This is a genomic window from Streptomyces sp. NBC_00237, from assembly GCF_026342435.1.
Lineage (GTDB): Bacteria > Actinomycetota > Actinomycetes > Streptomycetales > Streptomycetaceae > Streptomyces.
The window spans coordinates 2,146,442-2,377,127 of record NZ_JAPEMT010000001.1 but is presented as its reverse complement, the minus strand read 5'-3'; the positions used below and the strand labels follow the sequence as shown (position 1 = coordinate 2,377,127).

General features: G+C 71.4%; 201 protein-coding genes, 9 pseudogenes and 2 riboswitches (2 of these 212 cut by a window edge). Of the genes and pseudogenes, 80 read left to right on the top strand and 130 right to left on the bottom strand.

Features of this window, described 5'->3' with window-relative positions:
• A protein-coding gene (locus tag OG897_RS10525) for an ankyrin repeat domain-containing protein (RefSeq protein ID WP_266655075.1) crosses the window boundary here: on the top strand, window positions 1-1,610 show its 3' portion. 124 nt of this gene lie to the left of the window's left edge; only the last 1,610 of its 1,734 coding nucleotides appear in the window; the start codon falls outside the window, past its left edge; it ends in the stop codon at window positions 1,608-1,610.
• On the opposite strand, the gene OG897_RS10520 is transcribed toward OG897_RS10525, so the two are convergent.
• The 7 genes and pseudogenes from OG897_RS10520 to OG897_RS10485 form a co-directional block, all read right to left on the bottom strand.
• Window positions 1,570-3,312 carry an FAD-dependent oxidoreductase gene (locus OG897_RS10520; protein ID WP_266655074.1) on the bottom strand — a complete coding sequence of 581 codons (1,743 nt, stop codon included), beginning with the start codon at window positions 3,310-3,312 and terminating at the stop codon, window positions 1,570-1,572. The genes OG897_RS10525 and OG897_RS10520 overlap by 41 nt on opposite strands.
• A pseudogene (locus tag OG897_RS10510) lies at window positions 3,309-3,769 on the bottom strand (flavin reductase family protein). Before OG897_RS10510 ends, OG897_RS10520 begins: the two are co-directional and overlap by 4 nt.
• Before the next feature lie 159 nt (window positions 3,770-3,928).
• Window positions 3,929-4,351, bottom strand: coding sequence for a ribonuclease domain-containing protein (locus OG897_RS10505; RefSeq protein WP_266655072.1), 423 nt, complete (start codon window positions 4,349-4,351; stop codon window positions 3,929-3,931).
• 417 nt (window positions 4,352-4,768) lie between these two features.
• Window positions 4,769-5,782, bottom strand: coding sequence for a phosphotransferase (locus OG897_RS10500; RefSeq protein ID WP_266655071.1), 1,014 nt, complete (start codon window positions 5,780-5,782; stop codon window positions 4,769-4,771).
• 440 nt (window positions 5,783-6,222) lie between these two features.
• A pseudogene (locus tag OG897_RS10495) lies at window positions 6,223-6,420 on the bottom strand (DUF397 domain-containing protein).
• Window positions 6,421-6,540: 120 nt separating this feature from the next.
• Window positions 6,541-6,753 (bottom strand): DUF397 domain-containing protein, encoded by a 213-nt coding sequence (locus OG897_RS10490; protein WP_266655069.1) that lies wholly within the window; start codon window positions 6,751-6,753, stop codon window positions 6,541-6,543.
• Window positions 6,750-7,586, bottom strand: coding sequence for a helix-turn-helix transcriptional regulator (locus tag OG897_RS10485; RefSeq protein WP_266655067.1), 837 nt, complete (start codon window positions 7,584-7,586; stop codon window positions 6,750-6,752). The genes OG897_RS10490 and OG897_RS10485 overlap by 4 nt, the downstream gene beginning before the upstream one ends.
• Before the next feature lie 107 nt (window positions 7,587-7,693).
• On the opposite strand from OG897_RS10485, the gene OG897_RS10480 reads away from it, so the two are divergent.
• Complete coding sequence (locus OG897_RS10480) at window positions 7,694-7,888, top strand: hypothetical protein (protein WP_266655065.1); 195 nt, start codon at window positions 7,694-7,696, stop codon at window positions 7,886-7,888.
• 294 nt (window positions 7,889-8,182) lie between these two features.
• Here OG897_RS10480 and OG897_RS10475 read toward each other — a convergent pair whose 3' ends face one another.
• Together OG897_RS10475 and OG897_RS10470 are read right to left on the bottom strand one after the other, a co-directional pair.
• Entirely contained in the window at window positions 8,183-9,100 is a 918-nt protein-coding gene (locus OG897_RS10475) for an SDR family oxidoreductase (RefSeq protein WP_266655063.1), read from the bottom strand.
• Window position 9,101: 1 nt separating this feature from the next.
• On the bottom strand, window positions 9,102-9,872 hold the full coding sequence (locus OG897_RS10470; protein WP_266655061.1) for an SDR family oxidoreductase: 771 nt from the start codon (window positions 9,870-9,872) through the stop codon (window positions 9,102-9,104).
• A gap of 66 nt (window positions 9,873-9,938) precedes the next feature.
• Here OG897_RS10470 and OG897_RS10465 point away from each other — a divergent pair, with 66 nt between their 5' ends.
• From OG897_RS10465 to OG897_RS10445, 5 genes are read left to right on the top strand one after another with little or no spacing between them, the layout of a single operon-like run.
• The gene (locus OG897_RS10465; protein ID WP_266655059.1) at window positions 9,939-10,721 is read left to right on the top strand and encodes an enoyl-CoA hydratase family protein; all 783 of its coding nucleotides are present in this window, start codon (window positions 9,939-9,941) and stop codon (window positions 10,719-10,721) included.
• Window positions 10,718-11,572: a CoA transferase subunit A gene (locus OG897_RS10460; RefSeq protein ID WP_266655057.1), complete on the top strand. Its 855-nt coding sequence runs from the start codon at window positions 10,718-10,720 to the stop codon at window positions 11,570-11,572. The genes OG897_RS10465 and OG897_RS10460 overlap by 4 nt, the downstream gene beginning before the upstream one ends.
• The gene (locus tag OG897_RS10455; protein WP_266655055.1) at window positions 11,569-12,324 is read left to right on the top strand and encodes a CoA-transferase subunit beta; all 756 of its coding nucleotides are present in this window, start codon (window positions 11,569-11,571) and stop codon (window positions 12,322-12,324) included. The genes OG897_RS10460 and OG897_RS10455 overlap by 4 nt, the downstream gene beginning before the upstream one ends.
• Window positions 12,321-13,421 (top strand): nitronate monooxygenase family protein, encoded by a 1,101-nt coding sequence (locus OG897_RS10450; RefSeq protein ID WP_266655053.1) that lies wholly within the window; start codon window positions 12,321-12,323, stop codon window positions 13,419-13,421. Before OG897_RS10455 ends, OG897_RS10450 begins: the two co-directional genes overlap by 4 nt.
• A 30-nt stretch (window positions 13,422-13,451) precedes the next feature.
• Window positions 13,452-14,423: a tyrosine-protein phosphatase gene (locus OG897_RS10445; protein WP_266655051.1), complete on the top strand. Its 972-nt coding sequence runs from the start codon at window positions 13,452-13,454 to the stop codon at window positions 14,421-14,423.
• Window positions 14,424-14,538: 115 nt separating this feature from the next.
• Here the strand turns inward: OG897_RS10445 and OG897_RS10440 are convergent, their stop codons facing one another.
• The 6 genes from OG897_RS10440 to OG897_RS10415 all read right to left on the bottom strand — a co-directional run bounded on the left by OG897_RS10440 (window position 14,539) and on the right by OG897_RS10415 (window position 20,777).
• Entirely contained in the window at window positions 14,539-16,269 is a 1,731-nt protein-coding gene (locus tag OG897_RS10440) for a DEAD/DEAH box helicase (RefSeq protein WP_266655049.1), read from the bottom strand.
• A 130-nt stretch (window positions 16,270-16,399) separates the two neighbouring features.
• Window positions 16,400-16,603 (bottom strand): cold-shock protein, encoded by a 204-nt coding sequence (locus OG897_RS10435; RefSeq protein WP_003969786.1) that lies wholly within the window; start codon window positions 16,601-16,603, stop codon window positions 16,400-16,402.
• A gap of 332 nt (window positions 16,604-16,935) precedes the next feature.
• Window positions 16,936-18,093, bottom strand: a complete 1,158-nt coding sequence (locus OG897_RS10430) for an acetyl-CoA C-acetyltransferase (protein ID WP_266655047.1) — start codon at window positions 18,091-18,093, stop codon at window positions 16,936-16,938.
• Between the two features lie 27 nt (window positions 18,094-18,120).
• The gene (locus OG897_RS10425) at window positions 18,121-18,735 is read right to left on the bottom strand and encodes a TetR/AcrR family transcriptional regulator (RefSeq protein ID WP_266655046.1); all 615 of its coding nucleotides are present in this window, start codon (window positions 18,733-18,735) and stop codon (window positions 18,121-18,123) included.
• A gap of 84 nt (window positions 18,736-18,819) precedes the next feature.
• Entirely contained in the window at window positions 18,820-19,641 is an 822-nt protein-coding gene (locus OG897_RS10420; protein WP_266655045.1) for an SDR family oxidoreductase, read from the bottom strand.
• Window positions 19,638-20,777 carry an acyl-CoA dehydrogenase family protein gene (locus tag OG897_RS10415; protein ID WP_266655044.1) on the bottom strand — a complete coding sequence of 380 codons (1,140 nt, stop codon included), beginning with the start codon at window positions 20,775-20,777 and terminating at the stop codon, window positions 19,638-19,640. The genes OG897_RS10420 and OG897_RS10415 overlap by 4 nt, the downstream gene beginning before the upstream one ends.
• A gap of 49 nt (window positions 20,778-20,826) precedes the next feature.
• On the opposite strand from OG897_RS10415, the gene OG897_RS10410 reads away from it, so the two are divergent.
• The 4 genes from OG897_RS10410 to OG897_RS10395 all read left to right on the top strand — a co-directional run bounded on the left by OG897_RS10410 (window position 20,827) and on the right by OG897_RS10395 (window position 24,281).
• Complete coding sequence (locus OG897_RS10410) at window positions 20,827-21,783, top strand: enoyl-CoA hydratase (RefSeq protein ID WP_266655043.1); 957 nt, start codon at window positions 20,827-20,829, stop codon at window positions 21,781-21,783.
• Window positions 21,784-21,788: 5 nt separating this feature from the next.
• Entirely contained in the window at window positions 21,789-22,934 is a 1,146-nt protein-coding gene (locus OG897_RS10405) for an acyl-CoA dehydrogenase family protein (RefSeq protein ID WP_266655041.1), read from the top strand.
• Window positions 22,934-23,890 carry an acyl-CoA dehydrogenase family protein gene (locus OG897_RS10400; protein WP_266655039.1) on the top strand — a complete coding sequence of 319 codons (957 nt, stop codon included), beginning with the start codon at window positions 22,934-22,936 and terminating at the stop codon, window positions 23,888-23,890. Before OG897_RS10405 ends, OG897_RS10400 begins: the two co-directional genes overlap by 1 nt.
• A 148-nt stretch (window positions 23,891-24,038) precedes the next feature.
• Window positions 24,039-24,281 (top strand): hypothetical protein, encoded by a 243-nt coding sequence (locus OG897_RS10395; RefSeq protein WP_266655037.1) that lies wholly within the window; start codon window positions 24,039-24,041, stop codon window positions 24,279-24,281.
• Between the two features lie 82 nt (window positions 24,282-24,363).
• Here the strand turns inward: OG897_RS10395 and OG897_RS10390 are convergent, their stop codons facing one another.
• Window positions 24,364-24,735: a MerR family transcriptional regulator gene (locus OG897_RS10390; RefSeq protein ID WP_266655036.1), complete on the bottom strand. Its 372-nt coding sequence runs from the start codon at window positions 24,733-24,735 to the stop codon at window positions 24,364-24,366.
• Between the two features lie 60 nt (window positions 24,736-24,795).
• Between OG897_RS10390 and OG897_RS10385 the strand changes: the two genes are divergently transcribed.
• Window positions 24,796-25,716 carry an aldo/keto reductase gene (locus tag OG897_RS10385; protein WP_266655034.1) on the top strand — a complete coding sequence of 307 codons (921 nt, stop codon included), beginning with the start codon at window positions 24,796-24,798 and terminating at the stop codon, window positions 25,714-25,716.
• Between the two features lie 12 nt (window positions 25,717-25,728).
• Here OG897_RS10385 and OG897_RS10380 read toward each other — a convergent pair whose 3' ends face one another.
• Complete coding sequence (locus OG897_RS10380; RefSeq protein WP_266655032.1) at window positions 25,729-26,313, bottom strand: HutD family protein; 585 nt, start codon at window positions 26,311-26,313, stop codon at window positions 25,729-25,731.
• Window positions 26,314-26,357: 44 nt separating this feature from the next.
• On the bottom strand, window positions 26,358-27,485 hold the full coding sequence (locus tag OG897_RS10375) for an acyl-CoA dehydrogenase family protein (RefSeq protein WP_266655030.1): 1,128 nt from the start codon (window positions 27,483-27,485) through the stop codon (window positions 26,358-26,360).
• A 163-nt stretch (window positions 27,486-27,648) separates the two neighbouring features.
• Between OG897_RS10375 and OG897_RS10370 the strand changes: the two genes are divergently transcribed.
• Window positions 27,649-27,846, top strand: coding sequence for a flavin reductase family protein (locus OG897_RS10370; RefSeq protein WP_266656728.1), 198 nt, complete (start codon window positions 27,649-27,651; stop codon window positions 27,844-27,846).
• A gap of 94 nt (window positions 27,847-27,940) precedes the next feature.
• Window positions 27,941-28,078: pseudogene (locus OG897_RS10365) on the top strand (SDR family oxidoreductase); the annotation flags it as partial.
• A 24-nt stretch (window positions 28,079-28,102) separates the two neighbouring features.
• Here the strand turns inward: OG897_RS10365 and OG897_RS10360 are convergent.
• Complete coding sequence (locus OG897_RS10360) at window positions 28,103-28,618, bottom strand: N-acetyltransferase (protein ID WP_266655028.1); 516 nt, start codon at window positions 28,616-28,618, stop codon at window positions 28,103-28,105.
• A gap of 288 nt (window positions 28,619-28,906) precedes the next feature.
• Window positions 28,907-34,969: a TIR domain-containing protein gene (locus OG897_RS10355; RefSeq protein ID WP_266655026.1), complete on the bottom strand. Its 6,063-nt coding sequence runs from the start codon at window positions 34,967-34,969 to the stop codon at window positions 28,907-28,909.
• 247 nt (window positions 34,970-35,216) lie between these two features.
• Here OG897_RS10355 and OG897_RS10350 point away from each other — a divergent pair, with 247 nt between their 5' ends.
• On the top strand, window positions 35,217-36,407 hold the full coding sequence (locus tag OG897_RS10350; protein WP_266655024.1) for an SLC13 family permease: 1,191 nt from the start codon (window positions 35,217-35,219) through the stop codon (window positions 36,405-36,407).
• Window positions 36,408-36,440: 33 nt separating this feature from the next.
• Here OG897_RS10350 and OG897_RS10345 read toward each other — a convergent pair whose 3' ends face one another.
• The 4 genes from OG897_RS10345 to OG897_RS10330 all read right to left on the bottom strand — a co-directional run bounded on the left by OG897_RS10345 (window position 36,441) and on the right by OG897_RS10330 (window position 39,589).
• Window positions 36,441-37,286, bottom strand: coding sequence for an inositol monophosphatase family protein (locus OG897_RS10345; protein WP_266655022.1), 846 nt, complete (start codon window positions 37,284-37,286; stop codon window positions 36,441-36,443).
• Window positions 37,276-37,941 (bottom strand): hypothetical protein, encoded by a 666-nt coding sequence (locus OG897_RS10340; protein ID WP_266655020.1) that lies wholly within the window; start codon window positions 37,939-37,941, stop codon window positions 37,276-37,278. The genes OG897_RS10345 and OG897_RS10340 overlap by 11 nt, the downstream gene beginning before the upstream one ends.
• Before the next feature lie 25 nt (window positions 37,942-37,966).
• Window positions 37,967-38,917, bottom strand: coding sequence for a hypothetical protein (locus OG897_RS10335; protein ID WP_266655018.1), 951 nt, complete (start codon window positions 38,915-38,917; stop codon window positions 37,967-37,969).
• A 117-nt stretch (window positions 38,918-39,034) separates the two neighbouring features.
• The gene (locus tag OG897_RS10330) at window positions 39,035-39,589 is read right to left on the bottom strand and encodes an N-acetyltransferase (RefSeq protein WP_266655016.1); all 555 of its coding nucleotides are present in this window, start codon (window positions 39,587-39,589) and stop codon (window positions 39,035-39,037) included.
• Window positions 39,590-39,821: 232 nt separating this feature from the next.
• On the opposite strand from OG897_RS10330, the gene OG897_RS10325 reads away from it, so the two are divergent.
• The 6 genes from OG897_RS10325 to OG897_RS10300 are packed head-to-tail and all read left to right on the top strand — an operon-like array spanning window position 39,822 to window position 46,538.
• Complete coding sequence (locus OG897_RS10325) at window positions 39,822-40,736, top strand: SCO2525 family SAM-dependent methyltransferase (protein WP_266655014.1); 915 nt, start codon at window positions 39,822-39,824, stop codon at window positions 40,734-40,736.
• 37 nt (window positions 40,737-40,773) lie between these two features.
• Window positions 40,774-42,621 (top strand): SCO2524 family protein, encoded by a 1,848-nt coding sequence (locus OG897_RS10320; RefSeq protein ID WP_266655012.1) that lies wholly within the window; start codon window positions 40,774-40,776, stop codon window positions 42,619-42,621.
• Window positions 42,622-42,624: 3 nt separating this feature from the next.
• The gene (locus OG897_RS10315; protein ID WP_266655010.1) at window positions 42,625-43,542 is read left to right on the top strand and encodes an SCO2523 family variant P-loop protein; all 918 of its coding nucleotides are present in this window, start codon (window positions 42,625-42,627) and stop codon (window positions 43,540-43,542) included.
• Entirely contained in the window at window positions 43,539-44,519 is a 981-nt protein-coding gene (locus OG897_RS10310) for an SCO2522 family protein (RefSeq protein WP_266656726.1), read from the top strand. Before OG897_RS10315 ends, OG897_RS10310 begins: the two co-directional genes overlap by 4 nt.
• Window positions 44,516-45,610 (top strand): SCO2521 family protein, encoded by a 1,095-nt coding sequence (locus tag OG897_RS10305; protein ID WP_323188013.1) that lies wholly within the window; start codon window positions 44,516-44,518, stop codon window positions 45,608-45,610. The genes OG897_RS10310 and OG897_RS10305 overlap by 4 nt, the downstream gene beginning before the upstream one ends.
• A 1-nt stretch (window position 45,611) precedes the next feature.
• Window positions 45,612-46,538, top strand: a complete 927-nt coding sequence (locus OG897_RS10300; protein WP_266655008.1) for a hypothetical protein — start codon at window positions 45,612-45,614, stop codon at window positions 46,536-46,538.
• Window positions 46,539-46,746: 208 nt separating this feature from the next.
• Here the strand turns inward: OG897_RS10300 and OG897_RS10295 are convergent, their stop codons facing one another.
• From OG897_RS10295 to OG897_RS10285, 3 genes are all read right to left on the bottom strand, one after another.
• Complete coding sequence (locus OG897_RS10295; RefSeq protein ID WP_266655006.1) at window positions 46,747-48,207, bottom strand: glutamate synthase subunit beta; 1,461 nt, start codon at window positions 48,205-48,207, stop codon at window positions 46,747-46,749.
• The gene (gltB, locus tag OG897_RS10290) at window positions 48,200-52,783 is read right to left on the bottom strand and encodes a glutamate synthase large subunit (RefSeq protein ID WP_266655004.1); all 4,584 of its coding nucleotides are present in this window, start codon (window positions 52,781-52,783) and stop codon (window positions 48,200-48,202) included. Before gltB ends, OG897_RS10295 begins: the two co-directional genes overlap by 8 nt.
• A gap of 421 nt (window positions 52,784-53,204) precedes the next feature.
• Window positions 53,205-53,936 (bottom strand): VIT1/CCC1 transporter family protein, encoded by a 732-nt coding sequence (locus tag OG897_RS10285; protein ID WP_266655002.1) that lies wholly within the window; start codon window positions 53,934-53,936, stop codon window positions 53,205-53,207.
• A 371-nt stretch (window positions 53,937-54,307) separates the two neighbouring features.
• Here OG897_RS10285 and OG897_RS10280 point away from each other — a divergent pair.
• The 7 genes and pseudogenes from OG897_RS10280 to OG897_RS10255 form a co-directional block, all read left to right on the top strand.
• Window positions 54,308-55,243 (top strand): annotated as a pseudogene (locus OG897_RS10280) (ADP-ribosylglycohydrolase family protein); the annotation flags it as partial.
• A 348-nt stretch (window positions 55,244-55,591) separates the two neighbouring features.
• Window positions 55,592-56,729, top strand: a pseudogene (locus OG897_RS10275) (ADP-ribosylglycohydrolase family protein); the annotation flags it as partial.
• Between the two features lie 7 nt (window positions 56,730-56,736).
• Window positions 56,737-57,069 (top strand): annotated as a pseudogene (locus OG897_RS41005) (ADP-ribosylglycohydrolase family protein); the annotation flags it as partial.
• A gap of 103 nt (window positions 57,070-57,172) precedes the next feature.
• Window positions 57,173-57,526, top strand: a pseudogene (locus tag OG897_RS10270) (ADP-ribosylglycohydrolase family protein); the annotation flags it as partial.
• Window positions 57,527-58,426, top strand: coding sequence for a ribokinase (gene rbsK, locus OG897_RS10265; protein ID WP_266655000.1), 900 nt, complete (start codon window positions 57,527-57,529; stop codon window positions 58,424-58,426).
• A complete protein-coding gene (locus OG897_RS10260; protein WP_266654998.1) occupies window positions 58,423-59,673 on the top strand; it encodes a CaiB/BaiF CoA-transferase family protein in 1,251 nt (416 codons plus the stop codon). The genes rbsK and OG897_RS10260 overlap by 4 nt, the downstream gene beginning before the upstream one ends.
• A complete protein-coding gene (locus OG897_RS10255; RefSeq protein WP_266654996.1) occupies window positions 59,673-60,506 on the top strand; it encodes a CoA ester lyase in 834 nt (277 codons plus the stop codon). The genes OG897_RS10260 and OG897_RS10255 overlap by 1 nt, the downstream gene beginning before the upstream one ends.
• Window positions 60,507-60,772: 266 nt before the next feature.
• On the opposite strand, the pseudogene lgt reads toward OG897_RS10255, so the two are convergent.
• The 11 genes and pseudogenes from lgt to hisI all read right to left on the bottom strand — a co-directional run.
• Window positions 60,773-61,621, bottom strand: a pseudogene (gene lgt / locus OG897_RS10250) (prolipoprotein diacylglyceryl transferase); the annotation flags it as partial.
• Between the two features lie 292 nt (window positions 61,622-61,913).
• Entirely contained in the window at window positions 61,914-62,855 is a 942-nt protein-coding gene (locus OG897_RS10245; protein WP_266654992.1) for a thioredoxin domain-containing protein, read from the bottom strand.
• 102 nt (window positions 62,856-62,957) lie between these two features.
• A complete protein-coding gene (trpA, locus tag OG897_RS10240; RefSeq protein ID WP_266654990.1) occupies window positions 62,958-63,770 on the bottom strand; it encodes a tryptophan synthase subunit alpha in 813 nt (270 codons plus the stop codon).
• Window positions 63,767-65,050, bottom strand: coding sequence for a tryptophan synthase subunit beta (gene trpB, locus OG897_RS10235; RefSeq protein WP_266654989.1), 1,284 nt, complete (start codon window positions 65,048-65,050; stop codon window positions 63,767-63,769). Before trpB ends, trpA begins: the two co-directional genes overlap by 4 nt.
• Window positions 65,051-65,148: 98 nt before the next feature.
• Complete coding sequence (trpM, locus tag OG897_RS41135; RefSeq protein WP_368082031.1) at window positions 65,149-65,289, bottom strand: tryptophan biosynthesis modulator TrpM; 141 nt, start codon at window positions 65,287-65,289, stop codon at window positions 65,149-65,151.
• A gap of 9 nt (window positions 65,290-65,298) precedes the next feature.
• Window positions 65,299-66,108 (bottom strand): indole-3-glycerol phosphate synthase TrpC, encoded by an 810-nt coding sequence (gene trpC / locus OG897_RS10230; RefSeq protein ID WP_266654987.1) that lies wholly within the window; start codon window positions 66,106-66,108, stop codon window positions 65,299-65,301.
• Between the two features lie 138 nt (window positions 66,109-66,246).
• A complete protein-coding gene (locus tag OG897_RS10225; RefSeq protein ID WP_266654985.1) occupies window positions 66,247-66,696 on the bottom strand; it encodes a DUF2752 domain-containing protein in 450 nt (149 codons plus the stop codon).
• Window positions 66,697-67,029: 333 nt separating this feature from the next.
• Complete coding sequence (locus OG897_RS10220) at window positions 67,030-67,287, bottom strand: HGxxPAAW family protein (protein ID WP_266654983.1); 258 nt, start codon at window positions 67,285-67,287, stop codon at window positions 67,030-67,032.
• A 76-nt stretch (window positions 67,288-67,363) separates the two neighbouring features.
• Window positions 67,364-68,065, bottom strand: coding sequence for a TIGR02234 family membrane protein (locus OG897_RS10215; protein WP_266654981.1), 702 nt, complete (start codon window positions 68,063-68,065; stop codon window positions 67,364-67,366).
• Between the two features lie 59 nt (window positions 68,066-68,124).
• Complete coding sequence (locus tag OG897_RS10210) at window positions 68,125-69,609, bottom strand: anthranilate synthase component I (RefSeq protein WP_266654979.1); 1,485 nt, start codon at window positions 69,607-69,609, stop codon at window positions 68,125-68,127.
• A gap of 11 nt (window positions 69,610-69,620) precedes the next feature.
• Window positions 69,621-70,010, bottom strand: a complete 390-nt coding sequence (gene hisI / locus OG897_RS10205) for a phosphoribosyl-AMP cyclohydrolase (RefSeq protein ID WP_266654977.1) — start codon at window positions 70,008-70,010, stop codon at window positions 69,621-69,623.
• 83 nt (window positions 70,011-70,093) lie between these two features.
• On the opposite strand from hisI, the gene OG897_RS10200 reads away from it, so the two are divergent.
• The gene (locus OG897_RS10200; RefSeq protein ID WP_266654975.1) at window positions 70,094-70,726 is read left to right on the top strand and encodes a TIGR03085 family metal-binding protein; all 633 of its coding nucleotides are present in this window, start codon (window positions 70,094-70,096) and stop codon (window positions 70,724-70,726) included.
• A gap of 464 nt (window positions 70,727-71,190) precedes the next feature.
• Here OG897_RS10200 and OG897_RS10195 read toward each other — a convergent pair whose 3' ends face one another.
• From OG897_RS10195 to hisD, 10 genes are all read right to left on the bottom strand, one after another.
• A complete protein-coding gene (locus tag OG897_RS10195; protein WP_266654973.1) occupies window positions 71,191-72,564 on the bottom strand; it encodes an MFS transporter in 1,374 nt (457 codons plus the stop codon).
• A gap of 389 nt (window positions 72,565-72,953) precedes the next feature.
• Window positions 72,954-74,171, bottom strand: a complete 1,218-nt coding sequence (locus OG897_RS10190; RefSeq protein ID WP_266654971.1) for a cytochrome P450 — start codon at window positions 74,169-74,171, stop codon at window positions 72,954-72,956.
• A 135-nt stretch (window positions 74,172-74,306) separates the two neighbouring features.
• Window positions 74,307-75,062, bottom strand: coding sequence for an imidazole glycerol phosphate synthase subunit HisF (gene hisF / locus OG897_RS10185; protein WP_266654969.1), 756 nt, complete (start codon window positions 75,060-75,062; stop codon window positions 74,307-74,309).
• Window positions 75,059-75,469 (bottom strand): RidA family protein, encoded by a 411-nt coding sequence (locus OG897_RS10180; RefSeq protein ID WP_266654967.1) that lies wholly within the window; start codon window positions 75,467-75,469, stop codon window positions 75,059-75,061. The genes hisF and OG897_RS10180 overlap by 4 nt, the downstream gene beginning before the upstream one ends.
• Window positions 75,466-76,191 carry a bifunctional 1-(5-phosphoribosyl)-5-((5-phosphoribosylamino)methylideneamino)imidazole-4-carboxamide isomerase/phosphoribosylanthranilate isomerase PriA gene (priA, locus tag OG897_RS10175; RefSeq protein WP_266656722.1) on the bottom strand — a complete coding sequence of 242 codons (726 nt, stop codon included), beginning with the start codon at window positions 76,189-76,191 and terminating at the stop codon, window positions 75,466-75,468. The genes OG897_RS10180 and priA overlap by 4 nt, the downstream gene beginning before the upstream one ends.
• A gap of 8 nt (window positions 76,192-76,199) precedes the next feature.
• Entirely contained in the window at window positions 76,200-76,856 is a 657-nt protein-coding gene (gene hisH / locus OG897_RS10170) for an imidazole glycerol phosphate synthase subunit HisH (RefSeq protein WP_266654965.1), read from the bottom strand.
• Window positions 76,853-77,020: a hypothetical protein gene (locus tag OG897_RS10165; protein ID WP_266654964.1), complete on the bottom strand. Its 168-nt coding sequence runs from the start codon at window positions 77,018-77,020 to the stop codon at window positions 76,853-76,855. Before OG897_RS10165 ends, hisH begins: the two co-directional genes overlap by 4 nt.
• Window positions 77,021-77,024: 4 nt before the next feature.
• Window positions 77,025-77,618 carry an imidazoleglycerol-phosphate dehydratase HisB gene (gene hisB / locus OG897_RS10160; protein WP_266654963.1) on the bottom strand — a complete coding sequence of 198 codons (594 nt, stop codon included), beginning with the start codon at window positions 77,616-77,618 and terminating at the stop codon, window positions 77,025-77,027.
• Window positions 77,615-78,736, bottom strand: coding sequence for a histidinol-phosphate transaminase (locus OG897_RS10155; RefSeq protein ID WP_266654961.1), 1,122 nt, complete (start codon window positions 78,734-78,736; stop codon window positions 77,615-77,617). Before OG897_RS10155 ends, hisB begins: the two co-directional genes overlap by 4 nt.
• Window positions 78,733-80,055 carry a histidinol dehydrogenase gene (hisD, locus tag OG897_RS10150; RefSeq protein WP_266654959.1) on the bottom strand — a complete coding sequence of 441 codons (1,323 nt, stop codon included), beginning with the start codon at window positions 80,053-80,055 and terminating at the stop codon, window positions 78,733-78,735. The genes OG897_RS10155 and hisD overlap by 4 nt, the downstream gene beginning before the upstream one ends.
• A 200-nt stretch (window positions 80,056-80,255) precedes the next feature.
• Between hisD and OG897_RS10145 the strand changes: the two genes are divergently transcribed.
• The 4 genes from OG897_RS10145 to ybaK all read left to right on the top strand — a co-directional run bounded on the left by OG897_RS10145 (window position 80,256) and on the right by ybaK (window position 84,468).
• On the top strand, window positions 80,256-81,803 hold the full coding sequence (locus OG897_RS10145; protein WP_266656720.1) for an oxidoreductase: 1,548 nt from the start codon (window positions 80,256-80,258) through the stop codon (window positions 81,801-81,803).
• Between the two features lie 189 nt (window positions 81,804-81,992).
• Window positions 81,993-83,147: a hypothetical protein gene (locus OG897_RS10140; RefSeq protein ID WP_266654957.1), complete on the top strand. Its 1,155-nt coding sequence runs from the start codon at window positions 81,993-81,995 to the stop codon at window positions 83,145-83,147.
• A gap of 5 nt (window positions 83,148-83,152) precedes the next feature.
• Window positions 83,153-83,950 (top strand): LON peptidase substrate-binding domain-containing protein, encoded by a 798-nt coding sequence (locus OG897_RS10135; protein WP_266654955.1) that lies wholly within the window; start codon window positions 83,153-83,155, stop codon window positions 83,948-83,950.
• Between the two features lie 17 nt (window positions 83,951-83,967).
• Window positions 83,968-84,468 (top strand): Cys-tRNA(Pro) deacylase, encoded by a 501-nt coding sequence (gene ybaK, locus OG897_RS10130; protein ID WP_266654953.1) that lies wholly within the window; start codon window positions 83,968-83,970, stop codon window positions 84,466-84,468.
• A gap of 342 nt (window positions 84,469-84,810) precedes the next feature.
• Here ybaK and OG897_RS10125 read toward each other — a convergent pair whose 3' ends face one another.
• The 4 genes from OG897_RS10125 to OG897_RS10110 form a co-directional block, all read right to left on the bottom strand.
• Window positions 84,811-85,560, bottom strand: coding sequence for an ABC transporter permease (locus tag OG897_RS10125; RefSeq protein ID WP_266654951.1), 750 nt, complete (start codon window positions 85,558-85,560; stop codon window positions 84,811-84,813).
• Window positions 85,561-85,628: 68 nt separating this feature from the next.
• Window positions 85,629-86,432 (bottom strand): ABC transporter permease, encoded by an 804-nt coding sequence (locus OG897_RS10120; protein ID WP_266656718.1) that lies wholly within the window; start codon window positions 86,430-86,432, stop codon window positions 85,629-85,631.
• Between the two features lie 20 nt (window positions 86,433-86,452).
• A complete protein-coding gene (locus tag OG897_RS10115) occupies window positions 86,453-87,436 on the bottom strand; it encodes an ABC transporter ATP-binding protein (protein ID WP_266656716.1) in 984 nt (327 codons plus the stop codon).
• A gap of 181 nt (window positions 87,437-87,617) precedes the next feature.
• Entirely contained in the window at window positions 87,618-88,922 is a 1,305-nt protein-coding gene (locus tag OG897_RS10110) for an NYN domain-containing protein (RefSeq protein WP_266654949.1), read from the bottom strand.
• Between the two features lie 278 nt (window positions 88,923-89,200).
• Here OG897_RS10110 and OG897_RS10105 point away from each other — a divergent pair, with 278 nt between their 5' ends.
• Complete coding sequence (locus OG897_RS10105) at window positions 89,201-89,362, top strand: hypothetical protein (protein ID WP_266654947.1); 162 nt, start codon at window positions 89,201-89,203, stop codon at window positions 89,360-89,362.
• A gap of 75 nt (window positions 89,363-89,437) precedes the next feature.
• Here the strand turns inward: OG897_RS10105 and dnaE are convergent, their stop codons facing one another.
• Window positions 89,438-92,974, bottom strand: coding sequence for a DNA polymerase III subunit alpha (dnaE, locus tag OG897_RS10100; protein ID WP_266654945.1), 3,537 nt, complete (start codon window positions 92,972-92,974; stop codon window positions 89,438-89,440).
• A gap of 214 nt (window positions 92,975-93,188) precedes the next feature.
• Between dnaE and OG897_RS10095 the strand changes: the two genes are divergently transcribed.
• The 4 genes from OG897_RS10095 to OG897_RS10080 all read left to right on the top strand — a co-directional run bounded on the left by OG897_RS10095 (window position 93,189) and on the right by OG897_RS10080 (window position 97,989).
• Window positions 93,189-94,514, top strand: a complete 1,326-nt coding sequence (locus OG897_RS10095; RefSeq protein WP_266654943.1) for a DUF2252 domain-containing protein — start codon at window positions 93,189-93,191, stop codon at window positions 94,512-94,514.
• A gap of 44 nt (window positions 94,515-94,558) precedes the next feature.
• A complete protein-coding gene (locus OG897_RS10090; protein ID WP_266654941.1) occupies window positions 94,559-95,263 on the top strand; it encodes a hypothetical protein in 705 nt (234 codons plus the stop codon).
• Between the two features lie 90 nt (window positions 95,264-95,353).
• Window positions 95,354-96,166 (top strand): thioredoxin domain-containing protein, encoded by an 813-nt coding sequence (locus tag OG897_RS10085; RefSeq protein WP_266654939.1) that lies wholly within the window; start codon window positions 95,354-95,356, stop codon window positions 96,164-96,166.
• 131 nt (window positions 96,167-96,297) lie between these two features.
• Window positions 96,298-97,989 (top strand): alkaline phosphatase, encoded by a 1,692-nt coding sequence (locus tag OG897_RS10080; RefSeq protein ID WP_266654937.1) that lies wholly within the window; start codon window positions 96,298-96,300, stop codon window positions 97,987-97,989.
• A 170-nt stretch (window positions 97,990-98,159) separates the two neighbouring features.
• Here OG897_RS10080 and OG897_RS10075 read toward each other — a convergent pair whose 3' ends face one another.
• Entirely contained in the window at window positions 98,160-98,738 is a 579-nt protein-coding gene (locus OG897_RS10075) for a dienelactone hydrolase family protein (RefSeq protein WP_266654935.1), read from the bottom strand.
• Between the two features lie 29 nt (window positions 98,739-98,767).
• Here OG897_RS10075 and OG897_RS10070 point away from each other — a divergent pair, with 29 nt between their 5' ends.
• Window positions 98,768-100,000: a mechanosensitive ion channel family protein gene (locus OG897_RS10070; RefSeq protein ID WP_266654933.1), complete on the top strand. Its 1,233-nt coding sequence runs from the start codon at window positions 98,768-98,770 to the stop codon at window positions 99,998-100,000.
• 45 nt (window positions 100,001-100,045) lie between these two features.
• On the opposite strand, the gene OG897_RS10065 is transcribed toward OG897_RS10070, so the two are convergent.
• From OG897_RS10065 to OG897_RS10045, 5 genes are all read right to left on the bottom strand, one after another.
• Window positions 100,046-101,632 carry a Na+/H+ antiporter gene (locus OG897_RS10065; protein ID WP_266654931.1) on the bottom strand — a complete coding sequence of 529 codons (1,587 nt, stop codon included), beginning with the start codon at window positions 101,630-101,632 and terminating at the stop codon, window positions 100,046-100,048.
• A 160-nt stretch (window positions 101,633-101,792) separates the two neighbouring features.
• A complete protein-coding gene (locus OG897_RS10060; protein WP_266654929.1) occupies window positions 101,793-102,293 on the bottom strand; it encodes a GNAT family N-acetyltransferase in 501 nt (166 codons plus the stop codon).
• Between the two features lie 50 nt (window positions 102,294-102,343).
• Window positions 102,344-103,285, bottom strand: coding sequence for an RluA family pseudouridine synthase (locus tag OG897_RS10055; RefSeq protein WP_266654927.1), 942 nt, complete (start codon window positions 103,283-103,285; stop codon window positions 102,344-102,346).
• 52 nt (window positions 103,286-103,337) lie between these two features.
• Window positions 103,338-103,994 carry a signal peptidase II gene (gene lspA / locus OG897_RS10050; protein ID WP_266654925.1) on the bottom strand — a complete coding sequence of 219 codons (657 nt, stop codon included), beginning with the start codon at window positions 103,992-103,994 and terminating at the stop codon, window positions 103,338-103,340.
• Window positions 103,995-104,363: 369 nt separating this feature from the next.
• Entirely contained in the window at window positions 104,364-105,275 is a 912-nt protein-coding gene (locus OG897_RS10045) for a TraR/DksA C4-type zinc finger protein (RefSeq protein ID WP_266654923.1), read from the bottom strand.
• A 590-nt stretch (window positions 105,276-105,865) separates the two neighbouring features.
• Here OG897_RS10045 and ileS point away from each other — a divergent pair.
• Window positions 105,866-109,024, top strand: coding sequence for an isoleucine--tRNA ligase (gene ileS / locus OG897_RS10040; protein ID WP_266654921.1), 3,159 nt, complete (start codon window positions 105,866-105,868; stop codon window positions 109,022-109,024).
• Window positions 109,025-109,438: 414 nt separating this feature from the next.
• Here the strand turns inward: ileS and OG897_RS10035 are convergent, their stop codons facing one another.
• The 16 genes from OG897_RS10035 to rsmH all read right to left on the bottom strand — a co-directional run bounded on the left by OG897_RS10035 (window position 109,439) and on the right by rsmH (window position 127,288).
• A complete protein-coding gene (locus OG897_RS10035) occupies window positions 109,439-110,680 on the bottom strand; it encodes a DivIVA domain-containing protein (RefSeq protein ID WP_266654919.1) in 1,242 nt (413 codons plus the stop codon).
• A 49-nt stretch (window positions 110,681-110,729) separates the two neighbouring features.
• Window positions 110,730-111,026 carry a YggT family protein gene (locus tag OG897_RS10030; protein WP_266654917.1) on the bottom strand — a complete coding sequence of 99 codons (297 nt, stop codon included), beginning with the start codon at window positions 111,024-111,026 and terminating at the stop codon, window positions 110,730-110,732.
• 83 nt (window positions 111,027-111,109) lie between these two features.
• The gene (locus OG897_RS10025) at window positions 111,110-111,721 is read right to left on the bottom strand and encodes a cell division protein SepF (protein ID WP_189821709.1); all 612 of its coding nucleotides are present in this window, start codon (window positions 111,719-111,721) and stop codon (window positions 111,110-111,112) included.
• 122 nt (window positions 111,722-111,843) lie between these two features.
• Window positions 111,844-112,593 carry a YggS family pyridoxal phosphate-dependent enzyme gene (locus OG897_RS10020; RefSeq protein WP_266654913.1) on the bottom strand — a complete coding sequence of 250 codons (750 nt, stop codon included), beginning with the start codon at window positions 112,591-112,593 and terminating at the stop codon, window positions 111,844-111,846.
• A gap of 3 nt (window positions 112,594-112,596) precedes the next feature.
• On the bottom strand, window positions 112,597-113,331 hold the full coding sequence (gene pgeF / locus OG897_RS10015) for a peptidoglycan editing factor PgeF (protein WP_266654911.1): 735 nt from the start codon (window positions 113,329-113,331) through the stop codon (window positions 112,597-112,599).
• Window positions 113,332-113,345: 14 nt separating this feature from the next.
• A complete protein-coding gene (ftsZ, locus tag OG897_RS10010; protein WP_266654909.1) occupies window positions 113,346-114,560 on the bottom strand; it encodes a cell division protein FtsZ in 1,215 nt (404 codons plus the stop codon).
• Between the two features lie 275 nt (window positions 114,561-114,835).
• A complete protein-coding gene (locus OG897_RS10005) occupies window positions 114,836-115,660 on the bottom strand; it encodes a cell division protein FtsQ/DivIB (protein WP_266654907.1) in 825 nt (274 codons plus the stop codon).
• Window positions 115,661-115,689: 29 nt separating this feature from the next.
• Window positions 115,690-116,784: an undecaprenyldiphospho-muramoylpentapeptide beta-N-acetylglucosaminyltransferase gene (gene murG / locus OG897_RS10000; protein ID WP_266654905.1), complete on the bottom strand. Its 1,095-nt coding sequence runs from the start codon at window positions 116,782-116,784 to the stop codon at window positions 115,690-115,692.
• A gap of 6 nt (window positions 116,785-116,790) precedes the next feature.
• Window positions 116,791-118,110 carry a putative lipid II flippase FtsW gene (ftsW, locus tag OG897_RS09995; RefSeq protein ID WP_266654904.1) on the bottom strand — a complete coding sequence of 440 codons (1,320 nt, stop codon included), beginning with the start codon at window positions 118,108-118,110 and terminating at the stop codon, window positions 116,791-116,793.
• Between the two features lie 64 nt (window positions 118,111-118,174).
• Window positions 118,175-119,587, bottom strand: a complete 1,413-nt coding sequence (gene murD / locus OG897_RS09990) for a UDP-N-acetylmuramoyl-L-alanine--D-glutamate ligase (RefSeq protein WP_266654903.1) — start codon at window positions 119,585-119,587, stop codon at window positions 118,175-118,177.
• Window positions 119,584-120,654 (bottom strand): phospho-N-acetylmuramoyl-pentapeptide-transferase, encoded by a 1,071-nt coding sequence (mraY, locus tag OG897_RS09985; protein ID WP_266654902.1) that lies wholly within the window; start codon window positions 120,652-120,654, stop codon window positions 119,584-119,586. Before mraY ends, murD begins: the two co-directional genes overlap by 4 nt.
• Window positions 120,651-122,057, bottom strand: a complete 1,407-nt coding sequence (gene murF, locus OG897_RS09980) for a UDP-N-acetylmuramoyl-tripeptide--D-alanyl-D-alanine ligase (protein ID WP_266654900.1) — start codon at window positions 122,055-122,057, stop codon at window positions 120,651-120,653. Before murF ends, mraY begins: the two co-directional genes overlap by 4 nt.
• 6 nt (window positions 122,058-122,063) lie before the next feature.
• A complete protein-coding gene (locus OG897_RS09975) occupies window positions 122,064-123,641 on the bottom strand; it encodes a UDP-N-acetylmuramoyl-L-alanyl-D-glutamate--2,6-diaminopimelate ligase (RefSeq protein ID WP_323188011.1) in 1,578 nt (525 codons plus the stop codon).
• Between the two features lie 173 nt (window positions 123,642-123,814).
• The gene (locus tag OG897_RS09970; protein WP_266656714.1) at window positions 123,815-125,752 is read right to left on the bottom strand and encodes a penicillin-binding protein 2; all 1,938 of its coding nucleotides are present in this window, start codon (window positions 125,750-125,752) and stop codon (window positions 123,815-123,817) included.
• 19 nt (window positions 125,753-125,771) lie between these two features.
• A complete protein-coding gene (locus OG897_RS09965; protein ID WP_266654896.1) occupies window positions 125,772-126,332 on the bottom strand; it encodes a septum formation initiator family protein in 561 nt (186 codons plus the stop codon).
• The gene (gene rsmH / locus OG897_RS09960) at window positions 126,329-127,288 is read right to left on the bottom strand and encodes a 16S rRNA (cytosine(1402)-N(4))-methyltransferase RsmH (protein ID WP_266654894.1); all 960 of its coding nucleotides are present in this window, start codon (window positions 127,286-127,288) and stop codon (window positions 126,329-126,331) included. The genes OG897_RS09965 and rsmH overlap by 4 nt, the downstream gene beginning before the upstream one ends.
• Before the next feature lie 381 nt (window positions 127,289-127,669).
• Here rsmH and OG897_RS09955 point away from each other — a divergent pair, with 381 nt between their 5' ends.
• The 4 genes from OG897_RS09955 to OG897_RS09940 all read left to right on the top strand — a co-directional run bounded on the left by OG897_RS09955 (window position 127,670) and on the right by OG897_RS09940 (window position 133,365).
• Entirely contained in the window at window positions 127,670-128,212 is a 543-nt protein-coding gene (locus OG897_RS09955) for a carbonic anhydrase (RefSeq protein WP_266654892.1), read from the top strand.
• 245 nt (window positions 128,213-128,457) lie between these two features.
• Window positions 128,458-129,471 carry a MoxR family ATPase gene (locus tag OG897_RS09950; RefSeq protein ID WP_266654890.1) on the top strand — a complete coding sequence of 338 codons (1,014 nt, stop codon included), beginning with the start codon at window positions 128,458-128,460 and terminating at the stop codon, window positions 129,469-129,471.
• A complete protein-coding gene (locus OG897_RS09945; protein WP_266654888.1) occupies window positions 129,471-130,883 on the top strand; it encodes a DUF58 domain-containing protein in 1,413 nt (470 codons plus the stop codon). The genes OG897_RS09950 and OG897_RS09945 overlap by 1 nt, the downstream gene beginning before the upstream one ends.
• Before the next feature lie 58 nt (window positions 130,884-130,941).
• Window positions 130,942-133,365 carry a DUF3488 and transglutaminase-like domain-containing protein gene (locus tag OG897_RS09940; protein ID WP_266654886.1) on the top strand — a complete coding sequence of 808 codons (2,424 nt, stop codon included), beginning with the start codon at window positions 130,942-130,944 and terminating at the stop codon, window positions 133,363-133,365.
• Window positions 133,366-133,528: 163 nt separating this feature from the next.
• Here OG897_RS09940 and OG897_RS09935 read toward each other — a convergent pair whose 3' ends face one another.
• The 3 genes from OG897_RS09935 to OG897_RS09925 all read right to left on the bottom strand — a co-directional run bounded on the left by OG897_RS09935 (window position 133,529) and on the right by OG897_RS09925 (window position 135,745).
• The gene (locus tag OG897_RS09935) at window positions 133,529-133,924 is read right to left on the bottom strand and encodes a DUF3040 domain-containing protein (protein ID WP_266654884.1); all 396 of its coding nucleotides are present in this window, start codon (window positions 133,922-133,924) and stop codon (window positions 133,529-133,531) included.
• 395 nt (window positions 133,925-134,319) lie between these two features.
• Window positions 134,320-135,090, bottom strand: a complete 771-nt coding sequence (locus OG897_RS09930; RefSeq protein WP_266654882.1) for a bifunctional 2-polyprenyl-6-hydroxyphenol methylase/3-demethylubiquinol 3-O-methyltransferase UbiG — start codon at window positions 135,088-135,090, stop codon at window positions 134,320-134,322.
• 184 nt (window positions 135,091-135,274) lie between these two features.
• A complete protein-coding gene (locus tag OG897_RS09925) occupies window positions 135,275-135,745 on the bottom strand; it encodes an SAV_6107 family HEPN domain-containing protein (RefSeq protein WP_266654880.1) in 471 nt (156 codons plus the stop codon).
• A gap of 264 nt (window positions 135,746-136,009) precedes the next feature.
• Between OG897_RS09925 and OG897_RS09920 the strand changes: the two genes are divergently transcribed.
• The 5 genes from OG897_RS09920 (at window position 136,010) to OG897_RS09900 (ending at window position 142,017) form a co-directional block, all read left to right on the top strand.
• On the top strand, window positions 136,010-136,771 hold the full coding sequence (locus OG897_RS09920; RefSeq protein WP_266656712.1) for an ATP-binding cassette domain-containing protein: 762 nt from the start codon (window positions 136,010-136,012) through the stop codon (window positions 136,769-136,771).
• Complete coding sequence (locus OG897_RS09915; RefSeq protein WP_266654878.1) at window positions 136,743-138,860, top strand: YhgE/Pip domain-containing protein; 2,118 nt, start codon at window positions 136,743-136,745, stop codon at window positions 138,858-138,860. Before OG897_RS09920 ends, OG897_RS09915 begins: the two co-directional genes overlap by 29 nt.
• Before the next feature lie 59 nt (window positions 138,861-138,919).
• Window positions 138,920-139,534 (top strand): TetR/AcrR family transcriptional regulator, encoded by a 615-nt coding sequence (locus OG897_RS09910; protein WP_266654876.1) that lies wholly within the window; start codon window positions 138,920-138,922, stop codon window positions 139,532-139,534.
• Between the two features lie 278 nt (window positions 139,535-139,812).
• Complete coding sequence (locus OG897_RS09905; RefSeq protein WP_266654875.1) at window positions 139,813-140,427, top strand: DUF4126 domain-containing protein; 615 nt, start codon at window positions 139,813-139,815, stop codon at window positions 140,425-140,427.
• A 54-nt stretch (window positions 140,428-140,481) separates the two neighbouring features.
• Window positions 140,482-142,017 carry an NAD(P)/FAD-dependent oxidoreductase gene (locus OG897_RS09900; protein ID WP_266654874.1) on the top strand — a complete coding sequence of 512 codons (1,536 nt, stop codon included), beginning with the start codon at window positions 140,482-140,484 and terminating at the stop codon, window positions 142,015-142,017.
• A gap of 81 nt (window positions 142,018-142,098) precedes the next feature.
• Here OG897_RS09900 and OG897_RS09895 read toward each other — a convergent pair whose 3' ends face one another.
• The 6 genes from OG897_RS09895 to OG897_RS09870 form a co-directional block, all read right to left on the bottom strand.
• Window positions 142,099-143,052, bottom strand: a complete 954-nt coding sequence (locus OG897_RS09895) for a hypothetical protein (RefSeq protein WP_266654873.1) — start codon at window positions 143,050-143,052, stop codon at window positions 142,099-142,101.
• A 66-nt stretch (window positions 143,053-143,118) separates the two neighbouring features.
• A complete protein-coding gene (gene metF, locus OG897_RS09890; protein WP_266654872.1) occupies window positions 143,119-144,054 on the bottom strand; it encodes a methylenetetrahydrofolate reductase [NAD(P)H] in 936 nt (311 codons plus the stop codon).
• 112 nt (window positions 144,055-144,166) lie between these two features.
• The gene (thiE, locus tag OG897_RS09885; protein ID WP_266654871.1) at window positions 144,167-144,826 is read right to left on the bottom strand and encodes a thiamine phosphate synthase; all 660 of its coding nucleotides are present in this window, start codon (window positions 144,824-144,826) and stop codon (window positions 144,167-144,169) included.
• Between the two features lie 178 nt (window positions 144,827-145,004).
• Window positions 145,005-145,370: an Rv2175c family DNA-binding protein gene (locus OG897_RS09880; protein WP_266654870.1), complete on the bottom strand. Its 366-nt coding sequence runs from the start codon at window positions 145,368-145,370 to the stop codon at window positions 145,005-145,007.
• 112 nt (window positions 145,371-145,482) lie between these two features.
• Complete coding sequence (locus OG897_RS09875) at window positions 145,483-146,652, bottom strand: NAD(P)/FAD-dependent oxidoreductase (protein WP_266656710.1); 1,170 nt, start codon at window positions 146,650-146,652, stop codon at window positions 145,483-145,485.
• Window positions 146,653-146,719: 67 nt separating this feature from the next.
• Window positions 146,720-147,130 carry a hypothetical protein gene (locus tag OG897_RS09870; RefSeq protein WP_266654869.1) on the bottom strand — a complete coding sequence of 137 codons (411 nt, stop codon included), beginning with the start codon at window positions 147,128-147,130 and terminating at the stop codon, window positions 146,720-146,722.
• A gap of 49 nt (window positions 147,131-147,179) precedes the next feature.
• Window positions 147,180-147,292, top strand: a riboswitch (TPP riboswitch).
• On the opposite strand from OG897_RS09870, the gene thiO reads away from it, so the two are divergent.
• The 5 genes from thiO (at window position 147,290) to OG897_RS09845 (ending at window position 152,543) form a co-directional block, all read left to right on the top strand.
• Window positions 147,290-148,483, top strand: coding sequence for a glycine oxidase ThiO (gene thiO, locus OG897_RS09865; protein ID WP_266654868.1), 1,194 nt, complete (start codon window positions 147,290-147,292; stop codon window positions 148,481-148,483). Its footprint overlaps the riboswitch before it by 3 nt.
• Complete coding sequence (gene thiS, locus OG897_RS09860) at window positions 148,480-148,704, top strand: sulfur carrier protein ThiS (RefSeq protein WP_266654867.1); 225 nt, start codon at window positions 148,480-148,482, stop codon at window positions 148,702-148,704. Before thiO ends, thiS begins: the two co-directional genes overlap by 4 nt.
• Before the next feature lie 4 nt (window positions 148,705-148,708).
• Complete coding sequence (locus tag OG897_RS09855) at window positions 148,709-149,503, top strand: thiazole synthase (protein WP_266654866.1); 795 nt, start codon at window positions 148,709-148,711, stop codon at window positions 149,501-149,503.
• A gap of 99 nt (window positions 149,504-149,602) precedes the next feature.
• Window positions 149,603-151,552 (top strand): Stk1 family PASTA domain-containing Ser/Thr kinase, encoded by a 1,950-nt coding sequence (gene pknB / locus OG897_RS09850; RefSeq protein WP_266654865.1) that lies wholly within the window; start codon window positions 149,603-149,605, stop codon window positions 151,550-151,552.
• An 88-nt stretch (window positions 151,553-151,640) separates the two neighbouring features.
• Window positions 151,641-152,543, top strand: a complete 903-nt coding sequence (locus tag OG897_RS09845) for a deoxyribonuclease IV (protein ID WP_266654864.1) — start codon at window positions 151,641-151,643, stop codon at window positions 152,541-152,543.
• Between the two features lie 89 nt (window positions 152,544-152,632).
• Here the strand turns inward: OG897_RS09845 and OG897_RS09840 are convergent, their stop codons facing one another.
• On the bottom strand, window positions 152,633-153,265 hold the full coding sequence (locus tag OG897_RS09840; RefSeq protein WP_266654863.1) for a sulfite oxidase-like oxidoreductase: 633 nt from the start codon (window positions 153,263-153,265) through the stop codon (window positions 152,633-152,635).
• A 153-nt stretch (window positions 153,266-153,418) separates the two neighbouring features.
• Here OG897_RS09840 and bfr point away from each other — a divergent pair, with 153 nt between their 5' ends.
• A complete protein-coding gene (bfr, locus tag OG897_RS09835) occupies window positions 153,419-153,901 on the top strand; it encodes a bacterioferritin (protein WP_266654862.1) in 483 nt (160 codons plus the stop codon).
• A gap of 30 nt (window positions 153,902-153,931) precedes the next feature.
• Here the strand turns inward: bfr and OG897_RS09830 are convergent, their stop codons facing one another.
• The 3 genes from OG897_RS09830 to OG897_RS09820 form a co-directional block, all read right to left on the bottom strand.
• Window positions 153,932-154,192 carry a bacterioferritin-associated ferredoxin gene (locus OG897_RS09830; protein WP_266656708.1) on the bottom strand — a complete coding sequence of 87 codons (261 nt, stop codon included), beginning with the start codon at window positions 154,190-154,192 and terminating at the stop codon, window positions 153,932-153,934.
• A 159-nt stretch (window positions 154,193-154,351) separates the two neighbouring features.
• Window positions 154,352-155,704 carry a class II 3-deoxy-7-phosphoheptulonate synthase gene (locus tag OG897_RS09825; RefSeq protein ID WP_266654861.1) on the bottom strand — a complete coding sequence of 451 codons (1,353 nt, stop codon included), beginning with the start codon at window positions 155,702-155,704 and terminating at the stop codon, window positions 154,352-154,354.
• 42 nt (window positions 155,705-155,746) lie between these two features.
• A complete protein-coding gene (locus OG897_RS09820; RefSeq protein ID WP_266654860.1) occupies window positions 155,747-157,615 on the bottom strand; it encodes a glycosyltransferase in 1,869 nt (622 codons plus the stop codon).
• A gap of 186 nt (window positions 157,616-157,801) precedes the next feature.
• Between OG897_RS09820 and OG897_RS41000 the strand changes: the two genes are divergently transcribed.
• Window positions 157,802-157,870, top strand: a complete 69-nt coding sequence (locus OG897_RS41000; RefSeq protein WP_353963753.1) for a trp operon leader peptide — start codon at window positions 157,802-157,804, stop codon at window positions 157,868-157,870.
• A 98-nt stretch (window positions 157,871-157,968) separates the two neighbouring features.
• Window positions 157,969-159,891 (top strand): anthranilate synthase family protein, encoded by a 1,923-nt coding sequence (locus OG897_RS09815; protein ID WP_266654859.1) that lies wholly within the window; start codon window positions 157,969-157,971, stop codon window positions 159,889-159,891.
• Between the two features lie 6 nt (window positions 159,892-159,897).
• Here the strand turns inward: OG897_RS09815 and OG897_RS09810 are convergent, their stop codons facing one another.
• From OG897_RS09810 to OG897_RS09790, 5 genes are all read right to left on the bottom strand, one after another.
• Entirely contained in the window at window positions 159,898-160,914 is a 1,017-nt protein-coding gene (locus OG897_RS09810) for a 2-hydroxyacid dehydrogenase (protein ID WP_266654858.1), read from the bottom strand.
• Between the two features lie 163 nt (window positions 160,915-161,077).
• Window positions 161,078-162,112, bottom strand: coding sequence for a 6-phosphofructokinase (locus tag OG897_RS09805; RefSeq protein ID WP_266654857.1), 1,035 nt, complete (start codon window positions 162,110-162,112; stop codon window positions 161,078-161,080).
• 122 nt (window positions 162,113-162,234) lie between these two features.
• Window positions 162,235-162,879, bottom strand: a complete 645-nt coding sequence (locus tag OG897_RS09800) for a response regulator transcription factor (protein WP_266656706.1) — start codon at window positions 162,877-162,879, stop codon at window positions 162,235-162,237.
• A 71-nt stretch (window positions 162,880-162,950) separates the two neighbouring features.
• A complete protein-coding gene (locus OG897_RS09795) occupies window positions 162,951-164,201 on the bottom strand; it encodes a MacS family sensor histidine kinase (protein WP_266654855.1) in 1,251 nt (416 codons plus the stop codon).
• A 102-nt stretch (window positions 164,202-164,303) separates the two neighbouring features.
• Window positions 164,304-165,104: a 1-acyl-sn-glycerol-3-phosphate acyltransferase gene (locus OG897_RS09790; protein WP_266654853.1), complete on the bottom strand. Its 801-nt coding sequence runs from the start codon at window positions 165,102-165,104 to the stop codon at window positions 164,304-164,306.
• 279 nt (window positions 165,105-165,383) lie between these two features.
• On the opposite strand from OG897_RS09790, the gene OG897_RS09785 reads away from it, so the two are divergent.
• Window positions 165,384-166,163 (top strand): carboxylesterase, encoded by a 780-nt coding sequence (locus OG897_RS09785; RefSeq protein ID WP_266654851.1) that lies wholly within the window; start codon window positions 165,384-165,386, stop codon window positions 166,161-166,163.
• The gene (locus OG897_RS09780) at window positions 166,156-166,779 is read left to right on the top strand and encodes a hypothetical protein (RefSeq protein WP_266654849.1); all 624 of its coding nucleotides are present in this window, start codon (window positions 166,156-166,158) and stop codon (window positions 166,777-166,779) included. Before OG897_RS09785 ends, OG897_RS09780 begins: the two co-directional genes overlap by 8 nt.
• A gap of 84 nt (window positions 166,780-166,863) precedes the next feature.
• Here OG897_RS09780 and OG897_RS09775 read toward each other — a convergent pair whose 3' ends face one another.
• From OG897_RS09775 to OG897_RS09750, 6 genes are all read right to left on the bottom strand, one after another.
• Complete coding sequence (locus tag OG897_RS09775; RefSeq protein WP_266654847.1) at window positions 166,864-167,649, bottom strand: endonuclease/exonuclease/phosphatase family protein; 786 nt, start codon at window positions 167,647-167,649, stop codon at window positions 166,864-166,866.
• A 79-nt stretch (window positions 167,650-167,728) separates the two neighbouring features.
• Window positions 167,729-168,670, bottom strand: a complete 942-nt coding sequence (locus OG897_RS09770; protein WP_266654845.1) for an ROK family glucokinase — start codon at window positions 168,668-168,670, stop codon at window positions 167,729-167,731.
• 77 nt (window positions 168,671-168,747) lie between these two features.
• Window positions 168,748-169,260 (bottom strand): DUF5304 domain-containing protein, encoded by a 513-nt coding sequence (locus OG897_RS09765; protein WP_323188010.1) that lies wholly within the window; start codon window positions 169,258-169,260, stop codon window positions 168,748-168,750.
• 106 nt (window positions 169,261-169,366) lie between these two features.
• Window positions 169,367-170,557 (bottom strand): ArsA family ATPase, encoded by a 1,191-nt coding sequence (locus tag OG897_RS09760; protein ID WP_266656704.1) that lies wholly within the window; start codon window positions 170,555-170,557, stop codon window positions 169,367-169,369.
• A 52-nt stretch (window positions 170,558-170,609) separates the two neighbouring features.
• Window positions 170,610-171,056, bottom strand: a complete 447-nt coding sequence (locus OG897_RS09755; RefSeq protein ID WP_266654843.1) for an SRPBCC family protein — start codon at window positions 171,054-171,056, stop codon at window positions 170,610-170,612.
• Window positions 171,057-171,133: 77 nt separating this feature from the next.
• Complete coding sequence (locus OG897_RS09750) at window positions 171,134-171,910, bottom strand: metallophosphoesterase (RefSeq protein ID WP_266654841.1); 777 nt, start codon at window positions 171,908-171,910, stop codon at window positions 171,134-171,136.
• A gap of 302 nt (window positions 171,911-172,212) precedes the next feature.
• Here OG897_RS09750 and OG897_RS09745 point away from each other — a divergent pair, with 302 nt between their 5' ends.
• Entirely contained in the window at window positions 172,213-174,009 is a 1,797-nt protein-coding gene (locus OG897_RS09745; RefSeq protein ID WP_266654839.1) for a long-chain fatty acid--CoA ligase, read from the top strand.
• 67 nt (window positions 174,010-174,076) lie between these two features.
• Here the strand turns inward: OG897_RS09745 and OG897_RS09740 are convergent, their stop codons facing one another.
• Window positions 174,077-175,219 (bottom strand): glycosyltransferase family 4 protein, encoded by a 1,143-nt coding sequence (locus OG897_RS09740; RefSeq protein ID WP_266654837.1) that lies wholly within the window; start codon window positions 175,217-175,219, stop codon window positions 174,077-174,079.
• Window positions 175,220-175,317: 98 nt separating this feature from the next.
• Here OG897_RS09740 and OG897_RS09735 point away from each other — a divergent pair, with 98 nt between their 5' ends.
• The gene (locus OG897_RS09735; protein WP_266654835.1) at window positions 175,318-176,622 is read left to right on the top strand and encodes a glycosyltransferase family 87 protein; all 1,305 of its coding nucleotides are present in this window, start codon (window positions 175,318-175,320) and stop codon (window positions 176,620-176,622) included.
• Here the strand turns inward: OG897_RS09735 and OG897_RS09730 are convergent.
• The 5 genes from OG897_RS09730 to OG897_RS09710 form a co-directional block, all read right to left on the bottom strand.
• Window positions 176,598-177,824, bottom strand: coding sequence for a hypothetical protein (locus OG897_RS09730; RefSeq protein WP_266654833.1), 1,227 nt, complete (start codon window positions 177,822-177,824; stop codon window positions 176,598-176,600). The two genes, OG897_RS09735 and OG897_RS09730, sit on opposite strands and share 25 nt — an antisense overlap.
• 132 nt (window positions 177,825-177,956) lie before the next feature.
• A complete protein-coding gene (locus OG897_RS09725; RefSeq protein WP_266654832.1) occupies window positions 177,957-178,985 on the bottom strand; it encodes an NlpC/P60 family protein in 1,029 nt (342 codons plus the stop codon).
• Between the two features lie 279 nt (window positions 178,986-179,264).
• The gene (locus OG897_RS09720) at window positions 179,265-180,299 is read right to left on the bottom strand and encodes an NlpC/P60 family protein (RefSeq protein ID WP_266654830.1); all 1,035 of its coding nucleotides are present in this window, start codon (window positions 180,297-180,299) and stop codon (window positions 179,265-179,267) included.
• Between the two features lie 276 nt (window positions 180,300-180,575).
• On the bottom strand, window positions 180,576-181,937 hold the full coding sequence (locus OG897_RS09715) for an NYN domain-containing protein (protein ID WP_266654828.1): 1,362 nt from the start codon (window positions 181,935-181,937) through the stop codon (window positions 180,576-180,578).
• 64 nt (window positions 181,938-182,001) lie between these two features.
• Window positions 182,002-182,256 carry a hypothetical protein gene (locus OG897_RS09710; RefSeq protein WP_266654826.1) on the bottom strand — a complete coding sequence of 85 codons (255 nt, stop codon included), beginning with the start codon at window positions 182,254-182,256 and terminating at the stop codon, window positions 182,002-182,004.
• Between the two features lie 297 nt (window positions 182,257-182,553).
• Between OG897_RS09710 and OG897_RS09705 the strand changes: the two genes are divergently transcribed.
• The 4 genes and pseudogenes from OG897_RS09705 to OG897_RS40805 all read left to right on the top strand — a co-directional run.
• Entirely contained in the window at window positions 182,554-183,234 is a 681-nt protein-coding gene (locus tag OG897_RS09705) for a rhomboid family intramembrane serine protease (protein WP_266656702.1), read from the top strand.
• Entirely contained in the window at window positions 183,231-183,512 is a 282-nt protein-coding gene (locus OG897_RS09700) for an Lrp/AsnC family transcriptional regulator (RefSeq protein WP_266654824.1), read from the top strand. The genes OG897_RS09705 and OG897_RS09700 overlap by 4 nt, the downstream gene beginning before the upstream one ends.
• A gap of 337 nt (window positions 183,513-183,849) precedes the next feature.
• Window positions 183,850-185,271 (top strand): cell wall metabolism sensor histidine kinase WalK, encoded by a 1,422-nt coding sequence (locus OG897_RS09695; RefSeq protein WP_266656701.1) that lies wholly within the window; start codon window positions 183,850-183,852, stop codon window positions 185,269-185,271.
• Window positions 185,272-185,410: 139 nt separating this feature from the next.
• Window positions 185,411-185,545, top strand: a pseudogene (locus OG897_RS40805) (glycerate kinase); the annotation flags it as partial.
• On the opposite strand, the gene OG897_RS09685 reads toward OG897_RS40805, so the two are convergent.
• From OG897_RS09685 to OG897_RS09660, 6 genes are all read right to left on the bottom strand, one after another.
• Window positions 185,506-186,915: an aminotransferase class V-fold PLP-dependent enzyme gene (locus tag OG897_RS09685; protein ID WP_266654820.1), complete on the bottom strand. Its 1,410-nt coding sequence runs from the start codon at window positions 186,913-186,915 to the stop codon at window positions 185,506-185,508. The pseudogene OG897_RS40805 and the gene OG897_RS09685 sit on opposite strands and share 40 nt — an antisense overlap.
• Before the next feature lie 243 nt (window positions 186,916-187,158).
• Window positions 187,159-187,276: riboswitch (SAM riboswitch) on the bottom strand.
• Window positions 187,277-187,396: 120 nt separating this feature from the next.
• Window positions 187,397-188,461 (bottom strand): anthranilate phosphoribosyltransferase, encoded by a 1,065-nt coding sequence (gene trpD, locus OG897_RS09680; protein WP_266654818.1) that lies wholly within the window; start codon window positions 188,459-188,461, stop codon window positions 187,397-187,399.
• Window positions 188,462-188,626: 165 nt separating this feature from the next.
• Window positions 188,627-190,264, bottom strand: a complete 1,638-nt coding sequence (locus OG897_RS09675; protein WP_266654816.1) for a cytochrome bc complex cytochrome b subunit — start codon at window positions 190,262-190,264, stop codon at window positions 188,627-188,629.
• Window positions 190,261-191,313 carry a ubiquinol-cytochrome c reductase iron-sulfur subunit gene (locus OG897_RS09670; protein ID WP_266654814.1) on the bottom strand — a complete coding sequence of 351 codons (1,053 nt, stop codon included), beginning with the start codon at window positions 191,311-191,313 and terminating at the stop codon, window positions 190,261-190,263. Before OG897_RS09670 ends, OG897_RS09675 begins: the two co-directional genes overlap by 4 nt.
• Window positions 191,310-192,119, bottom strand: a complete 810-nt coding sequence (locus tag OG897_RS09665; protein ID WP_266654812.1) for a c-type cytochrome — start codon at window positions 192,117-192,119, stop codon at window positions 191,310-191,312. The genes OG897_RS09670 and OG897_RS09665 overlap by 4 nt, the downstream gene beginning before the upstream one ends.
• 64 nt (window positions 192,120-192,183) lie before the next feature.
• A complete protein-coding gene (locus OG897_RS09660) occupies window positions 192,184-192,804 on the bottom strand; it encodes a heme-copper oxidase subunit III (RefSeq protein ID WP_266654810.1) in 621 nt (206 codons plus the stop codon).
• 238 nt (window positions 192,805-193,042) lie between these two features.
• Here OG897_RS09660 and OG897_RS09655 point away from each other — a divergent pair, with 238 nt between their 5' ends.
• Entirely contained in the window at window positions 193,043-193,462 is a 420-nt protein-coding gene (locus OG897_RS09655; RefSeq protein WP_266654808.1) for a hypothetical protein, read from the top strand.
• A gap of 76 nt (window positions 193,463-193,538) precedes the next feature.
• Here OG897_RS09655 and OG897_RS09650 read toward each other — a convergent pair whose 3' ends face one another.
• The 4 genes from OG897_RS09650 to coxB all read right to left on the bottom strand — a co-directional run bounded on the left by OG897_RS09650 (window position 193,539) and on the right by coxB (window position 198,061).
• The gene (locus tag OG897_RS09650; protein ID WP_266654806.1) at window positions 193,539-194,792 is read right to left on the bottom strand and encodes an Ig-like domain-containing protein; all 1,254 of its coding nucleotides are present in this window, start codon (window positions 194,790-194,792) and stop codon (window positions 193,539-193,541) included.
• A gap of 136 nt (window positions 194,793-194,928) precedes the next feature.
• Window positions 194,929-195,327: a cytochrome c oxidase subunit 4 gene (locus OG897_RS09645; protein WP_266654804.1), complete on the bottom strand. Its 399-nt coding sequence runs from the start codon at window positions 195,325-195,327 to the stop codon at window positions 194,929-194,931.
• Window positions 195,324-197,066 (bottom strand): cytochrome c oxidase subunit I, encoded by a 1,743-nt coding sequence (ctaD, locus tag OG897_RS09640; RefSeq protein WP_266654802.1) that lies wholly within the window; start codon window positions 197,064-197,066, stop codon window positions 195,324-195,326. The genes OG897_RS09645 and ctaD overlap by 4 nt, the downstream gene beginning before the upstream one ends.
• On the bottom strand, window positions 197,063-198,061 hold the full coding sequence (gene coxB, locus OG897_RS09635; RefSeq protein ID WP_266654800.1) for a cytochrome c oxidase subunit II: 999 nt from the start codon (window positions 198,059-198,061) through the stop codon (window positions 197,063-197,065). The genes ctaD and coxB overlap by 4 nt, the downstream gene beginning before the upstream one ends.
• Before the next feature lie 287 nt (window positions 198,062-198,348).
• Between coxB and OG897_RS09630 the strand changes: the two genes are divergently transcribed.
• Window positions 198,349-199,728, top strand: coding sequence for a cysteine desulfurase/sulfurtransferase TusA family protein (locus OG897_RS09630; RefSeq protein WP_266654798.1), 1,380 nt, complete (start codon window positions 198,349-198,351; stop codon window positions 199,726-199,728).
• A gap of 40 nt (window positions 199,729-199,768) precedes the next feature.
• Here OG897_RS09630 and OG897_RS09625 read toward each other — a convergent pair whose 3' ends face one another.
• Window positions 199,769-200,743, bottom strand: a complete 975-nt coding sequence (locus OG897_RS09625; RefSeq protein ID WP_266654796.1) for a carbohydrate kinase family protein — start codon at window positions 200,741-200,743, stop codon at window positions 199,769-199,771.
• Between the two features lie 234 nt (window positions 200,744-200,977).
• Here OG897_RS09625 and OG897_RS09620 point away from each other — a divergent pair, with 234 nt between their 5' ends.
• Window positions 200,978-201,199 carry a hypothetical protein gene (locus OG897_RS09620; RefSeq protein WP_266654794.1) on the top strand — a complete coding sequence of 74 codons (222 nt, stop codon included), beginning with the start codon at window positions 200,978-200,980 and terminating at the stop codon, window positions 201,197-201,199.
• Between the two features lie 121 nt (window positions 201,200-201,320).
• Window positions 201,321-202,805 (top strand): hypothetical protein, encoded by a 1,485-nt coding sequence (locus tag OG897_RS09615; RefSeq protein WP_266654792.1) that lies wholly within the window; start codon window positions 201,321-201,323, stop codon window positions 202,803-202,805.
• 120 nt (window positions 202,806-202,925) lie between these two features.
• Here OG897_RS09615 and OG897_RS09610 read toward each other — a convergent pair whose 3' ends face one another.
• Window positions 202,926-203,282: an iron-sulfur cluster assembly accessory protein gene (locus OG897_RS09610; RefSeq protein ID WP_266654790.1), complete on the bottom strand. Its 357-nt coding sequence runs from the start codon at window positions 203,280-203,282 to the stop codon at window positions 202,926-202,928.
• A 326-nt stretch (window positions 203,283-203,608) separates the two neighbouring features.
• Here OG897_RS09610 and nadA point away from each other — a divergent pair, with 326 nt between their 5' ends.
• Together nadA and OG897_RS09600 are read left to right on the top strand one after the other, a co-directional pair.
• The gene (gene nadA, locus OG897_RS09605; protein ID WP_266654788.1) at window positions 203,609-204,817 is read left to right on the top strand and encodes a quinolinate synthase NadA; all 1,209 of its coding nucleotides are present in this window, start codon (window positions 203,609-203,611) and stop codon (window positions 204,815-204,817) included.
• An 87-nt stretch (window positions 204,818-204,904) separates the two neighbouring features.
• Complete coding sequence (locus tag OG897_RS09600) at window positions 204,905-205,294, top strand: YciI family protein (RefSeq protein WP_266654786.1); 390 nt, start codon at window positions 204,905-204,907, stop codon at window positions 205,292-205,294.
• A gap of 96 nt (window positions 205,295-205,390) precedes the next feature.
• On the opposite strand, the gene OG897_RS09595 is transcribed toward OG897_RS09600, so the two are convergent.
• From OG897_RS09595 to OG897_RS09575, 5 genes are all read right to left on the bottom strand, one after another.
• Window positions 205,391-208,555, bottom strand: a complete 3,165-nt coding sequence (locus tag OG897_RS09595; protein WP_266654784.1) for an efflux RND transporter permease subunit — start codon at window positions 208,553-208,555, stop codon at window positions 205,391-205,393.
• Window positions 208,556-208,794: 239 nt separating this feature from the next.
• Entirely contained in the window at window positions 208,795-209,508 is a 714-nt protein-coding gene (locus tag OG897_RS09590; protein WP_266654782.1) for a response regulator transcription factor, read from the bottom strand.
• Window positions 209,505-210,770 (bottom strand): sensor histidine kinase, encoded by a 1,266-nt coding sequence (locus tag OG897_RS09585; RefSeq protein ID WP_266654780.1) that lies wholly within the window; start codon window positions 210,768-210,770, stop codon window positions 209,505-209,507. Before OG897_RS09585 ends, OG897_RS09590 begins: the two co-directional genes overlap by 4 nt.
• Window positions 210,771-211,443: 673 nt before the next feature.
• A complete protein-coding gene (locus OG897_RS09580) occupies window positions 211,444-211,722 on the bottom strand; it encodes a hypothetical protein (protein WP_266654778.1) in 279 nt (92 codons plus the stop codon).
• A gap of 27 nt (window positions 211,723-211,749) precedes the next feature.
• Window positions 211,750-212,547, bottom strand: coding sequence for a PspA/IM30 family protein (locus OG897_RS09575; RefSeq protein ID WP_266654776.1), 798 nt, complete (start codon window positions 212,545-212,547; stop codon window positions 211,750-211,752).
• Window positions 212,548-212,875: 328 nt separating this feature from the next.
• On the opposite strand from OG897_RS09575, the gene OG897_RS09570 reads away from it, so the two are divergent.
• From OG897_RS09570 to OG897_RS09555, 4 genes are all read left to right on the top strand, one after another.
• Window positions 212,876-213,481 carry a DUF3043 domain-containing protein gene (locus OG897_RS09570; protein WP_266654774.1) on the top strand — a complete coding sequence of 202 codons (606 nt, stop codon included), beginning with the start codon at window positions 212,876-212,878 and terminating at the stop codon, window positions 213,479-213,481.
• 107 nt (window positions 213,482-213,588) lie between these two features.
• The gene (locus OG897_RS09565) at window positions 213,589-214,311 is read left to right on the top strand and encodes a bifunctional 2-polyprenyl-6-hydroxyphenol methylase/3-demethylubiquinol 3-O-methyltransferase UbiG (RefSeq protein WP_266654772.1); all 723 of its coding nucleotides are present in this window, start codon (window positions 213,589-213,591) and stop codon (window positions 214,309-214,311) included.
• A 144-nt stretch (window positions 214,312-214,455) separates the two neighbouring features.
• The gene (locus OG897_RS09560; RefSeq protein ID WP_266656700.1) at window positions 214,456-216,237 is read left to right on the top strand and encodes an ABC transporter ATP-binding protein; all 1,782 of its coding nucleotides are present in this window, start codon (window positions 214,456-214,458) and stop codon (window positions 216,235-216,237) included.
• 183 nt (window positions 216,238-216,420) lie between these two features.
• A complete protein-coding gene (locus OG897_RS09555; protein WP_266654770.1) occupies window positions 216,421-217,485 on the top strand; it encodes a S1C family serine protease in 1,065 nt (354 codons plus the stop codon).
• A gap of 336 nt (window positions 217,486-217,821) precedes the next feature.
• On the opposite strand, the gene OG897_RS09550 is transcribed toward OG897_RS09555, so the two are convergent.
• Window positions 217,822-218,028 carry a hypothetical protein gene (locus OG897_RS09550; protein WP_266654768.1) on the bottom strand — a complete coding sequence of 69 codons (207 nt, stop codon included), beginning with the start codon at window positions 218,026-218,028 and terminating at the stop codon, window positions 217,822-217,824.
• An 81-nt stretch (window positions 218,029-218,109) separates the two neighbouring features.
• Here OG897_RS09550 and OG897_RS09545 point away from each other — a divergent pair, with 81 nt between their 5' ends.
• From OG897_RS09545 to OG897_RS09530, 4 genes are all read left to right on the top strand, one after another.
• Window positions 218,110-219,303: a bifunctional adenosylcobinamide kinase/adenosylcobinamide-phosphate guanylyltransferase gene (locus OG897_RS09545; RefSeq protein WP_266654766.1), complete on the top strand. Its 1,194-nt coding sequence runs from the start codon at window positions 218,110-218,112 to the stop codon at window positions 219,301-219,303.
• Between the two features lie 65 nt (window positions 219,304-219,368).
• Window positions 219,369-220,469 (top strand): nicotinate-nucleotide--dimethylbenzimidazole phosphoribosyltransferase, encoded by a 1,101-nt coding sequence (gene cobT, locus OG897_RS09540; RefSeq protein ID WP_266654764.1) that lies wholly within the window; start codon window positions 219,369-219,371, stop codon window positions 220,467-220,469.
• A 90-nt stretch (window positions 220,470-220,559) separates the two neighbouring features.
• A complete protein-coding gene (locus OG897_RS09535; protein ID WP_266654761.1) occupies window positions 220,560-222,371 on the top strand; it encodes a phosphatidylglycerol lysyltransferase domain-containing protein in 1,812 nt (603 codons plus the stop codon).
• Window positions 222,368-223,090 carry a hypothetical protein gene (locus OG897_RS09530; protein ID WP_266654759.1) on the top strand — a complete coding sequence of 241 codons (723 nt, stop codon included), beginning with the start codon at window positions 222,368-222,370 and terminating at the stop codon, window positions 223,088-223,090. Before OG897_RS09535 ends, OG897_RS09530 begins: the two co-directional genes overlap by 4 nt.
• On the opposite strand, the gene OG897_RS09525 is transcribed toward OG897_RS09530, so the two are convergent.
• The gene (locus tag OG897_RS09525) at window positions 223,051-223,794 is read right to left on the bottom strand and encodes a hypothetical protein (RefSeq protein WP_266654757.1); all 744 of its coding nucleotides are present in this window, start codon (window positions 223,792-223,794) and stop codon (window positions 223,051-223,053) included. The genes OG897_RS09530 and OG897_RS09525 overlap by 40 nt on opposite strands.
• A gap of 96 nt (window positions 223,795-223,890) precedes the next feature.
• Between OG897_RS09525 and OG897_RS09520 the strand changes: the two genes are divergently transcribed.
• Entirely contained in the window at window positions 223,891-224,700 is an 810-nt protein-coding gene (locus OG897_RS09520; protein ID WP_266654755.1) for an adenosylcobinamide-GDP ribazoletransferase, read from the top strand.
• A 119-nt stretch (window positions 224,701-224,819) separates the two neighbouring features.
• Here OG897_RS09520 and OG897_RS09515 read toward each other — a convergent pair whose 3' ends face one another.
• The 6 genes from OG897_RS09515 to OG897_RS09490 all read right to left on the bottom strand — a co-directional run.
• Window positions 224,820-225,626, bottom strand: coding sequence for an endo alpha-1,4 polygalactosaminidase (locus OG897_RS09515; protein WP_266654753.1), 807 nt, complete (start codon window positions 225,624-225,626; stop codon window positions 224,820-224,822).
• Entirely contained in the window at window positions 225,623-226,285 is a 663-nt protein-coding gene (locus OG897_RS09510; RefSeq protein WP_266654751.1) for a spherulation-specific family 4 protein, read from the bottom strand. The genes OG897_RS09515 and OG897_RS09510 overlap by 4 nt, the downstream gene beginning before the upstream one ends.
• A 73-nt stretch (window positions 226,286-226,358) precedes the next feature.
• Window positions 226,359-227,801: a hypothetical protein gene (locus OG897_RS09505; protein ID WP_266654750.1), complete on the bottom strand. Its 1,443-nt coding sequence runs from the start codon at window positions 227,799-227,801 to the stop codon at window positions 226,359-226,361.
• Window positions 227,798-228,004 (bottom strand): hypothetical protein, encoded by a 207-nt coding sequence (locus OG897_RS09500; RefSeq protein WP_266654749.1) that lies wholly within the window; start codon window positions 228,002-228,004, stop codon window positions 227,798-227,800. Before OG897_RS09500 ends, OG897_RS09505 begins: the two co-directional genes overlap by 4 nt.
• Complete coding sequence (gene pelF / locus OG897_RS09495) at window positions 227,998-229,539, bottom strand: GT4 family glycosyltransferase PelF (RefSeq protein ID WP_266654748.1); 1,542 nt, start codon at window positions 229,537-229,539, stop codon at window positions 227,998-228,000. Before pelF ends, OG897_RS09500 begins: the two co-directional genes overlap by 7 nt.
• A gap of 168 nt (window positions 229,540-229,707) precedes the next feature.
• Window positions 229,708-230,686, bottom strand: the final stretch of a protein-coding gene (locus OG897_RS09490) for a hypothetical protein (protein WP_266656698.1). Its footprint extends 1,190 nt past the window's final position; only the last 979 of its 2,169 coding nucleotides appear in the window; its start codon lies beyond the right edge, outside the window — the gene reads right to left on this strand; the stop codon is at window positions 229,708-229,710.

The window sequence follows — 230,686 nt, the reverse complement described above, 5'->3', positions numbered from 1 at the left end:
CGACCGCCCTCTACGCGGCGGCGGCGAACGACCGCCCCGGGGTGGTGCGTTCGCTGCTCGCGGCGGGCGCGGACCCGGACCGGCCGGGCGGCCCGGACGGCGGGGACCTGCCGTTGTGCGCGGCGGCCGTCGGCGGTCACACCGAGGCCGTACGGGCCCTCCTGTCCGCCGGGGCGCGGCCCGACCTGCGCGAGGACTACGGCTTCACGGCGCTGACCTGGGCGGCCGGGCGCGGCCACGCGCGGACGGTGGACGTACTCCTGTCGCACGGCGCGGATCCCGACCTCCCCGGCCCCGGCGGCGAGTCGGCCCTCGTACTGGCCGCGCGGCGCGGTTCCCCGGCGACGGTGCGGGCGCTGCTGCGGCACCGGGCCGCGGACCGGAGGGCGGCCCTCGCCGAGGCGCGCGGCTGGCTGGAAAGTGATGTGGAGCAAGCGGTGCGGCGACGGTTGCAGCAGATGCACGGGGTGCGGGAGGGCGACGAGTTCGCGGCGCGCCGGGTGGTGGAGGAGGGTGGTACGACGGTGGTGGTGGAGCTGTTGCGGGACGGCGTACCGGTGGCGTCGGACGAGCAGCAGACGGCGCACGCGGCCGTGGTCACGCGCCTGGAGTGCGTGCTCGGCGTGGAGACACCGGCGGCGGAGCTGATGGAGCGGGCGGTCCGCTCGGGGGACCCGGAGGGCAACGACTGGCGGGAGTCGGTGGCGGCGCTGTGGCAGCGGGCGGGCGAGGAGACGTTCCGGGCGGCGGAGTCGTGGTGTGCCGAGTCCTCCACCTTCCTCCACCAAACCTTCGCAGCGGACGTGCTGGCGAGGGTGGGTGGGCGCACCCGCTCGGTACCGCTGCTGCGCGAACTGGCGTCGCGGGAGGCCCCGGCGTGCCTGACCCGGGCGGCGATACGGGCGTTGGGCCGCCACGCCGACCCGACGGCCCTGCCGGAGGTGCTGGCCCGCGTGCCGCATGCCGATGCGGGGGTACGGGAGAGGGCCGCGAGGGCCTTGGGGCGATTGGGCATGTCCGAGCCCGCTGTGAACGCCCTGATCTCCCTGTCCCGAGACCCGGACCTCGGGGTACGCGGGGCAGCGGTGGAGGCCCTGGCGCATCGCGCGGCGAACGGAACGGCGAGCACGCCGATACGGGACGCTTTGGCGCAACAGGTGTCCCCTTCAGGGGCGCGGGGCTGTGACGTGTGCGGCTCCGCCGCGCGGGCGCGACCAGCCACAACGCACCCGCACGGATCCGGGCAGCGCCCGGGGAACGGTGAAAGGGAGGGAAGGGGACCAACGCCGCAGGCAACCTCAGCCCCCCACGCACCCGCAGACACAGACGCACCCGCAGACACAGACGAACTGGACGCACCGGACGCACCGGACGCACCGGACGCACCGGACGCATCAGGAGCCCTCTCCCCCACCACCCCCACCTACGCCGAAGCCGCCCGAGGCTTGGCCGCCTGCCAGGACCCCCGCGCCGCCGACGCCCTCCTCCACGCCCTCGCGGACGGAGCCCCCGGCACCCCCGCCCACGACATCGCCCGCGACGCCCTCCGCCACGTACGGGACGAAAGGCTCAGGCGGCGCCTGGAGTGGACGACCCCTCGCCTGCGATGACCGGGAGGACCGAGAGGACCGGGAGGACCGAGGCGATGTCGTTGACCGCCGCCCAGCTGAACGCCATCGCGGGCCCGATCGTCGCGCCAGGACCGGGGTACGTCTCCCCCATGACCGCCGCCGAACAGTTCCCGGAGGCATACAGTCCCTCGATCACGGACCCGTCCTCGCGCAGCACCCGCGCCTCGGTGTCGGTCACGAGGCCGCCCTTGGTGCCGATGTCGCCGGGGTGTACCGGTACGGCGTAGAACGGCCCCTTCTCCAGCGGGGCGAGGTTCGGGTTCGGGAGCGTGGGGTCGCCGTAGTACCGGTCGTACACGCTCTCCCCCCGCCCGAAGTCCGCGTCCTTGCCCGCGTCGGCGAAGCGGTTGAACCTCCGTACGGCCGAGGGCAGTTCCGGCGCCGTGATGAGCGTGGCGAGCTGCTCGATCGTCGCGGCCTGCTTGAGGAAGCCGGTCCGGGTCCACGACGCGGGGAAGGGCTGTCCCGGGAAGAGCCCGGCGAACAGGTACCTCGACTTGGAGCGGGCGTCCAGGATCAGCCAGGACGGCACGGTCGTCGCCCCGGGCCGGTCCGCCTCGTACATCGCGTCGACGAACTGGTGGTAGGGGGCCGCCTCGTTGGCGTACCGCTCCCCCGCCGCGTTGACGATGACCATGCCCGGAATGCCACGGTCGGCGACCAGGAAGAAGGAGTTCCCGCCGGGCGGGCAGACCGAAGGCGCGCCCCACACCTTGTCGAGCAGATCGGTCGCCGCCCCGAGTTCCTCACCGAGCCGCAGTGCGTCGCCGACCTGCCCCTCGGAGGCGTGCGTCCAGGCGGCGGACGTCGGAGCCGGGAGGTGCTTCTCGCGCAGCTCCTGGTTGTGCGAGAACCCTCCGGAGGCCAGTACGACGCCGCCCTTGGCCCGTACGGAGACCTCCTTGCCGTCCCGGGTCACGCGCACTCCCAGGACCCGGCCGCCGTCCTCCGCCCGCACGAAGGAGGTCAGCGGGGCGGACAGCCACAGGTCGGCCCCGTGCTTGTCCAGCGACAGGCGCAGTCTGGCGATCAGCGCCTCGCCGAGCGACAGCAGCTTCTTGCCGGTGACCAGGGCCTTCGCTGCGCGCGCACCGACGCGGAGGGCTGCCTTCCGGCCCGCCCAGGTGCGGCTGATCATGTTCACGTGGCGGAAGTCGTACGAGGTGATGGTGAGCCCGTACGTGGCCAGGCCCGCGCGGCGCATGTCGGCGGCGAGCGGCCCGAGTTCCCTGAGGTCGGTGATGCGGGGCTCGATGGAGCGGCCCTGCGCCATGCCGCCCATGGCCTCGGGGTAGTAGTCCGAGTAGCCGGGGGTGTACATGAACCGCACGTCGGTGCGGTCGTGGAACTCCTCGATCATGCGCGGCCCGTGGTCGAGGTAGGCGTCCTTGCGGGCCTCGGGGACGCGGTCGCCGACGGTGGCGTCGAGGTAGGCGCGGGCCTTGGCGCGGGTGTCGCCGAGGCCCGCCTCGTCGAGGTGGAAGTTGGCCGGCACCCATATCGCGCCGCCGGACAGGGCGGTGGAGCCGCCGTACTTGTCGGTCTTCTCCACGATGAGGGCGGTCAGGCCGCGCAGCCGTGCGGTGAGGGCGGCGGCCATTCCGGCGGCACCGGAGCCGACCACGACGACGTCGTAGGTGTGGTCCCAGGCCGGGGAATCGGTCAGCGGAGAATCGGTCATGTGAACACTCCGGTGGCGTAGTCACTGCGGAAGCAGAGCAGGGGCGATCCGTCGGCGCGCGCGTCCAGGCCGAGGACGCGGGCGGTGATCACGTAATGATCACCTGCCTCGTGGACGGCGTACAGCTCGCAATCGACCGTGGCCAGAGCGTTGTTGATGGGGACGGCGCCGCTGGGGCGCGTGCCCGGTCGGCGGACGTGAACGTGGTGAACTTGTCGGCGCCCGTGCGGCCGAGGGCGGCGCAGATGTCGGCCCGGTCGTCGGCGAGGATGCTCGCCCCGAACCGTCCGGCCCGTTCGATCGTGGACCGGCTGCTGGAGTTCCTGCCGACGCCGAGCAGGACGAGCGGCGGGTCGAGGGAGAGCGAGGCGAAGGACTGGCGGGCGAGGCCGTCGGGTTCGTCGCTCTCGTCGAGGGCCGCGACGACGGTGATGCCGCTGGCGAAACGTCCCAGCACGGCGCGGAAGCGGGCGGAGTCGACGGACCCGTCCGACGCTTCGTCGGGCGGTAGTCGGCGGTAATCGGGCGGCAGCCCGGTACCCGGCCCCGCGACGACCCCGCGCAACGGCGGAGGGCCCGTCACGGTGATCTCCGTGACGGGCCCTCAGATTCCTCGTCAGCAGCCGTACTTGACCAGGTCGAACGACGCGTAGTGGTCGGCGGTGTAGTAGTCCTCCTGCGACTTCTCACCCGTCACGACGCGCTTGGCGCCTCGGGTCGGCGCACCCGGGGTGATCACCGTGTACTCGTGGTAGTACCCGTTGGTCTGGCCCGGCAGGACGCCCTCGCGGTTCTTGAAGACGGTCCCGTCCTGCTCGTACGGGTACGGGCCGCCCTTCTCGATGAGCCCCAGGGTGTCGTGCGCCTGAGTGGGCAGCTTGGAGTAGCAGATGTCTCCGACGGCGTTGATCTGTACGGCGGTTGAGGCGACGGCCCCGGAGGGGGCCGAGGCCGTGGCGGTGCCGCCCGCCAGGAGTGCGGACGTCAGGGCGAAGGCGCCCGCGAGGGCGGCGATGCGTGTGCGTGGGGGGATTCGCATGCCTTCATTGATGCGCGTAGAACGTTCCGGGGTCAACGTGAACTCCCGCGAATTCCCCGGACGTTCACCTCCTCCCCCCGCACTCGTGACCGCGTCCCCCTCACTCGTAACTGATCTCCACACGCGCACTGATCGGCACGGTCCGGCAAGCCGTCGAGTTCGACCTCGGCGACGTACGAACCGTCCGGCTCGACGGCCACGGGCTCCCGGTCGAAGACGTCGTCGGACCGTGAGAAGTACTTCTCGCGGTGCACGACACGCGCCCCGGCCCCCCGCAGCGCCCGTTCGGCGGCGTCCGTCAGCGGGGCGGGCCCGCACCCGGGGAAGGCGTCGCTTCCGGTGAGGCTGGGCGGGGCGGCTGCCGCGAAAGGGGCGGGCCGGGAGCCTGCTCCGGTCCGCCCCTCCTCGCGCCTTCGTCTACAGCGGCGGTTCCGCGAAGAGCTCGCGGAGCCAGCGCGCCACGTCGGCCCCGTCGCCGGGCCCCGTGCCCGCCTCGGGGAACAGGCGTCCCCATGACCCGGCCCTCGATACGGCACCGAGTCGGCAGGCCAGGCTCACAGCGCGCCGCAGCTCGGCGGCGCTGTGCCCGTCGCCGGTCCACGGTTCCAGGTAGGCGTCCCGGAGCCGCGGCAGCACGTCGGGGCCGTAACGGCGGCGGACGGCACGGGCGTTGACGAGGAGGCTGGAGAAGGGGTGGCCGACCACGGCGTCGCCCCAGTCGAAGAAGGCGTAGCGGTCGGGGTGGGCCGCCCCCGGCGCGAAGATCTGTGCCTCGTGGAGGTCGGAGTGGTCGAGGGAGTCCGGCACGCCGAAGCTCGCCAACTCCGCGCACCAGTCGGTGACTTGCCCCATGCGGGCGAGCAGCTGGGTGCGCTCCTGCACGTCCAGGGCGGTACACCGGCCCACCATGCGCTCGTACGTCTCCGGGAGCGCGGCGGCCCGCACGCTCGGCACGCCGAGGGCCTCGGCCTTGTCGGCGTACGGGATCAGGGCCCGCTGCATCGTGGCGTACTGGCGCAGGGGCTCGTCCCAGGCGCGGGGGTCGGGGGTGCCGGGCGCGTTGAGGAGGTCCGCGAAGACGGTGCCGCCGTCGGGCCAGAGGGACCAGCCGCGCTCGGCGTCGACGGCGTACGGATGCAGGACGTGTTCGGGCACCCAGCGGGCGAGTGCCTCGCCGAGGCCCGCCTCGAAGGCGGAGGCGGGGGGATTGGCCTTGAACCAGGCCCCGGCTCCGCCCTCCAGCGGGAACCGCACGAGGACCGACCAGGGCCGCACCCGTACGCCGCGCCGCCGGGCGGTGTCCTCCCGGAGCCCGGCCCCCGCCACCGCCCGCCCGGCCCAGTCAAGGGCCTGCCGCTGCCAGCCGGGGTCGTCCCAGGGGGTGCGGGTCGCGGCGTAGTCGCCCAGGTCAAGGGTGAGTCGGTGGTTCATCTCCCCATCTCATCACTGGTGGCGACGAGAACTCCAAGGAGTTGCACCAGACGCACCGCTCAATGCGGCCAGCGTATTACTTTCCATGTCAGCCTCCGAGTGTGGGATTTCCAATGGGGGTGGCCGACTGGCCGGGGGAGGGCGGAATCGCCCTCCCCCGGTCGGCATCATTTGTGCCCAGGCGTCCATTCCTTCTTCCTCAACCTTGTCACCCACGTAATCCCCGACCTTGAAACACGCAGCCCCGACGACGGCGCCCCCACTCCACCAGTGGGCGCGCCAGCGGCAACAGCGGCCGTTCCGCAAGCGGATTCCGTAAGTGCACCAGCTGCCATCCCTGCCCCGATGGCGGCAGCTTTCCCCTCTTCTCCGTTCGCGAGCGCACCCACGGCCTCGACGCCGGACTTCACGTCGTCATAGCTCAGTAGATGCCGCTGGCCTCACGCAGCGAACGCGTCCTCCTTGTACCCGGCCAGAAAGGACGCGAAGGCGTGCGCGGGGAAGTGCAGTTCGGGCCCGCCGGGGTCCTTGGAGTCCCGGAGGGCGACGCAGCCGGGCGGGGTGGCCACCTCGACGCAGTCGCCGCCGTTGCTGCTGTGCGAGGACTTGAACTAGCGGAGAGCTGGGGCTTCGGCCATCGTGGGCCCCTTTCGCTTCGGACTGCCGCCGATGCTAGAGGCCGTGGCCCGTCAGGACGAGACCGCCGCCCTCGCGGGTGCGGGGCGGCGGGTCTGGTGGTACGTGCATCGTCGGCGGGGTCAACGGACCTGGAATTGGCCCGACTTGATACCGGCGATGAAGGTGGAGAACGCGGGGGTGGTCAGACTCAGGGCCGGGCCGTCAGGAAACTTGGAGTCGCGGACAGGGACGATCCCGTGCGTGGCGACGAGATGCGCGGCGGTCTCCACGCAGGCGCCGCCGTTGTCGCTGTAGGAGGACTTGAACCAGGGGGTGGGTGTATCGGTGGTCACTGAATGCCCTTTCGTGCCTCTTCGATCATGGCCACGGTCGCCGCTTGCGACAACGCCTCGGCCTGTAGCTGATGGTAGGTCGTCAACAGGGGGTGCACTGATGTTGCCTCTCGGTCCAGACTCCCTTGCGCCTGGGACTCGGTATAGGCAATGACCGAACGGTCGGCCATCGTGAGCAGGTGGACCGGCAGGTTGAGTGATCTGCGCTCCCCCATGTCGAACGGTGCCACTTGCAGCATGGTGGTGGGACGGGCCGCGAACTGGACCAGATGGTCCAGCTGAGCGCTCATCACATCCCTCCCACCAACGGTTCGACGGACGCAGCTCTCGTCCAGCACCACGAACACCATCGGCGGACGAGACCGTTGCAGTTCCTGCTGTCGCTCCGTGAGAACGGACACTCGTTCAGTGGCCTGCTCCGGGGTGATCGCCCCTCGTCGCACCGCACTGTCCGCCAAGACCTGGGCGTATTCGGGCGTTTGCAGCAGACCGGGAACGATGCCGATGTCGAACACCCGGAGTTCCACCGCACGGCCTTCGTACCCCACGTACTCCGGGAAGCCCTCCAGCAGACTGCCCTGCCGGATCTCGCGCCACTTGCGCTCGAAGGATTCCTGCGCCCCCGCCGTTCCGAAGACCCGGTCAGCAGTGCGCGCAAAGCGCAGAGTTGAAAGCTTCCGCCCGGTTTCAACGGACGAGACGTGCGCGCTGGAGTACTCCATCAGTTTCGCCAGCTCCTCCTGGGTCCAACCGTGCGTCTCCCTCATGCTGCGCAGATGGGCCCCGAAGGCGGCTTGGGGTGAACTGTCCGGATTTAGCTCCTTGCGGTTCAAGACCGCATCACCAACTTTCCCTTCCGAACGGGCAAGTTGAATGATTCCCCGACTGGGGTCACCCTGAACCTCCCAGTAGTGAACCCGCTACGGAGAGGAGCCGCCCCATGCCCAGCACCGCCCGCGCCTGGCTCGCCGCACTGACCGCCGAGTACGGCACGGAAGGGACCCTGCACGTCCCCCACGAGCCCACCGACTCCCCCGAGGGCGACGATGAAGCCGAACCCTCAACCACCCTCGCCGAGTTGAGCGAACGCGTCGCCGACTACAACCGTCAGCGCCGCCTGTTCGGAGGTCGCTGATGACCGTACGCAAAGCCCTGCGCTTCGTCCCGTACCGCATCGCCCCCGACCCGCTCTCCGAGCCCGAGTACGAAGCGGTCTGCGTGTCCGGCGACGAGGCCGACTGCGGTGCGGCGTCCGGCACCGGTGAAACCCCGATGGGGGTGGCCGCGTGGCAGTTCGCCCACACCGGCGAGACCGGACACACCCGCTTCCGGCGCACCTTCCACGAGTACACGGTGGTGACGCCCGCCGACGGCTCGGTGTGTTCCGTCGTCCCGAGGGGCCCGGCCCCCGCCTCCCCGCAGGAAGCCCCTACCGCGCCCCGTACACCGGCTGCGGCCGCTCCGACTCGGCCAGCAGCTTCGACGCCGCCTCCCCCGCCTCCGCCGGAGTCCATCGCGCACCCTTGTCCGCCGTCGGGCCCGGACGCCAGCCCTCCATCACCGTGATCCGGCCCGCCTCGGCCTCGAAGACCCGGCCCGTGACGCCCTGCGAGGCGTCGGAGCCCAGCCAGACCACCAGCGGTGACACGTTCTCCGGGGCCATCCCGTCGAAGGTCCCTTCCCCGGGAGCCGCCATCGTCTCCGCGAACGTGGCCTCCGTCATCCGGGTACGGGCCGCCGGGGCAAGCGCGTTGACCTGGACTCCGTACCGGCCCATCTCGGCGGACGCGACCAGCGTCAGGCCGACGATTCCGGCCTTCGCGGCGGAGTAGTTGCCCTGGCCGACACTTCCCAACAGCCCAGCGCCCGAACTGGTGTTGACGACCCGCGCCGCCCGCTGGCGACCCGCCTTCGCCTCCGCCCGCCACCACTGCGCGGCGTGCTTCAGGGGGAGGAAGTGCCCCTTGAGGTGGACGCGCATGACGGCGTCCCAGTCGTCCTCGTCCAGGTTGACGAGCATGCGGTCACGCAGGAAGCCCGCGTTGTTGACCAGGGTGTCTACGCCGCCGAACACATCGACAGCGGTGGCGATCAGCGACGCCGCGCCCTCCGACGTCGCGATGTCGCCGCCGTGCGCGACCGCCTCGCCGCCCGCAGCGCGGATCTCCGCGACGACCTCCTCGGCGGGGCTCTGCGAGGCCCCCGCACCGTCCGCGCTCACGCCCAGGTCGTTGACGACGACCTTCGCACCCTCGGCGGCGAAGGCGAGTGCGTGGGCGCGGCCCAGACCCCGACCGGCTCCGGTCACCACGACGACGCGTCCCTCGGCAATGCGGGCGATACCCATGTCAGTTCCCCTCGGAGTCGTTCACGTTCGCGGCGTCCAGAAAGGCGGGCCGTTCGCCGCCCCCGTGCACGAGCAGCGACGCCCCGTTGACGTACGCCGCCTTGGACGAGGCGAGGAAGACCGCCGCGTCGCCCACGTCGGACGGTTCGGCCATCCGGCCCGCCGGGATCGTCCGGGCGACCGAAGCCATCCCCTCCTCGTCGCCGTAGTGCAGATGCGACAGCTCGGTGCGGACCATCCCCAGGACGAGGGTGTTCACCCGTACGTCCGGGGCCCATTCCACGGCCATCGAACGGGTGAGGTTCTCCAGTCCGGCCTTCGCCGCCCCGTACGCGGCCGTCCCCGGCGAGGAGCGCGTACCGCTCACGCTGCCGATCATCACGATCGATCCGCGCACCTTCTTCAGGTGCGGATACGCGGCGAGCGAGGCGTTCATCGGTGCGAGGAGGTTCAGCTCGATCACCCGCGTGTGGCGGTCCGCGCCGCCCTCCTCAAGGAGCCGGTACGGGGTGCCTCCGGCGTTGTTGATCAGCACGTCCAGGCGTCCGTACGACTCCGCCACGCCCGCGAAGAAGTCAGCGACCGCGTCCGGGGCACGCAGGTCCACGGGCCTGAACCCGGCCTTGCGGCCCGCCGCTTCGACCGGCTCGTCCGGTGGCCTCCGCGCGCACACCACGACCTGCGCGCCCGCCCCCAGGAAGGCCCGCGCGATGCCCGCGCCGACGCCCCGGGTCCCGCCCGTGACGACGGCGACCCTCCCGTCCAGTTCCATTCGCTGCTACCTTCCTGAGACGAACGCACCTAACAAATGTTTGGTGGAAAGGTAGCTGATCCGCTCATGGGTGTCTCCACCTCCCGCCCCGGCCCCTCGGGTTCCCACAGGGGCATCGCCGTCGTCACCGTCGACTTTCCGCCGGTCAACGCCCTCCCCGTGCAGGGCTGGTACGACCTGGCCGACGCCGTACGAGAAGCCGGGCGCGACCCCGACGTGCGCTGCGTCGTCCTCACCGCTCCGCCCGGCAGCCGGGGCTTCAACGCGGGCGTCGACATCAAGGAGATGCAGCGCGAGACCGCGAACGGCGGCGGCCACCAGGCCCTCATCGGTGCGAACAGCGGCTGCGCCGAGGCTTTCGCCGCCGTCTACGCGTGCGAGGTGCCGGTCGTCGCGGCGGTCGCCGGGTTCTGCCTGGGCGGCGGCATCGGGCTCGTCGGCAACGCCGACGCGATCATCGCCTCCGACGACGCCACCTTCGGCCTGCCCGAGCTGGACCGGGGTGCGCTCGGCGCGGCCACCCACCTCTCACGGCTGGTCCCGCAGCACCTGATGCGCGCCCTGTACTACACCTCGCGCACCGCCACCGCGCAGGAGCTGCATCACCACGGGTCCGTGTGGAAGGTCGTCCCCCGCGAGCAACTCCACGGTGAGGCAATGGAGTTGGCCCGCGAGATCGCCCTCAAGGACGGGTATCTGATCCGGCTCGCGAAGGCCGCCATCAACGGCATCGACCCCGTGGACGTCCGCCGCAGCTACCGCTTCGAGCAGGGCTTCACCTTCGAGGCCAACCTCAGCGGCACCGCCGACCGCGTGCGGAACGACTTCGGCAAGGAGAAGAAGAAGTGACCGACAAGACGATGACCCCCGAAGAGGTCGTCTCCCGCCTGCGCAGCGGCATGACGATCGGGATCGGCGGCTGGGGCTCGCGCCGCAAGCCGATGGCGCTGGTGCGGGCCGTTCTGCGCAGCGACCTCACCGACCTCACCGTCGTCTCGTACGGCGGTCCCGACGTCGGCCTCCTCGCCGCCGCCGGGAAGCTCCGCAAGGTGGTCACGGCGTTCGTGACGCTCGACTCCGTCGCCCTGGAGCCGCACTTCCGCACCGCCCGCCAGGAGGGCGCGTTCGAGCTGACCGAGGTCGACGAGGCGATGTTCATGTGGGGACTGCACGCCGCCGCGAACCGCCTGCCCTTCCTGCCCGTGCGGGCCGGGATCGGCTCGGACGTGATGCGGGTCAACCCCCTTCTCCGTACGGTCACTTCGCCGTACGAGGACGGGGAGACCTTCGTCGCGATGCCCGCCCTGTGCCTGGACGCGGCCCTGGTCCACATGAACCGCGCCGACCGGCTCGGCAACGGGCAGTACCTGGGCCAGGACCCGTACTTCGACGACCTCTTCTGCGAGGCGGCGGACGAGGCGTACGTGTCGTGCGAGCGGATCGTCGACACGGCCGAGCTGACGAAGGAGGCCGCCCCGCAGTCGCTGCTGCTGAAGCGGACCTCCGTCACCGGCGTCGTGGAGACCCCGAACGGCGCGCACTTCACCACCTGCGCCCCCGACTACGGGCGCGACGAAGCCTTCCAGGAGCTGTACGCCACCACCCCGTGGCCCGAGTTCGCCGAGCGCTTCCTGTCCGGCGGGGACGAGTCGGCGTACCGGACCGCAGTGGAGAACTGGCACGAGGAGCAGGCGAAGTGACCACGACATCCCCCACGTCCACCGCCTCCCGCGCCGAGTACTGCGTGATCGCCTGCGCCGAGGCGTGGCGCGACAACGGCGAGGTCCTGGCCAGCCCGATGGGGATCGTCCCCGGCATCGGCGCGCGCCTCGCCAAGCGCACCTTCTCCCCCGACCTCCTCCTCACCGACGGCGAGGCCCTGATCGTCGGCCTCGACGGGACGGTCGAGGGCTGGCTGCCGTACCGCCACCACCTGACCATGGTCACCGGCGGCAAGCGGCACGTGATGATGGGCGCGAGCCAGATCGACCGGTTCGGCAACCAGAACATCTCCTGCATCGGCGACTGGGAGCGGCCCGCGCGGCAGTTGCTGGGCGTGCGGGGTGCGCCGGTCAACACCCTGAACAATCCGACGAGTTACTGGGTGCCGAAGCACTCGACGCGGGTCTTCGTCGAGAAGGTCGACATGATCTGCGGGGTCGGTTACGACAGTGCGGCGGCGGCCGGTCCTGCCGCGACCCGCTACCACCGACTGCCGCGCGTCGTCAGCGATCTCGGGGTCTTCGACTTCGCGACGCCCGACCACGCGATGCGGCTCGCCTCGCTGCACCCGGGCGTCACCGTGGAGGAGGTCCGGGCGGCCACCGGCTTCACGCTGACGGTTCCCGAGGACGTTCCGTACACCCGTGAGCCGACGGCGAAAGAGCTGCGGCTGATCCGTGAGGTCGTCGACCCGAAGAACACCCGCGACCGCGAGGTGAAGCCGGTATGAGCGGGCAGGCGGTACCCCAACCGCCCCTGATGGAGACCGCGTTCACCCGGCTCGTCGGCGTCCGGCATCCCCTCGTGCAGACCGGCATGGGGTGGGTGGCGGGGCCCCGGCTGGTGTCCGCGACCGCGAACGCGGGGGCGCTCGGCATCCTCGCCTCCGCGACGATGACCGTCGAGCAGCTGAGGGCGGCGGTGCGGGAGGTCAGGTCCCGTACCGGCGAGCCGTTCGGGGTGAATCTGCGGGCGGACGCGGGGGACGCGCGGGAGCGCGTACGGATCATCGTCGAGGAGGGCGTGAGGGTGGCGTCCTTCGCGCTCGCCCCGTCGCGCGAACTGATCGCGGAACTGAAGGACGCCGGAGTCGTCGTCATCCCCTCCATCGGGGCGAAGCGGCACGCGGAGAAGGTCGCCGCGTGGGGCGCCGACGCCGTCATCGTGCAGGGCGGCGAGGGCGGCGGGCACACCGGGGACGTGGCGACGACCGTACTGCTGCCGCAGGTGGTGGATGCCGTGGACATTCCGGTGGTCGCGGCGGGCGGCTTCCACGACGGGCGGGGGCTGGTCGCCGCGCTCGCCTACGGGGCGGCCGGTGTCGCCATGGGCACCCGCTTCCTGCTCACGTCGGACTCGACGGTGCCGGACGCGGTGAAGGCGAAGTATCTCCGGGCGACGGTCAGGGACGTGACCGTGACGACCGCCGTCGACGGGCTTCCGCACCGGATGCTCCGCTCGGAGCTGGTGGAGGCCCTGGAGAAGTCCGGGCGGGCGAGGGCGCTGGCGCAGGCGGTGGTGCGCGCGGCGTCCTTCCGGAAGGTCTCCGGGCTGAGCTGGGCGCAGATGGTCCGTGACGGGCTCGCCATGAAGCACGGCAAGAGTTTGTCCTGGAGTCAGGTTCTGTTGGCCGCGAACACCCCCATGTTGCTGAAGGCTTCGATGGTCGACGGCCGCACCGATCTCGGCGTCATGGCGTCGGGGCAGGTGGTCGGCCTGATCGAGGACCTGCCGAGCTGCGCCGAGCTAGTGGCACGTGTCATGACCGAGGCCGAAGCCGCACTCGGAGAGCTGCGCGCACTCCGCACCCTGCCGACACCAGGGTGAATCCGTCCCATCCTCAAGGGAGTTGACCTCATGAGTCGCATGAGCCGCACGAGCCGCACGAGCCGCAATCGAGTACGGCTGGCTGCGGGCGCGGCCGTCGGCGCCCTGGCGCTCGGGGCGCTGCCCGGCACGGCGCTCGCCGACGCGCCGTCGGCCCCGGCCTCGTACAGCTCCGCGTACGGCCACGGCCACGGGCAGCACGGGGAGGGGATCCGGCAGATACCCCTCCAGGGCGCGGTCAACGTCCGCGACGTGGGCGGCTACCGCACGTACGGCGGCGACAGGGTCCGGTACGGGACGGTCTACCGGGCGGACGCCCTCGGCAAGCTCACCGACCCCGACCTCGCGACCCTCGCGGGGCTGCGGCTCGGCAAAGTGATCGACTACCGCGTCCCGGTGGAGGTCCAGTACGACGGCCCGGACCGGCTGCCCGCCGGGCTCTCCGCCACCGCCCGCCCGGTCGACGACAGTGGTCTCTACGGGCAGATGGCGGCGGCCATCGCCACCAGGGACCCGGTGAAGCAGGAGGCCGCGCTCGGCGGGACCAAGGGCTCCGACCTGATGAAGCGGGTGTACGGGACGCTGATCAGCGACCCCGCCAACACGGCGCAGTTCGCGAAGACCTTCCAGGACGTCGCCCGCAGCTCGTCGCGCTCCGCCGTGCTCTTCCACTGCACCTCGGGCAAGGACCGCACGGGCTGGACGGCGTACGTGCTGCTGCGGGCGCTGGGCGTCCCGGAGCAGACGGCCCGCCGCGACTACCTCGCTTCGAACACGATCCGGGCGGCGGCCGACAAGAAGGTCCGCGACGGACTGAAGCAGGCCGGGCTGATGCAGAACCCCGACCTGCTGATCCCCCTCCAGGAGGTGCGTGACGAGTACCTCGACACGGCTCTCGCGGAGGTCCGCAAGCGGTACGGCTCCCTGCACGGGTACCTCAGGAAGGGCCTGGGCCTGGACCACCGCGCCGTCGCCCGCCTCCAGGACCGCCTCCTCGGCTGACGCTCCGTCAGCAGTCCTGGATCCAGCGCTACTTGACGTGCCGTCGGCCTCCTGACGCACGGGAGGGGCTCGTCCGGTGGACGGGCCCCTCCCTCATGCACGTACTGCTGCCTGATCAGGCTGCGGAACGACGCCCGCCCTGGCCGCCGCCCTGACGGCGCTGGCCGCCGGACTGGCCCTGGCCTGCTCCGGCGCGGGACTGCCCCGAGCCGGCCCGCGACTGGCCTCCCGTACGGGAAGCCTGTCCCGCTCCGCTGCGCGCCTGGCCGCCCCCGGCGCGGGACTGGCCCGCTCCTCGGGACTGGCCGCCGCCCGCCGACGCCCCGGCGCGTGCCGGGCGTCCGCCCGCCGAAGCGCCCGGGGCACCCGCACCGGCGCCGGAACCCCCGCGACGGCCCCGCGTCCGGCTGCGCCCGTCCGAGGAGGACGAGGGCCGGCGCTTCGCGGCCTGCTGCTGGACGGGGACCGGGACCTCGACGACGACCGCGACACCGGACGGCTCGCGCGCGCCCGTGATGGTCGCCAGTTCCTCGTCGGTGGACTTGACCCGCGCGGTGTGCGGCGCGATGCCCGCGTCGCTCATCAGACGGGTCATCTCCCGCTTCTCCTCGGGGAGGACGAGGGTGACGACGACACCGGACTCACCGGCGCGGGCCGTACGGCCACCTCGGTGCAGGTAGTCCTTGTGGTCGGTCGGCGGGTCGACGTTGACGACCAGGTCGAGGTCGTCGACGTGGATGCCGCGCGCCGCGACGTTCGTCGCGACGAGGGCCGTGACCTGGCCGTTCTTGAACTGCTCCAGGGTGCGGTTGCGCTGCGGCTGCGAGCGGCCGCCGTGCAGGGCCGCCGCGTAGACGCCTGCGGCCAGCAGCCGCTTGGCGAAGCGGTCGGCGGCACGCTTGGTGTCCACGAACATGATCACGCGGCCTTCGCGGGCCGCGATCCGCGCCGCGACGGCCTTCTTCTCGGTCTCGTCCATGACGTAGAGCACGTGGTGCTCCATCGTCGTGACGGCGCCCGCGGACGGGTCGACCGAGTGCACGACCGGGTCGGTCAGGAACATCTTGACGAGCTTGTCGATGTTCTTGTCGAGGGTCGCGGAGAAGAGCATCCGCTGACCGCCCGGCTCGACCTGCTTGAGCAGCGCGACGACCTGCGGCATGAAGCCCATGTCGGCCATCTGGTCGGCCTCGTCGAGGACGGTGATGGCGACCTGGTCGAGACGGGCGTCGCCGCGCTCGATGAGGTCCTTGAGGCGGCCGGGGGTGGCCACCAGGACTTCCGCGCCACGGCGCAGCGCGTTCGACTGCTTGGTGATCGACATGCCGCCGACGACCGTGGTGAGGCGCAGGTTGACCGAGGTCGCGTACGGCGTCAGCGCGTCCGTGACCTGCTGCGCCAGCTCGCGCGTCGGTACGAGGACGAGGGCGAGCGGCGCGTGCGGCTCGGCCCTGCGGCCCGCCGTACGGGACAGCAGCGCCAGACCGAAGGCCAGCGTCTTGCCGGAGCCCGTGCGGCCCCGGCCCAGGATGTCCCGGCCCGCGAGCGAGTTCGGGAGGGTCGCGCCCTGGATCGGGAACGGCTCCGTCACCCCCTGTGCGGCGAGGGTCTTGAGGAGTGCGGCGGGCATGTCCAGCGCTTCGAAAGTCTCGACCGACGGCAGCGCGGGGGTGATGGTCTCCGGCAGTGCGAATTCACCCGTGGGCGGCGTGGACCGGCGGGCGGGGCCCTTGCCGGAATGCTTCGTCGAAGCCTTGCCGCGGCCCCGGGACGGGGCGGCACTCGACGGTCGGTTGCGCGCCGGACGGCCGGTGCGCTCGGAGGAGGATCGTTCGAAACGGGTCATGCAGTAAATGCCTTCTTCCTGGGGACACCTTTGGGGTGCGAGAGGGAGGAACGGGGGGAACACAACGCAAGCCGGGGCCCGCACCTTCACGGTGCGGGCCCCGGCTAGAGGCTTCGCGCGTCCGGGCAGACTAGGCCGGGACGATGTTCTCCGCCTGCGGGCCCTTCTGGCCCTGCGTGACGTCGAAGGAAACCTTCTGGCCTTCCTGGAGCTCACGGAAGCCCGAGGTGGCGATGTTGGAGTAGTGGGCGAAGACGTCGGCGCCGCCGCCGTCCTGCTCAATGAAGCCGAAGCCCTTTTCCGAGTTGAACCACTTCACGGTGCCAGTAGCCATTTTAAATCTCCTAAAACAGGGGCAGAGCCGGAAATTCGCACTTTACGAATTCCTCGTCGCCGCAATGACCCCATCCGGAGAGCCGGAAACCGGCAATGACCGGAAAAACAAATGTGCACCTGCCGAAGTTCTCGTCAGGCGCACATAAAGTTCATGGGTACCAAAACTGCAACTCGCTTACCGTAGCACGCCCCCGGGCCAGGCGCGCGGTGGATCGTGCCCGGTCAGGCGCCGCACGGCCTGTCGCCCCTTCCGCGCCACCGCGTGTTCACCCGTGCGCCACGCTGCGGGCCGCTTCCCGCTCGCACCCGCACGCCCCGTCGAGCCCGCCCCTACAGCCGCTCGATGATCGTCACGTTCGCCTGCCCGCCCCCCTCGCACATGGTCTGCAAGCCGTACCGACCGCCCGTCCGCTCCAGCTCGTGCAGCAGGGTCGTCATCAGCTTCACCCCCGTCGCCCCGAGCGGGTGCCCCAGTGCGATCGCCCCGCCGTTCACGTTCACCCGCTCCGGGTCCGCCCCCGTCTCCTTCAGCCACGCCAGCGCCACCGGCGCGAACGCCTCGTTGATCTCGACCAGGTCGATGTCCTGGAGGGACATCCCGGTCTTCTTCAGGGCGTGGGCCGTGGCGGGGATCGGCGCCGACAGCATCCGGATCGGGTCCTCGGCCCGCACCGACAGGTGGTGGATCCGGGCCCGAGGCGTCAGCCCGTACTCCCGTACCGCCCGCTCCGAAGCGATCAGCATCGCCGCCGCCCCGTCCGACACCTGCGACGAGCACGCCGCGGTGATCGTCCCGCCCTCCATCACCGGCTTGAGCCCGGCCATCTTCTCCAGGGAGGTGTCACGGCGAGGGCCCTCGTCGACGGTCACCTCGCCGTAGGCCACCGTCTCCCGCTCGAAGCGCCCCTCGTCGATCGCCCGCAGCGCCCGCTCGTGCGACCGGAGCGCGAACTCCTCCATGTCGCGCCGCGTGATCCCCCACGTGTCCGCGATCAGCTGCGCCCCGTGGAACTGGTTCACCGGCGCGTCGCCGTACCGCGCGCGCCAGCCCTCCGAGCCCGCGTAGGGACCTTCCGACAGGCCCAGCGGCTCCGCCGCCTGCCGGGAGGCGAAGGCGATCGGGATCTGGGTCATGTTCTGGGTGCCGCCCGCGACGACCAGGTCCTGCGTGCCCGACATGACGCCCTGCGCGGCGAAGTGCACCGCCTGCTGCGAGGAGCCGCACTGGCGGTCGATGGTCACGCCCGGCACCTCCTGGGGGAGCCCGGCCGCCAGCCATGACGTACGGGCGATGTCACCGGCCTGCGGGCCGACGGTGTCCAGACAGCCGAAGACGACGTCCTCGACGAGGGAGGGGTCGACGCCGGAGCGCTCGACGAGGGCCTTCAGGACGTGCGCGCCCAGGTCAGCCGGGTGGACGGCGCCCAGGCCGCCCTTCCGCCGTCCGACGGGGGTGCGTACCGCTTCGACGATGTATGCCTCGGCCATGGCGGGCGACTCCACTTCAGATGAGGGTCATTCGGTGCGTACGGCGATCCCGTCCAGCACCATCGACAGGTACTGGCGGGCGATCTCCTCGGGGCTGTGCTGACCTCCGGGCCGGTACCAGGACGCCGCCACCCACACCGTGTCGCGCACGAAGCGGTACGTCAGGCGGATGTCCAGGTCGTCCCGGAAGGCCCCGTCGGCGACTCCGCGCTCCAGCGTCCCCAGCCACGCCTTCTCGAACTTGGTCTGCGAGTCGGCGAGGTAGTGGAAGCGGGGCTGTGCGGAGAGGTGGCGGGACTCCTTCTGGTAGATGGCGACCGCGGCGCGGTGCCGGTCGATCTCCCGGAAGGACTCGGTGACGAGGGCCTCGATGGTCTCCCTGGGGTCGAGGGAGGAGGCGAGCACGGTGTCGTAGCCCTCCCACAGCTCGGTCAGGAAGGTCGAGAGGATCTCGTCGAGCATCGATTCCTTGGAATCGAAGTGGTAGTAGAGGCTGCCGGCGAGCATGCCCGCCGCGTCGGCGATCTTGCGGACGGTGGTGGCGTTGTACCCCTGTGCGGCGAACACCTCGGCAGCGGTGTCGAGGAGTTCACGGCGGCGCTCGGGTGACGCGGTCACCTGGGACTTCTTGTTGGTAGGCACCCGCTCATTGTCCGGCAGCCGCCGTACGGGGACCGGGGGCCGCCGTACGGGGAAGAGTGGCCGCCGTACGGGGAGCGGGGGCGCTCACGCATGCTGGCTGCTGACGGAGACCGTCTCGCCCGTCATGTACGAGGAGTAGCCGCTCGCCAGGAAGACGATCACGTTCGCGACCTCCCACGGCTCGGCGTACCGGCCGAACGCCTCCTTCGCGGTCAGCTCCGCCAGGAGTTCGGGCGTCGTCACCTTCACCAGGTGCGGGTGCATCGCCAGGCTCGGCGAGACCGCGTTGATCCGTACGCCGTACTCGGCCGCCTCCACCGCCGCGCACCGGGTGAGCGCCATGACGCCCGCCTTCGCGGCGGCGTAGTGCGCCTGCCCGGCCTGGGCGCGCCAGCCGATGACGGAGGCGTTGTTGACGATGACACCGCCCCCGCCCGCCGACCTGAAGGAGCGCAGCGCCGCCCGGGTGCAGCGGAAGGTGCCGTTCAGGGTCACGTCCAGCACCTTCGACCACTGGTCGTCGGTCATGTCGACGATGTCCGCCGTACCGCCCAGTCCGGCGTTGTTGACGACGACGTCGAGTCCGCCGTGGGTCTCCTCGGCGAGGGCGAACAGGGCCAGGACCTGGTCCTCGTCGGTCACGTCGCAGGGCAGCGACGCCACCTTGTCCGCCCCGAATTCGCCGGCGAGCTCCTCGTGGCTCGCCTTCAGGCGGCGAGCGTGCGCGTCGCCGAGAACGACCCGGGCCCCCTCCTCCAGGAAGCGGCGCGCGGTCGCCCCGCCGATCCCCGCCCCCGCCGCCGCCGTGATCACTGCCGTACGGCCGTCCAGCAGGGCGTGGCCCTTCACGTACGCGGGTGCGGTGCCGGGTCCTGTCGCGGGTCCTGTCGCGGGTGCGGTGCTCACGCCTTCGCCTCCTTCGGCAGGCCGAGCACGCGCTCGGCGATGATGTTGCGCTGGATCTCGTCGGAGCCCGCATAGATCGTGTCGGCTCGGGCGAAGAGGAACAGGCGCTGCCAGTCGTCCAGTTCGTACGGGCCCGACGCGGCGAGCAGCGAGGCCGCGCCGCGTACGTCCATGGCGAGTTCGCCGAGGTCGCGGTGCCAGCGCGCCCAGTGGTTCTTGGCGACGGACGGCGATACGTCGGTGCGCCGCGCGTGGGCGCGCATGACCTCCAGGCCCGTCCAGGCCCGTACGAATCGGTCCTGGAGGAGGGGGTCGGCGAGGGCTCCGGTGCGTCCGGCGAGGCCGACGAGGGCCTGCAACTCCCTTGCGAAGCCGACCTGTTGGCCGAGTGTGGAAACGCCCCGTTCGAAGCCGAGGGTCGCCATCGCGACCCGCCAGCCGTCGCCGACCTCCCCGACGACGTGCGCGGCGTCCGTGCGGGCGTCGTCGAAGAAGACCTCGTTGAACTCGGAGGTGCCGGTGAGCTGGACGATCGGGCGGACCTCGACGCCCGGCTGGTCCATGGGGACCAGGAGGTAGGAGAGGCCCGCGTGGCGGTGGGAGCCGGGGTCGGTGCGGGCGACGACGAAGCACCACTGGGACTCGTGGGCGAGGGAGGTCCAGATCTTCTGGCCGTTCACCCGCCAGGTGTCACCGTCGAGTTCGGCCCTGGTGCGGACGCCTGCCAGGTCGGAGCCCGCGTCGGGCTCGCTGTAGCCCTGGCACCAGAGTTCTTCGACCGCCACGATCGGCGGCAGGAAGCGGGCCTTCTGCTCCTCGGTGCCGTACGCGATGAGGGTCGGGCCGAGGAGCTGCTCGCCGATGTGGTTGACGCGGGCGGGGGCGTCGGCGAGGGCGTACTCCTCGTGGAAGGCGATCTGCTCCTCGATGCTCGCGCCCCGGCCGCCGTACTCCGTCGGCCAGCCGACGCAGGTCCAGCCATGGGCGGCCATGTGGCGTTCCCAGGCGAGGCGCTCGGCGAAGACCTCGTGTTCCCGGCCGGGGCCGCCCCTGCCCTTCAACTCGGCCAATTCCCGGCTGAGTTGGCTTCGTAGCCAGTCCCGGATCTCGGCGCGGAACTCCTCGACGCTGCTCATGGGCGTACGTTAACCTACCAAACACTTGTTAGGGAAGGATGGTTCCGCCATGACAGCCGAGACGTCCGACGCATCCGACACACCCGACCCGTCCACCACCGCGTCCGAAGCGCCCGCGACTGAAGCGCCCGCTTCCGAAGCGCCCGCTTCCGAGCCCGTTCTCTACGAACGGCGCGGTCAGGTCGCGTACGTGACCCTCAACCGCCCGAGGTACCGCAACGCCCAGAACTCCGCGATGACCTACGCCCTGGACGCCGCCTTCTACCGGGCCTCGGCGGACAGCGAGGTCAAGGTGGTCGTGCTGGCGGGAGCCGGTGAGCACTTCTCCGCGGGGCACGACATCGGCACCCCCGAGCGGGACGCCCATCTCCCCTTCGAGCGGCGGGCGGGGCTGTGGTGGGACCACTCGGACAAGGCGGGGGCCGAGAGCCGGTTCGCCCGCGAGTCCGAGGTGTACCTGGGGATGTGCAGGCGCTGGCGCGAGCTGCCGAAGCCGGTGGTGGCGTCCGTGCAGGGGGCGTGCGTGGCGGGCGGGCTGATGCTGGCGTGGGTCTGCGACCTGATCGTCGCGTCCGACGACGCCTTCTTCGCCGACCCGGTCGTACGGATGGGGATTCCGGGCGTCGAGTACTTCGCCCACCCGTGGGTGATGCCGCCGCGCGTCGCGAAGGAGTTCCTGTTCACGGGCGACCGGATGAGCGCTCGGCGGGCGTACGAGGTCGGGATGGTCAACCGGGTCGTGGGGCGGGACGAACTCGCCGACCGGACGAGGGAGTTGGCGGAGAGGATCGCCGTCATGCCGCGCCTGGGGCTCGCCCTCACCAAGCGCGCCGTCAACCAGGCCGAGGACCTCCAGGGCCTGCACACCGGGATGGACTCCGTCTTCGGCCTGCACCACCTCGCGCACGCGCACAACGCGGAGACGGCGAAGGACTCGCTGGGCGGGATGGACGTGGCGGCGATGAAGAGCGCCGCCCGGGGTTCCGCGCACACGTCGGAGGGCTGAGTTCCGTGGACCTCGACTTCAGCGCCGAGCAGGACGCCTTCCGGGCCGAGGCCCGGGCGTGGCTGGCCGCCCGCGTCCCCGAAGGACCCCTCCCCTCCCTGGAGACGGAGGAGGGTTTCGCCGCCCACCGGGAGTGGGAGGCGCGGCTCGCCGCCGACCGGTGGTCGGTCGTGTCGTGGCCCGAGGAGTACGGGGGCCGGGGTGCGGACATCTTCCAGTGGCTGATCTTCGAGGAGGAGTACTTCGCGGCGGGCGCGCCGGGACGGGTCTCCCAGAACGGCATCAACCTCCTCGCCCCGACCCTCTTCGACCACGCGACGGACGAGCAGCGGGCACGGGTGCTGCCGTCGATGGCCACGGGCGAGGTGGTCTGGGCGCAGGCGTGGTCGGAGCCGGAGAGCGGCTCCGACCTCGCTTCGCTGAGGTCGACCGCCGTACGGACACCGGGGGGTTGGCTGCTCTCCGGGCAGAAGACGTGGTCCTCGCGGGCCGCGTTCGCCGATCGCGCCTTCGGCATCTTCCGCAGCGACCCGGACGCGGACCGGCCGCACCGGGGGCTGACGTACCTGATGTTCGACCTGCGCGCGCCCGGGGTCACCGTCCGGCCCATCGGCCGCCTCGACGGCAAGCCCGCCTTCGCGGAACTCTTCCTCGACGAGGTCTTCGTGCCCGACGAGGACGTCATCGGCGAGGCCGGGCGGGGCTGGCGGATCGCCATGTCCACCACCGGCAACGAGCGCGGGCTGATGCTCCGCTCCCCCGGCCGCTTCCTGGCCGCCGCCGGCCGTCTCGCCCGGGACTGGCGCACGTACGGCGATCCGGCGGACACGGCGGTACGGGACCGGGTCGCGGACGCGCTGATCGGCGCGCGTGCGTACCAGCTCTTCACCTGGGCGAACGCGTCGCGCTTCGCCGCCGGGGAGACCATCGGCGCCGAGTCCAGCCTGAACAAGGTCTTCTGGTCCGAGTACGACATCGCCCTGCACGAGACGGCCCTTGAACTGATGGGTTCGGACGGGGAGTTGGCGGACGGGAAGTGGGCCGAGGGGTACGTCTTCGCGCTCGCCGGGCCGATCTACGCCGGTACGAACGAGATCCAGCGCGACATCATCGCCGAGCGCCTGCTCGGCCTGCCGAAGGGGCGCCGCTGATGCGTTTCCTGCTGACCCGCGAGCAGTCCGACTTCGCCCGCTCGCTGGACGCGATGCTCACCTCGGCCGACACGCCCGCCGTCGTACGGGCGTGGGAGTCCGGGGACCACGGGCCGGGGCGGGAGGTGTGGCGGCGGGTCGCGGAGGCGGGCGTCTTCGCGCTGGCCGTGCCGGAGGAGCACGAGGGGGTGGGGCTGCTGCCGGTCGAACTGGTCGTCGCCTTTAGGGAGTTAGGGCGGCACGCGGTGCCCGGTCCGTACGTGGAGACCGTTGCGGCGGCGGTCCTGCTCGCCGGGTCGCCCGGTCTGGCGAAGGAGTGGCTGCCGAGGATCGCCGCGGGCCGGGCGATGGTGACGCTGGCCGAGGAGGGCGGGTACGCGCTGGACGCGGACGCGGCGGAGGCGGTCTTCGTGCTCGGGGCGCGGCCGGCCGTACTGCCGCCCGGTGGAGCGCTTCGGGTGTCTTCGGATGCGGCGCGGAGACTGTTCGCGGTGACCCCTGCGGCCGGGGCCGGCGAGGCGCTCCCCGTTCCGGTCGCATCGGTGGTGGCGGCGCGGGAGTCGGCGATGCTGCTCACCGCCGCGCAGGCGCTCGGGGTCGGGGACGCGCTGCTGGCGCGGACGGTCTCGTACGTGAAGCAGCGCACGCAGTTCGGGACGCCGATCGGGTCCTTCCAGGCGGTGAAGCACCGCCTGGCGGACACGCTGGTGGGCCTCGAATTCGCCCGGCCGCTGGTGTACGGGGCGGCGCTGAGCCGCGCCGGGGCGGATGTCGCCGCGGCGAAGGTGACGGCGGGCGAGGCGGCGTACGCGGCGGGCCGGACGGCGCTCCAGCTCCATGGGGCGGTGGGGTACACCCAGGAGCTGGACCTGTCGCTGTGGCTGCGGAAGACGGGGCCGCTGCGGGACGCGTGGGGGAGGCCGGGGGACTGCCGGGGGCGCGTACTGGAGGGGTGACGAGGGCGGGCGGAGCCTGCGCGGGCCCCTCGGGGAAGGGGCGGAGAGGGGAGAGCTGCCCCGCGCAGCGGCCTGAACCCCCGCCCCCACCCCACACGGAACTCCACTACCGGCGTGACCCATGGGGCCCCCGCACGTTGATAACGGTATGAAGAAACGAAGCATGGCCGCCGCCGCCTCCCTCGCCGCCGGTTTCCTCGCCGCCCTGGTCTCCCCCGCCCCGGGCGCGCACGCGGCGGAGCCCGCGGACCAGCTGTCCCAGCTCCCCGTCTCGGGCGAACTGCTCGACGAGGTGACCGAGACCGCCACCGGCACCGTCACCAGCACCGCCAGCAACGCCGCCAACTCCACCAACACCGCGCAGCACACGACCGGCACCGCCCAGCAGTAGCCGCCGGACCTCTCGCGTACGCGTGTGCCCGCGCCCCCGCAGTCCCGGGGCGCGGGCACTCTCGCGTCCGTATGCGGAAGCCCTAAGCGGCCACGCGTACCGGCCCCTCCAGCCCCTCCAGCTCCGCCAGCAGCCCTACCAGCGCCTCCCGCGCCTCCTGAAGCTCCGCGACCCGTTCCTCCACCGCCCGCAGTTGCTCGTGCAGCAGCCCGCCCAGGCAGGGCTCGACCTCGGACGCCGCACCGCACGCGCAGTCCAGGATCTGCCGGATGATCCGGGTCGGCAGGCCCGCCCCGAGGAACGCCCTGATGCGCCGCACCCGCTGCGGCGCGTCCGGTGCGTACGAGCGATGCCCCCCGCCGGTGCGCGTGGCGGCGAGCAGTTCCTGCTCCTCGTAGTAGCGCAGCAGCCGTACGCTCACCCCGGTCGCCTTCGACAGCTCACCGATCTTCAACGTGATCCCCCTCACAGTCGCTTGAACCTCACACCGGTGTGAGCTCCTAGCGTTCCTTGCATGACGAACAACAACACCAGCACCACCAGCACCTCTTCCCCCCTCTTCCTCCTCGGCGGCGACCTTCCCGTCCACCGCGTCGGTTACGGAGCCATGCGGCTCGCCGACGCCCCCGACGCCCGCAGCGGCATCACCGCCCCGGTATGGGGGCCGGTCACCGACCGAGGCGAGACCGTCGCCCTCCTCCGCACGGCCGTCGAGCTGGGTGTCGACCTCTTCGACACCGCCGACGCCTATGCGCTCGGCACCAACGAGGAGCTGCTCGCCGAGGCCCTGGCCCCGTTCCGCGACCGGGTGGCGGTGGCGACGAAGGTCGGCGTCGTACGGCCCGGCCCCTTCGAGTGGGTGACGCACGGGCACCCCGCCTATCTCCGCCAGCAGGCCGAGCTGAGCCTGCGCCGGTTGCGCACCGAGCGGATCGACCTCCTCTACCTGCACCGCATCGACCCCGAGTACCCGCTCGCCGACCAACTGGGCGCGCTCAAGCAGCTCCAGGAGGAGGGCAAGGTCCGGCACATCGGTCTCTCGGAGGTGACCGTCGCCGAGATCGAGGCGGCCCAGGAGGTCGTGCCCGTCGCCGCCGTGCAGAACGTGTACAACCTGGCGGCCCGCCAGCACGAGGACGTCGTCGACTACACGGCGGGGCGCGGCATCGCGTTCCTGCCGTACCACCCGGTGGCCATGGGCGCGCACACCGCCGACGACAGTCCGGTGGCGGCCGTCGCGAAGGAGCTGGGCGCCACCCCGGCGCAGGTCGCGCTGGCCTGGCACCTGCACCGGTCGCCCCACGTGGTGCCGCTGCCGGGCACGTCCTCCCCCGCTCATCTCGCGGACAACTTCGGCGCGCTGCACCTCCCGCTCAGCGACGAGCAGTTCACCCGGATCTCGGGCCTGGAGGTCGACCCGGACTGGGTGGTCTGACCGGCCGCACGCTCAGGGGTGGCGCAGGGTCAGCACCGCCGTGCGGCCTTCGCTGCGGATCAGGGCGGGAGGAGGGGCGGGGTCCGTGAACACCAGCGCGTCGTACCGCTCCAGCTCCAGCGGCGCGTCCCCGCGCCTCCGCAGGACGGCTCCGGCGTCCAGCGGCACCACGATCCGGGTGGAGCCGGGCTCCGGGGCTCCGCCCGTCGTCACGTCCCCGGTCACGACCTCGACCTCCGCCGCGTACGAACTTCCCCTGCGGTGCATGACGTTGAGGTTGACCACGCGGCCGCCGAGCAGACGGCAGCCGGTGGGTACGTCGCCGGGGAAGCGCTGCGGGACGAAGCGGGCGTCCACCCGGCGCGGGCCGACGCCCTCCAGAGTGAGGTCCATGCCCTCCCCCTCGACCATGGTCAGGACGCGGTCCACGCCGGGGAACGCCGAGAACGGGCCGTCGGCGGCCACCTCCGCGAGGCTGACCCGCCACCCGAAGTCCGCCGACCCGGCCCCCTCGGGGCGGGCGGCGATCTCCCGGGTGATGCCGCCGCCGTTCTTCCAGGGGACGGCACTGCGGTCCGCCGCGCGCAGGAGCTTCATCGGACCGGGCCTTCTTCCGTACGACGTGATCGGTCCGCCCGAGGTTACGCGAGCACTTCCGCCCTGGACGCGGCGGTGAATCCCAGGAGTTTCGCCAGGCGGGCGCGGTGGGTGTCGGGCGAGCCGAGGAAGTGGGCGGTGCCGTGGGCGCGCTTGAAGAAGTCGTGGGCGGGGTGTTCCCAGGTGATGCCGATGCCGCCGTGCAGCTGGATCATCTCGCCGGAGACGTGCTGGTACGCCTGTGAGCACGCGGCCTTCGCGGCTGCGGCCGGACCGGGCGCGGCCCCCGAGTCGGCGGCGGCGAGAGCGAGGGAACGGGCCGCCTCCAGGAGGACGTACGCGTCGGCGATGCGGTGCTTGACGGCCTGGAAGGAGCCGATGGGGCGGCCGAACTGGACGCGGTCCTTGGCGTACTGGACGGTGATCTCCAGGGCGCGGGCGGCGGCCCCGACCTGTTCGGCGGCGAGTGCCGTGATCGCCAGGTCGCGGACCCGGGAGGCGATGCGCGCCCCTTCGGTGCTGATCAGCCGGGCCGCAGTGGCGTCCAGGACGATCCGGCCGAGCGGGCGGGTGCGGTCCATCGCGGGGAGGGGCAGGAACAGGCCCTCGGGGTGCGGGACTTCGAAGAGCGCGAGACCCCCGGGGGTGCGGGCGAGGGCGAGGAGGACGTCGGGCGCGTCGGCGGTGGGGACGTACTCCTTGGTTCCGGTGAGCAGCCAGTCGCCGGTGGCCGTGCTCTCCTCGGCGTACGCGGTGAGCTCGGCGGCCTCCCAGGTGCCGCGCGCGTTCTCGCCGTCGGCCTCGGCCCAGGCGAGGGCGGCGACCGAGGCCCCTTCGGCGAGGGACGGCAGGAGGCGGGCGCACACCTCGTCGTTGCCGGAGGCGATCAGGGCCTCGGTGGCGAGGACGGCGGAGCCCAGGTAGGGGACGGGGCTCAGCGCGCGGCCCAACTCCTCCATGACAACGTGCACTTCGGTGCGTCCCTCGCAGCCGAGGCCGCCGTACTCCTCGGGTATCGCGAGGGCGGCGACGCCGATGTCGCGGGTGAGGGGCTGCCAGGCAGCGGGGCCCTCGTGCCGGGCGAGGACGGACCGGACGGCCACCCTCAGCTCCTCCTGCTCCTCGGTGGGGTTCAGGGTGCCTGCGGGGTGGGCGGGGGTGCGCGCGTTCATACGAGTGGGGCTCCCTCTCCTGGGTTCCGGTCGGTGAAGGGCAGGTTTCCCGGGGGCATCAAGGATGCCCACCTCTCCCGTGCACAGCCAGCCGTCCGGCACCACGGATTCGGCGCCGGTATCCCGTCAGAGCTGTTTCTGTCAGGCACATACCTAGTAGAAACTGTCGGGCACATACCGAGGAGAAACAAGGACGGGCATGGCCGTGCGGTCGTTCTCGTCGGTCTCGCTCGACCCGCCGCTGATCTGCTTCTGCCCGGCGCACACGTCGTCGACCCGGCCGAAGATCCGGGCGGCGGGCGTGGACAGGTTCGCGGAGGTCGGGTGGACGCCGGGCGCCTTCGGCGCGCCGGGAGGGTGAGCAGCTGCTGTTCTTCCGGCGGACCTACGGGCGTGTGCCCAGGTGAGGATGGGGTGGGGCGGTCCTCGTAGGCTGAACGTGCGGGTTTGTCTGTGACTGGTCGCACCTCCCGCTGGGCCGGGTGGGCCGCCCCGAGGAGGTCGGAGAGCCGGTGCGGTTCCTGGTGTCGGACGCGTCGTCGTACGTCACGGGCACGGAGTTCACGGTGGACGGCGGCTCGACGACCGGCTGACACCGGCCGCCGCCCCCGCGCTCCTCACCGCATGGGGTACCTGCTGCCGAGACGGCACAGCACGAGGCGGCGCTCGCCGGGCCCGAAGTAGTCGGGGTCGTCGCTCTCCACGACGAAGTCCAGCGATCGGCAGAGCTCGACGGCCGCACGGTTGCCCGGCTCCGCCGTCACGCGGAGGGCACTGACGCCGTCGCGCTCGGCCCTGCGTACGGCGGCGGACAGCAGGCGGCGCCCGAAGCCGAGTCCCTGGAACCGCTTGTCGACGACGAGGTCGAGCACCCAGCTCACGCGCGTACGAGGGGAACGGGCGACGAGTACGTACCCCACGACACCAGCGGCACCAGCGGCACCAGCGACACCGACCGCGCCGTCGCCCGTGCCGGGCCCGTCGGGCTCCTCCCGTCCTTCGAGGACGAGCACTCCCTCACCGTGCACGTCCAGGAGCTGGCGGAGCACATGAGGGCTGTAGGCGTCGCCTCCGTACGCGGTGATGCCCAGGCCCACCACCTGCGGCAGGTCACTCTTCGTAGCCGGACGCACTTCGGCCCATTCGGTGCATGCCGGTAAATAACAGCCCTCGTGAGACTCCATTTCGTCCTCATCTCCTCGTCCCCCCGGTGAATGTGCGCGAACCCTGTCACTCGGTGTACTCGCCGGGGGGAGTTCTGTCCAGCGTCGGGGAGGGGCGGGAACGCGCGGAACCGGGCGCGCGGGAGCGGCACTTGGCCTCAAGTCCGCTTCAGGCCGGAGGCTTCCGGTCAGGAAGCCGATACCCCTCTCGGTGCGAGGGACGCAGCCCCCGTCCGTGACTCCGGCCCCCGGCGGCGGCTACAGCTCCTCGCCCAGAGGGAGCCGGTGCACCCCCGGGAGGAATTCGTCGAGTTCGCCCGGGACGAAGCGGGCCATGCCCACCACGTGCCAGAACTCGCCGTCCACGTCCCCCTCGCTCTTGTAGCCCCCGCCGGGCGTCAGAGCGGCCCACGCTCCCGGCACCCCCACCAGCGTGGCCCGCAGGGCAGGGGGACCGACGTCCGGCACCGCCCACAGGCGCACCGTTCCGTCCTCCCCCGCACTGGCCAGCAGCCTCCCGTCCGGGGAGAAGCCGACCGACAGCACCCGGCCCGTGTGAGCGGCCAGGTCCGCGAACTGTTCGCCCGTCTCGGCGTCCCAGAGGAGGATGCGCCGGTCGTCCCCGGCCGACGCGACCAGGGGGCGGGTGGGGTGCGCCGCGACCGTCCAGAGGCGTCCGCCCAACCCCTCCAGGCGGTGGGCGAGTTCACCGTCCCGCCAGACCAGCACCGCGCCGTCCCAGCCCGCGCTCGCCAGCCACTCCCCCTGCCTCCCGGAGCCGAAGGCGACCCCGTACACCCGGTCGTGATGGCCCGTCAGGTCGGCCAGCAGTTCCCCGGTCCGGCCCTCGCACACCCGCACGTGGCTGTCGTCGCACCCCGTCGCCAGCACGTCCGACCCGCGCCGGAACGCTATCGACCGCACCCTCCCCCGGTGCTGGTCCAGGACGCTGACGTGGGCTCCCGTCGACCGGTACCAGAGCCGTACCGTGTCGTCGTCGTTCGCGGTGGCGAGGAGGGTGCCGTCGGTGGTGAAGGCGGCGGCCCAGACGTGTTCGGTCTCCGCGTCGAACTCACGGAGGTACTCGCCGGTCCCCGGGTTCCACAGGTACACGTCGCCGTCGTTGCTCGCCGTGGCGAGGACGGACTCGGCGGGGCTGTAGACGGCGGAGACCAACCGGTCGCCCCGGCCGGTGAGTTCGTGGGTGCGCTGCCCGGTGCGGGTGTCCCACAGGCGTACGACGCCGTCGTTGCCGGTGGCGGCCAGTTGCGCGCCGTCCGCGCTGAAGCGCACCGACACCACCCGCCTGCCGTGCCCGCGCAGGATGCGCTTGCCCTGGCCCGTCGCGGCGTCCCAGATGCGTGCGCCGCCGTCGTTGCCGACCGTCAGCAGCTGCCCGTCGCCGGGGCGGAACGCGCACGCCCAGGCCGAGCCCCGGTGTTCGGCGGGCTGGCGGGGGCGGAGGGTGACCGTGTGGCCGCCGCTGCGCCGGTCGGCGACCGTCCAGACCCGTACCGCACCGTCGCTGTCGCAGGCGGCCAGCAGGCGGCCCTCGTCGCCGAACAGCACCTGGTACACCGCCCCCGTGAAGCTCTCCAGGGCCCCGGCGGGCGTGCCGAGGACCGGGTCCCAGAGCTTGACCCGCCCCTCCGTGTCGCCGCTCGCCAGCAGCGTCCCTGACGGGTGGAAGTCCAGTGTGTACACCCGCCCCGCGTGCCCGGCCAGCTCGTGCAGCAGCTCGCCGTCCGAGGCCCGCCAGACGCGTACGACTCCGTGCTCCTCCTCCCCCATGTCGGCGGTGGCGAGCAGGGTCCCGTCCGGGCTGAACCGGGCCCGGTAGACGGCCCCTTGATGCCCCTCGGCCTCGTACGCGCCCCGGCCCGTCGCCAGGTCCCAGACCCGCACCCGGGCCGCCGCGTCGCCGGTGACCAGCAGTCGGCCGTCCGGGCTGAAGACGGTCGTGTAGACGGGCGCGGTGTGGCCGGGGAGACGGTGCACGGGCAGCCCGGTGGCCGTGTCCCACACCGTGACCAGGCCCTCCCGGTCACCCGTGGCGAGCAGCGTTCCTTCCGTGTCGAGGGAGACCGGCCACACCCCGCCGGGGTGCACGTCCAGGCGGTGGCGGCAGCGTCCGGTGACCGGGTCCCAGAGGCGGACCGTTCCGTCCGAGCCGCCCGTGGCGATGGTGTCGGGGCGGAACTTGACCGCGTACACCCGCCCCACATGGCCCTGGAGGGTGCGCAGGGCGAGCCCGTTGTCCGTGCCGCAGAGGAGGACTCCGCCGTCCTCGCTGCCGACGGCGAGGAGTTCCCCGTCGGGGCTGTACGCGATGGGCTCGGGGAGGCGGCTCGTCCGCATGTCGAACCCGTAAGGAACACCCACCGCGGAGGGCCGGAAACCGGCCTCCACGGGCATGCCCGGCGCGATGGCGGCCCACTTCAACTCCGCTGCCGCGCGCACCTGTTCGTCCAGCTCCGCGTCGATGAGCGCGGCCCGCACCCACCTGCTTCCGGACAGCCGTACGTCTGCGATCCGGGCCCGGGTGAGCCGGGCGCGGGAGAGGTCGGCGCGGGTGAGGTCCGCACCGGTCAGGTCGGCGCGGTCCAGGCGCGCCCCGGTGAGGCGGGCGCCGGTGAGGTCGGCGCGGGTCAGGTTCACGCCGACGAGGGTCGCGCCGGTGAGGTCCGCGCCGGTCAGGTCCACGCCGGAGAAGTCGCGGTGGGAGAGGTCCTCCCCGGCGAGGCGCGCGCCGCGCAGGTCGGCGTGGGAGGGGACCTTGAGGCGGTTGCTGATGCGCAGGGCGTTGGCGCGGGCGGCGTCGCCGCCGCCGTGCCCCGGCGAGTCGAGGACGTTGCGCACCCAGCGAACGCACTTCTCGTGGTCGGCGAGGTCGCAGAGGAATTCCACGGAGAGCTGGCTGAGCAGTCCCGCCGACAGCAACCCGTGCTGCCCCCGGTCGAGTTGGGCCGCCGCCTCGCGTGCGACGAGCCACTCCACCACCGAGCCGTGGATGAACTGGAACACCCCGTCGTCGCTGCGCACCAGCAGCGTGCCCGCGCCGACCGCCTGCGCGGACTCGTGGACGGTCATCGGGGAGGCGGTAAGACCGGTCAGGGTGCGGCCGGACATCTCCGTCAGCTCGTCCAGGCGCAGCGCGGTGCGGCCGGACTCCCACAGGCGCAGGGCGAGCGCGGTCACCGCCTTCCACAGGGCGTCGATGCCCAGGCCCGGCGGGGCTCCGGGTCCGCCGTGGCCGCGCACTTCCTCGTACGCCAGCCAGGAGGTGAACACGTCCTCGTACAGCCGTGCCGGGCTCAGCGCGCGGCCCGCGCCCGCGACGGTGCGCAGCTGGTCCGGGGAGAGGTCGGCGACGAAGGACAGCAGGCGCGGGTTGCGGCAGAGGGCGAGCAGGTCGGGGATGCCTTCGAGGAGGTGGAAGCGCTGGTCGGCGGTGTGCTCGTCGGCGTAGGTGTTGCGGAGGTAGGCGTGGATCTGGCGGGAGGTGAAGCCCTCCACGGTCAGGACCTTGCGCTGCGGGAGGAGGCCGACCTGTTCGCCGAGTGCGGTGAGGACCTGCTGCTGGTTCTTGAAGTGCTGGGTACGGCTGCTGACGATGATCTTGGTGTTGCCGACGCAGGCGTCGATGAGGACCTTGAGGTGGTCGGCGGCGCTGTCGTACGAGACCCGGTTGACCAGCTCGTCGAAGCCGTCGAAGAGGAGCACGACCCGGCCTTGCGCGAGCATGTAGCGCAGGGCGCGCAGGTCGATGGTGTCGACGTGATGGGCGGCGAGGTGGGCGGCGACCAGGCCCTCCAGGGACTGGGCCCGGTCGAGGGTGTTGAGCGGGATCAACAGCGGTATCAGGTACGGGAGTTGCTCGGGGATGCGGCGGGCCAGCTCGCGCAGGGCGTAGGTCTTGCCGTGGCCGAAGTCGCCGAGGAGCAGCACGAAGCGGCCGTGGTCGTCGTCGAGGAGTTCCAGCAGGGCCTCGACCAGGCCGTCGCGTTCGGTGGAGCCCTGGCCGTCGCGGCGGGAGGTGTCGCGGTAGCGCTGCGGGAGGTAGAGGTCGGGGGCGTACTGGCCCGCCTCGTGCAGGGCGGCGGTCTGTGCGGCGACGTGTTCGCGCAGGTCGAGCAGCCCCTGGAACTGGAGGAAGCTGCGCACCCGCACACGTACCCCGTGCCGGGCGGCCCGCTCGCGCAGGCTCCGCGCGGGTGCGTCGCCCGCGTGCACGAGGACGGCTTCGGCGGTGTCCTGCGAGGACGCGGTGGTGGCGTGCACCTGGGCGGCGAACCGGTCGAGGTCCTCCTCGGTGGGCGTGCCGGGGTGCACGGCGATGCGCTGCTGCCGTACGACGCCCTCCTCCTGCCAGGTGGCGAGGATCTGCGCCATGTCGTCGGGCGACCGGCGGGCGGCGTCGCGCAGGCTGACCCCCTCGCGCTTGACCCGGCAGATCTCCTTGACCCGCTCGACGAGGGAGTCGACGGGGTCGTCGGCCGTCGAGCGGTCGGGCAGGGCCGCGGCCGTCGGGAAGCCGAGGTCGGGGAGGTCGGGCACGGGGAAGACGCGGGCGGTGCGGTGCCAGTCGGCGGCGAAGGTCTCGGGGTCGGCGGCGGGCCGGTCGGACCAGCGCTCCGCGCCTTCGGCGGTGACGCGCAGGAGCTGGAAGCGGGCGGGGGCCGCCGCTCCGAAGAGCTGGAGGGGGCCGGGGCGCTCGGCGGGGGTGGGGCGGGCGGGGCCGCCGGGGGCTGTGCGGTCAGCGAAGCCACCGGGGCCTGAGCGGTCGCCGAAGCCACCGGGGCCGGTCCGCTCGCCGAAGCCCGCGCCGCCCTTCAGCTGTCCCGTACGGCCGCCGGGGCGGGCGGGGCCGCCGGGGCCGTCCGGCCCTCGGGCGGAGCCGTGCCCCGCCCGCCCCGGCGGGGCCGCTGCCGCCAGTTCGGTGCGGCTGGGGCGTCCGGTCGTGGTGCGCGGGCCGCCGGTCGGGCCGTGCAGCAGGAGGTTCAGGCGGGGTGCGGCGAGGCGCGCGAAGGTGTCGGCGTCGCGCAGCGCGCCGGGTCCGCCCGCCGCGTCGCCCGGCCGTGTCGCCTCGGTCAGCGGGTGCCGGAGCGCGCCGATGCGGAGCCAGCCCTCGGCCTCGTACTGGCGCAGCGCCTCGGAGAACCAGGCGGCCTGGTCGCGGCCGATCAGCCCGAACTGCTCCTCCCGGCGGTGGCTGAACCCGATGGAGGAGTTGAAGCCCGCCACCACCGTGTTCAGTTCCGGGACGGGGAAGAGGGTCCACGGCTGGTCGCTGTCGAAGACGGTGTCCAGGCCCTGGTAGAAGCTGCGGAAGAGGCGGGTGTAGTGCCGCCACTTCGGCCAGTACGGCGGCTGCGGGGCGACCTCGTCGGCCTCGCAGGTGTGGAAGTAGCCGAGGCAGGCCGCCTGGCTGACGTCCTGGCCGCCGGGCACGATCATCACCCGTTGCGGGGGCAGTTCCAGCTGGGAGCGCAGGGCGGTGAGGAAGCTGAGCGCCTGGTCGCACTCGCGGGGGCTGCCGGACGCGGTGAGGTCCCCGGTGACGACGAGGAGGTCGGGGGCGGGCGCGCCCGCGTCGCGCAGCTCGATGAGGTCGCCTCGGATCTCCCGGGCCAGGGCGTCGGGTTCGCGCCCGCGCCCGAAGTCGGGTCCCGCGAGGTGCAGGACGTTGACGGCGCCCTCGCCCTGGCCTGCCGTACCGCCGTCGGAGAGGGGGTAGGCGGGGGCCGTGACGGGGCGTCGGCGGCCCGCCCAGCCGGGACCGCCGACCCTGCCGGGTTCCGGCACTCCGGGCAGGTCGGGGGCGGCGGGCCGGGGGGTCGCCCGGCCGGGGAAACCGGGGCGGACCAAGGGGCGGGCGTTGCCTTCGAGGGCCTGCTCGATCCGGGTGAGGAGCAGACCGCGCGCGGTCTGCGGGTCGGCGACGCCCACCAGATCGACGTACGTGAGCGTGGCGAGCAGCCCCTCGATGGGAGTGTCCTCGACCCTTACGGTGAGCAGCTTGCGCTCGGGGGCCTGCGGCGAGGAGCGCAGCGCGGCCTGCCATTCCATACGGCCGTAAGTGGAGCGGGCGTAGTGACGGGAGAGGACGGCGATGACGGCGGCGGACTCGCTGACGCCCCGGTCCATGAAGTCGATGAAGTTCGTTCCGGCGACGAAGTCCCACGCCTGGACGACCGTGCGGTACCCGGCGTCCTCCAGCGTCCAGGCGATCCAGGACGCCCACTGCTCGTCGGCCGGCGAATAGCTGATGAAGAAGTCCAACTCGCTTGCCCCGTCCCCGAGTTCACCGTGGCTGGCCATAGACCCAATGGTAACGACCTCCCCCGCGATGGAGAGCGGATCAGCGAGCGGCGTCATGCGGCTTCGAATCCAAGGCGGAGGAGGGAGGGATGGCGCGTGGGGCCTCCCCTGGTCGAGCGAAGCCGAGACCTTGGGGAACATTGCGACTGACGACAACGCCGGAGGCGGAGTCGCAGGGCGTCGGGAGCCCGCTCTCCATCGTGGGGGAGGTCGTCAGGGTGCGTCAGTGGGAATTAATGTGTCGATCGTGCCCCTCCTCAGACGTTTTCATCCGCTGGACTGGGTGGCCTTCGGGCTGCTCGCGCTCGGGCTGCTCGCCGTGGCGACCGGGCTGCTGCCGACGGGTCCGGCGGGTGACGTCATGGAGCGCATCGGCCCGTTGCTGCTGTTCCTGGCGACGGTGATCGTGCTGGGCGAGCTGACGGGCAAGGCGGGTGTCTTCGACGTCATCGCGTCGTGGGTGGCGCGGACGGCACGCGGCAACTACCTGGCGCTCTTCGGGCTGTGCGTGGCCTTCGCCTCGGTGACGACCATCGCCCTGAACCTGGACACGACGGCGGTCCTGCTGACCCCCGTGATGCTGGCGCTCGCCACCCGGGTGGGCATCGCGGCACTTCCGATGGCGATGACGACGGTCTGGCTCGCGAACACCGCCAGCCTCCTGCTCCCCGCCTCCAACCTCACCAATCTCCTCGCCGCCGACCGCATCGCGCTCTCCGCTTCGGGACTCGCGGCCACCCTGTGGGCGGCGCAGCTCGCGTCGATCGCGGTGACGATGGCGTGCCTGTGGGGCTTCTACTGGCGGCGCGGCAAGCGGGGCGCGGACCGGTACGAGCCGCCGACGGCACCGGCTCCGGCGGACCCGGTGCTGTTCCGGGTGAGCGCCGTGGCCTGCGCCGGGTTCCTGCTCGCGATCCTGGTGGCGGACGTGGAGCTGTGGATGGCGTCGGGGGCGGCGGCGCTGGTCGTGGTGGTGGTGTTCGCGGTGCGGCGTCGCAGCGAGCTGACGTGGTCGCTGATCCCCTACCGCCTGCTGATCCTGGTGCCCGGCATGTTCCTGGTCGTGGAGACCGTCAACGCCAACGGCCTGCACGCGGCTCTGGCCTCCGCGCTCGGCGCGGACGACGGGCTCCTCGGGATGCTGCGCGCGGCGGGCGTCGGGGCCGGAGTGTCCAACGTACTGAACAACCTTCCGGCGTACGTGGCCGGGGAAGCGGCCGTTCCGGACGGCAACACGCACCAGCTCCTGGGCCTGCTCGTCGGCGTCAACGTCGGCCCCGTCGTCACCCCGTGGGCGTCGCTCGCCACCCTCCTGTGGTTCGAGCGGTGCCGGTGGCACGGGACACAGGTGGCGCTGGGCCGGTTCGTCGGCACGGGCTTCGTGCTGGCGGTGACGGCGACGCTGGCCTCGACGCTGGCGCTGGCCGCCACCACCTGATCACCCGGGGACGTGGCGCGAGCCACCACCTGATCACGCCGACGACGTGGACCGCGCCACTTCCTCCAGTACGTACGCGAGGGTCGCGCCGCGCCCCGCGACGAAGCTCCGCCCGCTGCCCGGTCCGCTGAACCCGGGCCTGAACGGCGACCCGTCGAGCGTCGTCAGCTCCACCCCCGCCTCGGCGGCCAGCAGCGCCCCGGCGGGCAGGTCGACGCCCTCCGCCCGGTAGCCGACGAACGCGTCGATGGAGCCCCGGGCGAGCAGGCTCCACCCCACCAGCGGGGCCCACAGCTGGAGCACCCGGCGGCACCGCCGTTCCAGCCCGCCGCGCAGGGCGGCGGCGAAGGGGTCGGCGCGGTCCACGTCGTACCCCTGGGTCCAGGCGACGACGGGTCCGGCGGCGGGCAGCCGGGGGGCGGGTCCGGTGAGCCGTCCCCGGGGGCCGTGGGCTCCCCGGCCGGCGACGGCGTGCCAGGTCTGGTGGGTGACGGGCTCGTGGACGACGCCGACGACGGGGCGCTCGCCGAGGCACAGGCCGACCCCGACGACGTACACGCACAGCCCTATCGCGACGTTGTTGCTGCCGTCGAGGGGGTCGACGAGCCAGGTCCGCTCCCCCTGTCCGGCCGACTCGCCCGCCTCCTCGGAGAGGATGCGGTCCGTGGGGAAGTGGCGGCGGATGCGGTCGAGGACGATGCGTTCGGAGGCGAGGTCGAGGTCGGTGACGACGTCGCCCGCGCTGCCCTTGCCGGTGATGGTGCGCAGTTGGCCGTAGCGTCCGCGCAGCAGGTCCCCGGCCTCCTCGGCGGCGGCGACCGCGACCTTCCTCTCGTCCTCGTACGTACGGGGTTCATCGGTACGGGGCTCAACGGTCACGGCGGTCCATCCTCCCGAGCGCGGTGCTGACGGTGCGGGCGGTCTGCCGGGCGTCGCACAGACGGCGGGCCGAGCGGGTGGCGCGGCCGTCGAGCGGGCCGAGCGAGAGATCGGCGCGGCCGGGCCGGACGAGGCCGAGGACCAGGGTGGCGGCGGGCCGCCCGTGTTCGACGACGGTGGCGTGGAACTCCCCCGCGGGCAGGGTGTAGCTCTCGCCGCCCGAGCTGACCCGGCGGGGGCCCGGCGCGCTGCGCACCAGGACCGGGGTGGGCAGGATCTCGTCGGTGCCGTCGGGGGCGCTGCGCACCTCGAACACCCGGTGGGTGGGCCGGTCGCCGCCGTCCTCCGTACGGACGAGGAGGTTGGCGACCTGCCCGTACAGGACGTGGCTGTGCAGGTCCCAGCTGTGCGAGTGCATCGGGGAGGTGCCGGGCTCGGGGGCGGTGTCGCTCTCGAAGAGGTGCACGCACACGCCGCGCGGCCCTTCCCGCAGCAGCGGCAGGCAGAGGAAGCCGAGCGGGTGGCGGACGGCGGGCAACTCCCGTACGCCCGTGGCGATGTCGACGAGTGCGGCGCGGGCACGGTCCCGCAGCAGGGCGGTGTGCGCGCGGTCGAGGGCGGTTTCGAGTTCGTCGTAGTCGAGGAATACGTCCATGCGTGCGCACCCCCGAGGGGGCGCCTCACCTCCGATAGGGGTCCTCCGCGTGCAGGGCCTTCACGATGATCTCGCCGATGTCGCTCTCGGTGAACGCGCGCGGCAGCCCGATCCCCAGGGCGTCGAACAGGGCGCGGACCTCGTCCACGGTGGGTTCCGGGGCGAGCTGCGGGGCGCGTCGCAGGTCGAGTTCGGTGGCCTGCTCGCGGCTCTGGTGGAGTTCGGTGACGTAGTAGTCGTAGAGCGGCTGGCCCTTGCGGATCAGGAGGTTGGTGCGCGAGGGGTCGTCCTGGGTGATGACGAGGCAGCTCTCGGAGAGGTCGAAGCGCAGGGTGGAGACGACGGAGGACAGATGGACGCCGATCTCCAGGGTGGCGAGCTGCTGGCGGTAGCAGGCTGCGGCGAGGACGGTCGCGTACGCCTCCTTGCGGACGCGGTCGCGGGTCCACAGGGCGGCGCTGGCGGCAGCGCGTTCCCCGGCGAACATCTGACGGAAGCGGGAGTACGCGGCGCAGGCGCGGTCGTCGGCCGGGTTCACGATGTCGATCTTGATGTTGAGCTGGGAGCGCTGCACCTTCGCGGTCTCGACGCACTGCGGCAGCGTCACCGCCCTCAGATACGTCCCCGTTCCGCCCTTGAAGTACCAGAGGTGGGTGTCCCTGCGCGCGTCCCGCAGCGCCTCCGCCACCTCGTTGCCGAGCAGCGACGTGACCATGGCCTGGTCCTCCAGGGCCTGCCGGGTACCGGCCATCGCCTCCTGGATGCTGGCGGGCTGGCGCACCCGCTCGACGATGGAGCCGATGGCGAGGGCGCCGAGGACCAGGAGCGTGGCGCCGGAGACCACGTCGTCGGTGAGGACGTCGCCGAAGATGTCGAGGAGGCCGATGGTGAGCGCGATGGCGGCCGCGACGACGACGTCGACGTTCTTCATGACCCAGGTGACGAACCGTTCGATGCGTCTCGCGGGCACTGTCATGCGGACCCCTCCCCGTTCCCCCGTTGCTCCGTGATCGTAGGGAAGGGGGGCGGGTGGCCGCCAGGGTGCACGCACGGCGTTCGGGGGCTCAGCAGGGGGGGGCACCCCCCGTCCGGTTCAGCGGGGGCGGGGTTGCGCGTGCCGCCAGCCCAGTGCGCACCGCATCAGGAGCCGGTGGTCCCCCGGCCCCAGGTAGTCCGCGCGGAACTCGCCGGGTCCGAAGCCCAGGGAGCGGTAGAGGGCGATGGCCGGGCGGTTGCCCGGTTCGACGCTCAGCCAGACCTCCGCGACGCCGTCCTCGGCCGACATCCGCAGCGCCTCAGCGAGCAGGGCCCGCCCCACGCCGCGATGGCGGCAGCCGGGCGAGACGCCGAGGCCGAAGACCCAGCTCGTCTTCCGGTCGTACGTGTTGACCGTCAGCGCGTAACCGGCGAGACGGCCCGCCCCCGGGTCCGGCACGCCCTGAGTGCCCTGCACGTCCCGCGCGTCCACCACGAGCAGCCGCCCCTGGTGGGCGTCGAAGAGCTGACGCAGCATGAAGTACGGGTACCCGTGTTTCCCGAAGACTTCCTGGTCCAGCGCGAAGAGCTCCGGCAGGTCGTCCTCCGTGACGGGGCGGACGGCGAAGGATTCCCCCCGCTTCGCGGAATTCTCTTCCGGGTGATCTCGCATTTCGCCCCCCACTTCCTGGAACTGCCCTCAAGTGCACGGAAGATTACATAATCCTTCTACGGGGTGTACCGATCGCGTCCCGATCTGTCCAGGGACAACCGCCCGATGATCAGAACCGCATGCATGACGAACTCGCCGGGCGAACCGATTGCCGGAAAACGATCAACCGTGCCCTTCGAACGAGAAGGACGGACAGGCTGACGCCGAAGGTTACGGCCGCTACGATGGATAGATGGCTGACACATCCGCGCGAACCGCCGGGAGCGAAGTAGTCCCTTCCGGATTCGCCGATTCCCGCATCAAGGTCTCCGGCAAGAATGAGGAGGCCCCATGGAATCGCTTTGATCCGGATTGTTATGCAGCCATGCACTATGCGGAACTCTACGAGGGCGACCGGCAGATCCTGGAGATCGTCCGGAAGTTCTTCGCCCTGCATCTGACGCCGGACAAATCCCTCCGTGGAATCGACGTCGGCACCGGCGCCAATCTGTACCCGGCGCTCGCGCAGCTCCCCTGGTGCCGCAGCACCACCCTCTACGAACTCTCCACCAGCAACACCGCCTGGCTCGGCGACCAGGTCCAGAAGCACGCGCCCATGTGGGACTCGTTCTGGGAAGTGCTGTCGGAAGGACCGGACGGGAAGCCCTACCGCGACGCGAAGGGCACCGAGGACCGGACCCGGCTGAGGGACACCGCCACGGTCCTGCCGGGCAACCTGTTCGACCTGCCGGACCTTCCGCCGGAGTCCAAGTGGGACCTGGGCACCATGATGTTCGTCGCCGAGTCCCTCTCGTCGGAGTACCAGGAGTTCGACGACGCCGTCGGCGCGTTCACCGGCGCGCTGCACCCGCGTTCCCCGTTCGCCGTGGCCCTGATGCGCCACTCCACGGGCTACCGGGTCGGCAACCAGCACTTCCCCGCGTACTCGGTCGGCGAGGGCGAGGTGTACAAGGCATTCGAGAAGCGCGTCGACCTCAGCACCTTCCGCATGCACTCGATCTGCCTCCCGAAGCCCGCGAAGGACGAGGGCGGCGCGGACGGCGGCGCGGCGGACGGCAGCACGGCGGACGGCGGTGCGGCCCTCGGAGGCGACGGCGCCGAGGACGTGTTCAAGGGCATGATCCTGGTCTGCGGGCACACCCTGTAGCCACAGCCGCGACATCGGAGATCAGGGGGCACGGGGGATGCGGATCGAACCGCGGCAGCAGCTTCTGGAAATCTGGCAGGCACTTGCCCGCAGCTCATTCCCCAAAGGCACCTGGGAATGGGGCCAGTGGGGCACGAAGAGCAGCGTCGCGGACGCCGAGCGGCTGCTGTGCCTGCTGTATCCGGCGACCGAGATCCCCGCATTCAGGATCGACTCCCCCGACGAGACGGCCGACGACGTACTGGACGTACTGAAATCCCTCGGCGGTCGGCTCGACATTCCGCAGCGGCTCCTTTCCATCCTCACCGAATTCACGCGCGCCCACACGGCGGAGGACGGCACTCCGAAATTCTCCGGGGGCTATTACTTCAACCCCGTCGACACCGACACGAAACTGACCGACGAGCAGCGCGAATTGGGTGTTGTCGACTCCTATTCGATGTCGGTGACACTTTCTCTGGCGACCCTCGGATTCCTCAAGGTGTTCCTCAGGTCGCCGCGGCGCGAAGAAATCGTGGACCTGGCGAGGGAATTGGAGGCGAAGACGCAGAAGCGCCTCACCGCCGCCATGATCAGCCTTCTGCGCAGCTTCAGCGTCAGCACCTTCGACATCGAGTCGCCGCGCGGCCAGAACCTGCTCTCCCTCGTCAACCAGGACCACGCCCCCACCCGGGTCGTGGTCCAGCACCTCCAGCGGCGGCTGAAGCCGCTGCGGGCCGCGATCGGCGACTCCTTCGTCCTGGGGGTCGACGTCCGCAAGGAACTGGCCAACGAGAACCTGATGTTCGAGTGCGGCTGGTCCTGGGGACTGGTCGACGGGGCCCCCGAGGTCCCCACCAGGGCGGCGGCGGGCGAGCAGTACGAAGGGGTCGCCGCCGACGTTCCGTATCTCTACTTCACGGTGGTCGCCCTCGACGGCATCGCCGACCTGTTCTCCGAGCGCACGCTGACGCTCGGCCTGCTGGACGAGGAGCAGCAGCGGCTCTCCGAGGCGCTCCGGATGCGCTGGGAGATCACCCAGCAGTACTGGTCGACGATCGCCCGCTTCGGGGAGGGCGGGAGCTGGCCGCTGGAGGACATCCCGTGGCCCGCGACGGGCCCGCAGACCGAGTCCGAGTACTACTCGCTCTCGGTGGCCGCCATCCTCGTCCAGGACCTGGTGCGCCGCCGCGCCACCGACGACGACCTGACCCGGACCGTGGCGGTCATGGAGGAGCTGGCGGTACGGGGCAGGATCACCCGGCGGATGACGCCCGGCGACCCGGCGGTGGACCTGCACAACCCGGGGGTGCGGCTGCCGCTGCTGGGGACGGAAAGGCTGGGGCCGCCCCTCGAATGGCGAATGTCGGACTTCTCCGCGCAGCTTTTCAAACGGACCGTTCAACTTGCGACATTCTCGAAGAACATCGACGCCTATGACCGGCTGATCCGGCTCGCGGAATCCCTTCTCGAACACCTGTGGCGGCGCCGGGTCTCCCGGGGCCGGGGCATCCGGCTCTGGGACAACGTACGGGCGGTTTACCCGCACTCCCCCGACACCTCCGAGCAACCGGTGTCCTGGAGCATGACGGAACGCATGGCGGAAAGCATGGTCGCCGCCACCCACCTCTACGAGCAACCACCCATCAGAAGCAGGGAGTTGAGCAGTTTTGCCACCGCTCTGCTCATCGAGGCGGGGCATCTGTTCGGCGCGGAGCTGATGCACGCGAAAGGCGAGGAGGACTCCCACCGGGAACTCGCCCTGAAAGCCGTGGACATCTCCCTGCGACGCGCCAGAAGAGTGGTCGCCGAGCAGCCGGGCACCGCCTGCGCACTGGCGATGGAAGCCCTGGGCACCCTCGACTCGCTGACGCGCGCCCGCGACGCCGGCACCAAGGGGGGCTGAGCCGTGCTCGTCTTCGCCGCGTCCGACAAGGGCGGCACCGGCCGCTCCGTCACCAGCGCCAATCTGGCCTACCGCCGCGCCCTGCGCGGGGACGACGTCTGCTACCTGGACTTCGACTTCGGCTCCCCGACCGCCGCCGCCGTCTTCGACGTCCCCGGCGTCCTGCGCGGCGCCGCGTCCGGCGGCCTGCACAGCTATCTGCGGGGCGCGGTCGCCGAGCCGCTGCGCATCGACGTGTGGGACCGCTCCGAGCACGACTCGCTGCGCTACGCCCCGGCCGGTGCGGGCCGCCTGGTACTGGTGCCGGGCGACCTGAGCGGCGGCGAGTTCGTCACCGGCAAGGACGCCGTGAACCGCTGCACGAAGCTCTTCGCCCGGCTCGACGAGGAGTTCGACCTGGTCCTGGTGGACCTCAGCGCGGGCCGCTCCTTCGCCCTGGACATGGCGCTGGAGAGCACGGTCCGCCCCGAACTGCGCGGCATCCCCTGCCGCTGGCTTGTCTTCCACCGGTGGACCCGGCAGCACATCCTCGCCGCCGCGGGACTGGTGTACGGCGAACGCGGCGTGCTCGCGGGCGGGGCCGCGCTGGGACACGACCCCGACCGGCTGCGCGCGGCGCTCCGCTTCGTACGGGCGGTGGTCCCGGGCTCCGACTCCCCCGCCGTGAAGTACGCGCGCCCGCCCCAGGCGGTGTGGATGCACGCGGTCAGCCGCCAGCTGAACACGCTCGCCGCGGAGAACGGGCTCGGTCACGGCAAGGTGCTGGGGAGCATCCCCGAGGAGCCCGTACTCAAGCTCCAGGAGCAGTTGATCACCGACGAGGACGTGCTGGAGACCCAGGTGGCGAACCCGGAGACCCGCAACGCCCTGGAGCAGCTGGCCCGTCGCCTCGTCGACGACAGTGCCTGGGAGGAGTTCTGATGGAGCCCGTGTTCCGCGAGGAGACCGCGGACCCCCGCACCGAGGCCCTGGCGCTGTCCCATCTCTCCCTGGAACTAGGCCACTTGTACATGGAGGACTTCGCGGCGGGCCGGGAGAGACTGCGCGCGCACTTCGAGGAGGTGCGGCCGTGGGCGGACGCGGCCCGGGCCGCAGCGGTCCGTACGCACGGCCGCCGGACCCGGGTCAGCACCTGCTTCCTCGTCGACGACTACTTCAGCCGCCTCTCCTCCCCCGAACGGCTGCTGCCGATGCTGTGCGAGGAGGCCGAGGCCGCGGGCGTACGGATCGACTACCTGGCCCGCGAGTCGGGCTGCGCGCGGGCCGGGGAGCTGGAACCGGCACGCGCCGTGGAGGGGCGGCTCGTGGAGTCGCCGCCGCCCGGCAGCGACGGCTCCCGCCCGCCCGCCGCCGAGAGCGGCTGGCTGAGCAACGGCCAGCGCGGCCCCTCGGCGCACGACGGCGAGGCGGCCGAGGCGATGCGCGGCGCGCCGCCCGTCTGGGCGCCGCCCTCGGAGACCGGGGCCCGGCAGCACTCGGTGTTCCTCGACGTGGAGCTGTGGAGCGAGGAGAAGAAGGGCGAGCGGCTGTGGTCCTGCCCGTTCCTGGCCGGGGTGTGGCAGTTGCTGCGGCTGGGGATGCTGCGGCACGACGGGGCGGCGGTGCTGCGCGCCCAGGACCTCGCGGACCTGGGCGGCGCCTTCCCCGCCGACTGGGACGCGCTGCCCCCGCTGCTGCGGCTCAGCCCCCGGGCCCACCCCTTCGCCGCGTACCGCACCTTCTCCGTCCTGCCCACCCGCTTCCTGCCCGTCGAGCACGCGGTACGGGTGCTGCTGGGCCAGGTGCACGTCGAGGCGCAGGTCCGCGCGCAGGTGGAGAAGCGGGCCGGGGGCGAGGGCCTGGTCCTGCCGCCGGAACTGCCCGACCGGGCGCACTACGCGTTCGCCCTGGAGCCGTGACGGACGTGACAGACGCGACGGACGTAACAGACGCGACGGAGGCGACGGACGCGACGACCAGGGCAGGCGCCACGGAGGAGAAGGAGGCGGAGACCGAGGAGGTCGTCGTCTGCGGCGAGGTGCGCACCGCCCTCCTCCAGACGTCGCTGCCGCTGCCCCCGCAGGCGTCCGCCCGCCTGCTGGGCCTGCGCCCCGACGAGCCGGTGCGTGTGTCCGAGCGCCCCAACGCCTATGCCGTCTCCCCGGACCTGCTGACGGGCGTGGACTGCCGACTGCCCGCCGCCTCCGGCTCCCGGGTGCGCGGCGTGGGTACGGTCCGGGCGCACGCGGCACTCACCGGCGGACGCGTCCTCCAGGCCAACGCCCGCTTCCAGTACGTCACTTCGTCGTCCGGCCGACTGCCGTGGAGCCACTACCTGGTGCGCCCCGGCGTGGTCGAGCGGCTGGGCCGCGCGACGGCCGAGGACCTCACCGCCGGATTCCTGGCCGCCCCCGCCGGGGAGCCCGGCGTACTGGACCCGGGCGCCATGGCGGAGCGCCTGCTGGAACGCGTACGGGAACATCCGCTGCTGGACGGACGGCCGCCGCTGAAGTCGCGGCGGACCCGGCTGCGCTGGGCGGTGCGCCAGGCTCCGCCGGGGGCCGCCCCGTCGGTGCGCTTCACGATCGCCGACCAGGAGACGCGGACCCTGCTCCTGCTGCTGCCCGGCCCCCTGGACCTCGAAGCGGTGGCCGCCGTACCGGCCTTCTGCGAAGAACTCGCCCTGCACGACTGGCTGTTGACCACGTTGATACGGGTGGTGGAGCGCAGCCCGCTCGGCTCGCTGCCGGGTCCGGCGCTGGTGGAACGGCTGGGCCCCGCCGTCAGCCATCTGCTGCACCTGTGGATGCCGGGCGCCCGCAGCGGACGGGAACTGCCGGAGCTCTGGAACGGTCTGGAACTACAGCCGGGCTTCACCCGGCAGTGGCAGACCCTCGTCCAGCGCATCCGCGACCAACTGGCCCTCCAGGCCCTGTCGTTGCCGGGCGTGGCACCGCCGCCGCGCACGTCCGTATCGTCCGCACGCCGCGCACCCACATCGGGGAGCTGAAATGAACGACGGAATACCACCCCTCCTGCAGAAGGCCATCGTCACCGTACTGGCCGGTGGCATCGCTTACGGGCTGACCTCCCTGGTGGGCGGCGGGGGCCCGGACAACGACCTGTGGAAGCTGACCCTGTCGGTGTTCATCGGCGGGGCGACCTTCATGCTCCAGTACCTGCACCAGGTGGAGCGGCGGCTGCGCAGCGCCGAGAAGCGCTTCGACAAGCACGCGCTGGAGGTCAAGGACACCGTCGGGCGGGGCATCGAGCGGGTCAACGACTCGGCCAGGCTGCTCCAGATGCTGGAGGACTCCTCGTTGCCGACGGAGCAGGTCAAGGAGCTGGTGACGCAGGCGGCGCAGTTCCGCACCAGCACCCCGGAGATCGTGCACGCCTTCGCCCAGTCCGAGGTCACCCGGCTCGCCAAGCTGGTGCACGACCTGCGGTCCGGGGTGGCCAGGTATCCCGGCGAGGACCACGACTGGCTGCTGACCCTGACCCGCAGCGCCACCCGGTCCATCGACGCCACCAGCACCTCGATCGACCAGGCGTTCTGGGGCACGGAGCTGGGCAAGAGCTATCTGCGCGCCCAGCGGGAGGCCATCAACGTGCCGCGCCGCGTGGCGGTGCGCCGGCTGTTCATCGTGGGTGACGACCAGAGCCCCGACGACCCGGTCATCATCGGGCTGCGCACCCATCAGACCGCGCTGGGGATCGACGTACGCGTGGTGTCGATGACGGACCTGGACCCCAAGACCAAGCTGGAGCCCAAGTACAACTTCATCGTCTTCGACGACGCGGTGAGCTACGAGATGTCCCTGGCGGTGGGCGAGCAGCCCGAGCCGGAGATCGAGACGACGCTCATCACGCTCCAGCCCGAGGAGGTCCGGCGGCGCAAGCAGCGCTTCGAGACGCTCTGGAACCAGGGGTCCTGAGGGGCGCCCGGCCCTTCGGCTCCGGGGCCCGGCCCGGGACGCGCCGCGGCGCCCGCCCCGTGTCCGGTCGGGGACGATGTGGGGCGGGCGCCGCGTTCAGTTCCGCACGACGCTGGGCGGGACGTTTGTGGGTGGTGCTCTGGACACCGTACGCCAGAAGGGTCGACCGGCGCACGAGTGGGGCACCCCTGGTTAAGGGGCCTGTCGGTCAGACCATGAGCGAGCGGTCCGTGGGCTTCACCGGGGCCGGGAGCGCGCTGACGCCCGTCAGGTAGCGGTCCACGCCTCGGGCGGCCGAGCGGCCCTCCGCGATGGCCCACACGATCAGGGACTGGCCCCGGCCCGCGTCTCCGGCGACGAAGACGCCGTCGACGTTGGTCGCGTAGTCGGCGTCGCGGGCGATGTTGCCCCGCTGGTCCAGGTTCAGGCCGAACTGCTCGACGAGGCCGTTGGCCTGGTCGGTGCCCGTGAAGCCCATCGCCAGGGTGACGAGCTGGGCGGGGAGGACGCGCTCGGTGCCCGCCTTCTGCTCCAGCTTGCCGTCCTTGAACTCCACCTCGACGAGGTGCAGCGACTGGACGTTGCCGTCCTCGTCGCCCTCGAAGTGGGTGGTGGAGACGGAGTAGACCCGCTCGCCGCCCTCCTCGTGCGCGGAGGTGACCTTGTAGAGCATGGGGAAGGTCGGCCAGGGCTGGCCCGGGCTGCGGTCCTCGCCCGGCTTGGGCATGATCTCCAGCTGGGTGACGGAGGCCGCGCCCTGGCGGTGGGCGGTGCCCACGCAGTCCGCGCCGGTGTCGCCGCCGCCGATGACCACGACGTGCTTGCCCTCGGCGGTGATCGGGGACACGGTCAGGTCGCCCTCCTGCACCTTGTTGGCCAGCGGCAGGTACTCCATCGCGAGGTGGATGCCCTTCAGCTCCCGCCCGGGGACCGGGAGGTCGCGGGACACGGTCGCACCGGCCGCCACGACGACCGCGTCGTACCGGCGGCGCAGCTTGGCCGCGTCGATGTCCCGGCCGATCTCGATCTCGGTGCGGAACTTGGTGCCCTCGGCCCGCATCTGCTCGATGCGGCGGTTGATGTGGGACTTCTCCATCTTGAACTCGGGGATGCCGTAGCGCAGCAGCCCGCCGATGCGGTCGGCACGCTCGTACACGGCGACCGTGTGGCCCGCCCGGGTGAGCTGCTGGGCGGCGGCCAGACCGGCCGGGCCCGAGCCGATGACGGCCACGGTCTTGCCGGACAGGCGCTCCGGGGGCTGCGGGGTGACGTCGCCGCTGTCCCACGCCTTGTCGATGATGGTGACTTCGACGTTCTTGATGGTGACGGCGGGCTGGTTGATGCCGAGCACGCACGCCGACTCGCAGGGGGCCGGGCACAGCCGCCCGGTGAACTCCGGGAAGTTGTTCGTGGCGTGCAGGCGCTCGGACGCGGCCCGCCAGTCCTCGCGGTAGGCGTAGTCGTTCCACTCGGGGATGAGGTTCCCGAGCGGGCAGCCGTTGTGGCAGAACGGGATGCCGCAGTCCATGCAGCGTCCGGCCTGCTTGCTGATGATCGGCAGGAGGGACTTGGGAACGTAGACCTCGTTCCAGTCCTTCACCCGGTCCCCGACCGGGCGGGACTGGGCGACTTCGCGCCCGGTGGTCAGAAAGCCCTTGGGGTCAGCCATGGGTCGCCGCCTCCATCATCTTCTCGGTGGTCTCCTGCTCGGAGAGACCGGCGCTCTCGGCGGCGTCCTTGGCGGCGAGCACGGCCTTGTACGTGGAAGGAATGATCTTGCTGAAGCGGGCCGCCGCTGCGGGCCAGTCGGCCAGCAGCTTCGCCGCGACGGTCGATCCCGTCTCCTCCTGGTGGCGGCGCACGACGTCGTGCAGCCACTGCTGGTCGGAGGTGGACGGGGTCTCGATCGCGCCCAGGTTGCCCGCGTTGACGCAGGTGCGGTCCAGGTCGATGACGTACGCGACGCCGCCGGACATGCCGGCCGCGAAGTTGCGCCCGGTCTCGCCGAGGACGACGGCGTGGCCGCCGGTCATGTACTCGCAGCCGTGGTCGCCCACGCCCTCGGAGACGACCGTGGCCCCCGAGTTACGGACGCAGAAACGTTCACCCGTACGTCCCCGGAGGAACAGCTCGCCGCCGGTCGCGCCGTAGCCGATGGTGTTGCCCGCGATCGTGGAGTACTCGGCGAGGTGGTCGGCGCCCCGGTCCGGGCGGACGACGATCCGGCCGCCGGAGAGGCCCTTGCCGACGTAGTCGTTGGCGTCGCCTTCGAGGCGCAGGGTCACGCCGCTCGGCACGAACGCGCCGAAGGACTGTCCGGCGGAGCCGGTGAAGGTGATGTCGATGGTGTCGTCGGGCAGGCCCGCACCGCCGAACTTCTTCGTCACCTCGTGGCCGAGCATCGTACCGACGGTGCGGTTGATGTTGCGGATGGCGATCTGCGCGCGGACCGGCTGGGCGCTCTCGGCGGAGTCGGCGTTCAGGGCGTCGGCGGCCAGCTTGATCAGCTGGTTGTCGAGGGCCTTCTCCAGGGCGTGGTCCTGGACCGTGACCTGGTGGCGGACCGCGCCGTCGGGCAGCTCGGGCACGTGGAAGAGCGGCGCGAGGTCGAGACCCTGGGCCTTCCAGTGGCGTACGGCCCGCTCGGTGTCGAGGAGTTCGGCGTGGCCGACCGCCTCACGAATCGTACGGAAGCCCAGCTCGGCGAGGATCTCCCGGACCTCCTCCGCGATGTACTGGAAGAAGTTGACGATGTACTCGGCCTTGCCGGAGAACCGTTCGCGCAGCACCGGGTTCTGGGTGGCGATGCCGACCGGGCAGGTGTCGAGGTGGCAGACGCGCATCATGACGCAGCCGGAGACGACGAGCGGCGCGGTCGCGAAACCGAACTCCTCCGCGCCGAGCAGCGCGGCGATGACGACGTCGCGGCCGGTCTTGAGCTGGCCGTCGGTCTGCACGACGATGCGGTCGCGCAGCCCGTTGAGCAGCAGGGTCTGCTGGGTCTCGGCGAGGCCCAGCTCCCAGGGGCCGCCCGCGTGCTTCAGCGAGGTCAGCGGGGAGGCACCCGTACCGCCGTCGTGTCCCGAGATGAGGACGACGTCCGCGTGGGCCTTGGAGACTCCGGCCGCGACCGTGCCGACGCCGACCTCGGAGACCAGCTTCACGTGGATGCGGGCCGCCGGGTTGGCGTTCTTGAGGTCGTGGATCAGCTGGGCGAGGTCTTCGATGGAGTAGATGTCGTGGTGCGGCGGCGGGGAGATGAGCCCGACGCCTGGCGTCGAGTGACGCGTCTTGGCGACCCACGGGTACACCTTGTGTCCTGGCAGCTGGCCGCCCTCGCCGGGCTTCGCGCCCTGCGCCATCTTGATCTGGATGTCGTCCGCGTTGACCAGGTATTCGCTGGTCACACCGAAGCGGCCGGAGGCGACCTGCTTGATGGAGGAGCGGCGCGCCGGGTCGTACAGGCGCTCCGGGTCCTCGCCGCCCTCACCGGTGTTGGACTTGCCGCCCAACTGGTTCATGGCGATGGCGAGGGTCTCGTGCGCCTCCTGGGAGATGGAGCCGTACGACATCGCGCCGGTGGAGAAGCGCTTGACGATCTCGGAGGCGGACTCGACCTCGTCGATCGAGATCGGCTCGCGGTCGCTGCTGAAGCCGAAGAGGCCGCGCAGCGTCATCAGCCGCTCGGACTGCTCGTTCACCCGGTCCGTGTACTGCTTGAAGATGTCGTAGCGCCGGTTGCGCGTGGCGTGCTGGAGGCGGAAGACCGTCTCCGGGTCGAAGAGATGCGGCTCGCCCTCGCGACGCCACTGGTACTCGCCGCCGATCTCCAGGCGGCGGTGCGAGGCGGCGATGCCGGAGGCCGGGTACGCCTTGGCGTGCCGGGCGGCGACCTCCTTGGCGACGACGTCCAGACCGGCCCCGCCGATCTTGGTCGCCGTACCGTTGAAGTACTTCGCGACGAAGGCGTCGTCCAGGCCGACGGCCTCGAAGACCTGCGCGCCCCGGTAGGAGGCGACGGTGGAGATGCCCATCTTGGACATGACCTTCAGGACGCCCTTGCCGAGTGCGTAGATCAGGTTCCGGATGGCCTGCTCGGGGTCGTCCGTCTCGATGAAGGTGCCCGCGCGGACCAGGTCCTCGACGGATTCCATCGCGAGGTACGGGTTGACGGCCGCGGCCCCGTAACCGATGAGCAGGGCGACGTGGTGGACCTCGCGGACGTCACCCGCCTCGACCAGCAGGCCCACCTGGGTGCGCTGCTTGGTGCGGATGAGGTGGTGGTGGACGGCGGAGGTGAGCAGCAGCGAGGGCATCGGCGCGTGCTCGGCGTCGGAGTGCCGGTCGGAGAGCACGATCAGGCGCGCGCCCGCCTCGATGGCGGCGTCGACCTCGGTGCAGATCTCCTCGATCCGGGCGGCCAGGGCGTCGCCGCCCCCGCTGACCCGGTAGAGCCCGGACAGCGTCGCGGCCTTCATGCCGGGCATGTCGCCGTCGGCGTTGATGTGGATGAGCTTGGCCAGCTCGTCGTTGTCGATCACCGGGAAGGGGAGCGTGACGCTGCGGCACGACGCGGCGGTCGGCTCCAGGAGGTTCCCGGCCGGACCGAGCGAGGAGCGCAGGGAGGTGACCAGCTCCTCGCGGATGGCGTCCAGCGGCGGGTTGGTGACCTGCGCGAAGAGCTGGGTGAAGTAGTCGAAGAGCAGCCGGGGGCGCTCGGACAGGGCCGCGATCGGCGAGTCCGTACCCATGGAACCGAGCGGCTCGCCGCCCGTGCGCGCCATCGGCGCGAGGATGACGCGCAGCTCCTCCTCGGTGTACCCGAAGGTCTGCTGACGACGGGTGACCGAGGCGTGCGTGTGCACGATGTGCTCGCGCTCGGGGAGGTCCTCCAGCTCGATCTCACCGGTTTCCAGCCACTGCTGGTACGGGTTCTCGGCGGCGAGGCCCGCCTTGATCTCGTCGTCCTCGACGATGCGGCGCTCGGCGGTGTCGACGAGGAACATCTTGCCGGGCTGGAGGCGGCCCTTGCGGACGACCTTCGCGGGGTCGATGTCCAGGACGCCGACCTCGGAGGAGAGGACGACGAGGCCGTCGTCGGTGACCCAGTAGCGGCCCGGACGCAGGCCGTTGCGGTCGAGGACCGCGCCGACCTGGGTGCCGTCGGTGAAGGTGACGCAGGCCGGGCCGTCCCAGGGCTCCATCATCGTGGCGTGGTACTGGTAGAACGCGCGGCGGGCCGGGTCCATGGAGTCGTGGTTCTCCCACGCCTCGGGGACCATCATCAGCACCGAGTGCGGCAGCGAACGGCCGCCCAGGTGCAGCAGTTCCAGGACCTCGTCGAAGGACGCCGAGTCGGAGGCGTCCGGCGTACAGACGGGGAAGATCCGGTCCAGCTTCTCCGGTCCGAAGAGGTCGGAGGCGAGCTGCGACTCCCGCGCCTTCATCCAGTTCCGGTTGCCCTTGACCGTGTTGATCTCGCCGTTGTGCGCGACGAAGCGGTACGGGTGGGCCAGCGGCCAGGACGGGAAGGTGTTGGTCGAGAACCGGGAGTGCACGAGCGCGACGGTCGTGGCACAGCGGCGGTCCGACAGATCCGGGAAGAACGGCTCCAGCTGCCCGGTGGTGAGCATGCCCTTGTAGACGATAGTGCGCGCGGAGAGCGACGGGAAGTAGACACCGGCCTCGCGCTCGGCGCGCTTGCGCAGGACGAACGCCTTGCGGTCGAGGGCGATGCCCTCGCTCTCACCGTCCTCGACGCTGTGCCTGTCCGAAACGAAAAGCTGCTTGAAGGTCGGCATGGTGGCGCGCGCACCGTTGCCCAACAGGCCCGGTGTGACGGGGACTTCACGCCAGCCGAGGACGGTGAGGCCCTCTTCGCCCGCGATCGTCTCGATCTGCGAGACGGCGTCGGCCGCGAGCGCGTCGTCGGCGGGCAGGAACGCGATGCCCACCGCGTACGCCCCCGCTGCCGGAAGCTCGAATTCCGCGACCTCGCGGAGGAAGGCGTCGGGGACCTGGAGCAGGATTCCGGCGCCGTCGCCGGAGTCGGGCTCGGAGCCGGTGGCACCGCGGTGTTCGAGGTTGCGCAGTACCGTCAGCGCCTGCTCGACCAGCTCATGGGAGGCGACACCGGTCAGGGTGGCGACAAAGCCGACGCCGCATGCGTCGTGCTCGTTGCGGGGGTCGTACAGCCCCTGTGGGGCGGGGCGACCGTCCATGGGCGACCAGGCGTGGGTACGCATCGGCACTCCCGTCGTCGTCGTGGCATATGCAGATACCGAGGGACGACACTGGCCCTCCGCGAAATTTCGTGCAGGTTACATGATGGCTGGCTTCTCAGGAAGCGGATAGCTCATTCCACCATGCGGACACCGCAGAGAGCGGCGGATAAGGTGCGGAGGCGGACAGATCGCCACTCTCCGGACCGTAGCGAAGCGGGCAACGCTGCCTGCGGCGCTTACGGCTCATGCCCGGTGGTCAACGAGACGAAACCGATGAGTAACGACTACTTATGCGACACCTTGCATATAGCCACATCTTACGGGGAGTGTCCCGGATTCGCGCCGGGGCGTACGTCACACCCCACCAGGGCCCGAAGCCCTCAGGGCGCCTCCCCCGGCGATCGGAGGTGACGCCCCGCAAGCCCCTGCTCCCCCTCGGGCCTCAGCCGACGGCGGTGCCGAACAGCGTCCCGAGCCCGTACGTGAGTGCCGCCGCCGCACCGCCCAGGGCCAGCTGCCGCAGCCCGCTGAACCACCACGACCGCGCGGTGACCTTGGCGACGACCGCCCCGCAGGCGAACAGGCCGACCAGCGCGAACAGCACGGCGGGCCACAGCGAGGACGCCCCCAGCAGGTACGGCAGCAGGGGCAGCAGCGCTCCGAGCGCGAAGGCCCCGAAGGAGGACACCGCGGCCACGGCGGGCGAGGGCAGGTCGGACGGATCGATCCCGAGTTCCTCGCGGGCGTGGATCTCCAGGGCCTGCTCCGGGTCGGCCGAGAGCTGCCGGGCGACCTCACGGGCGAGCTCCGGCTCCACGCCGCGCGACATGTACAACTCGGCCAGCTCACGCTCCTCGTCGGCCGGGTGCTTCCTCAACTCCCTTCGCTCGACGTCGAGTTCGGCCTCGACCAGTTCCCGCTGCGACGCCACGGACGTGTACTCGCCGGCCGCCATGGAGAAGGCACCGGCCGCGAGCCCCGCCAGCCCGGTGATCACGATCGTCTGCTGCGAGACGGCCCCGCCCGCCACGCCGGTCATCAACGCGAGGTTGGACACCAGCCCGTCCATCGCGCCGAACACCGCCGGGCGCAGCCAACCGCCGTTCACATCCCGGTGGGTGTGGTTGTCGCGGTGCGCCTCGTGCAGTGTCGCTTCGGTCTCGATGATCGCCATGTCCGTCTTCCCCGTGCCCTCTTCAGCCCTCCGGCCGGGGTACGCCCCGACACGATCGAAAGTACGCACGATTCGAAGCTCGCGCTAGCAAGGAAGGCCGTACTTACCTGGCCCGCACGGCAGTTGACCCACTCTTTCCAAGGCAAGCCTTCCCTCACTACCGACCGTGCCTCCACCCCGCCCCCACCCCGCCCCGACCGGACCCGGCGGAGCCCCCCAGCGGTCGACCGGGTGACATGCGGGGGGCCGCTGGGGCGTGGCCGGGCCCCGCCGAAGCCTCCGTGTGGGACAGATTTCGCATGGACCTGACCACACGCCCCGCGCCGCCCCCGCCCGGCCCCACCGGCAGGGCCGCCCCGCCCGGTCCCACCCTGCACGACCGGGCGCGCGGCGCGCTCCTGGGCCTGGCCGTCGGCGACGCGCTCGGGGCTCCGGCGGAGAACCTGAAGCCCTCGGAGATCCGGCGGCGCTGGGGCCGGATCGAAGGCTTCGTCTCCGACGATCCGGCGGGCACGGACGACACGGAGTACGCGATCTTCTCCGGCATCCTCCTCGCCCGGCACGGCTCGGCCCTCAGGGTCTCCCACGTCGAACACGCCTGGCACCACTGGATCGCCGACCTGGACGAGGGCCCGTTCCGGGGCGCGGGCTTCAGCGAGCGCGGCACCCTGGAGAACCTCCGCCGGGGCCTCGCCGCCCCCATCTCCGCCCAGCACCGGCACGCCTGGAGCGACGGCCTGGCGATGCGCGCGGCCCCCTTCGGGGTGTACGCGGCGGGCGACCCCGCCGAAGCGGCGCGCCTGGTCGCCATCGACGGAACGGTCAGCCACGAGGACGAGGGCATCTACGGCGGCCGGGCGGTGGCCGCGGGCGTGGCCGCCGCCATGACCGGCGCGGGCCTCGCCTCGATCATCGCGGCGGCGCTCTCGGTCATCCCGATGGACTCCTGGACGGCCCGTTCCCTGCGCCGCGCGGTCGCGGCGGCCGACCGGGGCGAGCGCGCGGTCCGTACGGCCGTCGTCATCGGCGGCTACCCCTGGACGGACCTGGCCCCGGAGGCGGTCGGCCTCGCCTTCGGCGCCTTCACGGCGGCGCACGGCGACTTCCGCGCCTCGGTCCTCACCGCCGTCAACATGGGCCGCGACGCGGACACGACGGCAGCGGTGGCAGGCGCACTGGCGGGCGCGCTGGGCGGGGCTTCGTCCATCCCTCCCGAGTGGGCGTCCGTGATCGCCCCGGCCCGGGGCACCTGCCTGCCCACGATGCGCGGCCACCACGTCCTGGAGGTGGCCGACCTGCTGGCACCCCTCAGGGGCGCGGGGAACCGCACGCCCAGCCACGACGCACCCGCACGGACAGCCCCGAGCCGCGCGGCCAGCGCTGACGGGAAGGGTGGGGTCTCCCCCGCTCAAGCGGAGCCGAGAGCTCGGGGAAGGGGAGGGGGCAGCGCCGCAGGCGACCCACCCCCACCAACACCCTGCACCCCACCACGACCGACACCGCCCTCCGGCCCCCTGAGCACCCCGCACCCCTCCCCACACCGCACCGCAGGCGACCCGCACCCCTCCCCACCCCACACCGCAGGCACCCCGCACCCAACGACACCCCGCACCGCACCAGAACCGCCCCCCGCCCCCGCAGGCACCCCGCACCCCGCACCCACCCGCGCCGCGGGCTCCCGTATCGAGGGCCTCCTCCTCGGCATCGCCTCCGGCGACGCCGTCGGCTGGCCCGCAGCCCGCCACCGCGCCGCCCGCATGCCCGACTGGACCCGCCGCCTCACCCGCGAGCTCGACACCTTCGCCGAGCTCAACGCGACCACCACCCTCCCCGTCCCCATCGCCCTCAACCAGCCCCCGGAACCCCTCCGCCTGGGCCCGTCCGACGACGCCGAATGGGCTGCGTTCACGGCCCTGACCCTCATCGGTGCGGGCGTGGGCCGCCACCCGGCGCCCACGGACACCGCCATCCGCCTCGCCCTCACCCGCGCCTGGAACTCCCTCGCCGCCGAAGTCGCCGCCGCCTCCGCCCGCGCCCCCGAGGTCGAGTCCGCCGTCCTCCCCCTCCGCGCCCGGATCTCCGTACGCGCCGGTCTCGGCAACCTCGCGGCGGGCCTGCGTCCCCCCGCCACCGGCCACGACAACCCCCACTTCTTCGACGACGCCGCCTGCGTACGGGCAGCGGTCCTCGCCGTCGTCCACCCCGGCGACCCGGCAGCCGCCGCCGAACTCGCCGCGTACGACGCCCGCTTCACCCAGGACGGCGACGGCGTGCACGGCGCCCGCGCCATGGCCGCCGCCGTCGCGACGGCCCTCGGCGGGGGCCACGTCGACGACGCCGTGGCCGCCGCCCTCGCGCAACTCCCCCCGGGCACCGAGATCGCCCGCAACGCGCACCACGCCCTGCGCCTCGCCCGGGACGCGGAGGGCGCGTTCGCCCTCGTCCCGTCCCTGGAGCACCAGATCGTCGACCACGTCTACAGCTACGGGATCGCCGCCGCCGAAACCGTCCCCGTCACCCTCGCCCTCACCGTCGCCGCCCACGGCCACGCCACCGAGGCGGTACCGGCCGCCGCCTGCCTCTCGCGGGTCGCGGACTCCGCCCCCGCCCTGGTCGGAGCGCTCACCGGAGCACTCGGCGGAGGCGCGCTCCTGCCCACCGCCTGGCGCGAAACCTGCCGCACCCTGGTCGGCTGCGCCCTCCCCCGCCTCGCGGGCACCGACCTCGTCGACCTCGCCGCGCAACTCGCCGGACCGGCCACGCTCTCCCCAACCAGCTTCCGAAAAGGGATGATTCGCCCATGACGACACCCACCGGAGCCCCGGCCGGAACCCCGACCCTCGCCGACCGCATCACCGGCAGCCTCGTCGGAGCCGCCGTCGGCGACGCGCTCGGCGGCCCGGTCGAGGGCTGGACCCCGGAACAGATCCAGGAACGGCACGGCGGCACGGTGCGGGGCATCGTCGGCCCCTGGTACGGCGACGACTGGCGCACGGCCCGCCCCATCGCCCCGTACCACAAGGGCGACGGACACGTCACGGACGACACCTTGATGACGCACGCGCTGATCCGGGTCTACGAGAAGACCCGCGACCACCTCACCGCCTACTCGGTCGCCGACCACCTCGTCCCCGAGATGATCCAACACCCGGTCTGGATCCCGGAGTTGGAGGCCGAAGCGCTCCCCCTGCAACGGGTCTTCCTCGCCGAGAAGTGGATCGTCGCCCGCCTCCACTATCGACACCGCCGAACGCCACAGCGACTTCGACGCCGCCGTCGACCACCTCCACGCCGCCCTCGGCCACCACCACTGGGTGCACGCCATCCCCAACACCGCACTCCTCGCCGCCGCCCTCACCCACGCCGACGGCGACTTCACCCACTCCATCTGCCGTGCGGTCTCCGGCGGCTGGGACACCGACTCCAACGGCGCCACCGCGGGTTCCATCGCCGCCCTCCTCTCCCCCACCCCCCTCCCCACCCGCTGGACGGCCCCGCTCCACAACCGCCTCGCCACCTCCCTCCCCCACCTCGACGGCATCGGCTTCGACACCCTCGCCCGTCTCACCCACCGAGAGGCCCTGCGCTAGATGACGCCCTCACCCCCCGCCCTCACCGTCCTGGGCAGCACCAACATGGACCTCGTCGTGTACGTCGCCAAGGCCCCGGCGGGCGGCGAAACGGTGTCCGGCCGTTCCTTCTCCACCGTCCCCGGCGGCAAGGGCGCCAACCAGGCCATCGCCGCCGCCCGCGCCGGAGCCGACGTCACGATGATCGGCGCGGTCGGCACCGACGCCTTCGGCGCCCAACTCCGCAGCGCCCTGGCCCACTCGGGCGTCGGCACGGACTCCCTCCGCACCGCCGAAGGCCCCTCCGGCACCGCACACATCGTCGTGGACGACGACGGCGGCAACTCCATCGTCGTCATCCCGGGCGCCAACGGCACCGTCACCGCCCTCGCCCCCGGCGACGAAACCGTCATCTCCCAGGCCCACGCCCTCCTCCTCCAACTCGAACTCCCCCTGTCCGCCGTCACCGAAGGCGCGCAGGCGGCCCGCCGCCACGGCGTCCGTACGATCCTCACTCCGGCCCCCGCCACACCCATCCCGCCCGAACTCCTCGCCGCCACCGACCTCCTGGTCCCCAACGAACACGAGGCCGCCGCGCTCACCGGCCTCCACGACCCCCTCCTCGCCGCCCGCGCCCTCCTCGACCACGTCCCCGCAGTGGTCGTCACCCTCGGTGCGGCGGGCAGCGCGTACGTCTCCCGCGATTCCCCCTCCCCCCTCTTCGTGCCCGCCGTCCCGGCCACCCCCGTGGACACCACAGCCGCGGGCGACACCTTCGTCGGCGCCCTCGCCGTGGCCCTCGCCGAAGGCCGTTCCCTGCGCGAGGCCCTCCCCTGGGCCTCCACCGCCGCCGCCCTCTCCGTCCAACGCCCCGGCGCCTCCACCTCCATGCCCTACCGCCAGGAGATCGACGCCCGATGACCTCCGCACCCAACCCCCCTCCACCCGGCCCCCTTGCCCGCCCCACCCCCACCACACCCACCCCGCCCCTCCAGGGCCTGAGGGTCCTCGACCTCGCCACCCTCTTCGCAGGCCCCCTCGCCGCCACCCTCCTCGCCGACTTCGGCGCCGAAGTGATCAAGGTCGAACACCCCACCCGCCCCGACCCCTCCCGAGGCCACGGCCCCGCCAAGAACGGCATCGGCCTCTGGTGGAAACTCCTCGGCCGGGGCAAACGCACGATCACCCTCGACCTCTCCCACCCCGAAGGCCGGGCCACCCTCCTGCGCCTCGCCGCCACCGCCGACGTGATCATCGAGAACTTCCGCCCCGGCACCCTCGAAAAGTGGAACCTCGGCTGGCCCGAACTCTCCGCCGCCAACCCCCGCCTGATCCTCACCCGCGTCACGGGCTTCGGTCAGTACGGCCCCCACTCCCGCCGCCCCGGCTTCGGCACCCTCGCCGAGGCCATGAGCGGCTTCGCCGCGTACACGGGCGAGCCGGAAGGCCCCCCGACCCTCCCCCCGTTCGGCCTCGCCGACTCCATCGCCGCGCTCGCCACCTCGTACGCCGTGATGACGGCCCTGCGCGCCCGCGACACGACCCACCGGGGCCAGGTCGTCGACCTCGCCATCATCGAGCCGATCCTCCTCGCGCTGGGCCCGCAGTCCCTCTGGTACGACCAGCTCGGCTACGTCCAACCCCGCACCGGCAACCGCTCCCGCAACAACGCCCCCCGCAACATCTACCGCACGGCGGACGGCAGTTGGCTCGCCGTCTCCACCTCGGCCCAGTCCGTCGCGGAACGCGTCATGCACCTCGTCGGCCGCCCGGAGCTGATCACCGAACCCTGGTTCGCGACGGGCACGGGCCGCGCCGAGCACACCGAAGTCCTGGACGAGGCCGTCGGTTCCTGGATCGCCCGCCACACCCGCGCGGAAGCGGTCGAAGCCTTCGAGAAGGCGGAGGCGGCGATCGCCCCCGTCCAGGACATCCGCGACGTCATGACCGACCCCCAGTACACGGCCCTGGACACCATCACCACCGTCCCCGACCCCGAACTCGGCCCCCTGCGCATGCAGAACGTCCTCTTCCGCCTCTCCGAGACCCCCGGCGTCATCCACTGGGCGGGCCGCCCGCACGGTGCCGACACCGAAGCCGTCCTCACCGAACTCGGCCTCACCTCCACCGACATCACCGCCCTCCGCGACTCCGGAGCCACGAACTGATGCCCACTCCCCACCTCTCCCCCACCCCCCTCACCTGGCTGTACGTCCCCGGGGACCGCCCCGAGCGCGTCGCCAAGGCCCTCACGTCCGGCGCCGACGTGGTCATCGTCGACCTGGAGGACTCGGTCGCCCCCGACCGCAAGGAGTACGCCCGCGCCGCCACCGCCGACCTCCTCTCCGACGTACCGCCCACCCCCGTCCACGTACGCCTGAACGCCCTGGGCTCCCCCCTCTCCCAGGCCGACCTGCACGCGCTCGCCCCCTGCCCCGGCCTCTCCGGGCTCCGCCTCCCGAAGGTCACCGACTCGGCGGAGATCCGCCACATCGCGAACAACACCCCCGCCACCCCCCTCTACGCCCTCATCGAGTCGGCCCTCGGCGTCGAGCACGCCCACCACATCGCGACGGCGCACCCCTGCCTCGCCGGAATCGCGCTCGGCGAGGTGGACCTCGGCGCGGATCTGGGCGTACGCGGCGAAGAGGGCCTCACCTGGGCCCGCAGCCGCATCGTGGTCGCGGCCCGCTCGGCGGGCCTGCCCGCCCCCGCCCAGTCCGTCCACCCCGACATCACCGACCTCGAAGGGCTCGCCGCGTCCTGCGCCCGGGGCCGCGTTCTCGGCTTCTTCGGCCGCGCGGCCCTGCACCCACGCCAACTCCCGGTCATCGAGCGGATGTACCTCCCCACCCCCGACGAAGTCGAAGAAGCGGAACAGACCCTCAAGGCCGCCGCCACCGAGGAGGGCGCACTGATGCTCCCCGACGGCCGCTTCATCGACGCGGCGGTGGTGGCAGCGGCCCGCCGCACCCTGGAGGTCGCCCGCCGCGACGTCTGACCACACCCCCAGACGCAGAAGGGCCGCCGGAACCATTACGGTCCCGACGGCCCTCCCCCACCTACACCGTTTCAGCTCTTCTTCTCGTCAGCCTTCTCATCAGCCTTCTCAGCGGCCTTCTCAGCGGCCTTCTTGAGGTCAGCCTTGGCGGGCTCCCCCTCGGCCTTTGCCTCGGTCGCGCCCTTCGTTTCCTTCTTGACCTTGGTCAACACCGCACCGCCTTCGGCATTGTCCGCCGCACCAGACTCATCAGCGGCACCACCAGCAGCGGCATCCGGAGCATCAGCCTCGGCAGTCGTCGCTCCTTCACGGTCCGGCTCCACGATCTCCTCGCGGCCGGGACGCAGGCGGGCCGACAGCACCATGTAGACCACGGCCAGGACGAAGACGATGATCGCCGTCCAGACGTTGAGGCGCAGCCCCAGGATGTGGTGGGCGTCGTCGATGCGCATGTACTCGATCCAGCCGCGCCCGGCGCAGTACAGCGCGACGTACAGCGCGAACACCCGGCCGTGCCCCAGCTTGAAGCGGCGGTCGGCCCAGACGATGACGGCGGCGACGCCAAGACACCACAGCGACTCGTAGAGGAAGGTCGGGTGGTACAGCCCCGGCTCGTCCCCCTTCGTGATCTTCAGCGCCCAGGGAAGGTCGGTGGCCCGGCCGTACAGCTCCTGGTTGAACCAGTTGCCCCAGCGGCCGATGGCCTGCGCGATGACGAGCGCGGGAGCCATGGCGTCGGCCCAGGCCGGAAGCGGGATTCCCCTCCTGCGACAACCGATCCAGGCACCGACGGCACCGAGCGCGACGGCACCCCAGATACCGAGGCCGCCCTCCCAGATCTTGAAGGCGTCGACCCAGTTCTTGCCTTCGCTGAAGTAGAGCTGGTAGTCGGTGATGACGTGGTAGAGCCGCCCGCCGACGAGCCCGAACGGAACCGCCCAGACGGCGATGTCGGCAACCGTCCCGGGCTTGCCCCCACGGGCGATCCAACGCTTGTTGCCGTACCAAACGGCCACAAAGACGCCAACAATAATGCAGAGCGCGTAGCCGCGCAGCGGGAGGGGTCCGAGGTGGATCTCACCGGCCGCCGGGCTGGGAATGAAGGCAAGGTTCATGACGGGCTCGACGCTACCTTGCCGACCCGCACTCCCGACAACCCACCCGACAACGTCTACATAACGGGCCCCACCACGAGCACCCCGCCAGGGGCGCGGGACTGTATCCCTGTGCGGCTCCGCCGCGCGAGCGCGATCAGCCCTCCACCCACCCGCACCTCCCCACCCCAAGCCCCGCAGGGTTGAGGTGAAAAGGTGGGTCAGGGGCCAAAACCCGCCGAAGGCGGGCCGGGGGCCCGGGGGCGGAGCCCCCGGCAGTAACAGCACCCACCCACCGACCCGCACGAACCCCCTACCGCCCCACCGCAGCCCCCGGACTCCTGGAGGCCGAACCCGAAGCGGGAGCCTTGGAAGCCGAACCCCCCGGAGCCGGAGCCCCGGAAGCCGGAGCCGAGGCAGGAGCCGAAGCCGGAGCCGCAGGCTCAGGAGCCTTCGTCCCGACCCGCTTCCCCTTGTTCGCCGCCTCCACCCACTTCACCAAGTTCGCAGGCGAAATCTGCTCACTCCCCTTCTGCGGGAAGATCGGCTCCCCATTCAGAAGCACCGTCGGCGTCGCCTTGTACGTCGACTTGTCGAAGTCCGCCTGCACCGCCCCGACCCACCCCGCATGCGTCCCCTTCTCCACGCACGCGTCGAAGGTCGCGCTCCGCAGCCCCGGCACCTTCCCCGCCAGCTCCAGCAGATAGGTCTTCTTCCCAAACGCATCATCCGTCTCTTCCGGCTGATTCCGGAACAGCACATCGTGATACTCATGGAACTTCCCGGCATCCTGCGCACACCCGAGCGCGTTCGCCGCGTACTTCGACCCGTTGCCCCTCACCCCGTTGTCGATAAATGACACCAGGTGATACTCGGCCCGGATCTTCCCCGCCTTCTCCAGCCGGTTAATGGTGTCCCGCATGCTGTTCTCGAACATCCCGCACGCCGGACACCGCATGTCCTCGTAAACGGTCAGCACCGACGGCGCATCCACCATCCCCACCGGAATGGCGACCTTCCCCGGTCCGACCGCACCGGCCGGCACCACGACCGGACCCGCCTTGTCGGAGTCGTCCTTCTTGCCCCCGCTGTTCGCGGCGACCACTCCGGCCACCGCCGCCAGCCCGAGGACACCGACCACCGCCGAGGCAACGACCAGCACCCTGCGTCGTTTGTCGCGCGACTTCTGTGCTTCGCGCTCCTGGATGAGCCGCTCACGGGCGGTTCGCTTACCTTCTGAGTTCTTCTCGCTCACATACGGAGCAACGAATCGGGGCGGCACCGATGTGCCACCCCGACCCGGATTCCACTCAAATGGACTACGGAACCAATAAGTTACGCAGCCATTCGTTGGCTCTCAGCCCCTGCGAACGCCCGCCGCCAACTCCCCGGCAAGCTCCTTCACGGCCCGCAGCCCCGCCGCCTCATCCGCAGCCTCCAGCATCCGCTTCACAAACGCCGACCCCACGATGACACCGTCCGCGAAGGCCGCGACTTCCTTGGCCTGAGCGGCATTCGACACCCCGAGCCCGACGCACACCGGCAGCTCCGTGGTCGCCTTCGTCCGCCGCACGAGCTCCTGCGCCTCGTTGCCCACGGACTCCCGCGTCCCGGTGACCCCCATCAGCGAAGCCGCGTAAACGAACCCCGAACCCGCCGCAGTGATCGTCGCCAGTCGCTCGTCCCGACTGCTGGGCGCCACGACGAACACCGTCGCCAGCCCGTGCTTCTCCGCGTGCTCACGCCACAGCGCGGACTCCTGCACCGGCAGGTCCGGCAGGATGCACCCGGCCCCGCCCGCCGCCGCCAGCTCCGCCGTGAACCGCTCGACCCCGTACCGGTCGATGGGATTCCAGTACGTCATCACCAGCACCGGCACCCCGGTGGCGGCATGCGCCTCGCGCACGGTACGCATCACATCGGCGATCTTGACCCCGCCGCGCAACGCGATGTCGTCCGCCGTCTGGATCACCGGCCCGTCCAACACCGGATCGCTGTGCGGCAGTCCGACCTCGACCACATCCGCACCACCGGCCACGACGGCCTTGACCGCCTCGATCCCGCCGTCCACGGTCGGGAACCCGGCAGGCAGGTACGCGATCAGCGCCGCCCGCCCCTCGCTCTTCGCCGCAGCGAGAGTGTCGTTCAACAGCCGTACGTTCCCGCTCACTTGGCGTCCCCCGAGATCTCCGCGACGGTACCCGCAGCCGCCTCGACAGCGGCATCCGTGTCATACAGCCCGAAGTAACGGGCGGCGGTGTCCATGTCCTTGTCGCCACGCCCGGACAGGTTCACCAGAATCAACCCGTCCTTGCCCAGTTCCCTGCCGAGCTCCAGCGCCCCGGCGAGCGCGTGCGCGCTCTCGATGGCCGGAATGATGCCTTCCGTACGCGAGAGCAACCGCAACGCCTGCATGGCGGCGTCGTCCGTCACCGCCCGGTACTCCCCGCGCCCGATGTCCTTGAGGTACGAGTGCTCGGGCCCGATGCCCGGGTAGTCGAGCCCCGCGGAGATCGAGTACGGCTCGGTGATCTGGCCTTCCTCGTCCTGGAGGACGTACGACCGCGACCCGTGCAGGATCCCCGGCTCGCCCGCGCTCAGCGTGGCCGCGTGCTCCCCGGTCTCGATCCCGTGACCGGCGGGCTCGCACCCCACCAGCCGTACCCCCTCATCGGGGATGAAGGCATGGAACAGTCCGATCGCGTTGGACCCGCCCCCCACACACGCCACGGCGGCATCGGGGAGCCGCCCGGCCCGCGCCAGGATCTGCCGCCGCGCCTCCACCCCGATCACCCGGTGGAAGTCCCGGACCATCGCAGGGAAGGGGTGCGGACCGGCGACCGTGCCGAACAGGTAGTGCGTCCGGTCGACGTTCGCGACCCAGTCGCGGAACGCCTCGTTGATCGCGTCCTTGAGCGTGCGCGACCCCGACTTCACGGCGACGACTTCCGCCCCCAGCATGCGCATCCGCGCGACGTTCAACGCCTGCCGCTCGGTGTCGATCTCACCCATGTAGATCGTGCACTCAAGCCCGAACAGCGCACACGCGGTGGCAGTGGCCACACCGTGCTGACCGGCACCGGTCTCCGCGATCACCCGGGTCTTGCCCATGCGCTTCGTCAGCAGGGCCTGCCCCAGCACGTTGTTGATCTTGTGCGAGCCGGTGTGGTTCAGGTCTTCCCTCTTCAGGAAGATCCGGGCCCCACCCGCGTGCTCGGCGAACCTAGGCACCTCGGTGAGGGAGCTGGGCCGGCCGGTGTAGTTGACCATCAGGTCGTCGAGTTCGGCCGCGAACGCCGGATCGACCTTGGCCTTCTCGTACTCGACGGCGACCTCGTCCACCGCGGCGACGAGCGCCTCGGGGATGAACTTGCCGCCGAAGTCACCGAAGTAGCCCTCGGTGGTGGGGACCTGCCCCTGGGAATCGGGAATGAAGAACTCGCTGGGCATGCGGAAACTCCTCGTGAGGAACACGCGCGTCGCGCGCACTCCCCTTCAAGAGAAAAGGGATGTCACTGAACACCGAACACAACGCCCCGAAGGGACGTTCAGCGACGCCATCGCATGCCGTTGATCTGGCCGGGCTCCGAACCGATGTGGTACCGGACCCGTCGGCCCCGCACCCGTCGCGCGGGCGCGCGGCAGCCGCGAGGGCGGCAACCGCGAGCGAGACGGGCGTGGCGAGTCATGGCGGGAGTCTAACCCCGCCCGTGGCGCAGCGCGGGGTGAGCACCGGCGGCCACCAGATCCGAAACGGCGGCCCTCGGGTCCCGCCCGGTCACCAGCGACTCGCCGACCAGCACCGCGTCGGCACCGGCGTTGGCGTACGCGATCAGGTCGTGCGGCCCGCGCACACCCGACTCGGCGATCTTGACGATGTGGTCCGGGATCTCCGGTGCGACGCGCTCGAAGGTGCCTCGGTCGACCTTGAGCGTCTTGAGGTTCCGCGCGTTCACGCCGATGATCTTCGCCCCGGCGGCGACCGCCCGGTCGACCTCGTCCTCGTCGTGCACCTCGACCAGCGGGGTGAGACCGATGGACTCGGCCCGCTCGATGAGCGACACGAGCGCGTCCTGCTCCAGGGCCGCGACGATCAGCAGCGCCAGGTCGGCACCGTACGCACGCGCCTCCCACAGCTGGTACGCCGTGACGATGAAGTCCTTGCGCAGCACCGGAATGTCGACCTTCGCCCGTACGGCTTCCAGGTCGGCCAGCGAACCGCCGAAGCGGCGCTGCTCGGTCAGCACGGAGATGACGGCGGCGCCGCCCGCCTCGTAGTCGGCGGCGAGGGCGGCCGGGTCGGCGATGGCCGCGAGCGCGCCCTTCGACGGGCTGGACCGCTTGACCTCGCAGATGACCTTGACGCTGTCGCCGCGCAGAGCCGCGACACCGTCCTTGGCGACGGGCGCCTTGGCAGCCCGCTCCTTGAGCTCCTCCAGGCTGACACGTGCCTGCCGCTCCGCGAGGTCGGCGCGGACGCCTTCGATGATCTCGTCGAGCACACTCACGCGAGCTGCCCCCTTCCGGGACGGTGGTGGAGGGCCAGGATCGGCCACGAGCGATGGTATCCGCACCGGGCCCTTACGCCTGCATCCGCCCGCCGGATATCCCAATCCCTGGGCACCGCACGGGCTCCACCTGGGCCTTCAGGGCGCGAGCGCCGAGCCGAACGGCAGATTCCGGACAACGCTGAACACGACGAAGAGGCCGCCCAGCACCCACCACTGAACGGGCTTGAGCGAAACGTCCGTCCGCCGCCCCTTCACCGCACGCGTGATCCACACCACCATGAAGACGGCGAACGCGGCGTACCCGAGGACGGCCATGGCGTTGGCCCCGACGGCACCCACCAGATCACCGTGCGCGACGGCGTGCGCGCTGCGGAGCCCGCCGCACCCCGGGCAGAGGATGCCGGTCATGGCGAGAAGGGGGCAGACGGGGTAGTGCCCCGGCTGATTCGGATCGACGGACCCGACGTACACGAACGCGCCGACGACGGCGGCGAGCGTGCCGAGCGGCGCGAGAAGCCGCTTGCCCAGCGGCGGCTGGCGCTGCACGGCGGGAACGGGGGCCGGGGCCGGCGAGGTGACATCCACACGCCGATTGTCCCCGCTGCGGCCCCGCAGCGCACCCAGGGGGAGGCTGCGAAGCACGCCCCCGAGGGCCAAGGGCGCGGGGCCGCATCACTGTGCGGCTCCGCCGCGCGGGCGCGCCCTGCCACGACGCACCCGCACGTACGCACCCCACGCCGCGCGGCGAGCGCTTCAGGTGAAGGGGCGGGGCAGGGGGCCCATCCCGCCGAAGGCGGGCCGGGGGTCCGGGGGCGGAGTCCCCGGCAGTGACCCCACCCACCCACCGGCGCGAACGCGAAGAGGCGCGGCCCCTGCCGAAACAGGGCCGCGCCTCTCCGTCACGTACCGCCGCCGGAACTACTGGAGCTGGGCCCGCCCCGCCGCCGCCCGCGCCTCCACCAGCGACGCCGGCTCCTTCGGCATGCCGAGGCCCGCGATCCGCATGCCGAGGCCGATCAGCCCACCGATCACGGAGATGCCGATACCGGCCCAGAAGCCCACCGGCTGGGCCATCACCACGTAAACGCTGGAGACGCAGATGCCGATGAAGGCGATCACTACGCCGGTCCATGCGGCCGGGGTACGTCCGTGGTGTCCGCGGCTAACGCCCGCCATGAGGTGCTCCTTGTTGTCTTCCGCTGGAATGCTGGGGCTCATTGTTCCCCACCGGGCCACTGCGCGTGACTCCGGGTCACCCTTCGCGCGTCGGCGCCTTCCCCGCGTCGCCGCCGGAATCGGCGGACTCGGCGGTGGGGTCCTCTCCCCTGTCGAGGGCCTTCCACAGCTCCTCGGGACGCTCCGGGTCCGCGGGACGCCGCGCCGCCGCCCGCGCACGCGGCCCGCCCTCACGCTCGTACCGCCCGCCCATGCCCGGCCACCGTCCCCCGAACCGCAAGGCGATCAGCCCGGCGGCCAGGATCAGCACCCCGCCGAAAGCCGTGACGTACGGCCAGCCCGTTTGGGTGAGTCCGCTCACCGTGGCGGCGGCGTCACCCGACAGTTTCGCCGCCTGCTCGTCCAGCGCCGCGTGATCCCCCGCCCCCGCCAGCGAGGCCGCCACGGCGCCCGCCCCGCTCAACGCCAGCAGCGCGGACACCAGCACCCGCCCCGCCCTGCGCACCGCGAACACCGCCACGAGCGCGGCGAGCCCGACGATGGCCAGAGCCGCCGGAACACCGGTGATGGCCTGCCCGTCGGCCTCCAGGGTCTTCGAGCTGATGCCCGCGACGGTGGCGACGCCCGACCGCCAGGTCTGCCCGGAGGCGAGCAGGACGACGGTGGAACCGAGGGCGCCGAGCAGCAGCGCCGCGGCGAGGCTGCGGCGTCCCCCGCCTCGGGAGGCGGCGGGGGCGGGCTCGGCAGGGGTCTGGGGTGTGGGGGGTACGGCGCTCACACCCCCACTATCCCTCACCCCTCCTGCGGTCTCTTCAGCGCCCGAGGTGGTACCCGAGCTCAGTGCCCGAGCCTGTTCGCCGTGTGCACCGCCCGCAGCACCGCGGCCGCCTTGTTGCGGCACTCCTGGTCCTCGGCGACGGGGTCCGAATCGGCGACGACCCCTGCCCCGGCCTGCACGTACGCGGTGCCGTCCCGCAGCAGCGCCGTACGGATGGCGATCGCGGTGTCGGAGTCGCCCGCGAAGTCGAGATAGCCGACGCACCCCCCGTACAGCCCCCGCCGCGTCGGCTCCAGCTCCTCGATGATCTGCATGGCGCGCGGCTTGGGCGCGCCCGACAGCGTCCCCGCCGGGAAGCAGGCGGTCAGCACGTCGAAGGCGCTCCGGCCCGCCGCGACCTGCCCGGTCACCGTCGACACGATGTGCATGACGTGCGAGTACCGCTCGATCGACATGAAGTCCACGACCTCGACCGACCCCGGCTCGCACACCCGCCCGAGGTCGTTCCTGCCGAGGTCCACCAGCATCAGGTGCTCGGCCCGCTCCTTGGGGTCGGCCATCAGCTCGTCGGCGAGCGCCTGGTCCTCCTGCGGGGTGGCGCCCCGGTGCCGGGTCCCCGCGATGGGGTGCACCATGGCCCGCCCGTCCTCGACCTTGACCAGGGCCTCCGGGCTCGACCCGACGACGTCGAAGCCGTCGAACCGGAAGAGGTACATGTACGGCGAGGGATTGGTCGCCCGCAGTACCCGGTAGACGTCCAACGCGCTTGCGCTGCACGGCATTTCGAACCGCTGCGAGGGTACGACCTGGAATGCCTCGCCCGCCCTGATCCGCTCCTTGACGTCCTCGACGGCCGCCTGGTACGCCTCACCGCCCCACTTCTCCGTGTAGACCGGGACCTCGGACGGCGGCAGCGCGGCGGGCGCGGTCGGGACGGCCCGGGACAGGTCGGCCTCCATCGCGTCGAGCCGGGCGACGGCGTCCGCGTACGCCTCGTCGACACCCGTGTCGAGGTCGTTGTGGTTGATGGCGTTGGCGATCAGCAGCACGGTGCCGTACCGGTGGTCGAGTACCGCGAGGTCCGAGGTGAGCAGCATCGTCAGCTCGGGCAGCCGGAGTTCGTCGTCGCCGTGCTCGCCGATCTTCTCCAGGCGGCGCACGATGTCGTACCCGAGGTAGCCGACCATGCCGCCGGTGAACGGCGGCAGGTCACCGGCCAGGTCGCGCGGCGTGTGCAGGGCCTCGACGGTCGCCCGGAGTGCTTCGAGCGGGTCGCCGTCCGTGGGTACGCCGACGGGGGGCATGCCGATCCAGTGGGCGCGGCCGTCCCGGGCGGTGAGGGTGGCGGCGCTGCGGACGCCGACGAAGGAGTAGCGGGACCAGGACCTGCCGTTCTCGGCGGACTCCAGGAGGAAGGTGCCGGGGCGTTCGGCGGCGAGCTTGCGGTAGAGCCCGACGGGGGTGTCGCCGTCCGCGAGGAGCGTGCGGCCGACGGGGATGACGCGGCGGTCCGCCGCCAGCTTGCGGAAGGTCTCCAGATCCATGGCCGCTGACCCTACTTGCCCGGGGTGTCGAGAAGCACGTCGGCGTCGAAGCAGGTGCGCTCGCCCGTGTGGCAGGCGGCGCCGGTCTGGTCGACCTTCACGAGGAGGGTGTCGCCGTCGCAGTCCAGCGCGACGGACTTCACGTGCTGGACGTGTCCCGAGGTGTCGCCCTTGACCCAGTACTCCTGGCGGCTGCGCGACCAGTAGGTGCACCGGCCGGTGGTCAGCGTGCGGTGCAGGGCCTCGTCGTCCATCCAGCCGAGCATCAGGACCTCGCCGGTGTCGTACTGCTGGGCGACGGCGGGGACGAGGCCGTCGGCGGTGCGCTTGAGGCGGGCGGCGACGGCGGGGTCGAGGCCGCTGGCGCGGTCGGGAGTGCTGTGGGGTGCGGGCGTACTCATGGGGTAATTGTGCCGCTTACGGTCCGGGGCGTGGCCTGACGTCCACTGTGCGGACGCCCCCCGGTCGCCGTACCCTGGCCGACATGTCGACCCATGCCAAGCGTGAACGACTCCTTCTCGCCGACCTGTTGGAGGCCGCGGGCCCCGACGCCCCGACCCTCTGCGAGGGCTGGAACGCGCGGGACCTCGCCGCCCACGTGGTGGTCCGCGAACGCCGCTCGGACGCGGCGGCGGGCCTGCTCGTGCCCGCGCTGCGGAGCAGGCTGGAGCGCGTCCAGGCCGAATTCGCCGCGAAGCCGTACGAGGAACTGGTGCAGCTCATCCGGACCGGTCCGCCGCGCCGGTCCCCGTACGCCCTGAAGCAGGTGGACGAGGCGGCGAACACGGTGGAGTTCTACGTCCACGCGGAGGACGTGCGGCGGGCTCAGGCGGAGTGGACGCCGAGGGAACTCGACCCGGTGTTCTCGGACGCGCTGTGGGCGCGGGTGGAGAGGATGGCCCGTGTCCTGGGGCGGAAATCGCCGGTGGGCCTGGTTCTGCGTCGCCCGGACGGGCAGACGGCGGTCGCCCGTCGCGGCACACCGGTGGTGACGGTCACCGGCGAACCCGGCGAGCTGGTCCTCTTCGTTTTCGGCCGTCAGGAGCAGGCTGCGGTGGAAATCGAGGGCGACAAGGAAGCAATCCTCCGCCTCCACAACACCCCCCTCGGCCTCTAACCCCTTCGGCCTCCGCCCCACCCCGCCCCCTGGGGCGCCGCCCAGCCCCCTTGGGCTCCTCTTCCGCCCAGCCCCCTTGGGCCCCGCCTTGCCTCGCCTCCTTGGGCGCCGCCTTGCCTCGCCCCCTTGGGCGGCGCCTTGCCTCGCCCCCTTGGGCGGCGGGGCCGCCCCCCGGGGGGCGGAACGGGCGGGCAAGGGGGCGGCACCCCTCGCTCCGGGCCCACCCCGGAGCCGCCCGCCCTTACCTCGCCCCATGGGTGCGCCGCACCTCGGGGCGCCTGCGGCGGGCCGCCGCAGACCCTTCCCCAAGCTCTCAACTTCGTTCGAGCAGGGGAGACCCCACCCTTCACCTAAACTCGCGAGGCTTGGGGGTCGGACGTGCGGGCGCGTCGTGGCTGGCCGCGCAGTTCCCCGCGCCCCTAACGGGGCGCACCCCGCACAGCAGAGCCACACCGTCCCACGGCCTAGCGGGGCAGCTCCGCCCCCCGCACCTCCCTCGTGCACACCCCCGCCACCGCCGCCATCCCACACAGCACCGCACAGCCGAAGAAGACCGTCGGTACCGACCACACCCCCACCGCCGCCCCCGCCAAGGGGTACATCAGCGGCGCCACCCCCAGGCTGATCAGCGACATCACCGACGTGACCCGCCCCAGATAGGCGGGGGCCGTGTTCGTCTGGACCAGGCCCGCCATGAGGCCGCCGCTCGTCCCCACCAGCAGGCCCATCGGCGCGGCCACCGCCACCGCCCAGGGCAGCGACGGCACCGAGCCGAGCACGGCCACCAGCACGGAGGCCCCCGTGATGGTGGTCAGCCGGACCGTGCCTGCCCTGGCGATACGTTTCGCCACCGTCAGGATCAGCGCACTGCACGCCGCGCCCACGCTGAAGGCGCCCACGATCCAGGCGATGCCGGGCGCGCCCCATCCCCGGTACGAGCACAGCAGCACCATGCCGACGTTGATGACGGGGATGCCGCCCAGCTCGAAGAGGATGTTGGAGGCGACGAGCGGCCCGACCAGCTTGTGCCGCCGCAGGTAGCCGAACCCCGCGGTGAGGTCGTCCCAGACGTTCCGCTTCTTCTCCGGCTCCGAGAGACCGGAGCCCTCCGGAGCGGGCTCCTCCTCCGGCAGCGGCGCCACCCGCAGCGCCACCAGCAGCACCAGCGACACCGCGAACAGCCCACCGGCCACCGCGAACGCCGCCGCGGGCCCGCCCAGCCCCATCGCGAGCCCCGCGACCGGTGCGCCGACGATCCCGCCGAAGCGGTTGGAGAGGGCCTTCATGCCTTGTACGCGGACGAGTTGGTCGGGTCCGGTGATGCGCGGCGGCAGCGCCCCCACCGCCGGGAGGAACATCGCGTCGACCGCACCGAAGACGAGCGCGACGACTACGAGCAGCCACACGGCGGGCCCGCTGATCATCAGCACCGCCGCGATGCCGAGGATCACCACGCAGCGCACCGCGTCCGAGCCGATGACGACCTTGCGCGGGCCGAGCCGGTCGGCGATCACTCCGCCGCCGAGCATCAGGACCGCCCGGGGTATCGCCCCGGTGGCCATGATCATGCCGACTTCGGCGGGTCCGCCCGCCTGTGCCGCCGCCCAGCCGAGCGCGAGGAAGTAGATGCTGTCGCCGACGAGGGAGGCGGCGTACGCGCCGAGCCAGCGCAGCACGTTGCCGTCCCGGTACGCGGGTTTCCCGGCGGGCCCGCCCTGCCCTGCGGCCTCCGGCGCCGCCGCGGCGTCGGGGGCCGCCGCAGCGTCCGGGGCCGCCGTACCGGCCCCTTCGGCGGCCGGGGCAGGATCCCCCGCCGGTTCCACACGTGATTCAGTCATCGCTGCAAAGCCCTCTCAGGGACGGAACCGAAAGCCGAACATCCGGCTGGACGCGGCCCTGCTCGCGCCCCTCCGTGTCACCCGCCGCATCGGCGGCCCGTCCGCGCTCCCGGTACGTGATGATCAAATCGCTCGGCCCTGCGGACATCTGCTGGCACCAACAGTCGGGCCGCGATTCAGCCATGCCCTGGGGCATTCGGCCACTCCGCACCTCGTCGCACTCCCGACGTCACTTCGGTCGGCACCACGTACAACCGGCGCCCCGGACAAGCCGGTTCATGCCTTCGACGGCCTGTGAAGCGATGGCGTCATCGTATCGGAGGGGAAGGTGACGCTTCGTGGCGTATGGCTGAAAAGGGCCTCTCGGTGAGGGGCGTGGAAACGCCCCGTCACCAGCGCACGCGCAGCTTCCGCACGCCTCGGATCAGCGGTCCCGGAATCCACGGTCCGGCGTCCGGCGAACCGTCCGCCGCCAGCTCCGGGAAGCGTTCCAGGAGGCTGCGGAGCGCGATGCGGCCCTCCAGCCGGGCGAGCGGGGCACCGATGCAGAAGTGGATGCCGTGCCCGAAGGCGATGTGACCGCGGGCGTCGCGCCGGATGTCGAAGCGGGAGGGGTCCACGAAGCGCTTCTCGTCCCGGTCGGCGTCGGCCATGACGATCACCACCATGGACCCCGCCGGGATGTGCGCCCCGCCGAACTCGACGTCCTCGCGGGCGATCCTCGGGGTCGAGCCCTCGACGGGACCGTCGTAGCGCAGGATCTCCTCGACCGCCCCGTCGATCAGTCCGGGGAAGTCCGCGCGCAGCAGGGCCAGTTGGTCGGGGTGGTGGAAGAGGGCGCGCAGCCCGTTGCCGATCAGGTTCACCGTCGTCTCGTGCCCGGCGACGATCAGCAGGAAGGCCATGGAGAGCAGTTCGTCCTGGCTGAGCCGGTCGCCCTCCTCGTCGGCGGTGTGGATCAGCGCGCTGAGCAGGTCCTCGCCCGGCGCTTCGCGCTTGGCCTCGATGAGCCCGGTGAGGTACGGCATGGCTGCGGCGTACGCGGCCTGCTCCGCCTCGGGACTCGTGGGCGCCACCGCCTCGTTGGACCAGCCTCGGAAGGAGTCCCGGTCCAGGTCGGGCACGCCGAGCAGGTCGCATATGACGGTCATCGGCAGCGGGAAGGCGAGTGCGTCGATCACGTCGGCGGCGCGCGCCCCGTCCGCCTCCATCGCGTCCAGCAGCGCGTCGGTGATCTGCTGTACGCGCGGTGCGAGGGCCTCGATGCGGCGTGGCGTGAATTCGCGGGCCACCAGGCGGCGCATCCGCGTGTGGTCCGGCGGGTCGCTGAGCAGGACGTGCGCGTTGCCCGGCCCGTGCGCGTAGGCGGGCAGCTCCGGCGCGAGGTGGCCGTGCGTGCGCCAGTCGCGGCTGAACCGGGGGTCCACGTACGCCGCCCGGCACGCCTCGTGCCCGACGACGAGCCACAGGTCCTCGCCGTCCGGGGTGAGCACCCGGTGCACCGGTCCCCGCGCGCGCAGTTCGGCGTAGACGGGGTAGGGGTCGGCGACGAAGTCCGGGCTGAGTCGGAGGAGTTCGACGGCGGGCGGAAGTGCGGGTGCGGACATGGCTGTTCCCCCTCGATTGAGCTTTCCGAGGGGGAACGCTAACCATGATCGATCTTCAACCACAGCTACTTTTACGACACTTGAACGAAGAACCAGTCAGAAGAACCCGTCACAAGGACCCGTCGGAAGAAGCCGTCAGCGCACCGGGTGGCCTGCGCTGCTGAGAGCCGCCTTGACCTCGCTGATCCGCAGGTCCCCGAAGTGGAAGACCGAGGCCGCCAGGACGGCGTCCGCACCGGCGCCGACGGCCGGGACGAAGTGCTCCAGCCTGCCCGCGCCGCCGCTCGCGATCACCGGGACCGTGACGTGCTTCCGTACGGCCGCGATCATCTCCGTGTCGTAGCCGTCCTTGGTGCCGTCGGCGTCCATCGAGTTGAGCAGGATCTCGCCCGCGCCCAGTTCGGCGGCCCGGTGCGCCCATTCGATCGCGTCGATGCCCGCCGAGCGGCGGCCGCCGTGCGTGGTGACCTCGAAGGAACCGGCTGCGGTGCGCCGGGCGTCCACGGAGAGGACGAGCACCTGACGGCCGAAGCGTTCGGCGATCTCGCGGATGAGGTCGGGGCGTTCGATGGCCGCCGTGTTGACGCCCACCTTGTCGGCCCCGGCCCGCAGCAGCTTGTCGACGTCGTCCGCGGTGCGGACGCCGCCGCCGACGGTCAGCGGGATGAAGACCTGCTCGGCGGTGCGGCGCACCACGTCGTAGGTGGTCTCGCGGTCGCCGGAGGAGGCGGTGATGTCGAGGAAGGTCAGCTCGTCGGCGCCCTCGGCGTCGTACAGCTTGGCCATCTCGACGGGGTCGCCCGCGTCCCGCAGGTTCTGGAAGTTGACGCCCTTGACGACGCGCCCGTCCGTGACGTCCAGGCAGGGAATGACCCGTACGGAGACGCTCATGCGGCCCCTCCCCGGTACGCCTCCACCTCGACCTCGACGACCAGCGAGGGGTCGACGAAGCCGGAGACGATCAGCATCGACGCGACCGGGCGGATCGCGTCGAAGAGCTCCTTGTGGGCACGGCCCACCTCGTCGACGTCGCGCGCGTGCGTAATGTACATACGGGTGCGGACGACGTCGGCGCGGGTCAGGCCGAGCTCTTCGAGGGCCTTCTCGGCGACGCCGAAGGCGGCCCTGGTCTGTTCGTACGGGGTTCCGGCGTCGATGACACCGTCCACGACGGACGTGCAACCGGACACCAGCACGAGGCCGCCCGGGAGTTCCACGGCACGGGCGTAGCCGAACCGCTCCTCCCAGGGAGCGCCCGTCTGGATGCGCCGTACGGAGGACTCGTTCGACGAGGTCATCGGGAGACCGCCTCCAGCGCCTCTTCGAGGGTGAACGCCTTCGCGTACAGCGCCTTGCCGACGATCGCGCCCTCGACGCCGTCCGGCACCAGGGAGGCGATGGCCCGCAGGTCGTCGAGCGAGGAGACGCCGCCGGAGGCCACGACGGGCTTGTCGGTGGCGGCGCAGACGTCTCTCAGGAGTTCCAGGTTGGGGCCCTGGAGCGTGCCGTCCTTGGCGATGTCGGTGACGACGTACCGGGCGCAGCCCTCGGAGTCGAGGCGGGCCAGGGTCTCGTACAGGTCGCCGCCGTCGCGGGTCCAGCCCCGGCCGCGCAGCGTGGTGCCGCGTACGTCCAGGCCGACCGCGATCTTGTCGCCGTACCGGGAGATGACCTTGGCGACCCACTCGGGGGTCTCCAGCGCCGCGGTGCCGAGGTTGACGCGCTTGCAGCCGGTCGCGAGGGCCGCCTCCAGTGACGCGTCGTCGCGGATGCCGCCGGAGAGCTCGACCTTGATGTCCATGGCGGCGGCGACCTCGGCGATGACCTTCCGGTTGTCGCCGGTGCCGAAGGCGGCGTCCAGGTCGACCAGGTGCAGCCACTCGGCGCCGGACTTCTGCCAGGCGAGGGCCGCCTCCAGCGGGGAGCCGTACGACGTCTCGGAGCCGGACTCGCCGTGCACGAGGCGGACGGCCTGGCCGTCGCGGACGTCGACGGCGGGCAGCAGTTCGAGCTTGTGCAACGAAGACATCAGAGGGTTCCGATCCAGTTGGTGAGCAGCTGGGCTCCGGCGTCGCCGGACTTCTCGGGGTGGAACTGGGTCGCCCACAGCGCCCGGTTCTCGACGGCCGCCACGAAGGGCTCGCCGTGCGTGGACCAGCTGACGCGCGGGGCACGGATCTTGGGGTTGGTGACTTCGAGCGACCAGTCGTGGACGGCGTAGGAGTGCACGAAGTAGAACCGCTCGTCGGCGTCCAGGCCCGCGAACAGCTCGGAGCCCGGGGCCGCCTCGACGGTGTTCCACCCCATGTGCGGTACGACGTCGGCCTTGAGCGGCGCGACCTCGCCGGGCCACTCGTCGAGCCCCTCGGTCTCGACGCCGTGCTCGATGCCGCGCTCGAAGAGGATCTGCATGCCGACGCAGATGCCCAGCACCGGGCGTCCGCCGGACAGGCGGCGGCCCACGATCCAGTCGCCGCGCGCCGCGCGCAGCCCCTTCATGCAGGCGGAGAACGCGCCGACGCCGGGCACCAGCAGCCCGTCCGCGTTCATCGCGGTGTCGTAGTCGCGGGTGATCTCGACGTCCGCGCCGACCCGGGCGAGCGCCCGCTCGGCGGAGCGGACGTTACCGAAGCCGTAGTCGAAGACGACGACCTTCTTCGACGTGCCGTTTTTACCGATCGTCATTCCCAGATTCCCTGAATACGCATGACGCCCGCGGCGATGCACATCACCGAGGCGAGGCCGAGCAGCACGATGACGCCCTTGGGCATCTTCTGCTTGGAGAAGGAGATGACGCCGCCGAGCAGGAAGAGCCCGACGACGATCAGGATGGTGTTGAGACCGTTCATGGGGTTACAGCGCGCCCTTGGTCGACGGGAGGATTCCGGCGGCGCGCGGGTCGCGCTCGGCGGCGTAGCGCAGTGCCCGCGCCAGGGCCTTGAACTGGCACTCCACGATGTGGTGCGCGTTGCGCCCGTACGGCACGTGGATGTGCAGGGCGATCTGCGCCTGCGCGACGAAGGACTCGAAGATGTGCCGGGTCATCGTCGTGTCGTACGCGCCGATCATCGGTGCCATGTTCTCGGGCTCGGTGTGCACGAGGTACGGGCGGCCGGAGAGGTCGACGGTGACCTGGGCGAGGGACTCGTCCAGCGGGACCGTGCAGTTGCCGAAGCGGTAGATCCCCACCTTGTCGCCGAGGGCCTGCTTGAAGGCGGCGCCCAGTGCGAGGGCGGTGTCCTCGATGGTGTGGTGGGTGTCGATGTGCAGGTCGCCGTCCGTCTTGACCGTGAGGTCGAAGAGGCCGTGGCGGCCGAGCTGGTCGAGCATGTGGTCGTAGAAGCCCACGCCGGTCGACACGTCGACCTTGCCGGTGCCGTCGAGGTCGATCTCGACGACGACCGAGGTCTCCTTGGTGGTGCGTTCGACCCGTCCTACGCGGCTCATGCGTTTCGCTCCTTCTTGCCCAGGTCAGTGGAGATCGCGCGTACCGCTTCCAGGAACGCGTCGTTCTCTTCGGGGGTGCCTGCCGTGACCCGCAGCCAGCCGGGTACGCCGTTGTCCCGGACCAGTACGCCCCGGTCGAGGATCCGCTGCCACACGGCGTGCGCGTCGTCGAAGCGGCCGAACTGGACGAAGTTGGCGTCCGAGTCGGTGACCTCGTAGCCCAGCGCCCGCAGCTCGGCGACCAGGCGGTCGCGCTCGGCCTTCAGCTGTTCGACGTACCCGAGCAGGGTATCGGTGTGCTCCAGCGCGGCGAGCGCGGTGGCCTGGGTGACCGAGGACAGGTGGTACGGCAGGCGCACCAGCTGGACCGCGTCCACGACCGCCGGGTCGGCGGCCAGGTAGCCGAGGCGCAGTCCGGCCGCGCCGAACGCCTTGGACATGGTGCGGGAGAGCACCAGGTTCGGGCGGCCCTCGATCAGCGGGAGGAGGGAGGCCCGGTGGCTGAATTCGCCGTAGGCCTCGTCGACGACGACCAGGGACGGCTTGGCGGCCTGGGCGGCTTCGTACAGGGCGAGGACCGTGTCGGCCTCGACGGCGGTGCCGGTGGGGTTGTTGGGGCTGGTGATGAAGACGACGTCGGGCTGCTGTTCGGCGATGGCCTTCGTGGCGGCTTCGACGTCGATGGTGAAGTCGTCGTTGCGCGGCCCTGAGATCCAGCCCGTGCCCGTGCCGCGCGAGATGAGCGCGTGCATCGAGTACGAGGGCTCGAAGCCGATGGCGGTGCGTCCGGGGCCGCCGAAGGTCTGGAGGAGCTGCTGGAGGATCTCGTTGGAGCCGTTGGCGGCCCAGAGGTGCTTGACCGTGACGTCGTGGCCCGCGGTCTTCGTCAGGTACTTCGCCAGTTCCGTCCGGAGCTCGATCGCGTCCCGGTCGGGGTAGCGGTTGAGGGTGCGGGCGGCTTCGCGGACGCGCTCGGCGATGCGGTCGACGAGGGCGTCGGGGAGCGGGTACGGGTTCTCGTTGGTGTTCAGCCGGACGGAGACGTCCAGCTGGGGGGCGCCGTAGGGGGACTTGCCGCGCAGCTCGTCGCGGATGGGGAGGTCGTCGATACGCGTCACTTGTTCGGCACCTTCCACGCGAAGCGCGCCTTGATCGCCGCACCGTGCGCCGGGAGGTCCTCCGCCTCCGCGAGCGTCACCACGTGGTGGGCGACGTCGGCGAGGGCCTCGCGGGTGTAGTCCACGACGTGGATGCCGCGCAGGAAGGACTGGACGGACAGGCCCGAGGAGTGGCAGGCGCAGCCGCCGGTGGGCAGGACGTGGTTGGAGCCCGCGCAGTAGTCGCCGAGGGACACCGGGGCGTACGCGCCGACGAAGATCGCGCCCGCGTTGCGGACCCGGTCGGCGACGGCGGCCGCGTCGCGCGTCTGGATCTCCAGGTGCTCCGCCCCGTACGCGTCGACGACCTTGAGGCCGTCCTCCAGGGAGTCCACCAGCACGATCGCGGACTGCCGCCCGGCGAGCGCCGGAGTGATCCGCTCCGCACGGTGCTTGCTGGCGTCCACCTGCGGTACGAGCTCCCGCTCGACGGCGTCGGCCAGTGCGGCGGAGTCCGTCACCAGGACGGCGGCGGCGAGCGGGTCGTGCTCGGCCTGGGAGATCAGGTCGGCGGCGACGTGCACCGGGTCGGCACTGTCGTCGGCGAGGACGGCGATCTCGGTGGGACCGGCCTCGGTGTCGATGCCGATGCGGCCGGTGAAGTAGCGCTTGGCGGCGGCGACCCAGATGTTGCCGGGGCCCGTGACCATGTTCGCGGGCGGGCAGGACTCGGTGCCGTACGCGAACATCGCGACGGCCTGGGCGCCTCCGGCCGCGTACACCTCGTCGACGCCCAGCAGGGCGCAGGCGGCGAGGATCGTCGGGTGCGGGAGGCCGCCGAACTCCCTCTGCGGCGGCGAGGAGAGGGCGATCGACGCGACGCCCGCCTCCTGCGCCGGGACCACGTTCATGATCACGGACGACGGGTAGACCGACAGGCCGCCGGGCGCGTACAGGCCGACCCGGTCGACCGGCACCCACTTCTCGGTGACCGTGCCGCCGGGCACGACCTGGGTGGTGTGGGTGGTGCGGCGCTGTGCGCGGTGGACGAGCCTGGCCCGCCGGATCGACTCCTCCAGAGCGGCCCTGACCTCGGGGTCGAGCTTCTCCAGCGCGTCGGCGATCGCCTGCGCCGGGACCCGGACCTCGGTCAGCGTGACCCCGTCGAACCTCTCCGCGTACTCGATCAGCGCCGCGTCGCCACGATGATGCACGTCCTCGCAGATGGGCCGCACCTTCTCCAGGGCGGCGGTCACGTCGAAGTCGGCTCGGGGCAGCAGGTCGCGCAGGGCTCCACCCTCGGGGAGGGCGTCACCGCGCAGATCGATTCGTGAGATCACGTACCCAATTCTCGCAGACCGCTTCCGGCCACCGGTCGCCCGTATCACTGACTGATACGAGCCACAGGGGTCCCGGCCGTCACCGGTGACGGCTAGCGTGCACTGCGTTACGTAGCGGATCGAGGGGATGGGGCGGCGCAGTGACCGAGGCGCAGCGGGACGACGAGGCGCCGGACTGGCTCAGCGCGGCGGAACTGGGAATGTGGCAGTCGTACCGCAACGGCACCACGTACGACCTGCGGGTGCAGCAGCCCCTCGCCGACGACCCGATGGCCGCGCGCTCCTGGGGCCCCGAGCGCACGGTGCGCGCCCGCGTGGTGGCGCTCCTGCTGCTCAGCGGGCCGGAGGCGCGGCCGGGGCGGGTGGCGGCGCTGAAGCTGCGCGGGGTGCAGATCACCGGGGTGCTCGACCTGTCGGGCGGCACGGTCGCCCCGTACGTGGAGATGAACGGCTGCCGCTTCGACAGCGAACTCCTGCTGCCGGAGTGCCGGTTCACCACCCTGCGGCTGGTGGGCTGCTCGATCCCCCGGGTCGAGGCCGCCCGGCTGCACACGGAGGGTGATCTGCATCTGCCCCGCTGCCGGGTGGAGAACGGGGTGCGGCTCACCGACGCGCAGATCGGCACGGACCTGCTGATCAACCAGATCGTGGTGGGGCGGGACCGGCGCGGGAAGTCGATCCTGGCGGACGGGTTGTCGGTGGCCCAGGACCTCCAGGCGGAGCTGATCGAGACGCACGGCGAGATCAGCCTGCGGGGCGCGAAGGTGGGCGTCTCGCTGAGCCTGCGCGGCAGCCGCCTGACGAATCCGTACGGGAAGCGGGCACTCAACGCCCCGCAGCTGACGGTAGAACGTTCGCTCTACCTCACCCCGGCGGGGCTCTCCTCGCAGACGTACGGCAACACCACGCCCCCGTTCGGGCTGGGCCGGGGCGTCGGCAACACCCCCGCCCGGGGCACCCGGATGCAGCGCTTCGAGTGCCAGGGCGGGCTCCGCCTGGACGACGGGCGCTTCGGCGACGCCGTCGACCTCCAGGACGCGCGCTTCACCCTGGAGAACGACCAGGAACTGTCGCTGCGCCGCATCCAGACCCCGGAACTGCGCTTTCTGGGCGAGCGGCCCGAGCGGGGGAGGGTGGTGCTCTCCGGCGCGAAGATCATCACCCTGGTCGACAAGTCGACGAGCTGGCCGGGGCCCGGGCATCTGTCGATGGGCGGCTTCGCCTACGAGAACCTGGTCCCGATCGGCCACTTCCCGCTGGCCAGGCGACTGGAGTGGGTGACGGCCGCGACCCCCGAGTACGCCCCGGAACCGTACGAGCGGCTGGCCGCCGTGAAGCGCAACAGCGGCGAGGACTCCGAGGCCCGCGAGGTCCTCCTCACCAAGCAGCGCCGTCGGCGCGAGACGCTGCCGCTGGCCGGGAAGGTGTGGGGCGTCCTCCAGGACTGGACGGTGGCGTACGGATACCGGCCGGGCCGGGCCGCCCTGTGGATGGCGGTCCTCTGGGCGGCGGGCACCCTCGCCTTCTCCCGCTACGACCCCCAGCCCATCAAGCCCGACGAACACCCCCAGTGGAGCGCCCCCCTCTACGCCCTGGACCTCCTCGTCCCGGTCATCAACCTCGGCCAGGACGGCTACTGGCTCCTGAAGGGCGGCTGGCAGTGGGTGGCCGCCGCCCTGATCCTCCTCGGCTGGATCCTCGCCACCACGGTCGCGGCAGGCGCCTCCCGACTCCTGCGGAGGGGCTAGCCGACCCCTGCGCGGAGCCCCGCCCCGGCCCCGTTCACCCCGCCCCCACACGCCCTCCCCCTCCCCGCCCCGTCCACCGTCTTTCTTTACCGTCCCTTGACCAAAATCCGTACAACCTTCGCGCCGCTACCAAAGCTTCACAGACCGCCCCTGGCACCCCGCTCACCTGCGGTTTTCAATGGCTGGACCATGTCTTTCCTTCGCGCCCTGATGAGCACCGCACGCCGTGCCCGCCGGGTCTCCCCGGCCCCGCCCGGCGGACCGTCCACTGCGTCCTCGACGGCCACTGCGTCCTCGACGACCACTGCGTCCTCGACGGCCTCGGCGGCCTCGACCGACGAGGACCTGCTGCTCGACGCCCCCGACGCGCGCATGGCCCCCGCGCTGGTCGCCGCCGCCCAGGGCGGCTACGCACCGGCCGCAGCCCTCCTCGCCGCGACCCGCGAAGGCGCCGAGTGGGAGAACCGCGACCGGTACACGCTGCGGCTGGCCGCGTTCGCCCACCACCGCCAGGACTGGCTCACCGACTGGCTGCTGGCCGACCCTTCGGACCCCGACGCCCTCCTCATCAAGGCCGAGCTCGAAGTCCGCAGAGCGCTGGAGTCCCCCTCCCCCGCCGACCGCCTGCGCCCCGCCGGGCCCCTGATCGACGCCGCCGCCGCAGGCGCGCCCAGCGACCCGGTGCCCTGGCGCATCGCCCTGGACCACGCACGCGGCACGCAGGCCGCCCACGACACCTTCGAGGCCCTGTGGGGCCAGGCCGTCCGCCGTTCCTCCCACCACTACGGCTGCCACGTCGCGGCCCTGAAGTACCTCGCCGCCCAGGGCTCCACGTACCGCGAGTGCTTCGACTTCGCCGAGCAGGCCGCCGACGACGCGCTCCCCGGTTCGCTCGTCCAGGCCCTCCCCCTGCGCGCGGCCTTCACCCTGCTCGCGGACCGGCCCCCGGTCCGGGACGCGGCCCTCGCGCCGGGCGGGCACCCCCTCGCCCCGGACCTGACCGCCCGCGTCGACAAGGCCGCCGACCTGGCGATCACCCTGTCCGCCGAGTACGCGCCGGGCGACCCGTGGGCGGCGGAGGTGCGCAACCTCCTGGCGTACGTCCTGGTGGGCCGCGAGCGGTGGACGGACGCGGTCGAGCAGTTCCGCCTGATCGGCCCGTACGCGACGTCGTTCCCGTGGGCCTCCCTCACCGAGGACCCGCTCGGCCGGTTCCTCGAACTGCGGGACGCGGCACGCTCCCGGGCCACCACCGGAGCGGCCCCTTCGGCGGGCCGCGCGAAACCCGAGGGGGTCCGTAAATGGACTCCCGGACGCAGCAGGTCCGACGGCCATTACGCTTGAGCGCTGTGACCACCGCTCGCCTGCCGCTCTTCCCGCTCAACTCGGTGCTGTTCCCCGGCCTCGTCCTGCCGCTGAACGTGTTCGAGGAGCGTTATCGCGCCATGATGCGCGACTTGCTGAAGTCGTCCCCCGACTCCCTCGCCGACGGCGGTCCCGATGCCGTCCCCGACGACGGTACTCAGGACGACGAGGCGCGCCGCTTCGCGGTCGTGGCGATCCGCGACGGCCGGGAGACCGCCCGCACCGCGACCGGCATGCCCGACGACCCCACCGCGATGACGGAGCAGGGCCCGGCGGCGGGCTTCGGCGCCGACCCGATCCAGGCGTTCCACCGGGTGGGCTGCATCGCGGACGCGGCGACGATCCGCGAACGCGAGGACGGCAGCTTCGAGGTCCTCGCCACCGGCACGAAGCGGGTGAAGATCCTCTCCGTCGACGCGACCGGCCCCTACCTCGTCGCCGAGCTGGAAGAGCTGGACGAGGACCCGGGCGACGAGGCGGGCGCGCTCGCCGAGGGCGTGCTGCGCGCCTTCCGCGCGTACCAGAAGCGGCTGGCGGGAGCGCGTGAGGCGACCCTGACGTCGGCCGCCGACCTCCCCGACGAGCCGTCCGTCGTGTCCTACCTGGTCGCGGCGGCCACCATGCTCGACACCCCGACCCGGCAGCGGCTCCTCCAGGCCCCGGACACGGCGACCCGGCTGCGCGAGGAGCTGACGATCCTGCGCCAGGAGACGGCCCTGATCCGCCACCTCCCCTCCATCCCGGCCGAAGCCCTCACCCGGGCCCCGACCTGCCCCAACTGACCGAGGGATTACGTACGTTGGCGAAGAAGAAGCAGGCCGCGCAGACGGGCGGGACCCCGGCGACGGTGGCCCTCACGGCGGCGGGCGCCGCGTACACGGTGCACGCGTACGCCCACGACCCGGCGGCGGCCTCGTACGGCGAGGAAGCCGCGCAGGCCCTCGGCGTCACCCCCGACCGCGTCTTCAAGACCCTCGTCGCGGACATCGACGGGACGCTCACGGTGGCGGTCGTCCCGGTCGCGGGCACGCTCGACCTGAAGGCCCTCGCCTCGGCGGTCGGCGGCAAGAAGGCGGTCATGGCGGACCCGGCGGCGGCGGAGCGCACCACGGGCTACGTGCTCGGCGGGATCTCCCCCCTCGGCCAGCGCAGGAAGCTCCGTACGGTGCTGGACTCCTCCGCCTCCTCCCACGCCACGATCTGCGTGTCGGCGGGCCGCCGGGGCCTGGAGGTCGAGCTGGCCCCCGGGGACCTGGCCGCACTCACCTCGGCGGTCCTCGCCCCGATCGGTCGCGCGTAGGGTCTCGACGGCTTGCCGATCCTCCACTAGGACCTAGGGAAACGGTCCGACCGTGAGGGGTGTGACGCAATGTCCAAGAAGACCCGCAAACGGAAGTGGCGCGTCAAGAAAAACAAATCCAACCACGGCAAACGCCCGGCCTAGCCCCCTGGGACGGCAGGACCTGCCCCCTCCGCCTCCGCCAAGCCTCCTACGCCTCCGCCCAGCCCCCTTGGGCGGCGGGGCCGCCCCCCGGGGGCGAGTGGGGTATCCCCTGCTCGAACGAAGTTGAGAGCTTGGGGAAGGGCGGGCAAGGGGGCGGCCCCCCTCGCTCCGGGCCCACCCCGGAGCCGCCCCGCCCCGCTACCGCCCCGCCCCGTCCGACGGCCCCGAGCCGGGAGCCGCATCCGAGACCGGAGCCGAATCCTGACCCGGAGCCGAATCCGAGACCGGAGCCTGGGCCGGAGCCCCGTAATACGCCCCCCACTCGAACTCCGGCTCCGGATCCCGCACCCCCCACACCGCCGTCAACCCCAGATGCACCAGCACCGCCCCGAACGGCCACGCCAACAACGCCCCCTTCGCCCCCAGCTTCAACGGAGCGTCGAAGGCGACCCCCACCCCCACCGCCTTCGCCTGCGCCACCACATCCGCCGAAGGGCCGAACCAGCCCCCGGCCATCCACCCCAGCCACGCCCCCATCAGCGCACCCAGCGCCAGGGCGACGACCATCGGGATCCCGCCCCGCCGGTGGAACAGGAAGGCTCCCAGCCCCGTCAGAAGGCCCAGCCCCAGCGACAGCAGCACGAAGACGCCGTCGGCCCCCGCCGCCGCCTCCCCCTCGGTGTCCTTGAGGAAGACCGCCTTGTCGGTCGAGATCAGCGGCACCTTCGGCGCCAGCCACGCCCACAGCACGCCAAGCAGCAGCCCGGCCACCGCGGTCACCACGAGCACCACCAGTGCCTTGCGGATGTCCGTGGCCAGTTCGCCGGAGTCGCGCCCGCCCCCGATCGGCGGGTACGTCGCTTGGGTCGCTCCGTCCCCGTACCCCTCGGGCGTCTGCCAGGGGTCGTGCGGCGAAGGCTGGTGAGGCGGTGTCAGAGGAGCGGTCACCCTGACATCGTGCCAGGCGCGTCCGGGCGGCGCCTCACCGGACGCCCCTCACGCCCGGCACACGGGCGTCAGCGGACCGAGGCCCGCCGGTACGCCCACGTCGCCACGGCCAGCGACACCACGCCGACCCCGGCGCAGACCGCCAGGTCGAGGCCGACCGCCGCCCAGTCCGGATGCGCGTCGAAGGTACGGGCGAAGGCTTCCACCCCGTACGTGGAGGGCAGCAGATCCCGCGCGAACGCGATCAGCGCGGGCATCCGCTCCGCCGGGAGCACCCCCAGCAGCAGTGCGGCCGACATGCCCAACTGCCCGAGCAGTGTGGCCAGTTCGGGCTTCGGGGCGAGCAGTCCCAGCGCCGCGCCGAGCCCGGCGAGCGCCGCCCCCGCCAGCGGGACCACCGCCGCCAGCACCCACAGGTTCCCCATCGGCAGGTCGAAGAGCAGGCACCCGATGCCCGCCGTGACGAGAGTCCCGGGGACCGTGAAGGAGGCGTACGCACCCGCCGCGCCCAGCACCACCGAGGCGGGCGGGACGGGCAGCGTCGCGTAGTGGTCGAGTCCGCCGCTGGCCCGCAGGTGGCCGAAGTACTGGGCGAGCAGGTTCAGCGCGACGAAGGCGACGACCAGCACGCTCGACCCGGCGACGACCGCCCGCGCCTCCCCTCCCCCGTCCACGACGCCCCGCATCAGGATCATGATCCCGACGGACTGGAACGTCGCCACGAAGAGCAGCGGGATGCGCGCCACCCGGGCGCGCGAGAGCTGCGCCCGGTACACGGCGGCGAGGGACGGCAGGAAGCGCGCGGCGGGCGCGAGGCCGGCGGCGTCCGCCCCCTGCTCCGTACGGACGGACGGCGACCTCGTCGTACCCACCGCCTCGATCGATCCAGCGCTCACGCCTTGACCAGCCCTTCCGTACGCCCGCCACCGAGCGCGAGGTACACGTCCTCCAGGCTCGGGGTGGCCAGCGTGAAGTCGTCGAGTGCGGCGAACGCCGCTCCTGAGGTGACCGCCGCGACCGCCGCCCGCGCCTCGTCCGGCGCCAGCCGCAGCGTCCAGCGCCGCCCGGACTCCTGCACTCCGGCGCCGAGCCCGCGCAGGGCCGCCACCTCGGGGACGTCGAGGGGGGCCCGCTCGCGCCAGACGAGTTCGAGCCTGACCTCGTCGGCGACGTGCGCCTTGAGCCCGGCGGGGGTGTCGCAGGCGATGACCTTCCCGCGCTCCAGGACGGCGACCCGGTCGAGGACGGTCTCGGCCTCGATGACGTTGTGGGTGACCAGCAGGACCGTCGCGCCCCGGTCCGCGCGGCGGCGGTCGACGGCCGACCAGACCGCACGCCGGGCGACCGGGTCCATGCCGGTCGTCGGCTCGTCGAGGACCAGCACCGGCCGCTCCCCCACCAGCACGGTCGCGAAGCAGGCCAGCCGGCGCTGCCCGCCGGAGAGTTTCTTGATCGCCTTGCCCGCGATCGGGGTCAGGGCCAGTTCTTCGAGTACGTCGTCCCGCTCGGCCCGCGCCTGCCGGAGGGTCAGCCCGCGCAGCCGCCCCGTCGTCTCCACGGCGAGCGACACGGTCAGCTCGTCGAGAGCACTGCTCTCCTGGCCGAGGTAGGCGAGGAGGCGGGAGGCCCGCTCGGGATGGCGTACGAGATCGTGGCCGAGGACGGAGACGGTGCCCGCGTCGGGGCGCATCAGGCCGGTCAGCTGGCGTACGAGGGTGGTCTTGCCCGCGCCGTTGGGCCCGAGGAGGCCGAAGATCTCGCCCCGGCGAACGGTGAGGGAGACGCCGTCGCTGGCCCGCACCTCGGGCACGGCGGGCGCACCGCGCCGTGCGCGGGCGGGCGCGTACACCTTGACCAGCCCTTCGACCGCGCACACGACGTCCCTGTCGTGCGGCGCCGGAGCCGTGCCCGCTGTCTCCGCTGACTCCACTCGCGGCGCGCCGCTGCCCGTACTCACGAGCCACGACTTTACGGGGTCCCCGGCGGCGCGCTCTCCGCCGGGTCCCTCCCCGGGCGCGCCGGTCGCGGTGACCTCACCCCCGTGATCCTGGAAGCCCTCAGTCCGCGACCGTGGCGTGCTCCGCCGCCGCCCGGACGTCGATCTCCCGCCAGAAGCCCGCCCGGATCGCGTACCGGTCGTGCTCGTCGATCTGGTCGTCCTTGTGCGCGAGGAGGCCGAAGCGGGCCGCGTACCGCAGCAGCTCGCCGTCGATGCGGTGCGGGATGCGCGGGTACATCGTGGAGAGCTTCTGGGTGTGGACGGGTTCCGGGAGGCGTTCCATCCAGCGGCGGGCGAAGACCTGGCCCACCTCGAAGGGGTCGCCGCCGACCGTGGTGATGTCCTCCTCGCGGTCCGCCCAGCGCTGCTCGGCGCTGGTGAGCTGGGCGAGCGTGGGCAGGGACGCGGTCTCCGGGGGCTCGCCGAGCGCGGGTCCCGAGCCGGGTCGCTCGACCCAGCCCTTGTCGGACGACCAGCGCAGGGTGGCGCTGGTCGTCGGGGGGTGCTGGGCGTGCGGCGGGTGCTGCGCGGCCTGGATGCCGGGGCCGCGCAGCCCCGCGAGGTCCTTGGGCGTGGGTACCGTACGGCCGGAGGCGGTGGACGGTACGTCGGCGGAGCCGTTGCGGGCGGGGGCCTCGGTACCGCCCAGGCGGCCGTTCCCTGCGTGCGCCTGGGCGCGGGCCTGCGCCTCGACGCGGGCCTGGGCCTCCGCCTGGGCGGCGAGCGCGGACTCGGGCAGCGGGGCGGAGAGGATGGCGGCGATCTCGGGGCGCGGGACCGGCGGCGGGGCGCAGATGCCGCCGTACTCCTTGGCCCGTACCGCACGGGTGATCCACACGCGGTCCAGGACGCGGCGCTCGTCGGCCTCGGCGACGAGGTCCTCGGACTGGTTGTAGTCGCCGTCGGCGGCCTGCACCGCCCAGAGGTGGACGGCGACGCCGTGCTCCTTGGCGGACATCAGGCCGGGTAGCAGATCACCGTCCCCGGTGACCAGGACGATGTCGGAGCAGGCGCGATTTCTGGCCAGCTCGGTGAGTTCCGCGTGCATGGCCGCATCGACGCCCTTCTGGGCCCAGCGGCCGTCGCTGCGGGTCAGGGCGCCGAGGCGGACGGTGACGCGCGGCATGACGCGAAGCCGTCGGTGCTCGGGCTGGGGTACGCGGTCGGGGGCGCCGTCGAACCAGTAGATGCGCAGCAGGGGCTGCTGCGTATCGGCCTCGGCGCGTTCTCGCAGGCCCTGGATGAGGGCGGCGTGATCGACGGTGATGCGCGAGCGGGCCGGCTCCCCGGCCAGCAGACTCGCGGCGGCGCCCAGCAAGTAGCCGGCGTCCACCAGGACGACGCAGCGGTCCACGCGTTCCACCCTCTTTCTGGAACCTCGAAAAGTGATCGAAGAACGTTGAAGATCTCGAAAACAATGGCCAAGGGTCGGCAGGTTTTACGGGTTTCTATCGAGTCTGCCCGACCTCGCAAGGCTTAACGGCCGGAACTCGATCATCGGCGTGGCGGAGCGAAAAGTTACCGGGGAGGTTACTCCCGATGGCGTCCGATTACGTACGGCAATGATCCAAAATGCGAGGTCTGTCCCGCTGTGTGAGTCTGGTCGCGGCCCTGGCACCTACACCTTTCAGGAGGCATTCCATGGCCAAGAACAAGAACTCCCGCAAGCAGCCCACCACGCAGGACAAGGCTTCGCAGCAGTCCGAGAAGAGCAGTTCCTTCGAGGCGCAGGCGCAGCCCCCGGCTCAGGGCAGCCCCGCCGACGTGGCCCGGAAGCACCAGCGCCGTTTCGGCCACAACTGATCACTGCTGACCTACGCGAAGAAGGCGCGCCCCCTGTGCACGGGGGGCGCGCCTTCTTGTGTGCGTACGTACGGTCTACCCGGCCAAGCAGCTCGGGCCCAGCAGTACCTTCAGGTCACCGAAGAGCGCCGGGTCCGCCGTCACCCGATGCCGGTCGAGCCGGAGCACGGTCGTCTTGCGCGGCCCCTGGAGCTTGATCCGCACCTCCGTGTTGCCCCGGTGGTGGGACAGGATGTCGCCCAGCTTGCTGATCATGGGCGGGGTGACCTTCACGGTCGGGATGGTCAGCACGACGGGGGCGTTCGTCCCCGCGTTGGAGACGTCCGGCACCTGGAGCTCCATCGCGACCAGACGCGGCACGTCCTCCCGCTTGTCGAGGCGGCCCTTGACGAAGACGACCGTGTCCTCCACGAGCTGGGTCGACACCAGCTGGTACGTCGCCGGGAAGAACATGCACTCGATGGAGCCCGCCAGGTCCTCGACCGTGGCGATGGCCCAGGCGTTGCCCTGCTTGGTCATCTTGCGCTGGAGGCCGGAGATGATGCCGCCGACCGTGATGACCGCGCCGTCGGCGTGCTCGCCGCCCATGAGCTGGGCGATGGCCGCGTCCGCCTTGTCCGAGAGGACGTGCTCCAGGCCGAAGAGCGGGTGGTCGGAGACGTACAGACCGAGCATCTCGCGCTCCTGCGCGAGCAGGTACGACTTCTCCCACTCGATGTCGGAGAACTCGACGTCGAGCCCGAAGCCGGGCTCGTCGCTGTCCTCCTCACCGCCGCCGAACAGGTCGAACTGGCCCTCGGCCTCCTTCCTCTTCACCTGCACCACGTTGTCGATCATCGGCTCGTGGTGGGCGACGAGGCCCTTGCGGGTGTGCCCCATCTCGTCGAACGCGCCCGCCTTGATCAGGGACTCGACGGTGCGCTTGTTGCAGACGACGGCCTCGACCTTGTCGAGGAAGTCGGGGAAGGAGCTGTACTTCCCCTTCGCCTTGCGCATCCGGATGATCGAGTCCACGACGTTCTGACCGACGTTGCGGATGGCGGTGAGGCCGAAGAGGATCACGTCGTCGCCCTGGGCGGCGAAGTTCGACTCCGACTCGTTCACGTTCGGCGGGAGCACCTTGATGCCCATGCGTCGGCACTCGTTGAGGTAGACGGCCGACTTGTCCTTGTCGTCCTTCACCGAGGTGAGCAGGGCCGCCATGTACTCGGCGGGGTAGTTCGCCTTGAGGTAGGCGGTCCAGTACGTGACCAGGCCGTAAGCGGAGGAGTGCGCCTTGTTGAACGCGTAGCCGGCGAAGGGGACCAGGACGTCCCACAGGGCCTGGATGGCCTGGTCGCTGTAGCCGTTCTTCTTCGCGCCCGCCTGGAAGAGGACGAAGTTCTTCGCCAGCTCCTCCGGCTTCTTCTTGCCCATCACGCGGCGCAGGATGTCGGCCTCGCCGAGGGAGTACCCGGCGATGATCTGGGCGGCCTTCTGCACCTGCTCCTGGTACACGATGAGGCCGTAGGTCAGACCCAGCGTCTCCTTCAGGGGCTCTTCGAGCTCCGGGTGGATCGGCGTGATCTCCTGGCGGCCGTTCTTGCGCTCCGCGTAGTTCGTGTGCGAGTTCATGCCCATCGGGCCCGGCCGGTACAGGGCCGAGACGGCGGAAATGTCCTCGAAGTTGTCGGGCTGCATCTGGCGCAGCAGGGAGCGCATGGGGCCGCCGTCGAACTGGAAGACGCCGAGCGTGTCACCCCGGCAGAGCAGTTCGAAGGTCTTCGGGTCGTCCAGCTCCAGGGAGAGCATCTCCAGGTCGATGCCCTTGTTGGCCCGGACCATCTTGACGGCGTCGTCCATGATGGTCAGGTTGCGCAGGCCCAGGAAGTCCATCTTCAGCAGGCCGAGCGACTCGCACTGCGGGTAGTCCCACTGCGTGATGGTGACGCCGTCGGTGTGCCGGGTCCAGAGCGGAGCGTGGTCGACGATCGGCTCGCTGGACATGATGACGCCCGCGGCGTGCACGCCCATCTGGCGGACCAGGCCCTCGACGCCCTTCGCGGTGTCGATGACCTTCTTGACGTCCGCCTCGTTCTCGTACATCCCCCGGATCTCGCCCGCCTCGCTGTAACGCGGGTGCTTGGGGTCGGTGATGCCGGAGAGGTCGATGCCCTTGCCGAGGACGTCGGCGGGCATGGCCTTGGTGAGGCGGTCGCCCATCGCGTACGGGTAGCCCAGCACGCGGGCCGAGTCCTTGATGGCGTTCTTGGCCTTGATCTTTCCGTAGGTGCCGATCATGGCGACCTTGTCCGAGCCGTACTTCTCCGTCACGTACCGGATCACCTCGACGCGCCTGCGCTCGTCGAAGTCGATGTCGACGTCGGGCATGGAGATGCGCTCGGGGTTGAGGAAGCGCTCGAAGATCAGGCCGTGCGTGATCGGGTCGAGGTCGGTGATGCCCATGGCGTACGCGACGATCGAACCGGCCGCCGAACCACGGCCGGGGCCCACCGCGATGCCCTGGTTCTTCGCCCACATGATGAAGTCGGCGACGACGAGGAAGTACCCGGGGAAGCCCATCGAGATGATGGTGTCCATCTCGTACTCGGCCTGCTTCTGGCGGTCCTCGGGGACGCCGGCCGGGTAGCGGCGCTCCATGCCGCGCCGGACCTCCTCCTGGAACCAGGTGACCTCGGTGAAGCCGTCCGGGATGTCGAACTTCGGCATCAGGTCGCGCTTCTCGAACATCCCCGTGGTGTCGATCTGCTCGGCGACCAGGAGGGTGTTGCGGCAGCCCTCCTGCCAGGCGTCCGAGGAGTCCACCGCGTACATCTCGTCGGTGGACTTCAGGTAGTAGCCCGTGCCGTCGAAGCGGAAGCGGTCCGGGTCGGAGAGGTTCTTGCCGGTCTGGATGCACAGCAGGGCGTCGTGCGCGGACGCCTCGTGGGCGTAGGTGTAGTGCGAGTCGTTCGTCACCAGCGGCGGAATGCCGAGTTCCTTGCCGATCTTGACGAGGTCGTCGCGGACCCGGCGCTCGATCTCGATGCCGTGGTCCATCAGCTCCAGGAAGTACCGGCCCTTGCCGAAGATGTCCAGGTAGTCGGATGCCGCCTGCTTGGCCTCGTCGTACTGGCCCAGGCGCAGCCGGGTCTGGAGCTCGCCGGACGGGCAGCCCGTGGAGGCGATGAGCCCCTCGGACCACTGGGAGATGGTCTCCCGGTCCATGCGCGGCCACTTCTGGAGCCAGCCCTCGGAGTACGCGTCGGACGACAGCTTGAAGAGGTTGTGCAGACCGGTGCTGTTCGCCGCCCAGATCGTCTTGTGGGTGTAACCACCGGAACCGGAGATGTCGTCGCGCTTCTGGTGCGGCTGACCCCACTTGATCTTCCGCTTGTTGCGGCGGGACTCCGGGGCGACGTACGCCTCGATGCCGATGATGGGCGTGACGCCCGCCTTCTGCGCCGTGTGGAAGAAGTCGTACGCCCCGTGCAGGTTGCCGTGGTCGGACATCGCGATGTGCGACATGCCCATTTCATTGCACGCGTCGAACATGTCCTTGAGCCGCGCGGCACCGTCCAGCATCGAGTACTGGGTGTGGACGTGGAGGTGCGTAAAGGGCGGCTTGGTCACGGCGGGGGCCTCCGGCAGCGGGTCGGTGACAGGGGTGGCGAACGAGAGCCGAGTCTACTTCCACCCACTGACACAACCCCCGGTTCGGCAGTCCGCCGGACCCCCCGGGCACTCAGGGGTACGGTCGTGCGTTGGACGGAACGACAGGTGCCCCCTGTGCCCGTCCGACCAGTCCCCGCAAGCACGTGAACGCCCGCACCAGGAGGCCCCGGCGATGTCGGTTCCGCAGACAGAAGCCACCCAGCGCGGCGAGGAGATCCTCGCCGTGTTCGACACCGCCTTCGGCCAGTTGCTGGCCGCCGACCCGGCGGCCTTCCGGGTCAAGTTCCGCAAGATGGCCGCCTCCGCCTTCGCCTTCTACCGGGGGGCCGCGGGCCTGTTCTACGCCGACCAGGAGCGCGAGCAGCACGCGGGCCCCTACCTGGACGAGCGCACCTCCCGGGTGTGGATCCACGGCGACCTGCACGCCGAGAACTTCGGCACGTACATGGACGCCGAAGGCCGCCTGATCTTCAACGTCAACGACTTCGACGAGGCGTACGTCGGCCCCTTCACCTGGGACCTCAAGCGCTTCGCCGCCTCCGTCGCCCTCATCGGCTACCAGAAGGCGCTCGGCGACGAGCAGATCGGCGACCTGGTCCGGGTGTACGCCGCCGCCTACCGCGAGCGCATCCACCAGCTCGCCACGGGCGCGAAGAACGACGAGGTGCCGCCCTTCACCCTGGACACCGCCCAGGGCCCGCTGCTGGACGCCCTGCGCGACGCCCGCTCGCTGACCCGGTTCTCGCTCCTCGACTCGATGACGGAGATCCGCGACTTCGAGCGCCGCTTCTCCTCGGGCGGCGGCTCGATCGACCTGGACGCGGCCACCCGCTACAAGGTGCTGGCCGCCTTCGACGGCTACCTGGAGACCCTCCCGGAGTCGTCGCTGACCCGCCCGGACTCGTACCGCGTGAAGGACGTCGTCGGCCGCCGGGGCATCGGCATCGGCTCCGCGGGCCTGCCCTCGTACAACATCCTCCTCGAAGGCAACAGCGACGCCCTCGAGAACGACGTGATCATCTACATGAAGCAGGGCCAGACCCCGGCGGTCTCCCGGCACGTCACCGACGCCGCCGTCCGCGACTACTTCCAGCACGAGGGCCACCGCACGGTCATCTCACAGCGCGCCCTCCAGGTGAACGCCGACCCGTGGCTGGGCTGGACCGAACTGGACGGGCAGGGGCAGCTCGTCGCCGAGGTGTCGCCGTACGCGGTCGACCTGGACTGGTCGGACATCGACGAGCCCGACGAGATCGCGGCCGTCGTCGCCGACCTCGGCCGGGCCACCGCCACGATGCACGCGGCTGCCGACGACGAGAGCGGGCACTCGCTGGTCCCGTTCTCCACGGAACGGGCCATCGACGCGGCGATCGCCGCCGACGAGGAGAGCTTCGGCGACCTGCTGGTCGACTTCGCGCACAGCTACGGGGCGCGCGCGAGGGCCGACCACCAGATCTTCGTGGACCTGTTCCGCAACGGTCGCATCACAGGTCTGTAGCCCTTAGAAGGCCCTTACGGGGGCCCGTGGCACACTCACTGACGATGGGCATATCCAGGACTCCGCTTCGCATCCTGCGGGCAGCGCTCTTCACGGCGGTCGTCGTGACGCTGTCCGTGGGTTCGCACGTGCTGCTGTCCGGAGCCCCGCTGCCGCCGCTCACGGTCGTCGCCGTCGGCGTCGCCGTCTTCGGCCTCGCGTACGCACTCGCCGGGCGGGAGCGCGGCTTCGGCCCGATAGCCGCCCTGCTGGTGCCCCTCGAACTGGCGGCGGACACCCTCTTCACCACCGGACAGCATGTCTGTTACGGGCCGTCCGGCGGTCCCGTCGCCGGTGCGTTGCGCGCCTTCGGGCTCGACGTGCTGTGCGGCGGCACCCCGGTCGGCACCCCCTTCGGCGCTCCGTTCGTCCACCCCGGACCCGCCGGGCGCTTCACCCAGCTGCTGGCCTCCCCCGACCCCGCGCTGCCCTGGCTGCTGCTCGGGGCGCACGTGGCGGTCGGCCTGCTGGCCGCGCTGTGGCTGCGGCGCGGCGAGGCGGCCCTCTGCGGGCTGCTCCGCACGACCGCGTGCCTGGCCTTCCGGCCGCTGCTGCTCGCGGTGGCCACCGCGGCGGGCTTCTTCCCCGTACGCAATCCGGGGCGTCCGACCCCGCACCGGGACGCGGCGACGCTGCTGCGCACCCGGCACCTCGTGCACTCCGTGGGGCGGCGCGGGCCGCCCGCCGCCGGGTTCTCCCTCACCGCCTGAGGCCCTCCGTCACCCGTCCACTCGTCGTACGGACGCGGGCCCGGCACCCCCTCACACGCAACGTTCAGTACCCACGGAGTTGGAACGATCATGAGCGCACGCAACAACCAGGCGAACAAGGCAGCGGCCCGCGAGCGGCTGAAGGTCGAGCGCGAGCGGCAGGCGAAGAAGGACAAGACGCGGCGCCAGCTCGTCGTCGCCGGGTCGGTCGTGGCCGTCCTCGCGATAGCGGGCGGCGTCGGCTACTTCGTCGTCCAGGCCAACAAGCCGAAGGCATGGGAGGCGGCCAAGGACGCTGCCGTCACCAAGCCCGCCAACTCCACCGGGACCGACGGCACCACCGTCGTCGTCGGCAAGGCCGAGGCCAAGAAGACGCTCCAGCTCTTCGAGGACCCGCGCTGCCCGAGCTGCGCCTCCTTCGAGCAGGCCAACGGCGAGCAGGTCAAGAAGGACGTCGACGCGGGCAAGTACAAGGTCGAGTACGTCGGCGCGACCTTCATCGACAACATGGCGGGCGGCGAGGGCTCCAAGAACGCGACCAGCGCGCTCGGCGCGGCGCTGAACGTGAGCCCCGACGCGTTCCTGGAGTACAAGGGCAAGCTGTACTCCCAGGCCAACCACCCCGAGGAGAGCGTCGACAAGTTCGCCGACGACAACTACCTGATCAAGATCGCCGACCAGGTCCCGGCCCTCAAGGGCAACAAGAAGTTCCAGGACGCGGTCAAGGGCGGCACGTTCGACGCCTGGGCGCTGAAGATGTCGCAGAAGTTCGACGCCAGCGGCATCAAGGGCACCCCGACCCTGAAGATGGACGGCAAGGTCGTCGTCAAGGAGGGCACCGAGGCCGCTCCGATGGCACCGGAGGACTTCAAGACGGCGATCGAGAAGGCCCTGAAGGGCTGACACTCGGGCCACCCCGACGGCTGACGCGCCATCAAACTCCGTCAAACTCCGTCAAACGCCTGGTCAACGGGTGGGCGAACATTCACTGTTCGCCCACCCGGGGGGCTTACTGGTCAGTAATGTGATCACCCGTGACCAGTCAATTCACTCCTGCCACGGGTGTCTCCCCCGCCACGGGAACCCCGTCCCGCCGCACGGCCCTCAAGGCCGCCGCCGCCACCGCTCTCGTCGCTCCGGCCCTCGCGGCGACGACCGTTTCGTCCGCCCACGCGGTCTCCGCCGCCACCGCGGCCTCCGCCACCCCCGCCTTCCTGCACGGCGTGGCCTCCGGCGACCCCCTGCCCGACGGCGTCCTGCTCTGGACCCGTCTCACCCCGACCGCCGAGGCCACGCCCGGTTCCGGCCTCGGCCCGGACACCGCGGTCGCCTGGGAGGTCGCGGAGGACAAGGCGTTCACCCGCGTCGTCGCCCGGGGGACGACGACCGCGAGCGCCGCCACCGACCACACCGTCAAGGTCGATGTAAGGGGCTTGCGCCAGGCGACCGACTATTACTTCCGCTTCTCCTGCGGCGACGTCCTCTCCCCCGCCGCCCGCACCCGCACCACTCCCGCCGCGGACTCCACCGTCGCGGGCGTCCGCTTCGGCGTGGTGTCCTGCGCCAACTGGGAGTCCGGCTACTTCTCCCCGTACCGCCATCTCGCGGCCCGCTCCGACCTGGACGCGGTCCTGCACCTGGGCGACTACATCTACGAGTACGCGACGGGCGGCTACCCGGAGCCGAAGTACGTCGTCCGCCAGCACCAGCCCCGGCACGAGATCGTCACCCTCGCCGACTACCGCCTGCGGCACGGCACGTACAAGACCGACCCGGACCTCCAGGCCCTGCACCACAGACACCCGGTCGTCGCGATCTGGGACGACCACGAGTTCGCCAACGACACCTGGTCGGGCGGCGCCGAGAACCACACCCCGGAAACCGAGGGCGACTGGTCGGCACGCGTGGCCGCCGCCAAGCAGGCGTACTTCGAGTGGATGCCGGTCCGCACCTCCACCGCAGGCACCGTCTACCGCCGCCTGCGCTGGGGCAAGCTCGCCGACCTGCACCTGCTGGACCTGCGCTCCTTCCGTTCGCAGCAGGCGTCCGTCGGCAGCGGCAAGGTCGACGATCCGGACCGTACGATCACGGGCCGCGCGCAGCTCGACTGGCTGAAGTCGGGCCTGGCCGCCTCCGACGCCTCCTGGAAGCTCGTCGGCACGTCCGTGATGATCTCGCCGATCGCCTTCGGCTCCGTACCCGCGCACCTCTTCGAGCCGATCGCCGAACTCGTGGGCCTGCCCAAGGAGGGCATCGCCGTCAACACCGACCAGTGGGACGGCTACACGGACGACCGCAAGGAACTGATCGGGCACCTGAAGGACCGTTCCGTCACCAACACGGTCTTCCTCACCGGCGACATCCACATGTCGTGGGCGAACGACGTGCCGGTCAAGGCCGCCACCTACCCGTCCTCGGGCTCCGCAGGCGTGGAATTCGTCATCACCTCGGTCACCTCCGACAACCTCGACGACATGCTGCACGTCGCTCCGCAGACGGTCTCGCTGGTCGCGGCCACGGCGGTCAAGGCCGCGAACCGCCATGTGAAGTACGTCGACATGGACTCGCACGGCTACGGCGTCCTGGACGTCACGCCCGAGCACTCGCAGATGGACTACTACTCCGTCTCCGACAAGACCCGCAAGGACGCCACGAGCACGTGGCGCAGGTCCTACCGAACGCTCACGGGCACCCAGCACGTCGAACGGGTCTACGCGCCCCGCTAGGAGCGCGGGGAACTGCGCGCCCAGCCACGAACAAGCCGCGCGGCGAACGCTTCAGGTGAAGGATGGGGTATCCCCTGCTCGAACGAAGTTGAGAGCTTGGGGAAGGGACCGGGGCAGCGCCGCAGGCACCCCCGGTCCCGCCCGGCCACGCCCCGGCCACGAGGAGGCCCCTACAACGTCGCCAAGAACCCCAACGCGACCTTCCACGTCTGCTCAGCAGCCCCCTGGTCGAAGTCCGGCAGCTCCGCATCGGTGTAAAGGTGCCCCGCCCCGCCATACCGATAGATCTCCACATCCGCCCCAGCCCGCTGCATCTGGAGATACCAGGCGTTCAGCCAGTCCTCGGACTCGAAGGGATCCGGATCGGCGACGTGCAGCTGCACGGGCAGCTCATCCACCGAAACCCCCTCCGCGATGTCCGACGTCCCGTGCAGCAGCAGCAGTCCCCGAGCCTTGGCATCCCCCAGCGCGAGGTTCTGCGCGACCGCACCGCCCCAGGAGAACCCGGCGTACACGAGCCCCTTCTCGGAGTGCGGCGCCGCCGCCAGCACGGCACGCCGCAGCAGCTCCTCGCGGCCGATCTTGTCCAGGACCGCCTGGCCCTCCTCGACGGTGTCGGCCGTTTGACCCTCGTACAGGTCGGGCACGTGCACCTGGTGCCCGGCGGCGCGCAGTCGTTCGGCGGCAGCATGTACGGCCGGGCGCAGACCGTAGACGGAGTGGAAAAGAATGATGTCCATTCCGTCCATCCTGCCACCAGCGCCGGAGTCACGAAGTCATGGAGAACGTACTGCGCCCGTTGATCGTGCTGGGCGGCTCGGTCGCGCTCACCCTCGTCCTCGGCTGGGTGGTCGACCTCGTCCTGCGCAGGGCCGACGCCCGTCACCACGAGACCCCGCTGTGGGGGCTGCTGCGCCGCTGTCGGCCGCCCTTGATGGTGGTCCTTCTCACCGCGCTCCTCCGGGGCGCGTACGACCAGACGAACCTCAAGCTGGTCGAGGACCACGAGGAGGGCATCGGCCAGATCCTGTCCCTCATCCTGATCGCGGCGACGGCCTGGCTGATCGTGCGGGTCGCCTCGACGATCGTCGAGGCGTCGTACGCGCGCTACGCCTCGCAGCAGTCCCGGGACGCCGCCCGGGTGCGCCGGGTCCGCACCCAGGTGACGCTCATCATGCGGATCGTGACGGCGGTCGTCGCCGTGGTCGCGGTGGCCGCGATGCTGATGACCTTCCCCAACATGCAGGCCATCGGCAAGTCGATGCTGGCCTCGGCGGGAATCATCGGAATCGTTGCCGGTGTGGCCGCCCAGTCCACTCTCGGCAACCTCTTCGCGGGCTTCCAGATCGCGTTCGGCGACATGGTGCGACTCGGCGACACGGTGGTCGTGGACGGGGAGTGGGGCGTGGTCGAGGAGGTCACCCTCACCTTCCTCGCCGTACGCACCTGGGACGAACGCCGCATCACCATGCCCGTGTCGTACTTCACCAGCAAGCCCTTCGAGAACTGGTCGCGCGGCGGTGCGCAGATGACCGGCACGGTCTTCTTCCAGCTCGACCACCGCGCCCCGGTCCCCGCGATGCGCGAGCGGCTGCGCGAAATCCTCGCCGCCACCTCCTCCTGGGACGGCCGCGACTGGAGCCTCGCCGTGACGGACACCACCCCGAACACCATGGAGGTACGGGTGGTGGTCACCGCGAAGGACGCCGACGACATCTGGACGGTGCGCTGCGCGGTCCGCGAGCAGATGATCGACTGGCTGTGCACCCACCACCCGTACGCGCTGCCGAAGGTCAACACGGCGGAGGCGGTCCCGCCGCCGGGCGGCCAGTGGCCGACCCGCACGCGGGCGAACGGCCGGGCCCCGCGCCCGGAGGAGATCCACACCAACAACGCCGACATCCGTGACGACGACGACGCCCCGCCCCCGGGCGCCCAGGGCGCGGCAGCCCGCCGGGCCACGGCGACGCCCTCCCACGACGGGGCGCAGCCGCACACGGGCCGGGGCTAGGACCGGCGGGGCCGCACCCCTCAAGCTCCGCAGCCCCAGGAAGACCTACCTCATGCTCCGCAGATCCAACTGGTGGAGGACCCGGTCCACCACTTCCGGGTCCACACCCGCCTCGTTCCGCGCCGCCAGCACCTCGTGCCGGGCCGCCGACATCATTTCCCGCTGAATCCGCATGACCACCTTCAGCCGCCCCGCCCGCGACGCGTACGCCTCCCGCCGCTCCTCGTCCACGATGTCCGGACTGATGCGCGCCCCGATGTCGAACGCGCCCCGCAGCAGCCTCTCCGCGACCTCCTCCGGCAGCTCCTCGACCTCCTCGATCTCCTTCAGCCGCCGCCGCGCCGCCTTCGCGGCCCGCACCGCGAGGGCGTGCTCCAGTTCCCGCTCGGCGTTGGAATCCGCCCGCACCCCCAGTTTCCGTACCAGCCACGGCAACGTCAGCCCCTGAAAGACCAGCGTCGTCATGATCACGCAGAAGGCGATGAACAGGATCTCGTCCCGCGCCGGAAACGGCTCCCCCGACTCCGTCTTCAGCGGGATGGCGAGCACCAGCGCCACCGACGCCACGCCCCGCATGCCCGCCCACCACATGACGACGGTCTCCCGCCAGGTCATGGGAATGTCCTCGTCCACGTCCCGCCGGTCGTGCAGCCGCTTCGCGAGCCAGGTCGCGGGCAGCAGCCACAGCAGCCGCACCCCGACCACGACGACGACCACGACCGCACCCCACTCCAGCATCTGCGCCAGCCGCCCGTCGGCGAGCCCGAAGACGGTGTGCAGCTCCAGCCCGATCAGCCCGAAGGCAACGCCCGTCACCAGCGTGTCGACGACCTGCCAGAACGTCTGCCCGGCCAGCCGCCCCTGCACGTCGTCGGCGTCCATCGCGTGCGACGCGAGGTAGAGCGCCGCCGTGAGCACCGCCAGCACACCGGACCCCATGAGCTCCTCGGCCAGCGCATAACTGACGAACGGCACCAGCAGCGTCAGCCCGATCTGGAGCGTGGCATCCCCCAGGAACCCCATCAGCTTGTTGCTGATCCACCCGAGCCCGCCCCCCACGAGCACGGCGACGACGGCCGACAGCACCAGCTCGCCCATCGCCGCGGGCCACGAGAACGTCCCGCTCACCGCCGCACCGATGGCCACGTGGTACAGCACGATCGCCGTGACGTCGTTGAAGAGCCCCTCCCCCTCCAGGATCGACACGAGTCGCCTCGGCAGCCCCAGGGACCCCGCGACGGCGGTGGCGGCAACGGGGTCCGGCGGCGCGACCAAAGCACCCAGCGCCACGGCGGCGGCGATCGGAAGCCCCGGAACGACGGCATGCGCCACAGCCGCCACGGCCGCCGTCGTCACGAACACCAACGCGACGGCAAGCAGCAGAATGGGCCGGAAGTTCGCCGTGAACTGCCGCCAGGAAGTCCGCTGCACCGCCGCGTACAACAGCGGCGGCAGCACCAGCGGGAGAATGTACTCCGGTGGAATATCCGGATTGGGCACAAACGGAATGAGCGCCAGCACCACACCCGCCAGCGTCATCAGCACCGGCGCGGGCAACCCCAACCGCTCTCCGAGCGGCACGGAAATCACCGCCCCGAGCAGCAGCACGAACAGCAGGGCCAGTTGTTCCACGGGGGCGGCCTCCGGAGGGCTCGACGATCAAGACCTCAAGCCTGTCACGAAGCCCCGATACCGCCACAAATGGGTTGCACTCGGTAATTGGGTCACACTCGGTCTCGGTACGAGCCAAGCCGCTCGCCCCTCCGGCGCCTGCGCCGCAACGGCCCAGGGCTTACCCGGCGGACAGCCCCTGGCCGAGCTCGCGCCGCATCCCCCGGTGGTCGATCCCCGCGTCGAGGAAGACCGGCCCGTACGCCACGTACCCCAGCCGCTCGTAGAACCCGAGCGCATGCGTCTGCGCATGCAGGTCGACCGAGGTCAGGCCCATCTCCCTGGCCGCACCCTCGATCCCCCGCACGAGTGCCGCCCCGACTCCGAGCCCCCGCGCCGCCGAACTCACCGCGAGCCGACCGAGCGAACCCACCTCGGGCCCGGCCCCGCCGGTCCTACCGGCGGCGTCGGCCCCGTGCAGGAGCCGCCCGGTCCCCAGCGGCGTACCGTCTCCGGCGATCGCCAGCACGTGCAGGGCAGTTCTGTCGTACGCGTCGTACTCCAGCTCCGCGGGCACTTCCTGCTCGACCACGAAGACCTCCTTGCGCACCGCGAAGCACGCGTCCAGATCCTCGGGCCCCTCGGCCACCCGCACCGCGTACGCGACGACGGGCGACCCCACAGGCCCCAGAGGCTCCCCAGGCCCCACACGCCCCGCAGAAGCGGCGGAGCTCACTCGCTCTCCGCCCGGATCACGTCCAGCGCGTGCTGAAGATCCGCCGGGTACGGGCTCTCGAACTCGACCCAGTCGCCGGTGCCCGGGTGCGTGAACCCGAGCCGCATCGCGTGCAGCCACTGCCGGGTCAGGCCGAGGCGCTTGGCCAGGGTCGGATCGGCGCCGTAGGTCACGTCGCCGACGCAGGGGTGCCGGTGCGCGGACATGTGCACCCGGATCTGGTGCGTACGCCCCGTCTCCAGCTTGATGTCCAGCAGGGAAGCGGCGCGGAACGCCTCGATGAGGTCGTAGTGCGTCACGGACGGCTTGCCCTCCGCCACCACGGCCCACTTGTAGTCGTGGTTGGGGTGACGGCCGACGGGCGCGTCGATGGTCCCGCTCATCGGGTCCGGGTGGCCCTGCACGAGGGCGTGGTAGCGCTTGTCGACCGTACGCTCGCGGAACTGCTGCTTGAGCGAGGTGTACGCGCGCTCCGACTTGGCGACGACCATCAGGCCCGACGTACCGACGTCGAGCCGGTGCACGATGCCCTGGCGCTCCGCGGCACCGGACGTCGAGATCCGGTACCCGGCGGCGGCGAGCCCGCCGATGACGGTCGTACCGGTCCAGCCGGGGCTGGGGTGGGCGGCGACGCCCACGGGCTTCACGATCACCAGGACGTCGTCGTCGTCATGGATGATCTCCATGCCTTCGACGTGCTCGGCGACGATCTGTACGGGCGCGACGGGCGCGGGCATCTCGACCTCAAGCCAGGCCCCGCCGTGCACGCGTTCGGACTTCCCGACCACCGAGCCGTCGACCTGGACCTTTCCGGCAGCGGCGAGCTCGGCCGCCTTGGTCCGGGAGAACCCGAACATCCGGGAAATGGCGGCGTCGACGCGCTCGCCCTCAAGGCCATCGGGAACGGGCAGGGTTCGGATCTCGGGAATCGTACTCACCCGTCGAGTATGCAGGACCGCACCACCAAGCCCTTACCGCAAGCCCGTGACCTCAGTCCTTGTGGACGGTTCCGTCCGGGTCAAGACCCCGGAACGAGAGGATCACGATCAGGATCCCGCCGCACACGACCGCCGAGTCGGCCAGGTTGAAGACGGCGAAGTGCGCGGGCGCGATGAAGTCGACGACCGCCCCCTCCAGGAACCCGGGCGAACGGAAGATCCGGTCGGTGAGGTTGCCCAGCGCACCGCCGAGCAGCAGCCCGAGCGCGATGGCCCACGGCGTGCTGTACAGCTTGCGCGCCAGCCTCGCGATCACGACGATCACGGACGAGGCGATGACGGTGAAGACGATCGTGTACGCCTCACCGAGGCCGAACGCGGCGCCCGGGTTGCGGATCGCCCTGAACCGGAGCAGCTCGCCGATCACGTTGATCGTCTCGCCGCTGGGCTCCAGCTTGGCCACCACGAGCAGCTTGCTGCCGAGGTCGAAGGCGTACGCGATGAGCGCGATCACCAGGAGCATCGCCAGCTTGCGCTTGCCCCGCCCGACAGCGGTCGCGCCGCCCGCACTCGCCTCGTCGGCGCCTTCGCCCGCCCCGTCGCCCTCGTCCACGGCAGCCGCCTCGCCGGCGCCCTCGCTCTCCGAGGACTTCTCCGGTCCGGCTCCCCCCACATCTGGCGTACCGATGATGCGCTCCGCCTCTGCCACGTCAGTCCCTCGCCCTCGTACCTGAATGAGCACGAGACTACGGCACACACGTACGGACCCCCCTCCCTCTCACCACCCCGCCACGCCCCCTTTCCCAGCCCCTCTGGGCGGCGGAGCCACGCCTCGCCCCCCTTGGGCGGCGGGGGCTCGCCTCGTCCCCTTGGGCAGCGGGGCTCGCCTCGTCCCCTTGGGCAGCGGGGCTCGCCTCGTCCCCTTGGGCGGCGGGGCCGCCCCCGGGGGCGGAACGGGCGGGCAAGGGGGCGGCCCCCGCACCGCGGCCCCACCCCGGCTCCGCCCCCAAGGCTCCGCCCCACCCCGAAGGCCCCATCAGCTGACCCCACCCCGAAGGCCCCCCACCTCACCGATCCCCTAGTACCGCCTCTCCTGCTTCTGCTTGCACTCCACACACAGCGTCGCCCGAGGAAACGCCTGCACCCGCGCCTTCCCGATCGGCTTCCCGCAGTTCTCGCAGATCCCGTACGTCCACGCGTCCAGCCGATCCCGCGCCCGCTCCGTCTGCTCCAGCATCTCCCTGGCGTTGGCCGCCAGCGACATCTCGTGCTCACGCGTCATGTTCTTGGTACCGGTGTCCGCGTCGTCGTCCCCCGCACTGTCCCCGGAGTCCCGCATCAACCCCGTCAGCGCCTCCTCCGCGGAGACGATCTCGGCCCGCAGCCGCAGGATCTCGCTGTCCAGCTCGGCCCGCGCCTCGGCGATCTCCTCGGCGGTCCAGGGGTCCTCCCCCGGCCTGACCGCCAGCTGACCGGGCACCACGGCCGTCGTGGCACGGGCCGCGGGCACCGCCTTCTTCCTGGCCGTCGCCGCTCCGCCCGTACTCTTCTTCGCAACCACCGTCTCGGCTCCCGTCTCCGCGGCCTGAGCCGCCCCCTCGGCCGCGGTCGCGGCCTGCTTCCCGGCCGCCGCGGCCACATCCGCGGCTCCGGGCCCATCGGTATCGGCATCGGTGCCGACGGCGGCCTCGGCGGCCACCGTTCGCTTCTCAGCCGCTTTCTTCCCCGTCGCCTTCTCCGTCGCACTCTTCTTGGCGGCCGCCTTCTTCGCCGGAGCCTTCTTGGCGACGGCCTTCTTCGCCGGAGCGGCCTTCTTCGCAGCGGCTTTCTTCGCCGGAGCCCTCTTCACGGCAGCCGCACCCTCATCGACGGCAGCACCCACAGCGGCCGCGGCCGCTCCAGGCACCCCTTCGTCCGTCCCGGACGCCGCAGCTCCAGTGGTTCTCTTCGACGCCGTCTTCTTCGTTGCGGCGGTCTTCTCAGCCACCATGGCCGCGGCCCCTTCACATTTTGTGATCTTGCACGCGAATCGTGCTGGGACGATAAGTCGACCCCAACGCCGCGGCAACGGGGCACGCCGCCGATTCCGCCCTCCCCACGCCGTGCCCAGACGAACCTGCATCCGTTGTTCCCAGCTCTCCGCCGGGTAATCGCACCGCGGCACCGGGCCGGAAGCCCGCCCGAGCCCGTTCGCCCCCGTATGCCCATTCGGGTCACACCGGACCCTCGCCCGCACCCCGCACGCACCCCCGCGAAAACCGGTCTGCCCCCTCGCACCCGTCCCCGTACACTGGGCCCAGCGAAAGGCATCGATGGGGCCGAGTAGCGCCGCACGCAGCGATGAGCGATCCGGGGACGGTGAGAGCCCGGGGGCGAGCACGGCGTGAAGCATCACCCCGGAGCCGCCGGAAGAAAGCCCGCACACGCGTCACGGGCGAGTAGACCCGGCATCGCGCCCCTAATGAGGGGGCCGCGGACGTACGTCGTCCGGGGCCAAGGAGGGTGGTACCGCGGGAGCAGCAGCATCGCTCTCGTCCCTCCGACGGAATCCAGAAGTCCGCCGGAGGAAGAGCACCCGAGATGACAGCGCCCCAGTCGCAGATGCCGCAGTACAACCCGGTCCCCGCGCAGGTCGACCTGCCCGCCCTGGAGCACGCCGTGCTCGACTTCTGGGCCGAGGCGAAGGTCTTCGCCAAGTCCCTCGAAGCGTCCGAGGGCCGCCCCGAGTGGGTCTTCTACGAGGGCCCGCCGACCGCCAACGGCATGCCCGGCGCCCACCACATCGAGGCCCGCGTCTTCAAGGACGTCTTCCCCCGCTTCCGCACGATGCAGGGCTACCACGTCGGCCGCCGGGCCGGCTGGGACTGCCACGGCCTCCCGGTCGAGCTCGCGGTCGAGAAGGAACTCGGCTTCAACGGCAAGCAGGACATCGAGAACTACGGCATCGCCGCGTTCAACGACAAGTGCCGCGAGTCCGTCACCCGCCACACCGACGCCTTCACCGAGCTGACCGAGCGGATGGGGTACTGGCTCGACCTGGAGAACCCGTACCGCACGATGGACCCGGAGTACATCGAGTCCGTCTGGTGGTCCCTGAAGGAGATCTTCAACAAGGGCCTGCTCACCCAGGACTACCGCGTCGCCCCCTGGTGCCCCCGCTGCGGCACCGGCCTCTCCGACCACGAGCTGGCCCAGGGCTACGAGACGGTCGTCGACCCCTCCGTCTTCGTCCGCTTCCCCCTCACCGGCGGCCCCCTCGCGGGCGAGGCGGCCCTCCTGGTCTGGACGACGACCCCCTGGACCCTCGTGTCCAACACGGCCGTCGCCGCCCACCCGGAGGTGCGTTACGTCGTCGCCACCGACGGCGCCGAGAAGCTCGTCGTCGCCGAGCCGCTGCTCGAAAAGGCCCTGGGCGAGGGCTGGACGACGACCGGCGAGTCCTTCACCGGCGCCGAGATGGAGCGCTGGACCTACCAGCGCCCCTTCGAACTCGTCGAGTTCCCGGCGGAGGCCCACTTCGTCGTCAACGCCGACTACGTCACCACCGAGGACGGCACCGGCCTCGTCCACCAGTCCCCCGCCTTCGGCGCCGACGACCTCGTCGTCTGCCGGTCGTACGGTCTCCCGGTCGTGAACCCGGTCCGCCCCGACGGCACCTTCGAGGAGGACGTCCCCCTCGTCGGCGGCGTCTTCTTCAAGAAGGCCGACGAGAAGCTCACCGAGGACCTGGCCGCCCGGGGTCTGCTGTTCCGTCACGTCCCGTACGAGCACAGCTACCCGCACTGCTGGCGCTGCCACACGGCGCTGCTCTACTACGCGCAGCCGTCCTGGTACGTCCGCACGACCGCCGTCAAGGGCCGTCTCCTCGAAGAGAACGAGAAGACCAACTGGTACCCGGACACGGTCAAGCACGGCCGCTTCGGCGACTGGCTGAACAACAACATCGACTGGGCCCTCTCCCGCAACCGATACTGGGGCACCCCGCTGCCCATCTGGCGCTGCGAGGACGACCACCTCACCTGTGTCGGCTCCCGCGCCGAGCTCACCGAGCTGACCGGCCGGGACCAGTCCTCCCTTGACCCGCACCGCCCGTACATCGACGACGTCACCTTCGCCTGTACGCACGAGGGTTGCGCCCTCACCGCCACGCGCGTGCCCGAGGTCATCGACGCCTGGTACGACTCCGGCTCCATGCCGTTCGCGCAGTGGGGCTACCCGCACAAGAACAAGGAGATCTTCGACAAGCGCTACCCGGCGCAGTTCATCTCGGAGGCCATCGACCAGACCCGCGGCTGGTTCTACACGCTGATGGCGATCGGCACCCTGGTCTTCGACAAGTCGTCGTACGAGAACGTGGTCTGTCTGGGCCACATCCTCGCCGAGGACGGCCGCAAGATGTCCAAGCACCTGGGCAACACCCTGGAGCCGGTCCCGCTGATGGACCAGCACGGCGCGGACGCCGTGCGCTGGTTCATGGCAGCGGGCGGTTCCCCGTGGGCCGCCCGCCGCGTCGGCCACGGCACCATCCAGGAAGTGGTCCGCAAGACGCTCCTGACGTACTGGAACACGGTCGCCTTCCAGGCCCTGTACGCCCGTACGTCCGACTGGGCGCCCAGCGCGGCCGACCCGGCGCCCGCCGAGCGCACGGTCCTCGACCGCTGGCTCCTGTCCGAGCTGAACGCTCTCGTCGACCAGGTCACGCAGGCCCTGGAGTCGTACGACACCCAGCGCGCGGGCAAGCTCCTCTCGGCCTTCGTCGACGACCTCTCCAACTGGTACGTGCGTCGCTCGCGCCGCCGCTTCTGGCAGGGCGACAAGGCGGCCCTGCGCACGCTCCACGACGTCGTGGAGACCGTCACCCGCCTGATGGCCCCGCTGACCCCGTTCATCACGGAGCGGGTCTGGCAGGACATGGTCGTGCCGGTCACCCCCGACGCGCCCGAGTCCGTCCACCTCTCCACCTGGCCTCGGCCCGACCTGGCCGCCATCGACCCGACCCTTTCGACCCAGATGGCTCTCGTACGTCGTCTGGTCGAGCTGGGCCGGGCCACGCGCGCCGAATCGGGCGTCAAGACCCGTCAGCCCCTCTCCCGCGCCCTGGTCGCGGCGAACGGCTTCTCGGCCCTCTCCCCCGAGCTCCAGGCCCAGATCACCGAGGAGTTGAACGTCACCTCCCTCGCCTCCCTCTCCGAGGTGGGCGGCTCGCTGGTCGACACGACCGCCAAGGCGAACTTCCGGGCGCTCGGCAAGCGCTTCGGCAAGGGCGTCCAGGACGTGGCCAAGGCCGTCGCCGCCGCCGACGCGGCGGCCCTCTCACTCGCCCTCCGCGACGGCGAGGCTCCCCTCGTGGTGAACGGCGAGACGATCCTCCTCACCCCCGAGGAGGTCATCATCACCGAGACCCCCCGCGAGGGCTGGTCCGTCGCTTCGGACTCCGGCGCGACAGTCGCCCTGGACCTCGAAATCACTCCGGAACTCCGGCGCGCGGGGCTCGCCCGTGACGCGATCCGCCTGATCCAGGAGGCCCGCAAGAACTCGGGTCTGGACGTCGCCGACCGCATCGCCGTCCGCTGGACCTCCACCTCCCCGGAGACGGCGGAGGCCCTCGCCCACCACGCCCCCCTCATCTCCGACGAGGTGCTCGCCACGGACTACGCGGAGGGCTCCCCCGACTCCACCTACGGCCAGCCCTTCACGGACGAGCCCCTCTCCCTGACCTTCCACCTCCGCAAGGTCTGATCCCGCACTCCCACCCAAAGGGGGAGGGCCCGCAGGCACCCGCCTCCGGCCCCTCCCCCTTTCCCCTCTGCACCCCCATGGCTTCCGCTTCGCCCAGCCCCCTCGGGCGGCGGGGCTCGCCTCGCCCCCTCGGGCGGCGGGGCCAGCCCCTCTCCGCTTTGCCTCGCCTCCTTGGGCGGCGGGGCCGCCCCCGGGGGCGGAACGGGCGGGCAAGGGGGCGGCCCCCCTCGCTCCGGGCCCACCCCGGAGCACCCCCGCCCAGCCCCGGCGCCGCCGCACCGTTCGCAGGGCCCCGCCCCACCCCCGTACCGCCGAAGCCCACGACAAAAGGGGGGGCCCCAGGACCAGTAAAGGTCCCGGGGCCCGCCCCTCAGCCTGCCGAAGGCTACGCGCTCAGCACGCGCACAACCGGCCTCAGTTGTCGTCCTCGTCGATCAGAAAGCCCCGCATCGGCGACGGCGCCTGCTGCATCGGCGGCTGGCCCTGCGGCCGCACCGGTGCCATCGGCTGCGTCATGGCCGGAGCCATCTGCTGCTGCCCACCGTAGGAGGGAGCACCGTTCGCCTGGCCGCCGCCCATCGGAGAGGGCGCGCCCATCGACGGGTTCCCGCCCATGGAGTGACCCATGGACGAAGCACCGGCCGGAGCCATCGAGTTGCTCATCTGCGGGGCCGGCGGCAGCGAGGCCGTCGCCGGGGTGCGCGGCGGAGCGAGCGAGTCGTCGGCCTGGGTCTCCAGCTGGCGCAGCTGCGACTCCAGGTAGGACTTCAGACGCGTGCGGTACTCGCGCTCGAAGCCGCGCAGGTCCTCGACCTTGCGCTCCAGCGTGGCGCGGGCGGACTCCAGGGAGCCCATCGCGACGCGGTGCTTCTCCTGCGCGTCCCGCTCCAGCGCGTCGGCCTTGGCACGGGCGTCCCGCTCCAGGCCCTCGGCGCGCGAACGAGCCTCGCCGACGATCTTGTTGGCCTCGGAACGGGCCTCCGCGATCGCCTGGTCGGCGGTCTGCTGCGCGAGCGACAGCACACGGGCGGCACTGTCGCCACCGGGCTGCTGCATCGGCGGCTGCTGCTGCATCGGGGGCTGGCCCATCGGACCGGGGCCGCCCATCGGGCCCTGCCCCATGCCCTGCTGCTGGCCCATACCCTGCTGGCCCATGCCCTGCTGCTGGCCCATCGGGCCGCCCTGCATCGGCCCCTGACCCATCGGGCCGGGACCGTGCTGGCCCTGCATCGGACCGGGACCCTGGCCCATGGGGCCGCCCTGCATCGGACCCTGGCCCATCGGGCCGGGACCCTGCTGGCCGCCGGGGCCGGCCGGGAGCTGGAGCTGGCCGCCCTGCTGCTGCATCTGCTGCTGCTGCGGGGGCTGCTGCTGCTGAGGCGGTCCGGATATGGCCGCGGGGACGGGCGCGCCCGGGCCACCGGGCCGGTTGTCCTGCGGTTCCGGCTTGCGCATGCCCTGCTGCTGCTGGTTCTGCGCTGCCGCACGGGTCGCTGCGGCCAGCTTGGCGCGCAGGTCCTCGTTCTCGCGGAGCAGACGGGTCAGTTCGGACTCGACCTCGTCGAGGAAGGCATCAACCTCGTCCTCGTCATAGCCTTCTCGGAGGCGGACGGTCGTGAACTGCTTGTTCCGCACGTCCTCGGGGGTCAGCGGCATCTCTTCTTCACCTCTACGTAGTCGTCGGCAGTCGGCAAGACCGTATCGCTCACACCCTGCTCGCAAAGCCGTTAACGATGCTGATCAGGATGTAGACGATGATCATCAGAACGAAGAAGGACAGGTCGAGTGCCACGCCCCCGAGACGCAGCGGCGGAATGAACCGCCGCAGAAGCTTGAGCGGTGGATCGGTGACAGTGTAGGTGGCCTCCAGAACGACCACCATCGCCTTGCCTGGCTGCCACGAGCGGGCAAATTGGAAGACGTAGTCCATGACGAGCCGGAAGATCAGCACGACGAGGAAGCACATCAGCGCGATGTAGATCACGTCCAGTGCGATGCCCATTCCCGTGCTTCCCTCTCCCCTGGCTCTCGCCTCGGTCCGGCCCCTGTGGCCGGTCGTTCCCGGTGGTCCTGCTCTCGGCTCTGTCAGCTCTGGTTGAAGAAACCGCCCTCTGCGATACGGGCCTTGTCCTCCGCCGTGACATCGACGTTAGCAGGCGACAACAGGAACACCTTCTGCGTCACTCGCTCAATGCTGCCATGCAGACCGAAGACGAGTCCCGCGGCAAAGTCGACAAGTCGCTTCGCGTCCGTGTCGTCCATCTCCGTGAGGTTCATGATCACCGGAGTGCCCTCGCGGAAGTGTTCCCCGATGGTACGGGCCTCGTTGTAGGTCCGGGGGTGCAACGTGGTGATGCGGTACGGCTCCCGCTCGGACACGACCTTGGGCATGATCACCGGTGCGTTCTTCTCCAGGCTCGGACGTTCAGGTGTGATGGACGCCACGGGGGCGATTCGTGCGGGTCGTCCGCTTTCCGCCGGAAGCTGAACGGGCTCGCGGGGGGCCGGCGGCTGTACCGCTCGTACCGGTTCGTCCCGTTCCCGCTCGACCTGGTGCGGGGGCTGGTGACGACGGTGGTCACGCTCCGGCTCCGGCTCGGGTTCGAAGTCGTCGTCGGGGTCGAAGCCCCGGCCGTCGTACCCATCGTCCTCCACGAGGCCGAGGTAGACCGCCATCTTGCGCATAGCGCCGGCCATTTCCTGAGTCCTCCGCTCTGTGGTGGATCGGCCTCGTCACCAAGTGCCAGCGATCCACTGGGCCTGCCCCCGAATAGTGGGGATGACCATATTTTCTGCTGTGGTCCGACTGCTTCGCGACGTTACCCGAGGCGAGGGCGGACGCCGAGTACCGCAGTGCCGACGCGCACATGTGTCGCACCGGCAGCAACCGCCTCGTCGAGGTCCGCACTCATTCCCGCAGACACCATGGTGGCAGCCGGATGTGCCGTGCGCAGGCGGGACGAGATTTCCATCAGCCGCGCGAAGGCGGCCCGTTGGCGGCCCGCGTACTCCCCGGAGAGCGGAGCGACCGTCATCAGGCCGTCCAGCCGGAGTCCGGGAGCCTGCGCCACCGCGGCGGCCAGCTCCTCGACCCCGTCCGGCGAGACGCCGCCCCTTTCACCCCGTTCGCCCACTTCCGCGTCCAGGGCCACCTGGAGCAGACAGCCGACCTCGCGCCCGGCCCGTACCGCTCCCGAGGAGAGGGAGCCGACCAGCTTCAAACGGTCGACCGACTGCACCTCGTCCGCGTAGGCGACCACCGAACGCACCTTGTTGGTCTGCAACTGCCCGACGAAGTGCCAGGTCAGCGGCAGGTCAGCGGATGCGGCTGCCTTGGGGGCCGCGTCCTGGTCGCGGTTCTCGGCGACATGACGCACCCCCAGCTCCGCGAGGAGCCGGACATCGCTCGCCGGGTAGGTCTTGGTGACCACGATCAAGGTCACTTCCTCGCGTGCGCGCCCGACAGCCGCACAAGCGGAAGAGATACGTTCCTCCACTCGCGCCAGGTTCGCGGCGAGTTCGTCCTTGCGCGCCGAGAGAGCGGCGGCGTCTTCCGTACGGTCCGTCATGTTCTACCCGTCCAACCAGACATATCCGGCGAGCCGCCCCGTGGTGCGGTCCCGCCGATAGGAGAAGTGGTCGCCCGATTCGCGCGTGCACACGGGCGACTGCGACCGCGTCCGCACCCCGAGCGCAGCCAACTGGGCGTGCACTCCGGCGCTGACGTCCACCGCCGGGGTGCCCCAGCTGGTCTCGGCCCAGCAGGCCGGCTCGATCGCGGCGGCGTCCGCCCGCATCCGCTCGGGCACTTCGTAGCACTTGCCGCACACGGCGGGACCTGTCCACGCCGTCATACGGGAGGGCTCGGCGCCCAGCGAGACCATCGCCTCCACCACCGAGGGCACGACCCCCGCCAGCATTCCCGGCCGCCCCGCGTGCGCCGCCCCGGCCACCCCGGCGAGGGGGTCGGCCAGCAGGACGGGGGTGCAGTCCGCGGTGAGCACCGCGAGGGCGAGCCCCCGACGGGCGGTCACGACCGCGTCGACCGAGGGGATTTCCGCACCCGGGGCCCAGGGCCCGTCGACCACGGCCACGTCCCGCCCGTGCACCTGGTTCATCCAGACCACCCTGGCGGGGTCGAGCCCCAGGGACTCGGCGGCCAGCTTCCGGTTGGCCGTCACGGCTTCGGGGTCGTCGCCGACCGCTCCGCCCAGATTGAGCTGCTCGTACGGAACGGCGCTCACCCCGCCCCACCTGTCGGTGAAGGCGAAGTGCGCGCCGTTCTCGTCGTCGTACCGCTGTATCACTCAGACGTTCCTGATCACTTCAGGAAGTCCGGTACGTCCAGCTCCTCGGCCGAGGTGTCCGCGTAGGACGGACGGGCCGGCGGGACGTGCGGCGCATGCGTCTGCACGGGGTGGTCGTTGACCGGTGCGGGCTGCTCGACCGGGGCCGGAGCCTCCTCGCGGACCGGTACCGAGCCGATGTTGGACGAGCGGGTCGGCTCCGGCGCGGGGCGCGAAGCCGGTGCGCTCTCCTCGCGCTTCCCCGCGCCCGCGCCCAGCACGTTCTCGCGCCGGGCCGGCGGCTGTCCGCCGTCGAATCCGGCGGCGATGACGGTGACCCGCACCTCGTCGCCCAGGGCGTCGTCGATGACGGCGCCGAAGATGATGTTGGCCTCCGGGTGGGCGGCCTCGCTGACCAGCTGGGCGGCCTCGTTGATCTCGAAGAGACCGAGGTCGGAGCCGCCGGAGATGGAGAGCAGCACACCGCGCGCGCCGTCGATGGAGGCTTCCAGGAGCGGCGAGGAGATCGCCATCTCCGCCGCCGCCACCGCACGGTCGTCGCCGCGCGCCGAGCCGATGCCCATGAGTGCCGAACCGGCCTCGGACATGACCGACTTGACGTCGGCGAAGTCGAGGTTGATCAGGCCCGGGGTGGTGATCAGGTCGGTGATGCCCTGGACACCGGACAGCAGGACCTGGTCGGCCGACTTGAAGGCGTCGAGGACCGAGACCTGACGGTCGGAGATCGACAGGAGCCGGTCGTTGGGAATGACGATGAGGGTGTCGACCTCTTCGCGGAGCTGGGCGATGCCGTCCTCCGCCTGGTTCGCGCGCCGACGGCCCTCGAAGGTGAACGGCCGGGTGACCACACCGATCGTCAGGGCGCCCAGCGAGCGGGCGATGTTGGCGACGACGGGTGCGCCACCCGTTCCGGTGCCACCGCCTTCGCCTGCCGTCACGAAGACCATGTCGGCCCCCTTGAGGACCTCCTCGATCTCCTCGCGGTGGTCCTCGGCCGCCTTGCGGCCGACGTCGGGGTTGGCGCCTGCGCCAAGTCCTCGGGTGAGTTCACGGCCGACGTCCAGCTTGACGTCGGCGTCGCTCATCAACAGCGCTTGCGCGTCGGTGTTGATGGCGATGAACTCGACGCCCTTCAGACCGACCTCGATCATCCGGTTGATGGCATTGACACCACCGCCGCCGACACCGATGACCTTGATGACTGCGAGGTAGTTCTGCGGTGCTGCCACGTCGAAGGCCTCTCGCCTCGATTTACGTGCCGCCACGGAGTTTGCAGCGCCGCGACGACTGATGCCGATTTGGGACGGTCCGAACGCCGACCCGAACCCTAACGCTGAAGTTTAGGGTTACCAGTGTGTCTGTTCCTTGGACTCTTCCGAACAGGACACTAAGTCGACAAGTGGTGCGCGTTCAACGAACACGCCGAACCTCCCGTTTTTCTTTTCACCCTATGTGATCACCCATATCGCTGACCAACCAGGGGGCTGACCGGCCCGAAGGACCGTCAACTTCCCGATGCGGCCGGGGCGGTGGGGGCGCTCACATCGAAGTGCCGTGCGTCGGGGACCGCTTTCATCAGCGCGACCAGGGCCCGGGACTTGGCCTCGCCACTCTCACCACTGCCCCAGAAAACGCTGCGATCACGGCCCAGTTCCAGTGTGATCGAGTCGTACGAAGTCACCTTCACCACCGTCAGGTTACGGGCCACGGCGGCGGGAAGCCCACCGGTGACGCGTACCGCCTCGGCCAGCAGCCGCTGTTCGCCGAACCGGCGCAGACTCGGGGAGCGCGCCGAGGCCAGTTCGAGCCGGGGTACCCCGGCGGTCGGCTTCGTCACAGTGGCGAACCGCACACCGTTCCTGTCGACTTCGGTGAACTTCACCGCGCCGGAGGGGCCTTCGGCGAGCAGCAGGACCGGCTTCCGCTCCGTCACTTTCAGACCGATTCCGTGCGGCCACGACCGGACCACGTCGATCGTGTCGATGCGCGGCAGTTCTCTGCGCAGCCGGTCCTCCATGGCTCCGGTGTCCACGGAGATCATCGGGATGCCGGTGGGCACGGCGGCCGTGTCCAGCACCTGTTGGGGGGTGAGCACCCGGGTGCCGGTGGCCCGCACCTGTTCGACGCGCAGCCAGTCCGAGCCGTACAGGACCCAGACGATGCCGCCCGAGAGCAGGACGGCGGCGGCGAGGAGGAGAACGCCCGGGCGGCTGACGCGAGTCCGCAGCCGGTGCAGGCGTCCCCCCGGGCGTCCCTCGCGGGGCGCCCGGGGCGTGGCCGGACCCGTCTGCGCTCTGCCGCCGCGTTCGCGGGTGGTGGGTCCGGCCACGTGCCCCTCGTCTCCTTGTCCGGGGCCGGTCAGCCGGCCCTGCGTGCGGCGATCGCCTGGTAGACCATGCCGACGAGCAGGTCGTCGGCGTCCCGTCGGCCGAACTCGGCGGCGGCGCGGGACATCTCGTACAGCCGGTGCGGATCCGTGAGCACCGGAAGGACGTTGCCGTGCACCCACTCGGGAGTGAGCGCCGCGTCGTCCACCAGGAGTCCGCCTCCGGCGTTGACCAGCGGCTGGGCGTTGAGCCGCTGTTCGCCGTTGCCGATGGGCAGCGGGACGTAGGCGGCCGGGAGCCCGACGGCGGAGAGTTCGGCCACCGTCATGGCGCCCGCACGGCAGAGCATCATGTCCGCCGCGGCGTACGCCAGGTCCATCCGGTCCACGTACGGTACCGGGATGTAGGGCGGCATTCCGGGCATGTTGTCCACGCGCGGCAGTTCGTTCTTCGGCCCGACCGCGTGCAGGATCTGGATTCCGGCGCGCTGGAGGTACGGAGCGGCCTGCTGGACCACCTCGTTGAGCCGGCGCGCGCCCTGCGAGCCGCCGGAGACCAGCAGCGTCGGCAGGTTCGGGTCGAGCCCGAACGCGGCCCGCGCCTCGGGGCGCACGGCCCCCCGGTCGAGGGTGGCGATGGTGCGGCGCAGCGGGATGCCGATGTAGCGGGCGTTGCGCAGCTTGCTGTCGGGCGTGGAGACCGCGACGGCCGCCGCGTACCGCGAACCGATCTTGTTGGCCAGGCCCGGCCTGGCGTTGGCCTCGTGGACGATGATCGGCACCCCGAGGCGCTTGGCCGCGAGGTAGCCGGGCAGCGCCACGTAACCGCCGAAGCCGACGACGCAGTCGGCCTTGGTGCGCTCCAGGATCTGCTCGGCGGCCTTGATGGTGCCGCGCAGCCGCCCGGGGACGGTGATCAGTTCAGGGGTGGGCTTGCGGGGCAGCGGCACTGCGGGGATCAGCCCGAGTTCGTATCCGCGTTCGGGAACCAGCCTGGTCTCCAGGCCCCGTTCCGTGCCGAGGGCCGTGATCCCCACGGTGGGGTCCTGCCTGCGCAGGGCGTCCGCGAGGGCGAGCGCGGGCTCGATGTGGCCGGCGGTCCCCCCACCGGCGAGTACGACATGCACCGAAATTCACCGCTCTCCGGACGGACGCTTGGTGACGCGCCGTCTCATCGTTTTCCATCTCGTCCCGGGCCGCCTCATGGCCAGAGCGGCCCGCGCCGCCGGGTCGTCACGCGCGAAGGCGATCAGCAACCCTACGGCGAACATGGTCGGCAGCAACGCCGAGCCCCCGTACGAGAACAGCGGGAGCGGGACACCGGCGATCGGCAACAGGCCGAGCACCGCACCGATGTTGATCGTGGCCTGCGCCATGATCCAGGTCGTCACGCCTCCCGCGGCGTACCTCACGAAGGGGTCCTCCGTGCGTCCGGCCACGCGGATACCCGCATAGCCTAGGGCCGCGAACAGGGCGAGTACCGACAGCGTGCCCGCCAAACCCAGTTCCTCACCTGTGATGGCGAAGATGAAGTCGTTGTGGGGTTCGGGGAGTTGGCCCCATTTTTCCACACTCGCACCCAGTCCCGATCCGAACCAGCCGCCGGACGCGAGTGCGTAGATTCCGTGAACGGCCTGCTGGCACTGCCCCTCGGGGCCCATCTCGGTGCTCAGTACGCAGTCGAGGCGGGCCATCCGGTTGGAGCTGGTCTTGACGAGTACGAAGCCCAGGAACCCGGCGAAGCCGAGCACGCCCGCGAACAGCCGGGTCGGCGCTCCGGCCAGCCAGAGCAGGCCGAAGAGGATCGCCGTGAGAATGATCGCGGTGCCCATGTCGCCGCCGAGCATGATCAGCCCGAGCAGCATGAACGCGACCGGCACGAGCGGCACCAGCATGTGCTTCCACTGGGCCAGCAGGTGCTTGTCCTGCTTGCGGGCCAGCAGGTCCGCGCCCCACAGGATCAGCGCCAGCTTGCCGAACTCACTGGGCTGGAGCTGGAAGGGGCCGCCGACGGAGATCCAGTTCTGGTTGCCGTTGACCGCGTGCCCTATCCCGGGGACCTGGACCAGGGCCATCAGGAAGACGGTCCCGGCCAGCAGCGGGTACGAGAGTGCACGGTGCAGCTTGACGGGCATCCGGGAGGCCGCGAACAGCAGCACCGCGCCCATGGAGGCGGCCAGGAACTGCTTGCGGAAGAAGTACGAGCTGACCAGGTCGAGCTGGAGCGCCTTGATCATCGACGCGGAGTAGACCATCACCAGGCCCAGGCCGATGATGAGCAGCGCGCTGCCGAGGATCACGTAGTACGCCGTCAGGGGCCGGTCCCAGGCCCTGTGGAGCTGCTCGTAGAGCTTGCGGGGGCCGCCGGGGCCGCGGCGCGGGCGGGCGGCGCCGGTCCCGCCGCGCGGGGCGGCGGGACGGGCTCCCGGTGATCTTCTGGCCGTGGCCGGCATCGCGGTGGTCCCCTCCAACAACTCGTGCGCCGATGAAGCCGGGGGCGTGGTGCCTGCGGGCGGGCTACGCCGGGGTATCGGCCAGTTCGCGTACGGCGGCGGCGAAGGACTCGCCGCGCTCGTTGTAGTTGGCGAACATGTCCATCGAGGCGCAGGCGGGGGCCATGAGCACCGTGTCCCCCGGCCCGGCGAGTGCAGCCGCTTCGCGGACCGCCGCCTTCATCGCCCCAGTGTCGGTCCGGTCGAGGTCGACCACCGGCACTTCGGGCGCGTGTCGCGCGAGGGCTTCGCGGATGAGAGCACGGTCGGCGCCGATCAGGACGGCGCCACGCAGGTGCTTGGCGGACTTCCTCACCAGGTCGCCGAAGGTGGCGCCCTTGGCGAGGCCGCCCGCGATCCACACGATGGACTCGTACGCGGCGAGGGATGCCTCGGCGGCGTGCGTGTTGGTGGCCTTGGAGTCGTCGATGTACGCGACGCCCGCGACGTCCGCGACGTGCTCGATGCGGTGCGCGTCCGGGCGGAAGGCGCGCAGGCCGTCCCGTACGGCCGCGGGCTCCACGCCGTACGCACGGGCCAGCGCGGCGGCCGCGAGGGCGTTGGCGAGGTTGTGCGGGGCGGCGGGGCGCACGTCGGAGACCTCGGCGAGCTCCTGGGCGTTCTTCTGCCGGTTCGTCACGAAGGCGCGGTCGACGAGGATGCCGTCGACGATGCCGAGCTGGGAGGGACCAGGCGCGGCGAGGGTGAAGCCGATGGCGCGGCAGCCCTCTTCGACGTCGGCCTCGCGGACCAGGTCCTCGGTGGCGGCGTCGGCGACGTTGTAGACGCAGGCGACGGTGTTGCCCTCGTAGATGCGGCCCTTGTCGGCGGCGTAGGCGTCCATGGAGCCGTGCCAGTCGAGGTGGTCCGGCGCCAGGTTCAGGACGGCGGCGGAGTGGGCGCGCAGGGAGGGGGCCCAGTGCAGCTGGTAGGAGGAGAGCTCGACGGCGAGGACGTCGTACGCGTCCTCTTGGAGCACCACGTCGATGATCGGGGTGCCGATGTTGCCGACGGCGGCGGTGCGCCGGCCGGCGGCGGTGAGGATCGACGCGAGCATCTGGGTCGTGGTGGTCTTGCCGTTGGTGCCGGTGATGGCCAGCCAGGGCGCGGCCCCGGGGCCGCGCAGCCGCCAGGCGATCTCGACGTCGCCGACGACGTCCACGCCCGCCTTCGCCGCCGCCTCGAACAGGGGGCTGGAGGGCTTCCAGCCGGGCGAGGTGACGATCAATTCGGTTCCCTCGGGGAGGGTGTCCGCGTCGTCGAGCCGTACGGCGATGCCTTCGCTGGCGAGCTCCGCTGCGCGGGCCCTGTGCGTGGCGCTGTCGCCGCCGTCCACGACGGTGATGCGGGCGCCGAGGCCGGCCAGGGCGCGGGCGGCACTGATGCCGCTCACGCCGAGACCGGCCACGGTGACGTTCATGTCCTGCCAGGTGGTCACTTACCTGCTGCCCATCCTGCGTAGAAGAGACCGAGACCGACGATCACGCACATGCCCTGGATGATCCAGAAGCGGACCACGACAAGGACTTCGGACCACCCCTTGAGTTCGAAGTGGTGCTGGAGCGGTGCCATCCGGAAGACCCGCTTGCGGGTCATCTTGAACGAGCCGACCTGGATGACCACCGACATGGTGATCAGCACGAAGAGGCCGCCGAGGATGGCCATCAGCAGCTGCGTACGGGAGCAGATCGCGAGGCCCGCGAGTGCGCCGCCCAGTGCCAGGGAGCCGGTGTCGCCCATGAAGATCTTGGCGGGCGAGGTGTTCCACCACAGGAAGCCGAAGCAGGAGCCCATCAGCGCGGAGGCCACGACCGCGAGGTCGAGCGGGTCGCGGACCTCGAAGCAGGCGTTCGGGTTGGTGAGGCCCTGCGCGTTGGCGCAGGACTCCTGGAACTGCCACAGACCGATGAAGGTGTACGCGCCGAAGACCATCACGGACGCGCCGGTGGCGAGCCCGTCGAGGCCGTCGGTGAGGTTCACGCCGTTCGACATCGCGAGGATCATGAACAGCGCCCACACCACGAACAGCACCGGCGTGATCGACCAGCCGAAGTCCGCGACGAAGGAGAGCCGGTCGGAGGCCGGGGTCTGGCCCCGGCTGTCGGCGAAGTTGAGCGAGAGCACCGCGAAGGCGATGCCGACGATCAGCTGGCCGAGCATCTTCGCCTTGGCGCGCAGTCCCAGCGAACGCTGCTTGACGATCTTGATGTAGTCGTCGAGGAAGCCGACGAGGCCCATGCCCGCCATCAGGAACAGCACCAGCAGGCCCGAGATGGTGGGCTGACTGGAGGTCAGCACCTTCGTCAGGGCGTACGCGATGAGCGTGGCCAGGATGAAGGCGATGCCGCCCATCGTGGGCGTACCGCGCTTGCCGTGGTGGCCGCGGGGGCCGTCGTCACGGATGAACTGGCCGTAGCCCTTGCGGGCGAGCAGCTTGATCAGCAGCGGGGTGCCGATGAGCGTCAGGAACAGGCCGATGGCCCCCGCGAAGAGGATCTGACTCATGCGCCGGCGACCTCACCCTCGGTGGCCGGATCGAGCAGTGCCTGGGCGACCGCTTCGAGGCCGACCGACCTGGATGCCTTCACCAGCACGACGTCCCCCGGGCGCAGTTCCCCGCGCAACAGGTCGATCGCCGCCTGCGTGTCGGACACGTGCACCGACTCCTCACCCCACGAACCCTCGTTATAGGCGCCCAGTTGCAGCCAGGACGCTTCCCGGCCCCCGACTGCCACCAGCTTGCTGACGTTGAGCCGGACGGCGAGCCGTCCGACCGCGTCGTGCTCGACGAGCGAGGTGTCCCCGAGCTCGGCCATGTGCCCGAGCACCGCCCAGGTCCGCCGCCCCTTGCCCATGGACGCGAGCGCGCGCAGGGCGGCTCGCATGGATTCGGGGTTCGCGTTGTAGGCGTCGTTGACAACCGTCACGCCGTCGGGACGCTCGGTGACCTCCATGCGCCAGCGGGAGAGGGTACCCGCCTCGGAGAGCGCCACGGCGATCTCGTCGACGGACAGACCCAGCTCATGGGCGACGGCGGCCGCGGCGAGCGCGTTCGACACGTGATGCTCACCGTACAGCCGCATGGTCACGTCACTGCACCCGGAGGGTGTGTGGAGCGTGAAGGCCGGGCGGCCGTCCTCGGTGAGGCGCACTTCGGTGGCGCGTACGTCGGCGGATTCGGACTCGCCGAAGTACAGGACGCGCGCCGTGGTGCGGGACGCCATCTCCCGTACGAGACCGTCGTCGGCGTTGAGTACGGCGACGCCGTCGGCCGGGAGGGACTCGACGAGTTCGCCCTTGGCGACGGCGATGTTCTCGCGGCTGCCGAACTCGCCGACGTGCGCGGTCCCGACGTTGAGGACGAGGCCGATGCGCGGCGGGACGAGACCGGTCAGGTAGCGGATGTCGCCGATGTAGCGGGCGCCCATCTCCAGGACGAGGTGGCGGGTGTCCTCGGCGACGCGCAGTGCCGTGAGGGGCAGCCCGATCTCGTTGTTGAGGTTGCCCGCCGGGTAGACGGTGGGGGCCTTGCGCTCCAGGAGCTGGGCGATGAGGTCCTTGGTGGACGTCTTGCCCGCGGAGCCGGTGAGGGCGACGACGTCCGTGCCCAGGCGGGCCACGACGCTGCGGGCGAGCGCGCCGAGCGCCTCGGTCACGTCGGGCACGACGATGGCGGGCACGCCGACCGGACGGGTGGCCAGGACGGCCGCCGCGCCCGCGTCGACGGCGCGCTCGGCGTAGTCGTGGCCGTCGACCCGCTCGCCCGCGTACGCGGCGAACAGGCTGCCCGTACGGACCTGGCGGGAGTCGATGACGACCGGGCCGGTGACCTTCAGGCTCGTGTCCGGTATGTCATGGGTCTGTCCACCGACGAGCGTGGCGATCTCGGCGAGGGAAAGGGGGATCATTTCCGGTCAGCCCCTCGTGTCGTTCAGACGGTGCTCGACGGCCGCCCGCAGCACGGTGCGGTCGTCGAAGGGGCGGATCACCCCGTTGATGTCCTGGCCCTGCTCGTGGCCCTTGCCCGCGACGAGGACGGTGTCGCCGGGCTTCGCGCGGGCGACGGCCTCGGCGATGGCGGCGGCCCGGTCCTCGAAGACGGCGACGTCGCCGCGCTCGTGGGCGGGCACCTCCGCGGCGCCCGCGAGCATGGTCGCGAGGATCGCGAGGGGGTCCTCGGAGCGGGGGTTGTCGCTGGTCAGTACGGCGGTGTCGGCGAGCCGTGCGGCTGCCGCGCCCATCGGGCCGCGCTTGTGGGTGTCGCGGTCGCCGCCGCAGCCGAGCACGATGTGCAGCTGCCCCTCGGTGACCTTGCGCAGGGCGCGCAGGACCGATTCGACGGCGTCCGTCTTGTGCGCGTAGTCGACGACGGCGAGGTAGTCCTGACCGGCGTCGACGCGCTCCAGACGGCCCGGGACGCCGGGCACGGCGGCGATGCCGTCGGCGGCGGTCTGCGGGTCGTACCCGGCGGCGGCCAGGGTGACGATCGCGGCGAGGGTGTTGGCGACGTTGAAGGGGCCCGGCAGCGGCGCGGTGGCGTGCACGTGCTCGCCGCGCGGGCCGACCACCATGAAGGTGCTGGACTGCGGGCCCACGTCGACCTTCTCGGCGCGCCAGTCGGCGTCCGGGTGGCCCTCGGCGGAGAACGTGATCACCGGCACGGTGGCCTCGGTGACCAGGCGGCGGCCGTACTCGTCGTCGACGTTGAGGACGCCGAGCCGGGACCGCTCCGGGGTGAAGAGCTGTGCCTTCGCCTGGAAGTAGTCCTCCATGTCGGAGTGGAACTCCATGTGCTCGGGGCTCAGGTTGTTGAAGACGGCGACGTCGAAGACGCAGGCGTCGACCCGGCCGAGCACCAGGGCGTGGCTGGAAACCTCCATCGCGACCGACTTCACGCCGCGTTCGCGCATCACCGCGAACAGGGCCTGGAGGTCGGTGGCCTCGGGGGTGGTCCGCTCCGACTTGATGCGCTCGTCGCCGATGCGCATCTCGACCGTGCCGATGAGCCCGGGGAGGTCTCCGGCCTGCTTCAGACCGCCTTCCACGAGGTACGCGGTGGTGGTCTTGCCGGACGTTCCGGTGATGCCGATCTGGAGCAGGTCGCGGCCTGGGTTTCCGTAGATGTCGGCGGCGAGCTGGCCCATGCGGGCACGCGGGTTCGGGGCGACGAGGACGGGCAGTCCGGTCGCGGCGGCGCGTTCGGCGCCCGTCGGGTCGGTGAGGACCGCGGCGGCGCCGAGTTCGGCGGCCTGGGCGACGAAGTCCGCGCCGTGCAGGCGGGCTCCCGGGAGCGCGGCGTAGACGTCGCCGGGGCGGACCGCGCGGGAGTCGTGGGTGATTCCGGTGGTCTCTCCAGGTCCTGGGGACTCGATGCCCAGCCGTTCGGCCAGCTCCCCGAGGGTCGTCGGGCGGACCCGGTCCGGCCTGGGCGCTCCGGGGTAGTTCACCGGAGCGTCCTTCTGGGTGGTTTGGGACTGATCAGCGTGTGGCACGGCGGTGAGCGTACCCGCCGGACCGGGCTGCGGGCGAAAGCAGGGGGGCTGCGCAACCCGTTTTCGGTGGTCGTTGGTGAGGGTTGTCACTGAGGGTTTCCGCTTCGGTACTCGGGAGTCCGCTTCACCGCCCGGAATGGGCGGTTCCGGTGGCGTCGTCCGGGACGGGCGGTTCACGGGCCCGGGGTGAAGGTGACCGGGAGCCGGGCGGGCTTGCCGCCGGTCGGGGCGACCTGGCGGGTCTTCAGGGCGAACTCCATGACCTGCTTGTAGATGGGGCCGCAGATCTGGCCGCCGAAGTAGCTGCCCGTGGTGGGGTTCTGGATGGCGCAGTAGACGGTGATCCGGGGCGCGTCGGCGGGCGCGAACCCGGCGAAGGAGGCCGTGTAGCCCTTGTAGCGGCCCGTCTTGGGGTCCACCCGGTTGGAGGTTCCGGTCTTGCCGCCGACGCGGTAGCCGGGGATGCGGGCCTTGGTGCCGGTGCCCTCCTCGTCGTCGACGACGGACTCCAGCATCTTGGCCAGGGTCCTGGCCGTCTGGTCGCTGACCACCCGGGTCTTCTTCGGGGCGGGGGCGGGCGTGAACCGGCCGTCCGGGCCCTTCGACCCGCGGACGAGGGTCGGCTCGATCCGTACCCCTCCGTTGGCGATCGTGGAGTACACGGAGGCCGCCTGGAGGGCGTTGACGGACAGGCCCTGGCCGAAGGGGATCGTGTACTGCTGCGAGGTGGACCACTTCTCGGGCGGGGCCAGGATGCCGGAGGTCTCGCCGGGGAAGCCGAGGCCGCTGCGCCGGCCGATGCCGAACTTGGTGAGGTAGGAGTGCAGCACCTCGTTGGCCTCCGGCTGGGTGTCGCCGAGCTCGCCGGTGGCCAGGATGGTGCCGATGTTGGAGGACTTGGCGAGGACCCCGTTGAGGGTGAGGTTCCAGGTGGGGTGGTCGATGTCGTCCTTGAAGTTGCGGTCGCCCCGCTTGAGCCGGTTCGGCACGACGACGTGGGTGTCGGGCGTCGCCGCCTTCTCCTCCAGCACGGCCGCCATGGACATGATCTTCGAGGTGGAGCCGGGCTCGTAGGCGTCCTGGAGGGCCGCGTTGCCCATCGCGGCGGCGTTGGCCTGGGAGAGGTCGTTGGGGTCGAAGCCGGGCGCGTTGGCCATGGCGAGGACCTCGCCGGTGCGGGTGTCCTGCACGATGACGTAGCCGCGGTCCGCCTTGGACTTCCTGACCTGCTCCGCGATGGCGCTCTGGGCGGCCCACTGGATGTCGCGGTCGATGGTGAGCTCGATGTCCGAGCCGGGCACGGCGGGGGTCTCGTTGGCTCCCGCCGTGGGCACCCGGCGGCCGCCCGCCTGGGCGAAGGTGACCTCGCCGTCCTGGCCCGCGAGTTCCTTGTCGAGCTTGACCTCCAGGCCGCCCGCACCGCGTCCCGCGGCGTTGACGTAACCCAGTATTCCGGCGGCGAGGTCGCCGTTGGGGTAGACGCGGGTGCTGCTGGGCTCCTGGAGGACGCCGCCCAGGAGGTTGGTGGCCGAATTCGGCTTCCGCTTGTTCGCGGCGGCGGCCTTGTCGCCGTACACGCTCTTCAGGTCCTTGATCTGCTTCCAGACCTGGGGGGTCTGGCGGCGGGCCAGGACGACGTACCGCGACTTGGGGCTCGCGAGCTTCTTCGCGAGGTCGGCGGGGGTCTTGCCGAGGATCGGGGCGAGGATCGCGGCGGCCTGCTGCGGCGCGTCGGCGGTCTTGGCCTGCTCGGGGGTGAAGAGGAAGGGGTCGGCGGTGATGTCGTGCGCGTCGACGCTGGCGGCGAGTGCGATGCCGCTGCGGTCGGTGATCTCGCCGCGCTCGGCGGTGAGCGTGTGCCGCGCCTGACGCTGGCGTTCCGCCTTGTCGGTGTACGTGGCCGCGTCGACGGCCTGCACCTGGAAGAGCCGTACGACGAAGGCCAGCATCACCAGCGTCAGGCCGAGGCTGACCAGACGCAGCCGGGGCTTGGGGCTGCCGAGCCGGAGCGTCGCGGTCTTCGCGGCGGGGCGGCGGGCCGGGGCGGGCCTGCGCGCGGGCGGGCGGCCGGGGGCCGGGACCCGGCGGCGCGGTCCGTCGTTCGGGGGCACAGCCTTCGGGGCCACTGCGTCACCTGCCGGAAGTCGTCGGGGGTTGCTGCGTCTGCGGCGCCTGCTGCTTCTGCTGCCCGGAGGCGGGCGAGGCGGGGGCCTGACGTGTGGGTGGGGCCGGTGGCGCCGGTGGGGCGGCCGGGGTGCTCGGGGCGGCGGGCGGAGCCACCGGGGCCTGCTGCGGTCGTACGGGTTCGGGGGCGGGCTCCGGCGGCGGGGCCTGACTCGGGGTGCCGCGGACCCGGCCGTCGGGGTCGACGAAGGCGGGGGAACCGCCGGGGACCATGCCGAGCTCGCGGGCCCGGCGCTCCAGGGCGCCGGGGGCGGAGCGGTCGTCGACGTCGCGCTGGAGGGCCTGCTCCTCGTCGGTGAGCTCGGTGGTCTGCTTCTTGAGGTCGTTCAGTCTGAACGACCCCTCGTTGAGCGCCGAGTTCAGCACGAGCAGGCAGATCAGGCCGCCGCCGAGCAGCACCACGACCAGCAGCACGAAGGGGGTGCGGGCCGCCTGGGCCGGGCCCGACGGCATCAGTTCGGAGAGCCTCGCCGCCCTCCCCCGTACTTGCTTGGCCGGTTTGCTCAACTGGCTTCTTCCTCCCGGATGCGCTGGGCGCCGCGCAGCCGGGCGGGGGCCGCCCTGCGGTTCTCGGCGACCTCTTCCTCGGTGGGCAGTTCCGCACCGCGGGTGAGCAGCTTGAGGCGCGGCTGGTAGCGCTCGGGGACCACGGGCAGTCCCGGCGGGGCGGTGTTGGCCGCGCCCGCCGCGAAGACCTGCTTCACGATCCGGTCTTCGAGCGACTGGTAGGACATGACGACGACCCGGCCGCCGACGGAGACGGCTCGGACGGCTGCCGGAATGGCGGCCTCCACGCTGTCCAGCTCGCCGTTGACCTCGATGCGCAGGGCCTGGAAGGTCCGCTTGGCGGGGTTGCCGCCGGTGCGCTTCGCGGCCTGCGGGAGGGCGTCGCGGATGAGGTCCACCAGGCGGGCGCTGTTGCTGAAGGGCTCCTTGGCGCGCTCGCGCACGACGGCGGAGACGATCCGCTTGGCCTGCTTCTCCTCGCCGTACTGGCGCAGGATGCGGACCAGTTCGCCGGGTGCGTAGGTGTTGAGGACCTCGGCCGCGCTGACGCCGGTCGACTGGTCCATGCGCATGTCGAGCGGGGCGTCCTGGGCGTACGCGAAGCCCCGGTCGGCCTCGTCGAGCTGCATGGAGGAGACGCCGAGGTCGAACAGGACGCCCTGGACGCGCGGGATGCCGAGGTTCTCAAGGACCTCGGGCAGCTCGTCGTACACCGCGTGCACCAGGGTGGCGCGCTCGCCGAAGGGGGCGAGGCGCTCGCCGGAGAGGCGCAGGGCCTCCTTGTCGCGGTCGAGGCCGATCAGGCGCACGCCCGGGAACTGGGTGAGGAGGGCTTCACTGTGGCCGCCCAGTCCGAGGGTGCAGTCGACGACGACCGCTCCGGGCTCGGAGATGGCCGGGGCCAACATGTCCAGGCACCGCTGGAGCATCACCGGGACGTGTCGGGTCTGGCTCATGCGCCCTCTCAGACAAAGCGCGTGGCTTACAGGTTGCACGTACGGCCCGGTCCCCACCCGCCCGGGAAGGGGAGCCGGGCCGATGAAAGACGGTCCGGCCGACGAGCGGGCGGAGGCCGGGCCGTACGTACTGCCGCGCGGGGAACTCACTGGATTTCGTACAACGCGTCACTTTAGTCCACCGGCCCTCGCGGTCAATCAACGGGCGACGGACCGCGCGGCGTGCCCGCGACAGCCTCTCCGACGGCCTTTTCACTCGTACGAGGGAAGGACGGGAGCCTCACCGAGGGCCTTGTGGGTTAGCTCACAACGGGTCGCGTTGACCTTCTTTTTCTCCACCCCGGCAGGACCGGACCCCCTGTGACCATTACCGTCATAGTCATGTCGACTTCCGCATCTTTCCCCGAGGGCTCCGCCACTTCCGCCGACCCGACGGTCATCGACGGGCTCGTCAAGGCCAATGAGGAGTACGCCTCCGAGTTCAGCGACCCGGGAATGGACGCCCGTCCCGTCCTGCGCGTCGCCGTGGTCGCCTGTATGGACGCCCGTCTCGACCTCCACGACGCGCTGGGCCTGGCGCTCGGCGACTGCCACACCATCCGCAACGCGGGCGGCGTGGTCACGGACGACGTGATCCGTTCGCTGACCATCAGCCAGCGGGCGCTGGGCACGCAGAGCGTCATACTCATCCACCACACCAACTGCGGTCTGGAGTCCCTCACCGAGGACTTCCGGCACGAGATCGAGGACGAGGTCGGCCAGCGCCCGTCCTGGGCGGTCGAGGCGTTCCGCGACGTGGACCAGGACGTACGTCAGTCGATGCAGCGCGTGCGGACCTCGCCGTTCCTGCTGCACACCGGTGACGTGCGCGGCTTCGTCTTCGACGTGACGACGGGTCTGCTCCGGGAGATCGACCCGGCCTGAACACCGAGAACCGGTCTATGGCGTGCGGGAAAGCCGTCCCGTGTGCACACGAAAAGGCCCCAACTCCGGCATTTCGCATGCACTTGTCCACAGGCGAGTGACACGAAGCGGTAACGGCAACAAGAATGCGTACGGGACAACGCGGCCGGACCCCTCCGGTCCGGCCGCGTTGTCCGTGTTTTGGGTTTTGGGGTGGGCCGTTCGCGTCGTCGTGACGCCGGCCCGAAAGGGCCGAGGAGGGCCGGGTGACGACCTATGACGATCGAGCGAGCCTCACAGATCTGACCACCACAGCGGAGCGTGTCCGCAGGTCGGTGGAGTCTGTGATCGAGGGCAAGCCGGAGGTCGTACGACTCTCGCTGACCGTGCTCCTCGCCGAGGGGCATCTGCTCATCGAGGACGTGCCGGGCGTCGGCAAGACGATGCTCGCGAAGGCCCTGGCCAGATCCATCGACTGCTCGGTGCGCCGCATCCAGTTCACGCCGGACCTGCTGCCTTCGGACATCACCGGTGTGTCGATCTACGACCAGCAGCAGCGCGACTTCGAGTTCAAGCCGGGCGCGATCTTCGCGCAGATAGTGATCGGCGACGAGATCAACCGCGCGTCGCCCAAGACCCAGTCCGCGCTCCTGGAGTCCATGGAGGAGCGCCAGGTCACCATCGACGGGCAGACGTACGAGCTGCCCAACCCGTTCATGGTGGTGGCCACCCAGAACCCGGTCGAGATGGAGGGCACCTACCCCCTCCCCGAGGCCCAGCGCGACCGCTTCATGGCCCGTGTCTCCATCGGCTACCCCTCCCCGGAGGCGGAGCTCCAGATGCTGGACGTGCACGGCGGCGCCTCGCCGCTGGACGACCTCCAGCCGGTGGCGCACGCGCACGACGTGGTGAAGCTGATCGACGCGGTCCGTTCGGTGCACGTCGCGGAAGCGGTACGGCGCTACGCGGTCGAGCTGGTCGGCGCCACCCGCTCCCACCCCGACCTGCGCCTGGGCGCCTCGCCGCGCGCCACCCTGCACCTGCTGCGGGCCGCCAAGGCATCCGCCGCGCTCAGCGGCCGGGACTACGCGCTGCCCGACGACGTACAGGCCCTGGCGGTCGCGGTCCTCGCGCACCGGCTGCTGCCGACCGCGCAGGCCCAGCTGAACCGGCGCACCGCGGAGCAGGTCGTGCTGGACATCCTCCAGCGCATCCCCGTACCGACCGGTTCGGGCGCCCCCGCGCCGCCGTACGGCACGCCCGGCGTCCGGCCGCTGTGATGTCCGGCCGGGCCCCGGAGGCCGAGCCCGGGGAGAAGGGCGCCCTGGAGAAGAGCGGCGGCCGGGCGGCGCTGTCCGGGCTGACCACGCGCGGCCGGTCGTTCCTTGCCGCCGGTGTGGCCGCCGCCGTCTGCGCGTTCGTGCTCGGCCAGGGCGACCTGCTGCGGGTGGGCGTGCTGCTGGCCGTGCTGCCGCTGATGTGCGTGGCCGTGCTGTACCGCACCCGCTACCGGGTCGCGGGCAGCCGCCGGCTGACCCCGGGCCGGGTGCCCGCCGGGTCCGAGGCCCGGGTGCACCTGCGGATGGAGAACGTCTCGCGGCTGCCCACCGGGCTCCTGATGCTCCAGGACCGGGTTCCGTACGTACTGGGGCCCAGGCCCCGCTTCGTGCTGGACAAGGTCGAGGCGGGCGGGCGGCGCGAGGTGTCCTACCGGGTCCGCTCCGACCTGCGCGGCCGGTATCCGCTGGGGCCGCTCCAGCTGCGGCTGACCGACCCGTTCGGGATGTGCGAGCTGAGCCGGTCGTTCAGCGCGTACGACACGCTCACGGTGATCCCGCGCGTGGAGGTGCTGCCTGCGGTACGGCTGTCCGGCGAGGCCAACGGGTACGGCGACGGGCGGCTGCGGTCGCTCGCGCTGGCGGGCGAGGACGACATCATTCCGCGCGGCTACCGGCACGGGGACGACCTGCGCCGGGTGCACTGGCGCTCCACCGCGCGCTACGGCGAGCTGATGGTGCGCCGCGAGGAGCAGCCGCAGCGGGCCCGCTGCACGGTGCTGCTCGACACGCGGCGCCACGCGTACGTCGGGGCCGGTCCTGACTCGGCGTTCGAATGGGCCGTGTCGGGAGCCGCGTCGGTGCTGGTGCACATGCTCGAACGGGGCTTTTCGGTACGGCTGTTGACCGACACCGGCAACGCGGTGCCGGGCGAGGGATCGGGCGGATTCGCCGGTTCCACGCAGGAGTCCGCGGACTCGGCCGGGCTGATGATGGACACCCTCGCGGTCGTGGGGCACTCCGACTCTGAGGGGGGCTGCGGCCTGTCCCCCTCGTACGAGGTGCTGCGCGGCGGCAACGACGGTCTGCTGATCGCCTTCTTCGGCGATCTGGACGACGACCAGGCGGCGATCGCGGCACGGATGCGCCAGCGCAGCGGCGGCGCGGTCGCGTTCGTCACGGACCCGGCGGTGTGGACGGCCGAGCCGCAGGCGGCGGTGGCGGCGCGCGAGAAGGCCGAGGAGCGGCTGCGGCTGCTGCGCGAGGCGGGGTGGACGGCGATCGCCGTACCGCCGGGGATGTCGCTGGAGTCGTTGTGGCGGCAGGCGGACGCACAGCGCACGGGTGCACCGGAGAGCACGAGCACGAAGACGGGAACATCGGGGATGTCGGGGATCTCGGGGGGCTGGTCATGAGCGGGGACGGGTCCGGGCGGGGCCCGGTCGCGTGCGGGACCGTGGAAGGGGTGCTGTCGTGAGCGGGCGCGGGCGGATGACGCTGTGCGCGCTGGCTGCCACCCTCATGGCATCCGCCGCGCTGATTCCGCTGGTCACCGACGGGGGCTGGTATGTGCAGGCGGCGATCCTGGTCGCCGTGCAGGCGGGCGTCGGGGCACTGGCGCGGCGGGTGCCGCTGGCCAGGGCGCTGACCGTGGTGGTGCAGACGGTGGCGTCGATGCTGCTGCTGACGCTGCTGTTCGTGGCCGACAAGGCGGTGCTCGGGGTGCTGCCGGGGCCGGACGCGGTCACGGAGTTCGGGCGGCTGTTCAGCACGGGCGTCGCCGACGTCAACCGGTACGCCATCCCGGCGCCGACCAACGAGGGCATCAAGCTGATGCTGATCGGCGGGGTGCTGCTGATAGGGCTGGCGGTGGACGCCCTCGCGGTGACGTTCCGCAGTGCGGCCCCGGCCGGGCTGCCGCTGCTGGCCCTGTACTCGGTGGCCGCGGGGCTGACCGGCGGCGCGAGCTGGCTGTGGTTCCTGCTGGCCGCGTCCGGCTACCTGCTGCTCCTGCTGGCGGAGGGCCGGGACCGCCTCGCGCAGTGGGGCCGGGTGTTCGGCGGGGCCGGACCGGCCTCGCAGCGGCAGAGCGCGTCGGGGCTCGAGTCGGGCAGCGGCGCGCCGCTGGCCCCGATCCGTACGGGTCGCCGCATCGGCGCCCTCACCCTCGGCGTCGCCCTGGCGATCCCCGCGGTGCTGCCCGCGCTGGACGGCGGACTGCTCGGCGGGCGGGGTCCCGGCGGTGGCGGGGCCGGTGGCGGCGGGACGATCTCCGCGGTGAACCCCCTGGTCTCCCTCCAGGAGAGCCTGAACCAGCCGGTCGACCGGGAGGTGCTGCGCTACCGCACGACCGCGCAGCAGACGCAGGACATGTACCTGCGGATCGTCGCCCTCGACCAGTTCGACGGCACGCAGTGGCGGTCGTCGGAGCGCAAGATCCAGGACGTGCCCGACCCGCTGCCGAGGCCGGCGGGGCTCAGCGCCGACGTGCCCACGACGGAGATCAACACCAACATCTCGGCCGCTCAGTCGTACACCCAGAACTGGCTGCCGCTGCCGTTCCCCGCGACGAAGGTCGAGATCAAGGGACGCTGGCGGTACGAGCCGGAGGGGCGCACCCTGGTCGGCGACCGGGGGCAGACGACGAGCGGGATGTCGTACAAGGTCCGGAGTCTGGCCGTGCAGCCGACCAAGGAACAGCTGGCGAACGCGCCCGCCGCCCCGGCCGCCCTGCGCAAGGAGTACACGCAGGTCCCCGGAGGGCTGCCGCCGATCGTGAAGGAGACCGCGCTCCAGGTCACCCGGGGTGCGGCGAACGACTACGAGCGGGCGGTGGCGCTCCAGAACTGGTTCGCCTCCGAGGGCGGCTTCACGTACGACACGCAGGTGCAGTCGGGCAGCGGTTCGGCGGCCATCGCCCGCTTCCTGAAGCAGAAGGAAGGCTTCTGCATCCACTTCTCCTTCTCGATGGCGGCGATGGCGCGGACGCTGGGGATCCCGGCGCGGGTCGCGGTCGGCTTCACGCCCGGCACGGTCACGTCCAACAACGAGGTGTCGGTGGGGCTGCGGGACGCGCACGCCTGGCCGGAGCTGTACTTCGAGGGCCTGGGCTGGACCCGGTTCGAACCGACGCCCACCCGGGGCACCGCCCCGCAGTACACGCTCCAGGACACTCCTTCCGGGACGGCGAGCAGCCCTGCGCAGCCCACGGCCGGGGCCGGCACCTCGCAGAGCGCGGCGCCCAAGCCGTCCGACAGCTGCCCGGCGGCCGAACGGCGGATGGGCAACTGCGGTCAGAAGGACCAGGCGGGTGCGGCCGGGCCGACCGACACGGGCCCGCCGACGGGCACGATCGTGGGCATCGCACTGGGCGTACTGGCCCTGGTGCTCGTGCTGTTGCTGCCGTTGCTGTGGCGGACCCGGGTGCGGGGCGTACGGCTGCGGTCGGGCGGGCGCACCCCGGCGGACGCTGCGGCGCGGACGCTCGCCGCGTGGCGGGAGATCATCGATTCCGCGTGGGACCACGGGACCCCGCCGGACGAGTCGCAGACGCCGCGCAAGACGGCGGCGCGGATCGTACGGCTGGGGTTGCTGGAGGGCCCGTCGGCTGAGTCGGTGCACCGGGTGGCCGGTGCGGTGGAGCAGGTGCTGTACGCACCGGTGCCGCAGGCGGCCAGCGGTCTGGTGGACGACGTGCACCGGGTGCGGGCGGGGCTGCGGGAGAAGGCGAGCGGCCGGAGCGGGCTGCGGGCACTGCTGCTGCCGCGTTCGACCGTGCGGGTGGTGTGGGCGCTGTCGGCGCGCTGGACGGCGCTGACGGGCCGGTGGTCCGGGCAGGGCCAGCGGCTGGACCGCTGGTCGGCCGCGGTGCGCCGGACGGCTCGTCAGCGGGGCTGAGCGGGGGCCGGTCCGGCTGAACGGGCGGGCACCCGGGTGAGCTCAACAGGCCGGAACACGGGCGAGCTGGACAGGCGGGCACACGGGTGAGGGGCGGGCGTCTTGACGACGCCCGCCCCTCACCCGTACATGTCCATCGCCCCGCACTCAGTGCCGGGTGCGCTCAGCTGCCCTGCTGCTCGTCGCGGCGGCGCTGCCAGCGTTGCTCTATGCGGTTCATCACCGAGCGGCGCTGCCTGGGCTGACGGCCCGCGGGCGCCATTCCAGGAACAGGCTGTTCGCCAGGTTTGGGAGCCTTGCGCCATCCGGTGACCGCGAGGACGGCGCAACCGAGCATGACAAGGAAACCGACCACGCTCACCCAGATCATCTGGGCGACCATGCCGGCCATGAGGAGCGCGATACCCACCAGAAAGCCTGCGACCGCCTGGTAGACCCGTCGCCGGGTGTACGTACGCAGCCCGCTTCCCTCAAGCGCTGTCGCGAATTTGGGATCTTCGGCGTACAGCGCTCGCTCCATTTGCTCGAGCATGCGCTGCTCGTGCTCCGAGAGCGGCACGGAGTCCTCCTACTCGTCGGTCGCGGGGGGCGACCGGATGCGGCCCTTTCAGAATAGGCAGGGAATCGCCCCCGTGAAACCCGCCCTCTACGCCAAATCGCCAATCCGGGCCGCCGTGCCGGCTTGGCTGTTGAAGCGTGCATTCCCCAACGGCCGACCCGTCATGCCGACGGTGTCCCCCGATCATACGGGGCCCGGAGGCTGATCGGGGGGCCCGCGGCGGACTCCGTACGTCACTGGTACCCGGACTCGTCCCTGATCAGCCCCCGTGGAGGGGATGTTCGGGAGAACGGGGCCCGTTGCTCCGGACGGGATCGAGGGCCCCGGTCCCGGGTCCCGGTGCGGGTCCGGGAGCCTCGCCGCGGCGTCGCGCGGCGGGCCGGAAGGGCTGCCGGTCAGGCGCCCTGCGGGGTCCGCTTTCCGCCCAGCACGTGGAGCTGGGTGGCGACCGCGTGGAAGGCGTCCAGCTCGGCGGCCGCGGCCTCCAGCTTCAGAAGGGCCTCCATCGCGCCGGGCTCGGTGTCGACCAGGACACCGGGGACCAGGTCGGCGAAGACGCGTACGCCGTGTATGGCGGCGACCTCGACGCCCGCGCCCGCGGCCAGCTCGCGGAGCTGCTCGGCGGTGAAGCGGCGGGGCACCGGGTCGCCCGTGCCCCAGCGGCCCGCCGGGTCGGTGAGCGCCTGGCGGGCCTCGTTGAAGTGACCGGCGAGCGCGCGGGCCAGGACGGCGCCGCCGCTGCCCGCGGCGAGGAGGCTGAGCGTGCCGGACGGGCGGAGTGCCTCGACGACGTTGCGCAGGCCCTCGGCGGGGTCGTCGACGTACTCCAGCACGCCGTGGCAGAGCACGGCGTCGTAGCCGTCGCGCTCGACGACGTCGAAGAGGCCCAGCGCGTCGCCCTGGACGCCCCGGACGCGGTCGGCGACTCCCGCCTCGGCGGCCCTGCGCTCCAGCGCGAAGAGGGCGTTGGGGCTGGGGTCGACGACGGTGACGCGGTGGCCGAGCTTGGCGACGGGCACCGCGAAGTTCCCGGTGCCGCCTCCGGTGTCGAGGACGTCCAGGGTGTCGCGGCCGGTCTCCTTGGCACGGTGGTCGAGGGCGTCCTTGAGGACCTCCCAGACCACGGCGGTACGGAGGGAGGCGCGGGGGCGCATCGATTCCGACACGGCATTGACTCCTCGGTGAACGGTGCGGGGGCGAACGGTGCGGGGCGAACGGTGGCCAGCCCGCGCGGACAAGGCTCCGCCCAGCCTAATGGGCCCGGCCCTCCGCCCTGCCCAGGTCACCCCGTGTGCGGGCGCCTCGCCCCGCCGGGGCCGCCCCGTGCGCGGCTCCCCCGCACCGCCCGCGTCACCCGGCCTGCGGCCCCGGCCCCCGGTCCTCCCGGCTGCGCGGCAGCGTCGGCTGGAGTACGAGCATCCGCTCGACCAGGCGCAGGAACATCGCGGCGTCGCGCACCAGGTCGTCGGCGTCCCGGGCGCTCGCCGCGCCGCGTATGCCCGCCTCGGCGCGGGCCCTGCGCTCGGCACCGGAGGCGAACAGGGCGCTCCACTCGGTCAGTTCGGGCGCGGTCTCGGGCAGCACCTCCCAGGCGCTGCGTATCCGCTGCCTGCGGCGCGGGGTGGGTTCGGGGCGGCCCCGGGCGGCCAGCACGGCGGCGGCCGTGCGCAGCGCGGCCAAGTGGGCCGTCGCGTAGCGGTCGTTGGCGGTCTCGGCGGCCGCGGCCTCCTCCAGGCCGCGGCGGGCCTGGGCGAGCAGATCGAGGGCCGCGGGCGGCGCCTGGGTGCGGCGCCGCACGGGGTGAACGTCGGCCTGTGCCATGACGAACCTCCTGTCTCGGGCAACGGCACGGGTGCCGTCTGAGCCCACTGTGAGGGACGCCACTGACAATCCGGCCTGACCTGGCCCTTTGGCCCCGGTGCCGGAGGGCATACTTTTGAACTGACCGGTCAGTTCAAAAGATGGGGAGGGTGCGTGGACAGCCCGCACACCGGGACGACGGAGGCCGCGGACACGGCCGACGCCTCGTCAGCAGACGCCACAGCAGGAGCCGAAGGGGCCGCGGTCAGCGCGGCGGGCTTCGGGCTGAAGGGACCGCGCGGCTGGGCGTTCAGAGGCGTGGACTTCCGTGCGCCCGCCGGTTCGTTCGTCGCGATCGAGGGCCCGTCCGGGTCCGGCCGCACCTGTCTGCTGCTCGCGCTCACCGGCCGCATGCGTGCCACCGAGGGCCATGCCGAGGTGGGCGGTCTGCGGCTGCCCAAGAAGCTGGCGGGCGTCCGGCGGATCAGCGCGCTCGGCCCGGTGCCCGGTGTCAGCGACCTGGACCCCGCCTTCACCGTCGCCGAGCACCTGCGCGAACGCGCCCTGCTCCAGCGCCGTTTCGACGGATCGCTGCGCTCGCTCCTCACCAGGCCCTCGGTGCGCAAGGCCGCCGCACGGGCCCGGATCGACGCCGCGATGGCCGCCGTGGGGCTCGACCTCGCCTCCCTGCCGAAGGGCGAGCGGACGTCCGTACGGGATCTGGAACGGCTGGAGGGGCTGCGGCTCTCGGTGGGCCTGGCGCTCCTGACGAAGCCGCGGCTGCTCGCCGTGGACGACGCGGACCTCAAGCTGTCGGACGCCGAGCGCGAGGACGCCTGGGAGCTGTTCCGGTCGATCGCCGCGTCGGGCATCACCGTGCTCGCGGTGTGCAGCGCGCCGCCGAAGGACGCCCTGCTGGTGTCCGTACGGAACGTGCGCGACGAGGCGCCCAGGCACGCGAAGAAGAACACCGGCGCGGACGACGCCGGGAAGGACACGACCGAGGAGGGGGCGGCCGATGCGCTCGCCGAAACTGGCCGCTCTTGAGCTCAAGCGCTTCGGCAGGGGGAAGCTCCCCCGTGCCGCGCTCGTCGCTCTCCTGCTGCTGCCGCTGCTGTACGGCGCCCTGTACCTGTGGTCCTTCTGGGACCCGTACGGGCGGCTCGACAAGATCCCCGTGGCGCTCGTCAACGACGACAAGGGTGCGACCGCCGCGGGCAAGAAGATCACCGCCGGTGACGAGATCACCGAGAAGCTCCTCGACAGCAAGGTCTTCGACTGGCAGGAGGTGAGCGCGAAGGACGCCAAGGACGGCGTCGAGAACGGCGCGTACTACCTGTCGCTGACGATGCCCTCGGACTTCAGCGAGCGCATCGCCTCCAGCTCCGGCGACAGTCCGGAGACGGGTGCCCTCCAGGTGCACACCAACGACTCCAACAACTACATCGTCGGACAGATCTCCCGTTCGGTGTTCTCCGAGGTGCGCAGGGCCGCCTCCACGAACGCCTCCCGGGGCTTCCTCGACAAGATCTTCATCTCCTTCTCCGACATCCACGAGGCGACCGAGAAGGCCGCCAAGGGTGCCAAGGACCTCGACGGAGGCATCGGGAAGGCGAAGAAGGGCTCCAAGGACCTCGCCGACGGCCTGACGAACGCCAAGAAGGGCAGCGGCGATCTGTCGGGCGGCATCAAGAAGCTCGACAAGGGCGCGGGCGACGTCGCGAACGGCGCCAAGCAAGTCGCCGACGGCACCAAGGTGCTGTCCGAGAAGGTCAACGGGATCGCCGGGCAGGTCCGGCCGTACCTGAAGGACGACGGCAAGTCGATCGCGCACGCGGCACAGTTGGTCGCGGACTCCTCGAAGATCACCCAGAACCACCTGGACACCCTCGTCAAGCGGGCTCCCGGTGCCGCGAAGGGGGCGCGCACGGCCGCGAACGAGCTGGCTGCCGCGCACAAGGAGTTCTGCGAGGGCGCCGCCCCCGAGGGGGCCGAGGACGGTCCGCAGGCCGCCGCGAGGGCGAAGGCTTGCCCGATCCTCAAGAAGGGCGTCACGGCGGCCCAGGAGGCCGCGACAGTGGCCGAGGACGTCAACGCCATGGTCAAGGACAGCAACAGCGACCTGGCCCTCCTGGAGACCCGCCTGAAGGACGTCCAGACCAAGTCGGAAGCGCTCGTCCGGGAGGCCCCGCACCTCGACGACAACCTCAAGACGGCCGTCGCGAAGGTCAACGCGCTCAACAAGGGCGCCCAGCAGGTCTCCCAGGGTGCCGCCAAGGTGCACACCGGCCTGACCTCGGCCCGTACCGGAGCCACCGACCTCGACAAGGGCGTCGGCAAGCTGAAGACCGGGGCGAGCGACCTGGACGGCGGCCTGTTCAAGCTCGCCGACGGCAGCGGCAAGCTGGCGGGCGGTCTGCACGACGGCGTCGGGAAGATCCCCGACTACGACAAGAACTCCCGCGACCAGCGCACCGAGGTGATGGCCGACCCGGTGAAGCTGGCCTCCGAGTCGCTGCACAAGGCGCCCAACTACGGCACCGGGTTCGCCCCGTACTTCATCCCGCTGTCCCTGTGGGTCGGCGCGATGGTCGCGTACATGCTGATCCAGCCGCTCAACCGGCGCGCTCTGGCCGCCGGTGCGTCCGCCTGGCGGATCGCCTTCGCGGCCTGGCTGCCGGTGGTGGCGCTCGGGGTGCTCCAGGTCGCGGCGTTGATGGCGGTGCTGCACTACGGGCTCGGCCTGGAGATGTCGCGCACGGCCGGGACGCTGGGCTTCCTGGTGCTGGTGTCGGCCTGCTTCGCGGCGATCATCCAGTGGCTGAACGCCCGCTTCGGGGCGGCGGGACGCATCCTGGTACTCGCGGTGCTGATGCTCCAGCTGACGTCGGCGGGCGGCACCTACCCGGTGCAGACCTCGCCGGGCTTCTTCAACGCGATCCACCCGTTCCTGCCCATGACGTACGTCGTCGAGGGGCTGCGCAGGCTGATCTCCGGCGGCGGCCTGGAACCGGTCTGGACGGGCAGCGTCGTGCTGGCCGCCTTCACGGCCGGTGCACTGGCCCTCACCGCCCTCTCGGCGCACCGCAAGCAGGTCTGGACGCTGGACCGCCTGCACCCGGAGCTGAGCCTGTGAGCGCGCAGCCTGTGGGCACAGCGCCCTCGGACGCCGGGGGGCCTGGGAGAATCATCCCCATGGACAGCACCAGCACGCGCCGCCGCAACACCCGGCAGAAGCTCTACGAGGCGGCCGTGACCCTGATCGCAGAGAAGGGCTTCTCCTCGACCACCGTGGAGGAGATCGCCGAGCGTGCCGGTGTCGCCAAGGGCACGGTGTACTACAACTTCAAGAGCAAGAGCGAGCTCTTCGAAGAGCTGCTGCGCTACGGGGTGGGGCTGCTCACGGCCTCCCTCCAGGAGGCGGCCGACGAGACCGCCGCACGGGGCGGCAGCAAGATCGAGGCGCTGGACGGGATGATCCGGGCCGGTCTGCACTTCATCGACCGCTATCCGGCGTTCACGCAGCTGTACGTGGCCGAGCTGTGGCGCACCAACCGGGCGTGGCAGTCGACGCTCCTGGTGGTGCGTCAGCAGGCGGTGGCCGTCGTGGAGCGGGTGCTCACCGAGGGCGTGGCGGACGGCGAGCTGAGCGCGGAGATCGACATCCCGCTGACGGCGGCGGCGCTGGTCGGCATGGTGCTGGTGGCCGCGCTGGACTGGCAGGCGTTCCAGAGCGAACGCTCCCTGGACGACGTGCACTCGGCACTGTCGAGGCTGCTGCACGGACGGGTGGGCGGCGGGCAACCCTGAGCCGGAACGCCCACCTCTGCTGAGCCGCAGCGCCCAGCTCTGAGTATCCGTACCTAGTACCTGAGATGAGTAGGTACGCGGATGGGCTCCCACCTGCGCGGACGACAGAGTGGGAAGCACGGAAGGGGCGCTCGCGCCGAGACCGCCGACACGGGGCGGCGGAAGCGGCGCGAGACCCTGGACGTAACGGGGACACGGGGGAAAACGCACCGGTCCGGTGGGCTCGGGGGGATCGAGCCTCACCGGGCCGGTGTTTTCCTGTGGTTACGATCGTCCGCGTGTCAGTCATCCCCCTCGTGTTCACCAGCGGCTGGGCCAGCGGCATCAACGCCTATGCGGTGGTCCTGCTCCTCGGCGTCTTCGGCGCGACCGGAATCAGCGACGAGGTGCCCGCCTCCCTTCAGCGCACCGACGTCATGGTGGTCGCCGGGATCCTCTTCCTGATCGAGGCGGTGAGCGACAAGATCCCGTACGTGGACTCGCTGTGGGACAGCGTCCACACCGTCATCAGGCCCCTCGCGGGCGCGGTGGTCGGGGCGCTGCTGGCGGGGCAGAACGGGTCGCTGCCGGAGATCGCGGCGGGCGCGGTGGGCGGTTCGACGGCGCTGCTGAGTCATCTGGTGAAGGCCGGGACGCGGATGGCGGTGAACACCTCCCCCGAGCCGTTCAGCAACATCGTGCTCAGCACCGCCGAGGACCTGGGCGTCGCGGGGATCGTCAGTTTCGCCATGTTCCATCCGGTCGCGGCGGCCTCGATCGCCGGAGCGCTGCTCCTGACCGGCCTGGTGACGCTGGTCTTCCTGGCGAGCCGGATCAGGCGGTTCCGTCGCCGCCGGGCGCAGCGCCGGGAGGAGAAACGCCTGATGAGCACGGGTGGTCCGACTCCCCGCTGAGTGCTCGGCCATGGCCGCGACCGGGTTGTCAGTGGCCCCCGTTAAAGTCGCTGCATGGCACGGATTGTGGTGATCGGCGCCGGGCTCGGCGCGATGGCGACCGCCGCCCGGCTGGCCGTCGCGGGCCACCGGGTGACGGTGTACGAACGCGGGGGGACGCACGGTGGCGCGGTGGGCCGCTTCGAGCGGGACGGATTCGCCTTCGACACGGGACCGGGGCTGCTGCACCTGCCCGCCGTGTACCGGGACCTGTTCGTCAAGACCGGCCGGGAGCCTCTGGAGGAGTGCGTCGACCTGGCCCCGGTGGACCCGGCGGCCCGCCATGTGTTCGCCGACGGCACGGACGTCACGCTGCCCAATGCCTCACGCGGAGCCGTGGCGGCGCTCGGCACCGCGCTCGGTGCGGACGCGGCCGGCCGCTGGGACGCGTTCATGGGCCGGGCCGGGGACGCCTGGGACCGGGTGCGGCGGCCGCTCCTGGAGGAGCCCCTGTGGCCGGACTGGCAGGTGCTGGGCAAGGACCCGTACCCGTCGGTCGCCACCCGCCGGCTGCTGCGGGAGCGCAGGGCCTCCACCCTTGCCGAGGTCGGCGCGTGGGAGCTGCGCGACCCCCGGCTGACCGCGCTGCTGGAGAGCTACGCCCTCGGGTTCGGACTCGACCCGCGCCGGGCTCCCGCCTCCGCCGCCGTACTGCCGTACATGGAGCAGACCTTCGGCACCTGGTACGTGCGCGGCGGGATGAGGGCGCTGGCCGACGCCGTGTACGAACGCTGCCTGGCCCGCCGGGTCGCGTTCGTCTTCGGCGCGGAGGTCGTCGCCATCACCGCCAGGGACGGCAGGGCCGCGGGCGTGGAGCTGGCGGACGGCACCACGGCGGAGGCGGACCACGTGGTCGCGGCGGTCCACCCGACGGTGCTCAACGCGCTGGTGCACGGCCGCCCCGACGGCCCCTGGGAGGGACACGAGCTGTACGCGGACGAGGACTTCCAGCCGGATCTGGAGGTGGCGGGCGCGGGCCGGGTGACGGTCTGTCTGGCCCTGTCCGGTGCACGCGATCCGCAGGCGGCTCACCGTACGGTGGTGCACTCCCTGGATCGCACGGCCGAGCTGCGCACCGTCTTCGAGGCCGCGGGAGCACCGAAGTCGCCCACGGTGTGGGTGCTGCGCCCCGACGATCCGGCCCTGCGCCCCGACGACGCGCACGAGAGCGTCGTCCTGACGGCCGCGGCCCCTTCCCTGGACCTGGAGGACTGGAAGCGGCCCGCGCTGCGCGAGTCCTGGGCGGACGCCATGGTCGCGCAGGCGTCGCGGGCGGTCGAGGGGCTGGCCGACCGCGTCCGGTGGCGAGAGGTCTACACCCCCGAGGACATCGCGGCGCGGACCGGCGCGCCCGACGGGGACCTGCCCGCCCCGGCGCTGGCGGGCGCCTCGGGGCGGTACCTCGTGCGGTCCAACTCCCCCCGCCTGCCGGGCCTGTACGCGGCCGGGGGTTCGGCGCACCCCGGCGGCGGTCTCGCCCACGCCGGGATGTCGGGCGCGCTGGTCGCCGGGCTGATCGTCGAGGGGGACGGCTTCCGGGGTTCCCAGTAGGGGTACGCGCGAGGGCCCGAGTCTCTGGTGGAGACTCGGGCCCTCGCGCTCGCGGAGGTCAGTACCGGTACGGCCCGTTTGTCAGTACCGGTACGGCCCGTTCGCCCCGGTGTCGTAGCCGTTGGGGTAACCGGCGGGCTGCTGCGGAGCCTCGGGGCCGAGCGGCTGCTCGCCGTCGCGCTGCTGCGGGACCCACACCCCGCCGGGCGGCGTCTCGCCCGGGTAGCCCTCGTAGGGGCCCGGGTACATCTGCTGCTGGCCGCCGTACGCGTCGTACTCGGTGCCGCCGTAGGACTGCGTGCCGATGTACGGGTCGGAGTAGGCGGCGTACTGCTGCTGCCCGGTGTTGTCGTAGGCGTACGCCCCGGTGTCGGCGGTGTCCTGGGAGTGGCCGCCGCCCTGCGGGTCGTACGTGGGGTAGGAGCCGCTGCCGAAGTCGTCGTAGCCCTGTGCCTGCGGAGCCCCGGCGGGTGCGGGGTAGGGCGACGAGGCGTCGTAGATCCCGTACCGGCCGGTCTCGTCGGGCATCGGCTGCGGCTCGTAGACCGCGTTCCGCGTGGCGCCCTGCTGGGATGCGCCGCGGCCCTGATCACCGCGGCCCTGGTCGCTGTGTCCCTGGTCGCCGTGGCCCTGGTCGAAGCCCTGCGCGGTGTCGAAGCTTTGCGCGGTGTCGAAGCCCTGCGCGCCCTGCTGCTCCCCGTACTCCAGTCCGGAGACCTGGAGCGTCGGCTGCTGCGGGGCGGCCTCGGCGTTGCCCCTGCGGCGCTTGCTGGCGCCCGGGCTGCCGCCGATCGCCCATCCGGTGGAGAAGCCCCGGCGGAAGGACAGCGTGACGTACGTCTGGCCGACGGCGAAGGCGACGGCGCCCGCGCCGATCACCAGCACGGACGGCAGCAGCACGCCGACCACGACGACGGCGAAGCCCCCGAAGGCGAGCACCCGCCAGCGCAGCCGCGCCTTGTACTGCAACAGCACTTCGCCGAGCAGCCACAGCGCGACCACGCCGAATGCGATGTAGAGGACCGTCCAGCCCATGTACGCCCCTCTCCTGCGGCCGCGCATCCTCTGATGGCCGCGGCGCGAGTACAGCTGTGATGACTGCTACGACTGCGTCGGCAGTGACGTCTCGTCGTGCAGTCCGAGATTCTCGTAGATCTCAAGCGTCGCCGTCGAGTTGTTCAGCGTGATGAAGTGCATTCCCGGTACACCTTCGGCAAGCAGCGTCGCGCAGAACTCCGTGGCGAACTCGATGCCAATGGAGCGTACAGCGGCGGGATCGTCTTTGACCGCGAGCATGCGCTCTTTCACGGCGTCCGGGAAATGCGCGTTGCTGAGCTGCGGAAGTCTGTCCAACTGCCTGACCAGCGTGACAGGCATCACCTCGGGAATGATCGGGGTGTCGCAACCCGCTGCTTCCACGCGGTCACGCATCCGCAGATAGCTCTCCGGGTCGAAGAACATCTGCGTGATGGCGTAATCGGCACCGGCCCGGCACTTCTCCACGAAGTGGCGGATGTCGGAATCCCAGCTCTCCGAGCGCGGGTGCATCTCGGGGAATGCGGCGACGCCGACGCAGAAGTCGCCGGACTCCTTGATGAGGGCGACGAGTTCGGACGCGTACGTCACGCCCTCGGGGTGCTTGACCCATTCGGCCATCGGGTCGCCCGGCGGGTCGCCGCGCACGGCGAGGATGTTCCGGATGCCCGCGTCCGCGAACTGCCCGACCATGTTGCGCAACTGGGCGACCGAGTGGTCGACGGCGGTGAGGTGCGCGACGGGCGTGAGCGTGGAGTCCGAGGCGATCTTCTGGGTGGCCTTGACAGTGCCCTCGCGGGTGGAGCCGCCCGCTCCGTAGGTCACGGAGACGAAGCTGGGGCGCACCGCCTCGACCCTGCGCAGGGCGTTCCAGAGGTTCTGCTCACCCTTCTCGGTCCTGCGGGCCGAGAATTCGAAGGAAAACGACGTCTTTCCGGTCTCCAGCAGTTCACGCACCGTAAGCGCGCGGTCTGATCTGGTGGAAGCTGTGCCAAGGGCCATGCGGAGAGGTTAGCCAGCGGGGCCGCCGACCCCCAACCAGCCAGGAGGCAAAGGTCCGTTATGCCGGTTTCTTGTCCACCCTTCGGACAGTTATCCGGCAGGGCTCGAACGGCTACTGATCGTATGACCTGATCCGCTTGGCCAGTTCCGCCGCAGCGGTGGCGGGGTCCGCGGCCTCGGTGAGAGCGCGGACGACCACCACCCGGCGGGCTCCGGCGGCCAGCACCTCGTCCAGATTGCGGACGTCGATGCCGCCGATGGCGAACCAGGGGCGCGGCTGGTCGAGGGAGGCCGCGTAACGCACCAGGTCGAGGCCGGGGGCGTGCCGTCCGGGCTTGGTGGGGGTGGGCCAGCAGGGGCCGGTGCAGAAGTAGTCGACGCCGGGCTCGGCGACGGCCGCGTCGACCTCGGCGGCGGCGTGCGTGGAGCGGCCGATCAGGACGTCGTCGCTGCGCGCGCCGAGGATGGCGCGGGCGGCGGGCACGGGCAGGTCGCCCTGGCCGAGGTGGAGGACGTCGCTGCCGATGGCGTGGGCCACGTCGGCGCGGTCGTTCACGGCGAGGAGCTTGCCGTGCTCTCGGCAGGCGTCGGCGAGGACCGCGAGGTGTTCCAGCTCCTCGCCCGCCTCCATGCCCTTGTCGCGGAGCTGGACGATGTCGACGCCCGAGGAGAGCACCGCGTCGAGGAAGGCCCGGAGGTCTCCCCGCTCCTTGCGGGCGTCCGTACAGAGGTAGAGCCGGGCGTCGGCGAGCTGCTCGCTGGGCGTGGGCATGATGGTGTGTCCCCCCGTTCGGGCGGACGCCGCTGCGGCGTCCGCGGGCCGGGCGGCCGTACGGTCCCGGACGCGCCGGGGCCGTACGGCCGCCCTGTTGCATCGGCTGCCCTGGTGCGTCGGCTGCCGTGTCGTCTTGGCTGCCCTGTTGTCCCGGCTGCCGTGGTGTGTCGGTTGCTCAGAGGGCGAGCGCCTGGGCGCGGCGCTTCACCTCCGTGCCGCGATTCTCGCTCAGGGCCTGCGCGGGCGTGCCGGGCAGGGTCGGGTCGGCGGTGAAGAGCCACTCCAGCATCTCCACGTCGGAGAAGCCGTCGTCCTTCAGCACCGTCAGGAGGCCGGGCAGCCCCTTGACGATCTTGTCTCCGTCGATGAAGGGGGCGGGCACCTGGAGCGAACGGTTCTCACCGCGTCGTACGGCGATGAGCTGGCCGTCCTTCACCAGCTGCCGCACCTTCGTCACCTCCAGGTCGAGCATCTCCGCGATGTCGGGGAGGTAGAGCCAGGCGGGGACGAGGGCATCGATCTTTGCGTCAATCTCGGTCACAGGACAAGCGTGCCATCCAGGACTGACAACCGGCACCCGGGCCCGGTCCTTACGGACATTCCGTACGGATTCCGTACTGGTTCCGTACGGTCCGGCCATGGCTTGCGGGCCCCTACGGCTTCAGCACCGCCGATTTCAGCGGCACGGAGGGGTCCGCGGCCCGCACCGGGTCCAGTGCCGCGCCCGCCTCCACGAGCTTGCGCCCCTGTGCCAGGTCGCGCGGGCGGCCCACCGCCAGCAGGGCCACCAGCGCGCCGCCACGCAGCCAGCACACCGACCAGGAGGGGGTGCCGGGGTCGCCGCGCCAGATCATCTCGTCGGCGTCCGCGTGGTGGCCGACGTACTGCACGAAGCGGCCGAACTGCTCGGACCAGAAGTAGGGCACCGGGTCGTAGGGCCGCGGCATGCCGCCCACGATGCCGGCCGCGACGGCGCGCGGGCCCTGGAGGGCGTTGTCCCAGTGGTGCACGAGCAGGCGCGCGCCGTACCGGTGCGAGGGGAAGGAGGCACAGTCGCCGACGGCGTACACGTCGGGCACGGAGGTGCGCAGGTGCTCGTCGGCGGTGACGGACCCGTCCGCACCCAGCTCCACACCGGAACCGGCCAGCCAGCCGGTCGTGGGCCGGGCGCCGATGCCGACGACGACCGCGTCGGCGGGGATGCGGCGGCCGTCGGCGAGCAGCACCGCGCCCGGCTCCACGGAGGCCACCCGAGCGCCGGTGAGCAGCTCGGCGCCGCCCTCGGCGTACCAGGCGGCCATCGGGACGGCGATCTCGGCGGGCATCGTCCCGGCGAGCGGCCGGTCGGCGGCCTCGACGACGGTGACCGTGCAGCCCGCCTCTCGGGCGGCGGTGGTGAACTCCGCGCCGATCCACCCCGCCCCGACGACCACGACGTCGCTCTGTGCGTCCAGCACAGGGCGCAGCCGCTGCGCGTCGTCGAGCGTCCTCAAGAGGTGCACGCCGGGTGCCCCGAGGGAGCCGGGGAGGGTGATCGGGTCCGCCCCGGTGGCGATCACCAGGGCGTCGTAGGCGACCGGCCCCGTGAGGGTGTCGACCTCGTGGTCGTCCGGGCGCAGGGCGACGGCCTCGCAGCCGAGGCGCAGTTCGACGCCCAGCGCCTCGAAGTCGACCTCGAAGGCGGATCCCTCGGCCTTGCCGAGCAGGACCGCCTTGGACAGCGGCGGCCTGTCGTACGGCTGGTGGGGTTCCGCCCCGATCAGGGTGACCGTGCCCTGGAAGCCCTGCTCCCGCAGGGCGACGGCGGTCTGCACTCCGGCCATGCCCGCGCCGACGACGACGATGCGCTTCTGCTCGCTCACGCGACCACCTTACGTTTCTGACGGGCCGTCAGGACTTCTGATTCCGGTTCCGGTTCCGGTTCTGATTCCGGTCCTGGGTCCGGTCCTGATCCAGGTCTTGGGCGGCCAGCTCCTCGACGACGCTCGTACCACTGCCGTCCTGGGACTCCCATGCCCAGCTCTCCGTCAGCCGAACGCGGCCGTCGGGACCCAGCGTGACCTGCGACAGGCAATGACCGGACGACGTCGTTCCGTCGTGCTTGAGCTGTACGTAGCGGAAGTCGAGCCGGTCGCCCTCGCGCGTGCCGACCAGGTGCCCCCGTACGACGTCGCCGCCCGCGTACTCGGCCCAGATCCGGCCGCCGTCCTCGTGGTAGGCGAAACGCGTGCGGGTGCCGACCTGGCCCGGCGCCTGGTCGGCGACCGGCGCGAGAACGAGTCCGTCGAGCGAACGGGGCACGGAACGTACCTCACAGTCTGTTGAACCCAGGGACTAGTCTGGTCACCGTACAAGCACTCACGGGAGCCCGGCGGACCGGGCTGAGAGGGAGGCTGACCGGGCCTCCGACCGTACGAACCTGATCCGGGTCATGCCGGCGAAGGGAGGGGCTGGACGCCCATGCACACCTCTGTGGATTCTTCGGGAAGGCCGTACGACGTCCTGGTCGTCGGAGGCGGGATCATCGGCCTCGTGACGGCCTGGCGGGCCGCGCAGCGGGGCCTGCGCGTCGCGCTCGCCGACCCCGAACCGGGCGGCGGCGCCGCCCAGGTGGCCGCGGGAATGCTGGCCGCCGTCACCGAACTGCACTACGGCGAGCAGACCCTGCTCGGCCTCAACCTCGCCTCCGCGCGCCGCTATCCGGACTTCGTCAGGGAGCTTCAGGAGGCGACCGGACAGGACACCGGCTACCGCGCGTGCGGCACCCTCGCCGTCGCCCTGGACGCCGACGACCGGGCCCACCTGCGCGAACTGCACGCCCTGCAAAGCCAGTCGGGCCTGGAGTCGGAGTGGCTGAGCGGGCGCGAGTGCCGCCGCCTGGAGCCGATGCTCGCGCCGGGCGTGCGCGGCGGACTGCGGGTGGACGGCGACCACCAGATCGACCCGCGACGCCTCGCCTCGGCCCTCCTGACGGCCTGTGAGCGCGCCGGAGTGGTCCTGCACCGCACGAGCGCCGAACGGCTCCGTGTCGTACGGGAACGGGCGAGCGGCGCGCTCCTGGCCGACGGCACCGAGCTCGTCGCCGACCAGGTGGTGCTGGCGGCGGGTTCGCTGAGCGGCCGGCTCGCGGGAGTGCCCCCGGAGGTGCTCCCTCCGGTACGCCCCGTCAAGGGACAGGTGCTGCGGCTGACGGTGCCGCCCGCGTACGCCCCGTTCCTGAGCCGCACGGTGCGTGCGGTGGTGCGCGGCAGCCACGTCTACCTGGTGCCCCGGTCGAACGGCGAACTCGTCGTCGGGGCGACCAGCGAGGAGCTCGGCTGGGACACCACGGTGACGGCGGGCGGGGTGTACGAGCTGCTGCGCGACGCCCACGAACTCGTCCCCGGCATCACCGAACTCCCCCTCACCGAAACCAGGGCAGGACTGCGCCCTGGCTCCCCCGACAACGCCCCCCTGCTCGGCCCGACCGCACTGCCGGGGCTGGTGCTGGCGACCGGGCACTACCGCAACGGTGTGCTGCTGACGCCCGTGACGGGGGACGTCATGGCGACCGTACTGACGACCGGGCGGCTGCCCGACGAGGCACGTGCCTTCACCCCGCGCCGGTTCGCCCCCGCCGCGCCCCTTCCCGTACGACAGGAGCAGCCCGCATGAGCACCCCCGTGAACCCCTCTGTGAACGTGTCCGTGAACGGCGAAGGGCGCGCGGTCTCCCCCGGCACCACCCTCGGCGACCTCGTCGCGACACTCACGCGCGCGCACGCGGGCGTGGCCGCGGCGCTCAACGAAACCGTGGTCCCGCGCGGCCGGTGGGCGGACACCGCACTCGGCGACGGCGACCGCGTCGAGGTCCTCACCGCTGTCCAGGGAGGCTGACCCCATGGCCGACGACCTCTTCGAACTGGGCGGCGCCTCCTTCTCGTCCCGTCTGATCATGGGTACGGGCGGGGCGCCCAGCCTCGACGTCCTGGAGCGCTCCCTGATCGCCTCGGGCACCGAGCTGACGACGGTGGCCATGCGGCGGCTCGACCCGTCCGTACAGGGCTCCGTGCTGTCCGTACTGGACAAGCTGGGCATCCGGGTGCTGCCGAACACCGCGGGCTGCTACACGGCGGGCGAGGCCGTCCTCACGGCCCGCCTCGCGCGGGAGGCCCTCGGCACGGACTGGGTGAAGCTGGAGGTCATCGCCGACGAGCGGACCCTGCTGCCGGACCCGATCGAGTTGCTGGACGCGGCGGAGACCCTCGTCGACGACGGCTTCACCGTCCTGCCGTACACGAACGACGATCCGGTGCTGGCGCGCAAGCTGGAGGACGTGGGGTGCGCGGCGGTGATGCCGCTGGGCTCCCCCATCGGCTCCGGTCTCGGCATCCGCAACCCCCACAACTTCGAGCTGATCGTGGAACGGGCCGGGGTGCCGGTGATCCTGGACGCCGGGGCGGGGACGGCGTCGGACGCCGTGCTGGCGATGGAGCTGGGATGCGCCGGTGTGATGCTCGCCTCCGCGGTCACGCGGGCGCAGGAGCCGGTGCTGATGGCGGAGGCGATGCGGCACGGGGTGGAGGCGGGACGCCTGGCCCACCGTGCGGGCCGCATCCCCCGCCGCCACTTCGCGGAGGCGTCGTCCCCGGAGTCGGGCCTGGCCCGCCTGGACCCGGAGCGGCCCGCGTTCTGACTCCCCGGGCCGAGATCGCCTGTCACAGCTCGGCTTCAGTACGGCCCCGCCCCGTACGCACCCGTCCGCCGCGTCCCTACCGGCTCGTAGACTCCCTCCGTGGACACGACCCTCCAGGACCCCCTCGTCGGGCAGCTGCTCGACGGCCGCTACCTCGTCGAGGCACGCATCGCCGTCGGCGGGATGGCCACGGTCTACCGGGCCGTGGACACCCGCCTCGACCGTGTGCTCGCCCTCAAGGTGATGCACCTCTCGCTCGCCGCCGACGCCACCTTCGTCGAGCGGTTCATCCGCGAGGCCAAGTCGGTGGCCCGTCTCGCGCACCCCAATGTGGTCGGCGTCTTCGACCAGGGCGCCGACGGCGACTACGTCTACCTGGCGATGGAGTACATCGCGGGCTGCACCCTGCGCGACGTCCTGCGCGAGCGCGGCGCGCTCCAGCCCCGGGCCGCGCTGGACATCCTGGAGCCGGTGCTGGCCGCCCTCGGCGCCGCGCACCGGGCCGGGTTCGTGCACCGGGACATGAAGCCGGAGAACGTCCTGATAGGGGACGACGGCCGGGTGAAGGTCGCCGACTTCGGTCTCGTACGGGCCGTGGACACGGTCACCAGCACCACGGGCTCCGTCCTCGGCACGGTCTCCTACCTCGCCCCCGAGCAGATCGAGCACGGCACCTCCGACACCCGTACCGACGTGTACGCGTGCGGTGTGGTCCTCTACGAGATGCTCACCGGCAGCAAGCCCCGCTCCGGCGGCACACCGGCGCAGGTGCTCTTCCAGCACCTCAACGAGGACGTCCCGCCGCCGTCCGCCGCCGTACCCGGACTGGCGCTGGAGCTGGACGAGCTGGTGGCGAGCGCCACGGCCCGCAATCCGCAGGCCCGCCCGTTCGACGCGGTGGCCCTGCTGGGGCAGGCGCGCACCGCGCGCGGCGCACTCTCCGACGAGCAGCTGGACGTCGTACCGCCGCAGGCCAGGCAGAGCGTGCCCACGGGCCCCGAGGAGCACACCAGCGTCATCCCGCGCACCGCTCCCGCCCCGGAGCACACGAACGTGCTCCCGCAGTCCCTGCCCGACGAGCGGCAGCACACCAGTCGGCTGGTGCGCCCCCTCCCGGAGGAGCCCGAGCCCGTACGCCGTGCGTCCCGGCGGCCCGCGCCCTCGCGCCGCACCCTGATCTCGCTGGTCGCCGCCGTACTGCTGGCACTGGGGCTGGGCGCCGGGGTCTGGTACATCAACTCCGGGCAGTTCACCGAGGTGCCCCGACTGCTGAGCAAGTCCGAGAAGGACGCCCGCAAGAAGCTCGGCGAAGCGGGACTCGACGTGAAGGGCGTGGAACGGAAGTTCAGCGACACGGTCGCGCGCGGCGCCGTCATGGACAGCCGTCCGGCGCCGGGCGAGCGCATCCGCGTGAACGACGCGGTGACGCTGGTGATCTCGCGCGGACCGGAGATCGTGAAGGTGCCCGACCTCAAGAGGGTGCCGCTGGCGAAGGCCAAACGGGAACTGAAGGACGCGGGCCTGTCGCCCGGCGTCGTCACCAAGGCGTTCAGCGAGGACATCCCGCTGGGCACGGTGATCAGCACGGACCCGCAGGCCGGCACCGGCCGCTCCCCCGACTCCGCGGTCGCGCTGGTCGTCAGCAAGGGCTCGCCGGTGGACATGCCGACCGTGACCGGGCAGAGCGTCGAGGACGCCACCAGCACCCTCGAAGGGCTCGGCCTGAAGGTCGACGTCGCACCCGGGCAGGTCAACTCGCCGGCTCCGGCGGGTCAGGTGGGCCGCCAGTCGGTGCCCGCGGGCACCCGGCTCGGCCAGGGCGAGCGGGTCACGCTGACGGTCTCCAAGGGGCCGCGGATGATCCCGGTGCCCGACGTGCTCGGCAAGCACGCCGACGAAGCGACCCGCATCCTCAAGGCGGCGGGCTTCCAGGTCGAGGTGGACCGTCCGCTCCTGTCCTTCAGCAAGGTGATCGAGAAGCAGTCCGTCGAGGGCGGCCAGCAGGCACCCGAGGGCGGCACGGTCACCATCACGACGAAGATTCTCTAGCGTCCGTTAGAGGCTGTAACGCTCGTTGACGCCTGTCACAGGGACGCCCCGCACGGGGCGTCCCGACGGTGCGGCATCCTGGACGGTGATGAGCACCGCAGAAACCCCCACCCCGTTCCCCGCCGACTTCCCGGCGTCCCGCAATCCGATCGGCGGGCACGTCCCGGTCGCCGGAGGACTCGCCTCCACAGGACTGCCGTACGCCCGCGAGATGGGCGCGGAGGCCGTGCAGGTCTTCGTCGCCAATCCGCGCGGCTGGGCGACCCCCGTCGGAAACCCGGCGCAGGACGAGCAGTTCCGGGCCGCCTGTGCGGCCGAGCGCGTTCCGGCGTACGTCCACGCCCCGTACCTGATCAACTTCGGCTCGCACACCGAGGCGACCGTCGAGAAGTCCGTGGAGTCACTGCGGCACTCGCTGCGCAGGGCCCGTGCCATCGGCGCGCTGGGCGTCGTCGTGCACACCGGTTCGGCGACCGGCGGACGGCCCCGCGAGGAGGCCCTCGCGCAGGTGCGCACACATCTGCTCCCTCTGCTGGAGGAGCTGACCCACGACGACGACCCGTACCTCCTGCTGGAGTCGACGGCCGGTCAGGGCTTCTCGCTGTGCTCGCGGACCTGGGACTTCGGCCCGTACTTCGACGCCCTGGACCACCACCCGAAGCTGGGCGTCTGTCTGGACACCTGCCACATCTTCGCGGCGGGCCACGACCTCGCCGGGCCCGGCGGCATGAAGCAGACGCTGGACCTGCTGGTGGACACCGTCGGCGAGGGCCGGCTGAAGCTGATCCACGCCAACGACTCCAAGGACGTCACAGGCGCGCACAAGGACCGGCACGAGAACATCGGCGCCGGCCACATCGGCGAGGAACCGTTCCGGGAGCTGTTCTCGCACCCGGCGACGGAGGGCGTACCCCTGATCATCGAGACGCCCGGCGGCAAGGAGGGGCACGCGGCGGACGTGGCACGGCTGAAGGAGCTGCGCGCACCGTGACGGAGGAACACTCCTAAGGGGTTACGCGGTTTGCACCGGCGAGGTGCTCGGCATGGTCATCGGCACGGCGCTCGGCGAACGGCCACCGGCTACAGCTCCGGGCCCTCTCCCGGTTCCTCCTGGTAGGAGTAGCGCTGCTCGCGCCAGGGGTCGCCGATGTTGTGATAGCCGCGCTCCTCCCAGAAGCCTCGGCGGTCGGCCGTCATGTACTCGACGCCCCGGACCCACTTGGGACCCTTCCAGGCGTACAGGTGCGGCACCACCAGACGCAGCGGGAAGCCGTGTTCCGCGGTGAGCAGGTCGTCACCCTTGTGCGTGGCGAGGATGGTGCGCTCGTCAGTGAAGTCCTCGATGCGGACGTTGGCGCTGTAGCCGTACTCGGCCCAGACCATGACGTGGGTGACACCGGGGGCGGGCGGCGCGAGGTCCAGGATCGTACGGGCGGCGACACCACCCCATTCGGCCCCCAGCATGCTGAATTTCGTCACGCAGTGCAGGTCGGCGACGACGGTGTCGAAGGGCAGCGCCGAGAACTCCTCGTGGTTCCAACAGTGCTTCTCGCCGTCCGCGGTCGCGCCGAAGACACGGAATTCCCAGCGGTCGGGCTTGAACTTGGGGACGGGCCCGTAGTGGGTGACTGGCCAGCCACGCTGCAGCCGCTGTCCCGGCGGAAGCTCGGAGTGCTCGATGTCGCGGTATTCCCGGCTTTCCGGCTGACCCATGTCCTCCATGGTGACAGACCGCGAGGGGTGGTCATGACCGGGTCTGGGCCGATTCGGGCAACTCCTACTAAGGAGGCACTTACTGGACGGCCTCCGAGAACCGGTGCAAGGATGCGCGCAATCTGCCCGGTCCCCCCTGGAAGGAGCCCAGCGATGCAGGGCGACCCCGAGGTCATTGAATTTCTCAACGAGCAGCTGACCGCCGAACTGACGGCGATCAACCAGTACTTCCTCCACGCGAAGATGCAGGACAACTTCGGCTGGACCAAGCTCGCGAAGTACACGCGCGCCGAGTCGTTCGACGAGATGAAGCACGCGGAGGTCCTCACCGACCGCATCCTCTTCCTCGACGGCCTGCCCAATTACCAGCGGCTCTTCCACGTCCGGATCGGCCAGACGGTCACCGAGATGTTCCAGGCGGACCGCATGATCGAGGTCGAGGCGATCGACCGGCTGAAGCGCGGCGCGGAGGTCATGCGTGGCAAGGGCGACATCACGTCGGCCAAGATCTTCGAGGACATCCTCGCGGACGAGGAGCACCACATCGACTACCTCGACACCCAGCTGGAGCTGGTCGAGAAGCTCGGCGAGCCGCTCTACATCGCCCAGTTGATCGAGCAGCCGAGCGAGGCGTAGGAACGGTTCCTTGCCCGCCCCCGCGGGGTCCTAGGCGGCTTCACCGAGGGCGGGCACGTCGTCCTGGACGGCAGCGGCGTCAAGGTCCTGTGCGAGGAGTTCACGCTTCTCGATGAGGCCGCGGCGCGGACACGCCCCCCGGCCCAGCAGGCCCTGGATCGTACGGACGCAGTTGCCGCAGTCCGTACCGGCCTTGGTGACGGAGGCTATCTGGCGCGGAGTGCAGGCTCCGTCGGCGGCGTGGGCCTTGATCTGCTGGTCGGTCACACCGAAGCAGGAGCAGACGAACACGGACACCTCGATCCCACAGCCAGGACAACCCTCGGTCAGGTAAACCTAACCTTACCCATGGCGAGGCGTGGGGGAAACCCCCGGTACGACAGTGGGGCCCGGATCACAAGGATCCGGGCCCCACCGTCTGTCGCGTACGTGTCCGTCGCCGGGCGGGAACTACTGGTCGCGGTACATCTCCGCCACCAGGAACGCCAGGTCGAGCGACTGGCTGCGGTTGAGCCGCGGGTCGCAGGCCGTCTCGTAGCGCTGGTGCAGGTCGTCGACGAAGATCTCGTCGCCGCCGCCCACGCACTCGGTGACGTCGTCACCGGTGAGCTCGACGTGGATGCCGCCCGGGTGGGTGCCGAGGCCCTTGTGGACCTCGAAGAAGCCCTTGACCTCGTCCAGGACGTCGTCGAAGCGGCGCGTCTTGTGGCCGGAGGCGGCCTCGTAGGTGTTGCCGTGCATCGGGTCGGTGATCCACGCGACGGTGGCGCCGGAAGCGGTGACCTTCTCGACCAGCTCGGGCAGCTTGTCGCGGACCTTGTCGGCGCCCATGCGGACGATGAAGGTCAGGCGGCCGGGCTCGCGGTCCGGGTCCAGCTTGTCGATGTAGCCGAGCGCCTCGTCGACCGTGGTCGTGGGGCCGAGCTTGATGCCGATCGGGTTGCGGATCTTCGACGCGAACTCGATGTGCGCGCCGTCCATCTGACGGGTGCGCTCGCCGATCCAGACCATGTGGCCGGACACGTCGTAGAGGTTGCCCGTCCGGGAGTCCACGCGGGTGAGCGCCGACTCGTAGTCCAGCAGCAGCGCCTCGTGGGAGGCGTAGAACTCCACCGTGCGGAATTCCGCCGGGTCGGTCCCGGCGGCCTTCATGAAGTTCAGCGCGTTGTCGATCTCGCGGGCGAGCTGCTCGTAGCGCTGGCCGGACGGCGAGTTCTTCACGAAGTCCTGGTTCCAGGCGTGCACCTGGCGCAGGTCCGCGTAACCACCGGTGGTGAAGGCGCGCACGAGGTTGAGGGTGGACGCCGAGGCGTTGTACATCCTCTTGAGGCGCTCGGGGTCCGGGACCCGCGCCTCCTCGGTGAAGGCGAAACCGTTCACCGAGTCGCCCCGGTACGTCGGCAGGGTGATGCCGTCGCGGGTCTCGGTGCCCTTGGAGCGCGGCTTGCTGTACTGACCGGCGATCCGGCCCACCTTGACGACGGGCACGGACGCGGCGTACGTCAGCACGGCGCCCATCTGGAGAAGGGTCTTGAGCTTGTTGCGGATGTGGTCGGCCGACACGGCGTCGAATGCTTCCGCGCAGTCGCCCCCCTGGAGCAGGAACGCCTCGCCCTTGGCGACGGCTCCCAGTCGGGCGCGCAGCTGGTCGCACTCGCCCGCGAAGACGAGCGGCGGATACGATTCGAGGTCCGCGACAACATCGCGCAGCGCCTCAGCATCGGGGTACTCGGGCTGCTGCGCCGCAGGAAGGTCGCGCCAGGTGTTGCCACCCGTGAGGGTGGTCTTCGCGTTCACGGTCACCCGGCCAGCCTACGGGGTGCAAACGGGTGCTCCACGCCGCGCTCACAAGGTGAGACGCCGGGTCCACTTCCAGTGCGCGGGAACGGCGAGCACGGCCGAGGCCGTCCCGCCGACGGCGTCCACGGCGGGAATGTCCCTGGTGAAGCCCTGTCCGCGAACCCGGATCCGTACGTCCCAGCGACCCTCGGACGCAGCTCCGAGCGTGCCGCTCAGGGTGAACCGGGAACCGGCCAGCCGGGTGGTTTCTGTCTTCAATACGACGCTCCGGCCCTCCAGTGCGAGCACGAGCTCCAGTTCGGCGTCCGCGGGACAGTCCGGGAGCGTGACGGCGGCGGTGATCCGGGGCGCGGTCAGCAGCCGCCGGGTGACGGCCGCGCGGGCGTCCGGTCCCAGCGGGTGGCGGTGCGCGCCGATGTCCAGGTTGGCGTGGTGGTGCGGTTCGGAGGCGTAGACCGAGGCGGCCACGACGGGGGTGCCCCGGCCGCCGGAGAGCCGGACCAGGGGCGCGGGGGCCGGGTCGGGCGCGGACAGCCAGGCGATCTTGGTGAGGGGTTCGCTGCCGTCCTCGGCGGGAGCGCCGACCTCCAGCCGCACCGTCCAGTTGCCTTCGGACAGTGCGATGCCGTCGGCCGCCGCGCCCGGGTCGATCTCGGCGCGGTAGGCGCCGTCGTCGGTTCGGGTGGCGGGCACGCGGTGCTCGGCCGCGCCGTTGCGCAGCACCAGGGCGACCTGCTGCCCGGCCCCGGGCAGCAGGGTGAGGGAGGCGCTGCCGGTGACCGTCAGCACGCCGTCCTGCCAGGTCCAGGCGTCCGGGGACTGGCGCAGCACGACGCGGGAGGTCAGGTCGTAGCAGGCGTCGGGCAGCGCGCGGCTCGCGTCGCGGAAGTACGGGTACGGGGCGAAGGCGCGCCCGTCGCGGACCACCGCGGGGCCCGGCTCGCCCTGTGCGTCGGCGCGGACGATCTCCGTGAGCTCCTTGAGCAGTCCGCCCAGGACGCAGTGCGCGCGCAGCCTCAGCCGGGGCGGCAGGGCCTGGAATATCCGGTCGGTGAGCCACTCCTCGACCAGCGGGCGGGCGGCCTTGAGCACCAGGGCGCGCGCCTCCTCGTCGAGGTGGGCGAAGTGGCCGCCGAAGACGCTGAGGATCTCGCCGTGGAAGTGCCGCTCGACGAGCTTGTCGCGGTCGGCTCCGGCGGGCACGTGATCGCCCACCAGACGCAGGATGGATTCGGCGTGCCGCAGGTGGTCGATCCAGTCGATGTCCTGCTCGGAGGCGTTGCTGTTGTCGTCGCGGCCTTCGAGGACGTAGCAGTCGTGGTCGGCGACGACGGATATGCGTCCGGCGTTCAGCAGGCCCCTGACGGCGAACGGGACGTCCTCGCCGCGCAGCCTGTTCTCCACGAAGCGCAGTTCCTGGTCGTCTATCAGGGTGCGCCGCCACAGCTTGTAGGCGGCGAGCGTCCAGTAGACGGGCGAGTCGAAGAGGCTGACGTCGGGGTTGCTGGTGCGCAGGTCCACGGGTGCCGGTCGGCCGCCGCCGCCGACGATCCGGCCGTAGACGACGTCCGAGCCGTGCTCGTCGGCCATGGCCAGCAGACGCTCCAGGGCCTCGGGGCCGAGGTGGTCGTCGGAGTCGAGGAAGAACAGGAACTCGCCGCGGGCGTGTTCGATGCCGACGTTGCGGGGCTTGCCCGCGCCGCCGGACGCCTCCTGGTGGACCACCGTGACGTTGGTGTGCTCCCGGGCGAACGCGTCGAGCCAGGCGCCGCCGCCGTCGGTGGAGCCGTCGTCGACGGCGACGACCTCCCACTGGTCCTGGGCGAGGCTCTGGGAGAGCACCGAGCCGAAACAGCGCTCCAGGTAAGGAGCGGTGTTGTGCACGGGCACGACGACGGATACGCGCGGGTTCACCTGGCACGCCCTTCAGGGAGAGGCCGTCCTCGCACTGTTGTGCGTGAACTCTGCCAGCACGAAAGTAAGTGAAGAAGCTGGTGGGACAGAAGAGGAGAAGGTGTGGAGATTCCTGATGGGGAACTTCTTCGAGTCTGCGGCTCTCCGCCCGGCGAGCGCACGCCTGAATGCTGTAAGGTCCGCCACATGTTCGCGCAGACCCAGATCCTCTCGCTCCAGAACTGGTGGTGGACCGCTCATCCGGCGGCCCACTGATCGCGCGTACATCCACTGACGCACAGGCCGCCCCAGGAGGGCGGCCTTTTTGTTTTCCCGGCCGTTCCTCCGGCTCCGCACCCGGAAGGAACCCCCGCATGTCTCCCACGGACGCACCGTCTCCCGTCACTCCGTTGTCCCGTCTGCTCGACGACGACTGCCCGCCCTTCGCACTGCTGCGCCGCCGCACCCCCGGGCGCGACCACGACACCGTCGAGGTGCTGATCGGCTCTGTGCACGAGGCCGAGCGGCTCGCGGACCTGCCCGTCGGCGAGGACGGACGGCCGGTCCTCGCCCTCGTACCGTTCCGGCAGATCAGGGAACGCGGCTTCGACGTGCGCGACGACGGGACGCCGCTGAGCGTGCTGGTCGCGGACGAGGCGTTCGAGCTTCCTCTTGAGGAGGTGCTTTCCGCGCTGCCCGCACACCGGGTCGGGGTGGAGGGCGGCTCCTTCGACGTGGACGACGAGGAGTACGCGAGGATCGTCCAACGCGTCATCGATTCCGAGATCGGGCGGGGCGAGGGCGCGAACTTCGTCATCCGGCGCACCTACACCGGTGAGATCCCCGGCTTCGGACGGGCGGACGCGCTCGCCCTGTTCCGGCGGCTGCTGGACGGGGAGCGGGGCGCGTACTGGACGTACGTCGTCCACACGGGCGACAGGGTGCTGGTGGGCGCCAGTCCGGAGGTCCACGTGCGGATGTCCGGGGGGACGGTCGTGATGAATCCGATCAGCGGCACCTACCGCTACCCGGCCGACGGGCCCACCCCCGACGACCTCCTGGACTTCCTCGCCGATCCGAAGGAGACCGAGGAGCTCTCGATGGTCGTCGACGAGGAGCTCAAGATGATGTGCACCGTCGGCGACATGGGCGGTGTGGTCGTCGGCCCGCGCCTCAAGGAGATGGCCCACCTCGCGCACACCGAGTACGAGCTGCGGGGGCGCAGTTCGCTGGACGTGCGCCAGGTGCTGCGGGAGACGATGTTCGCCGCGACGGTGACCGGGTCGCCCGTGCAGAACGCCTGCCGGGTGATCGAGCGCCACGAAGTGGGAGGGCGGGGCTACTACGCGGGCGCGCTGGCACTGCTGGGCGTCGACGCGTCCGGGGCGCAGACCCTGGACTCGCCGATCCTCATCCGTACGGCCGACATCGCGCTGGACGGCCGCCTGCGGGTGCCGGTCGGGGCCACGCTCGTACGGCACTCGGACCCGGCGTCGGAGGTGGCCGAGACGCACGCCAAGGCGGCGGGTGTGCTGGCCGCTCTGGGGGTACGTCCCGGACGCCCGCGGGACGAGTCGGTACGCCCACCGCTGGCGCAGGACGCACGGGTGCGGGCGGCGCTGGACGGGCGGCGGGCCGGGCTCTCGCCCTTCTGGCTGCGGATGCAGGAGCGGGAGCGGACGCTGTCGGGGCACGCCCTGGTGGTGGACGCGGAGGACACCTTCACGGCGATGCTGGCGCACGTGCTGCGCTCGTCGGGCCTTGAGGTGACCGTACGGCGCTTCGACGAGCCGGGGCTGCGGGAGGCGGCACTGGCGCATCAGGGGCCGGTGGTGCTCGGTCCAGGGCCCGGGAACCCGCAGGACGCGGCGGACCCGAAGATGCGCTTCCTGCGGGCGCTGACGGCGGACCTGCTGGCCAGGCGCCACCGGGGAGGCGTCGCGCACGGGGTGCTCGGGGTGTGCCTGGGGCACGAGCTGATCGCGGCGGAGCTGGGGCTGCGCATCGCCCGCAAGGAGGTGCCGTACCAGGGGGCGCAGGAGCGGATCGTGCTGTTCGGCCGGCCGGAGACGGTCGGGTTCTACAACAGCTTCACGGCGGTGTGCGACGCGGCGGAGGCAGCGGAGCTGGCCGCGCACGGTGTGGAGAGCGCCCGCAACCACGCCTCCGGGGAGTTGCACGCCCTGCGGGGGCCCGGCTTCGCCTCCGTGCAGTTCCACCCGGAGTCGGTGCTCAGCCTGCGCGGGGCCGCGGTGGTGACGCGGCTGCTGGAGGCGTTCGTGCCGACGGGGGTCTGAAGGGGGTCAGGCGGCGGCCGCGTCCCGCGCCGGAACCAGGACGTTGTCGCTGCGGCGGCCCGCCAGGAAGTCCGTGACGTTCTGCACGGTCGCGTCGATGATCTGCTCCAGGGCATCGACCGTGTAGTACGCCTGGTGCGAGGTGACCAGGACGTTGGGGAAGGTGACCAGGCGGGCCAGGGTGTCGTCCTCGACGACCGTCAGGGACTTGTCGAGGAAGAACAGGCCCGCCTCCGCCTCGTACACGTCCAGGCCGACCCCCGCGAAGCGCCCGGCCCGCAGTTCGTTCACCAGGGCCTCGGTGTCGACCAGGCCGCCCCTGCTGGAGTTCACGAGGATCGCGTCGTCCTTCATGGCGCGCAGGGCCGTGGCGTCGATGAGGTGGCGGGTGCTGGGCAGCAGGGGCACGTGCAGGCTGATCAGGTCGGCGGAGGCGAGGAGGTCGTCCTTCTCGACGTACTCCATGCCGAGGTCGACGCACTCCGGGTTGGGCGCGACGTCCCAGCCGAGCAGGTGCATGCCGAAGCCGTGGGCGATCCTTGTGAACGCCTCGCCGATCTTGCCGGTGCCGACGACGCCGACGGTGCGGCCGCGCATGTCGCGGCCGAGCAGCCCGTCGAGGCGGAAGTCGAAGTCGCGGGTGCGGGCCGCGGCGCGCACGACACGGCGATTGACGGCCATGGCGAGGGTCCAGGCGAATTCGGCGACGGAGTACGGCGAGTAGTACGAGACGCGGGCGACGGTGAGGCCGAGTTCGCGGGCCACGTCGAGGTCGATGTTGTTGAAGCCGGTGGAGCGCTGGGCGATCATCCGGGTGCCTCCTGCGGCGAGGACGCGCAGGACGCGGTCGCCCAGGTCCGCGTTGACGCTGGTGCTGATCACCTCGTGCCCGGCGGCGATGGGGGCCGTGTCCTCGGTGAGGAAGACCTTGAGGCAGTGCGGCTCGCCCAGTCCGGCGTCCGTGAAGGTCTTCTCGATCAGCGGCTGCTCGTCGGCCTGCACGCCGAATGCCAGAATTTTCACGGAATTCCCCAGTCGCGAGTGGCTTGGCACGGATTCTGCAAATATCGCCGATCCGGGCGTGCCCAGCCACTCGCCACCGCACTGCCGATCAGCCGCAGGATCCCGCCGGTGGATCCCTCCGGTGGATCCACCGGAGGATCCGGCCGGACGATCAGCCGACGGGTCAGCCGAAGAAGACCTCCGCCTCCTCGTACAGCTCCGGCGGCACCGTCTTCAGCTTGGCCGTGGCCTCCCCGATCGGCACGCGCACGATGTCGGTGCCCTGGAGCGCCACCATCGTCCCGAAGTCCCCGTCGTGCACCGCGTCGACGGCGTGCAGCCCGAAGCGGGTGGCGAGCCACCGGTCGAAGGCGCTCGGGGTGCCGCCGCGCTGGACGTGCCCGAGGACGGTCGTCCGGGCCTCCTTGCCGGTGCGCTTCTCGATCTCCTTGGCGAGCCACTCCCCCACCCCGGACAGCCGCACGTGCCCGAAGGAGTCCAGGGTGCCGTCCTTGAGGACCATGTCGCCGTCGCGCGGCATCGCCCCTTCCGCGACGACGACGATCGGCGCGTACGAGGAGCGGAAACGGGAGTTGATCCAGCCGCAGACCTCGTCGACGTCGAAGCGCCGCTCGGGCACCAGGATGACGTTGGCGCCGCCCGCCAGCCCGGAGTGCAGGGCGATCCACCCCGAGTGACGCCCCATCACCTCCACCACCAGGACCCGCATGTGGGACTCGGCGGTGGTGTGCAGCCGGTCGATGGCCTCGGTGGCGATGGAGACCGCCGTGTCGAAGCCGAAGGTGTAGTCGGTGGCGGACAGGTCGTTGTCGATGGTCTTGGGCACGCCGACGCAGGGGATGCCGTACTCGCCGGACAGCCGGGCGGCGACCCCGAGGGTGTCCTCGCCCCCTATGACGACGAGCGCCTCCACCCCGCGCCGGGCGAGGGTCGCCTCCATGAGGCGCACGCCCGCCTCCCCCTCGGCGAGGGGGTTGGTGCGGGAGGAGCCGAGGATGGTGCCGCCGCGGGGCAGGATGCCGCGCACGGCCGCGACGTCCAGCGTCATGGTGCGGTGGTCGTCGAGCACACCGCGCCAGCCGTCCCTGAAGCCCACGAACTCGTACCCGTAGTCCCGCACGCCCTTGCGGACGGCTGCGCGGATGACGGCGTTGAGCCCCGGACAGTCACCGCCCCCGGTCAGAAGTCCGACTCGCATGACGTGTCCCTTCGCCGCTGCCGGGCACTGGAACACACCACGCTAGAGCGGCCCGCCGGGGGCGTCGAGGGTGCCTCCCGGCGGACCCGGGCGATGCCCTCCCGGCGGGCGCGGACAGCGCCTCAGGAGCCGTCGAGGCCGCGCTCTATGGCGTACCGCACCAGTTCCACCCGGTTGTGCAGCTGGAGCTTGCCGAGGGTGTTCTGGACGTGGTTCTGGACGGTGCGGTGCGAGATGACCAGACGTTCCGCGATCTGCTTGTACGAGAGTCCCTTGGCGACCAGCCTGAGCACCTCCGTCTCGCGGTCGGTGAGCTGCGGGGCCCGGGGCTCGTCCGGTGCCGAGGGCGCCGGGTCGGAGGCCAGCCTGCGGTACTCGCCGAGGACGAGACCGGCGAGCCCCGGGGTGAACACCGGGTCGCCGGCGGCGGTGCGCGCGACCGCGTCCGTGAGCTCCTCCGTGGACGCCGACTTCAGCAGGTATCCGGTCGCGCCGGACTTCACCGCCTCCAGTACGTCCGCGTGCTCTCCGCTCGCGGAGAGCACCAGGACGCGCAGCTCGGGGTCGGCGCCGACGAGTTCGCGGCAGACCTGGACGCCCGGCATGCCCGGCAGGTTCAGGTCCAGGACCAGCACCTGCGGGGAGACCGCCTGGGCGCGGCGCACGGCCTGCGGGCCGTCCCCCGCGGTGGCCACCACGTCGAACCCGGCGGCGGCCAGGTCGCGGGCGACGGCGTCGCGCCACATCGGGTGGTCGTCGACCACCATCACGCGGACCGACTTCCTCTGCTCTCCGGCCACTTCCGTCACTTCTGTCGCTGCTTGCGTGGTCTGTTCGTTCATCGTTTCGCCTTCCCCCGTGGAACCTTCAGTTCTACTTCCGTGCCTTGTCCCGGTACGGAGAGCAGCTCGGCGCTCCCGCCCAGGTCCCGCAGCCTGCCGCGGATCGACAGGGCGACCCCGAGGCGTCCCTCCCCCTCGGCCCGCGCGAGCCTGCCCTCCGGGATGCCGGGACCGTCGTCCCGCACCGTCACGATCACCTCGTCCGGCTCGTCCTCGACGAGGATCCACGCCTGGGCGCCGTCACCCGCGTGCCTGCGCACATTGTCCAGGGCGGCACTGACAGCGGCCGCGAGCTCCAGTGCGGCGGCCGCGGGCAGCAGCACCGGAGTGCCGGGCTCCGCGAAGGAGACCTTCGCCCCGGCGTGCGGGGCCAGCAGGGCGCGCAGGTCGACGGGACCGCTGTCCCCGTGTCCTTCCCGTGCACCGCGTACGGCACGTGCCCCATCGGGGTCGTCCACCTCCACGGTGCGCACCACCGCACCGTGCGACGCTTCTTCGGACGCCCGCATGGTGGGCACCAGACCGCTGGAGACGAGGGTGCGCAGGGCGACCTCCTGCTCGCCCGCCATGCGGCCCAGTTCCGCCGCCTCGCCGCCGAGCGCGTTGCCCCGGCGCTGCACCATGGCGAGCACCTGGAGGACGCTGTCGTGGATGTCCCGGGCGAGGCGCTCGCGCTCCCTGGTGGCGGCCTCGATCTCCAGGGCGCGCGCGAGGGTCGCCTCCGAGGCGCGGGCCACCTCGACGACGTAACCGATGGCGATGGAGGCGACCCACACCAGGAGCACGTTGTGCAGGGTGTCCCGGCTGGGTGTGCCGCGCTCCACGAGGTTGGCCGCCGCCACCAGGGACGAGGCGAAGGCGGCCCAGCGCCAGCCTCCCTTGATGGCGTACGCGAGCACCGAACCGGCGGCCCATATCGTCGGCAGGGTCGGGCCGTCGATCAGCTGCGCCTCGACGTTGGCGAGCGGGGTGAGCAGGATGCCGACGAGGACGACGGTGAGATCGGCCACCAGGAAGCGCTTGGTGCAGCTGGCCGCGTTCGCCACCTTGGGGAGCGTGACGAGCGTCCACACCGCCATCACCGACAGGAAGGCGATCGCCACCCACTGCCGCTCGAACTCCTCGCGCGTGAACACGAACAGCAGTACCGCGTAGAGCATCGTCAGGACGCGGTAGCCGGTGAGCGCGCGCCACAGCGGCTGCTCGACCGACATCCGTACGACCCGCGAGCGCTGGGCCTTGGCCATTTTCCCCACCCCTGGACGGAAGACCTCTGCGAGGGCCGACGCGTCCACTCCCTGCGACGACCTCAGCTGGACGACGCCGTCGGCCCCCGGAACGTTCCTTGCTTACGCGGAACGTTCCTCCTTCGCAATCTTCTCGGCCTTCGCCGCCTTCTCCAGCTCCGCCTGGGCGGCCTTCTCGGCCTTCTCCAGCTCCGCCTTCTCGGCCTTGGCGGCCTTCTCCGCGTCCGCGATCTGCCGCTTGGCCGCCGTCGCGTAGATGTCGACGTACTCCTGACCGGACAGCTTCATGATCTCGTACATGACCTCGTCGGTCACCGAGCGCAGGATGAAGCGGTCGCCTTCCATGCCGTGGTAGCGGCTGAAGTCGAGCGGCTTGCCGATCCGGATGCCCGGACGCATCAGCTTGGGCACCACCTTGCCGGGCGGCTGGATCTTCTCCGTGTCGATCATCGCGACGGGGATCACCGGGGCGCCGGTCGCGAGCGCCACGCGCGCGAGGCCGCCGGGCTTGCCCCGGTACAGGCGTCCGTCAGGAGAGCGGGTGCCCTCCGGGTAGATGCCGAACAGGCCGCCGTTGTCGATGACCTCGATGCCCGCCTTGATCGCCGCGTCGCCCGCGCCGCGCGCACCGGAACGGTCCACCGGAAGCTGTCCGACGCCCTTGAAGAAGGCGGCGGTGAGCTTGCCCTTCACACCGGGGGTGGTGAAGTACTCCGCCTTGGCGATGAAGGTGACCTTGCGGTCCAGCACGGCGGGCAGGAAGAAGGAGTCGGAGAACGACAGGTGGTTGCTCGCGAGGATCGCCGGCCCGTTCGCGGGAATGTTTTCGAGGCCCTCCACCCAGGGCCTGAAGGCAACCTTCAGGGACCCTCCGATGGAGAACTTCATTGCGCCGTAGATCAACGTGTGCCTTCCCTTGTCTGTCGAAAAGACCATAACCCGCGTGCGGCCTGCACTCTCGCCCACACGTGCGGGTGGTCCGTACGGCCCCCGGGGGCTCCGTACGGCCGCTGCCGTCGCCCGGTCGGAGGGCCGACGGATCTGGTCGGTGTCAGTCCGGTCGCGTACGGTGAAGTCACCCTCAGTACCCGTGGTGGGGTGCCCCTCCTGCGGGCACTGCCCCCGCGTCGCGGGTACGGGCCCTTTTGCCGTCCCGTCCTTCCTCACGAACAGGAGACCCCGGTGCCGGTCCTCCCTGGAGCCGAGCCGTTCCGCCACGAGGGCGGAGAGGTGGGCGTCCTTCTCTGCCACGGCTTCACCGGTTCGCCCCAGTCACTGCGCCCCTGGGCCGACCATCTGGCCGAGCGGGGGCTGACGGTGTCGCTGCCGCTGCTTCCCGGCCACGGCACCCGCTGGGAGGACATGCAGGTCACCGGCTGGCAGGACTGGTACGCCGAGGTGGACCGCGAGCTGAACGCCCTGCTGGAGCGCTGCTCCCAGGTCTTCGTCTTCGGCCTGTCCATGGGCGGCGCGCTCACCCTGCGGCTGGCCGCCAAGCACGGCGACGCGATCAGCGGCATCGTCCTGGTCAACCCGGGCAACAAGGTGCACGGCCTGGCCGCGCACGCCCTCCCGGTGCTGCGCCACTTCGTGCCCACGACGAAGGGCGTGTACGACGACATCGCGCTGGAGGGCTCGCACGAGGTGGGCTACACCAAGGTGCCGCTGCACGCCGCGCACTCCCTGCGGAACTTCTTCCGGCTCGTCGACGGCGAGCTGCCCCAGGTCACGCAGCCGCTGCTGCTGCTGCACAGCCCGCAGGACCACGTGGTGCCGCCCGCCGACTCCGCCCGCATCCTCAGCCGGGTGTCGTCCCACGACGTCACCGAGATCCTGCTGGAACAGAGCTACCACGTGGCGACGTTGGACCATGACGCGGAGCGGATCTTCGACGAGAGTTACGCGTTCATCGGCCGCCTCGCTCCGAGCGTCGGGAAGAAGGGGAGCACTGCCGGTGGCTGAACACAACGCGGAACGCGCGGACCGCGAGGAGGAGCGGGAGCCCGAGGCCGTCACGGAGGGCCTGAAGGACGACGCCGCCACTCCGCTGGACGAGACGGCCGTCTGGGAGGCGATCGTGGCCGGGTACGGGGACGAGCCGCCGGACCCGCCGGGGGCGAAGCCGTTCAAGTCGGTGGACGATCTGGCGCGGCTGGAGGAGGGGGTCAACGGGGACCGGGCCTCAGGGTCCGGATCCGGTCCGGGCTCCGGTTCCGGGGAGGACCGGCCGCTGGGCAGCTCGGTCACCTTCGCCCCGGGCGTCGGCATGTCCGGGCCCCGGGACTTCGCTCCTGCCGAGGCCAAGGACGACGACCTGGACGACTCGGACGAGGGGCACTTCGTGCCGCCGGACCCGGAGCTTCCGGAGGCCGACGTCACGTCCAAGTTCGCCTGGCTGGCGGTGGTCGGAGGGCCGCTGCTGATGCTGGTGGCGGTCGTACTCGGCTGGGACATGACCTGGTGGATCCAGGTCCTGGGCATCGGAGGCTTCCTCGGCGGGTTCGCGACGCTGGTGGGGCGGATGGCGCGGGGCTCGGAGGAGGACGACGAGGATCCGGGCCGGGGCGCGGTGGTCTGACCGGGGTGGGCCGGAGGGCGGCCCGGCGCCGCCCCCGGCCATGGCCGGACCCGGCTGACCAGGTGGGGCCGCCGCCGACAAGGCTCAGCGGTCCGCGGGAATCCGTACCGCCGCCAGGACCGGCAGGTGGTCCGTCGCCGCCCGTACGTCCGCCTCCGGCAGCGGCGGCACGCCGCACCCCAGCACCTCCACACCCGCCGTCGCGAAGATCGCGTCGATGCGCTGGTGGGGGTTCGTGGGCTCGGAGGTGTACTCGCCGCCCCAGGGTGCCACCGCCCAGCAGTCCTGGAGCTTCCCCGCCAGCAGGCGGAAGGTCTTCCCGTCCGGGCGGTCGTTCAGATCGCCGCCCGCGACGGCGTGCGTGACGCCCATCCCGGCGAGCTGTTCCAGGAGCAGATCCGCCTGCGCGCGGCGCTCGTCCCCCTGAAGGCTCAGGTGACAGCTCAGCACTCCCAGGCGCGCGCCCCCGATGCGCACGACCGCCGTCGCGAAGCCCCGTTGGTGCAGCCCGGGGGTGCGCGGGAGCAGGACGTCCTCGGTACGTTCGACCGTCGCGCGCAGCGAGCACAGGAGCATCGGGCCCGCGGCGGTGGCCCCGCCGCTCAGCACCACCAGGTCGCTGTGGGCGGCCAGCCAGGCGGCCTTCTTGCGCCAGCGGAAGAAGCGCGGCGCCTCCTGGATCAGGACGAGGTCGGGCTCACAGGCGCGGATCACGCGGGCGAGCGCGTCCCGGTCGTCGCGCATGGAGCGGATGTTGTAGCTGAGGACGCGGACGACGGCCGAGCCGTCGGGTTCGGTACGGGACGGGGGCAGGTGTTCCGTACGGGACGGGGGCAGGGGGTCGGTCGCCCTGCGGGCCAACTGAGACATGCGGGCCAACATAGACCGGTGCCCGCCGCGTCCTGAAGAGGGCGCGGCGGGCACCGAACGGACAACCGGAGGAGGAACGTCAGCCCTGGCGGGCCAGGTCCGCCGCGCCGACCAGACCGGCCTTGTTGCCGAGCTGGGCCGCGAGCACCTGGGCGTGCGGCCGCCACTGGCCGCCGATCAGCCAGCGCCGGAAGGACTTGCGGATCGGGTCGAGGACGAGTTCGCCCTCGTCGGAGACGCCGCCGCCGACGATGAAGGCGGACGGGTCGAAGAGCGAGGCGAGGTCGGCCAGGCCCGCACCGGCCCAGCGGGCCAGCTCGCGGAAGGAGTCGACCGCGACCGGGTCGCCCTGCCGGGCGGCGGCGCTGACGTGCTTGCCCTCGATGCCGTCGACGGTGCCGTCGCCGAGGGCGAGGAGGATCTCGGCGTTCTCGGGGGTCGCGTTGGCGCGCTGGCGGGCGTAGCGGACGAGCGCGCGCCCGGAGGCGTACTGCTCCCAGCAGCCCTGGCTGCCGCAGCCGCACAGCAGGCCGTCCGGGACGACCCGGATGTGGCCGAACTCGGCGGCCACGCCGAAGCGTCCTCGGCGCAGCTTGTTGCCGATGATGATGCCGCCGCCGAGGCCGGTGCCCAGCGTGATGCAGACGACGTCCTCGTGGCCCTTGCCCGCGCCGAACTTGTACTCGCCCCAGGCGGCCGCGTTGGCGTCGTTCTCGACGACGACCGGCAGGCTCACGCGCTGCTCGACCTTGTCCTTGAGCGGCTCGTGGCGCCAGGCGATGTTCGGGGCGAAGAGCACGGTGGCGCGCTTGTCGTCCACGTAACCGGCGGCGCCGATGCCGACCGCCTCGACCTTGTGGCCCGTGCTGACCTCGGAGACCGCCGCGGAGATCGCGTCGACCATGTCCTCGGGGGTCTGCGGTGTCTTCACCTTGTACGTTTCGAGGATCTTTCCCTCTTCGTCGACCACTCCGGCCGCGATCTTCGTGCCGCCGATGTCGACGCCGATGGTGAGTCCCATGTGTCCCTCAGTTTCAGGTCGAACCCTGCTCGGAGCCGGAGACAGGCCCCTTCAGTCACCGTACCCGAGGAGGGGTCTCAATCGAGGTCGATGTGTTCACCTTTTGAACGGTCATCAGGGTCATCGGGTCCGGATTCCGATGACTTGGGGGAATTGCCCGTGGGGTTCGGGTCCTTGGCGGCGTCCGATGCGTTTTGTGTCCAACGCTGTTCGTGCCCGGCCACGACGGACCGGTAGGCGGCGAGGAGTTCGTTGCCCGCAGCGGCCAGATGGTCGAAGACCTGCGGGTTCCGCTCGACGACCGGCTCGACGACTGCCTTCGCCTGCTGAACGAACTGGCTGGCGATCTGCTGGGCCGCGCCCTGGGCCGCCATCCCGAGCAGCGGCGACTGGAACGAGGACACCTTCTCCGTGACCGCGTCCAGCAGCCTGCGCAGTTCCTCGGCCGCCGATCCGGCCTGCGGTCCGTACTGATCCCGGCGGCGGGCCTGCTCGGCGGCCAGGTCCTCCTCGCACGCCGTCGCCCAGGCGTCGGCGTCGTACGCGCCGGACGCACGGGGCTCGTCGGGGCGGTCGGTGGCTTCGCTCATGGCGCACTCCTGCGACGCGGGGAGGGTGACGGATCCGTACGCCTTCGACGTTACCCGAACGGCGGTACGCCGTTCAGGGGCCCGTCACCACCCGTACGACAGGCGCTCAGCGCCCCTGCGGCCACAGCCCCGGGTCCGGGGTGAAGCGCACCCGCAGCACCCCGTCGGTGAGCCCGGCACCGGACACGGTGCACCGGCGCAGCGCCGACGGCAGCGGCAGCAGCCGCCGGAACGGGCCCACCGTGAGCACCAGTTCGTCCCCCCGGCGCACGAGACCCAGCTCCTGCTTCGTGGCACCGGGCAGCGGCAGGTGCCACACCAGTACGCCGTCCTCGGCCCGCCGGTCCTCCACGACGTGCCGTACGACGGCGGAGGCCGGGGACACCTCGTACGACAGCGGCGTCAGCTCGTCGGGGCCCTGCGGGGCCCTGCCCAGGTGGGGCAGTTCGCGCACCTCAAAGAGGTGCGCGCTCCCGTGCACCTCTTTGAGGTGCTCCTGCTGCTGTGCGGACAGGGCGGACAGCCAGGGGTCGGGGGAGGCGGTCGGGAGCACCCTGTTGGCGACGACCGCGTCCAGCGCGAGCCCGTACAGGGCCAGGCCGAGCCGGGCGGTGCGCAGGGTCTCGGCGGCCGCAGGACCCGGCTCCACGACCAGGCGCACCGACAGGGCGGGGCTCTCCAGCACGGCCTGGGTGGCGGCGAGTTCGGCGTCCCAGCGGGCGGTGGTCTCGTACAGCCACTGCGCGGGCATCGGGACCCCGGCGAGCTGCGCGAGCATCGGGCGCAGGGAGCGGGCCGCCTGCCGCTCGGGCGGCAGCAGCCGCCGCACGTAGCGGCGCAGCTGGCCGGGGAGTGCGAGGGCGGCGAGGGTGCTGTGCGTGGGCGGCATGTCGACGACGACCAGGTCGTACGAGGCGGTGGGCGCGGTACGCAGGGCGCGCAGCAGGGCGAAGGGCTCGCTGCCGGGCAGTTCGGTGAGCTCGTCGGTGTCCAGCGGGGTGGCCCCGAGGAGGTCCAGGGCGGTGGCGGCACGCTCCTGGAGGGCGGTGAGTTCGCGGCGGAAGTCGTCGGCGGCGTCGACGCGTGCGACCAGGAGGCCCGGTGCCGCCTCAAGAGGTGCGTGCGGGTCGGCGGGTATCGCACCGGCGGGCGTGCCCAGGGCCGCGCCCAGGGTGTCGTCCCTGTCGGTGCCCAGGAGCAGGACGCGCGCGCCCCTGCGGGCGGCCGTCAGGGCGGTCGCGGCGGCGACCGTGGTGCGGCCCGCGCCTCCGGCACCCGTGACCAGGACCGTGCGCACCGCACCGGTGTCGTCCGCGCTCACCCTCTGCGTCCCCTTGCGTTCCGGTCGGTCAGCCCTGGGGGCCGGACTCGACGCGCTTCTTCAGACCGGCCAGGGCGCGGTCGATGATGACCTTCTCGGCCTTGCGCTTGATCATGCCGAGCATGGGGATCTTGACGTCGACGGTGAGCTGGTACGTGACCTCGGTGGCGCCGTTCGCGGCGGACGCGAGGCGGTAGGAGCCGTCGAGCGAGCGCAGCATCTGCGACTTCACCAGGGTCCAGCCGACCTCGTTCTCGCCGGTCCAGGTGTAGGCGAGGGTGTGGTCGTCCTTGATGGCACCGGCGTCGAGCACCAGGCGGACCTTCTCGGCGCGGCCCCGGTCGTCGGTGGCCAGCACCTCGGCCTCCTTCACCTCGCCCGTCCAGTCGGGGTAGCGGTCGAAGTCCGCGATCACACCCATGACGTCGGCCGGCGCCGCCTGGATGGTGATGCTAGAGCTGGTGTGTTCCGCCATCGCGATGGCTCCTCACGGTCCGGACTGGGGCTGGCTGACTGGTGCGTGCCGTGTGAAGGCTATCGCGACCGGCTCCTTCACCACTCCAGCACCCACGGCCGCCCCGTCGAGGCGAAGTGCCCGACGTTCACGCACTCGGTCGCGCCGACGCGCATCCGGGCGGCCAGGGGCTGGTGGACGTGGCCGAAGAGCGCGTAGCGGGGGCGGGTCGTGCGGATGGCGTCCAGGAGGGCGCGGCTGCCGCGTTCGAAGCGGCGCGCCACGGTGTCGTACACCAAGTCCGGGACCTCGGGTGGGATGTGCGAGCAGAGCACGTCGACCTCGCCGAGCGCCTCGACCTTGGCGGCGTACTCCTCGTCGCTGATCTCGAAGGGCGTGTTCATCGGGGTGCGCAGGCCGCCGCCGACGAAGCCGAAGACCAGGCCGCCGATCTCGACGCGCTCGCCGTCCAGCACCCGGGTGCCGGGGCTGGCCGTGCCGGGGCCCGCGTACTCGGGCCAGAGCGTCGGCATGTCGACGTTCCCGTAGGTGGCGTACGTGGGCGCGGGGAACGCGGCGAACAACTCCGCGTACTGCTTGCGGACGGCCGCGACGGTGGCCGCCTGACGGTCGACGCCCTCCCACAGGCTCCGGCTGAACTCGCGTGCCTCCTCGAAGCGGCGGGCGGTGCGCAGCTCGACGATGCGGTCGGCGTTCGCGGTGCCGAAGAGGTCGGGGAAGATGCCGCGCGAGTGGTCGGCGTAGTCGAGGAAGAGCACGAGGTCGCCGAGACAGACCAGGGCGTCCGCGCCGTCGCCCGCACGGGCGAGGTCCTTGGCGTTGCCGTGCACGTCACTCACCACATGAACTCGCATGGCGATCAGCCTAGGACCCCGGCCGGACGCTGAGTAGAGCCGGTCCTCAACCCGTGAGAACGGGCCGGACCTGCGGTTACTTCCGAGTCGCCCCAGGGGTGGACTACTGTGCGCGAAGCACCGCCCGAACAGTGTGACGCAGCGTACATCTGGCCGGGACCCCCTATCGGGAACCGAGTACTGGTGGGTAACGTCCGGGCAGTCCAGTCGTGCTCACCCCCCACTGAGCACCTGCCCGACCTTGGACCGCAGCCGGCGCGCACACTGACGTGACGACCGGTGCCTGATGAGGAGCAGCAGTCTTGCGCGAGTTCAGCCTTCCGGCTCTGTACGAGGTCCCTGCGGACGGCAATCTGACGGATCTCATCCGCCGCAACGCCGCTCAGCACCCCGACACCGCGGTCATGGGCCGCAAGGTCGCCGGTACGTGGACCGATGTCACCGCCACCCAGTTCCTGGCCGAGGTGCGTGCCGCCGCCAAGGGCCTGATCGCCGCGGGCGTCGAGCCGGGCGACCGGGTCGGCCTGATGTCGCGCACCCGCTACGAGTGGGTGCAGCTGGACTTCGCGATCTGGAGCGCGGGCGCCGTCACCGTGCCGGTGTACGAGACCAGCTCCGCCGAGCAGGTGCAGTGGATACTGGGCGACTCGGGCGCCGTCGCCGTCCTGGTGGAGGGCGAGGCCCACGCCACCGCCGTGGAGTCCGTACGGGAGCAGCTGCCCGCCCTCAAGCAGGTCTGGCAGATCGAGGCCGGGGCGATCGAGCAGCTGAACGCGCTGGGCGCGGACGTGTCCGACGAGACGGTCGACCGGCGCAGTGCCGTCGCGGGCGCCGACGACCCGGCGACCATCGTCTACACCTCGGGCACCACGGGCCGCCCGAAGGGATGTGTGCTCACTCACCGCAGCTTCTTCGCGGAGTGCGGCAACGTCGTGGAGCGCCTGAAGCCCCTGTTCCGTACGGGCGAGTGCTCGGTGCTGCTGTTCCTGCCCGCCGCGCACGTCTTCGGGCGCCTCGTCGAGGTGGCGTCGGTGATGGCGCCGATCAAGCTCGGCTGCGTACCGGACATCAAGAACCTCACCGACGAGCTGGCGTCCTTCAGGCCGACGCTGATCCTCGGTGTGCCGCGCGTCTTCGAGAAGGTCTACAACTCGGCGCGGGCCAAGGCCCAGGCCGACGGCAAGGGCAAGATCTTCGACAAGGCCGCCGACACGGCGATCGCCTACAGCCGGGCGCTCGGCACTCCCGAGGGCCCCGCGCTGGGGCTGCGCCTGAAGCACAAGGTCTTCGACAAGCTGGTCTACAGCAAGCTGCGTGCGGTGCTCGGCGGGCGCTGCGAGTTCGCGATCTCCGGCGGCGCCCCGCTGGGAGAGCGCCTGGGCCACTTCTTCAGCGGCATCGGCTTCACCGTCCTGGAGGGCTACGGGCTCACCGAGTCCTGCGCGGCGACCGCGTTCAACCCGTACGACCGGCCGAAGATCGGCACGGTCGGCCAGCCGCTGCCGGGTTCGGTCGTGCGGATCGCCGACGACGGCGAGGTGCTGCTGCACGGCGAGCACGTCTTCCAGGGGTACTGGAACAACCCGTCGGCCACCGCCGAGGCGCTGACCGACGGCTGGTTCCACACCGGTGACATCGGCACCCTCGACGAGGACGGCTACCTCGCGATCACCGGCCGCAAGAAGGAGATCATCGTGACGGCGGGCGGCAAGAACGTCGCCCCGGCCGTCATCGAGGACCGCATCCGGGCGCACGCGCTGATCGCGGAGTGCATGGTGGTCGGCGACGGTCGCCCGTTCGTGGGCGCGCTGGTCACCCTGGACGAGGAGTTCCTCGGCCGGTGGGCGGCGGACAACGGCAAGCCCGCGGACTCCACCGCGGTCTCCCTGCGGGACGACGCGGACCTCCTGGCAACCGTGCAGCGGGCGGTGGACGACGGGAACGCGGCGGTCTCCAAGGCGGAGTCGGTGCGCAAGTTCCGCATCCTGCCGACCCAGTTCACCGAGGAGGCGGGCCACATCACGCCGTCGCTGAAGCTGAAGCGCAACGTGGTGGCGAAGGACTTCGCCGACGAGATCGAGGCGATCTACGGGGCGTAGGCAGTGACATGGGTAAGGGGCGGCCTCCGGGAGGCCGCCCCTTACCCGTGCCGTACGGCAACAGGCCCTACAGCAGCGTCCTGAGCTTCTCCGCGAGCAGGTCCCAGCGCCACTTCTCCTCGACCCACGCGCGCCCCCGCTCCCCCATCCGCCGCCGCAGGTCGGGGTCCTGGAGCAGCGTCACGATGCGCTCGGCGGACTCGGCGGGCTCCCCACCGCGCACCACCCACCCCGTCTCCCCGTCCAGTACGGCGTCGGGCGCGCCGCCGGAGTCGCCCGCCACCACCGGCAGCCCGGTCGCGGACGCCTCCAGGTAGACGATGCCGAGCCCCTCGACGTCGAGGCCGCCCCTGCGCGTGCGGCACGGCATCGCGAAGACGTCTCCTGCCCCGTAGTGCGCGGGCAGCTCCGCCCAGGGCACCGCGCCGGTGAACCGCACGGAGTCCGCGACCCCGGTCGTGCGCGCCAGCTCGTGCAGGTCCTTCTCGTACGGTCCCCCGCCGACGACCAGCAGCACGGCGTCCGGCACCGAGCGCAGGATCTGCGGCATCGCCTCGATGAGGGTGTCCTGCCCCTTGCGCGGCACCAGCCGGGACACGCACACCACGACCGGACGGTCGGTGAGCCCGAGCCCGGCGCGCACCGCGTCGCCGCCCGAGTCCGGGTGGAAGGTCTTCTCGTCCACGCCCGGCGGCAGCTGGACCATCTGCCCCGCCGCCTGCGGGGTGAGCGCGGCGGCGATCCGGGAGCGCGTGTACTCGCCCAGATAGGTGATCGTGTCCGTGCCCTCGCCGATCCGCCGCAGCAGCTGCCGGGACGCCGGGAGCTGCGCCCAGCCCGCCTCGTGCCCGTGCGTGGTGGCGACGAGCCGCCGGGCGCCCGCCCGGCGCAGCGCAGGCGCCATCAGCCCGAGGGGGGCCGCCGCCCCGAACCACACGGAGGTGCAGCCGTGCTCCCGCAGCAGCTCCGTGGCGCGCCGGGTGACGCGGGGCGTCGGCAGCAGCATCGTCGTACGGTCGCGCACCACGGGATACGGCTGCTCGGCGTCGAAGGCGGCGGTCGCCTCCGCACCCTCGCGTCCGCGCTTCCAGGTGGACGCGTAGACGACGACCCGCTCGGGGTCCAGCCGCAGCGCCATGTTGTGCAGGAACGCCTGGATGCCGCCGGGCCGGGGCGGGAAGTCGTTGGTCACGATCAAGGTCTTGTCCATCGTCGCCGACAGTACCGGGCGGCTCCGCGTCATCGCATCGGGACGTCCTCGCCCTGCATCATGGCCCTGTAGACGCCCGTCACCGGACAAGGATGGTCATGCCAGCGAGCGGTACCGGACATCGGACTCCTCCCGCCCTGCCCGTCGCCCCCCTCGCGGTGTGGGCCGTCACCCGGGCGCTGCTGCTCCTGTGCGTGTTCAAGGTGCTGGTCTTCCCCGGCCCCGACGTCACGAGCGACATCTCGGTCATCTACCAGGGCTGGTACGAGGTCCTCAAGGACGGCACCTTCCCGCTCGACGACATCACCTGGCAGTACCCGCCCGCCGCCGCCCTGCCGGTGCTCTCCCCCGGTCTGCTGCCCTTCCTGGACTACGCGTCCGCCTTCTTCGTGCTGGCGTTCCTCGCGGACGCCGTGGTGACGGGGCTGCTGCTGTACGCGGGCCGGCGTCCCGGCAAGCGGATGGCGGGCGCCTGGGTGTGGATCGCCGGGCTGGCGCTGCTCGGCCCCACCTCGTACGCCCGCTACGACGTGATGGTCACCGGCATCGCGGTGGCGGCGCTCCTCGCGGGGGCCCGCAGGCCGCGCGTGGCGGGGGCACTGGCGGCCCTGGGGGCCCTGCTGAAGGTCTGGCCCGCCCTGCTGCTCGCGGGGACCGCACGCGGCCGTACGACGCGCGCCTCGTGGACGGCGTTCGTGTGCACCGCGTTCGCGCTGCTGCTGCTGTTCGCGGCGGCGATGCCGGGCGCGCTGGCGTTCCTGAGGTTCCAGCGGGACCGGGGCACCGAGGTGGAGTCGCTGGGCGCGCTGGTCTTCCACGTCGCGCGGCATTTCGGGTGGAAGGGCGAAGTGCTGCTGAACTACGGCTCGGTGGAGTTCCTCGGCCCGCACGTCCCGACGGTGAGCAGCGTCGCGATGGTGCTCACCGCGCTGGCCTTCGGGTGGCTCCTGCTGTGGCGGCTGAAGGCGCGGCTGTTCACCGCGTCGACGGCGTGCGACGCCGCGTTCGTCGCGGTGCTGCTGTTCACGACTACGAGCCGGGTGATCAGCCCGCAGTACATGCTCTGGCTGGTCGGCCTCGCGGCCGCCTGTCTGGTGTTCCGGGGCAGCCGGATGGACCGCCCCACCCACCTGGTGCTGGCGGCCACCCTGGTGACCTGTCTCGAATTCCCCATCTGGTTCTCGCACGTGGTCAACAGCGACGCGCTCGGCGTGTCCCTGCTGTTCGTGCGCAACGGTCTGCTGGTCGCCGCGACGGTGCTGGCGTGCCGCACCCTGTGGCGGCACACGGTGACGGAGGCCGCGCACGCACCGCAGTCACTGCCGGCACAGCGCCACGTGCCCTCCGCGACAGCCACCGGGACCACGGCCCAGCAGCGTCAGGCGAGTTCGCTGCGCACGTAGGTGCGCCACCGCGCGGTGAACTCCTCCGGCGTGGTGCCCAGCCGACGCTGCAACGCCGCCTCCAGGGCCCCGTCCCGCTGCGGGTGCCCGCCGACGTCCCGGTAGAACGCCAGGAGCGTCGCCTCGTCCCTGCGCTCCACGATCATCCGGCAGGCCAGCCAGCCGCCCTCGTACGCCCCCGCCAGCCGGTCCGCGTCCCCCGAGAAGCGGAAGTCCGGATCGGCCGGGAGAGCGGCGGGCGGCCCGTCGCGCCGTACGGTGCGCTGGAGTTCGGGGGCGATCTGGGCCGCCGTGCGGTCGCTGTCGCGGTACGCCACCCAGTCCGCGAAGCCCTCCGACAGCCACATGGGGGTGGCGGCCGTGGTGTCCGTACGGGTGGCCACGTGCGCCGTCTCGTGGGTGAGGACGACCTGCCTGCCCACCGCCCCCAGGACGTCGTACGCCTCGGGGTTGACGATGACGCGGTCCGCCGAGGTGCGCCGCCCCTGGACGCTCGCCCCGGTGGTGACGGCGGCGATCCCCCGGTAGCCGGCGGCCGGTTCGCCGAGCAGGGCGCCCATGGCGTCCAGCGAAGGCGGCACCAGGAGCACCGTCTTGAGGTCGCGCTCGCGCGTCCAGGTGCGGGCGACGGCGTCCGCCGCACCGTCGGCGGCCTCCGCGATCCGGCGCAGGCGCTCCCTGCTGTGGCCGGTGCCCAGGACCACGGAGCGCCGCCCGCGCGCCACGGTGACCTGGCCCTGCTGCCAGAGCTCCTGCGCGCCGCCGCGCCCCGGCCGGTCCCGCGCGACGTACCACTGCCCGTCGGCGCGTACGAGGTCGATGCGGCGGGCGCAGACGGCGGGCACCGTGTCGTACCCGTCGATGCGGTGGCGCAGGTCCACGCGCGCGGTGACCGTGCTCCCGCCGGTGCGGTCGAGTCCGGTCAGCCGGTACTCCCAGTCCTTCAGCGGCACCCCGGCGAGGTGGTCGAACTCCTCGCCCTGGGTGGACCGCAGGCCCTCCTCGCCCGGTGCGAGCACGTCGAGGAAGGCGGCCCTGTCGCGGCTCAGCAGGGCGGCGGCCCGCCGCCCGAGGAGCCGCCGCACGTCGCGGGCCGCGGTGTCGGCGGGGGCGGTCGGCAGCGCGCAGGAGGTCAGCAGGAGCCCGCCCAGGGCGAGCGCCGCCCGCCGTCCGAACCGTGTGCCGTCCTGGTGCCCTGCCATCAGGCGATCGTACGCAGAGAAGATCGGCGCACGGGTGCGGACCCGCAGACCCACAGCCCTACAGCCCCACAGCCCCACAGCCCTACAGCCCCACAGCCCCACAGCCCCACAGCCCCACAGACCGGGGAGGCGTCAGACCCGGGTCACCGACGAGATCGGCATCATGCCGACCGGGTCGTAGCGCACCGGGGCACCGGGGTAGGGGGCGTGCACGACCTGGCCGTTGCCCATGTACATCCCGATGTGGCTGGCGTCGTCGCGGTAGGCCACGAGGTCGCCGGGCTGCGCCTGGTCGAGGGAGACCTGCCGGCCCGCGTACCGCTGGGCCTGCGAGGTGCGCGGCAGGGAGACGCCCGCCTGCCCGTAGCTCCACTGCATGAGGCCGGAACAGTCGAAGCCGGAGGGCCCGTTGGCACCCCAGACGTACGGCTTGCCGACGGCGTTGCGGGCGGCCAGGACGGCGGCGGCGGCCCGCGAGGAGGAGGCCATCGCACCGGACATCTCCGGCATCGTCTCGCGCCCGCTGCGGTTGGCCCGGTCGAACTCGGCGCGCTCGGTGGCGGGCAGCGCGTTGAGCATCCGGCGGGCGTCGGCGAGCTTGCGCTCGACGCTGCGCTTGTGGCGGGTGACGACGCTTCGGCTGCGCTCCAGCTCGGCGAGTTTGCGGGAGGCTTCGGCGCGCTCCTGGCCCAGCTTGCGCTGTGCCTCGGTGAGTTCGTGCAGCCTGCCCGCGTTGAGGGCGCTGATCCGGTCGAGGGCGGCGGCCTTGTCGAGGTAGCCGTCCGGGTTCTCCGAGAGCAGCAGCGACACCGTGGGGTCCATGCCGCCCGACCGGTACTGGGCGCCCGCGAGCTGGCCCAGGACGCCGCGCATGCGGTTGATGCGCTCCTGGCCGCGTGCGGTGCGGTCGCGGGCCTGCGTCACCTCCTTGCGGAGGGTGGTGGCGCGCTCGCTGGCCTTGTTGTACTGCTCGGTGGCCTTCTCGGCCTGTTCGAAGAGCCGGTCGACGGTGGCCTGGGTGGCCGTGGACGTGCCTGCCGGGTCGGCGCTGGCGGGGGTGGCCCCGAGGGCCGCTGCCGCGGTGGCCGCGGCGGCGGACAGGACGGTGACCCGGGTGCTCTGTGTGAGCCCGGACTGCGAGGGACGACGGTGTGACGCCACAGGAAGCCGCACTCCTTCCACTGCTGGGTGGCAGCACCCCGCCGCCCGGGGCGGGCGGACTGCTCGACGGGAGCTGCGCGAGCAGACAGTAGCGGGACGCTCACAGGGCGACCAACGACCCCGGGAGGCGCCAGGCGTACCCGGACAGCACGACGCCCCGCCGATGACCAGGTCATCGGCGGGGCGGGCAGTCAGCGCGGTGCGCCGTAATTCGCCCGAACGGGCGGTGTGTTCGGCGTCGGCTCCCGGGTAGGGGCCGCAGATCCTGGAGCGCCGGGATCAGCCTCCGACACGCACTCCGTACTGGAACGAGCCGAGGTACTTCATGTCCTCGACGCGCACGTTGGTGCCCGGCTTCGGGGCGTGCAGCGACATGCCGTTGCCCGCGTAGAAGCCCACGTGCGAGAGGCCGCTGAAGAAGACCAGGTCGCCGGGGCGCAGGTCGCTCTTGTTGTAGATCTTCGGGCCGTCGTTGACCTGGGCGTAGGTGTTGCCGCCGACGGTGCGGCCGACCTGCTTGAAGGCCCAGTAGACGAGTCCGGAGCAGTCGAACGCGTTGGGGCCCTTGTTGCCCCAGTCGTACGGGGCGCCGATCTTCGTCCTGGCCGCGGCCATGGCGGCGGCACCTATGCCGGAACCGGGCGACACCTCGCCGAGCTGCGAACGCTCGTTGGCGGACCGGCTGGCCCGCTCGTCCTGCTCGGCCATGGCGTCGCGCTCGGCCTGCGTCAGCGTGTTGAGCAGCTTCTGCGCATCGCCGAGCTTGCCCGTGATGAACGTCTTCTGCCTGCCGAGCTCCTTGCGGACGGAGGAGAGGTCGGCGAGCTTCCCGGACGCCTCCTCGCGCTCCTGCGCGAGGAGGCGCTGCTTGCTCTGGATCTTGCGCAGCGACTCGGCCTGCTTGGCGGTCAGCTGGTTCATCGCCGCGGCGCGGTCGAGGAACTGGTCCGGCTCGGAGGACAGGAAGAGCTGGAGCGAGGGGTCGACGGCACCCGTGCGGTACTGCGCCGTGGCCATCGAACCGAGGCCCTTGCGCAGCTCGTTGAGGTCGGCCTGACCGCGTGCCACCTTCTCCTGGAGGTTCTTGACCTGCTTCTCCAGGGTCTCCTGCTTGACCTTGGCGCCGTTGTACTTCTCGGTGACGCCCTCGGCCTCCTCGTACAGCGCGTCGACCTTCGCCTTGACTTCCTTCTTGTCAGGCTTGGGCGCGGCGTTCGCCGACTGCGAGGTGAGGGCCACGGCTGCGGTGGCGGCGAGGGAGAGCACGGTCACACGGGTGCGGCTCGGCTGCTTGGGTCGACGGTGGGACGCCACGAAGGCGAGCTCCTTCTTCCTCAGCCGCCGACCAGCGAGGTTGGCGGGCCCCTCGCCGATACTCCGGATGAGTGATCAACCGTGCGAAGGTTCGAGCCCAGACCTTAGTGACCTTCTTGTGATCAGTTCAAATCCTCATAGGAAAAATCTCGCCCACGGGACGCATAATTTCCTCGCGTCCCACGCTGCGTCATGAGAAGTTGACGGAAAGCCAGCCCCAAGAGCCTTCAATTCGGGCATTGCAGAACCAAGTTGGGCAACCGGCCCCGACCGGACTCAAGCCCGCGAAAGCCTCTTCAGCAGCATCACCGAAGCCACCGGCCGCGCACCGGACTTGGCGACCCCGTCCGCGACCTCGCGGTCCGTGGAGACCACCACGACCGGACGCCCCGGCGGTTCGGCCCGCACCAGCTGACGGATCAGCTCGTCGGCCGTCACGCCCGCCTTGCTGAACAGCACCCGCACCCCGCGCGGCGGCGCGAGCAGCACCGGAGCCGCCAGCTCCGCACCGTCGAAGACGCACGTCACCTCGGCGCCCGAGGCCGCCGCCAGCATGGAGAGACCGCCGAGCAGCCGCAGCCGCTGCTTCTCCAGCGGCATCGTCGGATACCCGGTCTTGGTGACGTTGTAGCCGTCGACCACCAGATGCGCCTGCGGCAGCGCCAGAAGCTGGTCCAGGACCGCCGGGTCGGTGTCCGAGAGCGCCCGCGTCGCGATGTCCTTGGGCGACATCCGCCCCGGCTCGACCGCGTCCACGGTGTCCGCGGGCCGCCCCGACGACGGCGGCAGCGCCAGCTCCCTGCGCAGCCCCTGAGCCGCCTCCAGGACCGTGTCCAGGAGCAGCCGCAGCCGCATGTCCTCGACGCTGCGCCCCTCCCGTACGGCACGGCGTCCCGCCTCGACGGACGCCTCCGCCTCCCCCAGCCTGGCCCGCAGCCGCCGCGCCTCGGCCTCGGCGGACGCCACCTGGGCCGCCGCCTCCGCCCTGATGGCGTCGATCTCGGTCTGCGTCTTGCGCAGGGCGGCCTCGCCCCGCTTGACGTCGCTGAGGGCGCCGCGCAGCTTGCGCTGGGCGGCGTCGGACTCCTTGCGGGCCGCGTCCAGTTCGGCGCGCAGCCGCTCGGTCTCGCTCTTCGTACGGCTCTGGGCCTCGGCCAGCTCCGCGCGCAGCTGCTCCAGTTCGCGCTGGGCCGCCTCGTCGGCGCGCTCCGCGTCCGCCCGCTGGGCCTCCTCGCCCGCCGCGGCCACCAGCTTCACCCAGCCGACCGGACGCAGCACGTAGGCCGCCGCCGCCACGTCCACCGGGTCGGCGGCGGCAGGCGGCGACCCGGCCTCCAGCGCACTCGCCAGCTCGGGCTGCGCCTCGCGCAGCCGCTCACCGATGCGCTGCCGGAAGACCGGGTCGCTCTCCAGCGCCGCCGCCATCGCGTTGCCCGCGAACTTGGCGCGTCTGGTGGGGGTGAAACGGGCGTACTGTCGCAATTGCGCCGGGAGTTCGGTCACCGTGAGGCCGCCGAACGCGTCCGAGACCAGCGTCACGACCCGACGCCGCACCCCTTCGGGCAACGGGCGGTCGAGCACCTCTGCGACGTCGTCGACCGAACCGGCCGGGTCAGCGCCGCTCGCAGGCTCCACCATTCCGTCACCCCACTGCCTTCCTACCCTCGCGGGCACGCTCTGCCGGGGCCGCCCACGAGAACTCCTAGGAGTTCTGGGGGCCGGCGTCCGGCCTGTCCACCAATTCGATCTGGTCCACCGCGTTGCACCAGCGACAACGCACGGACTCGATGGTCTCACTGACCACCTCGCGTTCCTCGACCTTCGACTCCCCGGCCAGGTCGAGGTGCACGTACTCGACCACCTTGGACGAGCGGGTCACGTCGAAGCGGGTGAGGTTTCCGCAGAGGGTGCAGCGCCACCGGGTTCCGGCAGTGGGCAGGGGAACCGTCGTCGTCATGCGTACCGTCCTCTTCCTTCGCACACGTCACGCGTGTGTAGTACGTCGTTGCCGCGGTGCGCCGTCGAACTGCGGATGCCCTGCGCGCAACCCTACGGCCTTACGGGTACCCCGCGCGGAGGGCGGCCGACCCTTGAGACCGGTGCGACACCTGCGTACAGGACAGACGGCGGCGTCCGGCGAGCCGGTCCGTGCGCCGGTGCCCGTTGCGTCATGCTCGACGCCGTGATCCCCATGAGCAAAGTCACGGCCAGGCGGTTTCCGGCACGGTGGCGGGAGATCAGCCGGGGGCCGGTCGTGACGTACGTCGTGATCGGTGTCTGCTGCGTGGTCTTCCTGCTCGGCCCCGCGTCCGGATTCAATCCCGCGTACGGAACCGGGGACGCGCTCCTCGCCGCGCAGAGCGCCTACTTCGAACGCTGGGGCGTCGTCCCGGCGGAACTGGTCACCGGCACAGGACACGCCCTGCTCACCCCGTTCACCGCCCTGTTCGTGCACGGCAACTGGCTCCACCTGCTGGGCAACGCCCTCTTCCTGTACGTCTTCGGCGCGATGACCGAGGAACGCATGGGCCGCCTCGCGTACGCCCTGTTCTACGTGATCTGCGGCTACCTCGCCCTCGTCGCGTACGCCCTCGCGCACGCCACGTCGGACGAGACGCTGGTCGGGGCCTCGGGGGCCATCTCGGCGGTGCTGGGCGCTTTCCTGCGGCTGTTCCCGCACGCCCGGGTCACCAGCCTCTTCCCGTTCCTGCTGTTCCTGCCGCTGCGCTTCCCCGCCTGGATCGTGCTGATCTTCTGGTTCGTGCTCCAGTGGCTGGCGGCACAGGGGCTGGGCGAGGGGGCCGGCGTCGCCTACCTCGCGCACGTGGTGGGCTTCGCGGGGGGCTTCCTCTACGCGTGGGCGCGATATCGCCGTACGACTACAGTGGCGGGCGCAGCAGCATCACCGGCCACCGAGGGAGAAAGCCAGCCGTGATCACCGCGATCGTGCTCATCAAGACCAGCGTGGACCGCATCCCCGAGATCGCCGAGTCGATCGCCGCGCTGGAAAGCGTCAGCGAGGTCTTCTCCGTCACCGGTACGTACGACCTGATCGCCATGGTGCGCGTCGGGCGGCACGACGACCTGGCGGACATCATCCCCGGCTCCATCAGCAAGATCCCGGGCGTCGAGGGCACGGACACGCACGTCGCGTTCCGCACGTACTCGCAGCACGACCTGGAGGCGGCGTTCGCGATCGGGCTGGACGGCTGACGCCTCCTCGCGAACACCGCCTCTTGGCAGCGGACACCGGGCACCTCTTTAAAGAGGTGCTCGCGACGCACCCCGTACAGGAAGAGTTCTTCACCCGGCCCTCATGTGCGGGGCGCCCTGCGGCTGCCACGCCGTGCTGACCGACGCCCCCCAGGTGCCGAAAGTGCCGCCCGGGGTCTGACCTATCACGGGGCCGGAGGCCCCCTCCCCGATGACCCCGACGACAGGGACGACCTCGGCGAGACCCCCGGCAACCGCACCGGTGACGCCCGCACCTGACCGCACCCGGCTGCGGATCTCCGCCCGGGTGCGCATCCTGCTGTGGCTGCTGCTGGTGATGGCGGTGGCGCTGGTCGCCGTCGCCACGACCACGCGCTCGATCCTCCTGAGGGACGTGGACAGCCGGATCAGCCAGCTGCTCACCCAGGAGACGGGGGAGTTCGCGAACTTCGTGGCACAGGGCGTCGACCCGGACGCCGGGGGGCGCTTCACGAACACCGAGCGACTGCTCGACGTCTTCCTCCAGCGCCAGTACTCCGATCCCGACGAGGAACTCCTCGGTCTGCTCCGCACCGGTGACCCGCGTCCGCGTCTCCTGCGCCAGTCCCGCGACTTCCCGCCGGGCACCGCCCTGCACCAGGACCCGGCATCCGTGACGGAGATCTTCGCGTCCGACGCCTCCTCGGGCACGCTGACGCGCTCCGAGGGAGAGGTGGCGTGGGCGAAGGTGCCGATCACGGCCGGCCCAGGAGGCACGGATCGCACGGGCCGGACGGAAGGGGCCTTCGTGGTCGCCTTCCACACCGACCGCGAACGGGCCGTCGCCGACGAGACGTTCCGCCTTCTCCTCGCGATCTCCGGGGTGGCGCTGCTGATGACCACCGGCATCGGCTGGGCGGTCGCCGGGCGGATACTCGCCCCGGTCCGGGTGGTACGGGCCACGGCCGCCCAGCTCACCGAGCAGGACCTCACCCGGCGCATCCCGGTGCAGGGCCGCGACGACATCGCGGCACTCGCCGAGACGTTCAACGGGATGCTGGACCGGCTGGAGCGGGCGTTCGCCGTCCAGCGCGAGTTCGTCGACGACGCGGGGCACGAGTTGCGTACGCCCATCACGATCGTGCGCGGGCATCTGGAGCTGATGGGCGACGACCCCGCGGAGCGCGAGGAGACGGTGCGTCTGGTCACCGAGGAGCTGGACCGGATGAGCCGCATCGTGGAGGACCTGCTGCTCCTCGCCAAGGCGGAGCGCCCCGACTTCGTGGCGCCGGAACCGGTGCAGGTCGCCGAGCTGACGGCGGACGTCTTCGTCAAGGCGCGGGCCCTCGGCGAGCGGGAGTGGGTGCTGGCGGAAGTGGCCGACGCCAAGGCCCTGCTGGACCCGCAGCGGATCACCCAGGCCATGGTGCAGCTCGCGCAGAACGCGGTGCAGCACACCCGGCGGGGCGAGCGCGTCGCGGTCGGCTCGTGCGTGCGCGTGCGGGCCTCGGGCGTACGGATCGAGCTGTACGTCGCCGACAGCGGGCCCGGGGTGCAGCCGCAGGACGCGGCGGTGATCTTCGAACGGTTCCGGCGCGGGACGGCCCGCAGGGGCGCACGGGCGACCGGGGCGGGCCTGGGCCTGTCCATCGTGCAGGCGATAGCCGAGGGTCATCAGGGCCGGGCCGAGCTGCGCCCCACCGAGGGAGGGGGCGCGACCTTCGCCCTCGTACTGGACGCCACGGCGCCCACGACGGAAGCGACACCGCACACGCCGTGAACGGTGCTGCGGAACAACCGTGAAGCGCGGATGACGGCTCCCGTCATCGTGCTGACGGCCCGTGATCCGGTACGGGACCGTCCTCCCGGACCACCTCGCCCGGCTCACCCGCGCCGACCTCGTCATCACCGCCGAGGGCGCCCTCGGCCGCGGCGGGGAGTTCCTCACCGACGCGACCGAACGGGCCCTGCGGACGATCCGGCTGGGCGTACGGACCACCCAGGCGCGCGTCCCTCAGACCGCGGGGACGCAACGGCCTCCCTCGGTGCGGTAGTTCCACTGGGCTCCGTCGGCGACGAGCTCCTTGACCGCGCCCACGAACCGCTCCACGTGCTCGTCCGGGGTGCCCGCGCCGAAGCTGACCCGGATGGCGTTCAGGGAGCGCTCGCCCGGCTCGGCCTCCGGCGCACCGCACTCGCCCGGGTCCTGCGGGTCGCTGCCGAGCAGCGTGCGGACCAGCGGGTGCGCGCAGAACAGGCCGTCCCGTACGCCGATTCCGTACTCGGCGGAGAGCGCGGCGGCGAAGTGCGAGCTGTTCCAGCCGTCCACGACGAAGGAGATGACGCCGACGCGCGGGGCGTCGTCGCCGAAGAGCGACAGCACCTTCACCGCGCCGACCTCCGCGAGGCCCTCGCGCACCGTGCGCACGAGCGCCTGCTCGCGCCGCACCAGCGCGTCGAAGCCCGCCTCGGTGAGCGCCTTGCAGGCGGAGGCGATCGCGTACACGCCGATGACGTTCGGCGAACCGGCCTCGTGGCGGGCGGCCGTGGTGTGCCACTCGACGTCCACGCCGCCGTCCGTGCGCCGTGCGACCTTCTTCGACGCGCCGCCGCCCGCGAGGTACGGCTCGGCGTCCTGGAGCCAGTCGGCCCGCCCGGCGAGCACGCCCGAACCGAACGGCGCGTACAGCTTGTGGCCGGAGAAGGCGACCCAGTCGACGTCCAACTCCTGGACGGAGACGGGGTGGTGAGGTGCGAGCTGCGCCGCGTCCAGCACGATCCGCGCGCCGTGGGCGTGCGCGGCGGCGGCCAGTTCGCGCACCGGCCAGATCTCACCGGTGACGTTCGACGCGCCCGTCACGCACACCAGCGCCGGACCGTACGGGTCGCGGTCGGCGAGGGCCCGCTCCAGCGTCTCGACGGCCTGGGCCGGGGTGCGCGGGGCGTTCAGGTACGTCACGTGCGCGTCCTGCCACGGCAGCAGCGACGCGTGGTGCTCGGTCTCGAAGACGAACACCTGGCAGTCTGCGGGCAGTACGGCGGCCAGGAGGTTCAGCGAGTCGGTGGTGGAGCGGGTGAAGACGACCTGGTCGCTCTCGCGGCAGTCGAGGAACTCGCGCACCGTCACCCGGCTGTTCTCGAACAGGTCGGTGGAGAGCTGCGAGAGGTATCCGGCGCCGCGGTGCACGCTGCCGTAGTACGGGGCGTACGCGGCGACGTCGTCCCACACCCGCTGGAGCGCCGGGGCGCTGGCCGCGTAGTCGAGGGCCGCGTACGTGACTTCGCCCCCGGTGACGAGCGGCACGGCCACGTCCCGGCCGAGGACGGGCAGCGGCGCATCACAGCAGGGCTCGGCGCAGTCGGCGGCGCAGACGGCGGCCGGGGAGGAAGCGGTGGTGACGGTGGCGACGGGCGATGCGGGCATGGCGAAACTCCTGGCAGGACAAGGCGGAATGGCTTCAGTGATGCCCGTACGACAGAAACTGACGAAGGCTCAATTGCCTTGCCGCGTACGGGAGTTGCCTCAACGCTCCGGATACAGGTGTGCCCGGTGCGGAGGTGAAGGTGAAACGGGGCCGACCGGCCCTATCGCATTCGCTTGCTCACGAGACTGCTCCCTTGAGGACCAGGACCCCAGGGGCGCGCCACTCCGAGAGGAGTGCGCAGGGGTCCGCGCTTGCCGTAGACCTCGCTGCCTACGACCTGGTCTTCACCCGGGGCACCCCGCCACGGACGGAGGGTTGCCGGACAGCGGGCCGGGGCCGTAGTCGCTGTCACTCATGACCTGGTCAGCATCCTGCCACACGAGGGATCACATGCAAGAGCGCAGTCCGGTTTCTGAGACATCCGGACTGCGCTCTGCGTCACACCTGGCGGCTGTCGGACGTGGCTGTCCGACGTGGCTGTCAGGCGTTGCTGGCGGCCACCCACCGCTCCAGCGCCGCCTGCGCGCTCCCGGAGTCCAGGGACTCCCGCGCCTTCTCGATGCCCGCCGCGATCTCTTCGGTCAGCGATCCGCCACCCGGGTTGAGGGCGACCAGCGCCGCCGCCGTGTTGAGGAGGACCGCGTCCCGTACGGGACCCTTCTCCCCGGCGAGGAGCCGACGGGCCACCTCCGCGTTGTACGAGGCGTCCGCACCGCGCAGGGCCTCCACGGGGACGAGTTCCAGGCCCACCTCGCGCGGGTCGAACGCCTCCTCGCGGACGGCCCCGTCCCGCACGACCCAGACCCGGGACGTCGCCGTGGTGGTCAGCTCGTCGAGGCCGTCGTCGCCCCGGAAGACGAGCGCGGAGTTCCCGCGTGCCGCGAGGACGCCCGCGACGATGGGGGCCATCCTGGCGTCGGCCACGCCGACCGCCTGGGCGCGCACCTGCGCCGGGTTGGTGAGCGGGCCCAGGATGTTGAAGGTGGTCTGCGCGCCGAGCTCCTTGCGGGCCTTGGCGGCGTATCGCAGGGCCGGGTGGAACTTCACCGCGAAGCAGAAGGTGATGCCCGCCTCCTCGGCGACCTCCACCACCCGGCGCGGCGTCAGGTCCAGGTTGACGCCCAGCTTCTCCAGCACGTCGGAGGAGCCGCTCGCGGAGGACGCGGCCCGGTTGCCGTGCTTGACGACCCTCGCGCCCGTACCGGCGATGACGATGGCCGACATGGTGGAGATGTTGACGGTCTTGGCGAGGTCGCCGCCCGTGCCGACGATGTCGACGGTGGGGCCGGGCACCTCGATGGTGTGGGCGTGCGCGTACATCGCCCGTACCAGACCGGTCACTTCCTCGACGGTCTCGCCCTTGGCGCGCAGGGCGACCGCGAAACCGGCGATCTGCGCGTCGGTGGCCTCGCCGGACATGATGCGGTCCATCGCCCAGGCGGTGTCGTCCGCGTCGAGGTGCTGGCCGCGCAGCAGGGGGTTGAGGATGCCCGGCCAGCTGCGGGCCGCCACGCTGTCGCCGCCAACTGGGGTCACAACGTTCATGGTCCGCTCCAGGGTCCACGCGCCCGGCGAAGGGCTTGCCGATAGGGATGGGAACACCCTATCCAGCCCCGGGACGCGCGAAGAGCCCCGTCCGGGGTCCGGACGGGGCTCTTGCGGTGGCGAACAGTCGCGGTTCAGTTCAGGTGAAGGTGAACCGCTCGGGGATCAGTGGTGGCCGTGGCCGCTGGTGATCTCCTTGTACTCCTCGGCGGTGGGCTTGGCGATCTGGTTGCCCTCGCCGTACATGCCCTTGCTGAGCTTGACGCGCAGCTTCTCGGCCGGGCCGACCTTGCGCTCGACGCCGTTCTCGTCCACGGAGGGGCCGACCTCGGCCGGCGCGTACTGCTCGTGCGCCGTGAGCGTGTGCAGGGCGCCCTGGTTGAGGGGCTCGTGCACCTCGACGAACTCACCGTGCGGCAGCCGCTTGATGATGCCGGACTCGCGTCCGTGCAGCACCTTCTCGGCGTCCCTGCGCTGGAGACCCAGGCAGATCCGCTTGGTGATGATGAACGCCAGGACCGGACCGGCGAAGAAGCCGATGCGCACGAACCACGAGATCGAGTTGAGCGACAGGTGGAAGTGCGTGGCCCACAGGTCGTTTCCACCGCCGACGAGGCCGATGAAGTAGACCGTGATCCAGGCGACGCCGAAGCCGGTGCGGGTCGGGTTGTTGCGCGGACGCTGCGCGATGTGGTGCTCGCGCTTGTCGCCGGTGACCCAGGACTCCAGGAACGGCCACACCGCGATGACGGCGAGGATCACACCGAAGAGCGTCAGGGGGATGAACACGCCCAGGACCAGCGTGTGGCCCCAGAGGTTGATCTCCCAGCCCGGCATGACACGGATCAGACCCTCGGCGAAGCCCATGTACCAGTCGGGCTGCGCGCCGGTGGACACCTGGTCCGGACGGTACGGGCCGAGCGCCCAGACCGGGTTGATCGTGAACGCCGCCGCGATGATCGCGATGATGCCGAAGACCAGGAAGAAGAAGCCTCCGGCTTTGGCCATGTAGACCGGCAGCAGCGGCATGCCGACGACGTTGTTGTTCGTGCGGCCGGGGCCCGCGAACTGGGTGTGCTTGTGGTAGAAGACCAGGATCAGGTGAGCCACCATCAGGCCGAGCATGATGCCCGGCAACAGCAGGATGTGGATCGAGTAGAACCTGGCGACCATGTCGTGCCCGGGGAACTCCCCGCCGAACAGGAACATCGAGATGTACGTGCCGACGACCGGCACGGACAGGATCGCACCCTGGGTGAAGCGGACACCGGTGCCCGACAGCAGGTCGTCCGGCAGCGAGTAACCGGTGAAACCGGTGAACATGCCGAGGACGAACAGCAGGAAGCCGAACAGCCAGTTGACCTCGCGCGGCTTGCGGAAGGCACCCGTGAAGAAGACGCGCATCATGTGCACGAACATCGCCGCGAGGAAGATCAGCGCGCCCCAGTGGTGGATCTGCCGGATCAGCAGACCGCCACGGACGTCGAAGCTGATGTCCAGCGTCGACGCGTACGCCTCCGTCATGCGGATGCCGTGCATCGGGGCGTACGACCCGTGGTACACGACCTCGTTCATGGACGGGTGGAAGAACAGCGTCAGATACACACCCGTGAGGATGATGATGATGAAGCTGTACATGCAGATCTCGCCGAGCATGAAGGACCAGTGGTCCGGGAAGATCTTGCGCATGTTGGACTTGGCGAGGGAGTAGATCCCCAGCCGTCCGTCCGCCCAGTCCGCGACCCGCTCACCGGCGGGCGCCTTCTGCTGCGGCTTGGATTCGGTAGTCGTCGCAGTACTCATCCGCGCTCCCAGAACGAAGGACCGACGGGCTCGGCGAAGTCGCCCATGGCTTCGAGGTAACCCTGGCCGTTCACGGTGATCTGCAGCTGCGGCAGGGCGTGACCGGCCGGGCCGAAGATGACGCGGGCGCCGTCGGACAGGTCGAAGGTGGACTGGTGGCACGGGCACAGCACGTGGTGCGTCTGCTGCTCGTACAGGCTGATCGGGCAACCCACGTGGGTGCAGATCTTGGAGTACGCCACGATGCCCTCGTGGGCCCACTCGCGCTGCTGCTTGTTCTTGATCTCGTCCGGCTGGATCCGGACGATCATCAGCGCGTCCTTGGCGATCTTGTTGTTGAACTCGTGGTCGTCCTCCTTCAGGCCCTCCGGCACGGCGAAGGTGAGCGAGCCCACGATGACGTCCTCGGCACGCAGCGGCTCCATCGTGTTCTGGTTGATGAGCAGCTTGCCCTTCTCCCAGGACGTCTCGCGGAGCTTCTTCTCCGGCAGCGGACCGAGGTCGCGCAGCAGGACGACGCCGGACAGCGGCACCAGGGCCAGTGCGCCGAACATCGTGGTGCGGATCAGCTTGCGACGGCCGATCACGGACTCCTCGGCGCCGGCCTTGAAGTCGGCCATGACCTTGGCCTTGACCTCGGGCGTGGCCGCGATCGCGTGACGCTCGTCGGCGACCTCCACGTCGGACATCAGGGTGCGGGCCCAGTGGACCGCGCCCGCGCCGATGCAGAAGAGGGCGATGCCGAGCGTCAGACCCAGCGAGAGGTTGAGCGCGCTCACGTGGCCCAGCGGCCACACGTACACGATCTTGTCGATGGGGAACGCGACGAACGAGGCGATGAAGCCGATCGTCGCGATCATCGACAGCGTGAACAGGAACGCCACCACGCGCTCGGACCGCTTGGCGGCCCGCTCGTCGAGGTCCTGGATGCGCGGCTTGTGCGCGGGCAGGCCCGGGTCCGCGAAGGGATCGTCCTGGCGTGCGACCTCGCCGTGCGCGTTGCCCTGCTCAGCCGGCAGGGCCTCTTCTGGATTCTCTTGGCTACTCATGACTTCTTGGCCTTAGCGGTGTGGGCCGCGACCCAGACGGCAACTGCGATGAGCGCACCCAGACCGAAGATCCAGGCGAACAGACCCTCACTGACCGGCCCGAGGCCGCCCAGTCCGAAGCCGCCGGGGCTCGGGGTCTCTTCGCCGTTCACGGCCTTGACGTACGCGATGATGTCCTTCTTTTCCTTCTCCGGCATGGTGCTGTCCGGGAAGGAGGGCATGTTCTGCGGGCCGGTCTGCATGGCCTCGTAGATGTGCTTCGGCGAGACGCCCTCAAGAGAGGGGGCGAACTTGCCGTGCGTCAGGGCGCCACCCTCGCCGGTGAAGTTGTGGCACTGCGCGCAGTTCGTGCGGAACAGTTCGCCACCCTTGCCGATGTCGGCGCCTTCAGGGTTGGTCTGGCTTTCGGTCGGCGTGATCGGGCCGGCGCCGAGAGAGGCCACGTACGCAGCGAGCTGATCGATCTGCGCCTGCGTGTAGATGACCTTCTTCTTCGGCACCTGGGCGCCGGGCTGCTGCGCCGGCATACGGCCGGTGCCGACCTGGAAGTCCACTGCGGCGGAGCCCACGCCCACGAGGGACGGGCCGTCAGTGGTGCCCTGACCGCCGGTTCCGTGGCAGCTTGCGCAGCCCACGGCGTAGAGCTTCTTGCCCTCTTCGATGGCGAGGGACTGGGCGGTCTCGTCGGCCTGCGCCTTACCCGCAGGCGCAAACGCGGCGTACAGCCCCCCAGTGGCCGCCAGCGCGAAGAGTAGGACGACGACCGCCGCCAGCGGATGGCGTCGTCGTGCGGAGAGCTTTTTCACGGATTACCCCGGTGTCAGGATCTTCTGCGTCGATGCGGGAAGTGTGTCGGGCCTAGGCCCCTGGTTACTTGATCACGTAGATCGTGGCGAACAGGCCGATCCAGACGACGTCGACGAAGTGCCAGTAATAGGACACGACGATGGCGGCGGTGGCCTGCTCGTGGGTGAATCGCTTGGCCGCGTATGTCCGGCCGAGGACCAGCAGGAAGGCGATGAGACCGCCTGTCACGTGCAGTCCGTGGAAGCCGGTCGTCAGGTAGAACACCGAACCGTACGGGTCCGACGAGAGCGAGAGGCCCTCGTGCTTGACCAGTGCGGTGTACTCGTACACCTGGCCGCCAATGAAGATCGCACCCATCGCGAACGTGATGATGAACCAGGTCCTGAGCTTCTTCACATCGCCCCGCTCCGCGGCGAAGACGCCGAGCTGGCAGGTGAGGGAGGAGAGCACCAGGATCGTGGTGTTGGTCAGCGAGAACGGGAAGTCCAGGCCCGAAGCCTTTTCCGCCCAGAACTCGGGACCGGTCACCGATCGCAGGGTGAAGTACATCGCGAAGAGGGCCGCGAAGAACATCAGCTCGGAACTCAACCAAATGATGGTTCCGACGCTGGTGAGGTTCGGTCGATTGACCGACGGGTGCGCGTGCCCGGTATCTACTGTCGTTGCTGTCGCCACGACCGACATTATGTCGGTCGCTTATCCCGCCCTCACCCCGGGGGGTGCCGTTCGGAGTGTCAAGGGGGTGTGTCCTGCCCGAACGGCCCATCGAAGAGCCGTACGAACCGGTGTGGGACAGGGGTCTGACGGAGTAGCATCCGCGCATCACGACCGGCCCGGCAGGCCGCCCGCAGAGACCCGAAAAGCCCGAGAACCCCGAGAACACTGTGCAGATCACCGCGTAACCGGACGTCACGGAGGAACAATGCAGCAGCCGACCGCCACGGTGCTGGTCTACAGCGACGACGCCAACACCCGCGAGCAGGTGCGTCTCGCGGCCGGCCGCAGGCCGGCCGCCGACGTACCGCCGGTCGAGTTCCTGGAGTGCGCCACGCTGCCCGCCGTCCTCAAGGCGCTGGACGCCGGCGGCATCGACGTGTGCGTGCTCGACGGCGAGACCGTCCCGGCGGGCGGCATGGGCGTCTGCCGGCAGATCAAGGACGAGATCTTCGACTGCCCGCCCGTGCTGCTCCTCATGGGGCGCCCGCAGGACGCCTGGCTGGCCACCTGGAGCCGCGCGGAGGCCGCGGTGACGCTGCCGGTCGAGCCGGTGGAGTTCGCCGCCTCGCTGGCCGCCCTGCTGCGTTCGCGGCTCGCCGGGTCCGCTCCGGCCGTACGGGCCTGAGTCCGGCCCGTACGGCGTCACCGACGTCCCGTACGGCATCGGCCGCACGCCGTCTCCCGTGCTCCCCCGGGCCGTTCTAGACCTGGGGGCGCAGGCGGGGCGTGTGGACGCGGTCGCGCTGCTCCTCGGTGTCGGCGAGCAGCGCGCTGCCCTTGCGCCACTTCTTCCAGGGGATGTTCCAGTCCCCGAAGCCGTTGCCGAAGGGGTCCATGGAGTCGCCCCAGCTGCCGACGACCTTGACGATGTCGCCCTCGCGGACGGTCTCGTAGAACCAGGCGGCGTTGCCGGTGGACATGCCCGTGCAGCCGTGGCTGACGTTCTCGTACCCCTGTGAGCCGGTGGACCAGGGTGCGGCGTGCACGTACTCGCCGCTCCAGGTGACCCGGGTCGCGTAGTACACCGGCAGGTCGTAGGAGTCGCTGGTGCCGCGCGGGATTCCGATGCTGGTGCCGCGCATCCGTACGAAGTACTCCTTGCCCAGTACGACCTTGACGCCGTTGCGGGTGGAGAAACCGGGCTTCCCCGTGGTGACCGGGATGGTGTTGATCACTTCGCCGTTGCGCTTGACCGTCATGTAGTGCGACGAGGCGTCGGTGATGGCCTCGATCCGGTCGCCGATCGTGAGCCTCAGGGGCGCCGTGGCGGCCCCGTAGAGGTCCTTGGCGACCTTGATGCCCTCCAGGTTGCTGTGCGCCCGCACGGTGGCTCCCGCGGGCCAGTAGGTGCGCGGACGGTAGTGCAGGAGGTCGTCCTCGACCCAGTACCAGGAACCCTCGGCGGCGGGCTTGGAGTCGACCTTCAGGGCACGCTCCACCACCGCGCGGGCGCGCGGGTCCTTCACCTTGGTGCTGAGCTGCGCCGTGATGGGCTGGCCGACGCCGTACGTGCCCGCGTCGGGGCCGAATTCGACCTTCAGGCTCTTCTTGCCCGCGGCCGTCTTGAAGCCGAGCCTGCGCACGCCGGGCGCGCCGTCCTGGTCCTCGGTGCTGACGCGGACCGTGTATTCGGCTCCTGCGGCCAGCGGGGAGGTGGAGTGCCAGCGGGACCCGTCGGCGGAGAGTTCGCCCGCCACCTGGCGGCCCACGGCGTCCGCGGCGACGACGTCGGTGATCCGGCTGTCCTTGCCCGTCGCGGTCACCTCTAGAGGCTTCTCCGGGTCCACGTCGGTGCCGCCGGGCCGGCCGTTGAAGGAGATCTGCCGCGCCGCGTCGTACGGCGGGGCGGAGAGCGGGCTGCCCTGCGGGGTGCCGCAGGCCGTCAGCCCCGCCCCGAGGGAAGCGATCAGCAGGGTGCAGCTCAGGACCGTCCGGGTGCGGGGTGCGTGGCTCATGATCACACAATATGAAGCATCGTCAGATCGAGCGCGTTGGACGCCACGAAGTGACTGCAAACGAATGAGGGGCCCGTACGCCCGGACGTGTCTGGGCGTACGGGCCCCTCATCGAGGTGCCTCTTGGTGCCGAGCCCTACTGGGTGCGGTTCTCACCGCGGTAGAACTCGAAGACCCAGCCGAAGAGCCCGATCAGGATCAGCGGCAGCGAGAAGAACAGCAGCCACCAGCCGATCGCGATGGCGAGGAAGGCGAACGCGCCGCCGATCGCCAGCGAGAGCGGCTGCCAGCTGTGCGGGGCGAAGAAGCCCAGCTCGCCGGCCTCGTCCGCGACGTCGGCCTGCTTGTTGTCCTGGGCCATGGTGTCGACCCGCCTGGCCGTGAAGGCCAGGTAGAAGCCGATCATCAGGCACAGCCCGAAGGCCAGGACGAGCGCCGTGGTGCCCACGGGCTCCTTCGACCACACGCCGTACACGCCGGCCATGATCAGCACGAAAACGCTCAGCCAGATGAAGAGCCAGCCTTGAATCTTCACTTGCCGGACTCCTTCGCGCTGAGTGCGAGCGGCTCGATGCCGTTGTCGCGGTGGTTCTCCAGCTGGTCGATCGCGGAGATCTCCGGGTGGTGCAGGTCGAACGCCGGGGATTCCGACCGGATGCGCGGCAGCGTGAGGAAGTTGTGCCGCGGCGGCGGGCAGGACGTCGCCCATTCGAGCGAACGGCCGTAGCCCCAGGGGTCGTCGACCTCGATCTTCTTGCCGTACTTCGCGGTCTTCCACACGTTGTAGAAGAACGGCAGCATCGACAGACCCAGCAGGAAGGAGCTGATGGTCGAGATCGTGTTCAGCGCGGTGAAGCCGTCGGCCGCGAGGTAGTCCGCGTAACGACGCGGCATGCCCTCGGCACCGAGCCAGTGCTGCACCAGGAACGTGCCGTGGAAGCCCACGAACAGCGTCCAGAAGGTGATCTTGCCGAGCCGCTCGTCGAGCATCTTGCCGGTGAACTTCGGCCACCAGAAGTGGAAGCCGGAGAACATCGCGAAGACCACGGTGCCGAAGATGACGTAGTGGAAGTGCGCGACGACGAAGTACGAGTCGGAGACGTGGAAGTCCATCGGCGGCGAGGCCAGGATGACGCCGGTCAGACCACCGAAGGTGAAGGTGATCAGGAAGCCGACGGCCCAGAGCATCGGTGTCTCGAAGGACAGTGAGCCCTTCCACATCGTGCCGATCCAGTTGAAGAACTTCACACCGGTGGGCACGGCGATGAGGAATGTCATGAAGGAGAAGAACGGCAACAGCACGCCGCCCGTCACGTACATGTGGTGGGCCCAGACGGTGACCGAAAGACCGGCGATCGCGATCGTCGCGGCGATCAGACCGATGTAGCCGAACATCGGCTTGCGGCTGAATACCGGGATGACCTCGGAAATGATTCCGAAGAATGGCAGCGCGATGATGTACACCTCTGGGTGTCCGAAGAACCAGAAGAGGTGTTGCCACAGCAGCGCACCGCCATTTGCGGCGTCGAAGATATGGGCACCGAATTTACGGTCCGCCTCCAGGGCGAACAGCGCGGCGGCCAGCACCGGGAAGGCGAGCAGGACCAGAACACCGGTCAGCAGCACGTTCCAGGTGAAGATCGGCATGCGGAACATCGTCATGCCGGGAGCGCGCATGCAGATGATCGTGGTGATGAAGTTGACCGAACCGAGGATCGTGCCGAAGCCGGAGAAGGCCAGACCCATGATCCACATGTCGGCGCCGACACCCGGCGAACGGACCGCGTCCGACAGCGGGGAGTAGGCGAACCAGCCGAAGTCGGCCGCACCCTGCGGGGTGAGGAAGCCGGCCACCGCGATGATCGAGCCGAAGAGGTACAGCCAGTACGCGAACATGTTCAGCCGCGGGAACGCCACGTCGGGCGCACCGATCTGCAGCGGCATGATCCAGTTCGCGAATCCGGCGAACAGCGGCGTCGCGAACATCAGCAGCATGATCGTGCCGTGCATCGTGAACGCCTGGTTGAACTGCTCGTTCGACATCAGCTGCGTGCCGGGACGAGCGAGTTCGGCGCGCATGAAGAGCGCCATCACGCCACCGATGATGAAGAACACGAACGACGTGATGAGGTACATCGAGCCGATCGTCTTGTGGTCAGTGGTGGTGAGCCACTTGATCACAATGTTTCCCGGCTCCTTGCGCCGCACGGGCAGCTCGTTCTCCGACGAGTCGATTGCTGCCGCGGCACCCTTGGGTTCGTTGAGGATGCTCACAGTTTGTTCGTCTCCGCATTCCGGGCCGGGTCGGTCTGGGCGATGCCGGCCGGGATGTAGCCGGTCTGACCCTTCGCAGCCAGGTCCTTGAGGTGCTGCTGGTACTCCTCAGGGGAAACGACCTTGACGTTGAAGAGCATCCGGGAGTGGTCGGCGCCGCACAGCTCGGCGCACTTGCCCATGAAGATGCCCTCCTTGTTGGGAGTCACCTCGAAGGCGTTGGTGTGGCCGGGGATGACGTCCTGCTTCATCAGGAAGGGAACCACCCAGAAGGAGTGGATGGTCTCGCGCGACGTCAGTACGAACCGGACCTTCTCGCCCTTGGGCAGCACCAGCGTCGGGCCGGGGTTGCCGTTCTCGGGGTTGCGGGTACCGGGGATGCCGTACTCGTAGACGCCTTCGGCGCCGTCCGGGAACTGCTTGGTGAAGCGGTCCGGAATCGCGTTGAGTTCCTTCGGGACTCCGGTCTTCTTCTGGGTCTTGGGGTCCGTCTGGGGACCGGTGGCGGTGTTGCCGTCCACGTCCTCGACGTAGTTGAAGCCCCAGCTCCACTGGTAGCCGACGACGTTGATCGTGTGCGTCGGCTTCGCGTCGAGATGCAGGAGCTTCGACTCGTCACGGGCGGTGAAGTAGAACAGCACCGAAACGATGATGATGGGTGCAACCGTGTACAGCGCCTCGATGGGCAGGTTGTACCGGGTCTGCGGAGGTACCTCGACCTTGGTGCGGCTGCGCCTGTGGAAGATGACGCTCCACAGGATCAGACCCCACACCAGCACGCCCGTGACGAGCGCAGCCGCCCACGAGCCCTGCCAGAGGGAGAGGATTCGCGGCGCCTCTTCCGTTACCGGGGTGGGCATCCCCAGTCGGGGGAAGTCCTCCCATGTGTACGAGCAACCAGAGGCGGTCGCCAGGACCACGCCCGCGGTCAGCACCTGGAGCAGCTTCCGCCGCATCGGGCGCCGCGACGAGCGGTCGGAGCCGTTGGGACTCACGTAGCGCCTTCCCGAGAGTCTCGCCCGCGCGTGCATGGGATGCGGCCGTCTGACTAGGTCGGTCGCCGGCCCTGACGCGGGCAGGGGTTTGGATGTTTATGCGGACCAAACCCTACTGGACGCTATTTGGGGTCGCGCGGGGAGGGTGCCCAACGCGCCGCACCGCTCCCCGAAGGGGTGGCCCGGCGGCTCGTCACGGGCGGAAGCAGCGGCTCCGCCCGGGAACTGACGGACCCTCCCCCGATGGCGGTACGGCGTCGGACGCACCCGGCGGCTAGCGTGACCGCGTGCCCTACTTCGACGCCGCCTCCGCCGCTCCCCTGCACCCCGTCGCCCGCCAGGCGCTGCTTGCCTCCCTGGACGAGGGGTGGGCCGATCCGGCCCGGCTGTACCGGGAGGGGCGGCGGGCGAGGCTGCTGCTGGACGCGGCGCGCGAGGCGGCCGCCGAGGCGGTGGGCTGCCGTCCCGACGAGCTGGTTTTCACCCCTTCGGGAACGCATGCAGTGCACACGGGAATTGCCGGGGCACTTGCCGCGCGTCGGCGTGTCGGCCGCCGCCTGGTCCACTCGGCGGTCGAGCACTCGTCCGTGCTCCATTCGGCCGACGCCCATGTGGCGGGGGGCGGGTCGGTGAGCGAGGTGCCGGTGTCCTCGTCGGGGGCCGTGGATCTGGCTGATTTCGTGCGAGAAGCAGGGGTGGAGGGGACCGCTCTGGCGTGCCTCCAGTCCGCCAACCACGAAGTCGGCACGCTCCAGCCGGTCGAGGAGGTCGCACACGCGTGCCGGGAAGCAGGTGTGCCGCTGCTGGTGGACGCGGCGCAGTCGCTGGGGTGGGGGCGGGTGGAGGGACCGTGGTCGCTGCTCGCCGCGAGTGCGCACAAGTGGGGCGGTCCGGCGGGGGTGGGGTTGCTGGTGGTGCGCAAGGGGGTGCGGTTCGCGGCGCAGGGGCCGGTGGACGAGCGGGAGGCGGGGCGCGCGCCGGGCTTCGTGAACCTGCCCGCGGTGGTCGCCGCCGCGGCTTCGCTGCGGGCGGTGCGGGCGGAGGCCGAGGAGGAGGCGGCGCGGCTGCGGGGGCTCGTGGAGCGGATCCGGGTGGGGGTCGGGGCTTCTGTGGCCGATGTGGAGGTGGTCGGGGATCCGGTGCGGCGGCTGCCGCACGTGGTGACCTTCTCGTGTCTGTACGTCGACGGGGAGAGCCTGTTGCACGCGCTCGACGCGGAGGGGTTCTCGGTGTCGTCCGGGTCCTCGTGCACGAGCAGCACGCTGACGCCCAGTCATGTGCTGAGGGCGATGAGGGTGCTCTCGGAGGGGAACGTGAGGGTGTCGCTGCCGTGGGGGGCGGCGGAGGGGGACGTGGAGCGGTTCCTGCGGGTGCTGCCGGGGGTGGTGGAGGGGGTGCGGGCCGCGCTGGGGGCGCCGTCGGGCGGAGCTCACGCCGCTGCCCCGGCCGGGACGTCGCTGGTGGTGGACGCGCTCGGGAAGCGGTGTCCGATTCCGGTGATCGAGCTGGCGAAGGTCATCGGGGAGGTGGCGGTGGGGGGAACGGTCACCGTTCTCGCCGATGACGCGGCGGCGCGGCTGGACATTCCGGCGTGGTGCGGGATGCGGGGGCAGGAGTACGTCGGGGAGGTCGGCGAGGGGCGGTACGTGGTGCGGCGGGTGTCGTAGGGGGCCCGGGCCCGGCCCGGGCCCCGCACGTCCGCGCCGGTCAGGCGAGGTGCTTCAGGACCTCGCCTGCCGCGTCGTGTCCGTACGCCTTCGTGAAGCGCTCCATGAAGTGGGCGCGGCTGAGGGTGTACTCCTGGGTGCCGAGGGTTTCGATGACCAGCGTCGCCAGCATGCAGCCGACCTGCGCCGCCCGCTCGTGGCCGACGCCCCAGGACAGGCCCGAGAGGAAGCCCGCGCGGAACGCGTCGCCGACGCCGGTCGGGTCGACCTTCGCGTCTTCGGCGGGGCAGCCCACCTCGATCGGGTCGAGGCCGAGCTTCTCGATGCGTACGCCGCGCGAGCCGAGCGTGGTGACGCGGTGGCCGACCTTGGCGAGGATCTCGGCGTCGGTCCAGCCGGTCTTCGACTCGATGAGGCCCTTCTCGTACTCGTTGGAGAAGAGGTACGTCGCGCCTTCGAGCAGGGTGCGGATGTCGTCGCCGGACATGCGGGCGATCTGCTGCGAGAAGTCCGCGGCGAAGGGGATCGTGCGCGAACGGCACTCCTCCGTGTGACGGAGCATCGCCTCGGGGTCGTCCGCGCCGATCAGGACCAGGTCCAGGCCGCCCACGCGGTCGGCGACGGACTTGAGCTCGATCTGACGGGCCTCGCTCATCGCGCCCGTGTAGAAGGAGCCGATCTGGTTGTGGTCGGCGTCCGTGGTGCACACGAAGCGGGCCGTGTGCAGGACCTCGGAGATGCGGACCGAGGCGGTGTCCACGCCGTGCCGGTCGAGCCAGGCGCGGTACTCGTCGAAGTCGGAGCCTGCCGCGCCGACCAGGATCGGCTTCGTGCCGAGCTGGCCCATGCCGAAGCAGATGTTGGCGCCGACGCCTCCGCGTCGTACGTCGAGGTTGTCGACGAGGAAGGAGAGGGAGACCGTGTGCAGCTGGTCCGCGACCAGCTGGTCGGCGAAACGGCCGGGGAAGGTCATGAGGTGGTCGGTGGCGATGGAGCCGGTGACTGCGATACGCACGGCGGGGTTGCTCCCTGTGGGGATGGCGGGAAGGACGACTCGACTGGTCATGTCGTCACCAGCACGAGCACGGGTGACAAGTGACGACGGTCCACGCTACCGGTTGGGCCCCGCTCGGCCGACGTGGCAAAACTACCCGATAGTAGGGCTTTTTACTTGAGGTCGCCGGTGCATACGGTGCGAGGAGTCCGGGTTCCGCCCTCCGGCGGCCCCTTGAGCACAGGAGCTCTTCGCATGCACGAGCAGCACAGCGCCACGGTTCCCACCGGTAGGCAGGTCTCCTTCGACGTCGACGGCGGGTGGGCGCAGTTGCGGGGGGACTGCGCGCGCATGGTGGCGCACTGGGCGGTCCCGGCGACGGCCACCGAGAGCGTGCCGGTGTCGCGGATCCACGGTGTCGTGGTGCCGTCCGCTTCGGCCCTGATGGTGGGCGCGATGCCCGAGTACGGGGCGTAGGGCCGCAGGAGGGGCGCGCGCCGGGGAACCGTGCGCGGGCGTTCGTCGTCACACCGGTGTCTCCTGTCCAAGGCGACGTCCTGCGACGGCGTGGGTCCGGCGTGGGCGAAGGAGCGGTCCGGTGAGTAGCGAGCAGCAGACGCAAGAAGGCCCCCGACGGCGCATTCCGCTGGTCACGGCCTCGGTGGCGGCCGCCGTGCTGCTCGTCGGCGGTGGGGGTGCGCACTGGGCGTCCACCGCCGGTGCGGACGGGGCTCCGAGCGGTCCCGGTGCGCCCGGCGGCTCCCCTCCCCCGCTCTCCCTCGGCGGCGGTACGGATGCCGGGTCGGGCGGTACGGGTGCGCAGAGCACGCCCCCCGGAATCGCCCCCGGTGAGCCCGACCCCCACGGCACCGGCCTGGGTCCGGTCGTCTACCGGCTGGTCGGCGAGCTGCCGAAGGGGCCGGGGACGGCCCCGGTGTACCGGGCGCAGGGCGCGGTGAGTGCCGACGAGGTGGCGCGGCTGGCGAAGGCGCTCGGCGTCGAGGGCACCCCGGAACTCGTCGGCGGCTCCTGGCAGGTCGGTGCGCTGCCGGACGGTACGGGGTCGCAGCTGCGGGTGAATCAGCGCGCTCCGGGCACGTGGACCTTCGCCCGGCATCCCCGCGCCGACGGCAGGGGAAGCGTCGACTGCGTGCGGGGGAAGGCGTGCACGTCGGGGACTCCTGTGAGCGAGGAGGCGGCGAAGAAGGCGGCGGCTCCCGTACTGGAGGCGCTGGGGCTCGGCGACGCCGCGCTGGACGCGGCCCAGGTGCTGGGCGGCTCCCGGGTCGTCAACGCGGACCCGGTCGTCGGTGGGCTTCCCACGTACGGCTGGACGACCGGCATTCCCGTCGGGCCCGACGGTCGCGTGGTCGGCGGGAGCGGGAATCTGAAGGAGCTGAACAAGGGCGCGACGTATCCGGTGATCGGTGCGGCGAAGGCCGTCGAGCTGCTGAACAAGGCGGGGCGCGGGGTGCGGCCGCCCGCCGTCGCGGGGTGCGCCGATCCTGTTCCCGTACGGGAGAAGGAGACGCCCGGCGGGAAGGTGGAGCCGGCGCCGCCGGTGGGGAAGATCCTGCCGTGCGAGCCGCGCGAGCGCCCTCAGCGCACGGTGCACGTCTCGTCCGCGGCCTTCGGGCTCGCCGTGCAGTACGCGGACGGGCAGCAGATGCTGGTGCCTTCCTGGCTGCTGCGGGTGGCTCCGGAGCGCGGTGGGGCGCCGTACACGGTGACGTATCCGGCGGTGGACCCGACGTTCCTGACCGTGCCCGGGCCGCCGCAGGACGGGCCGAGCGGTGCGCCGACGGCGGAGCCCGGGACCACTCCGGACCGCTACGTCGCGTCGTACACGGTCCAGGGGCGCGCGCTCACGCTCAGCTTCTGGGGCGGGGCGTGCAGCACGTACGCCGCGAAGGCCGTCGAGGAGGGCGGCGTGGTGAAGGTGCGGGTGGAAGAGACGAATCCGGACCCCCAGCGCCTCTGCATCGCGGTCGCGAAGAAGCTGACGGCTTCGGTGGAGCTGAGCAGGCCACTGGACGGGCGTCAGGTGGTCGGGGAGAGCGGGAAGGCGATTCCGCGGGGGTGAGGTGAGCCCGCGCGGCCCGGCGGTGCGCGGGCGGGACGAAGCGGTGTGCGGGCAGGACGAAGGCGGTTGTCCCGGATCGTGAGGTCCGGGACAACCGCCTTCGTTTCCGCTGAGGTCCCGCTAGTTGAACGAGTCGCCGCAGGCGCAGGAGCCCGTGGCGTTCGGGTTGTCGATCGTGAAGCCCTGCTTCTCGATGGTGTCGACGAAGTCGATGGAGGCGCCACCCAGGTACGGGGCGCTCATCCGGTCGGTGACGACCTTCACACCGTCGAAGTCCTTGAGGACGTCGCCGTCGAGCGAACGCTCGTCGAAGAAGAGCTGGTACCGCAGGCCCGAGCAGCCGCCGGGCTGCACGGCGACGCGGAGCGCCAGGTCGTCCCGGCCTTCCTGGTCGAGCAGGGCCTTGACCTTGGCCGCGGCGGCGTCGGACAGGAGAATGCCGTCGCTCACGGTGGTCTTGTCGTCCTGAACGGACATCTACATCTCTCCCGGGTTGTACGGACTGCTTGCCGACGGTTGTAACCGGCGGGGCCGCGGATTCATTCCGGGCCTGAGCGTGTGGTGCTCCAGCGTGTGTGGTGCTGCTCCTTTCATGCTCGCACACCGGGATCCGTACGGAGCGGGGCAGTGGACCCCGGAAGAGGGTCCGGGCGTCCTCCGTGCCCTCCACGGGAATTCGTCACATCGACGAGATCGGCATCGTCAAACTGACGTGAAGCGACTATCATAGATAGCGTCATTTCGACGAAAAGGCCCTTCGCTCCACCTCCCGGGCCGCTCTCGCATCTCGCAGAACAGAAAGGGTGCGTGTCGTGACCACCGCCCAGCCCCGCCAGGCCGTCGAGCTCGACGTCCAGCCCTCTCCCCTCGCCCTGCTGCTGCTCGGCCGCGAGGCCGACCCCAGGAGCGAGCGCGGCGTCGAGTGCCCCGGCGACCTGCCGTCCCCGTCCGACCCGGACCTGGTGGAGCGCGCCCGCGCGGCCAAGGAGAAGCTCGGGGACAAGGTCTTCGTCCTCGGCCACCACTACCAGCGCGACGAGGTCATCCAGTTCGCGGACGTGACCGGTGACTCCTTCAAGCTCGCGCGCGACGCCGCCAACAAGCCGGAGGCCGAGTACATCGTCTTCTGCGGCGTGCACTTCATGGCCGAGTCGGCCGACATCCTCACCTCCGACGACCAGAAGGTCGTGCTGCCGGACCTGGCGGCGGGCTGCTCGATGGCCGACATGGCCACCGCCGAGCAGGTCGCGGAGTGCTGGGACGTGATCACGGACGCGGGCCTCGCGGACACCGTCGTGCCCGTCTCGTACATGAACTCCTCCGCCGACATCAAGGCGTTCACCGGCAAGCACGGCGGCACCATCTGCACCTCGTCCAACGCGAAGAGGGCGCTGGACTGGGCCTTCGAGCAGGGGGAGCCCGGGCAAACCAAGGTGCTCTTCCTCCCCGACCAGCACCTGGGGCGCAACACCGCCGTACGGGACATGGGGATGTCGCTGGACGACTGCGTGCTCTACAACCCGCACAAGCCGAACGGCGGGCTCACCGTCGAGCAGCTGCGCGACGCCAAGATGATCCTGTGGCGCGGGCACTGCTCGGTGCACGGCCGGTTCTCGCTGGAGTCGGTCGAGGACGTACGGGCCCGGATTCCGGGCGTACGGGTCCTGGTGCACCCCGAGTGCAAGCACGAGGTCGTCGCGGCGGCGGACGAGGTCGGCTCGACCGAGTACATCATCAAGGCCCTGGACGCGGCCCCGGCCGGTTCGAAGTGGGCGATCGGGACCGAGCTGAATCTCGTACGGCGGCTCGCGAACGCGCACCCGGACAAGGAGGTCGTCTTCCTCGACAAGACGGTCTGCTTCTGCTCGACGATGAACCGCATCGACCTCCCGCACCTGGTGTGGACCCTGGAGTCCCTGGCAGAGGGCGCACTGGTCAACCAGATCGAGGTCGACCGGGAGACGGAGAGCTTCGCGAAGCTGGCGCTGGAGCGGATGCTGGCGCTCCCGTAGCGCACCGGGGACCGATGAGTTTCGCTGGAGGCGGCAGTCCACCCTTCAGCACGGAAAGAAACGACTCGGCACAAGGAGCGCAGGCAGATGCTGTACATGATCCAGATGAACGTGAACTCCGCCGACTGGGACAGCGTCATGTCGTCCTACGGGCAGGAAGACATGCAGGCGATGTTCGCCCACATGGAAGCCCTCAACAACGAGCTGACCTCGGCCGGTGAGATGGTCGAGGCGCGCGGGCTCGGCGGGCCCGGCCTGGCCAAGACGGTACGGGCGGGTGCGGACGGGAAACCGCAGGTCACCGACGGGCCCGCGGTCAAGGGCCCGATCCTCGCGGGGTACTGGGTCGTGGACGTGAAGAGCGAGGAGCGCGCGTACGAGATCGCCGCACGCGCCTCCGCCTGTCCCGGCCCCGGCGGCAAGCCGGGGAACGACCCGGTCGAGGTGCACGCGATCCCGGAGGACCCGACGGTCTGACGGTCACGTGAGCATGAGTAAGGGGCGCCCTCCCGGAGGGCGCCCCTTACTCACATTTCAGGACTCACTTGTCAGGGCTCACTTGTCAGGCGGGGATCAGACGGTGACCGGCTCGCGGTCGTCGCCCTTCGCCTCGGTGCCCGCGTCCGGGCCCTTCGGCCCGTTGCCCCGCTTGGCCGCCTTCTTCGCCGCACGGCGCTCCTTGCGGAGCTCCACCATGGCGTAGAGGGTCGGGACCAGGAGGAGCGTCAGCAGGGTCGAGGTGATCAGACCGCCGATCACCACGATGGCGAGCGGCTTGGAGATGAAGCCGCCTTCCCCGGTGATGCCCAGGGCCATCGGCAGCAGCGCGAAGATCGTCGCCAGTGCGGTCATCAGGATCGGGCGCAGCCGGTGACGGCCGCCCTCGACGACCGCTTCGACGACGCCCAGGCCCTGCGCCCGGTACTGGTTGATCAGGTCGATCAGCACGATCGCGTTGGTGACCACGATGCCGATGAGCATCAGCATGCCGATCATCGCCGGGACGCCCATCGGGGTGCCGGTGGCGAGCAGCAGGCCGATCGCGCCGGTGGCGGCGAACGGGATGGAGACCAGCAGGATCAGCGGCTGGATCAGCGACTTGAAGGTCGCCACCAGCAGCAGGAAGACGATCGCGACGGCCGCCAGCATGGCCAGGAACAGCTTGCCGAAGGTGTCGTCCATGTCGGAGGAGACCCCGCCGATCGAGACGCTCGCCCCCTGCGGCAGTTCCTTCTTGATCTCGTCGATCTTCTTGGTCAGGGCGGCGGTGACCGCACCCGTGTTGTCGCCGACCGGCTTGGCGGTGACGGTCGCGGAGCGGGCGCCGTCGATGCGGGTCATCGAGACCGGGCCGCCGACGAGCTTGACGTCGGCGATCTTCCCGAGGGTGACGCCGGGGCCCAGCGGCAGCTTCTTCAGCTCGTCCATCGTCGTCGCGGGCTTCTCGGCCTTGATGACGATGTCGCGCTCGGTGCTGTCCAGCATGGCCTTGCCGGAGGGAGTGCCCCGGACGGCCTGCGCGACGACCGCGCCCAGCGCCGCGTCGTTGAAGCCCGCCTCGGCGGCCTTCGGGGTGCCCTTGACGGAGATGCGCGGCACCGACTGGGCCAGGTCGCTCTGAACGTCGGTGACGTCCTTCAGACCGGTGACGGCCTTGCTCACCTGCTCGGAAGCCTTCGCGAGGGTGTCCGCGTCGGCCGCCTTGACGACGACGCTCAGGTCCTGGCCGCCGAAGCCGCCGCCGCCCGAGCCGACCTTGGTGTCGCCCGCGCCCTGGAGGGCGGCGAGCTTGCTCTCCAGCTCCTTGGTGACCGCCTCGGTGTCCTCGGCGCTCTTCAGGGTGAGCTGGTAGGAGGCCCGGTTGGTGCCGGAGCCGCCGCCGAAGGCCGCCATCATGCCGGAGGAGCCGACGGTGACCTGGTAGTCCTTCACCTTGTCGACGGAGTCGATGACCTTCTCGACCTTGAGGGCCGCCTCGTTGGAGGCATCCAGGCTGGTGCCGGGCTTCAGCTTCTGGGTGAGCGCGAGGGTGTCCTGGTCGCCCTGGTCGAAGAAGTTGGTCTTCAGCAGCGGGGCCATCGCGAAGGTGCCGACCAGGACCACGAGGGCGATGGCCAGGCTGACGAGGCGGCGCTTGGTGGCGAAGCGGAGCACGGGAACGTACATCCGCGTCAGGCGGCTGTTGTTCTCCTTCTCCTCGGCCCTGCGGCGCAGTTCCTCCGGATCGACGCCCTCGGAGCCCTTCGGGGCGCGCAGGAACCAGTACGAGAAGACCGGCACCACGGTGAGCGAGACCAGCAGCGAGGCCAGCAGCGCGGCCGTGACGGTGATCGAGAAGGACCCGAAGAGCTGGCCGACCATGCCGCCGACGAGACCGATCGGCAGGAACACCGCGACCGTGGTGAGCGTGGACGAGGTGACCGCGCCCGCGACCTCCTTCACGGCGGTGGTGATGGCCTGGTAGCGCTCCTCGCCGTACGACAGGTGCCGCTTGATGTTCTCCAGGACGACGATCGAGTCGTCGACGACGCGGCCGATCGCGATGGTCAGCGCGCCGAGGGTGAGGACGTTGAGGGACAGGTCCCGCGTCCACAGCACGATCAGCGCGAGGACGACCGACAGCGGGATGGAGATCGCGGTGACCAGCGTCGAGCGGATCGACGCCAGGAAGACCAGGATGATGACGACCGCGAAGGCGAGTCCGAGCGCGCCCTCGGTGGTGAGTCCCGAGATCGACTTGGAGACGGAAGGGCCCTGGTCGAAGACGGTGGTCAGGGTCGCGCCGGAGCCGAGGCCGTCGCGCAGCTCGGGCAGCTTCTCCTTGACCGCGTCGGAGATCGCGACCGCGCTGCCGTCCTGGTCCATCGTCACCGAGACCGACAGACTGGGCTTGCCGTTGGTGCGGGTCAGGGCGGTGGCCGCGGCGGGCTTCTCCTCGACCTTGGCGACGTCACCGAGGCGTACGGGCTTGGGCGGGGTCTGACCGGGGACGGCCTGGCCGCTGATCCGCAGGTCCTCGATCTGCTTCAGCGAGGTGAGGCTGCCGCCGACCTGGACCGTACGGGACGTGCCGTCCTCGGTGAACGCACCGGCCGGGACGGTGACGCCCGCCTGCTGGAGGGCCTGGCTCAGCGTCATCGCGGTGAGCCCGGCACCCGCCAGCTTCGCGTCGTCGGGGGTGACGGCGACCTGGAGTTCCTGGACGCCGTCGACAGTGACCTGGCTGACGCCGTCGATGTTCTGGAGGGCCGGGACGACGGTGCGGTCCAGCTGGTCGGCGAGCGCCTGCTGGTCCTTGTCCGAGGTCACGGCGAGGGTGACGGTCGGCAGGTCGTCGGTGGAACCGGCGACGACCTGCGGGTCGACGTCCTTGGGGAGCACCGCCCGGGACCGGTTGACGGCCTGCTGGACGTCGGCGACGAGCTGCTTGGAGCCCTCGTCGCCGTAGTCGAAGGTCGCCATGATGACGGCGGAGCCCTCGCTGGCCGTGGAGGTCACGGACTCGATGCCGTCGACGGCCTTGAGGGAGTTCTCCAGCGGTTCGACGACCTGCTTTTCGACCACGTCCGGGGAAGCGCCCTGGTACGGGGCGATCACGGACACCATCGGGAGCTCAATGGTGGGCAGCAGTTGCTGCTTGAGCTGCGGAATCGCGATCGCGCCGAACACGATCGCGACGATCGATATCAGCCCGATCAAGGCCCGTTGGGCGAGGCTGAACCTGGACAGCCAGGACATGGGTGGGTCTCACTTCCGTGGCACTTCAAGGGCGAGCGTGGCAGGTGGACGCCGGTCCGCGGGCCCGTGTGGCAGCAGGCGGAAGCGGGGGTCACGGTGGTCCTTTCATACGATCGGCCATCCGCGAGGCCCTCTTCCTCGCTCCCAGGTCCCTTTCTCGCCGGGCCAGTACCGCGCATGGAGTACTCCGGAGCACTCCGCCACTCCACCCAGGGGCGTACGCCTCGGGAGTAGTCCGCTCACTCCGTCCGGGGGCGGACCAGTCCGGATTCGTACGCGAACACCACGAGTTGTGCCCGGTCGCGGGCCCCGAGCTTGGCCATGGCGCGGTTGACGTGGGTCTTGACGGTGAGGGGGCTGACGACGAGGAGTTCGGCGATCTCGTCGTTGGAGTTGCCGCCGCCGACGTGCACGAGGACCTCGCGCTCGCGGACGGTGAGGGTGGCGAGGCGGACGGCGTGCGTGCCGTCGGCGGTGGGCCGCGGGCCCGGGGCCTCCCCCTGCTTGAGGAAGGTGGCGATCAGCCCTTTGGTCGCGGCGGGCGACAGCAGGGCCTCGCCCCCTGCCGCGATCCGGATGGCGTTCAGCAGCTCGTCCGGCTCGGCCCCCTTCCCGAGGAAGCCGGAAGCCCCTGCCCTGATCGACTCCACGACGTACTCGTCGACCTCGAAGGTCGTGAGCATCACGACGTGCACGGCGGCGAGTTCGGGGTCGGCGCCGATCTCGCGGGTGGCGGTCAGGCCGTCGGTGCCGGGCATCCGGATGTCCATGAGGACGACGTCGGGGCGGTGCAGCCGGGTCAGCTCCAGGGCCTGCGCCCCGTCGGCCGCCTCACCGACGACCTCCATGTCGGGCTCGGAGTCGACGAGTACGCGAAAGGCGCTGCGCAGGAGGGCCTGGTCGTCGGCGAGGAGGACCTTGATGGGCGGCAGGGACTCGGGCGTCGTGCTCATGTGTTCTTCTCCCCCGGGCCGGGCTGCTGCGGGCGGGCCTGTGCGGTGGCCTTGGTACCGGCTGTGACGGGCAGGATCGCATGCACGCGGAAGCCGCCTCCGTGGCGGGGGCCCGCGGTGAGGGTGCCGCCGAGGGCGGTGACGCGCTCGCGCATGCCGATGAGGCCGTGGCCTCCGCTGTCCTCGGGGGGCGGGTTCTGGGTCCCGTTGTCGAGGACGGTCACCTCCACCGTGTGGCCCACCCGTACGACGCTGACCTCGGCCTTCGCGTCCGGGCCCGCGTGTTTGCGGACGTTGGTGAGGGCCTCTTGGACGATCCGGTACGCGGCCAGGTCGACGGAGGCGGCGAGTTCCTGGTCGTCGGTGCGGGCGAGGGCGACCGGGAGCCCGGCGTTGCGGAAGGTGTCGAGGAGCCCTTCGAGGACGGCCAGGCCGGGGGCGGGTTCGGTGGGGGCCGAGGGGTCGCCGGACTGGCGGAGCAGGCCGACGGTGGCGCGGAGCTCGCCCAGGGCGGAGCGGCTGGCCTCGCGGACGTGCGCGAGGGCCTCCTTGGCCTGGTCGGGGCGCTTGTCCATGACGTGGGCCGCCACGCCCGCCTGGACGTTGACGAGGGCGATGTGGTGCGCGACCACGTCGTGCAGGTCGCGGGCGATGCGCAGCCGCTCCTCGGCGACGCGGCGGCGGGCCTCCTCCTCGCGGGTCCGTTCGGCGCGCTCGGCGCGCTCGCGGATGGCGTCGATGAAGGCGCGCCTCGACCGGACCGCGTCGCCGGCGCTCGCTCCGATGCCGGTCCAGGCGAGGAGTCCCAGGTTCTCCTGCGCGTACCAGGGGCCGTCGCTGGTCAGCATGGCCGCACCGGTCAGGACGACCATGGTGAGCAGGCCGATGCGCCAGGTGGTGGGGCGGTCGGTGCGGGCGGCGACCGTGTAGAGCGCGACGACCGCGCTCATGGCGACGGGGGCGCGCGGGCCGTCGGGCGCGGCGATGAGGGCGGTGACGGTGAGGATGGTCGTGATCGCCAGCACGGGGAGGGGGCTGCGGCGGCGGAACGCGAGGGCGAGGGCGGCCAACACCATGAGGACGACGCCTCGGACGTCGGGGGTGCGGGTGCCGAAGGAGGGACCGTGCATGCCGTCGTGGGGGTCGGCGAACGAGCCGATGATCATGGCTGCGAGGACGACGGCTGCCAGGGCGGCGTCGAAGGCGAGGGGGTGGGCGCGCAGCCAGGTGCGGGGGCGGGTGAGGCGGGGGCTGGGCGGCATGGCTCTACGGTACGGGCCCCTTGCGGGGACGCGGGGCTGTGTCGTTGTGCGGCTCCGCCCCCGCGGGTGCGGGGCTGTGTCACTGTGCGGCTCGGCCGCGCGTGCGCTCCCGGCTTCGCGGGGGCCGGGTGCGACGTGCCCCTTTAGGGGCGCGGGGAACTGCGCGGCCAGCCACGACGCGCCCGCACGTGTCCGGGACAGCCGCGCGGCGAGCGCTTTAGGTGAAGGGGCGGGGAGGGGCGGGGAGGGGCGGCCCGCCGCAGGCGCACCGGGGTGCGGCGCACCTGATGGCGGAGGTAAAGGCGGGCGGCACCGGGGCGGGCCCCTTGCGGGGTGCGGGCGGTACCGGGGCGGGCCGGGGGCGCTCCGGGGTGGGCCCGGAGCGAGAGGGGCCGCCCCCTTGCCCGCCCGTTCCGCCCCCGGGGGGCGGCCCCGCCGCCCAAGGGGGCGAGGGAAGCGGAGGGCGGAGCCCAAGGAGGCTAGGCGGAAGCGGCGCCCAAGAGGGCGAGGCGGGGCGGAGCCCGAGGGAGCTGGGCGGGGCGGGGGCTGAGAGGTGATCGCGCCGCCCGAGGGGGTTGGGGGTGGCGGAGCCCCCAGCACCGGGGGGTTGGGGGCGGCGGAGCCCCCGGCACCGGGGGTGGCGGGGGCTCGGGTGGAGTGGGAGGGAGAGGGGTCAGCCGGGGATGAGGCCGTCTTCGGTGAGGAGGGCGCGGACTTCCTCCAGCGTGGAGTCCGGCGCCGGAAGGATCAGCTCGGAGGGTTCGAGGGAGTCGTCCGGGAGAGGTGAACCCAGGGTGCGGACGGCTTCCAGGAGGGCTTCCAGCGTGTGCCGGAAGCCGGGCCCGTCCCCGTTCTCCATCTCGGCCAGCAGTTCGTCGTCGAGCTTGTTGAGCTCGACGAAGTGGCTGTCGGCCAGGTCGAGCTGGCCCTCGCCCATGATCCGTACGATCATGACGCTCCTCCGTTCACCTGCTCCTGGCTACTGCTTGTCGAAGCGGGGGCGGGACTGGTCCTGGACCTGGTGGCCCTGCTGGGAGCCGCCCTGGCCGCCCTCGATGGCCTGCTGCGACGGCCCGCCAGCCAGCTCCTGCTTCATCCGCTGGAGCTCCAGCTCGACGTCCGTACCGCCGGAGAGGCGGTCCAGCTCGGCCTGGATATCGTCCTTGGCGAGGCCGGACTGGTCGTCCAGCGCGCCCGAGGCGAGCAGTTCGTCGATGGCGCCCGCACGGGCCTGGAGCTGTGCGGTCTTGTCCTCGGCACGCTGGATCGCGACGCCGACGTCGCTCATCTCCTCGGAGATGCCGGAGAAGGACTCAGCGATCCGGGTCTGTGCCTGGGCCGCCGTATAGGTGGCCTTGATGGTCTCCTTCTTCGTGCGGAAGGCGTCGACCTTGGCCTGGAGGCGCTGCGCCGCCAGCGTCAGCTTCTCCTCCTCGCCCTGGAGGGTCTGGTGCTGCACCTCCAGGTCGGAGACCTGCTGCTGCAACGCGGCACGGCGCGACAGGGCCTCGCGGGCGAGGTCCTCACGGCCGAGCGCGAGCGCCTTGCGGCCCTGGTCCTCCAGCTTGGAGGAGTTGATCTGCAACGTGTTCAGCTGGAGTTCGAGGCGCTTGCGCGACGTCGCGACGTCCGCGACTCCCCTGCGTACCTTCTGGAGCAGTTCAAGCTGCTTCTGGTACGAGTAATCCAGCGTCTCCCGCGGGTCTTCGGCCCGGTCAAGGGCCTGATTCGCCTTCGCGCGGAAGATCATCCCCATACGCTTCATGACACCGCTCATGGGCTTCGCGCGCCCCCTTCTGACGGACTCCGGCTCCTGGCCACTCCAACAGACCCCACAGTACGGGCCCTGTCTCCATTACCGCACTGTTCCGGTGTCGATGCGCTCCTCCTCCAGGACGACTGTGCGCGCCCGGGCTCAGGCGTAGGGAGTAGAGGCGACCCTGGTACGGACGTCCGGGGACGGCTCCGCAGCGCCCCCTCGGCCCGCCGCAAGCCGTATCAAGTCGTACGAAGCCGCACGCCGTGCGGCCGGATGGACGCAGGTGTTGCCGGATCGTTCCCCCTGGCGCTCGGGTCCATGCACCGAAACCCGTACCCTTGGATTTGTGTTCCGTAGCCGTGCCAACTCCAGCGCTGAGAAGACCGCCGCCACCGACAAGGTGACGGCCGACCTCTCCAAGCAGCCCCGTGACCCGCAGGCGCCCAAGGGGCGCCCCACCCCGAAGCGCGCCGTCGCGCAGTCGCAGCGGCGCAGCGTCGCCGCGCCGCCGGCGAACCGCAAGGAGGCGATGAAGCGCCAGCGGGAGGCCCGCCGCGTGGACCTCGCCAAGCAGCGCGAAGCCCTCGCGAGCGGTGACGAGCGGTACCTGCCCGTCCGTGACAAGGGTCCGGTGCGCCGGTTCACCCGCGACTTCGTCGACTCGCGCTTCTTCGTCGCGGAGTTCTTCCTGCCGATGGCGGTGATCATCCTCGTTCTGAGCATGATCCAGGTCGGCAATCTCCAGACCATCGCACTGCTGCTGTGGATGATCGTCATCGTCCTGATCGTGATCGACTCGATCGGTCTGGCGATCCGGCTCAAGAAGCAGGTCAACGCCCGCTTCCCGGACGAGCCGAAGCGCGGCGTCATCGCGTACGGCCTGATGCGCTCGCTCCAGATGCGCCGACTGCGTCTGCCGAAGCCGCAGGTCAAGCGCGGGGAACGGCCCTGAGCACGGACACCCCCCACGTTTCGGGAGCCTCGTCGACCGCCGTTCCGGCGGGTTTCGGCGGGGCTTCCGCCGCATGGGCCGCAGGGCTCGGGGGGCTGCGGAACACCGTGCGGCAGGAGCTGGTCGCCCGGCAGCTCGACGAGCAGATATCGGCGCGCTTCCCGGTCGGGCAGCGGCTGCGGATACTCGACGTCGGCATGGGGCGGGGTACGCAGGCGCTGCGGCTGGCCCGCGCCGGGCACAGGGTGACCGGGCTCGAGGCCGACGCCGACCTGCTGGCCACCGCCCGTGACGCCCTGTCCTTCGAGCCCGCCGGAATCCGCGAGCGGGTCCGGCTGATGCACGGCGACGGCCGCGACACGGGTGTCCACTTCCTGCCGGGCAGCTTCGACGTGGTGCTGTGTCATGGAGTGCTGATGTACGTCGCGGAGCCCGACGCCCTGGTGGCGGGGCTCGCGCGGATGCTGGCGCCGGGCGGGATGCTGTCGCTCCTCGTGCGGAACGCGGATGCGGCTGCGATGCGGCCGGGGCTCGCCGGGGACTGGGCGGGGGCGCTCGGTGCGCTGGACTCGTCGACGTACACGAACCGTCGCGGGCTCGTGGTGCGGGGCGACCGGCTGGACGCGCTGACGGCGACGCTGGCGGGGATCGCGGCGCCGCTGCACGCCTGGTACGGGGTGCGGGTCTTCACCGACAACGTGCCGGACGAGGCCGGTCCGCTTCCTGCGGAGGAGCTGGCGCGGGTGCTGGAGCTGGAGGACAGGGCGGGGCGGACCGATCCGTACCGGGGGGTGGCGGCGCTCCTGCACCTGTGCGGGGTGCGGGGCTGACGCCTGGGGCGGCGGCGGGGTGAGGGCAGTGGCAGTGGCAGTGGCAGTAAAGGTTGCGACGCGGGCAGGTGAACCACCTCACTTTGCGTCTCCTTTAACGTGACCACGACAACGGGGAAGCCCGAGCCGACGCCCGGCGAGCAGGTGAGCACGCCCAGCACGCCCAGACTTCCTGCCCGCGAGACCTGGCGCGAGCTGTACAAGCACTTCAGGCCGCATCGGTGGACGGTCGCGCTCGGTGCGCTGTTCACGCTGGTCGGCTCGGCCAGCATGCTCGCCCAGCCGCTCGCCGCGAAGGCCCTCGTGGAGCGGCTCGGCGGGGACCGGTCGATCACCGGCATTCTGCTCGGGCTCGTCGCCATGGTGCTGCTGGGCACGGTCGCGCAGGCCGTCGGACAGTACGTGCTGGAGCGCACCGCCGAGTCCGTCGTGCTCGCCGCCCGGCGCTCGCTGATCGGGCGGCTGCTGCGGCTGAAGCTGCCCGAGGTGGAGCGCACCCAGCCCGGCGACCTGATGTCGCGGGTCACCTCCGACACCACGCTGCTGCGCTCGGTCACCACGAAGTCGATCGTCTCGGCGACGACGGGGCTGATGTCCTTCCTCGGGATCATCGTGTTCATGTGGCTGATGGACCCGGTGCTGCTGGGCGTCACGCTCGGGGTGATCGTGCTGATCGGCGGGGCCGTCGGGTACGTCATGCCGAAGATCTCGCGGGCGACGAAGGAGTCCCAGGAGGCGGTCGGCGCGATCTCGGCCGTACTGGAGCGGGCCTTCGGCGCGTTCCGTACGGTGAAGGCTTCGGGCGCGGAGGCGCGCGAGGCGGCGGTCGTCGAGGCGGCGGCGCGGGAGTCGTGGCGGCACGGGGTGCGGTCCGCCAAGTGGCAGTCGATGGCGGGCACTTCGGTGGGTCTCGCCGTACAGGTGTCGTTCCTGGCGGTGCTGGGGATCGGCGGGGCACGGGTGGCGTCGGGGTCGACCTCGATCGCGGCGCTGATCGCCTTCCTGCTCTACCTCTTCTACATGATCGAGCCGATCTCGGAACTCGTGGACGCCGCCACCCAGTACCAGGTGGGGTCGGCGGCGGTGGCGCGGATCGCGGAGGCGGAACGGCTGGAGGTGGAGGAGACGGGAGCCGTGGCGGCTCCCGTCGCGGGAGGGTTCGCGCGGGTCACCTTCGAGGGCGTCACCTTCCGGTACCGCGAGGAGCTTCCGTACGTCCATCACGGGGTGGACTTCGAGGTGCCGGGCGGCGGGATGACCGCCTTCGTGGGGCCTTCGGGCGCCGGGAAGACGACCGTCTTCGGGCTGATCGAGCGGTTCTACGAGGCGAGTGGCGGCCGGGTGCTGGTGGACGGCCGGGACGTACGGGAATGGCCGCTGGCCGATCTGCGGGCGGCCATCGGGTACGTCGAGCAGGACGCGCCGGTGCTGGCGGGGACGCTGCGGGAGAACCTGGTGTTCGCCGCGCCGGACGCGTCGGAGGACGCCATCCGGGAGGTGCTGGTCAAGGCGCGGCTGGACGGGCTGGTGGAGCGGCTGCCGGACGGGCTGGAGACCGTGGTCGGGCACCGGGGCTCGAAGCTGTCGGGCGGGGAACGGCAGCGGGTGGCGATCGCGCGGGCGTTGCTGCGCAGGCCCCGGCTGTTGCTGCTCGACGAGGCGACGTCGCAGCTGGACGCCGTTAACGAGCTGGCGCTGCGGGACGCGGTCGCACAGGCGGCGCGGGAGACGACGGTGCTGGTGGTGGCGCACCGGCTGTCGACGGTGACGCTGGCGGACCGGATCGTGGTGATGGATGCGGGGAAGGTGCGGGCGGTGGGCACGCATGCGGAGCTGGTTTCCGGCGACTCGCTCTACGGAGAGCTGGCGGCGACGCAGTTCCTGACCGTCCCGGACGCCGAGCCGACGGCAACCGCAGCCCCCTGATCGGCCCCTTCCGACAGGCCGCGCCGTACGGACCGAAGGGACACTCCAGTCATGGACGACCGCTTCCGAGACCGCGCCTCCGCTTCTTTCCGTCGCGACTCCGCTTCCTTCCGTCGTACCTCCGCTTCTTACGGTGGTGCTTCCGCTTCTTGCGGTAGCGGTTCCGCGCGCCATCGGGTGCTGTTGCCGCTGGCTGCCTGCTCCGTGCTGCTGGCCGGGGCGGTGGGGTGTTCGGACCCCGCGCCGAAGGCGGCGACGCCGTCCGCGTCGGGCGCGTCGACGGCGGCCTCCGCATCCGCTGCCGTCTCCCCCGGAGCCGGGGTGCGGCAGCTGGAGGAGGGTTACCAGCGGGTGATCGAGGACGTGCTGCCTTCGGTGGTTCAGATCAACGCGCGCAGCGGGCTGGGGTCGGGGGTCGTCTACGACGACAAGGGGCATGTGGTGACCAACGCCCATGTGGTGGGGCAGGAGAAGGCGTTCAAGGTCACCGTCGCCACCGAGGGCGGTGCGCCGGTGGGGGCCAAGCTGGTGGCCACGTACCCGGAGCAGGACTTGGCCGTCGTCAAGCTGGACAAGGTGCCGGACGGGCTGAAGGCGGCGCGCTTCGGGGACTCCGCGAAGGTGGCGGTCGGGCAGATCGTGCTCGCCATGGGCAGTCCGCTGGGGCTGTCCAGCAGTGTCACGCAGGGCATCGTGTCGGCGGTGGGACGTACGGTCACCGAGCCCGCACAGGGGGGTGGCCCCGGCGCGACCATCGGGAACATGGTGCAGACCTCGGCGGCCATCAACCCCGGCAACAGCGGGGGTGCGCTGGTGGATCTGGACGGGCAGGTGATCGGCATTCCGACGCTGGCGGCCACGGACCCCGGGTACGGGGACTCCGCCGCGCCGGGCATCGGGTTCGCGATTCCGGCGTCGATGGTCAAGACGGTCGCGGACCAGATCATCAAGGACGGGCGGGTGACGGACTCGGGGCGGGCCGCGCTGGGGATCTCGGGGCGGACCGTGCTGGGTGACGACTTCCAGCCGGCGGGGGTCGCGGTGGCGGCGGTCCAGGAGGGCGGGGCGGCGGCGAAGGCGGGGATTCGGGCCGGGGACGTTCTCGTCGGGTTCGACGGGGGGCCGGTGGCGACGATCACGGCGTTGAGTGAGGCGTTGGCTTCGTCGAAGCCGGGGGCGAAGGTGAAGGTCGCTTATCAGCGGGAGGGGGTGGAGAAGGTGGTGGAGGTGACGCTCGGGGAGATGTGAGGAGGGTCGGGGTGCGGGTGGGTGGTTGCTGTTCGTGGCGGGGGCTCCGCCCCCGGGACCCGGCCCGCCTTCGGCGGGGTTTGGCCCCTGACCCACCCCTTCACCTCAACCCTGCGGGGCTTGGGGTGGGGAGGTGCGGGTGGGTGGAGGGCTGATCGCGCAGTTCCCCGCGCCCCTGATGGGGCGCGTCCAGAGCGCCCGCGCGGCGGAGCCGCACAGTGATACAGCCCCGCGCCCCTGATGGGGCGCGTCCAGAGCGCCCGCCCGGCGGAGCCGCACAGTGATACAGCCCCGCGCGCCTGATGGGGCGCCCCCCGGCGGGGGCGCCCCATCGGGTCAGCTCTCCGCGTTCAGGCTCATGGGGCCGTAGATCTTCTTGTCGTCCTCCGAGAGGACCACCTGAGCTGCGCCGCCCTCCAGGAGGTCCTTCCAGACCTCGCCGAGCCAGGACTCCGCGTCGCCCTGCGTCGTGAACTCCTCCGGCTCGACCGCCGGTTGTACCTCTGTTCCGTCGGCCGTCTCGAACCGCCACGTCCACGCCATGTACGCCTCCCGGGTCGTCTCGATGCTGCTCGCAGCGTAGCCGGGCGCGCAGCCCGCACAAGGACACGGGAGGATCGGTGCGTGGAAACGACTCTGCTCGGCACTGCCGCCCCCGACGGACTGCCCCGGCCCGACTGCCCCTGCGCCACCTGCGCCACCGCCCGGGGTGACCGGGCGCGCGCCGCCACCGCCCTGCTGGTGGACGGGGCGCTGCTGCTCGACCTCACGCCGGGGGCGGCGCTGGCCGCCGCCCGTGCGGGGCAGTCGTTGGGGGGTGTGCGGCAGGTGTTGCTGACGCATCCGCACGACGGGCCGCCCGTGGAGCTGCCGCCGGGGCTGCCCCGGGCCGGACGGGTGCCGGACGGACGGGAGTTGACGCTGATCAGCGGGCACCGGGTGCGGGCGGTGCCGATGGACTCCCCCGGGACGGGGTACGAGGTGACCTCGAACGAAGGGGATCGGCTGTTGTACCTGCCGCGCGGGGGGTCTCCCGCCGGGGAGGGCGGTGTGCGGCCGTACGACCTGGTGGTGATGGACGTCCTCGGGCGGCCGGACGCGCTCGCGAAGCTGCGGGCGTGGGGGGCCGTCACAGGGGCGACCGATGTGGTCGCCGTACATCTGGATCATGACGTTCCGGCGGGGGCGGAGACCGCCAGGCGGCTGGCCGCGCTGGGGGCTCGCGCGGTGCCGGACGGGACGACGTTGGTCGTCGGGGAGTACCAGGACGTGCCTGACGTGCCGCGCCGGACGCTGGTGCTCGGTGGGGCACGGTCGGGGAAGTCGGTGGAGGCGGAGCGGCGGCTGGAGGGGTTCCCGGGTGTCGTGTACGTGGCGACCGGGGGGCGGCGGGACGGTGACCGGGAGTGGGGCGAGCGGATCTCGCTGCACCGGGAGCGGCGGCCGGGGTCGTGGCGGACCGAGGAGACGTGCGAGGTGGCGGGGTTGCTGGGAGAGGACGGGCCGCCGTTGTTGGTCGACTGTCTGGCGTTGTGGCTGACCGATGCGATGGACCGGGTCGGGGCGTGGGACGACGCGAAGTGGGCGGCGGACGGGCAACGGGCGTTGCGGGAGAGGGTGGAGGAGTTGGTGCGGGCGGTGCGCACCACCCGGCGGACGGTCGTCGCGGTCAGCAACGAGGTGGGGTCGGGAGTCGTTCCGCCGACGGCGGCCGGGCGGCGGTTCCGGGATGAACTGGGGCGGTTGAACGCGGCGTTCGCGGGCGAGTGCGAGCACGTCCTGCTGGTGGTGGCGGGGCAGGCGCTGGTACTGCGCTGACGGAGTTCGCGGCGCCGCCGGATCGCCCTGAGGGTTTACGCCGTACGGCCGGTACTGTTCGGCGAATGAGCGCGCTGAATCTCGACGACTTCTCCGACCTGATCGAACGCCCCGACAGCGGCGTCCGGCGTGACGCCGAAGAGCGCCGTGAGCACCTTGCCGTGGCGCCGGGCAGCCTGGGGCGGCTCGACGAGCTGGGTGAGTGGCTGGCCGCCGCGCAGGGGGCCGTTCCCGTCAGGCCCGTCGAGCGGGCGAAGGTGGTGCTGTTCGCCGGAGACCACGGGGTCGCCGCCCTCGACGTGTCCGCCCGTGAGGCGTCGTCCGCGCACCTCCTGGTGCGGGCGACCCTGGACGGCGAGAGCCCCGTGGCGGTGCTGGCGCGGCGGCTCGGGGTGCCGGTGCGGGTCGTGGACGCCGGTCTTGACTGCGATCCCGCGCTGCTGCCCGAGGAGGTCGTACGGCACCGGGTGCGGCGCGGCTCGGGCCGTATCGACGTCGAGGACGCCCTGACCGTGGAGGAGGCCGAGCAGGCCGTACGGCTGGGGATGGCCGTCGCGGACGAGGAGGCCGACGCCGGGACCGATCTGGTGGTGCTCGGGGATCTGAGTGTGGGGGGTACGACCGCCGCCGCCACGCTCGTCGCGGCGCTCTGCGGGACGGACGCGTCGGTGGTGACCGGGCGCGGCGGGGCGCACATCGACGACCTGGCGTGGATGCGCAAGTGCGCTGCCGTACGGGACTCCCTGCGGCGGGCCCGGCCGGTGCTCGGGGACCAGCTGGAGCTGCTGGCGACCGTGGGCGGGGCGGACCTCGCGGCGGCGACCGGGTTCCTGTTGCAGTGTGCGGTACGGCGTACGCCCGTGATCCTGGACGGTGTGGTGTCGGCGGCGTGCGCGCTGGTGGCGCAGCGGGCCGCGTTCCGGGCCCCGGACTGGTGGCTCGCGGGCCATGTGAGCGGGGAACCGGCGCAGGCGAAGGCCCTGGACCGGATGGCGCTCAACCCTGTGATCGACCAGGGCGTCACTGTGGGGGAAGGAACCGGGGCGTTGCTGGCACTTCCCCTCGTTCAGGCCGCCGCGGCTCTCGCCGCCGAGCTGCCGCTGCGGGAGAGGGCCGACGAGAAGGACGAGGACGCTCTCACCGAGGGCTCGGGCGACACGGACTGAGCGGTCGTGGTGCGGAGAGGGGGTCGTTCCCCTTCCGCTCCGGCCGAGCGGACCTCTCGTACAGCGCAATGACCCATATCATCGCGTTTTATGGGAGATGTCCGCTTGGCCACCGAAGAAGCATCCAAGACGCCGGAATCGTCCAGGGCGTCTGCGGGGCGGCACAGCACGCCGCTGTCCCGGCGCAGTGCCACGTTCGCCGTCTGGTACCTGCGGCTCATGACGTTCATCTGCTTCCTGAGCGCGGTGTGGGTCTCCCTCGGCAATGACCTGCGCAAGCACAACGACGGCGACTACTTCACCCCGTACCTGCTGACGGCCGGTTTCGCGTCCGGGCTCTTCGCACTGGTCATGGCGGTGACCATGCGGCGGCGCAAGCGGGCGGCGTGGATCCTCAACCTGGCGCTCAGCGGGCTGCTCTTCGCGCTGTTCGCGCTGGTGATGCAGTTTCCGGAGATCCGGCAGTATCCGCGCAACTGGGTCTCGCTGGCGCTGACGGGCGCCTTCTTCGTGGCGCTGCTGCTGGGGCGTCGCGAGTTCTACGCGAAGGGCGACCGGTCGAATCCGAAGCTGGCGGCGGCCGTCGCCGTCGGGGGGCTCCTGGTCACGTCCCTGCTGGCGGCGCTGCTGGTCACCGTCACGAACACCGCATCGCACGGCGCCGGCTCCTCCACCTTCCTGGAGCGCTGGCGGTACGGGGTCGCCCGGCTGATCTCCATCGCCGCGCCGGACGACCAGTTCGCCGGGATCATGACGCCGGGCTGGGTGAACGTACTCATCAACATCATGAGTACGGCGCTGCTGATCGGCGTGCTGCTGGCGGCCTTCCGGTCCCGGCGGGCCGTCGACCCGCTGTCCGAGGAGGACGAGGACAGGCTGCGGGCGCTGCTGGAGAAGCAGGGCGACCGGGACTCCCTGGGGTACTTCTCGCTGCGCCGCGAGAAGAGCGCCATCTGGTCGCCGACCGGCAAGGCCGCCGTCACCTACCGGGTGGTGGGCGGCGTCTCGCTCGCCTCGGGCGACCCGATCGGGGACCCGGAAGCCTGGCCCGGCGCGATCGAGCCGTGGCTGACGGAGGCCCGTGAGCACGGCTGGGTGCCCGCCGTGATGGGCGCGAGCGAGGAGGGCGGCACGATCTACGCCCGGCACGGGCTGAACGCCCTGGAGCTGGGCGACGAGGCGATCGTGGAGACGGGCGAGTTCACGCTGGAGGGGCGCGCCATGCGCACCGTGCGGCAGGCGTACAACCGGGTGAAGCGCGCCGGGTACACCGTCCGCGTCCGCCGCCACGAGGAGATCCCCGAGGCGGAGATGGCCGAGCTGCTCCGCAAGGCCGACGACTGGCGCGACGGGGCCACCGAGCGCGGCTTCTCGATGGCGCTGGGACGGCTCGGCGACCCGGCCGACGGGCGCTGCGTGATGCTGGAGTGCTTCGACGGCGAGGGCGTGCTGCGGGCGGTGCTGAGCTTCGTGCCGTGGGGGCCGAAGGGGCTTTCGCTGGACCTGATGCGCCGCGACCGGGATTCCGAGAACGGGCTGATGGAGTTCATGGTCATCGAGCTCCTCCAGAGCGCCCGAGAGATCAAGATCACTCAGGTCTCACTGAACTTCGCGATGTTCCGGTCGGTCTTCGAACGTGGTTCGCGTCTCGGTGCGGGGCCGGTGCTGAGGCTGTGGCGTTCGATGCTGAGCTTCTTCTCGCGCTGGTGGCAGATCGAGTCGTTGTACCGGGCCAATGCCAAGTACCGACCGATCTGGGAGCCTCGTTTCATGCTCTTCGAGAAGAGTGCCGACCTGCTGCGCATCGGCCTCGCCGCCGGCCGCGCCGAGGGCTTCCTGGAAGCCCCGGGTCTGCCCAAGTGGATGCACCGCAAGCACCTGGGAACGGGGAAGAGAAGGTGACCGAGACGGCCGCTCCCGCCTCCGCCGTGAGACGGTTCGCCCACCGCGAGTGGGGTGCGCTCTACGCGCGCGTGCGCGATGCGCTCCGCACCCGTAAGTGGCGGGCGATTCCGCTCACCCTGCTGGCGGTCGCCCTCTGCGCGACGTTCCAGGTGGTGCAGAACCAGTCCTGGGGCTATCAGTTCGTGCAGGACATCGGGTCGGTGCGCTCGGGCGACCCGCTGCTGCTGTCCCTGGTGCGCACGCCGCTGTCGCTGTTCGTCCCGGCGCTGGACCTGCCGGTGTGGGGGGCGCTGGCGCAGATCCTGCTGGTGTTCGGCATCGCGGAGATCTGCCTCGGCCGCTGGAAGACGCTCTTCCTCGCGTACGTCGCCACCCTGTCCGGCACGATGTACGCGCGCCTGGGCGTCGCGCTCGGCCCGGACAACCCGATCGGGCTGCCGGAGGGCGACAAGAACGTCATGGACACCGGCCCTTCGGCCGCGGTGGTGGGCCTCGCGCTGTACGTGTGCTGGCGCATGGGGGCGCGGTGGACGGCGGGCGCCGTGGTCGTCGCGATGGTCGTCGAGGTGATCGTCAAGACGAACCTGGCGGGCAAGGAGCACATCGCGGCACTGCTGGGCGTGTTCGTACTGATGCTGATCGAGGCAGCCGTACGGAGGAGCCGGGAGCGCGGCGGTCAGAGCTTCGGGGAGGGCGCGCCGCCGATCCAGTCCTGAAAGGCGCGGACGTGCCGGGTCCAGCGGCGGTCGTGCCGGTAGACCCGGCGCATCGCGCGGGCGCGGGCCCGGGGACGCCTGCGGTAGAAACGGCGGGCCCAGGGCGAGTTGGGGCGGGCGAGGCGGACCGCGCCGACGAATCCGACGAGGGGGACGACGATCCCGAAGAGGGCGGTGCGCACCTTGCCCTTGAAGAGGGCGATCACCGACCCCGTGGCGTTGACGGCGATGTTGAGGATGAACAGGCCGCGGCTCTGCGCCTCCTCCTCGGTCAGGTCGTTCACGCCGAAGGGGAGCGAGCCGGTGAGGACCAGGAGCACCACCGCCGCCGTCAGGACGACGATCTCCACGCTGGCGCGGCCCTGTTCGGACCAGTAGACGTCGTCCAGGTGCAGGATCAGCGCGAACTCGTCCAGGACGAGACCCGCCCCGGCGCCGAAGATGACCGCGCAGATCGCGGCCCCCGCCCCGTGGCGCCCGCTGGCGACCGCGCCGAACCCGCCGACGGTGGTGAGGACGACGCCGGGGACGACGTGGTGGATGTGCATGCCGCCCGGGGTGACGTTGCGGAAGGGGCCCTTCCCGGCCCGGATCAGGCGGGTGATGGTGCGGGTGACGAGGAAGGACAGCACGAAGGACGTCAGCGCGAGGAAGAGCGGGAGCTTGCCCGGCTCGACGATGTTCCGGTACAGCCAGTGACCCATGCCACCCACTCCGCTTTGTCTGTTTTACGGGTAATGCCCGGGGGTGCGTAACTTACCGGTAGTTACCGGCCGGACGTGCGGGATAGCCTGCGGCCGGTGACCACTCCTCCCCCGCCCGCCGCCCGGCCCTCCCTTGAGGACGGCCTGCGGTTCGCCTTCGGCACCCTCACTGTCCTCCCCGTGCGCGTCACGCGCTGGGACCGGGAGGCCGCCCGTACGGGCATGCTGTGCGCCCCCGTCGCGGGTGCGGTGGTGGGGCTGTGCGCGGCGGCGCTGGGCGGGCTGCTGCTGCTCCTGGGGTCAGGACCGCTGCTCGCCGCCGTCGCGTCGGCCGCCGTACCGGCCGTACTCACCCGGGGGCTGCACCTGGACGGGCTCGCGGACACCGCGGACGGGCTCGGCAGCGCGAAGCCCCCGGCGACGGCCCTCGACATCATGAAGCAGTCGGACATCGGTCCTTTCGGTGTTCTGGCGCTGCTGTTCACGCTGCTCGCCCAGGTGGCGGTGCTGACGCAGCTGTACGGGGAGGGCTGGGCGCACGGCGCGGTGGCGGCGCTGGTGGCGGGGGTCGCCGCCAGGCTGGTGCTCACTCTGGCGTCCCGTGCGGGGGTACCGGCGGCACGGCCGGAGGGGCTGGGGGCGGCCGTCGCCGGGGTGGTTCCGGTGCGTGCGGCCGTGGTGGCGGGGGTGGGCGTCACCCTGGTGTGCGGGGCGGCCGGCTGGCTCGCCTTCGGTGCGTACGGTGCGGTGCACCACGCGGTGGCGGTACTGGTCGCGCTCGGTGGGGCGCAGGTGCTGCTGCGGCACTGCGTGCGGAGGTTCGGCGGGGTGACGGGGGACGTGTTCGGGGCGCTGGCGGAGGCGGCGGCCACCGGGGTGCTGGTGGTGTTGGCGCTGGGGTGGTGAGGGGCCGGGCTTGTGGAGCGGGTGCTCACGTTGCCGTTGAGCGTGTGCTCAACATTGCCGTTGAGCGTGTGCTCGACATTGCCGTTGAGCGGACGCTCACATGACCTTTGAGCCGGTGCTCAACACTCTTCGCGCCACTCCCCCAGTTCGTACTTCTTGAGCATCGAGCTGAGCTTCAGCTCCCTTGCCCGGGTGCAGAAGCGGGACGTCGGGAGTTCGTACTCGACGTGGAAGACGGCCTTGCCCGCCGTGATGAAGGGCGTCAGCTTCCGGCACTCGTCGTACTCGGCGCACTGTTCGTTGACGGCGAAGTCGAAGTCCTCCAGCAGGTCCGGGATCTGGTCGAGGTCGTTCTTCAGGCCGACCGCGAGGCCCCGGTCGTGGGCGAGACGGGCGATCAGACGGTTGTAGCGGAGCTGGTCGGCGGCGGTCAGGGGGAAACCGGTCCTGTTGCGGTAGCCGTCCATGTTGTCGGGCTCCACGGCGTCGAAGCCCTTCGTGCGGCACCTGTCGATGCGGGCCGCCATCAGGGGCTCCAGGACGTCCGTACGGCGGATGTCGAGCCAGCGTTCGCCCTTCCAGCCGTTGCCCTTGCCGAGGACGTCGGTGGGGAAGCGGGCGGCGTCCGGGCGGAAGTCCTCCCAGGCTCCTGTGGAGAGGTAGCAGATGACCTTGCGCCCCTTGGCGTGCAGGGCGGCGACCTGGGCGGGCGTGGTGGTGTGGCCGTCGACGTCGTACACGGGGACGTCGACGGACAGGTCGAGGGTTCCGCTGAGCTGCCACTGCCAGGGGGTGCCGGGGCGGGGTTGCCAGCGGGGGGCGGTGGGGCTGGGAGGGGCCGGGGTGGGGCCCGGGGCCGGGGGTGTCGTGCAGCCTGCCGTTGCCGTCAGGAGGAGGAGCAGGAGGAGGAGCAGGAAGCGCCTCACAGCGGTGTCACCGCGCCCACCCCGTGCGGCAGCGTGCCCCAGGGGTGCGGTCCCTCACCGGGTACGGCACAGTGCACCGCCGCGCCGCGTTCCGCCGCGAGGGCGGCGACGTCGGCGTCCGCCGGGGCGGCGTACACCAGGTGGCAGAAGCGGTCCGGGGGGTACGTCACCGTCCACGGGGGCGGCTGTTCGGCGGTGCGGTACGTCTGCCAGGTGCCCTCGAACGTCACCAGGAGCTCGGCCAGCTTGAGGTAGGCGGGGTCGGGGTGCGTGCCGTGGTTCAGCACCAGGGATCCCGCGTCGGCCGCGCGGGCGGCGACGGCGAGGCGGCGGTAGTGCGGGACGGCCTCCGGGCCGGAGGAGACCTGGTCGAAGAAGGCGCCGGTGACGCCGTACCAGTCGCGGTGGTTCAGGAGGTCCCGCACCACGTCGGCGTGCGGGCGGCGGGCGTAGTCGGTGTCGACGTAGCCGAGGACGCGGGTGCCGGTTTCGCGGAGGCGCGCGGCGGCGGTGGCGAAGGCGGGGTCCGGGGCGGTGCCGGGGCCGTTGGCCGGGTTGAGGATGACGCCGTAGAGGCGGTGGGAGGCTCGTTCGAGGGCCTTCCAGGCGGTGGCGGCGGTGGTGGGGTGTTCGTAGAACGGGGCGAGCAGGTGTCTCACGGGGTCCTCGGAAGTTGGGATGACTGGTGTTGCTGAAGGGGGCTGCGCCCGTCGCCCCCTCGACAGGCTGAAACTACCCCCTGTGCGCCGTCGCCCTTCCCAGGAGGGCGAAGACCAGGGCCGCCAGCAGGAGGGCCGCCAGGCCCGGTGCCGTCAACGAGGCGGCCGGGGCTGCGCCGTTCAGTACGGCCAGGGTCTGGGCGAGGGCCGCCGCCCCGCACACCGTCGCCGCCGTCAGCACCGCGCCGAAGGCTTGGAGGAGCAGGCCCGTCCACATCAGCGTGCCGATGAGGAGCAGGCCCAGTGCGCGCACCTCGTCGAAGCCCCCGGCCTGCGGCCACACCAGCGTTCCCAGAGCGGTGAGCAGGGCGAGGACCAGCAAGTACTGACCCAGGCAGCGGGTCAGCGTCAGTGCCGTCGCCCGGCGGAACTCCCCCGGGGTCGTGGACGTGCGCAGCCCCGCGAGCGTTCCGCTGCGGAAGCGGTGCAGGAGCCATTCCGCCGGGCCCATGCTGAGGGTGAGCGCCACCGCTCCCGGTGCCGCCGCCGCGCCCGAGACCACGCCGTCCGACAGCACGTCGCCCAGGGCCGCGTACAGGACGAGCACGCCCGTGGCCAGGCCGAAGACCCCGTACGGGACCGAGGCGAGGATGCGGGGGCCGCCGGGGCCCCTGCTGCTGCCCGTGCGGCGCGTTCCGGCCGCCCCTCGCAGGAGTTCGGCCGTCGCGAGGGCGAGCACCGCGAGGGGGGAGACCGCCAGCAGGACGAGGCGGGCCGCGTCCGGGACGTCGTACGCGAGGGCGAGCACCGCGCCCGCCGACATCGGGGTGAGGGCGGCGAGGAGGAGTCGTTCGCGGCCGAGGACCAACAGGACGGTGGCCGCCGCCTGGTAGAGGGCCTGGGCGGAGGCGAAGGCCACCGCGGACCCCTCGCCCGTACCCGCTGCGGCGAAGGCGACGACCGTGCCCAGGAGTACGCCCAGCGGGGCTCCGACGAGCAGGGCGCGGGCGGCGGCCGGGCGGTCGCCGAGGCCCAGCCAGGTGTACGCGCGGTGGGCGAGGGCCTGGTTCCAGGCCCAGCCGGTGAGCGCCCCGGCCAGGAGCACCGCGATCGGGGCCGCGCCCGTCGCGAACGGCGCTCCGAGTACGTACGCCAGGCCGGGGAGGGCGAAGACGAGGCCGCGCAGGAGGCACGGCAGAAGTGAGACGTGCCAGGGGTCGCCGGGCTTGAGGTCCGGCTCCGGGTAGGTGCGCGGCACGCGGGCGTACAGGTCCTCGGCGAGTTCGAAGGAGTTCGTCCGGCCGTAGGTGAGGCGGATGTGGTCGTCCGTCATGCCGTCGGATTCGAGGATGGCGGCGATCTCGTCGGGGTGCACGGCGGCCTCGATGAGGTTGCGCAGGCGCTCGGCGAGTTCGTCCATCGGGTCGTCGGCGGCCGCCCAGCGGGGGCGGGGGCGGGGTATCACCGGCAGGGTGTCCTGCCGGTCGTCGGGCGTGAGCCACAGGGGGCCGCTCATGAGGTTCCCTCCGCGGTGCCGGGGTGACGCCAGTCCGGGAACACCTTGTCCATGAACACCACCCCGGCGTCCCACAACGCCGTCGCCTCCCTCACCGCGCCTTTCGCCCTCCGCATCCAAGACCCCACTTCCTCCGGATGGGCCAACAACCACTTCGCCCTGGCCCACACCGCCTTCACGCGTGCCTTCACCTTGTTCACCACGTCGTCCCGTCCGCCGTCATCGCCCGCCACGGGTCCGGCATCCGCAGCTGCATCGTCCATTCCTCCGCCACCGCGTCCACGTCGTGCAGCGTCTGGGTGAGGGGCTCCGGGACGCCGTCCAGCTCTTCGTATATTCGGCGGAAGCCCTCGACGGAGCGGCGCAAGGTGAACTGGTCGATGACCCGTTGGCGGGACAACTCGCCCAGTTCGGCGCGCCGTCGGTCGTCGCGGAGGAGTTCCAGGGTGGCCTTCGCCATGGCCTCCGGTTCGCGCGGCGGGACGACGAGGCCCGTGTCGCCGACGGCCTCGCGCACTCCGCCGACGTTCGTCGAGACGGTGGTCCGGCCGCACGACATGGCCTCGATGATGCTGAACGGGAAGCCCTCGCTGATGCTGGAGAGCATCACGACGCTGCCCGCCCCGTAGGCCCGTGCGACGTCCGAGATGCGGCCCTCGTACGTGATGCCGTCGGTGACGCCCAGCTCGGCGGCGAGCTTCTCCAGTGTGGTGCGGTACGCCTCGCCGCCCTCGGGCACCCCGCCGAAGAGGCGCAGGCGCAGGGCCGGGATCTCGGCGCGGCAGATGGCGTACGCCCGGACGAGGGTTTCGAGGTCCTTGATGGGGTCGATGCGGCCCGCCCAGCTCAGGGTGGGCACCTCGGGTTCGGGGCCCGCGTGCGGGAAGAGCTGGGGGTCGACGCCGTTGTAGACGGTGCGGATGCGGTCGGGGTCGGCCCCGCCGCGCTCCTCCCAGCGCCGGTTGTACTGGTTGCACGGGGTGATCAGGTCGGCCTCGCGGTAGCCGAGGGAGTTCAGCTCCCGGTAGAAGCCGAGCAGGAGGGCCTTGACCGGCCAGCGCTGGGCGGCGGAACGGTAGCCGAGGTAGCGCTCGCGGAGGTAGATGCCGTGCTCGGTGAGCAGGAAGGGCGCGCCGTCGAAGTGCTTGGCGGCGAGCGCCGGGAGGGTGGCCAGGCCGCTGCTCACCGCGTGCGCGATGCTGCCGTCCGGGAGGCGGGCGCCGAGCGGGCGCAGCAGGTGGTCCAGGAGGTCGGTGGCTATCAGGGCGTCGTGCAGGGTGGGGCGGGCGTGCGCGGTGTCCAGGTGCGGCATCGTCCAGACGCGCATGAGGGTGCGCAGGGCGTCCTCGCTGGAGAGGGCGGCGGTCAGGCGCCCCTCGCGGGCGAGTCCGGCGAAGGTGAAGAGTTCACGGCCGAAGTCGCCCTCCGCCGCCGCCGGGTCGAGGAAGGAGAGCAGGAAGCGCTCGTACGTGGCCCGGAAGGCGCGCTTCTCGTGGCGGCCCTGGCGGGCCGTGCGGGTGCCGTCCGGCGCTCCCCACAGGGGCACGACCGTGTGGTCGTAGACGTTGCGCGGCAGTTCCCAGGTGACGGGTTCGCGGCCGCTGCCCGTGAGGGACATGACGTGGAAGTCGACGTCCGGCATGCCGCGCACCAGTTGGTCGCACCAGGTGCTGACACCCCCTTGGACGTGTGGATAGGTGCCTTCGGTGAGCATGGTGACATGGCGCCCACGGCTCATTCTTCGTGTCCCCCCAGGACGGATCTGTCTGCCGGTCCCCGCATCGCGCCGCGCCGTTGAGGACGCGGTGCGAGGACCGGCTGTGACGGTGGTGCGGTAGTGCGGTGGTGCGGAACTGCGGCGTTCTCGTACGCGGCGACTCGTGCGCGGCGTTCCCCTGCGCGGCGACTAGTGCGCGGCGTTCTCCTCCGGTGTGAGCGGCTCGGCGGGAGCCGCCGGAGCCTGCGGCGTCACCTTGGCGACCGGGGTGCGCAGCGCCGGGGCCTGCACCGCCGGGGCCTCGGTCGTGGTCGCGGGCGCGGGAGCGGGAGCCGCCGGGAGCTTCAGCGTGACGGCGGACTGGAGGAGCTCCGGTCCGGTCCAGGCCGAGCGTCCGCCCGCGTACGTCGTGCCGAACGCGGCCGTGCCGAGCAGCAGTTGCTTCTTGGTGCCCTCGGGTGCGCTGATCGGCGCGAGGACCCCGGACGGGGTCTGCACGGTGACGGTGTCGCCGATGCGGTACGCGGTGACCTTGTTCCCGGCGACGGCCTTGTCCCAGGCGGCGCGCCGGGTGTACTCGACGCCGACGTCCTTCTGGCGCGGGTTCACCACGGGGGCGTTGTCCGCGAACAGGGCCCGGTAGTCGGCGAGCGTCTTGTTCAGGACCGGGTAGAGCAGGCGCTCCTCGGCCAGGTTGGACTGGTGCACGTAGTGCGGGCGGGGGTCGTTGTTGACGACGTGGCCGAGAGCCGTGCGGGCCTCCTGCGGGACGATGTACGACGCGTAGCCCGACTGGACGTCCAGCGGCTCGTCCATGCAGGTGGAGGCCGGGTTGTCCTCGCAGGCCCCGCTGCCGCCGTCGGCGCGGGAGGTGTACAGCCAGTTGTACTCGTCGGCCATCTCGGCGGCGGTGCCCACGTTGTAGTACACGTTCATCGGGTGCCGGGGCACGGTCAGCGCCGCGCCCGCCGCCCGCTGCTGCGGCTCGCGCGAGGCGTCGCTCGCGATCCACTTCACGCCGTTGTCGGCGAGCGCTCCGGCCAGGTTCGGGTTGTCCACGGGCTGCTGCGGGGCGGTCTTGAGCCCGGAGTGCTCACCGGTGACCAGCTCGGACCTGTCGACCGCGATGCCCTTGCCGGTGGCCCACTTGTGGTTGTCGGAGATCTGC

Coding starts and splice junctions, on each gene's coding strand:
- OG897_RS10295 (WP_266655006.1), bottom strand. CDS start 48,207: ATGGCTGACCCCAAGGGCTTTCTGACCACCGGGCGCGAAGTCGCCCAG.
- OG897_RS09800 (WP_266656706.1), bottom strand. CDS start 162,879: ATGGTGGTCGACGACCACCCGATGTGGCGCGACGCCGTCGCCCGCGAC.
- hisI (WP_266654977.1), bottom strand. CDS start 70,010: ATGAGTACGCCCGCACCCCACAGCACTCCCGACCGCGCCAGCGGCCTC.
- OG897_RS09875 (WP_266656710.1), bottom strand. CDS start 146,652: ATGGCCGGAGTGCAGACCGCCGTCGCCCTGCGGGAGCAGGGCTTCCAG.
- OG897_RS10095 (WP_266654943.1), top strand. CDS start 93,189: ATGTCGGTTCCGCAGACAGAAGCCACCCAGCGCGGCGAGGAGATCCTC.
- OG897_RS09675 (WP_266654816.1), bottom strand. CDS start 190,264: ATGAGTACTGCGACGACTACCGAATCCAAGCCGCAGCAGAAGGCGCCC.
- trpB (WP_266654989.1), bottom strand. CDS start 65,050: ATGCCCAGCGAGTTCTTCATTCCCGATTCCCAGGGGCAGGTCCCCACC.
- OG897_RS10210 (WP_266654979.1), bottom strand. CDS start 69,609: ATGGATCTGGAGACCTTCCGCAAGCTGGCGGCGGACCGCCGCGTCATC.
- OG897_RS10105 (WP_266654947.1), top strand. CDS start 89,201: ATGGCCAAGAACAAGAACTCCCGCAAGCAGCCCACCACGCAGGACAAG.
- OG897_RS10035 (WP_266654919.1), bottom strand. CDS start 110,680: ATGCCGCTGACCCCCGAGGACGTGCGGAACAAGCAGTTCACGACCGTC.
- OG897_RS10445 (WP_266655051.1), top strand. CDS start 13,452: ATGAGTCGCATGAGCCGCACGAGCCGCACGAGCCGCAATCGAGTACGG.
- OG897_RS09655 (WP_266654808.1), top strand. CDS start 193,043: ATGCAGCAGCCGACCGCCACGGTGCTGGTCTACAGCGACGACGCCAAC.
- OG897_RS09945 (WP_266654888.1), top strand. CDS start 129,471: ATGTCCGGCCGGGCCCCGGAGGCCGAGCCCGGGGAGAAGGGCGCCCTG.
- rbsK (WP_266655000.1), top strand. CDS start 57,527: ATGACGCCCTCACCCCCCGCCCTCACCGTCCTGGGCAGCACCAACATG.
- murF (WP_266654900.1), bottom strand. CDS start 122,057: ATGATCCCCCTTTCCCTCGCCGAGATCGCCACGCTCGTCGGTGGACAG.
- OG897_RS09765 (WP_323188010.1), bottom strand. CDS start 169,260: ATGAGCGAAGCCACCGACCGCCCCGACGAGCCCCGTGCGTCCGGCGCG.
- OG897_RS10440 (WP_266655049.1), bottom strand. CDS start 16,269: ATGACCCGTTTCGAACGATCCTCCTCCGAGCGCACCGGCCGTCCGGCG.
- OG897_RS09685 (WP_266654820.1), bottom strand. CDS start 186,915: ATGCCCGCATCGCCCGTCGCCACCGTCACCACCGCTTCCTCCCCGGCC.
- OG897_RS10030 (WP_266654917.1), bottom strand. CDS start 111,026: ATGGGCATCGCACTGGACGTGATCTACATCGCGCTGATGTGCTTCCTC.
- hisF (WP_266654969.1), bottom strand. CDS start 75,062: ATGAGCGTCTCCGTACGGGTCATTCCCTGCCTGGACGTCACGGACGGG.
- OG897_RS09735 (WP_266654835.1), top strand. CDS start 175,318: ATGCCAGCGAGCGGTACCGGACATCGGACTCCTCCCGCCCTGCCCGTC.
- OG897_RS10480 (WP_266655065.1), top strand. CDS start 7,694: ATGCCCAGCACCGCCCGCGCCTGGCTCGCCGCACTGACCGCCGAGTAC.
- OG897_RS10415 (WP_266655044.1), bottom strand. CDS start 20,777: ATGAGCAGCGTCGAGGAGTTCCGCGCCGAGATCCGGGACTGGCTACGA.
- OG897_RS10090 (WP_266654941.1), top strand. CDS start 94,559: ATGGGCATATCCAGGACTCCGCTTCGCATCCTGCGGGCAGCGCTCTTC.
- trpD (WP_266654818.1), bottom strand. CDS start 188,461: ATGAACGTTGTGACCCCAGTTGGCGGCGACAGCGTGGCGGCCCGCAGC.
- pelF (WP_266654748.1), bottom strand. CDS start 229,539: ATGAGCCGTGGGCGCCATGTCACCATGCTCACCGAAGGCACCTATCCA.
- OG897_RS10020 (WP_266654913.1), bottom strand. CDS start 112,593: ATGACGGACCGTACGGAAGACGCCGCCGCTCTCTCGGCGCGCAAGGAC.
- OG897_RS10435 (WP_003969786.1), bottom strand. CDS start 16,603: ATGGCTACTGGCACCGTGAAGTGGTTCAACTCGGAAAAGGGCTTCGGC.
- OG897_RS09610 (WP_266654790.1), bottom strand. CDS start 203,282: ATGTCCGTTCAGGACGACAAGACCACCGTGAGCGACGGCATTCTCCTG.
- OG897_RS09535 (WP_266654761.1), top strand. CDS start 220,560: ATGGGAGATGTCCGCTTGGCCACCGAAGAAGCATCCAAGACGCCGGAA.
- OG897_RS10190 (WP_266654971.1), bottom strand. CDS start 74,171: ATGTCCGCACCCGCACTTCCGCCCGCCGTCGAACTCCTCCGACTCAGC.
- OG897_RS10325 (WP_266655014.1), top strand. CDS start 39,822: ATGGCTGACACATCCGCGCGAACCGCCGGGAGCGAAGTAGTCCCTTCC.
- OG897_RS09710 (WP_266654826.1), bottom strand. CDS start 182,256: ATGACGACGACGGTTCCCCTGCCCACTGCCGGAACCCGGTGGCGCTGC.
- hisB (WP_266654963.1), bottom strand. CDS start 77,618: ATGAGCCGCGTAGGACGGGTCGAACGCACCACCAAGGAGACCTCGGTC.
- trpM (WP_368082031.1), bottom strand. CDS start 65,289: ATGACTCGCCACGCCCGTCTCGCTCGCGGTTGCCGCCCTCGCGGCTGC.
- OG897_RS09900 (WP_266654874.1), top strand. CDS start 140,482: ATGGCACGGATTGTGGTGATCGGCGCCGGGCTCGGCGCGATGGCGACC.
- OG897_RS10045 (WP_266654923.1), bottom strand. CDS start 105,275: ATGGTGGCTGAGAAGACCGCCGCAACGAAGAAGACGGCGTCGAAGAGA.
- OG897_RS09915 (WP_266654878.1), top strand. CDS start 136,743: ATGCGCTCGCCGAAACTGGCCGCTCTTGAGCTCAAGCGCTTCGGCAGG.
- OG897_RS10340 (WP_266655020.1), bottom strand. CDS start 37,941: ATGGACGTATTCCTCGACTACGACGAACTCGAAACCGCCCTCGACCGC.
- OG897_RS09525 (WP_266654757.1), bottom strand. CDS start 223,794: ATGGGTCACTGGCTGTACCGGAACATCGTCGAGCCGGGCAAGCTCCCG.
- ileS (WP_266654921.1), top strand. CDS start 105,866: ATGACAGCGCCCCAGTCGCAGATGCCGCAGTACAACCCGGTCCCCGCG.
- OG897_RS10260 (WP_266654998.1), top strand. CDS start 58,423: ATGACCTCCGCACCCAACCCCCCTCCACCCGGCCCCCTTGCCCGCCCC.
- OG897_RS10375 (WP_266655030.1), bottom strand. CDS start 27,485: ATGAACGCGCGCACCCCCGCCCACCCCGCAGGCACCCTGAACCCCACC.
- metF (WP_266654872.1), bottom strand. CDS start 144,054: ATGGCCCTTGGCACAGCTTCCACCAGATCAGACCGCGCGCTTACGGTG.
- OG897_RS10165 (WP_266654964.1), bottom strand. CDS start 77,020: ATGAACGGTCTCAACACCATCCTGATCGTCGTCGGGCTCTTCCTGCTC.
- OG897_RS10430 (WP_266655047.1), bottom strand. CDS start 18,093: ATGGCCGAGGCATACATCGTCGAAGCGGTACGCACCCCCGTCGGACGG.
- OG897_RS10075 (WP_266654935.1), bottom strand. CDS start 98,738: ATGGACGGAATGGACATCATTCTTTTCCACTCCGTCTACGGTCTGCGC.
- OG897_RS09595 (WP_266654784.1), bottom strand. CDS start 208,555: ATGTCCTGGCTGTCCAGGTTCAGCCTCGCCCAACGGGCCTTGATCGGG.
- OG897_RS10380 (WP_266655032.1), bottom strand. CDS start 26,313: ATGAAGCTCCTGCGCGCGGCGGACCGCAGTGCCGTCCCCTGGAAGAAC.
- OG897_RS09845 (WP_266654864.1), top strand. CDS start 151,641: ATGAGCACCGCAGAAACCCCCACCCCGTTCCCCGCCGACTTCCCGGCG.
- OG897_RS09695 (WP_266656701.1), top strand. CDS start 183,850: ATGGCGGTGGCGCTGGTCGCCGTCGCCACGACCACGCGCTCGATCCTC.
- OG897_RS10195 (WP_266654973.1), bottom strand. CDS start 72,564: ATGACTGAATCACGTGTGGAACCGGCGGGGGATCCTGCCCCGGCCGCC.
- cobT (WP_266654764.1), top strand. CDS start 219,369: ATGAGCGCGCTGAATCTCGACGACTTCTCCGACCTGATCGAACGCCCC.
- OG897_RS10500 (WP_266655071.1), bottom strand. CDS start 5,782: ATGAACCACCGACTCACCCTTGACCTGGGCGACTACGCCGCGACCCGC.
- OG897_RS10395 (WP_266655037.1), top strand. CDS start 24,039: ATGAAGAAACGAAGCATGGCCGCCGCCGCCTCCCTCGCCGCCGGTTTC.
- bfr (WP_266654862.1), top strand. CDS start 153,419: ATGCAGGGCGACCCCGAGGTCATTGAATTTCTCAACGAGCAGCTGACC.
- OG897_RS09750 (WP_266654841.1), bottom strand. CDS start 171,910: ATGCGAGTTCATGTGGTGAGTGACGTGCACGGCAACGCCAAGGACCTC.
- OG897_RS10470 (WP_266655061.1), bottom strand. CDS start 9,872: ATGGAACTGGACGGGAGGGTCGCCGTCGTCACGGGCGGGACCCGGGGC.
- OG897_RS10505 (WP_266655072.1), bottom strand. CDS start 4,351: ATGCGAATCCCCCCACGCACACGCATCGCCGCCCTCGCGGGCGCCTTC.
- OG897_RS09895 (WP_266654873.1), bottom strand. CDS start 143,052: ATGGGCTGGACGGTCCTCTACATCGCATTCGGCGTGGTCGCGCTGTGG.
- rsmH (WP_266654894.1), bottom strand. CDS start 127,288: ATGAGCCAGACCCGACACGTCCCGGTGATGCTCCAGCGGTGCCTGGAC.
- thiO (WP_266654868.1), top strand. CDS start 147,290: ATGCACACCTCTGTGGATTCTTCGGGAAGGCCGTACGACGTCCTGGTC.
- OG897_RS09770 (WP_266654845.1), bottom strand. CDS start 168,670: ATGGGACTCACCATCGGCGTCGACATCGGCGGCACGAAGATCGCGGCC.
- OG897_RS09840 (WP_266654863.1), bottom strand. CDS start 153,265: ATGGGTCAGCCGGAAAGCCGGGAATACCGCGACATCGAGCACTCCGAG.
- OG897_RS10070 (WP_266654933.1), top strand. CDS start 98,768: ATGGAGAACGTACTGCGCCCGTTGATCGTGCTGGGCGGCTCGGTCGCG.
- OG897_RS09715 (WP_266654828.1), bottom strand. CDS start 181,937: ATGGTGGAGCCTGCGAGCGGCGCTGACCCGGCCGGTTCGGTCGACGAC.
- OG897_RS09575 (WP_266654776.1), bottom strand. CDS start 212,547: ATGAGCGGTGTCATGAAGCGTATGGGGATGATCTTCCGCGCGAAGGCG.
- OG897_RS10085 (WP_266654939.1), top strand. CDS start 95,354: ATGAGCGCACGCAACAACCAGGCGAACAAGGCAGCGGCCCGCGAGCGG.
- OG897_RS09620 (WP_266654794.1), top strand. CDS start 200,978: ATGCACGAGCAGCACAGCGCCACGGTTCCCACCGGTAGGCAGGTCTCC.
- OG897_RS10285 (WP_266655002.1), bottom strand. CDS start 53,936: ATGGCGATCATCGAGACCGAAGCGACACTGCACGAGGCGCACCGCGAC.
- OG897_RS09910 (WP_266654876.1), top strand. CDS start 138,920: ATGGACAGCACCAGCACGCGCCGCCGCAACACCCGGCAGAAGCTCTAC.
- OG897_RS09505 (WP_266654750.1), bottom strand. CDS start 227,801: ATGAGCGGCCCCCTGTGGCTCACGCCCGACGACCGGCAGGACACCCTG.
- OG897_RS09660 (WP_266654810.1), bottom strand. CDS start 192,804: ATGTCGGTCGTGGCGACAGCAACGACAGTAGATACCGGGCACGCGCAC.
- OG897_RS10180 (WP_266654967.1), bottom strand. CDS start 75,469: ATGACCTCGTCGAACGAGTCCTCCGTACGGCGCATCCAGACGGGCGCT.
- thiE (WP_266654871.1), bottom strand. CDS start 144,826: ATGCCCACGCCCAGCGAGCAGCTCGCCGACGCCCGGCTCTACCTCTGT.
- OG897_RS10400 (WP_266655039.1), top strand. CDS start 22,934: ATGCGTTTCCTGCTGACCCGCGAGCAGTCCGACTTCGCCCGCTCGCTG.
- OG897_RS09815 (WP_266654859.1), top strand. CDS start 157,969: ATGTCTCCCACGGACGCACCGTCTCCCGTCACTCCGTTGTCCCGTCTG.
- thiS (WP_266654867.1), top strand. CDS start 148,480: ATGAGCACCCCCGTGAACCCCTCTGTGAACGTGTCCGTGAACGGCGAA.
- OG897_RS10200 (WP_266654975.1), top strand. CDS start 70,094: ATGTCGACCCATGCCAAGCGTGAACGACTCCTTCTCGCCGACCTGTTG.
- OG897_RS09590 (WP_266654782.1), bottom strand. CDS start 209,508: ATGAGCACGACGCCCGAGTCCCTGCCGCCCATCAAGGTCCTCCTCGCC.
- hisH (WP_266654965.1), bottom strand. CDS start 76,856: ATGACGATCGGTAAAAACGGCACGTCGAAGAAGGTCGTCGTCTTCGAC.
- OG897_RS09755 (WP_266654843.1), bottom strand. CDS start 171,056: ATGGCGGAACACACCAGCTCTAGCATCACCATCCAGGCGGCGCCGGCC.
- OG897_RS09585 (WP_266654780.1), bottom strand. CDS start 210,770: ATGCCGCCCAGCCCCCGCCTCACCCGCCCCCGCACCTGGCTGCGCGCC.
- OG897_RS10025 (WP_189821709.1), bottom strand. CDS start 111,721: ATGGCCGGCGCTATGCGCAAGATGGCGGTCTACCTCGGCCTCGTGGAG.
- OG897_RS10385 (WP_266655034.1), top strand. CDS start 24,796: ATGACGAACAACAACACCAGCACCACCAGCACCTCTTCCCCCCTCTTC.
- OG897_RS10335 (WP_266655018.1), bottom strand. CDS start 38,917: ATGACAGTGCCCGCGAGACGCATCGAACGGTTCGTCACCTGGGTCATG.
- OG897_RS10410 (WP_266655043.1), top strand. CDS start 20,827: ATGACAGCCGAGACGTCCGACGCATCCGACACACCCGACCCGTCCACC.
- mraY (WP_266654902.1), bottom strand. CDS start 120,654: ATGAGTCAGATCCTCTTCGCGGGGGCCATCGGCCTGTTCCTGACGCTC.
- OG897_RS09740 (WP_266654837.1), bottom strand. CDS start 175,219: ATGGACAAGACCTTGATCGTGACCAACGACTTCCCGCCCCGGCCCGGC.
- OG897_RS10255 (WP_266654996.1), top strand. CDS start 59,673: ATGCCCACTCCCCACCTCTCCCCCACCCCCCTCACCTGGCTGTACGTC.
- OG897_RS09805 (WP_266654857.1), bottom strand. CDS start 162,112: ATGCGAGTCGGACTTCTGACCGGGGGCGGTGACTGTCCGGGGCTCAAC.
- OG897_RS10450 (WP_266655053.1), top strand. CDS start 12,321: ATGAGCGGGCAGGCGGTACCCCAACCGCCCCTGATGGAGACCGCGTTC.
- OG897_RS10320 (WP_266655012.1), top strand. CDS start 40,774: ATGCGGATCGAACCGCGGCAGCAGCTTCTGGAAATCTGGCAGGCACTT.
- OG897_RS10145 (WP_266656720.1), top strand. CDS start 80,256: ATGTGGCAGTCGTACCGCAACGGCACCACGTACGACCTGCGGGTGCAG.
- OG897_RS10300 (WP_266655008.1), top strand. CDS start 45,612: ATGAACGACGGAATACCACCCCTCCTGCAGAAGGCCATCGTCACCGTA.
- ftsW (WP_266654904.1), bottom strand. CDS start 118,110: ATGCCGGCCACGGCCAGAAGATCACCGGGAGCCCGTCCCGCCGCCCCG.
- OG897_RS09550 (WP_266654768.1), bottom strand. CDS start 218,028: ATGGCGTGGACGTGGCGGTTCGAGACGGCCGACGGAACAGAGGTACAA.
- OG897_RS09600 (WP_266654786.1), top strand. CDS start 204,905: ATGCTGTACATGATCCAGATGAACGTGAACTCCGCCGACTGGGACAGC.
- OG897_RS10220 (WP_266654983.1), bottom strand. CDS start 67,287: ATGGCGGGCGTTAGCCGCGGACACCACGGACGTACCCCGGCCGCATGG.
- OG897_RS10355 (WP_266655026.1), bottom strand. CDS start 34,969: ATGGCCAGCCACGGTGAACTCGGGGACGGGGCAAGCGAGTTGGACTTC.
- OG897_RS09955 (WP_266654892.1), top strand. CDS start 127,670: ATGTCGACTTCCGCATCTTTCCCCGAGGGCTCCGCCACTTCCGCCGAC.
- OG897_RS10465 (WP_266655059.1), top strand. CDS start 9,939: ATGGGTGTCTCCACCTCCCGCCCCGGCCCCTCGGGTTCCCACAGGGGC.
- OG897_RS09730 (WP_266654833.1), bottom strand. CDS start 177,824: ATGGCAGGGCACCAGGACGGCACACGGTTCGGACGGCGGGCGGCGCTC.
- OG897_RS09925 (WP_266654880.1), bottom strand. CDS start 135,745: ATGGCACAGGCCGACGTTCACCCCGTGCGGCGCCGCACCCAGGCGCCG.
- gltB (WP_266655004.1), bottom strand. CDS start 52,783: ATGCGTACCCACGCCTGGTCGCCCATGGACGGTCGCCCCGCCCCACAG.
- OG897_RS09855 (WP_266654866.1), top strand. CDS start 148,709: ATGGCCGACGACCTCTTCGAACTGGGCGGCGCCTCCTTCTCGTCCCGT.
- OG897_RS10520 (WP_266655074.1), bottom strand. CDS start 3,312: ATGACCGATTCTCCGCTGACCGATTCCCCGGCCTGGGACCACACCTAC.
- OG897_RS09580 (WP_266654778.1), bottom strand. CDS start 211,722: ATGATCGTACGGATCATGGGCGAGGGCCAGCTCGACCTGGCCGACAGC.
- OG897_RS10475 (WP_266655063.1), bottom strand. CDS start 9,100: ATGGGTATCGCCCGCATTGCCGAGGGACGCGTCGTCGTGGTGACCGGA.
- OG897_RS09775 (WP_266654847.1), bottom strand. CDS start 167,649: ATGTCTCAGTTGGCCCGCAGGGCGACCGACCCCCTGCCCCCGTCCCGT.
- OG897_RS10330 (WP_266655016.1), bottom strand. CDS start 39,589: ATGCGAGATCACCCGGAAGAGAATTCCGCGAAGCGGGGGGAATCCTTC.
- OG897_RS10140 (WP_266654957.1), top strand. CDS start 81,993: ATGTCTTTCCTTCGCGCCCTGATGAGCACCGCACGCCGTGCCCGCCGG.
- OG897_RS09795 (WP_266654855.1), bottom strand. CDS start 164,201: ATGGCCAAGGCCCAGCGCTCGCGGGTCGTACGGATGTCGGTCGAGCAG.
- OG897_RS09670 (WP_266654814.1), bottom strand. CDS start 191,313: ATGAGTAGCCAAGAGAATCCAGAAGAGGCCCTGCCGGCTGAGCAGGGC.
- OG897_RS09650 (WP_266654806.1), bottom strand. CDS start 194,792: ATGAGCCACGCACCCCGCACCCGGACGGTCCTGAGCTGCACCCTGCTG.